Below are 230686 nucleotides of genomic sequence, written 5' to 3' on the forward strand. Positions count from 1 at the left end.
AGCCAAATAGTACTGTTGATGATTTATTAACAGTTATGAAAGGACCAGATTTCCCAACAGGCGGTATTATTCAGGGGATTGATGGTATTAAAAAGGCGTATGAAACAGGTAAAGGTAAAATTATTATTCGCGGAAAAGCAGAAGTTGAAACAGTGCGCGGTGGGAAACAACAAATTGTAATCACTGAAATTCCTTACGAAGTGAATAAGGCAAATCTTGTAAAGAAAATGGATGAATTACGTCTAGATAAAAAGTTAGATGGTATTGCTGAAGTGCGTGATGAGACAGATCGTACTGGTTTACGAATTGTTGTTGAATTAAAGAAAGAAGCAAACGCTGAAGGTATTTTAAATTATTTATATAAAAATACAGATTTGCAAATTCCATATAACTTTAATATGGTAGCGATCAATAATCGTCGTCCAACACTTATGACATTACCGAAAATTTTAGATGCTTATATTGGACATCAAAAAGAGGTTATTACGAGACGTTCGCAATATGAATTAAGAAAAGCAGAAAATCGTCAACATATTGTAGAAGGTTTAAAGAAAGCATTATCGATTTTAGACCAAGTAATTGAAACAATTCGAGCTTCAAAAGATAAACGTAACGCGAAAGATAATTTAAGTGCAAAATTTGGCTTTACAGAAGCACAGGCAGAAGCAATTGTTTCCTTGCAATTATATCGCTTAACGAATACAGACATTACGGCGTTACAAGAAGAAGCAGATGAGCTTAATAAGAAAATTATTGAGCTACAGGCAATTTTACAAAGTGAAAAAAGATTACTTCAAGTAATTAAAACAGATTTAAAGAGAGTTAAGAAAACATATAGTGATGATCGACGCGCGATTATTGAAGATCAAATCGAGGAAATTAAAATCGATGTAGAAGTTATGATCCCACAAGAAGATGTCATCGTTACTGTAACGAAAGAAGGATATGTGAAACGTACTGGATGGCGCTCACACAATGCCTCAAACGGCAAAGACTTCGGTATGAAAGAGGGTGACATCTTACTTGAACGATTCGATACGAATACGACAGAGACAGTCCTCTTATTTACGAATAAAGGAAACTATATATATCTGCCAGTATACGAAATGCCAGATATTCGTTGGAAAGATTTAGGTCAGCACGTTGCTAATATCGTTTCACTCGACCGGGATGAAACAATCATTTGGGCAACGGTTGTACAGAACTTTGAGGAAGAAAAACGATTTATCGTATTTGTAACAAGAAATGGTATGATAAAGAAAACAGAATTAAATCAATATAAAGTTCAGCGTTATTCAAGGGCATTCGTTGCTGTAAACTTGAAAAAAGATGATGAAGTTGTCGATATATTTGCGACAGATGGAACGAGTGATATCGTTCTTGCTACACACGGTGCATATGCACTTATTTTCCATGAAGATGAAGTAAGTCCAGTCGGTGTAAGAGCTGCTGGCGTGAAAGCAATTAATTTAAAAGAAGATGACTATGTCGCTTCTGGTAAACCGTTAAATGGTGACAAAGATCAACTTATTCTCGTAACACAGCGCGGTGCTGTAAAACGTCTAAAAGCATCAGAAATTGAAAAATCAACGAGGGCGAAACGAGGTCTTGTTATTTTCAAAGAATTAAAACGTAATCCGTACCGCATTGTCGGTATTGAAATTGTTCGGGACGATGAATTAGTTTACATGAAGACAGAGAAAAACATTGTAGAAGAGATTGATCCGAAAGCGTATCGAAATAAAGACCGGTATAGTAATGGTAGCCTAGTGCTAGATGTTAATGATACTGGTGAAGTAGTAGAAACGTGGACGAAGAAAAGACCAGAATAAAGAGGGCATCTTGCTATGAATAATAGCAAGATGCTTTTTTCTAGGCAATTTATTATGTAAATAATAATAATCTTGTTATAATAACTGAATGAAATCGTTCTCATAAAGTGAAACTTTAATCAATGGGGATTTTCTTTATCCACACTGATTATTAGTTGAACCAATCGGGCTTTAACGAGCAGTTGATTCCTCACCTAGTTCCTTAGTTTTCGCTGAATTTTGAGTTAGGAATCTTACTGCCCGTTAAAGCGGGACAAATGGAGGGACAACATGAAAAAAATAGGTGTAGGGATTGTAGGATTTGGTTTTTCTAGTACGACATTTCATATCCCACTATTACAAACGATAGAAGAATATGATATTCGTGCTGTATTATCCTCAAAAGAAGAGGTAGTAAAAGAAACATTACCAAATGCTAATGTTGTTAGTACAATTGATGAATTGGTGAAGCGAGCTGATGTTGACTTAGTTGTTATTACATCACCTAATACAACTCATTTTCCATATGTAAAAGAAGCAATTTTAAACGGTAAGCATGTTGTTGTAGAAAAACCATTTGTTGTCTCAATTGAAGAAGGGGAAAAGCTTATTTCATTAGCAGAGCAGCATAATATAATGTTAAGTGTATATCATAATCGTCGTTTTGATAATGATTTCTTAACAATTAAGAAATTGTTAGGAGAAAACAGAGTAGGGAATGTATACGCATATGAATCGAATTTTGATCGTTTCCGTCCACATGTACGTGATCGATGGAGAGAAAAAAATCTACCAGGCTCCGGTATATTATACGATTTAGGATCGCATTTAATTGACCAAGCGTTATCAATATTCGGGAAACCGGATGCGATAAGTGCAGATGTAATAAAACAAAGACCAGGTGCAGAGGTGGATGATTATTTCCACATAGTACTTCATTACGGAGTTAAACGTGTCATTTTACGTAGTAGCAGTTATGTGAAAAAAGCTGGACCGCATTTTATAGTGCATGGAGAGAAAGGTTCTATCGTGAAGTACGGTATGGATTCGCAGGAAGAGCAATTAAAAAATGGAATGAAGCCAGGTGATAACGGTTATGGAGTAGACGATGAAGAGAATTTTGCTACTTTAGAAACAGAAGAAAGCTTAGAGCGTATTCCAACAGAAGTCGGTTGTTATGACAATTATTATAAAGGTGTACGAGATAGTATATTAAATGGTGAGAAACTACCTGTAACAGCAAAAGAAGGTTTAGATGTTATTAAACTGATTCAATTAGCGATTGAAAGCAGTGAAAAAGGTAGAGTCATTTCTATAAAATAAAAAGACACGAAATTCGTGTCTTTTTTATTAGGAATATGTGAATATGATTAATTATTTAGTTTAGTCGTTTATCATACATTAATTGGATTTGTATGCCATAAGGATCTTCAATAATACCATATGCTTCACTAAATATATTTTTTTCTAGCGGAGAGATTATTTTCACATGCTTATCGGAAATTAAATTATTATAAAACCTTTGTATTTCTTCTAAATTAGCGCTTTGAATGCAAAGTGACATGTTATTTCCAACGTTATAACGTTCATTAGTATTCATTGTATCTTCTGCTATCATTAGCTTTGTATTCCCAATTTGTAAAACAGAGTGAGCAATATGTTCTTTATTTTCACTTGTAATTTTAAAAGAACGATCTCTTTTCGCCAGTTCTTCATACGTAACAACCATTAATTTTTTGGCTTCTAAATTACGTGTATAAAAGTTAATTGCCTCCTTTGCTTGCCCATTCATTGAGAGAAAAATAGCTATTTCTAATGTCATAAATTTACAACTCCTTTATTAGTTAATAATTATAATATAGACTAAAAAGGTTTCAATACATGACACCTTTCGGGAGGTAAATATGAAAAAAACGGAACGAATAAATGACATGCTTATTTTCTTAAATAATAAAAGATATTTTAATTTAAAAGATTTAATGGCTAGATATGATATTTCTAAAAGTACAGCTTTACGAGATATTCAATCATTGGAAGAAATAGGTGTACCCATATATTCTGAACTAGGTAGAAATGGAAGTTATAAAATTATAGAAAATAGTGTGTTATCGCCAATTTATTTTAGTGTGGATGAAATGTATGCGTTATACTTTTCGATTCTTACGCTAAATGGATACAAGACAAAACCATTTAATATAGAAAGTATTGCGCTTGAAAATAAATTTAAACATGTATTACCTGATAATGTGAGTAAAAATATTTCAATTATGGAACGAACGCTTTCCTTTGAAGTAACAAATCATAGTAATTTTAGTCCGTTCTTAAAAGAAATTTTACAGGGAATTTTTGCTGAGCGAGTTTATTATTTAACATATTTAAAAAAAGATGAGGAGAAAGTATTGGTCGCCCAATTTATTCGAATCGAATCTAAATTTGGCCAGTGGTATGCTAAAATCTTTAATTTTGAGACAAATGGTGTTCAAATAATTAGATGTGATAAAATTCTTTCTATTGAGGAAACAAGCAACACGAATTCAAAAAATCTTGAAGAACTATTAAGTTATCTTACAAACTTTCACAGAAAACCTGATGCAATTGATTTTAGTGTCATTGTTAATCAAAAAGGAAAAGATATTTTTGATAAAGAGAATTATCCTTCCATGAGGATACAAAAAGAAAATGAAAATTATAGTATAACAGGCTATTTTAACAAGCAAGAAATTGAGTTTATTTCAAGTTATTTTCTAAATTTTGGTGAAACAATTATTTCAATTCAGCCTGTGATGCTAAAAGAGTTAATCTATAATAAGGTGTTATCTATAAAGCAGCATTTAACTTCTTTAAGATAAAGTTAGTTTTAGTCATTTTTTGATATGAAAAAGCCCTTGCGATTTAAATATCCAAGGGGCTTTTTGGTGATTTTATTTGTTCTTTAGAAAAATTACTTTTGTGGAACAGAAAGACCATAGAAGAACATCGTAACGATATCTTTTATATGTTTTTCCCGATCTCCTTCAAGAAGTTGTGCTCCAAATTCATCACCTAATTTTGTAAACATTTGAATGTAAAGTAACATCATTTCTTTAGTAAGGTGTGGATTAATTTCGTTTTTGCGCTGAGCTCGTTCTAATATTTCTAAATACCAGGGTAGGATTTTTTCATTTTGATAACTATAAATAAACTTACGGAGTTCTTCGTCCCTTTGCATCATTTGTAGTAACATATCAGGTTGAAATAATCCGCCAGTATTCATTTTTCTTACAATCATTTTTTGCATCATATCATGAAAAGGTAATTTTTCTTCTGCAAGCTCTTTATAATATTGAAATTCAGATATGATAAATTCTTGTATAAGCTCCCTAAATAACGCATCTTTACTTCCGAAATGATTATAAATTGTAACTTGAGAAACGTTTGCTTCTTTTGCGATATGTTCTATTTTCACTTCATTAAATCCACGTTCTGAAAATAATAAGAATGCTGCTTCTTTAATGGCACGCTTTTTCTTTTCTTTTACTCTTTCAAAGCCGTTCAATGCAATCACCTCACTTAAAATATACAAGAAAAAATAATGGAAAACAATAATTTTGAAATATAGACTGATAAATATTTCAAAAAGTTGTTGCGAATATGAAAGATGAGGAGTACAATAATTTTGAAATATCACATATTAAATATTTCAAAAAATGAGGTGGAATTATGATTTCAGTTCAAGATGTCACAAAACAGTTTTCGAATGGAAAAGGTTTGTTTCATATTACATTTGATGTAAAAGAGGGAGAAGTATTTGGTTATTTAGGACCGAATGGTGCCGGAAAATCAACGACGATTCGTAATTTAATGGGATTTATAAAACCGACAGCTGGTAAAGCGACAATTTTCGGATTAGATTGTTGGAATGAAGCAGCGAAAATTCAAAGGGAAGTTGGTTATCTACCGGGTGAAATTTCTTTTATTGAAGGAATGAACGGATTAGAGTTTTTAAAATTAATGCAAGGAATGCGTGGATTAAAGGATACGAAAAGACGAGATGAACTGATAGAGCGTCTGCAATTTGATGTGAAAACACCGATTCGCAAAATGTCTAAAGGAATGAAGCAAAAAGTAGGGATAGTCGCTGCATTTATGCACGATCCAGAGGTGTTAATTTTAGATGAACCAACATCTGGACTTGATCCACTTATGCAGCAAGTGTTTATAGATTTAATATTAGAGGAAAAGCAAAGAGGAAAAACAATTCTTATGTCTTCGCATATTTTCACTGAAATTGAGAGAACTTGTGACAGAGTAGCTATTATTAAAGATGGTCGACTCGTAACAGTTGAAAATATTCACGATTTACAAAGTATGAGAAGACAAGTGATAGATGTAACAGTATCATCACAAGAAGAGATTGAGTCTCTTACAAAGTGTAATTTGCAATTTGAAGCGGTAAAAGGCAGAGAGGCATCTATCATTGTACAAGGAAACTATCAAACTGTTTTACAAACACTTTCAAACTACAATGTAACGGCACTTCAAACGAGAGCGATGGATTTAGAACATTTATTTATGCATTATTACGATAAGAAAGAAGGGATAACGCATGAATAAGCAATTATTTTTAGCTAGTTTGAAAGAAACACAAAAAAGTATTTTGAGTTATGCGTCTGGTGCAGCTTTATATCTGTGGTTATTAATTTGGATATTCCCGTCAATGGTATCAGCGAAAGGGCTAAATGAATTAATAGGTGCCATGCCTGATAGTGTGAAAAAAATCGTTGGTATGGAAAGTCCGATTCAAAACGTAATGGATTTTCTAGCGGGCGAATACTATAGTTTATTGTTTATTATCATTTTAACAATTTTTTGCGTAACAGTTGCGACACATTTAATTGCTCGTCATGTAGATAAAGGAGCAATGGCATACATGCTAGCAACACCTGTATCTAGAGTGCAAATTGCGATTACACAAGCTGCTGTTCTCATATTGGGACTTCTGATTATTGTATCTGTTACGTATGTAGCTGGGTTAGTAGGTGCAGAATGGTTTTTACAAGATAATAACTTAAATAAAGAGTTATTTTTGAAGATAAATGTAGTCGGAGGGCTCATATTTTTAGTCGTTAGTGCGTATTCATTTTTCTTTTCTTGTATATGTAATGACGAAAGAAAAGCACTAAGTTATTCAGCGAGTTTAACTATCTTATTTTTCGTATTGGATATGGTAGGGAAGTTAAGTGATAAGTTAGAATGGATGAAAAACCTATCATTATTCACGCTGTTTCGTCCGAAAGAAATTGCTGAAGGATCATATAATATATGGCCGGTAAGCATAGGTTTAACTGCTGTAGCGCTTTGTATTTTTATCGTAGCGATTGTAGTATTTAGGAAGAGGGATTTACCGTTATAGAGTAGAAAGTCCACTGAGAAAGTGGGCTTTTTTTATTTGTAAATTTAAACTAGTATGTTTATTGCATCCTTATAAAGGATATTTATCTTTTTAATTAAAAAAATATTCAAAAAAGTGAACCTTTTTCTAGGTTCATACGTCTAATATATGTAAAGTTAAATTGGAAGTGATGAAGTGAGGATGAAACAGGAGGAGCGATTGTGAAAGTAATCCCTTTATATAAAATGATTATAAAAGAAGAAACGGATGTTTCTTTAGCGAAAAAAGGTGATCATGAAGCCTTTATAGCGCTTATACATACAGAAAAAGTGAAGATGTATCGAATAGCAAAGGCGATGTTACGTGATGAGACAAATATAGAGGATGCGATACAGACAACAATTTTAAAAGCCTATGAAAATATAAAAAAATTAAAAAAAGAAGAATTTTTTCAAACTTGGTTAATTCGAATACTAATAAATGAGTGTAACAATATTATTAGAGCGTATAAAAATGTAATTGTGACAGAAGAGAATGATTACAATATGAGTGCGTGTGATCAGTATGAAGATATAGATTTGTGTAATGCGATTCAATCGTTACATGAAGAATTAAGAGCCGTTACGGTGCTTTATTACTATGAAGACATGAATCAAGAGAGTATAGCAAAGCTGTTAGAAATACCGAAAGGAACAGTGAAATCAAGATTGTCACGCGCGAGGGAACAACTACAAAAACGATTAAAGATGGAATAGGGGGTGTAAAGGATGGATAATGAAAAATTATTTGATGAGAAATTAAAAAAGAGAATAAAAGATGAAAATGTTATAGTACCTCCAGAGTTAAATGAAAAAATTAATGGCACGCTACATAATCTTAAGGTGAAAAAGAAGAGTTACAAAATTCATATGATGATAATTAGTGCAGCGGTTTGTATACTTTCAGTGGTATCTATGTCTGAGTTTTCTATACAAAGTTTTGCGCAAAAGGGTGGAGTATTTGAATATGTAAAGAAAAAAGCGTTTTCTGATTATGAAAATGAAGAAGAAATAAAATCGAATGTACATTATCCAGATAAAGAAAAGATTCATCAAAAAATGCTAGATTCTATTGATTATTTTAAAAATATTTCAGGACAATTTGAGGAATATTCTAGCTCATCAAGAATTGCTACAACATATAAGTATGCGATTGATACGGAGAAACAAAGAGGTATCTCTTCGAAAGAAGATAAACTAGCGAAAAAACGAACAATTATATATAACGAGGGCAAGAAAAAAGAGTTTGATGATGAGAAGTATACCTATAAAGAGACAAAATGGAACCCGAAAGGAAGAAACAATGAACTATTAAAATTAAATCCTACGGAAAGGTTAGTGAGAAAATCAGATGAGAAAAAGAGATATGATGATGAATATGTAGGGCTAGCTAAATATAGTATTCAATCAGAATTCGCAGATTTGTTAATTCGATATAAAGATTGGAATTATAAAGAAACGAAATATCTTGGATTAGATTGTTACAAAATTGAAGGAGTTATCAACATAGAGGTGCCTGTTAGCACCTCTGAAGATTTAAGAGGGAAATTCGAAATGGTTGTGGAGAAAAATACAGGGATTATGTTGAAATTTCTTAGTTTTCAAGAAGGCTTGATTCAATATTCAGTTACGACTGAATGGATACAAATAGATAAGGGATTGAAAGAAAGTATGTTTCAAAAGGATAGCGCTAAATATGAAAAAATGAAAAACATATTGGGTGAATAGAAACAGGAGGAGAGTAAATGGGGAATCATTCATCTTTAAGAGAAGAGAAAAATAAGCAAAAATATAAAAAGAAAACGATAGTAAGTTTACTACTGGCGGTATTACTATTTGGTGGAATTGGCTATGGAGCCTATGTATATATGAAAACTTCTAGTCTCGTACAAAAATCTAATTTGAATTTAGCACGAGGCGAAAAATCCAATTTACGTGAGAAATCTGTAAAGCCAATTGCAAATCATGTTTCACTTTTAATTATGGGAATTGATGAAAATCAAGAACGACAAAAGGAATATAATGGTGCATTTCATACAGATGCATTATTGTTAGCGACTTTTAATAAAGACGATAAAACAGTGAAATTAACGAGCATACCGCGTGATACATATACATATGTTCCAGTTGAAAAGAAAAAAGATAAAATAACCCATGCATATGGAAGTGGTTTCGTTAAAAATGGTAAAGATGGAGGACCGCAAGCTTCTGTGGAAGCGGTAGAAAAATTGTTACAGGTGCCTGTTGATTATTTTGTGAAATTTAATTTTGGTTCCTTTACTAAAATTGTTGATGGGTTAGATGGTATTGAAGTGGATGTCCCAGTTGAATTTACGGAGCAAAATAGTAAAGATGAACCTGATGCGATTCATTTGAAAAAAGGATTACAAAAATTAAATGGGGAAGAAGCACTTGCACTAGCAAGAACGCGCCATATTGATAGTGATGCAATGAGAGGACAGCGCCAACAACTTGTTATTGAAGCGATTTTAAGTAAATTAAAAAGTGTAGGATCGATTACGAAGCTAGAAAAAATAGTTGAGGCGGTTGATGGTGATTTTAAAACAAATTTAGTAATGGATGATATTTTATCTTTTTATAAATACGGTTTAAACGGTTCAGTTGAAAAAATACAATTAGCTGGTGATGATTTATACTTACCTAATGGCCCAAACGGGCAACGTGTATATTATTATAATCCTAATAAAAAAGATCTACAGAGTTTGAGTAATACTCTTAGAACACATCTAGGATTAAGTGAAAAGCAAATTGAGGAGAATTAAAGCAGACGAAATGTCTGCTTTTTTATTTTTGTAGAAAAGATGTTTTTAGATATATGCATTATTTATTAGCAATAATTAACAAGTATTCAAGCGGTAAATGAGATCGAAGTGATTAAAACAACGAATGTGTATGAATGCAAAATAAGGTTTGAACAACATATGGAATTTTTATGAATATTACTGTAAAAAAATAATTTTTTAAAAATTTTCAATAATAATACTTTACAAAAATTAAAAAATTAGTAGAATAAGAATTAGTAAGAATCGTCTGATAAATATATAGAGAAAAACAGAATTATCAGAAAATTCTTTAATAGCTATCGTTAAGAATTAGGGAGGGTACAAAATGAAAAAGAAACAAATGAAAAAACTAACAGCAGTTGTAGCACCGGTTTTAGCAATGAGCATGGCGTTAACAGCATGTTCTACATCAGGTGGAGATAAGAAGACAAGCACAAATTCTAACTCTAGTGGAGATAGTAAGTCAGGGGAAAAATTAGCAGCAAAACAAGTGCTAAACCGCACAGAAACAAATGAGATCCCAACAATGGATACTTCAAAAAATACAGATACATTAGGTTCTCAAATTTTAGGAAACACAATGGAAGGGTTATATCGATTAGATAAAGATAATAAACCAATCCCAGCTGCAGCAGAATCTAGTACGAAAAGTGAAGATGGTAAAAAATATACATTTAAACTACGTAAAGATGCAAAATGGTCAAATGGTGATCCTGTAACAGCAAAAGACTTTGCTTATGCATGGCAACGATTATTAGATCCAAAAACAACTGCAGAATATGCGTTTATCGCATTCCCAATTAAAAATGCAGAGGCGATTAATAAAGGTGAAAAACCAGTAACTGAACTAGGAGTTAAGGCGGTAGATGACTATACATTAGAAGTTGAATTAGAACAAGCGGTACCATACTTCTTAAACTTAGTAGCGTTTCCATCGTACTATCCATTAAATGAGAAGTTCGTAAAAGAAAAAGGTGATAAATACGGTTTAGAGTCTGATACAACAGTATATAACGGACCATTCGTTCTTACTGATTGGAAGCATGAGCAAGGCTGGAAACTAAAGAAAAATGATCAATATTGGGATAAAAAGACTGTAAAATTAGATGAAATTAACTATAGTGTAGTAAAAGAAATAAATACAAGGGTAAACTTATTTGATACAGGTGCAATTGATTTCGCACTTCTATCAGGTGAATTCGTTGACAAATATAGAAATAACAAAGAGGAGTTTGGCACATACTCACAAGTAAGTACATTCTTCTTACGTATGAATCAAAAACGTGGTGGACAAGATACACCATTAAAGAGTCAGAAATTACGTGAAGCAATCGCGCTTTCTATCGATAAGAAAAATCTAGCAAACGTTATTTTAAATGACGGATCTAAACCAGCAGACTTCTTAGTACCGAAAGGGTTAGCGACTGGACCAGACGGAAAAGACTTCCAAGAAACATTTAAAAATGGTATCAAACCAGATGCGAAAAAAGCTGCTGCAGCCTGGGAAGAAGCGAAAAAAGAACTTGGAAAAGACCAAGTTACAATTGAGCTATTAAACTATGATACTGGTAATGCGAAAAAAGTTGGGGAATATGTAAAAGATCAAATTGAGAAAAACTTAAAAGGTGTAACTGTTAATATTAAACTTCAACCATTCAAACAAAAACTGAAATTAGAAACAGAGCAAGATTATGATTTATCATATGCTGGTTGGGGACCTGACTATGCTGACCCAATGACATTCTTAGATATGTTCCAGTCTAAACATTCTCATAACCAAATGAGCTTCGCTGATCCAAAGTATGATGATATGATCAAAAAAGCTGGCACTGAATTAATGGGTGACGCGAAGAAACGTTGGGAAGAGTTAGGGAAAGCTGAGAAATTACTTCTTGAGCAAGATGTAGCACTTGTACCTTTATACCAACGTGGTGATGCATATGTTCTAAAACAAAATATTAAAGGTATTGTAAAACATAATATCAGTCCGGAATATAGCTTTAAATGGGCATATGTAACTGAAAAATAATAGAGTAAAAAAAGCATTTCAAAGTAGCTTAGCTACCTTGAAATGCTTTTTTGTATATTGCAAATTAAAATGTAAACTTGTAGTATAGCAAAATAAAGAAGAATAAGGAGCAAAGTATGCACATATGGTAGATGGGGGATAAGCTCTACTAAATTACAAAAAGTTAAAACCAGAATATTTAAAATAAAACTATTTACAAATACGAAAAAAAGAGTAGAATAACATTAGTTGTAATTTTCCGAAAAATAAATCTTTAGTAAGGAGTCTCTCAAGGGTTGGTAATGTACATATAATTAGGGAGGGTACAAAAATGAAGAGAAAAAAGATGAAAAAGTTAACGGCAGTTGTAGTACCAGTTTTAGCGATGAGTGTTGCATTGACAGCATGTTCTGGGGCAGGTGGGGAAAAGAAAACGACTACTACATCAAATAGTGGAGAAGAAAAAAAATCTGATATTAAATATGCAGCGAAACAAGTATTAAATCGTACGGAAAACCAAGAAATTCCGACGATGGATACTTCTAAATCTACTGATACATTAGGTTCGCAAATTTTAGGGAACACGATGGAAGGCCTATATCGCCTTGATAAAGATAATAAGCCAATTCCTGCTGCGGCAGAGTCTAGTACGAAAAGTGAAGATGGTAAAAAGTATACGTTTAAACTGCGAAAAGATGCAAAATGGTCAAATGGTGATCCTGTAACAGCGAAAGATTTCGTTTTTGCGTGGAAGCGCTTACTTGATAAGAATACTGCGGCAGAATATGCATTTATTGCTTACTATATTAAAAATGCAGAAGCGATTAATAAAGGAGAAAAACCTGTAACTGAATTAGGAGCGAAGGCGGTAGATGATTACACGCTAGAAGTAGAATTAGAAAAACCGGTACCGTATTTCTTAAATTTATTAGCATTCCCATCATACTATCCATTAAATGAAAAATTCGTAAAAGAAAAAGGTGATAAGTACGGTTTAGAAGCAGATACAACTGTGTATAATGGTCCATTCGTTATGTCTTCATGGAAACATGAACAAGGTTGGCAGCTGAAGAAAAATGATAAGTACTGGGATAAAAAGACTGTGAAATTGGAAGAAATTAACTATAGTGTAGTAAAAGAGGTTGCAACGAAAGTAAACTTATATGATACAGGATCAATTGATTTTACATTACTATCAGGAGAGTTTGTAGATAAATATAAATCGAACAAAGAAGAATATGGTGAGTATGCGGAATCAAGTACATTCTTCTTACGTTTAAATCAAAAACGTAACGGACAAGATACGCCTTTAAAGAGCAAAAAACTTCGTGAAGCAATTGCATTATCAGTTGATAAAAAAGGATTGGCAAATGTAATTTTAAATAATGGTTCAAAAGCAACAGATCAATTGGTTCCAAAAGGACTTGCGACAGGGCCAGATGGTAAAGATTATCAAGATACATTTAAAAATGGTCTGAAATATAATCCGAAAAAAGGAGCAGCAGCGTGGGAAGAAGCGAAAAAAGAACTTGGAAAAGATCAAGTTACAATTGAATTGCTAAGCTATGATGATGGAACTGCGAAAAAGATTGCTGACTATGTAAAAGATCAAATTGAGAAAAATTTAAAAGGTGTAACGATTAATACGAAAATTCAGCCGTTCAAACAAAAATTAAAATTAGAAACTGCGCAAGATTATGAAATTTCTTATGCAGGTTGGAGTCCAGACTATGCGGATCCAATGACATTTATTGATATGTTTGAATCGAAGAGCCCGTACAACCAAATGAGTTATTCAAATCCAAAATACGATGAAATGGTAGGAAAAGCAGGTAACGAATTAATGAGTGATGCGAAAAAACGATGGGAAATGTTAGGGAAAGCTGAAAAATTATTCCTTGAAGAAGATGCAGGGTTAGTTCCTTTATATCAAACAGGAAGATCGTACGTAATGAAACCGAATGTAAAAGGAATTGTGAAACATAACATCAGTCCAGAATATAGCTTTAAGTGGGCGTATGTAACTGAGGATGGCGGAAAAAAATAAAGTGAAAGCATTTCAAAAGTGGCTGAGCTGCTTTTGAAATGCTTTTTAGTATGTATAAGGGAATAAATCTCGTTAGCCTATTGAGAATCGGGTAGGTAATTAGGAAGGTTCTATCGGAGGGATTTAGAGAGGTCAGTAAGTAGTAAGACAGATGATAGTAAGAGACCTCATGCTAATAAGAAAAATATAGAACGTAGTAATAGAGTGGAATAAGGGGAGGGATGTTTACATATAGTAGACGGGGATAATTCATATAGTAGTTAAAACAACAAGTTACTATAATAAAAAAATAAATATTTAGAAAATTTTAAAAAATACTTTACAAAATTTAAAAAAACAGTAGAATATTAATTAATAAGAATTTTCTGATAACTAAAGTTAGTAGAGAATTTCTAAATGTTAATATCGTACATATAATTGGGGAGGGTACAAAAAAATGAAGAGAAAAAAGATGAAAAAATTGACAGCGGTCGTAGCACCAGTTTTAGTAATGAGTATGGCATTAACAGCTTGCTCTGGATCAGGAGATAAAGAGAAGGCAAGCACAACACCAAAAAGCGGTGAAAAAGAAGGCGGAAAGCTAGCGGCGAAGCAAGTGCTTAATTTAACAGAGTCTCAAGAGATTCCATCTATGGACTCTGCTAAAGCGACAGACCAAGTATCGTTTCTAGCTTTAAACAACGTAATGGAAGGTTTATATCGACTTGATAAAGATAATAAAGCAACACCAGGAGTTGCTGAATCATATAAAAAGAGTGATGATGGTAAAAAGTATACATTTACATTAAATAAAAATGCAAAATGGTCAAATGGAGAGCCTGTAACAGCGAAAGATTTCGTGTTTGCTTGGAAACGTGCGGTAGATAAAAATACAGCAGCAGAATATGCATACATTATGTTTGATTTGAAAAATGCACAAGCGATTAATGAAGGAAAAGCTGAACTAGATACGTTAGGAGTAAAAGCTGTAGATGACTATACGTTAGAAGTAGAATTAGAAAATCCAGTTCCTTACTTTGTAGAATTAACTTCATTTGGAACATTTTATCCATTAAACGAGAAATTTGTAAAAGAAAAAGGTGAAAAGTACGGTTTAGAATCAGATACGACGTTATACAACGGACCGTTTACATTGACAGACTGGAAACATGAAGAAGGTTGGAAGTTAAAGAAAAATGCACAATATTGGGATAATAAAACAGTTAAGTTAGATGAAATCAACTTTAACGTAGTAAAAGATAGCGGTACACGTGTTAACTTATATGAAAGTGGACAAATCGATCGTTCAGGACTTACATCTGAATTTGTTGACAAATATAAATCAAGCCCCGACTTCTTTACACAAAAAACACCGTCAACGTACTTCTTACGCTTAAACCAAAAACGTGGTGGGCAAGATACAGTGTTAAAGAGCAAAGATCTACGTTTAGCGATTGCAAAAGCGTATGATAAAAAAGGCTTAACGAACGTTATTTTAAATGACGGATCTACACCGGCAGATTACTTAGTACCAAAAGAATTTGCTAAGAGCCCAGATGGAAAAGACTTCCGTAAAGAAAATGGAGATATTTTAAAAACAGATGTGAAAAAAGCAAAAGAGCATTGGGAAAAAGCGAAAAAAGAACTTGGAAAAGATGCAATTACAGTAGAACTATTAAACTATGATGGTGATGGTGCGAAAAAAGTAGGAGAATTCTTAAAAGGAGAACTTGAGAAAAACTTACCAGGTTTAACAGTGAATTTGAAAAACCAGCCATTTAAACAAAAGTTAAAGTTAGAATCAGATCTAGATTATGATTTATCTTACGCTGGTTGGGGACCTGACTACTTAGATCCAATGACATTCATTGATATGTTCGTTACAAATGGCCCTCATAACCAAACAGGATATTCAAATCCTAAATATGATGAAATTGTACAAAAAGGTAAAGGTGAGCTATTAACGAAAACGAAAGAGCGTTGGGATAGCTTACTAAAAGCGGAGAAAATGTTATTGGAAGATGCAGCAATTGCACCATTATATCAACGTGGTGATGCTATCGTTCAAAGACCTAAAGTAAAAGGTATTGTTCACCATCCAGTTGGTGGAGACTACAGCTATAAATGGGCATATATTACAGAGGATAAGTAAGATGAGGGGCGTACAATACGCCCCTTTTTCTATGCACTTTTCTTCCGTGCTCGAATATATAAAATAAAAAAGGGAGAATCCCATGAAGCGAAACACATACATCGATTTCCTAGCTTATTACGGAATAGGAAGTGCTCATCCTGGTGGTTTTACGTTAACAAAACAATTGTTAGCACAACTGCCTTTTAAATATGGAGCGAATGTCCTGGAGATAGGTTGCGGTACAGGGAAAACAGCGGCATATATGACAAGGGAATTTGGTTATAAAGTAACAGCGGTTGAAAAGAATGAAATTATGATTCAAAAGGCAAAAGATAGATGGTTGTTTGAAGGGTTAGATATACAATTAATTGAAGGAAATGTAGAGAATTTACCGTGTTTGAATAACTCATTTGAGTTCGTACTTGGAGAATCAATCATCGCTTTTACAGACAAAGAAAGGGTTATCTCGGAGTGTTATCGTGTATTACAGCAGGACGGTAAGCTTGTTGTCATTGAAATGATTATTGATAGGCACATTGATAAGGGTGAGGAAGAAAAAATCGCCCAATTATATGGTATGAAAGAACTATTAACTGAGAATGAGTGGGTACAATTATTTCAGAAAGCAAATTTTAAAAGAATTACAATTGCTGGTGGTGGCACGATTGCAGAAACGATCTCTGGCTATGTAGAAGAGCCAGAATGGAATGTATCCTCACATATTCCGAATGAGTTATATGAGGCGTGGGTACAGCATGAAAATGTACGGCTTATGTACCAACACATTTTAGGGCATCGTATTTTTATATGTGAAAAATAAAGAAAAAGAGTTGGCTAAAGGTAGCCAACTCTTTACTATGTTAAATGAAAAATAATGCAGCTAATGTAATTCCGAAGATGAAACCAAATCCGAGTTCAACACCCCAGCCACAACCGCCGCCTCCCCAGCCGCCGCAACCACAACTACTACAACCACGACCACCACATCCGCAGCTGCTGAATCCACCACCGCATCCGAATCCACAACTATCACACCTGCTAAGGCCTCCACAAAGGTCACAACCACCGTTTGCATAAGCGTCGTAGTATCCGAACCCTGAATCAAAAGATGAGCGCTGTTGCACCGGTTCGATCCATACAGAGTTTTGTGTCACATCGATTATTTTACCTAAATGTATACGGCCATCACGGTCTTCAATCCGAACAACTTTTCCGAAATAACGTTGGCATGTATCATAACATTTTTGTCTATGCATATTCTTTCCTCCTTCCGCATTACAGTAATACGATATGTAAGGGGGACAAGTGCGGCTTGTACGAATGCCCTATCTATCATAATTGTTATAGGAAAGGGGAAATATAAGAAGAGGATATATAAGGAGGAAAAGGCATGAAATCTACAGATCAGTTTCAGACATACGAAGTACCATGGGAAGATTTTATTGAAGCGTTACGAGAGGAAATGAAGAAGCAAGTAGGGACAGATATTATTGATACAGTAGTTTGCAATTTAGAAGATGGTTTTGAAGTGTATACATATGTGCAGGGGGATTTAGATTTTGAATATAAGGAGGCGCTTGAGAGAAAATACGGAAGTGATGCGAAGACACCTAATGTGTTAACGATAATGTTATTAGCTAGTATTTATAATACAAGTGAAGAGAATATACGCTTGCATGCGGATAATAAAGAGAATCCGATTGTTGAAGTGTATGTAAAGCAATGAAACACGCTGTGGAAGGCGTGTTTTTTATTTGTATGATAAAATGTTAGAAAATTGAGAAAGAAGGTGAAGGATTGGGAATTAAACATCTTAATTTAACAGTTACAGATGTAACAGCAGCTAGAGAGTTTTTAGAGAAGTATTTTGGTCTAATTTGTAGTGGAACAAGGGGAAATGGCTTTGCAGTTATGCGTGATAATGATGGATTTATACTAACTTTAATGAAAGGAAAAGAAGTTCAGTATCCAAGAACATTTCACGTAGGATTTCCACAAGAAAGTGAAGAACAAGTAGATAAGATAAATGAAAGATTGAAGGAAGATGGATTTTTGGTCGAGCCTCCTAAGCATGTCCATGCGTATACGTTTTACGTTGAAGCACCTGGTGGATTTACAATAGAAGTGATGTGTTAAGTCAAAAATCAAACTTTTTGTTATGTGTTTTTAAAATAAAAAGTAGGAAAAGTCTGTTTTAAGTGTGGAGCTTAAACAGGCTTTTTTACTTATAGTATCGGATAGAAAACGCTAGAAGGAATAATATTCAGTTCTTATAACTGTTTACATAATAAAATTATGCTGGGTTCGTTGTCCTAAAATACAAGTCATATATCTTGTTTCCTCTCATAAATTTAAACATAGGAATTTGTCTACAAAGGTGGCGAAGCCTCATCATGAAAATCCGAATTTGTGCCACGTTCATGTTGTTTCTATTTATATGTTTACCTTTATCAGCTTTTGCAAAAGGAGAGGAGGCAAAGGAAAGGGTCGTTTCACTTGTATATGACGATTCGGGCAGCATGAGAAATAACGATCGCTGGAAATATGCCAATTATGCTTTGCAAAGTTTAGTTGCGCTATTGGATGAAAAAGATAAATTTTCTTACGTTCCAATGAGTAAGCCGAATGAGCCATTAAACATTTCGTTAACGAAGGATAAAAGGCAAACAGAAATTGAGGGAATTGGAGCATGGAAAACGTATTTAAATACTCCATTTAGCGCGGTAGAAACGGCGATGCAATCTATAAAAAAGGAAGCAGATATAGATGGAAAACGTGAATTTTGGCTTATTGTATTAACTGACGGGGCATTTAATGATTTAGAGAAAGATAAGGTTGGCGGAAAAGAACAAATTTTGCAGAAATTAGCCCAGTTTAAGAAAGAAATGGATGCAAAAAAGATATCGTTACATCCAGTCTTAATTACGATGGAAGAAGATTTAGGACAACAAGAAAAAGAACAACTAAATACGTTCAAGGAAATATGGAAGAAAGAGATAAATGGTGTTACGATGCCGTCAAGCGGAGAAGATGGCATTGTAAAAAGTGTAAATCAAGTGGCAGCATTAGTTGCAAATCGTGATCCATTCTCCTCTGTTGAATCGATTGTAAAAACGAAAGTAGTGGGGAAAAGAGTAGAGATTACAACACCGTTTCCGTTAAAGCGTATGACGCTTGTACGACAATCGTCTTCTCTGCCCGATTATCAGGTCACACAAATTTCTAAACCATTACAATTACAATCTTCTTTTTCCATACATGCACCAGGAGAAGCAAAATTGTTCGGAAATATAGTTCATATAAGTACGGAAAATGAGGAAGTTATTAAACCAGGAACTTATACGATAGAAGTGGACCAGGACATTGAGAAAGAAGGACTACAAGTACTAGTTGAACCAGCGCTTAATTATACGGTTTCTACTTATGCCAAAGATGATAGTAGTCAAAAAAATGTAGAGAAAATGTATGAAGGTGTTACTGCTGTTATTGAAGCAAAGCCTACGGAGTTGCCAGTTCAGTCTTCTTACTTTCAGGCAGAATTAGAAATAGAAGGAAAACAGTACCCGATGAAGTGGGACGATAAAAAACATGTATTTTACTACGAAATGAAGATTGCTAAAGGGCTAGTGCGTGGGAAAGTTCATATGAACATAAAGGGATTTTACAGACAGACGAAAGAATTTAAAATCGAAGTAACGGAAAAACCAAAATTATCACTACAAACGATTACGAAAGATTATGAAGAAAAAGTAACAAATTTAGAGAATAGTAAACCGTTTATTATACAACCACAGTTAGATGGTAAGCCGATGACAGAAGAGGCTGTAAAGAAACTATTAAAATCTACTGGTGTCACATCTAAACAATCAATCAACTATGAAATAAAGCAACATGGAAATCAAATCTATGTTTATCCTCGTCCTTATTACTCCGACACATTTAATTTTACAGATACCGGCACCGTAGAAGCTACCATCGTAATGCAGGATTCAAAGTTACAAGAAGTAAAGAAAAACATAACATTCCATATTCAAGATGCTCCGTTTTATGAAAAATATGCGCTTATTTTTAAGTTTGTCATTCCTATCACTTTATTACTGTTAGTAGTAGGAATCATTGTTTTAGGATGGATTGTTCGGCCAAGATTTCACCGGAAAGCACTACTGTATTATGAATGGGATCAAGAGGTAGCGAAAGATTGGCTATATCAATCTGAACCAGAATTACTTCGAAATAAATGGTGGAACCATTATTTTGGGATCCCATTTAGAGCAGAAAGAAAAACTGTGCAATCCGTTACATTTATAGCGAAGAAAGGTTCGAAATCTGTCTTTGTAGCGAAAGAATCACAAGTAGTTGGAATGATTATTGATGGAATGTTTATAACAGAGGATGAAGTAGGAATGGAACATAAGACACTATATCCAAATGAACTTTTACTAATTGATAGAGGATATGGTAAGGAGATTTACAAGTACGAATGTGAATAGTAGGTAGGGATAAGAAGGGGATGGAGTATTCATTCTCTTTCCCTTTTTTCAAACAAGCAAGAATAGGAAGGTGGTTCACATGACATTACAAGTTCCAACAATATTAATTGGTTTAGGTGGAATCGGTAGTACTGTGACGCATCAAATATATGAAAAACTGCCTGAAGAGCGCCGAAAAAAGGTAGCAATGCACGTATTTGATACAGATGTGAATACATTAAGTAAATTTGATCATATTCGAAAGTTTAAGACACAAACAAGTTCTAGTAAAACGCCTAGGGAGTATATTGCAGGAGATCCAACGATCCCAGAGTGGTTTCCGATGGATCCGACTATACTTGATAAGCCATTAACAGAAGGAGCAGGACAGTTACGCGTTATTTCACGTTTAGCGTTACGTGCTGCGATGAAAGAAGATAAATTGACGTCTTTTTGGCAAGAAATCGAGAAAATTTTTCCGGTTACAAGTGATCAAACGGAATATGGTGTGCGTGTCATTATAGTAACATCACTAGCAGGCGGAACAGGTTCAGGGATGTTTCTGCAAATTGCATTATATTTACGTGAAATGCTTCGGAAGAAATTGCAGCATCATAACATTTTAATACGCGGTGCGTTTTTAATGCCGGATGTTTTAGTAAAGACGAGAACAGTTAGCGCGAAAGAATTTGAAACGGTGCAAGCAAATGGCTATGCATCGTTAAAAGAATTACATGCTATTACGCTCGGTTCTACTGGAGAATTATCAAAACGCGGCGGTGTAACAATTGAATTAGAGTATCGCCCTGATCAAGTAGATGAAGACGGAAGAACGAATCATACAATTAAACAACATCATTTACCGTACAATTATTGTTTCTTATACGATTATGAAAACCTACATGGACACCATTTACACAATTTATCAGATTATATGGAACAGATGGCAAATACAATTTATTTACAGTTATTTAGCCCGATGTCCACAAGTCATTTTGCACAAGAAGACAATCAAATTCAGCAATTAGCAGAATCAAGCGGAAAAGGACGATATTGCGGGGCAGGAACGGCAAAACTCATTTATCCGTATGAGCATGTGTTAAAATATTGTGCTTTAAAATGGGCTGTGCAAGGTTTAGATGAATCGTGGCTTCATTTAGATCAACTGTTTCAAGAGAAGAAGCAAAGATATGACCAAGATGTAAAACGTGGGATGCAGCGTGAAAAGCCGGAGAGAGGTAAAAGTTATTTAGAGGACTTGGAACATCTTGCTACCCGTCCAGAGCAAGCTCATATTTTCTATAGACAAATGTACAATGAAACACGTGAAGGAGCAGAGGGTGGTAAGCTCGGAGTTGCGAAATCAAAACTGTTTTTAGAAGCTGTAGAAAGTTATGTACAACGAACGGTGCAAAAAGATGAGGAATTAAATCGTCTGCAACATGAGTGTAAAATTTCAGCTGCGAAACTGAAAATGATGGAACAAATGAAAGGTGAAGTGGCAAGAGTGGATCATGCGGTTCGTTTATATGCGTATGCGATTCCGAGCCGTGTACATGAACATGTAACGACACTTTTATATGACATGATTGAATCAGACCGCTTTTCACCAAGTGGTTCTGAAGGGCAGTCCTATCAATTAAATACATGGTTTTTAAAGAAAACAGATCCAGTTCACCCAGTAGCAGCACGTTTTATGTTATATGAAATTCGAAAGCAGTTAGTGGAAAAAATGAATCGACTACATGAAAATAATGAACAAAAGCGAAATGTAATTCAAAACTACGATAAAAAATTTAATGTGGGTAATATCGATGGAACGGTAACGGCTGTACGCCGAGTAGAAATTGCTCAACAACAAGGCTGGTTTGGAAAAATGATTAATAATCAGCAACGTTTATTCAAAAGAGAATTTGAAGACATCATAACGCAATATGTACACAAATTAAATGAATATCGAAAAGAAATGCTATTAGAACTTGTATATCAATCGCTATATCAAGCAGTTAATAAAATGATTCAATATTGGGAAAGATTTTTTGATAATTTACATGAAACACGTGAAAATTTACTGTTTGAAATCCAAAAGCGCAGTAAGGAATTTGAAGGGAAAACAAACCCGACGAATGTATATGTATTAGCTGAGGAACAGCTGCAAGAAAAGATATGGCAAGATATGCAGCAACATTTAAATTTAGGTGTACTACCGAAAGATATATCAGCGGAAATTTATATGAGTTTGTACGGGGAATATTGTCGTGATGCGAAAACAGAAGAGATTCAGTCGAAAAAGGTAGAGGATTTCTACCGAGAACATATACTGAGCTATTGTTATGACGAACTGCAAGTACGCTATCGTGATAAATTAGAACTGAATATCATTGAAGCGTTGCGAAAAGAAGCAGATTATAAGAAACGTGATCGCGATGAATACGTTCGTGAAAAAATTGAAGACCTGTTCCATTTAGCGAGTCCATTCGTTCCGAAAGTTGCTCATCATAGGGAATTACAATATTGGGGTATACATCCTTCTTTAAAGAAAGAGCTGCAAGAGGAATTAATTCAAGAAATGTTTAAAGAAAAAGATACAGTACATGAAGCCTTTTCGCCATTTGAAGTAATCTGTTATCGAGCGCATTACGGCTTATCGCTGCAAGATTTTCCTAAATTATCATCAGGACATATTTCAAACGGATTTATGAATGATAAAGGTGACTATTTCCAATCGTATTATCGCCGTGTAAATAAATTAAATAGTAAAAAATCTAGTTTAACGCCGCATTTAGATAAGTATTGGCACTTACCAGCCTTTATGCCAGATTTAAACGCGACTCAAACAAAATTAGATTATGATAAATGTAATCGTGCATTACTATACGCATATATGTATCGCTGGATTAGTTTAGTTGCTGTTGATGGACAATTTGTGTATCAATATAACGGTGTAGGACGTAGCTTTTTAATTCAGTCGATGGGGAAAAATATTTCAAGCGAAAGTTATAAATTACACAGAGCATTGCTTCATAATCCGTTTATTTATGAAAACATCTTGTCACGATTTGAAGAAGAGCAAGAAAAGGCGATGATACAAGGTGGACATTTATATACACATCCGTTCGTATTAGGAGCCCAAGATGTAAGATGGCTTAGAAAAGAACATGTCCACAATCTTTTAGATATGATTTTAATGTATGACCGTGAAGCGAAGTATGATCCGACATTAGAAGAAACATCAGATGAATTATTAAGACTATTCCTCGATGAAATCGAGTTGTATTTCCAGAACTATTACGGTACAGGTGCCGATATGGTGGCAAAGAAAGAGAAAGAAATGTTTATTAAACAATTGTGGGATCGCTCGCATGCAAAAGGATATGTAGATCCAAATAGCGCTCCGTATAAAAAATGGCAAAATTTATTAAGTGTTCAAGATGAAGAAGAAACGCCAAAAACGAATGTATAATGAATGAAAAGGGAATCCTTAAAAGTGGCAATACAACTTTAGAAAAGAGGGATTCTGATGCCGTTTTTAGGAAGTGTATATCAAATATTTGGGTTATATCCGGAACTTTATTATGGGATGATTTCAGCAGAGTTGCAAGAGGAAGCTCAGAAGGAGCATCTTGAAAATAGTAGTGCAGAAGCTGAAGTGGAAGAATAAAAAAAAGTGCAGATGAAAATCTGCACTTTTTTGTTAGTATTAAAATGGTGACATAACCTCAAATAAATTATTATCTAAAAATAATAATTTATTTGAGGTTATTATGATTTTTATTGCATTGTATGTAATGAAAATTGTATGAAAATCAATGTAATAAAATGCATATGAATATTAAGGTGGAAAACAACAATGTTTTTGAGAAAATAATTATGTATAAAAATAACATTTGATACATAATCAGCCGATTATTTTTGAGTGATTTATTATTGACAATATAATTAATTGTATGATAAATTCAATCAGCATTCTTAATGGTTTTTTGGTATAGTTAATATTTTGAAAATTCAATACGGTATAAAGAGATTGATTTTTCTGTTTTTATTGAGACGGGTTACTAAGTCTATAGGGGAAGTGAACTATGTATATTTTTATTTTTAAAATAGAACAGTAATAAAGAATGTAACGAGTAAGAGATAAACTTGAAAAAGAGGTTTCAAAGAATGAGTCTTTTCATAAAGAAAGCAATGGATGAAGAAAAGAAAAAAGTATTGAATCAAACTTTAGGAGCGATTGATTTAACTCTTTTAGGTATTGGAGCAATTATTGGTACAGGTATTTTCGTATTAACTGGTATTGTAGCAGCGAAACATGCTGGTCCGGCGATTGTATTATCTTTTGTATTAGCGGCAATTATATGTGCATGTGTAGCTTTCTGTTATGCTGAATTTGCATCTACAGTTCCAGTTTCGGGAAGTGTATATTCATATACATATATGACACTAGGTGAGATTTTTGCATTTATAGTTGGCTGGTGTGTTATGCTGGAGTATTTATTAGCGACTTCTGCGGTTGCAGCAGGCTGGTCAGCATATTTTCAGTCATTACTACTAGGTTTTAATATTCACATTCCTACGGTTTTTGCTTCGGCACCAGGAATGGGGAAGGGTGGAATCATTGATTTACCAGCAGTTCTTATTATTTTAGTTGTTACATTTTTATTAAGCCGTGGTGCAAAAGAAAGTGCACGAATTAATAATATAATGGTTATTATTAAACTGGCTGTTATTGTAGGATTTATTGTTGTAGGGACACAATATGTAAGACCAGAGAATTGGCAACCATTTCTACCGTTTGGTTTTCACGGTGTGGTAGGGGGCGCTGCTACTGTATTTTTTGCTTTTTTAGGATTTGATGCAGTTGCAACAGCCGCAGAGGAAGTGAAGCGTCCACAACGTAACGTGCCAATTGGGCTACTTGTTTCCTTGTTCATTTGTACCGTTCTATATGTAGGTGTTTCATTCGTGCTAACTGGAATGGTTCCGTTTACGGAATTAAATGTTGCTGATCCGGTTGCATATGCGTTGCGCACTGTAGGAGAAGATAGAATTGCTGGGTTGTTATCGGTGGGAGCGATAGCAGGTCTAACAACAGTTCTGTTAGTAGCTATGTTTGCATTTGTTCGTGTATCTTACTCGATGAGTCGAGATGGACTGTTACCAAAAAGACTTTCAAGTGTCCATAAACGTTTACAAACTCCATTTTTTAATACGTGGGTTACAGGTATACTAGCAGCTTTATTAGCGGGATTAGTGGATTTGAATTTATTAGCTAATTTAGTGAATATGGGAACGATAACAGCATTTGTGTTTGTATCTATAGCTGTCATTGTATTAAGAAAGACACATCCTAATATGAAGAGGCCATTCCGTGCCCCTCTAGTACCTTTTTTACCTATCGTTTCAATAGTAAGTTGTATATATTTGGCATTGAACCTTTCTAAGCTTACTTTAATTAGTTTTGTGGCATGGATTATAATAGGGGTTTTCATATATTTTGTATATGCTAAAAAACATAGTAATGTTAGAAATAGAAATAAAGTATAGTCCATTGAAATAATACTTGTAATGGAAATGAAAACACGCTACTTATTCATATAAGAACAAGTAGCGTGTTTTTTCTATTTAATAATCCCATTTTCTAAAATTTTAATAGTTGGTGCCACTTTCACATTAGCTTTTGAAAAGGCACACGGCCAATCATCTTCGACTTGTTTCCATTCTTTATATTGAAACGCTCTCGCATAATCACCAAATCCGAATGGATCAAGTTGCTGTTTTTGAATGTTGTGGATTAAATCGTTCAAATCTTTGTTTAGTTGTTTTGTAATAAGAGAAGTTAATTTCTTTCTATCTTTGTCTATATCCATATTGAATGTAAGTTCAGAGACAGCAATTTTCAAATCCATTTTAACATGAAATTTGAAGTGGTTATCGCTATAATCTGTATGGATATCACGATCCATGCTAAGAACATTTATTGTTACGAAATCGCCGCCATCGGTATCTTTTAAATCACTATTACTTTCAACTGAAGTAGAAGGGATTTTCAATGTAAGCGAAACCGGTGTATTCGCTTTCTTTTGTAACAAAAGAAGAAGGGCGCTTTCATAACGATTTAATGACATTTTATAAATTCCGCGAGAAGTTAATAGCGCGGAACCAGTAACGATAACATCCTTTTTACCTTTTTTTATTTCTGAAATAGCAGGTGTTATACCTTTATTAAACGTTTGCCTGTGAAATTCATGGAATGTCGTAAAAACGGTCCGATTGTACAGTTTGTTCGTATTAATTAAATCTGTTAAATACTCGGGAAGGGCAGGCTTATCTTTAAAGTTATTATATATAACTGAAGAAATTGGACCGTCTACTGCAACCATGCGCATGTTTCCAGTGTTTTTAGGATCACGATACCAAACATCAAGGTAAGGCATAGCCCCTTCTTGTTTTAAAAAATTTGTGCTAAATAAAATGAGCTGTAACTTTTCTGTAGATACTAAACCGCCACTTGAACTATTAAACGTTGCTTTTGCTTCTCGAGGTGTACGTACTTTCGCTTCATGTGTTTCGTACTTTTTTTCTACGTCTTCATTAAAAATAGGATTTACGTGGTACACAATTAATTTTCCTTTTGCTTTTGCATCAAAGCCGTAAATTAATGAAATCGATTGTTTTTCTAAGTCGAGTCGATCTCCACAGCCTGTTAAAAAGGTTATGAGAAAGTAAAGTATAGTGAAATGAATAAAGCGCCTCATTTAAACTCTTCTCCTTTTCCAATGCTGATAAAGTGTCATGTATAAGAGAAATACGACCGGGAATAGAAAAACGATAAAATAACTTGCAGTTCCCCAAAATTCTCGCAACGCACTTATTTGGTAAGAGGAAGGGATATAAAAGAATAAGATGAAGATACACCCGAATAATAAACCATAAATAGGTAATGAACTCCTTTTTTTGTTAAGTAATTGATTGATTCCATCTGAAGCAGTAAAAATATAAGGAATGCAAGAATCAAAAATAATAAAGAGATAAAATGACAAAAAGATAATTTCAAATCGCTCAAGAAATGAGAAGTGAAATGGTGTAACAAGAGAAAGAGTCGGCCATAAAAACTTAGTTATACCATCTGGGCTAAAATAAAGGAAAGAAACGAACGTCACTTGCAGGTAAACGAATAAAGTAATCAAATTCGCAAGAACAATCCCTTTTTTTGCAGATGATTTATTACTGAGGTAAGGATAAAGGACGAATGCAAACTCAAATCCGAGAAAGGCAATAATAGTTGATTTTACTGTGTTGAAAACTGGTATCCATCCCTCTTTAAGGAGAGGAAGAAGATAAATCCAATGCCCATCTTTAAGTGGGATAAATAATAGTAATGGCATCCAGAGTGTAAATAAGACAGTAAAAACAGCATAGCGGCTAATAATAAGAACACCTTTACATGCGAGCATTACCATTGGAATAGATAATAGCATCATGATTAAAAACATTGGAGATCTAGGCAAAATCCAAATGTGAATAACGTATAAGAGGGAAAAAATTAAAGAAACCGCTGCAAGAACAGCATATAAAATCCAAAAAATCATTCCTACTCTTCCTAACCATTTTCCAATATAACGAGTTAGCACATCAAGTAAATGGTAACCAGGATGCTTCTCCATGATTTTTACAATACATAGACTGACTAAAGTAGTGATAGCGCATCCTATAATAATAGACATCCAGCCATCTGTATTCGCCCCTTGGGCCACTTCACGTGGCAGTGTAAGTACACCGAATCCTACTTGAACACCACTAATCGTTAAAATGTATTGAAATAAACTAATCTCCCTCTTTACACGCTTTGTCACTTATCTTCCTCCTTTTCTTCTATATCCGGTTGTCGATTTTCTTGTTTTAAGTTAAGGGATAGTGGTCGTTTCTTCATTAGTTTCCATGGCAAACGCACAAGAACGTCTTTTAAATCCGTAGCAAATGATGGAGAAAAAGGACTACCGTAAGGAACACCAAGTGATTCCATAGAAAGAATATGGATGATGATAACTGACATTCCAACCATAATTCCAATGACTCCGAATAAAGAAGCGATTATCATCATTGGAAAGCGAAGAATCCGAACTCCTGCTGACATTTCCAGATTGGGAATGATAAAAGAAGCGACTGCGGTAATAGATACGACGATAACCATAACATTACTTACGATTCCTGCTTGAACTGCAGCTTGTCCAATAACAATCCCTCCTACGACGCCAATTGTTTGTCCGACGGGACCGGGAAGTCGAACTGCAGCTTCGCGTAGCATTTCAAGTACTAATTCCATCAAAAGTGCTTCTAATATAGGCGGAAAAGGAATTTTAGCTCGAGATTCTCCAATTGTTAACAATAATTTAAGTGGAATTACTTCATAATGAAAGGAAATCATAGCAATATAAAGAGCAGGAGCAAATATTGCAATAAATAGTCCAGTGAAACGAAGGAGTCGTATAAAAGATGGAATCATAGGTCTGAAGCTGTAATCATCTATCGTCTGAAAAAAGGATGAAAAGGTCATAGGTCCTATTAATACGCCTGGTGAGCGATCTACAATAACGGCAATTCGCCCATCTAGAATATGATGTGCTGTTGTGTCAGGACGTTCAGTTATTGATAATTGCGGAAAGAGAGTAAAGGAATTATCTTCAACAAATCCCTCTAATTCACCAGTAGTAAGAATCGCATCAACTTTTACTGACTCGATACGGGATGCCATTTCTTTTACGACATTTTCGTTCGCAACATCTGCTAGATAAAGCAAAAAAACCTTTGAAGTAGCTCGTTCACCAACAGTGAATTCCTTCACTTTCAATTCGCGATTTGGAATATATCGACGAATAAGTGCAAGGCTGTCGCTCGCTACTTCATTAAATCCTTCGTGTGAGCTTTTTATGGAGCTCTCTGTTGTAGGTTCTTCAATGCTCCTTTTTGGTGCCGCTTGCGTATCAAGCTCTAAAGCGGATAGTTGCCCGTTTATAAATAAAATACTTTTGCCGTGTAAAAGAGATTGTTCAATGTCTGTCCACTGTTGAACTTTTTTAATATTTCCGATAGAAACAGAGGCTTCCCAAAAATCGTCTTCATTCCACTCTTTAAATAAGAGAGGACGAAGAATGTTTACGTTAATAACAGTTTTGTCTACAAGTCCTTCCATATATATAAGTGCAGCTTCCTGTCCGTTTTTTAATGGAAAAGTGCGTGTTATTAATTCTGGAATACCGCTAAACAGTTTGGACAAGTGCTTTAAATTAAGGGAAAGGGAAGAAGAGATAGATTTATTTAATGTGTGATTAGCTTGCTCTTTGGTAGAAAAAGATTTTTCACCACGAATCCATTTATTAAAAGACCCCATTTGTTCGCTTACTCCTTGTTATGTTTTATATGGGTTATTATGGATAGTTACAAGCTGACATATGCGTAGTTTAAATTTTATATTGTATATTTTTAACTTTAACGCTATAATTATAGTGTTAAAGATGGAATCGTGATATGACCTGTTATGAATCTATCGTTTTATTTATGAATAAATGGATTGGTATTTTAGCAAGATGTGCTAATAAACTACTCCACCATGATGATAGCGTGCCAAAAATGTGGTGCGTATATTTTCGTGGTGGAGTTTTTTTATTCTCAAAAAGGGGGAAAGACCATGAATGACAACATGGTTCATATTACAATTGACGGAAAAAAGTATACAGCGGAGCCTGGTTCGACGATATTGGGTGTTATTAATGAGAACGGGATTGAACATCCGCAAATTTGTTACGTGCCAGAAGTAGATCCTATTCAAACATGTGACACTTGTATTGTAGAAGTTGACGGAAAGTTAATGCGTTCTTGTTCGACGATAGCAACGGAAGGTATGAACATTGAACGTGCTTCTGTTCGCGCAAAAGAAGCACAAACAGAGGCGATGGATCGGTTACTAGAAAATCATTTATTATACTGTACAGTATGTGACAACAACAATGGGAACTGTAAACTGCATAATACAGCAGAATTAATGGAAATCGAACATCAAAAATATCCGTATGAACCGAAAGTAGATGTAAGTGAAGTTGATATGACGCATCCGTTTTATCGCTATGATCCTAATCAATGTATTGCATGCGGTCAATGCGTTGAGGTGTGTCAAAACTTACAAGTAAATGAAACGTTATCGATAGACTGGGAAGCGGAACGCCCACGAGTTATTTGGGATGAAGGAGTAAATATTAATGATTCTTCATGCGTTAGCTGTGGTCAATGTGTAACGATTTGTCCTTGTAACGCTTTAATGGAGAAAACGATGCTCGGTGAAGCTGGATTTATGACGGGATTAAAACCAGATATTCTTGAACCGATGGTAGATTTAATTAAAGAAGTTGAGCCTGGGTATAGCGGTATTTTTGCGGTATCAGAAGTGGAAGCGGCCATGCGTGATACTCGTACGAAGAAAACGAAAACAGTATGTACATTTTGTGGTGTAGGTTGTTCGTTTGAAGTGTGGACGAAGGGGCGTAAAATCCTTAAAGTACAGCCATCTTCAGATGCACCAGTTAACGCAATTTCCACTTGTGTAAAAGGGAAATTTGGTTGGGATTTCGTAAATTCTAAAGAACGAATAACAAAACCTTTAATTCGTAAAAATGGAACGTTTGTTGAATCTACATGGGAAGAAGCACTGAATGTAGTTGCAAATAAATTAGGCGCTATTAAAGAAGAGTACGGTAAAGGTTCTATTGGATTTATTTCTTCCTCTAAAATTACAAATGAAGACAATTATGTAATTCAAAAATTAGCTCGACAAGTATTTGGAACGAATAATATTGATAACTGCTCACGTTATTGCCAATCACCAGCAACGGATGGTTTGTTCCGTACAATTGGTATGGGCGGTGATGCCGGAACGATTAAAGATATTGCGCAATCTGGTCTTGTTATTATTGTGGGATGTAATCCGACAGAAGGTCATCCTGTTCTAGCTACACGTATTAAACGTGCACATAAATTACACGGACAAAAGTTAATTGTAGCTGATCTTCGTAAAACCGAAATGGCAGAGCGATCAGATGTCTTTATTAGTCCAAAACAAGGAACAGATCAAGTATGGTTAATGGCTGTTACGAAATATATGATCGATCAAGGTTGGCATGATCAGGAATTTATTAATGAGAATGTAAACTTCTTTGAAGATTTCAAAGAGAGCCTAAAAGAATATACACTTGAATATGCAGAAGAAGTAACAGGTATTTCAAAAGAAACACTTATTCAAATGGCTGAAATGATTCGTGATGCAGATGGTACATGTATCCTTTGGGGTATGGGGGTAACGCAAAATACAGGTGGTTCTGATACTTCCGCTGCAATTTCAAACTTACTTCTTGCAACAGGGAACTATCGTCGTCCAGGAGCAGGTGCATACCCACTTCGAGGTCACAATAACGTACAAGGTGCTTGTGATATGGGTACTTTACCAGGATGGCTTCCAGGATATCAGCACGTTACTAACGAAATGGAACGTGTGAAATTTGAAACTGCTTACGGAGTGAAAATTGATAGTGAACCAGGTCTTAATAATATTGAAATGCTTCACGCAATTGACGAAGGAAAAATGAAAGCAATGTATCTTGTCGGAGAAGATATGGCTCTTGTAGATTCTAATGCAAATCATGTACATGAAGTGTTGTCGAGCCTTGATTTCTTCGTTGTGCAAGATGTTTTCCTTTCTAAAACTGCTCAATATGCAGATGTTGTATTACCAGCAGCGCCATCTCTTGAGAAAGAAGGTACTTTCACAAATACAGAGCGCCGTGTCCAAAGATTATATCAAGTTCTTCCTACGCTAGGAGACGCGAAACCAGACTGGTGGATCGTCCAAGAGGTTGCGAATAAACTAGGGGCAAACTGGAATTATAGCCACCCAAGTGAAATCTTTGCTGAAATGGCAAGTTTATCACCATTATTCTCGCAAGCGAACTATGAAGTGCTTGAAGGATGGAACAGTTTCCATTGGGGAAGTTTTGATGGAACAAATACACCACTTCTGTTCCAAGATGGATTTAACTTCCCAGATAAAAAAGCTCGTTTTGCGATTGCTGACTGGGTACGTCCAGCTGAATTTCCAGCTGAGTTCGACCTTCACATTAACAACGGTCGTATGCTTGAGCATTTCCATGAAGGGAATATGACAAATAAATCAACAGGTATTCAAACGAAAGTACCTGGTGTTTTCGTTGAAATCTCTCCAGACCTTGCAAAAGAACGTGGCGTAAAAACAGGTTCGTTAGTTCGTCTTGTCTCTCCTTTTGGAGCATTAAAATTACGTGCACTCGTTACAGATCGTGTAAAAGCGAATGAGTTATATTTACCGATGAACTCTACAGATAACGAAACGGCAATTAATTTCTTAACAGGTCCTGCTGTGGATGTACGTACGAATACACCTGCGTATAAACAAACGAAAGTGCGTATGGAAGTGTTAGAAGTTGATGGCGAAAATCCGATGCCAAAAGCGAACCCACGCAATAAAAAACGTCACCCTCAAGCTGGCATTGAGGTACATCGTAAGTGGGCACGTCCAGGGTATGTGCATTTAACGGATAAGTAGGAGGAGAAAACTATGGCTGCACCTATAAAAATGATTCAAAAACAAGAATTAACTGAGGAAGAAATAAAACAGCAAAAATTAGATGATTTAAAGGAGCTTTTAACTAATAATGAAGAAGCTCTAAATCAGATGTTTAATATAGTAGGGGAATTAAATGACATTGGAATGCTAGAAGCTGCAAATTCTATGCTGAAAGCGAAAGAACCAATTGCAAAGATCGTTCTAGGTCAAGTAACTCGTGAGCCTGTTACAAATTTAATTAATAATATGATGGGTGCTGCAGGGGCGTTAACTGAACTTGACCCAGAACTTACGAAAAAGCTTATAGGTAGTTTATTAGTCGGGCTAGAAGAAGGTAATGAACATCTAGAAAGTAATAAAAAAGTAGGGGTATTCGATCTTATGAAAGTATTGAAAGACCCAGATATTAACCGTGCTATCGGGTTTGGGCTTCATTTCTTAAAAGGTATGGGGAAAGGGTTAAAAGACGAATAAACTTCATGAAGTGAACCTTTCCGCCTAAATATTTGTACGAAATAGTTTGGGCGGAAGGCTCATTTTGGTAAAATATATAATAAAGTAAAATGAGGCTTTTGGGAGGTATGATTGTATGTCAAAAAAAGTACATGAATTTAATGATATGATACGAAAACTTCGAAAAGAACTTTTCGGAAAAGGACCAGAACGAATTCATACTGTTTTTGCAGAAAATATGGCTATAGCGACTCTTTATGGAAACTTAACACCTACTGAAAAATTTATTTCAAGTACGATGGACGGTGCGGAAATGGTTCATATGGCTAGAACGAAAATGATTCAAGAGGTGTATGCTGTGAATTCACGTGAACATTTGGAGGAACTTGTTGGAGCGAAATTAGTGAATTTGTTTTCAGATATGAAAGTAGAAGAAGATATTGCAGTTTCTGTATTTGTTTTTGATAAAAATATAACGTGAGAGAAGGATACTGATCGTGAAACCGATACAGGTAGAAAGAGAAATCTTTCGTTATGAACAAGGAGCATTTAAACATATAGAGGACAGCATTGTAACAGAGTTTCCTGTCACCATTAAAATGAACGGACAGGAGTTTGTTACAATGGTTAGTACTCCAGAATATATAGAAGATATGGTAATAGGCTTCTTAGCGTCTGAAGGAATCATTCGGAAGTATGAAGATATTGATAGTGTATGGGTGCAGGAGAAAGAAGGATTTGTGCATGTAACAACGACAAAAGTAAATCCGTATTATGAACAAATGCAAAATAAACGCTATATTACGTCTTGTTGTGGTATGAGTAGGCAAGGGTTTGTTTTTGCAAATGATGCACTAAGTGCAAAAAAAATGAAGGGTGTCCATGTACAGGTTGCTGCAGAGGATTGTTTTCGGTTAATGAAAGAAATGCAGCAATCTGCGGATACGTTTCATCATACTGGTGGGGTTCATAATGCAGCTTTATGTGATGTGAATGGTATTATTTTAAGTCGAATGGATATTGGTAGGCATAATGCATTAGACAAAATTTACGGTTATTGTTTAAGAAACGATATTTCTATAAAAGATAAAATCATTGTTTTTAGTGGTCGTATTTCTTCGGAAATATTATTGAAAGTTGCAAAAATCGGTTGTGAAATTATACTATCAAAATCAGCTCCAACTGAGTTAGCTTTGCAACTAGCGGAAGATTTAGGTATTACGACAATAGGATTTATTCGTAATCACTCCTTAAATGTATATACCCATCCAGAACGTGTTTTAAATATAAAATAAAAGTGAGGCAATGAAGATGAAATCAGTTACATTAGACAAGTTGCAACGTCCGTTAAAGGATTTACGTATTTCAGTTACTGATCGCTGTAATTTTCGCTGTCGATATTGTATGCCAGAAGAAATATTTGGTCCTGATTACTCGTTTTTGTCTAATGATAAAATTTTATCTTTTGATGAAATTGAAAGGATAACACGTATTTTCGTTTCTTTAGGTGTGAGAAAATTACGGATTACGGGCGGAGAACCGTTACTTCGAAGAGGGCTTCCAAAGCTTATTGAGCGCCTTAATAAAATTGATGGTGTAGAAGATATCGGTTTAACAACCAATGGATCGTTACTTAAAAAGTTTGCTCCTGATTTATATAAGGCGGGACTATCACGTGTAACAGTTAGCTTAGATTCCTTAGAAGAAGAGCGGTTTTTCTATTTAAATGGTAATAGGAGCAAAGTGCAAAGGGTTCTGGAAGGAATACAGGCTGCAGCTGAAGTTGGAATGAAAATTAAAATAAACATGGTCGTTCAAAAGGGAAAAAACGAACAGGACATTTTGCAGATGGCGCAATATTTTAAGGAAAATAAGCATATTCTTCGTTTTATTGAGTATATGGATGTTGGAAATTATAATGGTTGGGATTTAAAAGAGGTCGTCTCTAAACAAGAAATAGTAGATACGATTCATCAAGTTATGCCGTTAGAACGGATAGAAGCAAATTATTCTGGTGAAGTGGCTACTAGGTATCGTTATATAGGAAGCGATGAGGAAATAGGTATTATTTCATCAGTAACAGATTCTTTTTGCTCATCATGTACGAGAGCTCGTATTTCTGCAGAAGGAAAATTATATACTTGCTTATTTGCTTCTAAAGGAAATGATTTAAGAGAATTGCTTCGTTCTGAACATACAGATGAGGACATTACAGATGTAGTACGCGATATATGGAATAATAGGGAAGATCGTTATTCAGATGAACGCTTAAATCATACAAATAAGAAAACAATACCTAAAATTGAAATGTCACATATCGGTGGTTAATATATAAAGCTAGCTTCATAGTGAAAAATGGAAAATTTACAAGAGTTGTGGATTTTCTATTTTATAGTAAAAGTGATGATTGATACCTCTGTAAAAGATGTGCAGAGAAATTAAGCAGCATTCAAAAACCTTTATTTTGAGGAGGTTTTTTGAAGCTGCTTTTTTATTTGGAGAAAATGGAGGAATGGGTAATGGCATTTCATAAGCCGGAACAAATTGCTGAGCTTGTCATTGAGGCCGGTGTTCAAAAAGTAAGACAGACATTGCCAGCGATGCTTATTCTCGGTTTTTTAGGAGGAGCGTTTATTGCGATAGGTTTTTTACTTAACATTCGAGTTTTAGGGAATTTACCTGAGCGCTGGGGAAGTCTAGTGAATGTTTTAGGAGGAGCAGTATTTCCTGTTGGACTCATGCTCGTAGTATTAGCAGGAGGAGAATTAATTACGGGAAATATGATGTCACTGTCTATGGCGCTTTATGCAAAGAAAATTACATTGATAAGCGTACTGAATAACTGGGTTTGGATTACTCTCATGAATTTTATTGGGGCAATTTTCGTTGCGTATTGCTTTGGGCATCTTGGCGGATTAACAGAGGGAGAGTATTTAAATAAAACGGTAGCGATAGCGGAAGGGAAGTTACATGAATCATTTGGGAGAACTTTAATTTTAGCAATTGGTTGTAATTGGCTCGTTTGTCTTGCTCTTTGGCTCGCTTACGGGACGAGTGATTTTGTCGGAAAAATCATCGGAATTTGGATTCCAATTATGGCATTTGTAGTGATTGGATTTCAGCAAGTAGTAGCAAATATGTTTGTCATTTCCGCTGTTATTTTTGCTGGTCATCTAACGTGGATGGATCTGGCTAAAAATTTTGTTCCTGTTTTTATCGGAAATGTAATTGGAGGAGCTGGGTTTGTTGGTTTTGCTTACTTTGCTTGTTATCAGAAACAACATTCTAATATGAAATAGAGTTCTTGAGAGGAAGGGTATATAATGGCTGATCGGTATTCACGACAACAGTTGTTCAAACCAATTGGGAGTAAAGGACAAGAAAAAATTCGAAATAAACATGTGTTAATTGTAGGGGCAGGCGCATTAGGAAGTGCAAGTGCCGAAAGTTTCGTACGTGCAGGTGTTGGCAAGTTGACGATTATTGATCGTGACTACGTTGAATGGAGTAATTTACAAAGGCAACAATTGTACTCTGAACAAAATGCGAGAGAGAAAATGCCGAAAGCAATTGCTGCAAAAAATCGGTTAGAACAAATTAATTCGGAAGTACAAATACATGCTTTCGTAATGGATGCAACTTCAGAAAATATGGAAGGTCTATTAAAAAATGTAGATGTAATCATTGATGCAACAGATAATTTTGATATTCGATTTGTAATAAATGATTTATCACAAAAACATAATATTCCGTGGGTATATGGTTCTTGCGTTGGATCGTATGGTATGAGTTATACAATTATTCCACAAGAGACACCGTGTTTACATTGTATGCTTAAAAATATTCCTGTTACAGGTGTGACATGTGATACCGCTGGAATTATTAGCCCTACTGTTCAAATCGTCGCAGCATATCAAGTGGCAGAAGCACTCAAAATTTTAGTGGAAGATTTCTCAGCAATTAGAAAAACATTTTTCATGTTTGATATATGGAGTAATCAAAATCATTTTATAAAATTAGGGAAAATAAAAACAGACGCTTGTCTCTCATGCGGTTCAAATCGAACTTATCCTTATTTATCATACGAAAACCAAACGAAAGCAGCTGTTTTATGCGGAAGAAATACAGTTCAAATTAGAACAGTAGACAATAAGAAATACAATTTTGATGATATAGAAAAAGTATTAAAAAAATTGGGGAAAGTAGATCGGAATCCGTATTTACTATCTTGCCGATTCGATGATTACCGCATCGTTGTTTTTCAGGATGATCGTGTTTTTATTCATGGTACAAATGATATTTCGAAAGCGAAACAACTATATTATCGCGTATTCGGTTAATAGAGAGGGTGTCAACAATGGAAAGAAGAGTGCCAATTACGGTTGAAGAAGCTGTTCGTAAAGTGATGGGATTTGCTGATAAAGGCTTAAAGGAGCTATTACCAATTGAATTAGCTTATGGACGTATATTAGCAGAGGATTTAGTAGCTGACCATGATGTACCGTCATTTAATCGTTCGCCAAATGACGGATTTGCTATTCGAGCAGAAGATACTAATTTAGCAAGTTATGAAACGCCAATTGTATTTGAAGTAGTGGGTGAAATTGGTGCAGGATCGCTATTCCATGAGAAAGTAGCTCCGTTTCAAGCAGTTCGAATTATGACGGGAGCACAAATTCCGAATGGGTGTGATGCGGTTGTTATGTTAGAGCTGACTCGTCAATATGAGAAGAATGGCAACAATTATATGGAAGTGAAGCGATCATTCAAAAAGGGCGACAATATTTCTTTTCAAGGTGAAGATGCTCGTAAAGGAACAGTTCTTGCAAAGAAGGGATCGTACATTAATCCAGGTATTTCAGCTCTTCTTGCTACATTCGGTTATAGTGAAGTACCAGTTGCGAGAAAGCCTGTAATTGGACTGTTAGCGACTGGGAGTGAATTACTGGATGTCAATGATTCATTACAGCCAGGGAAAATCCGAAACAGTAATACGTACATGATATTGTCTCAAATTCGAAGAGCGGGCGGAAGAGTAAAATATTTTGGGAAGTTTAGTGATGATTTTAATACGTGTTTTACAGCTGTGAAAGAAGCGCTTGGCCAAGTAGATATGTTAATTACAACGGGCGGTGTATCAGTAGGAGATTATGATTATTTACCAGCTATTTACGAAAAGTTAGGTGCATCTGTTCTTTTTAATAAAGTTGCAATGCGACCAGGAAGTGTTACGACTGTAGCACAATTAAATGGCAAGTTATTATTTGGTTTATCAGGAAATCCATCAGCTTGTTACGTAGGGTTTGAATTATTCGTAAGACCGTGTATTCGGACGTATATGTTTAGTGAAAAAGTACATTTAAAAAGAGAAAAAGCGTTATTAGGAGAAGATTTTCTAAAACCGAATCCATTTACAAGATTTGTACGAGCAAAATTGCAATATGATGAGGGGAAATTAATCGCTTATCCATCAGGGTTTGATAAATCTAGCTCAGTTTCTTCATTGGCAGAATCCAACGCGTTTATCGTATTGCCGGGCGGGACAAGAGGATATAAAAAAGATATGTTTGTCGATGTTCTTTTATTAGAAGATAACGAAGGTAGTGAATGGCCTTGGACATTTCATAAAGTGAGAGGTGGTTTTAATGGAACAAGTGCTATTTGAGATTGTAGATAATCCGATTTTAGTTGAAGAAGTAACGAATAAAGTCGCAAGAAGAGAAGCAGGTGCGATTACAACATTTATTGGTACGGTGAGAGAATTAACAAAAGGAAAACGAACGCTACATTTAGAGTATGAAGCATATAAACCGATGGCAGTAAAACAACTTATGAGAATTGGAGAAGAAATTTGTGAAAGATGGCCGGATACAAAAGTAGCAATTACGCACCGTGTAGGGCGGCTAGAAATAATGGATATTGCGGTAGTCATTGCAGTTTCATCACCGCATCGTAAAGTAGCTTATGAAGCGAATGAGTACGCGATTGAACGTATAAAACGAATTGTTCCAATTTGGAAAAAAGAATTTTGGGAAGATGGAACGATGTGGATTGGAGATCAACTTGAAAATACACCATATCCAGAAGGAAAACCAAAGAAGGAAGAATGAGAAAATGATTATAATTTTATTGTTTGCAAATTTGCGTGAGGAAGTTGGATCGGATCGATTAGTGATTTCAGAAAAGCAAGAAATGACAGTGCAACAATTAAAAGAATGGCTTAAAGCCAGCTATTGTTTACAATCGTTGGATAAAGTGATGGTCGCTGTTAACGAAGAGTTTGTAATGAATGAAGAGATGATAAAAGCTGGAGATATAGTCGCATTAATCCCGCCTGTTAGCGGTGGATGATAAGCTTTTTCACCAGATGAAGCGCCAAGAAAATGTTGTATATAAATTAGAATAAGAGAAGGGATGAGTTCTATGCTTACTCAAGAACAAATAATGAATGCATTAAAACATGTAGAGGATCCAGAGTTACACAAAAGTGTTGTAGAATTAAATATGGTTAGAAATATACAAATGAACGGAACAGAGGTTAAACTTGAAGTAGTACTAACAATCCAAGGTTGTCCGTTAAAAGCAAAAATTCAACAAGATATTGAAGAATCACTTCACGCAATTGGTGCCTCTAAAGTGGAGGTAACATTTGGTTCTATGACACAAGAAGAACGTACAGCTTTAACAGAGAAATTAAAGAAAAATACTAGAACAGAAACTGGCATGCCGAGCATGCTTCGCCCGGATTCAGGAGTACGTTTTATTACTGTAACGAGCGGAAAAGGCGGAGTTGGAAAATCAACGGTGACAATTAATCTTGCAACTGCACTAGCGCGTATGGGCAAAAAGGTGGGGATATTAGATGCAGATATATATGGTTTTAGTATTCCAGCTATGATGGAAACGAATAAGAAACCAACGATGATTGATCAAACGGCAATTCCAGTCATTAGTCACGGTGTTAAAATCATGTCGATGGGATTTTTTACAGAAGGAAATAACCCAGTTATGTGGCGCGGACCGATGCTAAATAAATGGATTCAAAATTTTCTTGCGAATACGCACTGGGGAGAATTAGATTATTTATTACTTGATTTACCACCAGGTACAGGAGATGTTGCGATCGATGTTGCAGCGATGATTCCGCAAGCGAAAGAAATAATTGTTACAACTCCGCACAATGTAGCTTCATTCGTTGCTTCAAGAGTCGGTGTAATGGCAAAACATACGAAGCATGAGATTTTAGGTATTGTGGAAAATATGGCTTATTATGAAGAACAAGATGGATCGAAAAATTATCTCTTCGGAAAAGGCGGCGGCGAAATGCTTGCAGAACAATTGCAAACAGAAGTAATTGCTCAAATACCTTTTGCGAAACGTGAAGAAAATAATGGTTCATCTGTATATGATGAAGATTCTCTTGTTGGAGAAGTGTTTACATCGTTAGCTGAGGATATTATTTATAGAGGATAGAGGGGGAAGTTTAGTATGGCATGTAACATTGATCATTCTATTGAAGATGTGATGAATAAGCTTGAAAGTCAAAAGAGTTTTTTATCAGAAGAGATTTTTAAAGGGTTAAAAAATTTTTTACAAGGTAATCACTCACAAGAAATATTAAATGATGTATTTCATCTTTTAAAAAAGTATGACTTAGTAAGTGAAGAAGAAAGAGAGACGAGAAATAATCAATTATTGTTGATTATAAAATAAGTATACTTTGGCTTTTGTTTTGTAACAGGAGGGGTAAATGGAATGGATATGAAAAAGATGATTGAAATGATAGAAGCAACAAAAGTGACTAAAGAAGAATTATCAATTTCTACTTTACATGAAGAGCTTGTGAAGTTATATAGTCAAAAAAATGTTGCTCATTATACCGAGTTATTAAAGTATATTTTATCATTATCCGTGCAGCTCAACCTACATCTTGTATTGAAATATTTTGGCGTGCGACCGGTTGTTGCGACAGATGAGCGTATGCAATTTCAAGAGATATTTAAATGCTTAGCTAAGAAAGATGAGAATGGGGAATGGTTTCTAAATTTTGTTTCTTTATATGTAGGGCTAATTGTAGTTCTTCGTTTTGATGAGAAAGTGATTGAGAGCAATTTTTTTGATGATATGGTAGTGGATGAATGTAATGAAATATAGGATTCTGCTCATAACATTTTTCTATATTAAATGCTTTAACTGCGATTTTAGTTGGTTATGTAAATATGAAGGTAACTAATTAAGAAAAAGGAATGAAACTAGTTGGATAAAAAGAGTTCTTCAGTTGTTTCCGTCGTTTTTTCGTGTTACCATTAAGCGAATTTTTCATAAGGAGAGAAAGCGATGAAATGGATTTATTTTCTTATTATTAACATTATAGCTTTTAGCCTTATGGGGCTTGATAAACGAAAAGCGAAGAAGAAACAGTGGAGAACGCCAGAAAGTACGTTGTTTTTATCAGCGGCAGCTGGGGGAGCAGTTGGAGCTTGGATTGGCATGTATATGTTTCATCATAAAACTCATAAAAAGAAATTTGTTTTCGGCATACCGTTACTTGTTGTAATAACGGTATGTTTATTATTCGTTGTATGAGAAATGTCGAAAGAAATGCAGATTGATTATTGGTAAAGTGAGCATGTGAGACCGTATAATGGAGAAAAAATGAGAAGAGGAGAAAAAGGAAGATGGGGAGTCAATCAGCAGAGCAAAAAAAAGGGATACTATATGCGGCTGGTGCTTACACGATGTGGGGAATCCTACCGATTTATTGGAAATGGGTTGAGGAAGTTCCAGCAGATGAAATATTAGCACACCGCATCGTTTGGGCGTTTGTTTTTATGTTACTCGTATTAGGTGTTACGAAGAGGTTTCGCCAGTTTATTGGGGAATTTGTGAATCTTTTTAAACGACCTAAATTATTAATGTCATTAACAATAGCTTCAGTCTTGATTAGTGGAAACTGGTTTGTTTACATATGGGCCGTTAATCATAATCATGTTATTGAAGCGAGTCTTGGCTATTATATTAATCCGCTTATTAGTATTTTACTTGGTACAGTCGTTTTAAAGGAAAAGTTAAACTTCTGGCAATATGTTGCAGTTGGTTTAGCTGGAGTGGGGGTTATCATTTTAACAGTACGTTTCGGGGCTATCCCGTGGGTTTCTCTTTCACTTGCCTTTTCATTTGGATTATACGGATTAACGAAAAAATTGTTAAACTATGATGCGACAATTGGACTTACGATGGAAACGATGTTAGTAACGCCGTTTGCGATTATTTATCTAGTAATGACAGGAGTACATGGTTTCGGCTCATTTGGCTCTATCTCAATGTTATCGACATTACTATTAATAGGAGCGGGTATTGTTACAGCTCTACCACTTTTTTATTTTGCAAAAGGAGCCCAACTTATTCCGCTTTATATGGTAGGTTTTTTACAATATATTGCACCAACAATTAGCTTAATTTTAGGTGTATTCGTATTTGGTGAACATTTCACATCTACTCATATGATTGCATTTTTCTGTATATGGGTTGCATTATTTGTATTCTCGGTAGCGAAGACTAAGTTTTTAGTGCAGAAACAACCGAAATTTATAAAAAATAAATCAGCAAAAGTATCATAATGCGTAGTATTTTCTACGCATTTTTCTTTATACTGATACTATATAGGATTTCCATTATAGCTAGTAAGGAGCTGAGAACATGGAAACAATTTTACATAATGATCCGCTTATGGCAGCTGTAATTTCATGGTTTTTAGCACAATTAACGAAAGTAGTCTTTAAATTAGTTAAAACAGGTGAATTTGATTTTGCAAAGTTTTTTGCTTCAGGTGGGATGCCAAGTTCTCATGCTTCAACAGTTACAGCGCTTGCTACAGGAGTTGGAGTAGTGGAAGGTGTGGAAAGCTCGATGTTTGCGGTTGCTACTATTTTTGCCATTATTGTTATGTATGATGCTTCAGGAGTAAGGCTTGCAGTAAGTAAACAAGCAAAAATATTGAATGACTTTTTTCACGGTAGAGAAACAGAATATAAGAAGTTAAATGAACTTGTTGGGCATACACCGTATGAAGTAGTAGTCGGTGCTTTATTAGGAATTATTGTCGGAGTAGGGTATTGTTTATGAGCAGAACATTTTATATGTTCTGCTTTTCTTTGTTTTTATACATATTCAGCTACCTTTTTGAATATCGTTATACGGATTTCGAAAGGGTGGGTGAGTAACTTGTTATTATATGAAAAAGTGCATGAAGAAATAGCGAGAAGAACAACTGCACTTCAAACAATGCAACGGCAAGATGGTACGTGGCGGTTTTGTTTTGAAGGAGCTCCATTAACAGATTGCCATATGATTTTTTTATTAAAATTATTAGGTAGAGATAAAGAGATAGAACCGTTTGTGAAAAGATTAGCATCACTTCAAACAAATGAAGGAACATGGAAATTGTATGAAGATGAAGTGGGAGGTAATTTATCAGCTACCATTCAATCTTATGCCGCCTTACTTGCATCGGAAAAATACACAAAAGAAGATGCGAATATGAAGCGAGCGGAAATGTTTATAAATGAGCGCGGTGGGGTAGCACGTGCTCATTTTATGACGAAGTTTTTATTAGCGATTCATGGAGAATATGAATATCCTTTTCTCTTTCATTTGCCAACACCAATTATGTTTCTGCAGAATGATTCCCCTCTCAGTATATTTGAACTGAGTAGCTCAGCACGTATTCATTTAATTCCGATGATGTTGTGTTTAAATAAAAGATTTCGAGTAGGGAAAAAGTTATTGCCAAATTTAAATCACATTGCAGGCGGGGGCGGAGAATGGTTTCGGGAGGATCGGTCTCCAGTTTTTCAAACGTTAGTAAGTGACGTGAAGAAAATTATAACGTATCCACTTTCTTTGCATCATAAAGGATATGAGGAAGTAGAACGTTTTATGAAAGGGCGTATTGATGAAAATGGAACATTATATAGCTACGCAACTGCCTCGTTTTATATGATTTATGCTTTACTTGCATTAGGACATTCTATTCAATCACCAATTATTGAGAAGGCTATAATGGGAATTACATCTTATATATGGAAGATGGAGAGAGGGAGCCATTTGCAAAACTCTCCGTCAACTATATGGGATACAGCTTTACTCAGTTATGCTTTGCAAGAAGCTCAAGTTCCGAAAGTAAGTAAAGTGATTCAAAATGCATCAGCGTATTTACTAAGAAAACAGCAAACGAAGAAAGTAGATTGGAGTGTACATGCACCGGATCTCTTCCCAGGTGGTTGGGGCTTTTCGGATGTGAATACGACGATTCCAGATATTGATGATACAACTGCTGTGTTAAGAGCGTTGGCGCGAAGTAGAGGGAACGAAAATGTAGATAATGCTTGGAAGCGAGCGGTTAATTGGGTTAAAGGATTGCAAAATAATGATGGTGGTTGGGGAGCTTTTGAAAAAGGGGTAACGAGCCGTATATTAGCAAATTTACCAATCGAGAATGCAAGTGATATGATTACAGATCCTTCTACACCAGATATTACAGGAAGAGTGCTAGAATTTTTTGGGACGTATACGCAAAATGAATTGCCCGAGAAACAAAAACAAAGTGCGATAAATTGGTTAATGAATGTACAGGAAGAAAATGGATCGTGGTATGGGAAATGGGGAATTTGTTATATATATGGTACGTGGGCAGTGTTGACTGGTTTACGGTCACTAGGAATACCATCTAGTGATCCATCATTGAAACGAGCAGCTTTATGGCTTGAACATATACAGCATGAAGATGGTGGCTGGGGAGAATCTTGCCAAAGTAGTGTAGAAAAAAGATTTGTTACTTTGCCATTTAGTACACCATCCCAAACAGCATGGGCGTTAGATGCCCTCATTTCTTACTATGATAAAGAAACGCCAGTTATTCGAAAAGGTATTTCATATTTGCTCTCCAACCCTTATATAAATGAAAAATATCCTACTGGAACAGGTTTACCAGGTGGGTTTTATATTCGTTATCATAGTTATGCTCATATATATCCGTTGCTTACTTTGGCTCATTATGCAAAAAAATATAGAAAATAAACCGAGAGATGTCTCTCGGTTTATTTTGTTGGGTAGTAGGTCCCTTTTGAAAAGAATAAGGTTGTCATGTACCTTATTTTTCGGTTGGTTGGCGCTTTTGACGTGCATCAGCGGCATTTGCACGTGCGTTTGCTTCTAAGTCATTGTGGTCAGCGAGTTCGCGAGAGAACTCAACATCAATGCCATCCGTTGCTTTGCTTTGTTTGAAATTCTTTTTATTCATTCGACACAATCTCCTTGCACTTTATCCCGCATAACGGGTAGTAAAACTCCAACCTTAAAACTCAGATGGAACAAAGAAGCTAGGTGGGAGATTAACTGCCCGTAACTGCCCGATTGGTGAGGGCTGATAATCAGTGGGGGATGAACAAACTTCCCACTGATTAAAGTTTCACTTTATGCGACGTTGCAAAGTTAGTTTGACACAAATAGACTTTTTTATACAAAGAGGAGTTGGAAAGTAAAAAGCCGAAATATACAGTATAAGTAATAGAAATGGGGGATAGGAATGGAGTTTTTAAATGGGAAAACAGCTGTTGTAACAGGAGCTGCACAGGGAATTGGAAAAGAGATTGCAAGGGTTTATGCAAAGCTAGGGGCGAAAGTATTAATTAGCGATGTAAATGAAGAGACGCTACAAAAAACGACACGTGAGTTATCAGATGAAGGATATGAAGTGTGCTCATATCGATGTGATGTGAGTAATCAAAATGAAGCAAAGTCGTTAATTGAATATGCGGTTCAAAAATTTGGTACATTACATATTTTGGTGAATAATGCTGGAATTACAAGAGACGCAATGTTACATAAAATGGAGAAATCTGCTTGGGAACAAGTATTACAAGTGAATTTAACTGGTGTTTTTTATTGTATGCAACCAGCACTTCTTTATATGAGACAACAAGGATATGGAAGAATTATTAATATTTCTTCTATAAGTAGAGAGGGGAATATTGGACAGGCAAATTATGCTGCAACGAAAGCTGGAGTTGTAGGATTAACAAAAACAGCAGCGAAAGAAGTTGGAAGTTTCGGTATTACTTGTAATGCGATTTGTCCGGGGTTTATGGATACAGATATGACCAAAACGATACCAGATAAAGTGAAAGAAAAGATGGTTGGCGCTATTCCAGTTGGTAGAATTGGAACGCCAGAAGATATTGCGAACGCAGCAGCCTTTTTAGCATCAGAATACGCATCTTATATTACAGGTGAAGTACTAAATGTGAGCGGAGGACTGCAAGTTTAAAGGAATACATAATGAAAAGAACCTGACCGGATAGGTCAGGTTCTTTTCATTAATTTAAGTTAAGCCAAACGCTCTTTACTTCTGTATAGTTATTTAATGCATAAGATCCCATTTCACGGCCAAGACCAGATTGTTTAAATCCTCCAAATGGAGATGCTGCATCAAACACGTTATAACAGTTTACCCACACTGTACCTGCACGTACTTTACTTGCAACATAGTGTGCTGTTTTAACATTTTCTGTCCACACACCAGCCGCTAAGCCGAATTGTGATTTATTTGCACGTTCAATTACTTCATCAATATCGTTAAATGGTATTGCAGAAATAACTGGACCGAAAATTTCTTCTTTTGCGATCGTCATTTCATCATTTACGTCAGCGAATACTGTAGGAGAAACGAAGTAGCCTTGATCGAATGGATTACTTCCTCCGCAAAGTACTTCAGCGCCTTCTTCAATCCCTTTTTCAATGTAGCCCATTACACGTTTTTGTTGTTCTTCAGAAACGAGAGGACCAATTGTTGTTTCAGGGTTAAGACCGACACCTTGATTTAGTTTTTTAGAATAGAGGACGAGATCAGCCATGACATTATCATACATTTTCTTCGGAACAAATAAGCGTGATCCAGCAGAGCATACTTGTCCTTGGTTAAACATAACACCAGAAAGTGCACCAGGAATCGCGCGAGATAAATCAGCATCCGGCAAGATGATATTTGGTGATTTACCGCCTAACTCAAGTGTAACGCGTTTTAATGATTCGGATGCTTGTCGCATAATTTGTTTACCGACAGGAGTAGAACCGGTAAATGCAATTTTATCAACGAGTGGATGATTAACGAGAGCTTGTCCAGCTGATTCACCGAATCCAGGTACGATATTAATAACACCTTTCGGGAATCCAGCTTCTTCAATTAATTCAGCTAAGTATAGAGCAGATAGTGGAGTTTGTTCTGCAGGTTTTAAAACGATTGTACATCCTGTAGCAAGCGCTGCTCCCATTTTCCACATTGCCATAAGAAGCGGGAAGTTCCAAGGAATAATTTGACCAACGACACCAACAGCTTCATGGCGTGTATAGTTAAAGTAATCACCGGAAACAGGAATTGTTTGACCAACGATTTTCGTAGCCCAGCCAGCGTAATAGCGCATATGCTCAATTGCAAGTGGGATGTCTGCTGCCATTGTTTCACGGATTGGCTTTCCGTTATCTAATGTTTCGAGCTGTGCGAGCTCTTCTTTATGTTCTTCCATTAAATCAGCTAACTTGTACATGAGACGGCTTCGCTCAGCAGTGCTCATACGAGACCAAGGACCTTCGTCAAAAGCCATACGAGCTGCGACTACAGCTTTATGAATATCTTCGCGACCAGCTTCAGAAACGACGGCAAGTGTTTCACCAGTTGCTGGGTTAGGTGTTTTAAATGTTTTACCGGAAGCGCTTTCAATGAAAGATCCATTCACATATAACTTTTTTGTACCTTGAAGAAACTTCTCTACCTTTTCATGAAGATTTACAGCTAGTTGACTCATTGTATAACCCCCTTGAAAATATAATGTAAACGCAGTACGAGACGGCGCTTATTCCGAAATCAAGGATGTGGAAACTAGATGGAAAGCCTCTAATTAAAATCATAATTAAGAAATACTGAAAATTCAAATTTCATTTGTGTTACAATTGTAAAAAATATGTAATGTAAGAGAATCTTCTATATGATTATAAAAAAATCCTGCTTGTTTTTGCTTTCTAGTAGGAAAAACTAGAAGAACAATGGTACAATAATACATCGTGAGAGGAGGGGGAAAAATGAAAGATTATCATGATGATCCACGCTTTCGAATAGCCCATAGAGAAGCGTTAATTGGTCTTGGACTTGCTATTATTAATTTTATAATTTGGTACGGATTTGCTTATGGGCTTGGTAGTAAAAATCCGAATGAATATACATATGTATTAGGTTTTCCCGCATGGTTTTTTTATAGCTGTATCGTTGGATTTATCGTTATGGTTATTTTACTTAGTTTAGTTGTTCGTTTTGTATTTCAAGATATTTCACTCGATGAGGAAGAAAAAAGTGAGGAATAATAGATGAATTGGTATGTAATCATTCCAATGATAATTTCGTTTATCGTTGTATTTTTAATTGGTGTATATGCTTCAAGACGCGTGCAAGCAACTGCTCATAATAAATTTTTGCAAGAATATTTTCTTGGTGGGCGTGAGCTAGGCGGTTTATTATTAGCGATGACAATGATTGCTACGTACGGTAGTGCAAGTAGCTTTATTGGTGGCCCTGGTATTGCTTACAATATGGGTCTTGGATGGGTACTGTTATCTGCGATTCAAGTTGTAACAGGGTATATCGTTTTAACGGTTATCGGTAAAAAGTTTGCAATTATCGCTAGGAAGATGGAAGCAATTACTCTTATCGATTATTTAAAAGGGAGATACAATAATAAAGCAGTTGTTATACTTTCTGCGTTATGTATTATTATCTTTTTATTTTCAGCGACAGTAGCCCAGTGGGTCGGTGGTGGACGATTAATCGAGTCACTAACGGGGCTATCGTATACAACAGCACTATTTTTATTTACTTTTTCTGTACTTGTGTACGTATTAATTGGTGGATTTCGTGCAGTTGCTCTATCAGATACATTATTAGGAATCATTATGTTAGTTGGAACAACAATCATTTTAATTGCTACTGTCATTGCTGGTGGTGGAATTGAAAAGATTATGCAGGAACTTGTTCAAATTAATCCAAAGTTAATTACACCATTCGGAGCAGATGGCAGTTTAACGAAATCATATGTTACATCATTTTGGATTTTAATTGGAATTGGCGTTGTCGGTTTACCGCAAATTAGCGTGCGTGCCATGTCTTATAAAAATTCAAAAGCGATGCACCAAGCTTTAATAATTGGAACCGTTGTCGTTGGCACAATTATGATCGGTATGCATTTAACAGGTGTATTTGCAAGAGTAGTACTTCCAGGTATAACGGTACCAGATAAAGTAATGCCGCTACTTGCGATGGAAGTGTTGCCACCTTGGTTAGCTGGAGTTTTCTTAGCTGCACCGATGGCAGCGATTATGTCTACAGTAAACTCTTTATTATTACTTGTAAGCTCGTCAATTATTAAAGATATATACGTAAATTACATAAATAAAGATGCAGCAGACAGTACGATAAAAAAAGGAAGTTTGTGGATTACGGGTATTGTAGGACTACTCGTTTATGCAGCGGCAATTAAACCACCAGATTTTTTAATATGGCTAAATTTATTTTCTTTCGGTGGATTAGAAGCAGCATTCATTTGGCCAATCGTATTAGGGTTATATTGGAGGAAAGGAAATGCTACAGGAGCGCTTGCGTCTATTTTAGTTGGGGTAGGCTCATATATGTGTATTCATCTTTTCTATCCAAATCCGTTCGGTATACATACAGTTGTCTTCCCGATTTGTTTTGCGTTTATCGCTTACATCATTGGAAGTATGAGTGCTATAAAAAAAACAGTATAGGTTAGCTGAAGAAACGTAGTCCTTATAAGACTGCGTTTTTTTGTGTGAATTTGTTCATTTTTTATTCTGTATATCCACGGTTATTCATAAATTAATAACAACTGAGGGGATGGAGTTGAGGTCGATGAAAAAAGTATTATTTTTAGGAGACCCAGGCATTGATGACTCTTTAGCAATTATGTATGGATTGTTGCATCCTGATATTGATATTGTTGGTGTAGTAACGGGATATGGAAATGTAACACAAGAAAAGGCGACAAGTAATGCCGCATATTTATTGCAAATGGCAGGACGGGAAGATATACCTGTTATTAATGGTGCGAAAATTCCTTTATCCGGAGATATTACGACGTATTATCCAGAAATTCATGGGACAGACGGTTTAGGGCCAATTAAACCTCCAAAAACTTTTTCACCAAATATAAAGCCTTTTTGTACATTTTTTGATCTTCTTGAAAAATATAAAGGAGAATTAATAATAGTCGATGCTGGTAGATCAACAACATTAGCGACAGCATTTATTTTAGAAAAGCCGATGATGAAGTATGTGAAAGAATATTATATAATGGGCGGTGCTTTCTTAATGCCTGGCAATGTAACACCAGTCGCAGAGGCGAATTTTCATGGTGATCCCATTGCGTCACAATTAGTTATGCAAAATGCCAAAAATGTAACATTAGTGCCACTTAACGTTACATCTGAAGCAATTATTACACCGGAAATGGTAAAATATATTACGAAACACTCTAAAACGAGTTTTAATAAGTTAATCGAGCCGATATTTACGTACTATTATAAAGCTTATAGAAAGTTAAATCCGAAAATAAAAGGAAGTCCAGTACATGACGTCGTTACAATGATGGTTGCGGCAAATCCATCCCTTTTAGATTATGTATATCGTCGTGTCGATGTAGATACAGTTGGAATTGCAAAAGGAGAGAGTATTGCTGATTTTCGGCCTCAACCTGATGCAAAAGCATTAAAAAATTGGGTGCGAATTGGTTGGTCGTTACATTATAAAAAGTTTCTTGAGGATTTTGTGAAATTTATGACGTAGACATAATAGGAGCATACAAGTTAAAATAATGGAGATGGTTATTTAAATGACCATCTCCATTATTTTGTTTTTAAATGATAAATAGAGAAGAGTTACACAATAGGAGAGGAATTTTACTTGAAAAAAACTATAGTATGCGCAGTAATTGTGGGTATTTTTGTTTTGCTAATATCGGGTAACTTTTTAGTGAAAAAAGTGTGGAGTTCAAATAATGATGATGCACAGTATATTGCATCTTTTATTGAAGAACATAAAGATGAAAAAAATAGTGCGCTTCTAGTAAAGAGAAATGATAAAGTTGTTTATTCTGTAAACCCAAATGTTGTATTGCCAGTTGCTAGTACGATGAAATTAATTGTGGCGCTTGAATATACGAAACAAGTTACTGAAGGGAAAATTGATTCTTCTAGTTTCGTGTCGATTAATGATGTGAATCGTTATTATGTGCCGAATACAGATGGTGGTGCACAAGATAGATGGCAAAAGTATTTGGAGAAGACGGGCAAGATAACTGAAGGAGCGGTTTCTTTAGAAGAAGTGGCAAAAGGAATGGTTAAGTTTAGTTCGAATGCAAATGCTGAATACTTAATGGAATTGTTAGGATTAGATAACATCAATCGAAATTTACAAAGTTTATCACTTCCTGCACATCAACCACTATTTCCAATCGTTTCATCTTTGTATATCCCGGGATATTTGCATAAAGAATTACATGTTCCAAAATATAAAATAGAGAAAAAGTTAAAAGAAATGTCTCAAGAGCAATATCGTGAATATGCGATGATTATTCATGAACGCTTAAAGAAGAAGGGACCATTATTACAGAAGGAAATTCCGCTTTATTTAGAGGAACGTTACGACAAAATTTGGTCAGATAGATTACCAGCAGCTTCTGCAAATGATTATATGGTATTACTTCAAAAGGCAAACCATAAAGGTGGCTTGACAGAGGCTGAAGAAAAAGTGTGGGCAAATATCGTTGAAACAGACATGAGTGCCAAGAAATACCGTAAAACATTCAGACATGCGGGGCAAAAGAATGGTTACACACCATGGACGGTTACAAAAGCAGTTTATGCTATGGATAAACGTGGAAACTGTACAGAAATTGTGTTTTTGGCGAATAATTTAAATGAAGACGATAGTGCAGAAATACGGAAGCATTTAGCAAACTTGCATTTCCAAGTGTTGCAAAGTGATAAGTATGATGCGACTTTTATTAAATAAACTCGGTGCAGAGAGCACCGAGTTTATTTTTATGTACAAGCACTTTTTTTCTATCTCTGGGTATGATGGGTAGTAATACTTAGGTGAGAGGGGAAAAGGTGATGAAACAAAGTAAAGAAGAGTTTATAAAGAGTGAAGGCGCTGATTTCCCTGGGAAAACATATGTGGATTGTGTATTACAACATGTATTTGATTTTCAACGAAATTACTTATTGAAAGATATGTTTCAAGTGCATAAAGCACATATTACGATGCTGACGGAAGAAAATTTAATGAAAAAGGAAGAAGCTAAAGTTATATTACACGCATTAAAAAAGGTAGAGGGAATTCCAGAAGAGCAATTGCTCTATACAGAGCAGCATGAAGATCTCTTTTTTTTAGTCGAACATTTAATTTCTCAAGAAGCGAAATGCGATTTTGTAAGTAATATGCATATTGGTAGAAGTAGAAATGATATGGGCGTAACGATGTATCGCATGAGTTTAAGGCGATATGTATTACGATTAATAGAACATCATTTGTTATTGCAAGAAAGTGTACTGCAACTTGCTGCTGATCATAAGGAAACGATCATGCCAGCTTATACACATACACAACCAGCACAGCCAACAACATTTGGTCATTATACGTTAGCAATTTATGATACGATGCAAAGAGATTTAGAACGAATGAAAAAAACGTACCAGCTTTTAAATCAGTCTCCAATGGGGGCGGCTGCACTCTCTACAACAAGTTTCCCGATTAAACGAGAACGAGTTGCTCATCTACTTGGATTTACAAATGTAATTGAGAACTCATATGATGCTGTTGCTGGAGCGGATTATTTATTAGAAGTTAGCTCGCTACTTATGGTAATGATGACGAATACGAGTAGATGGATTCATGACTTTTTGTTGTTAGCAACGAAAGAATATGACGGTATTACTGTTGCAAAGTCATATGTACAAATCAGTAGTATTATGCCGCAAAAACGAAACCCGGTTTCAATTGAACATGCTCGTGCAATTACGAGTAGTGCTTTAGGAGAAGCATTTACAGTATTTCAAATGATTCATAATACACCATTTGGTGATATTGTCGATACGGAAGATGACTTGCAGCCATATTTATATAAAGGGATTGAAAAGGCAATTCGTGTTTTTTGTATGATGAATGCAGTGATCCGAACGATGAAAGTAGAAGAAGAAACGTTAAAAAGTCGTTCCTATAAACATGCAATAACGATAACGGATTTCGCCGATGTTTTAACAAAAAACTATGAAATTCCATTTCGGCATGCTCATCATGCAGCAAGTGCTATTGCAAATATGTCATTGGAGCAGAAAAAAGAACTACATGAATTACACTTCAAAGAGGTAAATATGTACTTGCAAGAACATTTTAAAATAAATTTATTAGAAAAAGAGTGGAAAGAAATTATATCGCCAGAAGCTTTTATTCAAAAAAGAAATGTATACGGTGGACCGAGTAAAAAAGAGATGGAGCGCATGATCAAAAATCGAAAAGAGTCATTTCAACAAGAAGAAGATGTATTTGAAAAGGAAAAACAGAGAATTTTACAAGCTGAAAATGCTTTGAATACATTAGCTTTGAATATTATTGAATCGTAAAAGAGGGATTTGATGAATTAATCGCCAATACTTAATTAAACTATGAATAGAGAGAAGAGATTGTCGATGATTCAATTACATGTATATGAAGAGATTTTTCATTTTAAAGAAGATGTTACACCATTTCTAGAAAAGAATGAGCAGGAAAACAATCTCATATTAGGTGTATTACAAATGGTCCAAGAACCGATATTTATGGGGATAGCGAAACAAGGAGAAGAAATTGCGGTTGTATTTCTGCAAACAGAAGAGAAGAAACAAATCATTGTTGCAACTTCTGAAATTGCGGGAGTAACTATTGAGGAACTTGCAAAAGAATTAACGAAAGTATATCCGGATATTCCTGGATTGATCGGTAATAAGAAAATTGTACAGAAATTAGCGGAAGAGATTGCCGTATTAGAAAATAAAAAAACGAATGTTGCAATGGAGCAAGGTGTGTATGAGCTGAACAGAGTAAAGAAGAAGTGTAATGCGAATGGACTTTTCCGAGCGGTAAATAATGATGAATTACCATTAATAGAACAGTGGATATATCAATTTTGTGAAGACGTAAAGCTTCCTACTACGAAAGAAGAAGCAAAACAAACTGCGTATACATTAATAACTACAAATCGACTGTTTGGTTTGGAAGTGGATGGGAAACTCGTTTCTGTAGCTGCAAAAACGAGACCAACTAAAAATAATATAACAGTCAATTTCGTATATACGCCGAAAGAAGCAAGGAAAAAAGGGTATGCATCTCATTGTGTAGCAGCACTTAGTCAACGTATGTTAGATGAAGGCTACCAGACGACTACGTTATATACTGATCTAGCGAATCCGACATCTAATAAAATTTATCAAGAAATTGGTTATGAACAAATTGCGGAATCTGTGCTCATATTTTTAGAGAAGTAAAACAAAAAGGCGTGCTATTTTAGCACGCCTTTTTGTTATTCATCAATTCTAATAACCTCGCCTTGAGGGAATTCCTCAGTTTCTAGTAAGTTACGAATAGCTTTCGCAACATATTCAGGTGATAATAGCTTTCCTTCTTCTTTTAATGCAATGAAGCGGTCTAAATTTGTGAAGTCTTCTTTAGCTGTTTCACGAATTTGTGCTTGCATATTTGTATCAACAACACCGGGGGCAAAAGCGACGATTTTTACTGGATATTCTTTTTCCCCTTCTTCAGTTGCTACGCATTGTGTAAACATATTTACACCAGCTTTCGTCGTACAATAAGCGCCCCATCCGAAATAAGGATTTTTTCCTGCACCAGATGAAATATTTATAACGCGTTTATCTACTTTCCATTCTTTCGTATGTTTCATAAACGTAGATGTAAGAATCATAGGTGCAAGTAAATTAATGTGAACGTTCGTAATGAATTGTTCACTTTCTGCTTTTTCAATCGGCTTCATAGGTGCAACTGTACCTGCATTATTAATTAAATGAATAGAGGATACATTGTCTTCTTTAATGGATGAAATGATTTCTTTAAAGTTAGTTTCTAAGTTATGTACATCTTGAAGATCTAAGGAATGAAAAATGCAATTGCTGTTATATTGCTCTGCAAGTTTAGTAAGTTCTTTATTTTCTCTTCTAGAAATAGAGATGACAGTTGTACTTTCTTCTAACAATTGAGTGGCAATAGCCTCACCTAAACCTTGTGAAGTTCCTGTTATGATAACGTAGCGCATAGTTTTATAAACTCCTCTCGTATGTGCGGAATTTTGTTGGACAACGTACATTGCATAGTTTGTCTACATTTTATAGTATAGAGCACTTTTTACTATAAATGAAATGAGATGATTGTGTGCCTTTTATAAACCGTTTTACAACAACAGTACCTGGTGCCGTCACGTTCACTGGGAACACGTTAGGGCTTAGCCCTACATCACCTGCGCCAGGTAATATTTTTGGTACACTTGCTGTATTTACTACGGTAAATACAGCGCTGCAAGTACCAGGGTTCCCAGCAGGAACGACGGATGAATGGCAATTGAATTCTTCGAGTGCAATTTTAAATCTTCCGGCGGGGAGTAGTGTGCTATATGCAGAGTTAGTTTGGGCTGGTACTTTTCGGACTGATACGGAAGATGTTTTACCATTTTTAAATGATGATATTACATTTACAACACCATCAGGGACGTTTGCTGTTACGCCAGATCCCGCTACCGCGCAGCAAGGTTCAGTAGGAAATCAGTTTTATTATGCTCGCTCTGCTAATGTAACGAATCTTGTTAGTGCAGGTGGGGCAGGCACATATACAACAGGTGCTGTGCCCGCTGCAAGAACTTCAGCTGATCCAACAATCAGTCGTTCAGCTGGCTGGACGCTTGAGGTTGTATATCAAAATGCAAGTTTACCTCTTCGGAATTTGTCAGTTTATGCAGGCCAAGAAATTATTGATGCTTCATCCCCGCCTGTTGATGCTACTATTTCAGGATTTGCTACTCCAGCTACAGGAGCTGTTACAGGAAGAGTACTCGTAACTGTTCAAGAGGGAGATTCCAACATTTCTGGAGATCAACTTCGCTTTGGACCAAACCCAAATGCTACAGTTGCATTATTCGGACCGAGAAATCCGGCAAATAATTTCTTTCAATCTCAAATTTGTAATGACTTTGGGGAATTAGATACAACCGGAACGTTTGGAGATTTGAATCAGCCATTAGGGATAGCTTTGGCTGTTCGAAGACAAGGATGGGATATTACAAACGTAGATGCTTCATCATCATTAGTAAATAATCAAACGTCAGCAACCGTTCGGTTCGTTACAAATGGTGATGGTTATGCAGCGGCTGGTTTTGGTGTTCAAATTGATGCGACGGGACCGATTATAAATCCTGTCAAATCTGTTGATAAAGCAGTTGCAGGTATAGGAGATATTCTCACTTATACGATTACAGTTCCGAATACAGGAACAGGAAGTGCGGACAACGTTTTATTACAAGATAGTATTCCGAACGGCACAGCATTTATAGCTGGTAGTGTAACGGTTGGTGGAGTAACACAACCAAGTGCGAATCCAGCTAGTGGAATTAATTTAGGAACGATACCAAATAATGCTCAAAGAATCGTTACATTCCAAGTAAGAATTACATCGTTTCCAAATCCAAACCCTATTTCAAATCGTGCAATGGTGTCTTACCAATTTCGTCCTTTCGTTGGTAGCCTTCCTATTGCAAGTACGTCTTCTTCAAATACAGTACAAACGACAGTGAATCAAGCAACTATAAGTATGCAAAAGTCTGTAGATCTACAGACGGCAACACTTAATGATGTATTAACGTACACGGTTAATGTAACGAATAATGGAAACATCACTGCAAACAATGTTATTTTTGTTGATAGTATCCCTGCTGGAACAACATTTGTCGCAAATAGCGTTACGGTAAACGGGGTAGCACGTCCAGGAGCGAATCCAGCAAGTAGTATTAATCTTGGAAGTATTAATGCATCGCAAACGACTGTAGTGCGCTTTCAAGTTCGAGTGACATCAAACCCTCTTGTCAATCCAATTCCAAACCGTGCGAGTGTAACATTTAACTTTACTCCAGTACCTGGTCAACCACCAGTTTCAGGGCAAGCGACAAGCAATACTGTAGTTACGACAATTAATATAGCTGATATAACAACGAGAAAAACAGTGGATAAAGCTTTTGCAACGGTTAACGACGTTCTTACGTACACGGTAACAATTCAAAATACAGGAAATGTACTTGCGACGAATGTTATTTTTCAAGATCCAATCCCAACTGGAACGACTTTTATCACAAATAGTGTAACTGTAGATGGAATTTCGCAACCTGGGGCAAATCCGGCAACTGGCTTTACAGTTGCTAACATATCTCCAGGTGGGACTAGGACAGTTACATTTCAAGTACGAGTAACTTCTACGCCATCAGGAGGTACGATTCCGAATCGCGGAAATGTGTCTGCTAATTTCGTCGTTATTCCGAATCAGCCGCCAATAACGATTAATAGACAAACGAATACAGTTGTGACACAAGTTAATACAGGCGGTTTAAATGTAATAAAAGAAGTGAATACAACACAAGCAGCAGTAGGAGATACTTTAACATATACGATTGCCGTTCAAAATACAGGAAACGTTCCGCTAACAAATGTGTTATTTCAAGACACTATTTCTTCCGCTGTTTCCTTCGTTGCAAATTCTGTAACAATTAATGGAGTACAGCAAAGTGGACTAAATCCGAATACAGGATTCTCTCTTCCGAATATTCCTGCGGCTCAAACGGTTGTAGTCACATTTGACGTAGTAATTGTACAGAATCCAGAAAATGAAGATATTTTAAATCAAGCAAATGTAACAGCAAGCTTTCAAGTGAATCCGAATGAACCACCAGTAACAATCAATGTACCGAGTAACGTTGTGAATACGACAGTACAATCAGGGAACTTTGAAGTTGTGAAAGCAGTGAATACGAATGTGGCAACGGTAGGAGATGTTTTAGTATATACAATCGAAGTTATAAATGCAGGTAGTGTACCAGCTACAAGTATATTTTTCCAAGATTCAATTCCGCCAGGGACATTATTTATTGAAAATAGTGTATTGGTTAATGGTGTTTTACAAGAGGGGGCAGATCCAGGACTAGGATTCCCATTAAATGATTTACCTACTGGCGCGAGTGTAATTATTTCATTTGAAGTATTAATTGATGAAATTCCGCCAGGGAATAATGTTGTAAATAACGCGAATGTAACTGGAGATTTTCTTGTAAATCCAACAGAGCCACCAATTACTGTGACGGTTCCAAGTAATACTGTTATGACAGTTGTGAATTCCTCAGGACTAAATGTAATGAAGAGTGTAAGCGCTACTGAAGCAGGTGTAGGAGATACACTAACATATACAGTTGCTATACAAAATAGTGGAACGGTAGTAGCGACAAATGTATCATTCCTTGATCCGATTCCAGTTGGAACCGCTTTTGTAGCGAATAGTGTAACAATAAACGGGACACCTCAACCAGGTTTAAACCCGACAACTGGATTTCCACTTGCTAATATTCCAGTAGGAGGTATAGTAACAGTTACTTTCCAAGTGGCAATCACGAGTGTACCACCAAATAGAGTTCTTCCGAATAATGCGAATGTAACTGCTGATTTCCAAGTAAGTCCTCTCCAGCCACCAATTACAATTGTAACGATTAGTAATATTGTTGTGACGCGAGTGAATGTAGGATCAATTAATGTAATAAAAAGTGTAAATACACCACAAGCAGGTGTAGGAGATACGTTAACGTATACGATTCTTATTCAAAATACAGGAACTGTCCCCGCAACGAATATTATTTTTCAAGATCCAATCCCATCTGGAGCTACATTTGTAGCGAATAGTGTAACGATTAATGGAGTCGTTCAGCAAGGTGCGAATCCTATAGTGGGTTTTCCTGTTACAAATATTCCAGTTGGGCAAACTGCTACAATTACGTTCCAAGTGACAGTGACAAGCGTTCCGAGTGGTGGAAATATAAGAAATCAATCGAATGTTACTGCAAGTTTCCTTATAAATCCGGCAGGACCTCCTATAACGACTACTACAAATAGTAATTTTGTAGTAACACAAGTAAATACAGCGAGACTAACTATACAAAAATCTTCATCTGTACAACAAGCAGCACTTGGAGAGACTTACACATATTCTGTTGTTATACGAAATACAGGTACAGTTGCAGCTACAAATATTTCTTTCATTGACACGATTGCTCCAGAAACAACATTTGTAGCAAATAGTGTAACGATAAATGGAACGCCTCAACCTGGATTTGATCCAAATATTGGTTTCCCGCTTCCTAATATTGCAGCTGGCACATCATTGACAGTAACATTCCAAGTGATAGTTGTTGCACCATCAACGCTTGGGGCAGTTCTAAACACAGCGTCTGCTACAGCTACTTTCTTATTGAATCCTTTACAACCACCTGTAACAACAACGAACTCAAGTAATACAACGGTAGTTACAATACCGTTACCTCCTCCTGGTGAAGTGACAGCAATAAAAACAGTAAATATTGCAACTGGGGCTGTTGGGGATGTATTAACGTATACAGTGCTAATAACGAATGTAGGAATTATCCCTGTTACAGATGTACTCTTCCAAGATGTCATTCCAGAAGGGACGACGTTTGTTGACAACAGTGTAACGATAGGTGGAATACAGCAACCTGGATTAAATCCAGAAATAGGCTTTACAGTTAGTCCGTTATTAAATGCTGGTGCGAGTATTTCTGTAACGTTCCAAGTGACCATTACGGAAATTCCTGATAATGAAGTCATATTAAATGATGCTGACGTTACATTTACTTCACAACCGAATCCGCAGGAGCCACCGATTACGCAAACGATATTAACGAATTTAGTCGTTACGACAATTAATATAGCTTCAATTTTTCCAGTAAAAATAGTAGATAAAGAGGCAGCGACGGTTGGGGAAATATTAACCTATGATGTACTAATTTTTAACTTTGGAACGGTACCGGCAACGAATGTCCAATTTCTTGATTCTAGTACGAGTGGTGTAGCATTTGTTCCAGGAAGTGTGAGTATAAACGGAGTGCCAGAACCAGGATTAGATCCGTTTATAGGCTTTGCAGTTCCAGATATACCTGTAGGTGATTTTGTACTTGTCACATACCAAGAGATGGTAACGAGCATACCTCAAGGTGGAACAGTTGTTAACTTTGTGGACGTTACGGCTACGTTTGCTGTAAGTGAAACAGAGCCGCCTATTACTGAAACGACGACAAGTAACACGACATTAACAGAAATAAATGAATCTGGTTTGAATGTTTTAAAATCAGTAAGTCAGCCGGTTGTTGCAGTAGGCGATACAATCACATATACAACAGTAGTTCAAAATACGGGAACAGTGATAGCGACGAATGTTCAATATAGTGATGTATTACCATCCTCTATAACATTCGTACCGAATAGTGTAACGATAAACGGTGTGTTACAGCCTGGATTAGATCCTAACACTGGATTCTCACTTCCGGATATAACTCCAGGTGAAAGTGTAGAAGTCACATTCCAAGTAACAGTTGTTAGCGTTCCGTCAAACGGAACAATTGCCAATACGGCAAATGTTACCGGAAGCTTTATTTTAGTACCAGGAGAACCACCAGTTATAGTAAATCAGCCAAGTAATACAACACTCACAACTGTAAATAGAGGACGCTTTAATGTTATTAAACAAGTAAATAGAGCCGCTACTCTAGTTGGAGATGTATTGACGTATACAGTGCAAATAACGAATACAGGAACAGTAACAGCTAACAATGTTCAGTTTATTGATACGATTTCAACAGGTGCGTCATTTGTACCAAATAGTGTAACGATAAATGGAGCCCCGCAACCAAACTTAAATCCGATTACTGGATTTGGAGTTGGAGATATCCCAGTTGGTGAAACAGTTATAGTGACGTTTCAAGCGACAGTTACAAACATCCCGTCATCAGGAACAATTACGAACGTTGCAAATATAACAGGAAGCTTTACTTTAGTGCCAGGAGAGCCACCGGTTGTAGTAACAGAGCCGAGTAATACGACGATAACTAGAGTGAATAGAGGACGGTTCAGCGTTATAAAATCTGTAAATAAAGAAGCGACACGATTAGGAGATACGTTAACGTATAGTGTGCAAGTTACAAATACGGGAACGGTAACAGCGACAAACGTTCAGTTTAGTGATGTTCCATCACCTAGTTTAGAATTCGTTCCTGGAAGTGTACAAATAAATGGGATTCCGCAAGTAGGTTTAGATCCATTTGTAGGCTTTGCATTGCCTAATCTTGCAGTAGGGGATAGCGTATTAATTACATTTGAAGTAAATGTAATCGCAGTTCCGCCTTCTAGTAGCATTATGAATACAGCAAGAGTAACGGGTGATTTTGAATTAATTCCAGGAGAACCTCCGTTTACAATTACGAATTCAAGTAATACGACAGTCACACCAGTAAATAGAGGCAGTTTAGATATGCAAAAAGAAGTAGATCATTCAATTGTTGGAGTAGGAGAAACAGTAAAGTATACGGTTCGAATATTAAATACTGGTACTGCTGATGCGATGAATATTCTATTTATCGATGTCCTATCTCCGGAAGCTGTTTTTATACCAAATAGTGTAACTGTAAATGGAGTAGCTCGTCCGGGAGTAAATCCGCAGGTTGGATTTACGATTGTAGACATTCCAGTTGGTGAGACGGCGATTGTAACATATGAAGCTACGATTACGAGCTTTCCAGATGGTGGCACAGTAGTGAACGTTGCTGGGGCGTTAGCAGAATATATTTTAGTACCAGGGGAGCCTCCAGTTACAGTGATGGATACGAGCAATACAGTTATAGTGACGGTAAATACTGCAATCTTATTTGTTGCAAAAGGAGCAAACTTTGAAGTAGCGATGGTAGGAGATGTTGTCACTTATGGAATTGCCGTTATAAATGACAGTACAGTTCCTGTGACGAATATTGTTTTAACAGATATCATTGATCCGAATACTTTATTTATAAATGGCACGGTAACGGTAAATGATGTACCTCTTCCATTTGCTAATCCGAATACCGGTATTCCGTTAGGTGATTTTCAGCCAAATGACGCAGCAATTATTAATTTCCAAGTTGTAATAACAGGAGGACAAATAAATAATTTAGTTACAAATACTGCTATAGCAAATGGGCTCGCAACTGTAAATCCGAATGAGCCGCCAGTAGTAGTTGAAGGTGATAGCAATACAGTTGTTATCCCGTTTATTTCTCAAAATGTCTCAACGACAGTCGTAAAAACGGCAAATTTACAGGCAGCAACAATTGGCGATGTTATTACGTTTACGACAGTTATTACAAATACGGGGGATACAGCAATACAAAATATTCGTTTTCAAGATATGTTAGATAGTAGTGTTCAATTTGTCCTTGGAACTGTAACGATTGATAATACGCCAGTGCTAAATGTAAACCCAGTATCAGGTTTTATTATAGGAAATTTAAATCCAGGTGAAGCACGGACAGTTTCGTTCCAAGTAGTAGTGCAGAGCGCGCCAAATGGTTCAGGAAATTATATAAATCAAGCGAGTATTCGTTTCGAACATCAAGTAGGCACAGTATTGCCACCTGTTACACAAATGGTAGAAAGTAACATAGTTGTCATTCCATTTGTTCCAACGATAGAACAAATTTGTGAAACGAATCTTAATTGCTTAGGGAAAATTCCTTTTCAATGTTCTCCGTGTAATCATTTGCAAATAAATAAAAAATAAATACAGAAAGAGCATCCGGAAAAAAGGATGCTCTTTCTGTATTTATCATGTAGATTCTTTTTCGGGTGAGGTGAAAAATTCGTCGATTTTGTCGGAGAGTAGTAATGGAATGGCTCCTTTTATAACAGAAATGTCCCAGTCCCACCATGCGAGATTCTCTAGTTTGTCAATCGTTTCTTGCGGGAAACGATATCGAACAAATTTTGCAGGATTACCAGCTACAATTGCATACGGGGGTACATCTTTTGTAACAATGCTCCTGGCGCCGATAATGGCCCCGTTACCAATTGTAACACCAGATAAAATGCAGGATTGATAACCAATCCATACATCATTGCCGACTACGATATCACCTTTTGAAGAAGGGTGACCAGTAATATGTGCTCCTTCATCAAAAAGTGCATTAAATGGATAAGTTGTTATCCAGTCTGCGCGATGTTCACCGCCAAGTATGAAAACGACTTCTTCTGCTAATGAACAAAACTTACCTATTTTTAATTTTGTTTCATCGTTCCAAGAAAAAATGGTTGGCCCTACTTTACTATAAGTATAATCACCAATATCATATTTATTATATTCAGGTTTTTGATTTAAATATAACATGCTTCTTCAGCCTCCTTTCTCAATTAAGTGATACGTATGGAATATTATATGCAAGATGTAGTAATGTGAACTGTATTAATAGGTGAAATGAACAAAAGGAAGTGGGATATATGCGATACGAACTGGGTCTATATAATAAACCGTTTCAGTCAATTCAATCAGGAAAAAAAGTATATGAAGTACGCCTATACGATGAAAAACGTCAACTAATAAACAAAGGCGATGAAATCGTATTTACGAATCTTACGACAAAAGAAATGATGACGGTAAAAGTAACGGAAATAAAGCGATACGAGAGCTTTAAAGCCATGTATGAACAAATCGATAAAAAATTATTGGATTGTGAAAATGATAGTTTAGAGGAAATGTTAGAAAGTACATACAAAATATATACGAAAGAACAAGAAAAAGAGTGGGGAACAGTTGCGATTCGTATTGAGGTAATAAAATGATAAGAAATCGCGGAGCGGCTATCATTGTACAGGAAGGAAAAATCGCTCTTATAAAACGTATTCGAGAAGAGGAAACATATTATGTGTTTCCTGGCGGAGGGATTGAGGAAGGTGAAACGCCTGAAGAGGCAACGAAAAGAGAGGTATACGAAGAATTAGGGGTACATATAAAAGTGGAGCACCTTATTGCAAAGGTAAAATATAAAGGAAATGAATATTATTATGCTGCCTATATTACAGGCGGAGTGTTCGGAAGTGGAACAGCTGAGGAATTTCAGTGGGAAGGTAGAGGAAGTTATATTCCGTTATGGCTACCGATAAATGAGTTGGAAAAAGTGAATATAAAACCTTATGAAGTGGTCGGAAATATATTTAATCATTATAAAATATAACGTCTGACAACATACAAAAAAAACCATTGACATCGGCTTCTGATTTAAGTATTGTATTCGAGTATGTTTATAATCAGGAGGTTTATATGAGCAATCAAACTACTACACATCATGTGAAAATGACAACAGCAGATCCATCTGGAATTGGTCTATTTGGATTAGCGATGGTAACACTTGTAGCATCATCTCAAAAGTTAGGCTTAACAGATGGCGTTTCACTTGTATTACCGTGGGCAATCTTTTTAGGAGGATTTGCACAAATCTTTGCTTGCATTCATGATGCAAAGCATAACAATACATTCGGTACAACAGCATTCGGTGCGTACGGTCTATTTTGGCTAGGTGTTGGAATGACTTGGTTAATTCAACTTGGAGTATTTGGCGAAAAATTAGCACAAGCTGCAGATTCAAAACAGCTTGGTGTAGCCTTTATCGGATATTTGATTTTCACAATCTTTATGACAATTGGTGCAATGGAAACACATAAAGTATTATTTATGATTTTCGTCCTTATTGATTTCTTATTTATCGGTCTTTCATTAAGTACTTTAGGTGTTATGCCGCATGCAATGCATAATTTAGCAGCATATTCTGAACTTCTTATTTCATTATTATCTTTCTATGGTTCAGCAGCAGCAGTGTTAAACACACACTTCGGAAAAGTTGTTTTACCAGTTGGAAAGCCGTTTGGTATTTTTAAAAAGTAATAAAAAAGCACAGATGATTGTATAGTCATCTGTGCTTTTTTATTTATTGAAAGCTATAGCAGTCGTCTTTGTTAATTCAGAAATTTTTTGAGAGCTCGCAGAATTACCGTCTATTGTTACATGAACTTGTTGCTTAGGGTTCGCTGTAACTACCCATGCGTTTGGTAAATAGCGTGATTTATGAGATAAGGTGGAAGGGATATTTAAAATATCTCCCATTGCATATAATGTTGCTGATGATCCACCGTCCATTGCCATCGCATTGACAGCACCTTTTTCATAAAGAATATCTTGACAATCTCTCAAGGAAGCACCAATGCTATGAGGTTGTCTACCATCAATGACGAAAAACATAATCGATCCATCTTTTTTCTGAGCCATAATGCTTCGAGGGCCATATCCCCAACCACCATCATTTGTAATCATTTTTTCTCCATTTACAATTAGCTGAGGCATAAATCCAGCAGCGGAAACAACATTTTTATTTAACAATTGGTTAGCAGAAAACTCTCCAGAAACCATTTGTCCATATTTTGTAATACCACTAGTGAGGGTAGGGGTATTAATATCTTTCGGCGTGTTTATAACTTTACCGTTTTCAATAACAATACCGATTCCGGTTTTACCACCACCATGCCCGGTTTCATCCCAAAAACCACTGGCATTGACAGCGGCAACTGCATGGTTTCGCTTTGCCATTACGTATATTTTTTCTCCGACGTCTTTACCTTCTGAACCTTGCTGGGTAACAAGTTTTACGTTGAATGGATTACTAATTGTCATTAATTTCCCTTCGAAAAAATGATCATTATATTTTTTCTTTATTGTTTCAATAGAAACATCTAGTGGTAAATCTTTTCGTCTTTCTAACTCTTTTTTTGAAAGTTTAGAAGTTAAAAATTCACTATTTTTCCATTTTGGATTTGTGATGGATTGAGAAATATCATTTAATTCTTCATCAGACAATAACGTGAATTTTGCATATTGTGGATGCTGAGAAGTTAAAATACTCTCGGCTGCGATAACACGTAAATTATGACCGTATGAAGTACCGAATAAAATAATAGCAGCTCCTATTAGTAAGAATATTGTTAAAAGGGAGGTTGCTTTTAAAAATCTAATAAAATACTTTCTCATCATAAGGACTCCTCTTTCTGTAAAGTGAACAATTGATTAGAGATTGAGCATGATACAAAAACATTTTTTATTTGAAATAAGTAATGTGAAATGATGATAATACAATAATGTTTGAAGATAGATTTGGCAATAGTTGAATATGAATGTAGATATTTAAAATGAAATATAAATAGTCAGATGTGAAATGTAAATAAAAGTAGAAAAAAATCAATTGAAATTGATTCTCATTATTAATATAATGAGAATGAGAATCATTTATTGTTAGAGGGGGATGCCAAAGTGGCAAAAATTTTAATAGCTTATGCAAGTATGTCAGGAAATACAGAGAGTATTGCTGATTTAATTAAAGTTAGTTTAGATGCTTTTGATCATGAAGTAGTATTGCAAGAAATGGAAGGCATGGATGCTGAAGAATTATTAGCTTATGATGGAATCATTTTAGGATCTTATACGTGGGGCGATGGTGAATTACCATTTGAAGCGGAAGATTTTCATGATGACTTAGAAAATATAGATTTAGCTGGGAAAAAGGTAGCGGTGTTCGGATCGGGTGATACAGCGTATGAACTGTTTTGTGAAGCGGTAACGATATTTGAAGAACGTCTTGTAGAGCGCGGTGCAGAGCTTGTACAAGAAGGGCTAAAAATTGAATTAGCTCCAGAAGATGAAGAGGATGTTGAAAAATGCAGTAATTTTGCAATTGTATTTGCTGAGAAGTTCTAAGAATGGGAGTGTCAACGTGGAGACAATGTTAAGTGTAACTGCTATTACAAAGTTAAGAGATGGAAAACTGTTGTTAGCTACTACATATAATGGCTTATTTGTTGAACAAGACGGAGAATGGAAACGAATTTTAAATGGTTTTCAAAAACGAATTAGGGATTTACATAGCGAAGATAATGTAGTTTATGGTGTAGGTGACGAAGGGATTTTTATTCGTAGTATGAATGGTGGAGAGAACTGGACAATTCAGCGTTTTCCAACAAAAGCAACGAGTTGGAATGTATGTAGCAATGTACAAGGAAATGTTGTTGCTCATGGAGAAAAAACGCTGTATCTTTCTAATAATTTCGGTTCGACATGGGAAACTATTCATCCGTTTCTTGAGTATGGCAGTGCGGCACCGTCTATTCGATCGTTATTTTTATATAAACATTACTTATTTATTGGTACGAAAATACATGCTAAATATGGTGGTGTTTGGCTCTTTGATTTGAAGACACGTAAATTAAAGAGGATTAAAATTGCGATGAATCAAATGATCTCCGCGTTGACTTTACACAATTCTTATTTAGTAGCGGCAAGTGGATCGTGCAAGGGAGTTAGCGGGAATATTTCTTATTGTAAAATAGATGAAAGTATTGCAAGTGAAAAAATATATTGGCACACATGTCAAAGTGAGCAGAAAGCAAGTAGTTATTTAGACTTAAGTGTAGATCAACATGTTTTATATACAACTTCAACGCAAAATAAGGCGGGTATTAGTAGTGTGTGCCGTGTGCTTCTTGAAGAAGGTATTGTTACAGTATGTGATTCAGTTAAAGGGCACGGATGGCGCATTGTTAATCAAAAAGAGGGTTATGTAGTAGCCGGATCAGGTGAATTAAAAGCAATGCAGTGGGAACAAAAAATAATTTAAGAAAAAACTTTACTTTTATTATATTGATATGATATAGTATGTTTAAACCATTTTACTTTTAATAATATAGAGATTTAAATGAGCTGTAACTTCCGAGGAGGATAGCAATGTTAAATCTCCTCAGGGGTTGCAGTTTTTTAATATCTGGCTTATTATTGTAAGGTGGTTGAAAATGAATATGTACATATAGGTACATTGTAGGAGGATTTTTTTCATGCAAAACGGTAAAGTAAAATGGTTTAACTCAGAAAAAGGTTTCGGTTTCATCGAAGTTGAAGGCGGAGAAGACGTATTCGTTCATTTCTCAGCTATCCAAGGCGAAGGCTTCAAAACTTTAGAAGAAGGTCAAGAAGTTACTTTCGAAGTAGAACAAGGTAACCGTGGACCTCAAGCTACTAACGTAAACAAGAAGTAATTTTTGAAAAAAGAAGGGCTCGCCCTTCTTTTTTTTTGCACTTTTATAGATGTCCTCCTACTTACATATCATAACAAGACTGAATTTTCATTTATTTATTCGGAGTATTTTTGTATAAAGTACATGAATAAATAAATACTGAAAATAAAGTGTTTGTGTGAAAAGCAATTTAGAAAGAGGTAAATAAATTGAAAAACGCTACACATTTCATTGTGTTTGATATTGAAAGGAATTTCAGACCGTATAAATCAGAAGATCCATCAGAAATAGTTGATATCGGAGCTGTAAAAATAGAAATAGGTACAATGAAGATAATTGAAGAATTTTCGGAGTTAGTAAAACCAAGTGCACGATTAACTCGTCATACAACAAAATTAACCGGTATTACGAAAAAAGATTTAATGGGTGTAGAAAAATTCCCTCAAATTATAGAGAAATTTATTCAGTTCATCGGCGAAGGTTCTATATTTGTTTCATGGGGAAAAGAAGATTATCGCTTTCTATCTCATGATTGTACATTATATGGTGTTGAATGCCCAAGTATAGAAAAAGAAAATAGAATTGATTTGCAAAAATTTGTTTTCCAAGCATATGAGGAATTGTTTGAACATACGCCAAGTTTACAATTTGCGGTAGAACAGCTCGCTTTAACGTGGGAAGGAAAACAGCACCGTGCTTTAGCAGATGCTGAAAATACAGCAAATATACTTCTTAAAGTGTATAGCGAGAGAGATATTAATAAGCGATACAAAAGACATGGTGAACTTGAACTTGTAAAAAACGGAAAACTAACAGAAAAAGCGAAAAAAAAGATGCGAAAATGGGTGTTTAAAGAACTAAAGAAAAATACAGAACGCCCTTTTGAATGGAGTACATTTGAAAGTGGTGACACGTGGGAAAGTATAACGGAAAGATATTATATAAGTGAAAATACAGTAGAACTCCTGAAAAAACATTTTCGTACAGCAGTGAGAAAAGCGGAACGACAGATTAGGTATTTGGCTGAGATGGAGGAGAATACAGAGGTTAAATGAATTGCTCCTCCATCTCTAACTACATACATGTAATAACAGCGTATTGATATTAAATAGGCATCAACTTGTTGTTGTGATTGTACATTATAATTGCTTTGGGAGTGTTAAGACGTAATAAGAGTTTTAAACTGTATTAATAAAATAAAAATATATATAAAGAAAAGAGTGTAGTTTAATGGAAACAATCTTTAACATTTTAACTGTTTTAGTTTTTGGGATAATATTTACCACACAATTAGCATTAACTACACTTTCTTTCATAGTAAAGAAGAATTGGAAAAAACTTAATATCTCTTTAAGTTGTGGTGTATTAAAGTTTAAAATAGAAGAGTAAGATTGAGTTTTGTACAAGGGAGGTATGATAGTGGTAGACTTGGATATTAAAGATGTCACAGTAAAGATGGAATTAAACGGTGTCTTTTGGAATGAGGATCGGATTGCTGAAATGAAGGTGACTACAAAAGAAGAGCATTCTGTTATTCTTCGTCTAGTAGTTGATTTAGAAAGTAAAACTATTAGGGCGACGAGTGCGGAAATAGTGAATGGATTCTGCCCTCTGTGCAAACAGAAAAGGGACGAATGTAGTGAACTTAATGACTTGCAAAACAAAATGGAAATTTTAGAAGAAGCCTACGATTGGGTGAGAGAACATCCGGAATATCGTTTTCAATTATCTTTTTACGAGTACAATAAATTTGAGGTAGTAAAGTGAAATTTGCATTTTAACAACTTATAGAAGGACTTGGTCAACTAGAAATATTGAAGTAGATATTTCTAATGGAAATAAGCCTGTATAACAAGGAAGGGATATATTTGATTCTGCAACAAATGTCATCTTGCATCAAAAAAATTTAAAAATAAACATGTTTTATTATAAAGCAGAAAAATCGATTCTTAGTAGAATCGGTTTTTAATATAAATAAAAGAGCGCTTATTAAAAGCGCCCAGTAACAACAGTTATATGGAAGTATTTATCCCGTAAAAGCCCGATTGGTGAGGGCTAATAATTAGTGGGGGATGAACAAAACCCCACAGATTAAAGTTTCACTTTATTCAATACCGCTCGGATCAAACGAATACTGCTGCTTATTCTCAATCTGCTCAATCACATCTTGCAGCTCATCTGGCTTCAGAAACTCAATAGGAGAGAAGCCTTTTTCAAATGTAAGTGTGTCTGCTTCAATCATAAGTACATATCGATCATTTACCTTCGCAATATGTATTTGATCCCCAAAATCCGCAAGCAACGCCTTCACAGAGATATGATCGGCTTTTAGTTTTAATTCCACTTCAGGAGCATGCTCGACGATTTGAGCGGTTGCTTCCATTACTTCTTCAGTTGAAAATTGTTCCATAATTTCGCGTTTCGGACTGGCAGCCCATACTTCCATCGCTTGGTCGAATTGTTCGCGTTCTTCCGTACCTTCTTCAAATACATCTTCAATTTGGTCGTATACCATGTCCATTACTTGTGTTTTCATAATTTCAGGCATAGAGCGTTCATATTCGACGAATTTTAAGAAGTCTTCAAAGTAGCGGGCATGTGATGCTTGATGTATTTTTAGTTCGCCTACTTCAACCATTCCTTCTTCAGGCATGTACGGATATTGGATAGATTTCATATTCTTTGTTGTGATGGCCATTTCAACGTTACGAATCAGTGTTGATTCATCAGAAATAGAAGCAACCTTTGGTTCAAAGTCGCATTTCATTACGAATACGAATGGATCATCAAAGTATTTGCGTAGTTTTGCCTGAGCAATTAAAAATACACCACCACGTACAGCGCTTGTGTCAAGATATGTATAAACGAGAGGTTCGCTCATATCTTTAAAGTTTTCTTTTGTTTCTGCAAAGCGAATACGATTAAAAAGGTTGTAATGAGGGTTTGAATCAAGTTCGTGCCCTTCTTCTACAATAAAGCGACCAATTTTTGTTGGGGCTTGTTCTGTTTTTGCATGACGTTCTACTTTTCGCTTCGATATTTTTAATAACTCACCATTCAAAAATTCTTTTAAGGAACTATCTTCATATTCTTCAGCGTCTAAAGTTTGAAAATGTTTGTAGCGTTTATCAACTGCTTCACCTTTTCCTTCTACTTGTACAACATAAAAGGAAAGATAATTTATTTCAAAATCCATATTTATCACCTTGTTTCATTTCATTAACTCTTATCAGTATAGAGATGGAAAAAACTTTCGTCAATTTATATAAGGAAGGGGAAGCCCCTTCCTTTATATAATCTTTATTTTCTCGATTAAAATCCGTCTTCTAATGCTGCGAATGGAATGTTTAGTCTGTTTTCTACTGTGCGTAAACGTTGGTTTAAGCGGTTTAGTCTACGTGTATGGCGCTCAACTGTATTTTCTAGTTGACGAACTCTTTGTTCAAGCTCATTTACGCGTCTTTCTAATTGACGATTTCCAGTGCCAGGAAAAGAGATTGGAAGTTGGAATTGTCTATTTTGGTCATATGGATTCGTGTGCTCTGCTTGATCTATATAAGATTGATATTGTGTTTGTAAGTCATACTGTGGTTGTTGGTACGCATATTGATTATATGGATCATATGGATTGTAGGGATACATAATAACATCCTCCATTTCTTTAAAATAGGTTGAATTCACCATAATGTATGTGCAAAAGCGGAGCGGTGGCACGGCAAATACCTATTTATGTTGACGGGATTTCTCTTTATCCCGCTATTTGCTGGGCAATAAGACCCCCACTGATTACAGTTTCACTTTATAAAAAATAGCTTGAGGGTTTTTGATTTGTATTTCTTTTGTGTAATGGTATATACTGGATAAAAGGGAGAGTTTACATAAAAGTTACAATTCTATCAAACTCAAACTTTTATGTAAATATGTATAGACATTTATAAAAGAAAAGAGTAATTTATATAGAGTGAAAAATAACTTGTAACATTTTATAAACATATTGTAAAATGATTGTAACAAAACATACATAAAAATGAAATAAATACATAATAGTGATGTTGGGGAAAGGGAGAGAGTATATTGTTCCGTAAAGTAAAGGGTATATTAGTTGGGGTGTTATGTGTAGCTATAATGAGTGGCTGTGGTGCAAAAGTAAGTGATGTTGCATTGGTAAGTGATATTGGTGGGCACACTGTAGAGGCTAAAGCAGAAGTACAGGATACTATTAGTTTAGTTGATGGTCGAACTGGTACTGAAGTGAAAAAATTAGATTTATCTAGTTTAGGCTATTTTGAAGATGAAGCGAAATTTAAAAAGTCTGTCACAAAGGTTGTTGGTGAGATTGGAAAAAGCGTCGACAAAAAAATGGTTCCTTCACGTATAGCACCTGATGGAAGTTGGCAAGAAGGAAAACCTTCTTATGAATTAATGGAAAAAGAATTAGTAGATAAATTGTTAAATGTTGGTATGTGGGATGCTACGTATCAGTTGCCGATCGTGGAGAAAAAACCAGTCGCAACATTAAGTGATGCGCAAGGAAATGGTGCGGTAATTGGTAGATATGAAACGAACTTAGGTGGTTCAACAGGTGGCCGTATTGAGAATATTCGTTTGTCAGCAGCGAGCATAAATGGAGTTGTGTTAGCAAAAGGAGACCGTTTCTCTTTTAATTCATTAATCGGTGATACAACACCAGATAAAGGATATCAATTAGGGAAAGAAATAGTTGATGGTAAATTAGTAGATGGATATGGCGGTGGTGTTTGTCAAACATCTTCAACTTTATACAATGCAGCAGATCAAGCTGGCCTGAAAATGGTGGAGAGAACTACACATTCTAAAACGGTAGGTTATGTTCCACAAGGAAGAGATGCTACAATTGCATATCCATATTTAGATTTAGTATTTGAAAATACGAATGATGCACCTGTGAAGCTTTATATGGGCATTCAGGGTGGAAAGCTAGTTGCTGAAGTACATAAAATGAGATAAGAGTTATAAAGCCACCTTTTCTGAAATTTAGAAAAGGTGGCATTTTTATTATGAAAATAAAAATGTATATAAATTCTGACTTTTCTTATTTACATAGGATGATTTTAGTTGTATCCTTCATAGTAACGGTTATATGTAATGGAAAAATATAGGGATAAGGAGATGGAGTTATTCATGGTACAAATTCATCCGAAAACACGTATTGGTCATGTTGAATTTAAAGTGAAAGACTTAGAGCGTCAAATTGCTTTTTATGAGAATGTTGTAGGATTAGAGGTAATTAAGCAAGAGGGGAATAAAGCATATTTATCTGGAAAAGGTGGAAAGAACGCGTTACTTGTTCTTGAAAAGCTAGAGGACGGGGTACTGCAAGAACCGCGTACGACTGGTATATATCATGTAGCCTTTTTAGTTCCGACTCGTGAAGCTTTTGCTTCTGCGCTATTTGGGGTTCTTCGTAATAAGAATGTAATTGACAGCCCGGATGAGCAAGAAGGGCGTTATACATATTCAAATGAAATTTTACCAATTTCAAGGTTTAATAGTGCAAGTGATCATACATATAGCGAAGCTTTTTATTTGCAAGATTTAGAGGGGAATGGTATTGAAATTTATGCAGACCGTCCGCGTGATCAATGGGGAGAAGGGTCAGGAGGAAGTACACCACTTGATTTAAAAGAATTGGCGACACTCGTTGATTATGAGTTTGATGGTTTGCCTGCTAATACTGTCGTTGGGCACGTACATTTACGAATAGCTGATGTAGAGAAATCACATGAATTTTATGTGGAAACAGTAGGTTTTGAAGTACAACAGCGTGAAGAGGATTGCTTATTTATTTCAGCAGGGGGATATCATCACCATATTGGTGCAAATACGTGGAACGGAGTAAACAATCCACACCCACCAGTATATGCAACTGGACTAAAGGTATATGCTATTGTACTACCGCATAAAGAAGCGTTAGACGAAGTGAAAGAAAGATTAATAGAAAAACAACATGAAATAAATGAAACTACAAATGGGTTTGTGGTGGTAGATCCAAGTGGTATTACAGTGCAGTTTGAAATAGAAGCAGTGTAAAATAAGCGAGAAAGTGTATAATCACTTTCTCGCTTATTTGTGATTATTCATAGCTCAATCCAATATCTTCTTACTATATTCCCATCTTCCTCAGTGAAATCATCATCACGAATCCCGCCGTTATGCAAAATCGTTTTTTCAGAAGCGGTATTCACAGCGTCGCAAACGACAAGTACTTTCGTGATGTCTAACTCCTTCGTTTTTTCTAATGATAATGCTAGTAACTTCGTAGCATAACCTTTTCTTCTTTCAGAAGGGCGAATGCCATAACCAATGTGACCGCCAGCGTTAAATAAATGTTTGGTTAAACTATGACGTATATTAACAGCTCCCACAATTTTATTTTCATCTGTAACAAGCCAATATGTAGAGTCTGGTACCCAAGTTTCAGGGATATTTATTCCGTTATGCGCATCGAGAAGTTCTTGAACCATAGCTGGGAAGTTGGCAGGATTTTTTGAGATAACCCACGGGATCATTGTTTCACCGCTATCTTTCCATTCGTTATAGAAATCTAAGTATTCTTCTTGTAAATCAGTAGTAGGTGTGAGTAATGAGACGTTCATTGTTAGTAAGCTCCTTTATTTATATAGTTTTTATAAAAAATTACGATACAAAGTGAAAGCGTTTTCTATAGTTTCTCAACCTAATTTCACGTAATTCATCTTTGATTTTTTAGAAAATTAGTGAAGGTTTAAAATTAGAAGTTATTTATTTTATGTTAATATTTTAAATATTAACATAAAACGGTCGGAGTATTAAGTATATTTTAGCGGTACCCCTATATGTAAATAAAAGGATGTTTGTGATAATTTTTGTTTTATCTATCTATAATGAATGAAAGGGGGAAGTGCCCGTGAGTGTAGATTTTGATTTTATTATACGAATCGGTGTTGCTGGCTTGTTAGGAGCAATGATTGGTATTGAAAGAGAAATTCGATCGAAAGAAGCTGGATTAAAGACTCATTTCCTCGTAGCGGTAGGAAGTGCGTTAATAATGGTTGTTTCGAAATATGCCTTTTCAGATATTGTGTTTGAAGAGCATATGTCTCTAGACCCAAGTCGTATTGCAGCACAAGTCGTTAGTGGAGTTGGTTTTTTAGGTGCAGGCACAATTATTATTCAAAAGCAGGCGGTGAAAGGATTAACGACCGCGGCTGGTTTATGGGCTACTGCCGGCATAGGATTAGCAATTGGAGCGGGAATGTATGTAGTAGGTATTGGAGCGACGATTCTCGTTTTAATTGGTTTAGAAATTGTAAGTCGTATTTTTAAGGTGCAATTTTTATTTCCACAAAATATAACAGTGCAAATGTTTGTAAATAAACATGAAGCGGTACAACAAATATTAGAAACACTACAAGTGAAAGGCATCCCAATACTCTCATATGAGGTGGAAGCTTCACAGCAAAGTACAGAAACTGTTTATAAGGTAGGGATGCAACTGAAAAATATATCGTCAGAAGAAAAGAATGAGTTTATTCAGCACATGCAAACATTACCGGAAGTTACATTTATAAAGTTAAAATCATAGTGTTGAAAACGAGGATAGATGTAGCAGGAATTTTGCTATCATCTATCTTTTTTGATATAAAATGCACGGAAAGTCAAGCGTTAATTTTATATGGAATGGATACATGTGTGAACGTTACCTTATTTTTTCTCAATACAGGACAAAAAGTAAAAATAGTAAAATAATGGAGCGGGACACTAAAAATGTAAGGTAGGGGAGAGCATGAAAGGCTATTCAAAGAAAATGTTAGTAGGGGTAAGTTTTGCTAGTTTAATGTTAGGGAGTTTTCAAGGGGTAAGTTTGGCAGAAGATACTAAGGGAGAGCAAGTTTCTTATCGAAATGTGCTCAAAATGGAGCCAGTCGGTGTACAACTACCAGTACAAGAATTAGCTCATTCATCGAAAGTGCTCGAAAGCAAGTCTTTTGAGAAAAGGTTACAATTTGCCGATTTATCACAAAGACCACCTGAGGTGAAAAAAGAAAGTAAGCAATTAGCTGTAGCGAAAACTTATACAATTGCCGAATTAAATCAATTAAGCAATCAGCAGTTAGCAGATTTACTTGTAACAATTGATTGGGAGCAAATTACGGGGCTATTTCAGTTTAATACAGACAGTCTAGCATTCTATCAAAATGATAGTAGGATGCAGGCGATTATTGATAAATTGAAGCAGCAAGGACAAGCCTATACGAAGGATGATTCAAAAGGGATTGAGACATTAGTAGAGGTATTACGTTCAGGATTTTATTTAGGATTTTATAATTCGGAACTTAGTAAATTAAATGAACGGAGTTATCATGATAAATGCTTACCTGCATTAAAAGCGATGGCTAACAATTCAAATTTCAAGCTGGGTACATTAGAGCAAAATAGAGTGGTATCATCATACGGAAAGTTAATAGGAAACGCTTCGAGCGATGTGGAAACGATAACATCGGCTGCAAAGATTTTTAAACAATATAATGATAATTTTTCTACATTAGTAGATAATCTTTCAGCTGGAAATGCTATTTACGATATTATGCAAGGTGTTGATTACGACATTCAATCGTATTTGTACGATACGAGGAAAGCACCGAAAGATACAGTATGGTATCAGAAAATAGATAGTTATATTAATGAATTAAGTCGTTTTGCATTAATGGGAACGATTACAGAAAAAAATGGTTGGCTTATTAATAATGGCATTTATTATACAGGTAGACTCGGTATGTTCCATAGTACAGGAACGAAAGGGTTACAAGTTGTAACAGATGCGATGAAAATGTATCCGTATTTAGGGGAGCAATATTTCGTAGCTGCTGAGCAAATTGCAACGAATTATGGCGGAAAAGATGCAAATGGTAAAGTAGTGAATTTAAATCAAATAAGAGAAGATGGAAAGAAAAAATATTTGCCAAAAACGTATACGTTTGATGATGGGGCAATTGTTTTAAAAGCTGGAGATAAAGTGACAGAAGAAAAAGTAAAACGTTTATATTGGGCGGCAAAAGAAGTAAAGGCACAATTCCATCGTACGGTTGAAAGTGATCAACCTTTAGAAAAAGGAAATCCTGATGATGTATTAACGATGGTTATTTATAATAGCCCAGCAGAATATCAATTTAATCGTCAATTGTACGGTTATGAAACGAATAACGGTGGTCTTTATATAGAAGGAACAGGTACGTTCTTTACTTATGAGCGTACGCCAGAAGAAAGTATTTATAGTTTAGAAGAATTATTCAGACACGAGTTCACGCATTATTTACAAGGTAGATATGAAGTACCAGGGTTATGGGGACAAGGGAAAATATATGAAAATGAAAGATTATCTTGGTTTGAAGAAGGAAATGCTGAATTTTTTGCAGGGGCAACGAGAACGGATAATGTTGTACCGAGAAAGAGTATTATAGGAAGATTATCTTCAAATCCAGCAGAGCGTTATACGGCAGAGCGAACGTTAAATGCAAAGTATGGAACGTGGGATTTCTATAATTATTCCTTTGCTTTACAATCGTATATGTACAATAAGAGATATGATATGTTCGATAAAATACATGATCTTATTAGGAAAAATGATGTAACAGCATATGATGCATATCGCTCTACATTAAGTAAAGATGCGAATTTAAATAAAGAATATCAGGACTATATGCAAATGCTAGTTGATAATCGTGAGAAATATAATGTGCCATTAGTATCAGACGATTATTTAGCGAATCATGCATCGAAGCCAGTTTCAGATATTGCAGCAGAAATAACAGCGGAAGCAAAATTGAAAAATGTATCAGTGAAGAAAAATAAATCACAGTTCTTTAATACATTCACACTACAAGGAACATATACAGGAACTGCAGCAAAAGGAGAATATGAAGATTGGAAAACAATTACACAAAACGTTAATGATACGTTAAAACGTTTAAGTGCAAAGGAATGGACAGGCTATAAAACAGTAACAGCATACTTTGTAAATTATCGCGTGAATACATCAGGACAATTTGAATATGATGTTGTGTTCCACGGTATTAATACAGAAGAAGGTGCAGAGAATAAAGCACCAGTTGCAGTTATAAACGGTCCGTATAGCGGAAATGTAAATGAAGCAATTTCATTTACAAGCGACGGATCAAAAGATGAAGACGGGAAAATTACTTCGTATAAATGGGAGTTTGGTGATGGAGCAGTAAGTAATGAGCAAAATCCAACTCACGTATATACAAAAGAAGGAACGTATACGACGAAATTAACGGTAACAGACGATAAAGGAGCAACTAATACTGCTACAGCGACTGTAACTGTTCAAAAGAAAGAAGATAACAGTGTAGAAAAAGAACCGAATAACTCATTCCAAACAGCAAACAAATTGCAGTTAAATCAAGTTTTACGTGCTAGTTTAGGAAATGGCGATACAAGTGATTTCTTTGAAATTAATGTGGAGACTGCTAAAAACCTTCAAATTAACGTAACGAATGAAAATAATATTGGAATGAACTGGGTACTTTATTCTGAAGCAGATTTAAATAATTATGTTACGTATGCTCAGCAACAAGGGAATAAACTAGTAGGTAGTTACTATACGTATCCAGGGAAGTATTATTTACATGTGTATCAGTATGGCGGGGGGACAGGGAATTATACGGTGGAAGTGAAGTAGTAAAAGGGGAGTTATCTTGTTCAATGAATGGAAAAAGGTCTGTACTTTAATGAAAAAACAACTGCAGGCAATGTCTCTAATGATAATAACAAATTAAGTGTCGCGAGATGTTATATTTATATTAAACCAATCTAATCAGTAAATAAGATAAAATAGATGAACTAGTATTTCATCACGATGTAAGAAAAGTTATAAATATTAAGTGTTTTTAATTGAATTAAACTAAAGGATCAGAGTGTATCTGTAACAATAGATAGGCTCTGATCCTTATTATATTTAATTAACGCATATGAATTTAAGATAATTAATAAGTAAGCTAGCTAGCGGGATTCTTAAAATTCATTTATGTAATTAACTAAACAGAAAATTGTTATCACATTAGCAAGGGATACTAATAGAAAAGCGTGTCCCTTTACCTAATTCACTCTCTATTTCTATATCTCCGTTTAATTCTCTAATAATACTATAAGCAATCATAGTACCAAGCCCAGTTCCTTTTTCTGTTGTTGAATAGAATGGCAAAGCAATTCGTTTTATTTGTTGAGATGACATCCCAATTCCTGAATCAATAATATCAATCATGATATTTCCTTTTACTTTTTGTATATTTATTTGTAATAATCCACCATTTTTCATAGCCTCAATTCCGTTTTGGATGATGTTGTTTAGACAGAGTTTGAATTTTTCGGGGTCCCCATTTATATAAAAGGAATCTGTACTATTTTGTTTGATTTCAACTTTGTATGATAGAGCGAGTGGTGAAATAGTATCTTTCACCTGATTTAAAATGTGATTAATATCTATTTTTTCTTTTAGGGTATTCTGTGGTTTGGTTAAAGATAAATAGTTATTAATAGTAGATTGTATTTGCTGCATTTCAATTAACATGATTTCTAAGTATTGATCCTGAGATAGCTTAGAGGCATGTTTTTCATTTAATAATTGAGTGAATCCATGTACCGTGGTTAGTGGATTGTGGATTTCGTGTGCAATTGACGCTGCTAGTTCGCTAGCTATATAAAATTTTTCAGCCCGTTGCAGTTTTTCTTTCATTTTATATTTCTCAATCATTTCCTCTATAAAATAAACTGATAATAATACTGTGAAAATATTAATGACTATATAATTTAATAAAAATTCTATGAGAGTAGAGTCTATTTTACCTCCTGTATTTATTTGAGTTACAATACCGCAAATAGAAAGGGAAGCTGTACATACTAAAATAAGAAGTAAGCTTAATAATATCTTTTTTTCTTTAAAATACATAGGTAATAAGTAACGAAAGAGCATTGTTATAACAGAAATGATAGTAAAGATAATAAATGATGGAAGAACGCCATTTCCGCCTAAGTAAAACCGGTAAGAAAGATATAAAATTCCTATAAAAACAATGTTTTTTGTATTTCCATATAGAAAAACTAATATTATAGGAATAAAACGTAAATCATAAATAAATCCCACATGTAAATGAAAAGGAAAAGTCATACAAAAAATAATAGCAATGGAGGAAAGGATAGAAAATAACATATTATTACATGTTATTTTTTCTTTAAACTCTAGCCAAAATACGTGATAGCTAAGGATACAAATTATTATAATAAAGGTATTTAATAAAAGAGTAGAAATTCCCATAGTTTTGCATCTCCGATAGTTTGTAAGTAGAATTATGTATGAGTTGGACATAGATGTTTAGTATTAGTAGACTTTTTATCTAAAAAAGGAAGGGTACTTGAAAAGTGCTGTTATATTACTCGTATTAAAATTAATAAGGAAAATAGAAAAAAATAATAGATAAAAAATCTATTTAAATTTATGTACATATGAAATCATAAACTAACTTTTGTATAGGTGAAATTTGGATTGAGTTACTGATAAAATAAGTCTTTTTAAGTATGAATATTCTGTGAAAAAGATATGCGTGGTGACTCCTGTTTTGTAGCCTTCGTTATATTAACATGGAATATATCAAATTACAAAGTGAAATTTTAGAAAAATTTTATTAGTACATTTTATCTGAAATAGAAATGCTATTTATTTGAGTATTTTGGTACTTACTCGTATAAAACTTTGTTAGAAAAAGACTTTAAAATTTACATGTTTTTTATGAAGTGTAATATTGTAGCTTTATCTATGGGGCTTTCTCAATAACTATTAAGGCGAAAAGTTAAAATATATAGGTTTATAGATATGAATTATTACATAAAAACGCACTTAAAAAAGGATGTATGATGGTAATAGAATACAAACATCAAGGGGGAACTTAAAATGAAGTTAAATAAACTAGTGCTTAGTTGTGGAGTAGTTTCAGCATTAACACTTGGTGTGTTAGGGAATAATACTTATGCTGAAGAAGTACACAAAACGAATGATCCAATTCATGTAGTTGAACATGTTTCTGCAGACTTATTATTAACCCAAACAATGAATTATAGTGGCGAGGCTGTAACTTCTTTCGTATATGATGGGAGTACTGACTTAAGCTTCTCTATGAAAAATAATGGTCAAAATACAATGGGATATAGTGTAAAAGGTCCAAATACAGAGCTAATTGTTGGTGGTTATATAAAACCTGGAGAACAACAAATTAATGTTACAAATGTACGGAATGCTTTATCTCCATTACCGAATGGAACATATAAAATTTACGTTTCAAATGATGATGGTTCTAAGGGGCAATTCCAAGTTTCAGTAAGATCTGTGAATTAAATTTAAAACGCTTTGTTTTTAAGTTAATTTAATCTTTGCTTATTGGAAAGAAGCTAAAATGAATTGAGAATTACCGATAAAAATGAAAACGAGCACCTTATCTAATTGTGAGAGGGTGTTCGTTTTTTGCTATTAAACAGAAAATAATTATAAATATATTTTGATATCCCCATTGCTAACCTACTAGATTGTGTCAACGAGAGAATGTCTACTATAAAAGATATTAAAATAAAGATGATGTAACATTCCGCTAAATTATATGGGGAAATAGAAAAACCACCCTTATATGAGTGGTTTTTAGTAATTATTTTTAGGTTATACATTTAAAATTAGGCTAAGTTATAGAAATAATAAACATTTAATCTGTTGTTATTATTTTGGTTCTGGATAATGATTGTAGTATGAGATTCTAATAAATTCTTGGTAGACATTTGTTAATTTGGCATCTCTAAGAGCATCGTTGAATTTTTGCATACGTACACTCCCTTGAGCGTAGCCTCCACCTGGAGTATAAGGGTTTCTAGCTTCAAAGTCATCCAAAAATACTTTTAATTTTTTATAGTCTTGAGATTGATAGAAAGCCACAGCCTCTTCAGGAGTGACATCAAAGTAAGAGGATGACGTTGAGTTATAAGAAGCTGCTTGAGCAGTAGGTGCCTCTAGCATAGTTGCAGCTCCACCGAACATAGTAAGCGCCATAGAAGATACAATAATTTTTTTAAACATAATAAAACCTCCATGTAGAATATTAGATTAATAGTAACCCTGTAATCATTATAGTTACAATGAAAATGATTATCAAATGCAATATTGCATAATATATCCCGTTATTTTTGGGCAGTAAGACTCCCGCCCAAAAATTCAATGAAAGCAAAGAAGTTAGGTGGGAATCGGGCGGATTAAAGTTTCACTTTATTATTTGAACGAGAAGTCACCTTTATATTTAAATGGAGGAGTGTAATAGATTAAAAGAGGTGTATAAATTACTCAGGTTAACAAGAAAATGAAAAGGCTATTTTTAATAGGGGAAAGCTTAATAACTGGAGTAAAGGAATTGCTATTTATATATTTAACATACATATTTGTCTTTTAAATTGTAGGCGTGTTTTAGAATTTGTATATAGTAAATTCGTTAAAAAACTTGATAAATAATAAAATGTGTAAATTTTTTGACTATTTTATTAAAATTATTTAATATTTGTAATTTATTGTTTTATAATGATAATTGGGTCGATCGTGAATGTTTTAGATATTGCGATATATACTCGGATTAATTTATTTTAGGGAGGTTACAAAATTGGGTAAGAGAGTCATTATAAGAGTTTTTACATTATTATCAGTACTGGCATTATTCCTTAATGTATTTTTACCTAGGGCTAGTGCAGAGGTTATGACGCATGAGAAATATTCAATGGACTGGAGTTATAGTAATAGTCTAGGTAAGTACATTCGCACTGAAATGATTAAAAATTCAAGTGGTCAAATTGCTTATTGCTTAACCCTTGGATTAAAATCACCAAATGGTGAAGATCTTCCTGAAATGGGGAAAACAGATAATGTAGTATATAGAGTCTTATTAAATGGTTTCCCGCAAAAAAGTGCTGAACAGCTGGGAGTAGCTAATAAAAATGAAGCGCATTATGCAACGCAACTTGCGGTTTGGAATGCATTAGGTCAACTCGATGTAAATGAATTAAAACATGAGAATAAAAATGTTGAAAAAGCAGCTAAGGCTATTATTAGTAATGCTAACAATAGTGAAGAGACTCAAGATGTTTTTATGAATGTGATTCCTGCTGAAAAGCAAAAAGCAGAATTAAAGGGTGAATTCTTCGAAACAAATCTATATTCAGTACAAACAAATGCTAAGAGTGGTTCTTATAAGGTAGTAGCGAAAAATGCACCTAATGGAGTTAGAATTGTTAGTGAAAATGGAGAAGTGAAAGATCAGCTTTCAGTTGGAGAAAAATTTCGTATCCAAATTCCTAAGAATACAAAAACGGGTGAATTTAATTTAAGTGTTGCTGCTAATTTAACTAAAGTTCAAGCAATTGCTTATCGTGGTACGGATACTGTTCAGAATGCTACAGTACTATTAGAGAGAAATGAAGAAAAGCTTAGTAGTGATCTTGCAGTAAATTGGGAAGCAGCTGGTTCTTTAAAAATTAAAAAGGTTGGAGAAAATGGAGAAGTTTTAGCTGGTGCAGTATTTGAGGTCTTTAATGCAAATAATGAATCAGTCGGAAAAATCACGACTGGTGCTGATGGTATGGCAGAATTAAACAACTTACCAATTGGTACTTACACATTAAAAGAAATTAAAGCACCAACAGGCTATGTTTCAGATGATAAACCACAAACTATTGAAGTTAAGACAGGGGAAACAGGAGCTGTCCAAATAGTAAATAACAAAGTAAAAGGTAACATCGAAATTAAAAAGCTTAGTGATTCAGGAAAGATTTTACCAAATGTTGAATTCACAGTCTTCACTGAAGATGGAAAAGAAGTGAAAAAAGTAGTAACAAAAGAAAATGGAATTGCAAACGTTGAAGATCTTACGTATGGTAAATATTATTTCTTAGAGACAAAAACACCTAATGGATATATTGGAAATAAAACAAAGTATCCTTTTGAAATTAAAGAGCACAATAAAACACTTACTTTTACAGTGGAAAATACCGAAGTGAAAGGTAGTGTAAAATTACTAAAAGTAGATAATGAAGATATTAGTAAAAAATTAGAAGGTGCAGCATTCGAGCTAAAAGATGCAAGTGGAAAAGTAGTTGGGGAATATAAGACAGATAAAAATGGTGAGATTAACGTCAAAGATTTAGCGTATGGTAAATATTCATTTGTAGAAAAGGCTTCTCCAAATGGTTACGTTCTTGTTAAAGAACCGATTACGTTCGAAATAAAGGAACATGGAAAGATTATTGAGTTATTGGCAGTTAATCATCTTATCAAAGGTGATCTAGAAATTACAAAGGTAGATGTAGCTGATGGAAATAACAAGCTTCCAAATGCAGAATTTACAATTTATAACGAAGCAGGAAAAGAAGTAGTAAAAGGTAAAACAGATGATAAAGGTATCGCTAAATTTGAAAAGCTACCATTTGGAAAATACACATATAAAGAAACTGTTGCACCAAACGGTTATATCTTAAATGAAGAGACGTTTTCTTTTGAAATTAAAGAGAATGGTCAAATCATTAAACACGTTGTCAAAGATGAGAAGATTCCTTCAATAAAAACAACAGCTACTGATAAAACAGATGGTACAAAAGAAATGCACACGTCTAAGTCTGTAACAATCCAAGATAAAGTGGAATTCAAAGACCTACAAGTAGGTAAAGAGTACACTTTAAAAGGTAAATTAATGGATAAAAAGACTAATAAACCATTCGTTGTAAATGGTAAAGAAGTAACAGCTGAAACGAAGTTTACACCAAAAGAAGCAAATGGTTCTATTACATTAGACTTCACATTTGATGCAACTGGTTTAGAAGAAAAAGAAGTAGTAGTATTTGAAGAGTTACTGAAAGACGGAAAAGTTGTTACGACACATGCTGATATCAATGATAAAGATCAAACAGTTAAGTTCGTTAAGCCATCAGTAAAAACGACAGCAACAAACAAAGCTGATGGTGGAAAAGAGATTCATTCAAAGGATTCTATCACAATCCAGGATAAAGTGGAGTACACTAACTTAGTTGTTGGTAAAGAGTACACTGTAAAAGGAAAATTAATGAACAAAGCTATTAACAAACCATTACTAATTGATGGTAAAGAAGTAACAGCTGAGACTAAATTTACTGCAAAAGAAAAGAACGGTTTTGTAACATTAGACTTTACTTTTGTTGGTGCTGAACAGCAAGGAAGAGAAGTAGTTGTGTTCGAAGACTTATTACATGAAGGGCAAGTAATTGCAACTCACGCTGATATTAACGATGTAGGTCAAACAGTTCGATTTGTAGAGCCTTCTATTAAAACGACAGCTACAAATAAAGCTGATGGTTCTAAAGAGTTAGACGCTTCTAAAACTGTAACAATCCAAGATAAAGTGGAATACAAAGACTTAATCGTGGGTAAAGAGTACGTAGTAAAAGGTAAACTAGTGGATAAAGCAACAAACAAGCCATTATTAGTTGATGGTAAAGAAGTAACAGTAGAATCTAAGTTTACTGCTAAAGAGAAGAATGGTTCTATCACATTAGACTTCACTTTCAATGCTTCTGCATTACAAGGTAAAGAAGTAGTAGTATTTGAAGAACTGTATCAAGATAATATATTAGTAGCTATTCACGCTGAAATTGAAGATAAGGGACAAACAGTGAAATTTAAAGAGGGAAAACCGGAGCAACCAAAACCAGAACAGCCGAATTCAGGTAAAAATACGCCAACACCAGAGCAACCTAACGAGCAAGTAAAAGAACAACCACAACTTAAGAAAGAAATTCAATCTAAAATTGGATGGTTACCGCAAACAGGTACTAATCTTACAAGTTGGATTTCTATGGCTGCAGGAGCATTACTGTTAATTGTTGGTGGAGTGATTTTCTTAAAACGTAAAAATGCATAGAAATTAAAAAATAAGCACATCTGTTTTTATAACAAGATGTGCTTATTTTTATCATTTTAGCCAAGAAGACTCCTATATTTAAGCGTGAATGGCATTTAAAATAGCAACCATATTTTATAGGTAATTTTGAACAGTTAAAAGAAATATTACAGGAGGGTGAAAAGCAAGGAGTTTTTCATTTCTTCTCCATAAATCATACAATACATTGGATCACTTCTATTGTTTTATTTCCAAAGTTTAAAAAGTTTATTGATTTTTTAGGACCAAATGAAACGAATGATACAAATCATGAATGGATGCCAGAAAACTTAGTGGACAGGGTTGTTACTGCATTAACAGATAAACCTATTGTGTAAATTATTCAGTGTTTATGAATTCTATTATTACTATTTAAAGCCTAATTTCTCAATGTATTGTAGAGAAATTAGGCTTTTTTTATCAATTCATTAAAGTTTTTATAATTCAAAGACTCAAGTTAATGATTATATTTTCAAGTATTCGTTTTGAGCTACATAGATATAGTTTTCGTTGCAACTGTTTGTTGAAATATTTTATCATGCTCAACAATAACCATTGTGGGATTAAATTGTTGAATAAGTTCTTCAATCTGCATGCGGGAATAGATATCTATAAAATTTAGTGGTTCGTCCCATATATATATATGAGCTTTTTCACATAAACTTTTAGCGATAAGCAGTTTTTTCTTTTGTCCACCAGAATAATGAGATATATCTTTTTCAAATTGAATTCGGTCAAAGTCCATCTTACTTAGGATGGACTTAAATAAGGTTTCATCAATCTTGTGCTCTTCAATAAAGCCTGATAGTGATCCCTTCAAATGAGAAGTATCTTGTTGGACATAGGAAATGATGAGTCCTGTACCTAAAGTAACTAAGCCTGTATGCTGTATCGGATGTCCTAGAATTAGTTTTAGGATACTACTTTTTCCGCTCCCATTCGTTCCATCAAGTACAATTCGGTCACCTTGTTCAACTATGAAGCTAATCGGCTCATTCACAATTTGATCATTGTACTTAACGGATACGTCAACTAAAGTAACCAATTCATTTGATTTAAATTGCAATTGTTCCAATTTTAATGACTCAGTTTTTTCCACATTTTTTAGTAATTTTGATTTTTCCTCAATAGCTTTTTGTTGCCTTGATTCAAGGTTTTTTGCTCTTTTCATCATCTTGGCTGCTTTATGTCCTACAAACCCCTTATCCAACTTAGAGCCTGAATTCCTCGTTCCATTTTTTGAAGCTTCCACGTCATTAGACCAACTTGCTGAACGTTTGGAAGACTGTTTTAATCGCCCTATGTCTTTTTGTAGACGCTCATTTGTAGCCTTCTCGTGTTCTTGCTGTCTATCAAAATTTAACTTCCAAGAAGAATAGTTACCACTTTGAACCTCAATATTTGCTCTATTAATAGATAGGATATGGTCAACGCACCCATCTAAAAAGATTCTGTCATGTGAAATTAAAATAAATCCTTTTTTCTTCCTTAGATAATCGGAGACTATCTTTCGTGCATCTGTATCTAAGTGATTTGTTGGTTCATCAATTAATAGAAATTGACCCGCATTTAAAAACAGTGCAGCAAGCAACACTTTTGTTTGTTCCCCATTTGATAATGTTTTAAATGGTCTGTACATGACCTCAGCATCAACATTTAAATAGGATATCTCACGTAGAAGTTCCCAATCTGCGGCTTGGGGACAAATTTCTTCAAGGATTTCATGAGTGAATTTGTTCTTATCTGAAACAGAGTAGGGGAAGTAATTGAATTCTACTGAAGCAAGGATTTTCCCGCTATACTCATAATTCCCTAACAATAAATTAAAGAATGTCGTTTTACCTCGTCCGTTTCTACCAATAAATCCTAGCTTCCAATCCGTATCTATTTGGAAGTTTACACTTTCAAAAATATTATCAAAGCTACCTGGGTATGAAAAAGTTAAGTCTTGGACCTTTATCATTGACATAATAATTCCTCCTTTATATATCGAAACGTTTCATATAAAGTCGGAACATCCATCCATTTTTTAATTCCTCTATATAAGTTTGATGGATATTAACGACTTATATAGAGCATTACATGTGTAACAATAGTATCTGAAGTACTCATTTTTCTCGCTCCTTTATTTGTGAAGTACATTTAACAATTAGTAAGTTTCAACTAAGACAAACGGGAATAAAAAAATCCCCCAATTTGTAATCGGAAGGATTAGTCTTTCGTCTATACTTAATAAGTACTTATTAATCATTTGAATCATGACAAATAAAGTATGAACTGAATTTTAAAAATGGATAGACTAACCCTATATTTTGTAGTTTGAAGTTATAAAATTCAACTTAAAATATAAATTAGTTAATCATTATTCATCCATCATTCCTTTCATAATTCTATTTTTAGAGTAACATTCTTTTTAGGGAGATGCAATATTGGCTTCAATTTCATCTAATTCTAAATCATTTATAATTCTTTGAGTAAGGAGATAAAACTTTACCGCCCTTTTTATAAACATCACATTTTTGTTCAATAGGTCATGTCTTTTGTCCGTTAAAAAGGGAGGATATGAAATTGACATCAACTTTTTGTGTAACTATAATAGTTACAGTTGGTTTCGTAAACTAATTTGAATTTCTATTTTAATGATAGTATATTTTCATTCCTTTTTAAGTGTGACAGATAGCAACTATAATCCAATAGAGGAGTAGATTCTATCTCATATGTAAAGAGTAGATAAGTTGTACCCGCCAAATTTACGATGCTCAAATACTTAAAAAATTACATTTTTCAGCTTATCCTTTTTAGAATCCTCAGTATTGATAATTGTAAACATCTACAAAAAGTTAATAAGATTGTTGTGTGTAGAAAGAAATCTTTTAAAAAGGTCATAATATGGATAATAGATAGCACACATTTTAATTAGTAGGACTTGTGCCACCATCAAGCCATTTTTTAATAAAAGTATAGAAAAATCAAGAAGGTGAATCCATTGCGTAAACATGTATATGTGCAATTTTATGTATTGATATTGGCTTTAATAACTTATATAAGCTTTTGCTTTATATTTTTATTTGTTTTTCCGAATCATTATTTCGTATCAGATTTTAATATCCGACTATCATCTTTAGTCGTTGAAACTACTGTATTTATCTCATTACTGTATTCTATATTATCCCAAAAAATTAAGTTAGGAGTATTCTGGGTTTGCATTACTATTGCAATAGGGTGTTTTTTGATAGGAAATTTCATATCCGCTTTTCAAGTACTTAATGTAGAATTGCCAATACAAAATTTTAATATTTCTGATGTATTTCTACTGTTTTTCTTATTCTTCTTTCTTTTTGCGTTCTTTTATAAAATTATGATGGAATGTAACAAATGGGAGAAAGCGTATTTACTTTGTGATTTATGCATTGTTGTTACTGCTATTTTTACATTAGAGTGGTACCTATTTAATAAACCATCTGCAAATATTTTATTCTTATCAATTGGAGATGTTTTTCTCTCATTTATTTTTCCGATTATAGATTTATTGCTTCTATTACTTGGAGTTACACTGATCTTTCGACCTGCTATTTTCAATGCAAAAAGTAAATTGTTTATTTTTATCCTAGTATTAACTGGATTGGCTATTACGGACTATTTGTATTTTTACTTACAAGGTGATTTGTCAGAGCGTTCAGTTATATTTTTAAGGTGTTTGTATAGAGTTTTCCTATTATTTATCGCTATTGCTGCTACAATCCCAAAGAATACTTCTTCTAAAAGAAATTATTTTATTATTAATCCGACATTTGGAGAGAAACTTCTTGGTATATTCCCTTATCTTGCAGTTGCAGTCTTAATTGGCTTTACTTTGAAAGAGCAAACTTCTTCAGCTACATTAATTACGGGAAATTGTATTGCTTTTGTATTTGTACTGATTCGTCATACAATCGTACGAATGCAAAACAAAGAGTTAACTAAAACATTAAAAGTGTTTAATAATCAATTAGAACAAACAGTATCTCAAAGAACAAGGGATTTAATAAATAAATCTAATGATTTAGTAAAAAATCAAGAGAGATTTAAGTCATTATATGAGTATCATCCGGATCCTATTTTAACGATTGATTCAAACGGTATCGTATTAAATATAAACCAGGCTGGAAGTATGTTATTAGGAAAAGAAAGTGCTGCATTGATAGGCAAAGAGTGCTTCTCTATTTTTTTAGATGAAGATAAATCTGAATTGGAAGCAGCTATAAAGAAAGGGAAACGATGTAGTTCATCTTCACTACAGTTACGTGTGAAAAATAACAATGAGAAAGATATACTCTTTTGGTATGTCACTATAGTTCCTATTATGATAGAAGGACAAACCTTTGGGAGCTATGTAATGGTAAAAGACATAACAAGGATGAAACTACAACAGGAAGAGATAAATTACCTTGCATTCCATGATACGGTGACGGAGATTGGAAATCGTATATTCTTCCAACAAGAATTAGATAGATCTATTAAGCGTGCACAAAAAACACAGGATAAGTTTGGGCTCCTGTATATTGATTTAAATCGCTTTAAGACTATTAATGATACATTGGGTCATTCGATTGGTGACAAGGTTTTAAAAGAAGTTGCCAAACGTTTTAGGACATGTCTGTCACCGACTATTCCTCTAGCAAGAATAGGTGGTGATGAGTTTGCGATCATTGTCCATAACCAAACAGAGCAACAGCTATTGGATTTGTGTAAAACTCTATTTCGTAAAACTGAAGAACCATTTGTAGTAAATCAGCATAGTTTTTACTTATCTCTTAGTATAGGAATAGCAGTGTATCCATTTGGAGGAATAAATACTACTACACTTTTACAACACGCTGATATCGCTATGTATAGCGCAAAGGAAAAAGGTAACAATGCTGTTTGTATGTATGACGAGACATTATCTCAAAAAGTAACTCGTCGATTACGATTAGAACAGGATTTACCAAATGCAATTGAAAATAATGAGTTGTTTTTATTGTATCAACCACAAATTGATAGTAAGGCAGGTAAGGTTATTGGTGCAGAGGCTTTAATACGTTGGCAACATCCAGAGCTTGGACTGATTTCTCCTTTTGAGTTTATACCTATCGCAGAAGAAACGGCGCAGATTATTTCAATTGGGAAGTGGACGTTACAGAAAGCGTGTCAACAACTGAAAGAATGGCATTCTGCGGGCTTTTCAAATCTAAAGATGGGGATAAATTTATCAGCTATAGAGTTTGAACAGAAAGATTTTGTTCAAACCATTATATCTACCATAGAAGAGATAGGAGTACCTGCTAATTCGATTGATTTGGAATTAACAGAGCGAATAGCAATGGTAGATGAAAAGGAAACCTTATCGAAGTTAAAAGCATTAAAATCATATGGTGTACATTTATCAATTGACGATTTTGGTACAGGTTATTCTTCATTAGCGTATCTGCCTCTTTATCCAATTGATACTTTGAAAATTCCAAGAGAATTTGTTAATAGGATTGGAACTTCTACTGATGGAGATGAAATTATACAAACCATTATTTCACTTGCTCATACTTTAAACATGAAAGTGATAGCAGAAGGGGTAGAAACGAAGGAACAATTAACAGTGTTACAACGTAATGCATGTTATCTAATTCAGGGCTATTACTACAGTAAACCTGTAAATGAAGATGAATTTATTGGTTTTTTAAGTACAATACAAAATGAATAAGTGAAAAATCAGTATATGTATGAAATAAAGTGAAAAGACGATCTATCCATATGGATTTGAACGTCTTTTCACTTTATTTTCAGTAGTTATGCAGCAAGGTTTCAGCCTTTGAAAGTAAAATAAGTATCTATATTCCTTGTATTTAGGGCTAATGGGATATGAGGTGAAAGTTGCTTCTTGTGAAACCGCATTAGGGACAGCTCGTATATTCTTAAAGCAATTTGAAAAAGCGGAAGAACATTTCAATCGTTCCATTGACCTTTTGCAAAAACATAATGAAGAAAAATTGATTTTAATAGTAAGGCATAATCTAGGACTATTATATGCAACTCAAAATTTATCTAAATTAGCAATTCGTCATTTATCAGAAGTCACAGAGAAGAATATTGCCCATTTTAAAGCAGTGTTCTTACAAGCGCGTGAACACTATAAGCTAAGAAAAACAAATATTGTAAAAGAACTTATTGAAAAAGGATTAGCAGTTTGTATGGAATTAGGAAATGAAGAGTATGTATATCATTTCAATATTTTACGTTCTCTTAATGAAGATGAAGCAATTAAACTCTTAGAAGAAGTGAAAAAAGTATTTCTTACTTCGAAAAGCAAGGTTTATGGGATTTCGTAGAAGAATATGCAGATCTAAAAAAGGAAGAAATTATACAATAATCACATGCTATCATTTTTAATAGCTAATTAACAAAAGGACTCCAATTATGGAGTCCCTTTGTTAATGGGATAATGCTTTAGTTTATCTAATTATAACAATATTTGTAAAAAGTGTAAAGGGGTCCTAGTTTGGAGGGGGAATTATTTAATCTTTTTTATTTAATAAAGGGATGATATTTAGTTATCTGCGCTTCTTAATTATGTTTTTTATCACAATTTGAAGTAAATTTCAGTTAATCTTATTTATTTTATAGGAATTATAAGTTATACTAAAAGTAGGTGCAAAATGTACCATTTGAAAAAGAGTGCATTGCAAAAAGGAATCCGTAAAGGATTCCTTTTTTGTTTCTTTTAAAATGAAGCAACGTTCTAATTATCTCTTTCTTTTTTTATGAATGAACTACCAATGTATAAATTTAAAAGGTATTTTTGGAAAATTGCCATATTCCTGTAACAAAACAAAGGTATGTTATGTGTGTTAAATATAAAGAGAAAGAAGGAAAAGTTGTGAAAAAAGTTTTGCCAATTGTTGCGTTATTAGGCATGATGAGTTTTGGAGTACAGGAAATGAATGTAAGAGCTGATACATACCACAAGGGCGATTCAAAAATTAGTTTTTGGGATTCGAAAAGAAAGGGTACTAATTTCATGAATAGTACGTCATTACCTGAAAACTATAAAAGTGCAAAAGAAGCTAATATTGAATATGTACGTTTAGCACCTGATAAATGGGCAAAAGATAAAGATTTTCTATTTGAGGATAAACCAGATACTTCTGGAAAGGATTTTCTGATAGGTAATGCAGATAACTATCGGGGATTAGTAAAGGAAGATCTAGAAAAATTAAAGGCGGATTTAGATGCCGCACAATCACAAGGAATGAAAGTCGTTCTTACAATGTTATCCTTACCTGGTGATCGATGGCGCCAATTTAATAATAATAAGAATGACGACAGAATATGGGAAGAAGAGAAGTATCAAGAACAAGCAAGTCAATTTTGGAAGGACCTCGCTCTGGAACTAAAAGATCACCCCGCGGTGGTTGGTTATAATATTATAAATGAACCACATCCAGAAACAGCTAAAAATAATAGATATAATGATTTTTGGACGGAAGATTACGAGAAATGGTATGCAAAAGTAAAAGGAACGACAGCTGATTTAAACAGATTTTATGAAAAGGTGATTAACTCCATTCGTGAAGTGGACAAAGAAACACCGATTATTTTAGATTCAGGTTTATATGCTACTCCATGGGCCTTTAAATACTTAAAGCCAGTAAAGGATAAAAAAACGCTTTACGCATTTCATATGTATGAACCATATGAATTAACGAGTCAAGGTGAAAAGAAAAATAAAGAATATCAATATCCAGGATTAGTAAAAGTAGGAGACTTAGAGAAACCTGTAATGTGGAATAAGCAGGGATTAGAGAAATTTTTGAAGCCAATTCAACAATGGTCTAAGAAAAATCATGTACCATCTAATCGAATTATTGCAGAGGAGTTTGGAATTAACCGTACTGTTCCAGGTGCTACCCAATACATGCAAGATCTTATTTCTATCTTTAACCAAAAAGGATGGCATAAATCATTCTATGCATTCCGTGAAGACACATGGACAGGGATGAATTATGAATTGGGAACAGAAAAAATAAAATGGGATGAAGAGGGTAAACCGATGCGTCAAGATAATTCACTCTGGGATGTAATAAAAAAAGATTTACAAACGCGTAAATAGTTTAGAATATTAGGTTTAAGGACTAAATATAAGCATCTAATTCAAATAGAATTAGATGCTTTTTATTTCGAAAAAAGGTGGAGTTGAATTAAAGGTTCCATCTTTTCTTTTGCATAAAGAGTACCAATCAGGTTTATTTACAACGAAAAATAAGATTTTTAGAGAATAGCTTAGAAAAAAATTGTGGAGGTTCAAACAAATGTGGTCACAATTGTTTAAACCTTTAAAGTAAAAAAAATTTATGAATTTTTCGTGAGATCCCAACCTTTAAATGTTGTAATTTATTTACTTATTTCTCCAATTGGATATATTTCTCTAATTGGATGGAAGTTTAGAATACAGAATCAAAACATAATAGGCTGTTATCGATGAGTTTATCGTAAAGTTGTTATTTAATGTGTCATCAAATAACATTTATATACAATAATACATAAAGAAAAGGAGATATTTATGAAAAAATATAGAGTAATAGACACAATTTAAATAGTATGAATAGTTTAGATTGTAAAAACATGGAGAAGAAAACAAAAAAACTTAAGAGTACTAAGGAAAAATGAGGGAGATAATATGGGGAATAATTCAAAACATAAAACTAGAAAAATACTTGCGGCCACTGCTACAGTAACTATGCTTGCGACTGGAATGATTTTTTCATCGGATGTCTTTGCGGAGCAAAAGGAGCAGCAAAAAAATTTATCGACATCATTGCAAAAAGAAAAGTCAGTTAAATCAGAAAATAGAACATTTACAGTCCCAGGAAAAGGGGATGTTGAGGTACTGAAACAACAGGAAAGAAAAAGTATGGCATTTAGTCCATATGAACCAACTGGTTTATATGCAAAGCCAAATGAACAAATAACGATTAATGTAGAAGGTAATCAAGATATTCAGGTATATATTGGAACTTATTCGTATGATGCTTCTTGGAGAGAAGATTCTAAGATAAAATCATTTACATTAAAACCTGGTATAAACACAATCCAATCTCCAAGTGGGGGGATGATTTATTTTTATAATAAACAACAAGGGGGTACCATTCGAACAACAATCACAACAGGTGGAACGACTACGCCTTTCTTTGAACTAGGAAAGCATACGAAACAAGATTTAATAAACATGCTGGACCAATATCCTAATGCACATGCAGTGGAGTTAAAAGGAGAACGTGTATTAATTACGGCCAGCCTTGCACGTGTTAAGAAATATTTGTTGGGTTCTAATACAGATCCTGTACAACTCTTAAAAAAGATGGATGAAGCTACTCGAATTCAAGACAAAGTAGCTGGATTATCCGAAGAACAAGTAGATAAACATTATGTTCATTACGTAGAAGAAAATCATTCTCCCGATTATTATATGTATGCAACTTCTTATCGAACAGCATATGTAGGAGATGCAATCCAATACGTGTTAGATGTTAATAAATTTATAACAGATGGTTGGGGCCCTTGGCATGAGGCAGGACATTTGAGACAACAATCGCCCTGGAAGTTTTATAATATGACAGAAGTACAAAATAATATATACAGCCTTTCTGTAGAAAAAGCATTTAATCAACCATCCAACTTAGAGAAAAGTGGAATTTATCCAAAAGCATTTCAATATCTAGAACAAGTGAATAAAAATTATGATGAAATTAGCGATGTTTTTGTAAAGCTTGTTATGCTTTGGCAACTACAGTTAGCGTATGGAGAGGATTTCTATCCTAAATTGCATCAATTGTATAGAGACATGCCTTCAGGTGAACTTCCACAAACTGATGAAAATAAAAAACAATTATTTATGATTTCAGCATCAAAAGTAGCCAAACAAAATTTGATTCCTTTCTTTGAGAAGTGGGGATTACGTCCAAATAACGATACCATTCAAAAAGTAGCTGCATTAGGATATCCAATTTTAACAGCAGAGATTTGGAAGGGGACGGATTCTAATCCAATTAAACCAGATATGCCTAATGTAAATAATATTTTAGAAGGAAACCAGTTTGCATGGTCGCTAAAAGGAATTAGTGATTTCGAGTTTGCAAAAATTAATTTCAATAAGTCGACAGAAGAAATGCAAGTAGACTTAAAAGCAGGCGTACCGCATCATTATTTTAATGAAACATATGCGAGTATTAAAGTACAAAATGCAACAGGGAAAGTAGTATACAATAAAGACATTTATGGAAATAAACAACAAAATGCTGAATCGCAAAAAGTTTCAGTCAAAGTAGGAGATTATATTGAGTTAACACATCTAGAAGGTTTGCATAGAGCTACTCTCACAAATATAGATAATAGTAAACAAGAGAGCTTTGGAAAAAAAGCCATGTACGAAGTTACAAAGGAAGGTCTGAAGAAAGTAAATCAAATTGTTAATCCGAAACCGGACACAGAAGCTCCAACACAGCCACAAGGATTATATGCAAGCAACCTTACTTCTAACAGTGTAGAGCTAAAATGGAATCCTTCTACAGATAATGTAGGTGTAAAAGAATATCAGGTATTACGCGATGGACAATTGATTCAAACGGTACAAGGAACGACGTTTACTGATCAAAACTTAACAGTTAATAAGGAATATAAATATGCAGTGAAGGCTGTAGATGCAGCTGGAAATACATCAATCCAAAGTGAAATTCTTCTTGTAAAAACCAAAGATCAAAATGTATCTTATGAAAAATGGGATCCAAAGAAGGCATATACAAAGGGCGATAAAGTAGAACATCAAGGGACAGTGTATGAAGCTGTTCAAAATCATCAAGGAAATGGTGACCCGAATTGGATATTTGCACTATCGTTATGGAAAGCAATTACAATCAATTAATATGTAAGAATCAGATGTAAAGATAGAACAACATCCAGTATTTTAAAGAATTACTGGATGTTGTTTGAATTTTGATAGATTTCTCTACTACGTTAGTATTCAATAATAAAAATTAGAAAAGGATGTAGATTAGTGATTAGTCAGAAAACAAAGAAAAGATTTAATAAAGTTATTATAATTACCGCAGCATGTAGCATGTTTTCTATGTTTGGAACGTCTATTTTGCACACTAAAGCTGCAACACATTCAGCTGCTCCAGCAGTTTATGTGAGTCCCCAAAATATACCTGCCTCAGATATTATTAGTATAGACTGGTCACCAGTTCAGACACCACCTTATACGTACTGGGCTGTACACAACTGGAATGCAGGTGGTGAAGCTGGAGGATATGCTGGTTTTCAACAACAAAGTGGGTTTGATGAAAATGGAAAACGTACTTTACATTTTGCCTTATGGGATCCAATTTCCTCTAAAGAAGCAATAAAGGCCGAATACTTATCTCCGAATTCGCAAGCTGGACCCTTTGGAGGAGAAGGAACAGGAATGAAGGTTCAAACAACTTATGGTTGGAAAGACTACAATTGGTACACAATGACAATGCGTTCATGGCAAGAAAATGGTCATACTAAATTTGGACAATGGATGAAAGATGTAACAAAGAATAAATGGCATCAAATTGCAATTATGGACTTTCCGGTTGCTAATGTTGCATTTAATCATGGTTTAGGAATGTTTCAAGAAGACTGGGCTGATAGTGGACAGAATGTTCGAGAAGCGCGCTTGAAAAATGGTTATAGCCGAAAATTAGTTGATAAACAATGGAGTTCTTGGAATAATCAAAGTATTTCTGGAACGCATGATAATACTTATCAATATGATGGAGGATCTACTTCAGAATATGTATGGGTCAAAGCAGGAGGTAATACGCAGTCTACTATTGGGGCAGGAAAAATATTCACGCTAAATCAACCTACTCAACCTGAAATAGGAAAATTAGATTTTGATATCCAATCTATATATTGTGAAAATGAAAAATTAAATGTATCTTGGAAACTAAAAGAAAATAGTACACCGCAATTTAAGGGGAAAATTGAAATTTATAACAATGAAAATATGACGGGCCAACCTATTAACGTAATTAATGATATTAAATCTTATCAAAATGGAATCAGTCAATCTATATCATTACCAACAAATGCTTATGCAAAAATTGTATTAACGGATATATTTGATCAAACTGTTGAGAAAAAGGTACAAATCAAAAATGAATCTCCAAACATTTTTGAAGGTAATGAATTTGCATGGTCGCTGAAAGGGATTGGAGATTTTGAATTTGCGAAAGTAAATTTAAATAAATCAACAGAAGAAATGCAAATTGATCTAAAAGCAGGTGTACCACATGACTACTTTGATAGTACATATGCAAGTATTAAAGTACAAAACACATCAGGTAAAGTGGTCTATAACAAAGAGATTTATGGAAACAAACAGCAAAATGCTGAATCGCAGAAAGTTCCAGTCAAAGTAGGCGATTATATAGAGTTAACACATCTAGAAGGTGTACATAGAGCTACTCTTACAAATGTAGATAATAGTAAACAAGAGAGCTTTGGAAAAAAAGCCCTATACGAGGTTACAAAGGAAGGCCTGAAGAAAATAGAAAAAATGCCAGAAGCAACAATTTTAGAAGGAAACAAGTTTGCATGGTCATTAAAAGGATATAGTGATAGAGAAATTGCAAAAGTAGATTATGATAAAACGGTAGAAGAGATGAAGGTAAAACTAGAAGCAGGTGTACCACATTCCTATTTTGCTAGTACGTATGCTAGTATTAAGGTCCAGAATTCTTCTGGTAACGTTCTGTACAAAAAGGAAATCGTGGGAAATAAACAACAAAATGCTGAAAGCCAAACTGTGCCCGTCAAGGTAGGGGATTACATTGAATTTACCCATATAGAAGGAGAAGCAACAAAGGAAAAAACGCGAGCAACTTTAATTAACCTTGAAAATAACAAAAATGAAACCATTGGAAAAACAGCAAGATATCAAGTTACAAAAGAAGGCTTGAAGAAAGTAGAGAAAATGCCAGAAACAACGGTTTTAGATGGAAATCAATTCGCTTGGTCATTAAAGGGATATAATAATCGAGAAATCGCGAAAATAGAATATAACAAAGCAACAGAAAAAATGCAGCTTAAATTAGAAGCGGGTATACCCCATCCTTATTTTACTAATACGTATGCAAGCATTAAAGTCCAGAATTTATCCGGTAATATTTTGTACAATAAAGAAATTATAGGAAATAGACAACAAGATGCTGAGAGCCAAACCGTTTCAGTCAAAGTAGGAGATTGTATTGAGTTTACTCATATAGAGGGAGAAGCACAAACGGAAAAGACACGCGCCACACTTACTAATCTTGAGAATAGTAAACAGGAGTATATGGGAAAGAAAAGAATATATCAGGTTACCTCTATGGGATTATTAATAAAGTCATAGATTTCACTACAAAAGTTAAATTATAGATATATATATTATATAAAAATCTTAACCATTATACGCATTAAAAAATTCTCAAGAGAATATAGATTGGCGGGTATAGTATGAACATATTCAAAGGGTTTCTAATTTCATCAATTGCAATGACCACATTTGTAGGAACAGATTTAATCCTACAAAATGATAGTATTCATAATAAAGTTTACGCTGAATCTAATAATGTCACATACAAAGAAAGAGATTCACAGGAAGAAAGATTAATTGTAAAGTTTAAAAATCAAATTGACTTACCTTATGAAGATGGTATTGAGAAACGAATAAAAAATGGGGATTATGATAACAATTTAAAGCAGTTATTTTCCGAAAATACAAAACTTACTTTGAATCGTCTGTTCTCATCTGTAAATCCGATAGAGATTGAAAAGTTATCAGTACAATCTAAATCAGTTGCTAATGAATCAGCTAATAATTTATTAAATTATTATATTGTACAAGCTCCTAATAACATAGAAATAGAATTATTACTGAAAAAATTTGAAACATCTCCTCTCGTAGAGGAGGCTTATATACAAGAAAAACAAATTTTGACCCCTCCTGAAATACAGTTACCAAATTTATCTGTTAATCCGTACGATGACCCTAGATTTAAAAATCAAGGATATCTTGAAGCGGCACCAAAGGGAATTAATGCCTCGCATGCTTGGAGCATTAAAGGTGGTGATGGGAAGGATACAACTTTTGTGGATATGGAATATGGATGGTTATTGAACCATGAGGATTTAGTCAATAAAAATATTAAGCTTATGTCGGGACAAAATATAAGCCAGCATAGAGCTCATGGTACTTCTGTATTAGGAATTGTTTCATCTGAAGATAATCAAATTGGAAATATTGGAATTGCACCAAAAGCAAATGTAAAAGTAATATCCCAGATTAGGGATAATGGAATTTATAATACAGCGGATGCTATTTTAAGTGCTGTACATAATTTACAAGCGGGAGATATTCTTTTATTAGAGGCACAAGCTTCGTATGATGGGTATGGGGATAAATATTTACCTGTAGAAGTACATCCAGATATTTTTGATGCAATTCGTGTTGGTACAGATAAAGGGATTATTATTATAGAAGCTGGCGCAAATGGTTCAAACGACTTAGATAATTTTAAAGATCGTAATGGAAAAAAGATCTTAAATCGAAATAGTCCAGACTTCAAGGATTCAGGTGCTATTATGGTTGGGGCGGGATCATCAACTGTTCCACATCAACGTTTATGGTTTTCAAATTATGGAAGTCGATTAGATGTATATGGATGGGGAGAAAATGTTGATACAACATCAGCAAATCCAAGTCAAAATACTACAAATTTATATACATCAACATTTAGTGGAACATCAAGTGCTTCACCAATTATTGCTGGAGCAGCAACTTCGATTCAAGGTATTGCTAAAGAACATCGAGGTTCTCCTTATACACCAGCCGAATTAAGAAATATCTTAAGTAATCCGAATACAGGAACAAAATCTCAAGATCCGTGGAATGATAGAATAGGTGTTTTACCTGATCTAAAATCTATATTAGATAACTTAGGTTTTAATTCAGATATCCCGAACTCTTCTAGTATTTTAGAAGGAAACCAGTTTGCATGGTCACTAAAAGGAATTAGTGATTTCGAGTTTGCAAAAATTAATTTCAATAAGTCGACAGAAGAAATGCAAATCGACTTAAAAGCAGGCGTACCGCATCATTATTTTAATCAGACATATGCGAGTATTAAAGTACAAAATGCAACAGGGAAAGTAGTATACAATAAAGACATTTATGGAAACAAACAACAAAATGCTGAATCGCAAAAAGTTCCAGTTAAAGTAGGAGATTATATTGAGTTGACACACCTAGAAGGTGTGCATAGAGCTACTTTAATAAATGTAGACAGCAGTAAACAAGAAAGTTTTGGAAAAAAAGTCATGTACGAAGTTACAAAAGAAGGCTTGAAGAAAGTAGAAAAAATGCCAGAAACAACGGTTTTAGATGGAAATCATTTTAGGTGGTCTTTAAAAGGATATAGTGATAGAGAAATCGCAAAAGTTGATTATAATAGGACAACAGAGAAAATGCAGGTGAATTTAGAAGCAGGCGTACCACATTCTTACTTTAATCAGACATATGCAAGTATTACAGTAAAGAATTCAACCGGTAATGTTGTGTATAATAAGGAAATAGTGGGAAACAGACAACAAACTGCTGAAATCCAAACGGTGTCCTTAAAAGCGGGGGATTACATTGAGTTTACCCATATAGAAGGGGAAGCAGTAAAGGAAAAGACACGTGCTACACTTCTTAACCTTGAGAATAATAAACAAGAATATATAGGCAAAAAAAGAACCTATCAAGTTACTTCAACGGGATTAAACAAAATAGATTAACATGAAGAACCTTCTAATTATTCGTTAGATGCAAATAGTCGTTCATTATGAACGGCTATTTGGTTTTTATTTAAAGAAAAGTGAAATGAAAATACTCTCTCTTTTGTATATACTCTCCTTGCTATCAACTGCTATATTTGTTTATCAGGGGGGATTTTAAAAATGTGCTTGAGAATTGATAAATGTTTAAGTGCTATAGATTTGAGAAAAAAGAAACAGAATAGTAAGGTATTTATTGATAAAACCCCTCTTATGTTACAATATTTTACATATTTGGTATGATGTATATGAGTTCTATGCATATTAAGGGAGGAATGGGAATGAAGAGGTTCATAACACGTGCAAGTGGTAATACAATCTCAAAAAAGTTAGTTTTAATGATGTTGCCGATGGTTTTAATGATATTGATGATTACACCATCGAATGATGTATCGGCAGCAAATCTATCAAGAGCAGGTTCACTAAAAGGCGTGAATTTATTTAATGGAAGTTGGACAGTTGCTATACAGGCAGCAAATTTACAATATGTTTCTGCTGAGCCATCGGGTAATGTAGTAGCAAATCGTAATGCAGTTAATGAATGGGAGAAATTTGAATTAATTCCGACTGGGGAATTATATACGTTTGCTTTAAAAGCAAAAAGTAATGGAAAGTACGTTTCGTTTGAGCCAAACGGTAGAGTAGTAGCAGATCGTACATCAATTGGGGCATGGGAAAAATTTATCTTATATAATGGTGGAGACAATAGGATATATGTATTACAAGCACTAAGTAATGGTAGATTTATATCAGCAAATGGTGGTAGAGAATTAACTGCTAATAGTTATGTAGCTGGAAGTTGGGAAAGATTTGTTATTGTATACTTCTAAACTTTGAAGTGTTATATATCTAAATAATAATGGCATGTTTAGTTTGTATAAACGCCTAATACAAGAAAGTATTAAGTATTTAATACAAGTGTATATTAACATGTAAAAGGGCTGCAAGTAATTAGCAGTCCTTTTGCATGTTAAATAAGGACTTACTGAGGTTATAATGAAAAGAAAAAGAACCCTATAGGGTTCTTTTTCAAGGCATATTAACAGTAAGGAGAATCATGAAATGCTACTTCAAATCTTTATTAGGGGAAAGATTTTGAATAAGCTTAACATACATCTATTTTTACATAAATGTAAGATATAGTAAATTGATAATGTTTATACTTATTATTGCTAATATTCAATTAAGATAGTTAATACTATTTATATAGTGTTAACTGGTGTATAGTACAGTATAGATTTAGAAATTTAATATTAGATTACATTTGTTAAAAAAGTTAATAGATATATTTTTTCAAATTCTAACTAACATTTAAACGGTTTTAATTGAAATTGGTTGTGTATTAACCTTTATAAGCCAATAAAAGTAAATAAAATAAACAAAGACCCTGTAATAAATACAGGGCCGGATACAGGGTTAAGGGAACGCATAGTTTCTTAATATCATAGTAGCATATATTCTTTGTATAGCTACATGAGGATTTTGACAGAATTAAGAACAAGACAGAAAATCTGTAGGAAAGCAAATATAGTGCTGGAAATGTGATTTTAAATTAAGCTATAGGTATATTGAAATGGATGAAAACTCTTGAGTACCATGATTAAATTGCCTTTAATTATGAGGTTTAGGTTAGAGGGATAATTGGATCTTACTGAACAGAAAAAATGTTTTTTAGATTAAAAGAAGAAAAGACACCTTTTGGGTGTCTTTTCTTTAGGTAAACAGTTCACATATTGCTGAATTAGATACGAAACCATAATTCGACTACGAAGTAAATCCTAACATAATCTGAACAGAAAAAATATGTAATATTACATATTTAGTTTTTAATTATTTTACTCAATATAGAGAAGCAACGTAAATAAAAGGGCATGCAGTCGTATCTGCAGCCCTTTTTAGGAGGAATTCAAGACACCATTAGGACACGTATCGGTAAACAGGTTCAAAAATAGTATGTGTGAAAAGAAAAAGTCCTATACCAAAAGTAGACAGGATCTTATCTTTTTTACATTTTTAAAAATGAAATGCTGTCCTTTTGAAATCAGTACAGCACACATTTGGTTTGTAATGAAATTAGAAAAAGTATACATGAAAATGGCAGACAACTATTTTGTTGCCTGCCGGTGCCAGTGGATTGAATGAGTTAGTCAATTCAATAAATTGTGCTATCTCATTACCAGAAGAGTGAAGCCGCTAGTTCAAACGGCTTAGACATAGTTTGTCTAATAAAGAAAAAATTATGGGTAGAAATTTTGTTTGCTCTATATGAAAAGATAAATAGATATTCATCAGACAAGGATAATTTAGCATATCTTGAATAGGGTGTAGGAACGAATTAAAGAAAGGGATATTTGTTTAGGAAGGGACTGACTCAGGAGTGGGACTTTCGGACAGGGTTTGGGGAGCGGTGATTGCCTTTGGCATTGCGACTAATATCGTTGCTTGTATAATGGCAGTATACATTCAAAAATATGAGCTAATGATAAATCATCTTACAAATATTTTATTTTTAATAATTATCTCTTTAACGTTTATAAAGATGAAAATTAACAGATGGGTGGCTTTAGGATTTACATTAGTTGTAATAGAGAAAGGTATTAAAGCGGGCTATGACTTCTACACACATAATTATTATAGTGTCAGTTGGAGTTTAGCTATCATTATCTATTGCATATACGAGATGGAAAAGTATTATATTGAAATAAACGAATAGGCGCAACAAAAAGGTGTTAGTAGGTGGAATTCTTTTTAAAATACTATAAAAAAGACACTACAAGAGTGTCTTTTTTTTGAAAATACTCTATAATTAACTTTGGGGAAGGTAATGTTAGAGTATTCGTTTAGCATTATCTTTATATTTGATAAACCATGAAATCGAAAGATTTTGTGGTTTATTTTATGAACAATAGATATTACAGTATTGGCAGTGAGTTATTAACCATTTTAAGCATTAGGGGAGAATGGATTAAAAGTCTAACATCGAATAACGGTTCCGGAATATAGTGTTGCGAAATGATCTCCCATATCCCAAACGGTACTTGCCTGTATATAGCCCTTAAAGCCTTCTGAAGAATAATAAATCTCTTTTGGTATACTTTCTTTAGTTTGGAAATGTGCTTTAGAGTACTTTACATAATGGTTTTTAACAACTTTTGCTTCTGGAACAATAGTGTTTTTTTGTTCCAATTTTGGCCTAGCACTAGAAGGTGGTATGAATTTTATATTGTCTTGGTAATTAGGATCTAAGGTGTCAGCTTGTACACTGTGTGACGAAACAAAGGTGCTTAGACTACTTCCCGCGATTAAAGTTGCAAATACTAACTTTGAGAATTTTGTTAATCTACTCATTCTATAATCTCCTTTTTATTATTTTGTAAGGTATCTCCTTACACCTCACAGTCTATATCCACTACAAAAGGGTGTACATACATATTGATAGACAAAATTCTACAAAATACCGCATGTTTTTGGGATTTATGTATAATAATCCAATGTCTAATAATCTATCAAAAGTAAAAAGGTAGGTCTTATATAAAAGAAAATGAATAATTTATGCAGGTAATGTATATGGAATTATTGTTTAAATATTCTAAAATGAGTTGATAAAGATGTTGGTAGGTTTTTTGGAAAACAAATAATTCCCTAGGTGAAATTTGGAAGGAAGATTCTCTGTTAGAGTTTTTATAAGGGAATTCATTTTCGTAGATTCAAAATGTAAAAATAACTAAAAGAGCAAGTGTTTCAATGGGTAAAAAGCTATGTTGAGTCTTTTTTCTCTGTCGGTGGTCGTCTAATCAATGAAATGACGGATGCTTATGATAGTTTGTGTCTAGCAACATTCGTGTATAAACGAATGAATTAAGAAAAGGGTGAAATATTGGATAACTCGAAATGGATGCCTTTAAGTAATGTTGATGATGATGAGGAAATTTGGGTAGGAGCAAGAGTTAGGGTGTACAATGTTGGTATGAATAGAGAAGATAAAGAAAATAATTTCTATGAATATATTATTTCTTATATCTACGACAACACTAACTACTTACAACTAACTAATTTAACAACAGGAAAAGCAGGTTATATTATTTGTGTCATTGAAAAAGAATTACCAAATAATTATGCTTTGGGCAGAACATTAAAGCAAAGAATAGGTTTAGAAAATACCTATTTTAGATTTGAATAATCAACAAATAAGGGAAGCACCAACTCTAAGGTGTCTTCCCTTATTTAATACTTTTTATCAATAATCAATATTAACAGAGCCTAAATAAAAAAGTGAGAAAAATGATAAACACTCTTCTCACTTTCATCAATTAGGGTGGCATATACATAAATATGCGTTTGGGTGGATTTTGGATGAAAAATCCACATGCATAGTATAACAAAAAAATTATGGCTTTTCGCATGTAATATTGCATATGAAAAATAGTAAAGTTTTAAATTTTAATATTAACAACTTATATATATGTGTTACAATGTAATTCTCTAATTTATTTTATTCTCCTATTTAGAATTTATAGTTTAGTGATTCAATAATACAAAAGTGGTTGTAATAAATAGATAAAACGATGAAATAATACAGTTAGAATGGTTAAAAGGCAGTTAAATATAAGTATTAAAAGAAATAAATTTACTTATTTATGTTTAGTGAATGTATTATGGTAAGAATTTCATCCGATTGGATTAGCGCTAAACTAGATTTTTATCCAAACAAATCCAATAATTATTTTTTAAATGAAGTATATGTTGCATCAAGTTTATTTGGAATAATTCGTAGTCTAGTAATTGCTGAATCTAGAAAAATAACATATTCGAAAGGAGGGCAGATAAAACTCTGTCTGTGAAAATTAAATCTCTAAATTATAAAGTGCGGATAATAGGATGTAATTGTGGTTTCATTTCGAATGGTACCATAAATGAATGTGGAAAAGTAAAGGAGAAAAATTTAAATAAACTATATAAGTAGTAAAAATGAAAAGGAGAAGTAGCTAGTGTTTAATATAAAAGAAAGATTGGGGAAAATAAAGCTTAAAACGAAGTTGTCTATGGCATTTATAGCAATATTAATTATACCAAGCCTTATCGTAGGAGTATCATCTTATAATAAAGCAAAAACAGATCTTAATGAAACAATTCTACAATCAGCAAAAGATAATATAAGTATTTTAGATAAGATTGTTGATGATGAATTAGAAAATAAGCATACAGATATCACTCATTTTGCAAAGGTACTCACACAAGGGGATTATAATCCTGAACAATCGCAAAATGTACAGAATAAATTTGATCAATATATACAGTTACATCCAGAGATAGAAACGATTTATACGGCATCCAGTAACAATCAATTTATTCATGCACCTGTTGGAAAAATACCAGAAGGGTTTAATCCGCTAGAAAGCAGTTGGTATAAGGATGCAGTAAAAGCAGATGGAGAGATTATTGTTTCATCTCCATATAAATCAAAGTCTACAGGAAATATGGTAATTGCAATTGCAAAGCAGAATGCAGATAAAAGTGGTGTCATTGGCGTAGATTTGAATATTAAAGATATCGTAAAAACATCCAAAATGATAAAAATTGGGAAGCAAGGATTTGTATCTATAGTTAGTCAAGATAAAACTATAGTTGTTCATCCATCACTAAAACCTGGAGAGAAATTAGATAAAACTTTAGTGGATGAATTGTACAAGACAGAAGATGGAGTAATTACTTATAGCCTCAATGGTGAAGATCGAAACATAAGCTTTAAGACAAATAAAAAAACAGGTTGGAAAATAGCTGGCGTAATGCCTACGAAAGAAATTGAAGAAGCTACCAATCCTATTTTTTATAAAACACTCACTATAATAGGTGCTTCATTATTGTTAGGTGGAATTGTAATTCTATTCATACTCAAATCTATAATTACTCCACTAAGACAATTAGTCATTTCAGCTCAAAGAATTAGTCAAGGAGATTTAACCGAGAAAATAGATATTCGTTCAAAGGATGAACTTGGTCAATTAGGTGGTAGTTTCAATACAATGGCAGAGTCGTTACGTAATATTATTTCTCAAATTAACACATCTGCAGGACATGTAGCTGCGTCTTCTGAGGAACTAACTGCTAGTGTAGAGCAAGCAAGTGTTGCGACAGAACAAATTACAAAAGAGATGGAAGAAATCTCGAACAGTGCAGAGGTTCAAAATAATGAAGTTGAGTCTGGAGCTGAATTAATTGGTGAGGTAACACGAAATATTCAATACGTAGCTGAGAATGCTTCTGAAGTATCGGCTTCATCCATATACACTAAACAAAAAGCCAATGAAGGTGAACAATTAGTAGAACAAACTGTAACACAAATGCAGTCTATCCATCACTCTGTTTCTCAATCCGATAATGTCATAAAATTATTAGATAAGAAATCACAGCAAATTGGCAGTATATTAGAAGCGATTCAAAATATTGCGGAACAAACAAATTTATTAGCATTAAATGCAGCGATTGAAGCAGCTAGAGCTGGGGAACAGGGGAGAGGATTTGCAATTGTTGCCGATGAAGTTAGAAAGTTGGCGGAGCAATCATCCGAATCTTCAATGGAAATTGGAAGTTTAATTAAGGAAATACAAGCAGACGTATATGAGACTGTAAAAGCTATGAATGAAGTAGGCGTAGAAGTACAGTCGGGAATTAAAGTTGCTAACGATACAAAACAAAGTTTTTATGAGATTTCAAAATCTGCAAATGATATTGTGTCAAAAGTGCATGGTATGGTGGAACTATCTAATACAATGACTACTGATGCAATGAAAGTCGATACATCGATTGATCAAATAGCTATGGCTGTAAAAGAAAATTCTTCAAGTATGCAAACGATAGCTGGTTCATCTGAGGAACAACATGCTTCTATGGAAGAGATAAATTCTTCAGCAATACAATTAGCACAGATGGCGGAAGAACTTCAAGAGTTAATTGGTGGATTTAAGATTTAAGTTGAGATTCTAGGAGAGAATGCTAGAATCTTGTTACAGAGTGGAAATGAAAAATCTTATAACATAGTAAATAAGTATAATATGTACTCTCTATGCGTATTGAACAGGCAGATAAGCCATTTAAAAACCCTCCATTTGGAGGGTTTTTAAATACATTTACATTAAATTTGTGGTGGTGCACCACCATAATCGCCAACACTATATGAAGGAGCAGGATAATGCCCATGAGTAGCAAGCTGATCTGTTTTAGAAAACTGAAAAATTCCCACCGTTAATACCCCAATAAAAGCAATGCTTGATAATAATAAGCTAATTTTTTTCATTATTTTAACACTCCTTTTGCGATTGATTTTTGTCTTGCTTGATAACAAATATGGAAATAGTCACTTACTTTTTGGTGGTTCTCTAATTGTCTACATTTTGTGGCAAATAATTCGGCGTATTCGACAACATATTCCCATAATTCTTCTTCCTCAAAGTATAAGATTCCTTCTTGAATGATTTTTTCTAATTCTTCCAATGGAATATTTTCGTTTAATTTTTTTAAAATAGAGAAGTGGTGTGTATATTCTTCGTTATGAATCTCTCTGCAAATCTGTAGTCCCTTATCAATGAGTTGGCTGGCCGTTGATTGTTCTCCTAACTTATAATGTTCCTTAGCTTGTAGGAAGATGGCCTTGAAGTGTGTAGGGATTTTCTCTGTTACTTCTGAAAGGTGACGAATAGCTAAAGTAGACATACTTTGATCAGAATACAGCCACCCCATAGTATTTTTTACGTATAACAAGGAATCTTCTTCCCTATTTTTTTGTAGTAAATCAATTGCACAATGTAGATATTCTTCTGCTTGTTCGTACTGTTTTAAATAGATGCAGCAACCACCTAGCAAACTATTACAAAAGGCTGTTTTTACTTCATAACCTTCGTACTTTGAAAAGATTGCTCTCGATTTATTTGCGTATTCGATAGAAGCGAGATTGTTATAGGTATGGTGATAGAAAGTAGCAATTCTATAGTAAAATTCGGCGTGTTCAATTTCATCTGGTATAGCTACCAATATTTTTTCTGCTAGTTTATAATGTTCCTCTGCCTCAGTATAATTTGATATAAAAGTGGAATGAATGGATTTGAAAAAATGATAATAGAATTGTAGAAATTGATCTGTAGGCATATCATAATCGCTAATAGTATCAAAACTATTTTGTTGAATACCAAGGCTATCTGTTAAGACCTTGTAACGAAATTCGAGTAGTGAATAGTATAGTAACAAATTTTGATCCTGATGCTCTTGATTCGGTTCAATGCTTAACTTATTAATTTTTTCATCAATTTTCTTTTTTAGATTAGTAGCTTTTATAACTTGCTGAGATAGCATAGATCGATACCAGTCGTTCAATAGAGAGGTTAATTGCTCATTTCCTTTTACTGAGACACTCATAATATACGCCCCCATTTTCTAAAAAAATCCTAATCCAATTTAATTATAAACATCATAACAAAATAGAAGAAAAAATGGAGTGATATTACAATATTTTTCAAGAAAATTCATAAAAAACAATCAATTTGTGTCGAATATACGTAGAATAAAACATCCAAAAATAATCAAAAGATGATATGAGTCTTTATACGTTCTATTAGGTGAACTAAGAACTGTGATTGAAGATTTATGAAATTTCTTTTTCTTAAAACGATCAATTATGTATTAATTTTTAGATTATTTTATCGGATAAATATAGTATGTATCACCACCAAATGTATAAATCTTGCGTATGTAAATAAGAAGAGAATAAAGGAAATAAAAAAGAACTTGTAAGAATTCCTACAAGTTCTTTTTTAGATAATGTAAAAGGTGAAACAGACTATGTCATTATTTGTAATAGTAAAATTATCTTACGTATGGTTTTATTTTATAGAAGATGTACTATATTGAAGATTTGTTCTTATTGTTGATTAAAGGGAAATTTAAGACTGGTAAGGGGAAAGTGCATAAAAGAGAAAGTCTCCTTTATTTATTCTGAAAAGATAATTCAAAAAGCTATTTGTGTATAGAATAAGCTATGCATAAATTCATCAACATTGGTGATAATAAATAAGAGAATCAATATATAAGCATAAACTTGTTAAAGCTCAGTGTAATTCTATAAATAGTAGATATAATTATCTGAAAAATAACATTATTTACTTTTCGAGTAGGATAAGTAAAAAAAAAAAGGAAGTTTTTCTTTGAAGAAAGCTCTTTTGACAGGAATAGATTTTTTCATAACTAGAACAAATAAATTAATAATCACATATACTGTATTGTCGTTAAAGCAAGACATTATTTTCTCAGAACAAGGGAATCACTAGAAAAATACGTGATTCCTTTATTCTTCAATATAATGTCAATAGTTGATTTGAAATAACCGAAGAAATAAAATTTTTGTTAATGGACAATCACATAATTTTAGGTATAGTAGGTTTATAATTTAGACTATAAAAATTAATGTATCTTTTATTATTTTAACCAAGAAGACTCCCTCCATAAGGAACTCACAGCAAGTATGGGTAAGTGGGAGTAGTTCAAAGCATGCAATATTGTTTGATTTGGCTAATACATAGATTTCTCATCTCAGAACTGGTGTAAGAATTATAATGTTTATACCATTCTATTGTATTTTCTAAAGTCTGTTGTAGGGACCATTTTGGCTGCCAATTAAGATTGAATTTTGCTTTGCTAATGTCAAGGTTTAGTAAATTTGCTTCATGAAAATTTATTGTACCTATATTTTCTGCTGTCCAATCCCCGTAGCCCCAAATGTCTAGTAAACTTGTCACTAATTTTTCTACTGAAACAATATTGCTTAGGGATGGCCCGAAGTTCCATGCTCCTGAAAAAAGGATACCATTATTTATAATTTTTTCTGTAAGGAGTAAATACCCGCTTAAAGGTTCTAGTACATGTTGCCAGGGTCTAATAGCAGTAGGATTTCTAATAATAATCTTTTTGTTTGATTCTAATGCTCGTATACAATCGGGAATAATTCTATCTATTGACCAATCACCACCACCAATTACATTACCAGCTCGAACACTTGCAATTATTTTCTTGTGTTGAGAAAATTTTTCTTCTGAAAAGTAAGAATTACGATAGGAAGAAATTAAAAGTTCGCAGCATCCTTTGCTTGAGCTATATATGTCATGGCCGCCCATAGGGTCAATTTCACGATAACCCCAAGGCCATTCTTTATTTTCATAGCACTTGTCACTTGTCACCATAATTCCTATTTTAGCTGATTCATGTAATCGAATTGCCTCTAGTACATTCATAGTTCCTACAACGTTTACCTCGTATGTTTCTCTAGGATATTCATATGAATACTTAACTAGAGGTTGGGCAGCTAAATGGAATACAATTTCAGGTTTATAATCTGTAAAAACGTTATTTAATTTATTAAAATCTCTAATGTCTCCACGAATATCAATTATATTATTTTGAAGGTTAGTAATGTTAAAGTTATCATTTTTATTTTTAGGATCTAATGAATATCCGATTACAGCAGCACCTAATTCATTCAACCATAGGGATAACCAAGAACCTTTAAAACCAGTATGTCCAGTAATTAAAATTCTTTTTCCGTAAAAAGCATTATTAAAGTTTCGGTTTAACAATTAGTCCACCTCCTTTAGTACCCTATTTTTAGGGGGTTAGGTATAAATGTTTATTATTTTTATACCAATTAACAGTTTTTATAATTCCTTCTTCAATATTAATTCTAGGTTCCCAAGAAAGAGAGTTTTTTATTTTTTGCACATCTGCTTCAGGAACCCATCTTTCATTTGTTCTAGAGGAAATTGCACCGTAATTTGGTCTGGAATTGGTTTTCAAATGTTTGAATAATAATTCTACATAATGTTTCAAGGGGTGAATAGTGCCGCTCCCAATATTAAAGATTTCATTTTGTACAGTAGTATTTTCTACTGCTAGGATACAGGCATCTATTACATTTTCTATATAACAATAATCTCTTAATTGATTACATAAAGTTAAATTTACATCTTTGTTTTGTAATACTCGCAAGATTATATAGCTAAAAATTTTATGCGGCTCTTCGCCTTCTCCGAATATGCCAAAAGGTCTTAATGTTATAAGATTAATATTGTTTTCGCTAGCAATTTGATGGGCGAGTATAGTAGCAGCAGCTTTGGTACTTCCATAGATGTCCACAGGAGTTAGTAACATATTTTCATGAATAGGTTCCATCTTGTTACCGTATTCAGAACTACTCCCAAAATTGATGATTTTTTTACAATTCACCAATTTTGCTGCTTGAATAATGTTACAAGTCCCTATAACATTTGTTTCTATAGCATGGATGTAATCTGTATGGGCAGAATTTACACCATAGGCTGCCAGGTGAAAGATATAATCGGGATTAATTTTCTTTATTGCATCTTGTACTTGTTTTTTATCTCGTATATCTATTTCATAGGTTTCAATATATTTTAGAATATCCTTTAGTCTCCAAGAATTTGATGGTGTTCTTATGAAAAGAACAATTTTTGCTTGTAAATTTAAAAGTCTTCGTGCCAAGTGAGAACCAATAAAACCGTATCCACCAGTAATAAGGAAAGTTTTATTTTTAAATGAAGCAATCATAGTGATAATCTATCCTTTATTAAGATGTATTTTTAGTTGCTGAAATAAATAGATTTATTTTTAAATAAGGAAAGTATCAGTCTTAATTGTGATGAGGGGAGGGGTATTTAAAATAATTTTTTATTGTTGTTGTATCAATTTGGTCAGCAAATAAAGAGGAGGGAGATTTTTGAAAAGTATTATGAAGGGTATGACATGTCTTGTTCAATTGTTCAATATAAGGAATGTATATATAATCTAAAACTGCTGGAGGTAATTCTAAAGTTTCTTGTTTCCATAAATCGAACTCATTTGGATTAATAATTTGCATACTTCCAAAATGAAAAGCTATTAATTCATCTTGATCAATAAAAACTTTATTATCTGTTTTGGATATAGAACTGCTATTTAAAATGACATTCCAAGGTGCTGCATCAATACCTTTATGAGTCATAATTTTTATATTAGAAAAGATGTTAGGAATGTGATTTAAATATTTTTGGTCACCCCATCTATTCATTTCAACATCATATTGATTATTGCAATATTCTAGGCATTTATCTTTCCACCATGTTAAAATTTCTTTACTATTTTGATCGTTTTTGAAGCCTACTAAACCAGCTTGGTATATACCGTGTATGCTTTCAATTTCAGTAGAGCTTCTTTGAGGGCAAAGGAATACAGAGTACTTCCACCATTCATCAAGAATGATATTAGGTGTTGTAAAGAAATACATATCAGCATCACAATATATAATGTGATCAACTTCCGGATAAAGACTAAGGACATGTAGACATAGGGGCGCTTTTAATGTCCAACAATATTCTTGTAAACTTCTATCATTTTTTATACTGAGGAGTTCATGATTTTCAATATCCTTTACCGGAATTAGTATGGCGTGCTTTAATTTTAATTTCTCTAATATTTGATACGTTAGATCATCCATACAACAAATCCATACAGTAAATTTAGCGTTGAAATTTTCTAAGGAATAATAAGAAGTCAATCCTTGGATTAATCGTTCTTTACTTATAATCATGGAAAAGTTCATAAAATGATTGGATTGATTCATTTTTCTTCTTAATTGTGAATCTTTATATAAAGTTTGAGCTTTATTTATATCTTTTTTACTTAAAAATTGTTTAGTATCTTTATTGAATTTATCCTTTAATTGCTTTAAAACAAATTGAATTCTCTCTAAATACGGAGTGTAAATATGGTTTAATATATTATTGGGTATTGAAATTTCTCCCAAAGACCAAAGATCAAAATCATTTTCAGTAAAGATAGTAATACATGCAAAATGGTAAACAACTAGTTTGTCGTTTTCAATAAATATATCGTTTTTAGTCTTGTCAATTTTATAATCGTTATTATATATACAGTTCCAAGGTGCAGCATTTATACCTAAGTTATTTGAAATTTTTACTTTTGGAAAATATATAGGGATATAATCTAAATACTTTTGGTCTCCAAATTTCCCCTCCTCAGCCTCGGCACTGCACCAATCTATACATTTATTTTTCCACCATCTTACACTTTTTAGTCCATAGAGATCATTCTTAAATCCAATTAGACCAGCCTGATATTTTCCATACATTTTTTCTACCCAATCACGATCTCTTTGGGGGGTTAGGAAAATAGAATGGTCACCCCATTCCTCAAAAATAATATTAGGGTCAGAGAAAAAGCATAAATCACCATCACAATATAGAATAGATGGTAAATCATAATTGACCAATAAATATTCTATCAAGACAGATTTTAAAGTCCAACAATATTCATTTACTTTTCTTTTTCTCTTAATTGCTTTTAGTTCACGATCTTCCAATTCTTCAACTTGTAAAAGGTTTACATTAATTAAACTCATTTCTTTTAATAGTGAATATGCAAAAGGATCTATACAACAAATCCACAATGTGAATTTTTCTGAGTACTGCATTAATGATTGCTGTAAAGCAATAATTTTCAAGACATACTCACTACCTACAATGACGCAGAAATGATTATTTAGATCATGTTGTTGATTATAGAATTGGGGATCAATTCTTTTTTGAGTATTTTTTTTGGAGAGATTTGAAGCTTTAATTCCTGTTGAAAGTGGGTTAACCATTTTCTCATTAGAGGGGATATACAATCGAGGTAAACTTATTTTTTTATCATTAGAGTTCAATGCTTATTCAGTCCTCTCCACTAAAATTTATTTGGATTCCAACTTTCATTTACAGTTTTTAAATCTTTAGGTGTATCGACACTAGCCCAAAAGTCATTGTGTTCATAGACTGCGAGCTCATTGTCTTTTATTAAATTTCGAAGAGGATCTTCTTCTAGAACACAATCATCATTATTACTTAAATAATCGAATATTTCTTTGTTAAATACAAAAAAACCGCCATTAATTACTTCATCAAGTAATGGTTTTTCTTTAAAATCAATAGCAATTCCATCTTCGACCGCCAATAGGCCGTATTGACTATTTTTTTTAATTCCAGTTAATGTAGCAATTTTTCCTTTTTCTTTATGGAATGCTATTAGTTGATCAATATCTATATTGGCTAATCCGTCACCATAAGTTAATAAAAAGGTTTCACCCTGTACAAAGGATTCAAGTTTTTTTAGTCTTGCCCCGGTCATTGTATCAATTCCTGTATCTATAAAGTGTATATTCCAATTTTCTAATTTCTGAAGTAGCGTATATTGACTGGTTTTAAAATTCAAACTAAAGTCATTCTCTTTCCAGCTAAAGTCCATAAAATATTCCTTAATTTTCTCACCTTTATATCCTAAGGGCAAAATGAAATCAGAATGTCCATATTTTCTATACCAATTCATTATATGCAAGAGGAGAGGCTTTCCTTGAACTCGAACTAATGGTTTGGGAATGTCCTCTAAAATTCCTTGCATCCGAAGCCCTTTTCCGCCACACAAAATTATGACTTTCATAGATTTATTTCCTTCCTCTCAATATATTTTACTAATTTAAACTATGTAGTTTGTTTGGTAAATGTATACACGGTTGTACCATAATGACAATCAACTAAAAAAAATATGTTAGATTTATAATTCAGATGTTGATTAAACGTGGAGAATACATATTGTAGTTTATCATTAATTATATGTAAATTAGGTTCTTTTAAAATCTATGCTTTAGTTTATTTAATATTAATGAAAGAAATTGCTTGTTCTTAAGATAAAAGAAGGGGAAGGAAATCAAGGGAATTGAAGAAGCTTATAATGAAATATCCAAGAAGACAAAATATAAGATAAAGTATGGAAGTAAGTAGTCGTGAATGCACTACATAAGCAGAATATGCTGATCGCATAAATGATTATACAGAAATCAACAGAAGAATAACAAAGGGAATTAGCCATTTGAAGGAAAATGGAACAACTATTTTTACATTTTATAAATTCAAAAAAGAGCACCGCATAAAGGTGCTCTAGTGATGGAACTAATTTTGTAAAGAACTATTTATTCAATAAAGAAGGACTTACGAATTATTATATGAACGTTTTGTTAATTAAGTGTGTATCAATTAGACAGGAATTTTATTTCTCTACACCTATTTGATTTTACGGGCCAAATCATGTTAAAAGTAAGAAGAAAATTATTAAGTTAATGTTATTTTGTTTAAAATAACATCCCAATCGGAATCATCACCTTCCCATCTATCCTGATAACGTGGGAGTTCAATTGAACAAACCCTCGATATTCCCCAATTTTGTTCAACAATATTAGATATACCCTCCTTGAAATTAACAATAAGGATATTAAAATCCTTATTTGTAATTTTAGATAATACGTTTTGTAATTCAACCGCTTCATCTCGATTTCCCCAAATTCTAATGAATAAAATGGATTCACTACTATTTATTTTTTCAAGGAATCGATTAATTCTAGTGTCTAATTTAGCTTTAAAAGAAGGATAGGTTGATTTCAAATCCTTTTCTGAATTAATAGGAAAATCATGCATTGAAAAACAATTATAATAAGTGTCCTTTATACAGTAGGTAATTCGTTCTGCCCATTTAATTTGATTATCAAATTCTGATTCAATAAGACCGTAACTTTCTGAACCTTCTATAACCATATTTTCCAACTTCATAAATTTTTTAAATCGATTTTGAAGTAATCTGTTTACATCTGAAAGTGATGGATAATAAAACCAATCTAAAGGTCCAGAAAATGTTCTTAAATTGTGTCTTTTGATTTGGTTGGTGACTTGACACAATCCTCCTAAACTTACAATTACGCCATAGGATTTTTGTATATCTTCTAAGTTCATCCTCATCATCCTTTATAAAAGTAATTTAAATTATCTGTTCAGTATATGATGCAATAACATATTGATGTGGACCTATATATCACAGTACATAGAGCTAAGACATTTGTATAAATTTAAAAAGTCAAATACCTAAGTTGAGGGATTTCATCTTTGACGTTATATCATGGAGTTATTATTGGAATGAAAGCTGGTAGGGATATTGCACCAGAGTTATATATTCTCCAGTAACTTAATTTAGAAACCTGTGCTTGTTTACTATAGGAAAATTGTAATCCTAAAAAAATACTTAGATAAAAAGAAAGATCTAGTAGTTAGCATTTAACCATTAGATCTTTCTTTGAATTAGTATCTTTTACATAATAATTATTGAAGAGGGAAAATTCTATTAAGAAATGCTATTAAATATTAGACTAATTTCTAATGGTCCCAGTATCTTTTATTTTGACGTGTGTCTTTACATTTATTTTAGCCTCTGCTAACGCTTGCGACCAATCTCCTTTTACTTTTTTCCACTCTTTATATTGAAATGCTTTAGCATATAGGGATAATCCGATTGGATCAATTTTATTCTGCTGTATTTCATACAACATATTTTGTAAATTATTATTAATTTCTTTTTGAATAGCACTTTTTAAATTATTTATATTTTTTTTATTATCATAGTACCCCTTAATTAAATTAGGATTGGTTTTTTCTATTAAAGCTACATTAGCATATATATCGAGATTAAATACAAACTTTCCGTTTTGAAAAGTAACATCTACCTTCCTTGTCGCGTTCTGTACGAAGATAGAAGTATTTGTTTTTTTGTTGGAATTTTTAGGAGGAAGTGCAAGGTGTAGTATCATTCGCCCGTTACTTTTTGGCTTATTTATAAGATTGAAAAATTTAACATCTTTTTTAGGGATATAAGTCAAATATTTCCCTTTTCGATTTAAAAATGCAATTCCTACTGTGTCGATTTCATTCTTTGTTTTTTTGATAATTGGAACAGTTTGCGTCATTCCATCTTCATTTTGTTCTCTCATTAATTGCTGAATTGTAGAAGAGACGGATTGGTTATTTTGAATTGAGGATTCGATTACACCATTTATATAAGATGATAGTGATGGTTTACTAGGCTTATAAATTTTAAAAATTTCTTCTGCAGGCCCATCTACAAGTACTACTTTAGCATTAATGGTAGCGTAAGGATCACGGTAAGAAGAATCAAGCTCCTGCAACCAATTTGCTTCTTGCGCTAATTTTTTCCCAATTAAAATGATTTCAGCTTTGGAAGCTGTCAGATATCCCGTTAACTTCGTATCTATCTTACTGAATCCATTATATACAGTTGATGCTTGTGTCCAATGCTCTATAGTACTTTTTTGCTGCTTATGATGAAAGAGTGGTATGCTTGTTCCAACTTTTATGTTTCCATTAGAGGTTCTATCCAAGCCAATTAAAAGGATTAATGAAACCTTCTCAAGAGGAATTCTCTGACTACAACCAATTATATACACACAACAAATTACAATCCATATCCATTTTCGAATCAAAGTTGTTTCCTCCTAGTAATCCAAGTAAAAAGAATACTGTAAGCGAAAAATAAGATTGGTAATAGAATGAAGAAAATGACATTTAAGATATCCATAAGAGAATATATAAACAAATATTGATCCACATCGGGATTTAGGAAAATAAATAGCCCAACTATAAATAACATAAAAGCAAGCAGCGCCCAATTTCGGGCGTTTTTTTGAAGTGATATGGTCATAGATTCAAAACTGAAAAATAAATACGGATATAAAGTAGTGGAGAATACAATTAAATAGTAAGCGATATAAATAATTTCTAATCGTTCCATGAAAGAAAAACGAACCCCTTGTAACAAATGAAATACGGGCCAAATTACGTCTTTTATCCCCTCTGGACTAAAGTATATATAAGAAAGAATAGTAACATATAGATAGAAAAACATGGTTCCAGTATTCGCTATTAGTAGTCCTTTTATGGCCTTTTGTTTTTTTGTAAGAACGGATATATATAATATGCAATTTCTAAGCCAGCATAAGGAGTAATAGTTTCTTTTGTTGCCTTTAAAATAGGGTATAATCCCTCTTTAAAAATAGGTAGTAGGTGTAAAGGATTGTAGTTACTCTTTAGTGAAAAAAGAAGAAATAGTGGCATCCAAGTAGTGAAGAAGAAAACAAGCATAGAATAACTAGTAAGAGCCCTTAACCCACTCAAGGCTAAAATAATAAAAGGTAATAGTAATAATATGGTGATTTGATAAGCAGGAGTGGAAGGGAATATCCACACTTTTACAATATCAGTTGCCTTTAATAAAGTATTAAATCCAGCAAAAAATAGATAAAAGGCATATGTAAGAAAAAGAATTGTCCCTATCCATTTACCAAAGTATGTTTTTAAGATTTGTGAGAAATTTTTGTTAGGATTTTTTTGTAACATTAATATAATAAATACACCGATTATAGAAGTAACCATCCATCCAAGAATGATTGAAATCCAGCCATCTGTGCCAGCAGTAGTTGCAAGTGGGCTTGGCATAATTAACATACCAGATGCAAGTTGCAGGGAATGGATGAAAATAATAAATTCGAATAAAGTTATATTTTTAAATTTAAGATTCCCCATGTTAACCACCTTCTTTTTTCTTTCTTTGTTTCGGCTGCCCTGTACTCGAACGGCTGGTAAGCATAGAAATAGGAAATCTTACAAAAGAATCTTTTAACTCTTGGAGACGAAATGGCGCGATTGGCAATCCATATGGTGAACCATATGAAGTTAGTGAAACAAAATGAGCAAATAAGAGCATTAATCCACTAACAATACCTACAATGCCATAAAAGTAAGCCAATAACATCATTGGAAAACGAATAAGGCGTATAGAACTTGATAAATCATAATTAGAAACAATAAATGAAGCAATGGCTGTAATAGATACGATGATAACCATAACGTTACTAACAAGACCAGCTTGAACAGCCGCTTGTCCAATTACAATTCCTCCAACTATTCCAATGGTTTGTCCAATTGGTTGTGGTAAGCGAATACCCGCTTCACGTAGCATTTCTAGTGTGATTTCCATTATAAAAGCTTCCAATAAGGGAGAGAAAGGGACTTTGACTCTTGACGTTGCAATAGAAGTGTATAAATCTATAGGAATGATTTCAAAGTGAAAAGAGACTATAGCTATATAAAATGCTGGTAAAAAAATAGCTATAATAAATCCTGCAAATCGTAATAAGCGAAAAAATGATGCAACGAGCCAATGAATATTATAATCATCTGGAGTTTGAAAGAATCCAATTAAATTCATTGGAACAATCATTGCGCCAGGGGATCTATCCATTAACACCGCTACTTTTCCATCAAGTATATGATTTGAAATAGCATCTGGGCGTTCGCTTAAATAAGCCTGTGGAAAAGGAGACCAATTTTGATCCTTTGTAAAATTAGATAGTTCACCAATGCTCAATATTGCATCTGTTTTAATTTTACAGATTCTGGTTTCTACTTCTTGGACTACATCTGCGTTTGCTACATCACCTAAGTAAATTAAGTATACGAAAGAAGTGGCCCGTTCTCCAATCGTCAACTTTTTGATTTTTAACTCTGCAGAAGGAAGATATCGACGAATTAAGCCTATATTTTTTGTGGCATTTTCAATGAAACCATCATGTGATCCTTTAATAGTAACTTCTGAAATTGGCTCTTGAATTGCTCTCTCTGCCCAGCCTTTTGTATTTATTAGAAGTGACCGATTTTCTCCTTCCATAAATAGTACACATTGCCCCTCAAGTAATCCTTCTTTAATTTCATTCCATGTATATACTATTTTGGTATGAGTAGCAATAATATTAGAATTAAATATTTGACTGTCTTCATTCACTTTTTGTAATAATGGTGTAACAACATTGCTTTTTAATGCGACACTATCTGTAAGTCCTTCAAAATAATATAGTAAAATATTTGTGTTTGTTTTTAATTGCAAAGGATGTTCAATTAAATCTGCACTAATATCAAAGATATTATCTAGTGTATTTTTAAGTTGTTTTAAGTTATTTGTTTGGATCTTTTCAATGTTTTTATCTGTTTTAGTTTCTAAAATCTCTTCATTTAAAGACAAAATTGACACCTCTTTAATATATAACGATTAGTTGTATTTATTATTTTTATAAGATGGAATTTTATTCACAAATTCAATTAAATTGGGAACGGAAATTAATAATTGAGAGCAAAAAAAGTAGAGGTGATTTGTGGGGGAATCTAAGTATCAAGATAGAATTGAAATTTGAATGATCATAAAAAAAAAGAACCCTTGATAGGCTCTTTTTCATAGTTGATAAATATATTGTCAACAATAGATGGCGTTTAAGGTAGTAATTTAGATATCTTTAAGTTCATCAGCTGAATTTTGTAGGAAGAACTCTTTTTTCATATCTTAATGCTCAATTAAAAAGACAGTACATTTATTTGGGTGTTCTAGTGTAATTAAAGTTTGCGCGCTAACAAATTTTGTTTAGGGACAAAATGTTTTTTCTGAATTAACAGAAAAAATGCGCAAAATTCCTATTAATTATTTTGGTAGGTATCAAATATTTCTTTGGCCTTATTTTCTTGATATTACCGTACGTTTATATGTTTCTAAGGGAAAGAAATACTTTCATGTTACCATCTATTGTTTGATTAAGATGGTAACATGAAAGTGAAACGTTTACAACCAGAAAATAAAGAAAAAATATTAAAATACGACTTTTTTCGACAATTATTCTATGTCTATATTTAATTTTATTATAGGAAAAGGCGGAGAGAAGCGGACCTTTTCCTATAAACTGTTTTGTTGGAATTAGAAATAACTAAAAAAGTAATAATAGCTTAAAATTAAAATGAAATTCAATGATAAAGTTATTATTGAATTTTTGAAGCTCAGATATCTTGAAAGTATGGTCAAATTTTAATCCACTTTGCGTTTCTTCCTTTTGTAACTAGCTTAATATGGCCAAACAGTTGCAAGGAATTTAAAGCCTTACTGATTGTACTCTCTGCAATGTCTGGATAAGTGTTACGAATACTTTCCTTAGTAAAGGGTTGTTTTTGTTTAAGTATAAAATCCTGAATTCTCTCAACTTTAGTATGTTTACATATAGAATCTAGAACTGTGTTATGAAGATCTTTGTAAGCCTCTAATATAATGGTTAAAAACGTTTTTAACCAAAAGCTATTATTATGTTCCTCGCAGTACCAATTCATCGAAGATTTATAAAGCGAATTGTAATAATCAGATTCATGTTTCTTAATATATTTATCCAAACATACATATTTTACAAATGTATGTCCACTCTTAATTAACAGCAATTGCATTAACATAAATGCCAACCTGTTATTACCTTGATTGAAAGGGACTATGCAATAAAAATTTAATATAAAACGAGCTATTAATAAAAGTGAATGTAGCCCCTTACTAGTATTTAATGAGTTGTATTGATCACATAATTGCTCCATAAACTGTGGAATAAGTTCATGCGGAAGAATGCGGTAACTATTCAAGTGCATTCCATGTTCTGGAATTCCTGGAATGATAAAAGGTTTTTCACGCCATTTGGCACTGTCAGAGGTAATGTAATGTATTAGTTGAAAATGTAATTCCTGTATAGTTGCTGGATTGATTAATAAAGTACAGGAGTTTTTATGTACAAAAGAAAGTGTTTGATAATAGCAAAAAATAGCATCTTCCGAAATATTTTGAGGTACGATATCATCTAAAATAAGTTCTTTTAATCTTTTATTAGGAACTTTTATATCCTCATAAATAGTTGTGAAATTTTTTATGTAATGTAGTGGTATAGTTTTTTCTAAGCTATTAAATATGTCTGGGTTTTGTTCCTGATAAGCAGCTAATTTTCCTTTGAATTCGCTAATTTCACTTATTAAATTTATTAACCTCCTTTTTAATTCAATATTTTTATACTTATCATCAAAAAAGTCTCTCATTTTTGTTCCCCCTGTAAGCCCTTAACACGTTGTTGCATATATCTTTCCATTCTAAAGGTATTCCACGAAATCATTGTAAAATAACGACATTTTCGTTCTGATTTTAAATATATATCAGAATCTATATTTTTATTTAACAATTAAAACATGGAAATTATAAAGAAGAATCGTTAGGATTCAATTTTAATAGGCATAATCCTAACATCAAATGTACAAATGTACAATAAAAAAATAAAAAATATAAAACTAGCGACTCTTTTGAAAGATTATTTAAAAGGGTTTTAAGAAATTGTAAGTATAGAGTGCTTTAGTTTATCGATAAATATTGAAGTGGTAATAAAATTTTCATAGGTAATCATAAAGTAGATAAACTATTAATTTGTGACAATTATGTGTCTAATCTATTATATACTTTTATGAGAATTCTAAAATAAAATCCTAAAGAGCCGAATTTTCTATATTTATCATAAAGATTAGAAGAGGCGTGTTGATGAAATGTATCATTTTATATAAAAATATGTAACGTTTAATACTCGTATTGTAAAATATTTTGACATCCGTTAATTTAAATATTAGGTACAGGAACATTTAATAAAAACCCAGTACTAAAATACCCTTTAAACGTTTCACCCTAAGAACCTTTTCTAAAGCACACTGAAGTTCATCTTTTGTTTCTGTGCCTTATTAGATAAAAATAACACAATAAATTATTAAAATTTGATAGTTAAAACTAGATTTTTAAATACTTTCTCTTTTCTTAAACGTTAACAATTTCTTGATAATCTGTTTAAAGTAAGGAAATACAGAATAGAAAATAGCTATTAATAAAGAAAATACAGTTAAGCTAGATACCTTAAGTTATTTTATAAGTAATTAAGCGTTAGTTTGAATTAGTAGGGGTATTATATGTGTTTTAACCTCAAGTGTATATGTTTAAGGTTAAAGGATTTGTGAGTGGTATAAAAGTAGCGGAAGTCTGGAAGAAACGGATATAATCGGTTTCTTCCAGACTTTTTTGCTTTTTGTAATATAAAAAATTTATTTTTCCTACATGAGGATTTTTTTGTTTTAATATTTGAATTTTTTGTGAAATTAAATGGGGTTTTTATTCTTCTTTTAATGCATAATGTTACAAAATTCCTTAATTGTATGTACTTTATTTTTATAGGAGATTAAAAATAATAATAAATGTACCAATTTATGAGAGATATTAATATATTAATTGACGATTTGTTCGTTTATCCCTATATTGCTATTATATTAGCGAAAGCAATATATTGGGGGGACAAAAATGAAATTGAAATTAACATCTAAATTGGAAAGATTAAGAACAAGTAAAAAGGGGATTGGTGCTTGTGTTTTGGCTGCAGGCATGACGGCAATCACAATGACTCCTCAAAGTGCGTATGCACATGGGTTTGTTGAAAAGCCGAGTAGTCGTGCTGCTTTATGTAGTCAGAATTATGGGGCATTAAATTTAAATTGTGGAAATGTAATGTATGAACCTCAAAGTCTAGAAGCACCTAAAGGATTTCCAGATAGTGGACCGATTGATGGGGAAATTGCTTCGGCAGGAGGATTGTTTGGAGGTATTCTTGACCAACAAACATCAAATCGTTGGTTCAAAAACACAATTAAAGGTGGAGTAAATACATTTACATGGAAATATACAGCGCCACATTCTACAAGTAAATGGCATTATTACATTACCAAAAAAGGATGGGATCCTAACAAACCATTAACACGTGCTGAATTAGAACCAATCGGAACTGTGAAACATGACGGTTCGGCCGCATCAAATAATTTAACACATACAATTAATGTACCAACTGATCGTAATGGTTATCATGTTATTTTAGCTGTATGGGATGTAGCAGATACGTCAAACGCTTTTTATAATGTAGTTGATGTAAATTTAGTAAATAATGAAACTCCTGATACAGTAGCTCCAAGTCAACCAACTGAATTAAATGCCTCTAAAGTTTCTGCCAATAGTGTTGAAATAACATGGAAGGCCTCCACTGATAATATAGGTGTAAAAGAATATCAAGTGTTACGTAATGGAGAAGTAATTGATACGGTATCAGGTACAACTTTTATTGATAAAAAATTAAAAGCAGATACGGAATATACTTATACAATAAAGGCATTAGACTCTGCTGGAAACATATCAAAAGAAAGTGAAAAACTGAAGGTTAAGACAACACATACAATCCCAGATATAGAGGCTCCAACTCAACCAAAAGGATTACATAGTATGGGTACAACAGCGACAACTGTTGATTTAATGTGGAGTCCGTCAGAAGATAATGTAGGTGTTGACCATTATATTGTATATAGAGAAAGCGCTGGGGTTATGAATAAAATTGGGACGGCGGCTAATACATCTTTTATGGATAAAGATTTGAAGGCTAATACATCGTATAAATATGTAGTGACGGCGGTTGATTTAGCTGGAAATGAATCTAGTAGAAGTGATGTTTTGAATGTAACAACAAAGTTAGAGGATTCCGCATATGAAAAATGGGATGCAAGAAAAGCATATACTAAAGGTGATAGAGTAGTACATGAGGGGAAAGTGTACGAAGCGGTTCAAAATCATCAAGGAAATGGCGACTCAAATTGGATTTTTGCTTTATCGCTTTGGAAGCCAGTTTTGAATAAGTGATAAGCTGAAAAAGGTAGTTAACAATTTTGGATTGCTCTTTAAAAAGTAAGGGTCGTTCCAAGCATGAATTATCTAATGGTTTAAATGGTATATTAATAAATTTAATCATCATCCTAATGTTAACGAATTAAAATCAAAAAAGAATCCGAATGGTATTCCATCAAAAAGGAATTCCATTTGGATTCTTTATTTTCTAATTTGTAATAGCATATATTTTCACTGTGAATTTGCTAGTGGCACCAATTGGACTTGCAATATAATATTTAGTATTTGTGTAAGCTTCAGTCCTAGATTCATGTAAAATATTTTTCCAACGAGTAGAATCTATTCCTAGGGAAACATCAATCATTACATTGAAAGAAATAGTAGAAGGATAATCTTTTTCTGAAGGCTCAATAACCCATTTTAATTCTTTGGTACCTACAGGTAAACTATCAATTTTAAAGTTTTGGCTGGATCGATTTTGTTGCCCTGATAAAGGACTAGATTCAGATGATATTTGTGAAATTAATATTTCTTTTTCATTTGAATGTATACCATTTAATTTAATGATACTATCAATTAAACCTGGACCGGGAAAATCAGCTGCGATGATACCAGAATGTTTAATTGCGCCTTGTTGTAAGAGTTCGGTCCCAAGTGTATTCATCCCCCCATAGTATACTTGTCCGTTTCTATCGCGAGGAAAATCACTCCACGCATTAGTGGAATTCATTTGAATCAATTTAGGACTACTGTCAGTATTTCTGCTCTCTTTTCCGCTTGCAACAAACCAAGGATATACATTATTTAAAAATGCGGCTGCGCCTCCCGTACCACTAAAATGGTTGAGATAAATTTTTTCATTATTAAAATTAGTATTTGTATTTTGTAGATGGTTTTTTATCGCAATCCATTTTGTATATATTTCGTCTGGTCCGCTTCCAATTTCAAATTTATCTTGTATATTCAAACCTTCGTAATCAATCCCGTACAATTGAGCGGATGTAAAGTTTTGTAAGATTACAATTTTCCCGCGGGTATCTCCTAAAGTAGGGTTATTTCTATCTGAAGTTGGTACGGAATTAGGATCCCAAAAATATGAAGCATTAACGTTTTTATATTTTAAAAATATCTCCTCAAATGATAGAGATCCACTTTCAGGAGTAGTTTCTTCTTTTAAGCGCATTAATATTGTTTCTGTTGGATGATCTTTTAAAAATTGAATGGTCTCTTTTAACACATCTTCAAACACAGCTTTTTGATTTACAACGCCATGATACATTGCAAAAGAATCTTTTACACGTTTAACACGCATATCTACATATCGAATTCCGGAATTTAATTGTTGGGATAAACTCATAGTTTGATTTCTTGTCAAATTTTCATCAAGAAAACTCGCTCCATGTAAAGCCATCGTACCGTGAGTCCCTGGAATAGATATTTCACTTATTTTTGTTGAATCTTCTATTTTCGACATCCACGATGGATTTTGATACCCTATATTGGATTCATAGGAGTAACCTGGATGACTATCAGCTAAAATAGTAGATGGTCTACTTAAATTTGCTAGTGTAATACAAGTAAGGATGCTAATTTTAAAGAAATTTCTCATTTTTATTTTGTTCATTTTTTCTCTCCTGACCTTTAAACAATTGTTAGATGATTTTTTACTATATTTATTGTTTTTCATTCTTAAGATAATAAATTTTTGTATTTAAAAATAATTAACAATAGGGGGGAGTAAGTTATTTGAGACTTTAATAATTTTTTATTATAAATTGTCCCTAATAGTCAAACGGATTCTTGAAAACTCGAAGTATAGCCTCCAAAAAACAACTGTTTATCGTATTGAATACAAACAAAACAGAAGTCCTAAAAAAGACTTCTATTTTGTGACATATAATGAATGATAAGGTGGTAAACAAATCAAGATAATGTGATTGAGTGGTAAAAATTTATTAATAGCTGTTTTAGAATCTCTTATAACAAGGCTGATTACAAAAAGCGGATCTCTACACTGCTAATAAAAATTGAAAAATTCTACTCATTAAAACTTAGACTAACTACAGTTGCAATTGATTGGGCTGCATGTTCCCAGCTTCCATCTATAACTTTACCAATCTGCTGACCAAGTGTATTTAAATCATTTGGATTAACTGGAATTCCATTATACGCAGCAAGAATTGATAAAAGTGGAGCAGCAAATGGTGTCCAACCACCTCTATCAATATTAAATACAGGTTTATCTAGTACCTTTCCATCTTGTACTGTAAACTCATAATAAAATTGATCATCTGGACGAAAACTTAAATGGTGAGAGATTTGCCCCTTAACATATTTTTTTCCTGCACCTAGATTTACTACTTCTATTTCTTTTACATTAAATTCATGTTCGAATACTTTGATTTTTTTGACTTCTGGACCATTTAAGGCAGCTTGAACGGCTGTTTCCAAATTGTTTTGTGCAAAAGGTTGAATACTTAATTGTGCCTCTTTTGGTTGAATAGGAGCCTCCTTTTCTGCAGCAAACACCGAGGTAGTAGGTAGTGCACCTGTAGCTAACGTAGCTGCAAGTGCTGTTGTCATAATGATTTTTCGTTTCATCTTCATAGTTTTCCTTCCTCTCTTAAAGTTATGATATATAATTTTTTAAGATTGACACGGTACAATTTTTTCATAATGCACGCAAAAAACTAGTTTAAGAACTATGTGAAAAAACGTGTCGGAAAATTAAAATTAATTATATATGTATTTTAAATGATATCTATCTACACATATTTTTTCAATTTTTCGACAAATTAAACGATAATTACTGCATAAGAGTCAATTTAGCACTTTATTTATCTATAAATTTCCTATAAACACATTTAGTTCATAGTAAAAGTAATATATTTGATATTAAATGTCTTGCATAATGCGATAAAATTTCACAATTTTTTATCAATATATACAGAAAAAAAGTAACGAAACTTAAGTGATATTTAATACTTTTCATATTTGTGAAGTATGTGAATTTGTTTATTGTAACATCTAAGCTGTCAGATGTTGTTTTTAAAACATTACTTATCCGGATTCATGAAAAGTATTTTAATATATTATCTTATATAACAATATATAGTTTTGATATTAAAACTAAAATATGGAAGTAACATAGTGGATTTACGCATATAGTAATGTTGATGGTAAAATTAACAAAATTTTCATTTAAATCAGATAAAACTATGGTGTTTTTAACTTATAATAATGTTACTACGATGAAAAAATGGCTACTAATTAGTTAATTTAAAAATCAATTTTAGATAGGAAGAGGATAATGAAGACCAGAGATAGTTATAAAATTATTGTAATTGGTGCTGGGACAGCAGGACTATCTTCTACTGCACATTTATTACGAAATGTACCCCTATTGAAAGAAAGTATAGCAATTATTGATCCATCAAAAAAACATTACTTTCAGCCACTATGGAGTCTAGTGGGGGGAGGAATTGTTTCAAAGGAAAGTACGATGCGTAATCAGGAATCGCTTATTCCAAAAGGGGCAACGTGGATCCCTAAAAGTGTTGTTAAGTTATTTCCATCTGAAAATAAGATACTTTTAGATGACGGACTGTTACTTGAATATGAAATTCTTATTGTAGCAGCTGGTATACAAATAAATTGGGACAGTATTAAAGGCTTAAAAGAGTCTATTGGCACTAATGGGGTATGTAGCAATTATTCTTATACATATGTTGATTCTACTTGGAGAGAAATCGAAAAATTCAAAGGAGGAAATGCGCTTTTTACCCACCCTAATACTCCTATTAAATGCGGTGGTGCTCCACAAAAAATTATGTACTTAGCAGAGGAGTATTTTTGTAATAGTGGTGTAAGAAACAGAAGTGAAGTAATGTTTTATTCTGCAAACAATAACATATTTCAGGTTCCACGATATGCAAATACTTTAGAACAAGTACTAGAAAGAAAGCAAATTATAACGAATTATAATAAAAATTTAGTGGAAATTATCGCCGAAAAGAGAGAGGCAATTTTTGAAGATACGCAAACACTAAAAAGAGAAACCGTACCATATAGTATGATACATGTTGTTCCACCAATGGGGCCACCTAATTTTATTAAAGAGAGTGAGATAAGTGATCATCAGGGATGGGTAGATATAAGCCCTTATACTTTGCAGCATGTGCAATATAAAAATATTTTTGGACTTGGAGATTGTACCAATTTACCTACCTCTAAAACTGGAGCAGCAATTCGAAAACAAATACCCGTCTTAAAACAAAATATTATGGACGTACTTAGCGGAAGAGATTTACAGGCTAAATATGATGGATATACATCATGTCCGATTGTTACAGGATATAAAAGTCTTATACTCGCTGAATTTAACTATGAACATGAGCCACAAGAAACGTTTCCATTTAATCAAGCGAAAGAAAGGTATAGTATGTTTTTACTTAAAAGATATATGTTGCCATATATGTATTGGAATTTAATGTTGAAAGGGATTCTATAGGAGAAGATAAAAAATGGTTACAAAAATTGAAAATCAATTTGAAATAACTAATTGGAGGGAATAGATATGCTTTTAAAATATTTTTATGATGAAAAATTAGCACATGCTTCCTATTTAGTCGGTTGTCAGAAAGAAGGCGTAGCAATCGTTATTTATCCTAGTCGCTATATAGAACAATATATAGAATTTGCTAAGAAAGAGGGGATGGAAGTAATTGCTGCGGCTGAGACTCATATTCATGCTGATTTTCTTTCTGGGTCTAGAGAACTTTCTACTCTTTATCATGCAAATTTATATGTATCTGATGAAGGAGATTGTGATTGGAAATATCAATATCTTAACGAAGGTCGATACAAATTGGTTAGAGAGGGTACAGAGTTTAAAGTAGGTCATATAAAATTTGATGTAATTCACACCCCAGGGCATACGCCTGAAAGTATTTCTTTTTTAGTAACTGATACAAGTCAAAATAACTATACGAATGATAAGCCGATAGGGATATTCACAGGTGATTTTATATTTGTAGGAGATATAGGAAGGCCGGATTTATTAGAAACTGCAGTCGGTATGAAAGATACTGCAAAAATAGGAGCAAAACAATTATTTGATTCTATACAAAAAATAAAAATACTTCCTGATTATTTGCAAATATGGCCATCACATGGTGCGGGAAGCGCATGTGGAAAAGCATTAGGAGCAATTCCAACTTCTACATTAGGTTATGAAAAGATGTTCAATTGGGCATTTCAGTGTAATGAAGAAAGTGATTTTATATCGACTTTATTGACGGGACAGCCAGAGCCTCCAAAGTATTTTTCATTAATGAAGAATTTAAATAAGTATGGTCCGCCAATTCGTAAGAAGAGAAAAAGTACTGCTATTAATACAGTAGAAGAACTTCAAGAAATTTTGAAGAGCGTTTATCAAATAGTTGATATAAGGGATGTAGAGAGTTTTGCTGCAGGTCATATCGAGAAGTCAATTAACATACCTTATAACAATTCTTTCACAACTTGGTGTGGATGGTTATTAGATTATAAAAAAGAAACTTTAATAATTCTAGATGAGGAAAAAGTTAAAGTAGAGGCAGTTATTAGAGAATTTGAATCTATTGGGTTAGATAATATTATTGCTTTTGCACCCTTAAAAGTAATACAAAGACTTGATAGATTTGAAAGTTACAAAGAAAAAACATCGATTGAATTATATCCGCATATAAAAGGTGGAAGCGTTAAGGTTATCGATGTGCGTAGTAAAAAAGAGTGGGAGGAAGGACACCTTCATGATGCAATACATATCACTTTAGGTAATCTATTTGAACAACTAGATTATATACCGAAAGATTTTCCAATAGTTTTGCAATGTCGAACCGGATTACGTTCCGCTATAGCAGCTAGTATTTTACAAAGAGCTGGTATAAAGGAAGTAGTGAATTTAAAGGGAGGATTTCTTGCATGGAAAGAAGAAGGGCTTCCTTATACAACATGCAATCTCAATGTGTAGGAAAATATTATATGCTAGGTAAGAATAATTAAAAGAAGTTATAGATGACGTGTTAGAAAAGGGAATCATAATTGTCGCAGATTCAGGAAATACATTAGGATTATTAATTGATTATCCAGTTAAATATGAAAATGTAATATTTGTTTTAGCATTAAATAATTTAACATTGGATCCATCTTTTATGGAATGGCAGTGTTGGAAGTACTTAGGTATTATCAATAAGAACCCAATTTAAAATTCTCTTGGATGCAAGAGAATTTTTTTATTGGGAATAGTAAGGGGGAGGGGAGGTGCATTACATATGGGAAAAGGTAGAAGTAATAATGCTGGTAAAAAGCAACCGAATTTTGATGATTCATCTAATTTTGCTAAACAAAGCCAACCGACAGAAAAGAAGAAGAAATAAGAACAGGAGCTCTCTTGATAAAGGGAGCTCCTGTTAAAAGTGGACTGACGTTTCAGAATAACATATCGATGGATTAACCCAATAGCCATAAATACAAGGTTTTAATTTTTCGAAGGGCACCTAATTTAATATTATTGTCCCGCTTTTTTATACTTATTGACGCGTTAAATCCATTTAAAATGCTCCTTAATGGCGTTGGGCGTGACCTTCATTAAAATTTTTTAAACCTAATGGGACTTACCATTAAGAGGGCGAGGATTAAAGTAATCCATGCATTACTATATGAAAACAATGCCATACCAGCCAATGATAATCCTGCAGCTGGAATAGGTAATCCCTTAAAATATCCAATAGTTGGTTTAATACTAAATTTAGCTAATCTTAAAGCACCCATTGTTGGGAATAGGATAAATGCCAAAGAAGTTAAAATAGAAGGTGTTGCTATCGTATGAAATAAAAGCGCAGGAGCGACGCCGAAACTAACAATATCAGCTAAGGAATCCAATTCTACGCCAAACTCACTGTTCACTTTTAATTTTCTTGCAATTCTTCCATCAAGAAAATCTAAAACAGCTGAAAAGAAAATGAGAATGGAGGCTGCTCCTAAATATTCACTCATATTTAAGGTGATTGAGAAAACACCGCACAATAAATTTCCAATCGTAAATAAATTCGGTATAACTTTTACAAGCTGATTAAACAAGTTTGTTCCTCCTAAATTAATTAAACTTCACATTTCTGTAGCAATTTCTATATATTCTTCCGTTATTCTTAAAAATATATGACCACTGTATTACTGTAAGCTAATTAAATTTCGATAAGAGAAAAATTGATTTCTTAAATGCTCCACTGGTTTATAAAAATGTTTAATCATTTTCAGTACGCGTTATTGAATATTAGCACTTGATAGTTGATCTTTCGAGTAGTCAGGGATTTTCCAGTTCTGGTGCAAAAAATTCAAGGTAATTAAAAATAATCTCTAAAAAGGAGACATAATGATACTATTATTTTAAAAAGGTTCGTGGTTGGTATCGAATATAAAAAAATAGAATTTTTATACAAAAATCACCCGAAAGGGTGCCTTTTGTACCTCTTAAAATGACTGAAGATGTGTTTACTTGAGTTCATTAGGTAGTTAGAGGTTGATAGACTATCTTTAACGAAAATGTTGAGTAGTTCATCTTCATTATATATCAATTTAATAATGATTGGGGATTTAGAAAGTTCCATGGAAAGTACATATCAACCTGATTGGAAGATTGGAAATTTAATAACTGGTGATACATTTTACTTAACGCAACATTTTGGTGCGCAAATGAAAATTTTTAAAGTCCACACAAATGGTACCCTAGAACGATTCCAAACAATAGAACCAGAATTAAAATAAAATTTTTGTAGCATCAATTAAATTCATTTCTTTTTATGCAAACACACTTTCAGCGGAACTAACTTCTTCACTATTTTGCGCTGGAAAGACTTTATAAAAAATGGTTACGTTTTCTGATCTTGAAATAACCCTCTCAAATTGCAATCCTGCTTTTTCTAAAAGCTTTACTGCATCAACAATAGAAGTAATTGCTACAAAAGTTTTTCAAATAAAATTTATAAAAGCTTGATAGGTAACACCAAGGGAAAAGACCGTAGCTACTATATGTGCAGTCCATTTAGGCATATTTAAATTTAATACGGTATTGTACAACATTCCATATACGATACAAATGATTAATATGAATGCAATGAATTGAAGAACTAATAAAAATAGCGGTTGTTCCATTTATTCTCACTTCCTTTATTTGATATATTAATATAATTTATTTAAATGTGAAAGTTTTATTTCTATGAATTTCCAAAAAATGTGATATGAAAGGCATAGTAGTAATCACAAGAATTACTGTAAAACTATAAATGGAACTAAAAGTATTATGACGAGATCAGTAAAATAGTAAAGAAGGTCACCATTCACGGCGACCTTCTTTACTATGCGTTATACCCAAATAATTTTAAATCTTCTCCTGAATCTGAAATGATTTTCTCAAATCGTAATCCTACTTTTTCTAAAAGCTTTCCTGAGGCGATGTTATCTACAGAAGTAATTGCTACAATTCGTTTCATGCCGAGCTTTTGTACACCGTATTCGATTATCGCAGAAGCTGACTCGTAGCCATATCCTTTTGAACGGAATGTCTCTAAAAAGGCAAACCCGATATCAACGTCTTCTAATGAATCTCTTTTAATAAGGCCACACATACCAAGTGGAGTGAGATCTTTTTTTCGTTCTACTAAGTAAAGGCCGAATCCAAGTTTGTTATACATATCGATGGGACCGTTTACAATATAATTTTTTGCATCTTCTAAGTTACTAACTCCTTTGTCACCGATAAACTGAATCCATGCAGGATCGTTTACTAACTCAAGAATAAAAGGAGCGTCTTTTATATCAAACCAGCGAAGATTAAGACGTTCAGTTTCAAGAACTATCAATAATTACACCACCTTTAAAAAGTTATAACAATTAGTATGGATTGTGTAAAACAAAAGTGCAACATATTTTAATGGGGGTGTTTGTTCACATAAAGTTCGTTTGTTTTGTATAGAGAGATATCTTATAATTAGGATTGATTGTAAAGAGTGAGATGCTTATACAATGACTCCTAGGTGACTAGGAGTTTTTACTATATAACTATCATTATTACTAAATATGACACACTATACATTCTACTCAAGGAGGTACATAATGAAGAAATTATATAATGCATCGTTTACGTATTTGATTATCGGTTTATTATCAGGGATTTTCGCTAGGGAGTATGGTAAGTATAAAGGGATTTTAGGGTCTACTTTGTTAAATCTTTTGCATACGCATACACTTGTACTTGGCTTTTTCTTCTTTTTAATTGCTTTAGGATTAGCAAAAGTATTCGCGTTTCATGAAGTGCAAGGGTTTAATAAGTGGTTTGTTTTACATAATATTGCATTAACATTAATGTTAGGTTCGCTAGCAGCGAGAGGGCTTCTTCAGTTAAATGGAGCTGACTTTAAAGGGTTAACTTATATTGTAGGATTTTCTCATTCGTTGATGGCAGTTACTTTAATTTGGTTTATGTTGTTAATAAAGAAATCGTTTAAAATGTAGTGAAAAAGAACTTGTAGCGTGTGCTGCAGGTTCTTTTTTGTATGTTCAGGTTTAATAATCTTATTTTTCTAATTATTTTGTATAAAGATGGTATACTTGTTTTAAAATTAAAAAGGAGAGTTGATTATGGAAATAACAATTGAACATGTAGTAAATGAATTAAAAGGCATACTTCCTGAAGATCGAGTAGTAATAAATATGACAGTACGAGAGTTACATAGTAAAGATGAATCTTACCATAGTAGTAGTTTGCCTGATGTAGTTGTTTTTCCAAAAACGACCGAAGAAGTTAGCGCGATAATGAAAATAGCGATTCAGCACGGAACAGCTGTCGTTCCATTTGGAGTAGGGTCCAGTTTAGAGGGACATGTAATTCCTTACGAAAAAGGAATTACAATGGACTTTTCTCTTATGAACAAAATACTTGAAATAAGAGAAAAGGATTTTCTTGTGAGAGTACAGCCAGGGGTGACGCGCTCTCAGCTTAATAAAGAATTGAAAAAGTATGGATTATTTTTTAGTGTAGACCCAGGAGCTGATGCAACGTTAGGAGGAATGGCTGCTACAAATGCGAGCGGAACGACAGCGGTAAAGTATGGGGTAATGCGTGATCAAGTTCGAGATTTAGAAGTCGTTCTTGCTGATGGAGGAGTAATACATACCGGGAATTTAGCGGCGAAGTCATCATCAGGTTATCATTTAAATGGTATTTTCGTAGGCTCAGAAGGAACACTTGGATGTTTCACGGAGTTAACTTTAAAAGTATACGGTATACCAGAACATGTTATGGCTGCGAGGGCATCGTTTCCAACTATAAATGATGCAGTAGAAGCTGTAATTAACATATTACAAGCAGGTATTCCAATCGCGAGAATTGAACTCGTTGATGAATTATCTATGAAACAAGTAAATTATTACAATGAAACAAGTTACAGAGAAGAACCGACACTGTTTTTAGAGTTTCACGGCAATGAAGCAGGGTTAAAGCAAGATATTGAATTTACGAAAGAAATCGTTCTTGATCATAAATGTATAGAAATTGCGTTTGAGACGGAAACAGCAGCGAGAAATAAGCTGTGGGATGCAAGACATAACTTAGCGTACTCTTACGTGCATAGTTATCCTGGTAAAAAGCTAATGAGTACAGACGTATGTGTACCAATTTCGGAATTAGCTGGAGCGATTCAACATGCGAAAGAGGTATTACATAAAGTAGGGCTTATTGGCGGTATTCTCGGTCATGTTGGGGATGGGAATTTCCATGTACTCTTAATGATTGACACAAATGATAAGGAGGAAGTGAAGAAGGCAGACGAAATAAATGAAAGTATCGTTCAGTATGCTCTTAAACGAGGAGGAACGTGTACAGGAGAACATGGCGTTGGAATCGGGAAACGAAAGTATCAAGAAGAAGAACATGGGGCGGCATTATTTGTAATGGAGAAAATAAAGAAAGTTCTTGATCCGCAAAATATTTTGAATCCGAAAAAGGTGTTTCAATTAAAAAATAGGGGCTGAGTGGATGAAAGTACTAGAAGCGATAAGTAATATAGCTGGAAAGTATTTTGCATTTTGGGTTATTTGTATTGCAGCTATTGCATATTTCATTCCCGCGCCATTTCTCGGGTTAACTAGTTACATAACGATTTTACTTGGGGTTGTCATGTTTGGGATGGGATTAACATTGAAGGCTGTTGATTTCAAAATCATAGCTACAAAACCATTACCAGTTATTATCGGTGTATGTGCTCAGTTTATTATTATGCCACTTGTCGCATACGTACTAGCCTACGTTATGAATCTGCCAGCGGAATTAGCAGCTGGGTTAGTGTTGCTCGGTTCAGTACCGGGTGGCACTGCATCAAATGTTATGGTTTATTTAGCAAAAGGGAACTTAGCGTTGTCTATTGCAATGACTTCAGTATCAACGTTACTAGCACCAATTGCTACACCGCTCATTCTACTATTACTTGCAGGGCAATGGATGCCAGTAAATGCTATGTCCATGTTTCTTTCTATCGTACAAGTCATTATTGTGCCTATTATTTTAGGACTAGTAGTGAAAAAGTTTTTCCCTCATATCGTTAATAAAGGAATGACTGTTATTCCTTTAATATCAGTTGTAGCAATTATCATAATTGTTTCTGCAGTTGTTTCAGCAAATGTAAGTAGCATTACTTCTTCAGGACTTCTTATCTTTATTGCGGTGATGCTCCATAATGCTTTCGGTTTTTTGCTCGGATATATAACTGCGTTCGTACTTGGACTAGACGAAGGGACAAGAAGGGCTATTTCAATAGAAGTAGGAATGCAAAATTCAGGTTTAGGTGTTGCGCTGGCGACAGCACATTTTGGACCGGTTGCTGCACTCCCAAGTGTATTAGCGGCAGTATGGCATAACATTGCAGGGCCAATATTAGCAACCATCTGGTCAAAAAATACAAAGAATACTTTCAGCGATGAAAATGTATCAATAAATATAGAAAAATAGGAATGATAAATAATGCAAAAACGTATTGTACATTTTGAAGGAATGGTTGTATTTTTAGCCACGATTTATATGTATTCGATATATGAGTTTAGTTGGATTATATTTTTTGTATTCCTTTTAGCGCCGGATCTATCAATGTTAGCATATGGGATTAATAATCACGTTGGTGCAAAAATATATAATGTATGTCACACATATATCATATCCATATTAATTGTTCTAATAGGTGTCTATTTTAAGATGGATATCGTTATAATGATTAGCTTAATATGGACAGCACATATTGGAATGGATCGAATGTTTGGATATGGATTGAAATATGAGACGGATTTTAAGGATACTCATATTCAGAGGTTATAAGAAAAAGTATTCATATTTACAGCGGGTCTATTAAAATATTGAACAAAATTCAGTGAATGAATTTCGTTCAATTGTTGAGAAATATATATATATATAGATAGATATAAATAATTGAATTATGTTATTTTTATGATAATTAAAAGAAGGAGAGTGGATTTGATGAATATACAAATCACTGGCAATGAATTAATTAATAAGATGCTGAATGATTGGTATCGAGATATTAGAGCTCAACGTATAAGTGAGGCAAAAAAATTAAAAGAAGAGATCGATAAAAAGCTTTATATTATCGAATCAGATATAAAGGTTTCATTTCACTATTATCTGTTAGAATTTCGATATAAAGTGCTAATAGATGGTTTAGGTAATTTGAAAAAAGCTTTTGATAAAATAGATGCATTGCCTAAACCAAATGATGAATATTCTAATTATTATTATTATTTATTCAAAGCCATTCATTATACAATTCTTACTAATTATAGTGAAGCTAGCAACTATTTTGAAAAAGCTGAAGGGTTATTAGAGCATATTTCAGATGAAATTGAATATGCAGAGTTTAATTATAGAGTTGCTATATTAAAATACCACTTGCATTACGCATATTCAGCTATTGAATACGCTTCAAAGGCAAGAGATATCTTTGTTAAACAAGCAGGGTATGAAGTGAACATAGCGCTGTGCGAAAATATATTAGGATTATCTTTTTCGGAATTAAAGCAGCATGATAAAGGTGAGGAATATATTGCGTCAGCAATAAACATTTTACAAAAAAATGATGCAGAAATGTTAGTATTAAGAATCAGACATAATTTAGGTTTATTGTATGCGAGTCAAAATCTTTCAGTTTTAGCAATTAGACACTTATCTGAGGTTTCTAAAAAAATGCCTACTCATTATAAGGCAATCTTTTTAGAGGCAAGAGAATATTATAAATTAGGTGAAATAGAAAAAGCGAAGGAATTAATTGAAAGTGGATTGAAGGTTTGTGAGGAATTAAAAAATGATGAATATAGATATCACTTTTTAATTCTAAAGGGATTTTGTCAGCATTTAGAGGTAGAAAAAATAGAAAAAATTATTCTTGAAGGTTTTTCTTACTTTGAAAGAAAAAATTTATCGGAGTATATTCACGAATATACTGAAAGTCTGGCATTAGAGTTTCATAAAGTAGGTAATATAGAAAAAGCAGAAAAGTATTTTTTTATGAGTTATGAAATAAAAAAGAGAATATTTGAAAAAGAAGCATTAAAATAAAGAAAAAACTTGGATTATCTATAATGGGAATAGCAGCTGGAGTTATGGGGTTTTATGGTAGAAGGTCTTTGCAATAAATTAGCTCACAGTGGATATGGTGGAACGTTTATAATTATAAAACCTAATGAAAATCCATATGCTGTCTCTGAAGATACAACGATGCCTGCAAAACAAACCTTCTATTGAACGTGGGTAATTAAACAAGTCACAAATTATAATTTGTGACTTGTTTAAGGTTGGATACTAAATGTGTTGCTTTCAATATTGAAAGCAACTTTTAAGTTTGTGATTAATAGTTAACTTAATAAATTTTGGGTTAAAATAAAAACAAATTTTTAATCAAGTCCCACAAAAAGTACGATAAGGGCGATTCGTCGGTGCAGGCGGAATGCAGTATTCTTCTTGATCTGTAGAATACGCATAAGGATTTGATAAAGCTTCAAGAAGTTTCTCCATTACGCTATAGTCGTCATTTGTAACAGCTGCTTCTAGTGCTTCTTCTACACGGTGGTTCCTCGGGATGATTGATGGGTTATTATTTTTCATCATCTCGTAGGCGTTTTCTTTCGATTCTTCTTGTTTTTCTAATCGAGATTGCCACAGTTTGTACCATTCTTTAAATTCAGGACTATCGAATAGAGGGATATTTTCTAACGTATCAAGAGTTAATGAACGGAATGTATTAGTGTAATCTGCTTTATATTTCTCCATCATTTTTAAAAGTTGCTCAATAAGTGATTGATCTTGTTCTTCGTTGCTAAATAGTCCTAATTTCTTTTTCATTCCAAGGAACCAATTGTTTTCATACTGTACGCTAAATTTCGAAATTTCGTCTTGAGCGATTTTTAGTGCTTCTTCATCATCTTCGTGCAGAATCGGTATTAAAGATTCTGCTAGTCGTGCGAGATCCCATGCGGCCATATATGGTTGATTTCCATATGCATAACGACCTTGTGTGTCAATAGAGCTAAATACGGTTCCTTGGTCGTAATTGTCCATAAATGCACAAGGACCGTAATCAATTGTTTCGCCACTGATCGTTATATTGTCAGTGTTCATTACACCGTGAATAAATCCAACAAGTTGCCATTTTGCGATAAGACTAGCTTGTCTTTTAATGACTGCTTGTAGTAATGCAGTATATCGGTTTTCATGGGATTCAATTTCTGGGTAATGCCTTTTTATCGTATAGTCAGCTAGTGATTTCAGGTCCTCTATTGAACCACGAGCTGCAGCATATTGAAATGTACCGACGCGTATATGGCTACTAGCTACTCTAGTTAAAATTGCTCCAGGTAACTTTGTTTCACGATATGTTGGTTCACCGGTTGTGACAACTGCTAAACTGCGGGTAGTTGGAATATCGAGTGCATACATTGCTTCGCTAATAATATATTCACGTAGCATCGGACCGAGTGCAGCACGACCATCTCCTCGGCGTGAATAGGGAGTAGGGCCAGAACCTTTCAGTTGAATATCGAAACGCTTACCTGAAGGAGTAATTTGTTCGCCAATTAAAAGAGCACGACCGTCGCCTAACATATTAAAATGTCCGAATTGATGGCCAGCATATGCTTGAGCTAATGGATGAGCTCCTTCTGGGAGTGCATTACCAGCGAAAATAGCAATTTCAGCTTCCTTTTTCAGTTCTTCAGGGGTCAAGCCAAGAGATATCGCTAATGAATGGTTTAGTTTAACTAACTCCGGTGAACTTACGGGAGTAGGGGGGATTTCTGTATAAAATGATTGTGGTAAAGTCGTATAACTATTATCTAAATTCCAACCTGTTTCATTATTTTTAGTCATTGTATCTCCTCCTTTTTGTATTTTAAGTTATGTATTTGTACGTATGTATTCTTTGTAAAGTTAACTAAAAGTATAATATAATATTTCCCCTTGCAATCTATTGTAAGGACTTCATTGCACTATGTCTATTTAACAGCAAATTTAAAACCTCCATTTTAAGAAAATGGAGGTTTTTATTATTATTTAATTTTTACAATTATTTTTCCTTTTGCTCTTCCAGACTCTGAATATTCCATTGCTTTTTGAGCATCTTCAAAAGGGAAAACTCGATCGATTACCGGTTTGATTTTTCCGGCTTCAATATAGTTTGCAATAGTACGTAATTGATCCCCGCTTGGCTTCATAAATAAAAATGAATATTGAGCATTATGCTTTTTTTCAAGTGCAGTAAGTTTTTTGCTGGCTAATGAAAATAAGAGAGTTTTAAAGAAGCCTGAACCAAATTCTTTACCGAAGCGAGCATTCGGCATACCTGAAACTGAAACAATGTTTCCTCCGCTTTTTATAATATTGAATGATTTTTCAAGTGTTGTTCCGCCGATTGTATCAAATACTGCATCATAATTTTTGAGTATTTCTTCAAATTTTTCTGTTTTGTAATTAATAATTTGATCTGCGCCAAGAGACTTTACTAAATCGGAACCAGCTTCACTAGCAGTTGTTGTAACGGTAGCGCCCATTATTTTTGCTAACTGAATTGCGAAAGTACCAACACCACCAGACCCAGCGTGAATTAATATTTTTTGTCCTTTTTGTAAATGCATAACATCATGTAGTGCTTGATAGGATGTTAAGCCAACGAGTGGAATCGACGCCGCTTCCTCAAAACTTAAATTTTTTGGTTTTAAAGCTATATCATCTTCATGAATGGCTATATATTCCGCGAAAGTACCGATCTTATTTTTTCTTGGACGTGCATATATTGCATCGCCGACTTTAAAACGAGTTACTTGCGATCCAACCTTCACGATGACACCGGAAAAGTCATTACCAAGGATTAGAGGCATTTCATATTTCAGTAACATCTTTACTTTTCCATCACGTATTTTAAAGTCAATTGGGTTAATACTAGCTGCATGAATTTCTGCGAGCACTTCATACCCATTAATTTCAGGAGTAGGTACCTCTGCCATACGCATTGGGACTTTTCCATATCTATCAATTATCATTGCTTTCATTTCTTATACCTCCAAGTTTTAATAAAAGTTTTGCAATAGCTTCTCAATATCTAATACAAGATTTTTTAATAAACCTAATTTTGTACGTATATCAATATAATAAAAATTCTTTGTACCTTCTTTTCTCATTAAAATAATGCCAGCTTCTCGTAAAATCTTAAGGTGATGTGATACTGCTGGACGGGAAAGGTGTGTTTGCTTCGTAATTTCTCCTACACGTAATCCTGTTTGACATTCCGTTTCCATTAGCACTAATAAAATAGCTTGACGTGTTTCATCACCAATTGCCAATAATACTTTTTGAGAATCAATAAAATCTTTTTTTATAATATTTAATTGTTCTTGTTTATTCATTTCAATCACTTTGCCTCCAGGTAATTAGTCGAAAGGTTTAAGATGATGAACCATTACTTCGATACGGTAATGCTACATGATTGTTGTATGAGGTGCAATATTGAGAAAGAAAATCGAGACGAATGAATTTTTTATTGTTGAAAATTATAGGGAGATAGAAAAGGGATTGGAAGGATTACATAACACAATAGATGAAGTTTTAAAAACAAAAAATGATGTAACAATAAAATAAGCGGTCGTAACCTTGTATAATCCATAAGGTTGCGACCGCTTATAATGTTTGTATTATTTTTGATTTTTACGATAGAACATGGTTCAACGTAAAGTACATTCTTTTGTTTTACACTTTCATACAGACACAATTCAGGTGGATTATAGATGTATGAAAAGGTAAAAGGAATTTTGAGGCGTAATCTATCTATATGATAATTCAAAATGAAATATAAGTCTATATTTTAATGTTTTTTTTGATTATATTTATGTCACTGAGCTCAGAACAATGATGTGGAGGGTAAATATATGAAATCGAATTATGTACCAGTTTTAATTGTTGGAGGGGGATTATCTGGGTTAGCGTCTGCGTTATTTCTTGCAAAACATAATATTGAGTACTTACTTATTGAAAGGCATCCGTCTACTGCCATTCATCCGAAAGCAGGCGGTCTTACTTTACGTACAATGGAGTTATTTCGAGAATTAGGTTTGGAAAAAAGAATTAAATTGGCAGGTAAAGCATTAGAGAACTGCAGAGGAAGAATAGCGGTTCATACAATAGCTGAGGCGAATAAAGAAGAATTGGAACAAATGAGAGCGACGCAATACGGAAACGATGAAGAGTTACTTCAAAAAATAGAAAAGATTAGTCCATCAAAACAAACTGCGTGTTATCAAATTATTTTAGAAGAGATGATGTTACAAGAAGCGAAAACATTAGGCGAGCAACTATCTTTTTATCATGAATTAGTTTCATTTGAACAAAATGAAAACGGGGTAAAAGCAACGATTCGAAATCGTGAAACAGAAAAAGAAAGTGTCATACATTGTGACTATGTAATTGCAGCGGATGGAGCGAAAAGTAAAATACGTGAGCAGTTAGGGATTAAAACTGAGGGTCGTGGAACCATTGGTGGCTATTATATGAATATTTATTTTGAAGCTGATTTAAGTGAGTTTATACAAGGAGATGCATTCGGTTTTTCGATGGTACTTCATCCGGAGGTTCTTGGTGCACTTATCCCGGTTGATAACGTAAAAAAATGGATTTATCATGTAGCCTACGATCCATTAAAAGGAGAGGGGCTAGAGGACTTCACTATAGAACGTTGTAAACAAATTATTCAAATAGCAATTGGAAGTACAAATGTTGAATCAAAAATATTAAGTGTTTTACCGTGGGAAGCCGCTGAAAGTACAGCGGTGAAATTTCAAGGAAATCGAACCTTTTTAGTTGGCGATTCTGCACATATTATGCCGCCAACAGGAGGATTTGGTTCAAATACAGGAATACAAGATGCGCACAATCTAGCTTGGAAATTAGCGGCTGTTATAAAAGGGAAGGCAAAACCAAAATTGTTAGAAACATATCATGAGGAGAGACACTCTGTTGCAAAATTAACGACAGCTTATGCAAGTAGTTTACTGTTTCGTGCTGCGAATAGAGAGGAAGGCAGTTTGAATAATATGGATGGTTTAGCTGTTACAGTTGGATATCAGTATTGTTCAGAGGCGATTATAGATGATTCAGTCACTCCGCATAGAATGGATAGCATAGAGTTGAACGGAAGACCTGGAACGCGAGCGCCACATTTATGGGGAACATATGAGGGGAAGAAAGTTTCTACATTAGACTTATTCGGTAACAGTTTTGTATTACTTACAGGAGTAGAAAATAGTTCTTGGGCTGAGGCAGCACATGCTGTTTCAGCTAAATTAGGAATACATCTAAAAGGGTATCGTGTTGGCTTAAGTGGAGACTTTATTGTTCCAGAAGATATTTTTAGCAAATTATATGGTATAGAGAATGGAGGTGCTGTATTAATTAGACCAGATGGCTTTATCGGATGGCGTTCGGAAAAAACGGTAGTAAATCCAGATATAGTATTGGAAGAGGTAATGAGAAATTTATTATGTGATTTTTAAGTAACTACAGAAATATTGTTTTATGTACTTCACTGTACTGAAAAAAATATTCACAAATTTCAATAGGTTTGATATGATTAAATTCGACAAGTTAATAGAGGCCGGAGATATTTGAGAAAAGCCATAAATTTATTTAGGGATACAGGAGTGTATTCTAAATAATTTATGGCTTTTTTTATTGAATGAACCGTACAAAATAGGGAGTTACATGTGAAAAGGAGGGCTATAGAAATTAAATAGGATAATACTAGTTTTCTATATTAATAATATAGAAAACATTTGTAAGATTGGAATTTTAATATAGGTTTATAAAAATAATGAAAGTGTGTCTTCTATTTCGTGTAAATCTCATTAGCTTGTTGAAATTTGCAACGTAGGAAGGGTTTGAAGGATGAGAAAGATTATTAGCGTTTTAGTTATTTTCTTTATGACAGGAAGCATCTTTGCTGGGGGAGCTGTTCATGCGAAAGCAGAAGGAAAGCATGAATGGAATACGAATAAGTTTTTAAATATTGCACATCGCGGAGCAAGTGGACATGCACCTGAGCATACTTTTGCTTCTTATGATCTAGTGAAAAAAATGAAAGCGGATTATTTAGAGTTAGATATTCAATTAACAAAGGATGGCCAATTAATTGCAATGCATGATACAGCAGTTGATCGCACTACAAATGGAACAGGCGAAGTACGAGATAAAACGTTAAGCGAAATAAAGAGTTTAGATGCTGGATCATGGTTTAATAAAGCGTATCCAGAAAAGGCTAAGCAAGAGTATGTTGGGCAAAAGGTTCCAACTCTTGAAGAAATCTTCCAAAAGTATGGAAGAAGTATGAAGTATTATATTGAAACAAAATCACCAGATGTGTATCCAGGAATGGAAGAGAAATTGTTGGCGTTGTTACAAAAATATAATTTAGTAGGCCAAAACATGTCTTCTAGCCGTGTTATGATTCAATCATTTAGTAAAGATAGTTTGAAAAAGATTCATAGTATGAATGAAAATATTCCGTTAGTTCAATTGCTTTGGTATTATCCAAATGAAAACAATGAAATTGTTGAATGGTCTGGTATTACACATGAACCGAAAAGTGTAACAAATGATGATTTTCAAGAAATTAAAAAGTATGCAGCTGGTATTGGACCAAACTTACGTAATGATAACGGAGAACTAATTATTGATGAGTCATATATGAAAATGGCTAGGAAAAATGGACTGTTAATTCACCCTTATACAATTAATGAGAAACCCGATATGAGACTGTTAATCAAATGGGGTGCTACAGGAATGTTTACAAATTATCCGGATCGATTACATAGTGTATTAAAGGAAAAATAAGTGGAAAAGGGTATACCAGTGTTTTAGGTATACCCTTTTTAATTTAACTCCCCGATAAACGTAATCTCTTTTTCATAGCATTCATCTGCATCATAAATAATTTCTTGAAAGTGAAGCGTTTTGAAGGAATGACAAACTGAAATTTCCCATGTCTCCCAAAAATCAATTTCATTTGAAAGAAGAATCCATTTTTGAAATTCACTATCTCTATTAAAGAAATTATGAAAGTAGTCCTCATTTTTAAATATAATGATTTGCGAATCCCATAAATTATTTATAGAAATCAAAACAACAACTCGATATGTATGTGTATCCCTAGGTTTTATATTTATTAAATGATTTGCTTGATTTAATAAGGTTTGAATACATAATCGTTTTACTTTTCTAGGCGTTTTACAAGAATCGATAAAAGCTTGAGAAACTGGTAAAGGCATATTCCAGTATTCATCGTTATAGAAAGTAGAAGGGAACATTTTTGTATGTTCCTCAATTCGCTTTATCATAGTGTTTGTTTTTCGTTTCATACCACGTATTTTCTTTTCACGCATTGTGAGTCATCTCCATAAATTTTTGTAATGCAGCAGAGTGATATATATCTTTTCTAGTAATAAAAGTAGTAGGAACTTTTTGGAAGCTATTTGGTAAAGGATTGAATGATATGTCATGTTTATGACCATTTAAAATAGACTTCATCATAATTGCTATGCCCATACCTGATTTTACACATGCGAGTATCGCTTCAATTGTTCCAAACTCAAATACTCGCTTAGGTGAAATTCCTTCTTCTTGAAGCCAATCTTCTAATAAATTTCTATAATAGCACCCGTGACTAAATGCAAGTAAATTCATGTCTCCTATGTCTTTAAAGGAAGATAAAGGCTTTTTGCTAATGAGAACTAATTCTTCTTCACGAAATATATTTGTATGAAGTTCGGCATGCTGAGTAGAGCCAGCTATAAAAGCTCCGTCCAGTTTTCGTTCTAGTACAAGCCTAATTAATTGTTCCGTCGTATTTGATTCTAAAATTAATTCGACTTTTGGGTATTTCTCATAATAGGCCATTAATATAGATGGAAGTCTTACAGCGGTTGTAGATTCTGTACATCCAATTTTTAAAGTGCCTCTTGGTTCGATCCCATTACTTTGAACTGCTTTAACAGATTGATCCATTAAGTGGATAATTTGTTTGGCGTATGTTAATAAAATCTCACCGTTAGAAGTTAAAGTTACACCTTTTCCGTTTCGATAAAATAAAGGCACACCTAATTCGTTTTCTAGTTGTTTCATACGCATTGTTACGCCAGACTGTACATAGTTTAAATTTTTAGCTGCATGAGATATGTTTTTTTCTTTCGCAACTTCGTAAAATACAGTTAAATCTTTTATATCCAAGTATCATCCCTCCAGAAAAGGTATCATTTTTTTTGATGGATTACATGATAAATCTTTATTTTATATGATATCAGAACTTTCATACAATGGAAGGGGATGGAGGGATTATTGTGTTAATGGAAGAAAGGGTGAATAGTACTTATAAGTGGGTTATGTTAATTTTTGCGACGGTTGCTCAAACAACAGCGACACTTATAACGTATGGTGTTGGAGCGTTTGCTTTATTTTGGAAAGAAGAATATGCACTTACGAATACGGAGATTGGATTGTTAGTAAGTGTTGTAAATATAGGACCGCTATTTTGTATGCTTTTTGTCGGGCGGCTACTTGATCAATACAATGAAAAGTTGTTAATTTCGATAAGTTCATTTTTACTAGGAAGTTCGTTTTTACTGACTAATATGGTCAATGGATTTAATGGGTTACTCTTTGTACTTTTATTAGTAGGAACGTTTTATAGTGTTTCGCAGCCAGGAGGAAGTAAGGTGATAATGAAGTGGTTCTCAAAAGAAAATCGCGGGTTAGCGATGGGGATTAGACAAGCCGGTATACCGATTGGTGGTACATTAGCGGGAGTATTGATCCCGTTTCTTACAATAAAATATAATATGGCCTATGCGGTAAATAGCATTGCATGTATTTGTATAATTGGAGGGTTTTTATTTTTTATATTTTATAAGGAACCATATATTCAAGAGAAAGTTAAACAAGAACGTAGTAAACTTTCTTTTTGGATGCAGTTAAAAGAAGTGATGTGTAAAAAAGAATTGTATGCAATTTATATAACTGGCATTTGTATGATTTCATTGCAAATGGTGTTAGTTGCACACTTTATAAAATTTTTAGTATTGGAACAATCAATCACGCCAATTTTAGCTGGAAAAGTATTTTCCGTTATGTTCTTTTCTGGAATGGTTGGTAGGGTTATATTAGCAGCTACTAGTGATTTGTTTTATAAGGGAAATCGGCGTACCCTCTTATTTATAACTGTTTGTATTTCTATTTTCTTCATTCTAATATTAGTAATGAGCATACATACAATAACGAATGTATTGTATGGTGTAAGTGCATTGTTAGGGTTCTTTTCAATTGGATGGTTTAGTCTTTTTATAACTGAAGTTGCGGAATCAGCAAGTGAAGAATCGGTAGGGATGACAGTGAGTTTTGCACTTACATTAAATCAAATTGCTATTATTGCTGCGCCTGCTTTATTTGGTTATATTGTAGATAAGAAGGGATATACGTATGCGTGGTTATGCATAGTTGTATTACTAACTATTTCAGCGGTTAGCTTATATAGGAAGTATAGAAAATGAAGGAATGTTAGCAATGTAAATTTTTTATGAAGAAAGTCTAAAGAAATGTTGAATGAGCGACATTTCTTTTTTTATTTGTTGTATAATCAAAATGTAAATGAGATTCGTTTTCAATTTCGTTCATTACCTCTTTTGAAATTACCTGTAATTTTAGCCATAATTAGCTGTTTTTCTTTATTGTTATTTGCATGATTTATTTTATTTAAAAATTTTTCAGCATCATTTCCTTTTAATGCCATAATCTGTTTTCCGTAATATTCAATTAATAACATGTTATTTTTTGTTATCCGATAATGAAACATCTTATCATCTAAACGATTGCGTTTATCGGTGTTTTTCATATTACATCTCCATTCTTTTTAGTATGTAACAAATGTTACAAAAGAATTTGAAATTATATTGTAATGCATCCGATTGTATGTTGGAAATTTTGCAAGAAAGAAATACAATAGAGAGTAGTCAAAATTGAAAGTGAGAAAAAGGAATCTAGTTTTAACAGAGTGAATATTAAATAATATTATAATATACTTGATAATTAAAAGATATAAAATAGAATGGATGTACGTTAAGTGAAACTAGATAAAAGAGGGCTCCTAGTATGTTAAAGAAATGGTTAATCATTTTCTTTATTTTTGCTGTTTTTTGTGGAAGTGTTGTTACACTAATACATGCAAATAAAGGAAAAAAATATGATGCAAAGGCATTTTCTAATGTAAATAGTAAGCAAAAAGATGTTAAGCAGGAAATTGATGCGAATGAGAAAAAGCGTTATGAAATTGCAGCTGGAAAACTAGATCAGTACTTAAAAGATAAAGGATTTAATGGGAGTGTTCTTGTAGCAAGTAAAGGTCATGTCATTTTACGAAAAGGCTACGGTTATGCGAATGTGAAAGATCAAGTACTAACAACGCCAAGAACGAAATATCGCATTGGCTCTATTACGAAAACAGTTGTTGCAATATCTATTATGCAACTAAAAGAAAAAGGGAAGTTGAACATTGAAGACAATGTAAATAAATATATCCCATCGTTTCCAGCAGATAAAAACATTACGTTACGAAACTTGTTAACACATACGTCTGGATTACCAGAACAGGGACAAGGTAGTGTTGACGCAGCATCACGGTTAAAATTAGTAACGTGGATTGGGGCACAAACGTTACAATTTCCAGCAGGGACAGGATGGAAATATACAGATTATAATTATATGGTGCTTGCATATATTGTAGAAAAAATATCAAATAAACCACTTGCTGAATATGTGAAAGAAAATATTTTGAATCCTGTTGAAATGCATGAATCTGGAATGGGCGCAACACTCCCAGAAGATATTTTCTTAGCAGAAGGGTATACGAAAAAAGATAATAAGTTAATAGCCACACCTCGCTTAAAAATGAACTGGCTGTATGGTTGTGGTGAAATGTATACGACTGTTGAAGATATGAAAAAGTTAGATGAAGCTATTATGGATGGTAAACTACTTTCTAAACAAAGTGTATCAGATATGTTTTCTGCATCACCTGCAAGAAAATATGGATTTAGTTTCTATATTTACCCAGATTATTATCATAACCACGGTGTATTAGCTGGCTGGAACACTTTTAATAATTTTAACTGGGATAAACGAACGTTTGTCATATTATTTTCTAACGTCCAAAATGGTATGAATGATGCATTTAATCAAGAATTTAGGAAAATGGCGAATGATTTAATAGAAGGAAAATAATTATAAAAAATCGGTATTGATATGGAATTATCAATACCGATTTTTTTATTTTGTAAAGTTTTACTTACTGAATAAAGTGAAACTTTAATCAGTGGAGAGGCTTTGTTCATCCACCACTGAGTAGAAGCCCTCATCAATCGGGCTTTTACGGGCAACAGGGCCCCACTTAAATTCTTTGCTTCCGCTGAATTTTGAGGTGGGGGTCTTACTGCCCATAAATAGCGGGATAAATAGGTAAGAAAGGCGATTGGCATTTGAATAAATCTAAATAGGTAGTTAAATGTTAAGTAATGCAAAGAACAATTGGTAATTTTTACATTGATAAAAAAGCTTGAGCTTCACACTATGTGAAGCTTTACATTATTGGAGACAAGAACAGGAGGTTGAAAAAATGAAAAAAGCAATAAAGTTTTGTTTAATAGCTACATTATCTACAACGATTATTAGTGGATGCTCTTTTGAGGGTAACAATGAAAATGTTAAAGGGAAAGAAGGGGAAAAAGTAGAGGTACAGAAAAATGCTGGGAAATATACGATGCCAGATGAAAAAGATAAACATGAAGGTACATGGCTACAATGGCCACATGAATACACATATGGTGAAGAGTATAAGAAGGAAGTTGAACCTATTTGGGTTAAGATGGCAAGTGCTTTAACTGAGGGTGAGAAAGTCCACATTGTTGCATATGACCAGGAAGAAAAAGAAAGAATCAATAACCTTTTAACAGATGAAGGGTTAAATATGGAGAAGATTGATTTCTTTATCGCGCCTACTGATGATGTATGGGCAAGGGACAGTGGACCAATTTTTGTTTATGACAGCAATAAAAATCTCAAAATATTAGATCCAGCATTTAATGGTTGGGGGAAGAAAACACCGTATAAAAATGATGCTCAAATACGTAAGAATGTTAGTAAACAATTAGGAATTGAAAGAATTGATTGGGGAAAATTTGTCCTTGAAGGCGGCGCAATTGAATTAGACAGCAATGGGACTGCGTTATTAACTCGAAGTGCGGTGACGAATAAAAATAGAAATCCTGATTTATCAGAAAAAGAAATTGAAAAATATATAAGTGATCTTGGGGTATCAAACTTTATTTGGTTAGACGGAGTACCTAATTTAGATATTACGGACTTTCATATTGATGGATTTGCTAAATTCCATAATAAATCTACCATTGTAACGATGAAAGAAGATGACCTAGCCGAATGGGGTTTATCTAATAAAGATATGGATACATTGTTAGATGCAAAAAATGCTTCAGGACAGAAATATAAGTATGAATACTTGCCGCTTAGTAAAGAAAAGGTTGCTTTAGAAAATGGAAAAACTCTCGATTATAAGGGGTCATATATCAATTATTATATCGGAAATACAGTTGTATTAGTGCCTAATTATAATGATCCGAATGATAAAATCGCAAACGATACGATTCAGAAGTTATACCCAGGTCATAAAGTAGTCGGTATTGATGTGAGAGAGTTGTATAAAAACGGCGGTATGATTCATTGTGTGACACAACAACAACCCATTGCATTGAAGTAATTGATTGTAATTTCGTTGTTCTGCTATATAGACAAAATAGGTGGAATCTTATTACCTATTTTGTCGTTCCTTATTATTTATAATAATAAAATTTTAATATAATGATAAATTAATTATAGTGTATATTCGCTTTTCGTTTTATATGGTAAAGGAGAAAAATGTTTGTGTTAAAGAATTTTAAAATAGTGTTTTCGTATTTCCCTATCGTTTTACAGTACATTTTAAATGTAGCTTTAATTTGCTTAGGGGTTATTCTAAGTGTGTTTCTTATGAAAGAAGTCATTCAGTTTATACAAGAACTGAAATTGGATGGTAATGAATCGAGTTATCATTTAATCATTTATTGTTGTTTTAAAATATGGTATTAAAAAAACTTGTCAAGAGTCAATATAAGGCTTAACGTCAGCCTTATATTTTTTATATAAATATATAATATTTCTCCATGCTATAATCCATTCATAAAATGTACATGTTGCATGAGTTGTAACGAAAAAAGACATAAATTTAGGAATAGTTGGCTTTTTAAAATCAGTTATGTAACTACTATTAAAAAGCGAGGTGAATAATATGGAACAAAAACATAATGGCATTATTTTTACTGCAATACCAGACGAATCAAATGAATATTATCAACCATTTTATGAAGACTTGATTTACTTTAATGAATGTTTAAATGAAAAGAAATCAATTGCGGATCAACTTATATCTTTATCTGTTGAAGAACAAGACTTTCATACGAGCTGTTTTGAGTATGATGATATTTGGCTAAGAGATGTTGCACCGGTTGTCACAAATCATCTAGTTAAATTTAAATATCGACCAAATTATTTGCCAGATGATCAAGGGCGATATTTAGATCAACAATTTAATAAATGGTTGAAAAAGAATGACTTTGAATATGTAAAATCCCCATTAATATTAGATGGTGGTAATCTTATTTGGAATAAAAAAGATACTGTAATATTAACAGAACGCATATTTGATGATAACGATGATTGGACAGAAGAGGAAATTATTGAGCAGTTAGAATGGGATTTAGATGTGAGCCGAGTTATTATTATTCCTGCTGAAGAAGGGGATGTACTAGCACACGCAGACGGAATGGTTAAATTTATTGATGAACATACAATGTTTATTAGTGATTTTTTAGGGGATCATGAATTTGCATATAGTGTTCAAGAGATTATTAAAGAACAAATGCCAGAAGCTGAATTTATAGTTGTTCCTTCATCATATACAGAGAAAGGACAATATGATCAAGAGATAGCATCGGCAAAAGGGTTGTATATAAATATGTTAGAATCATGTGATGCTCTTTATGTTCCTAAGTTTGGACTAGCTAAAGATGAGGAAGTTTTACGATATATTCAACAGTATACGGAGAAACAAGTTATTCAAATTCATGTAGGAGAAATATCAACAATGGGGGGCGCGATGAATTGTTTAACGTGGTATTGTCCAAGTCATTTGTTACCTTCGAAAATGAGAAGATTGAAAAATCAGAATGGAAATTTTTCAATGAAGAAGATTTTTGATTGGTTTTAATAAATAAGTAATGAAAAGAAAATATATTCAAGGAGTATTGATATGTATACCATCGCTGAGTTTTCTCGGATTTGTAAAATGAGTACGCGGATGTTAAGACATTATGACAAAGAGGAGATATTAAAACCGGCATATGTGAATCCGGTTAATGGGTATAGGTATTATGAACAAGAGCAACTGGAAGTAGCGCTGAAAATAAAAAAGCTAAGGGAGTATAAATTTCCTCTTCCAAAAATTAAAATTGTTTTGCAGTCATCGGATCAAGATTCGTTTGTTCAACATATACAATCACAAATTATCGAGTTGTCTCAGGAAGTGAAGCAAAATTTACAGGTTATTTCAGAAATGAATGAAATGGTAATGGTGAATAGTAGTCTAAATATTGCTCGCCATAGAAGTTACGATATATTAATGGGAATGAGGAACGAAGTAACGTTAATTACTCAAAGAGTAAAAATAGATATAGATGATATGGATGATTATTTTTATGACTTATATGAAGAGGTACAAAAAAATAACTTTCAAATAGTTGGTTCTCCATCTGCAGTCTTTTATGATGAAGAATATATTCCAAGTAACAGTGATATTGAGTTAAGAATTCCGGTTATGCAGGGGAATGATGAAGACGTAGCACAAGAGTATGAAATGAAACAACTAAGTCCACATCATATCGTTACTACTATGCATTATGGAAATTACGACTATATAGGTTACGCTTATATAGCGTTAGAAGAATGGATTGAAAGAAATGGGTATGTAATAATTAATTCGCCATATGAGGTTTATATAAAGGGACCTGAATGTGATTGTTTAGCAGAAGAGTATGTGACACAAATTTGTTTTCTAGTTACGAAAATAGAATGAGAATAAGGATTGACATTAACATTATGTCAATCCTTATTCTATGTATGAAAGCAATTTATCATAATAAAAAGGAGAAGTAAAGAATCACCTTATAAAGTTGCTACAAGTAAATGAAGATATTCCTGTTGACCTTAACACGATGTCAAAGTATAGACTGTACGTACATTCATATAAGGGGTGAACACGTATGAGAAATATAGAGAATAGTTTGTTTTATATGCCTGCGGAATGGGAGAAACATGAAGGTACATGGCTCCAATGGCCACATGATAAAGCACATAGAGGTGAAGGCTACAGAGCTAAGTTAGATGATATTTGGATATCGATGGCAAAGGAGCTTCACTATGGAGAAAATGTCCATATTGTTGTATGTGATGAAGAAGAGAAAATACATGTCCAATCGAAGTTAATTGAAGCTAATGTAAATATGGATAAAATTGATTTCTTAATTCAAGAAACTGATGATATTTGGATACGAGATAACGGACCAATCTTTGTAACGGATAAGGAAGGGAATCGCTGCCTAACGCACTGGATATTTAATGGTTGGGGAAATAAATATCCGTACGAAAAAGACGCTAATATTCCGAATAAAATAAGTGAAATGTATCGTATTCCAAAAGTTGAATCTAGTGTCTGTCTAGAGGGTGGGGGAATTGAGATAAACGGAAACGGGACCTTAATGGCGGCGAAAACGTCTATTATAAATGAAAATCGAAATCCCACACTAAGTCAGAAAGAAATTGAAATGGAGTTAACGAAATATTTAGGAGTAACAAATTTTATATGGATAACTGGTATACGCGGAGAAGATAATTATGATGAAGATACGGATTATCATATTGATGGCGCGGCGCGGTTTGTAAATGAAAATACGATACTGTATGAATATGATCCTTTCGATGAAGGAGAGCCATACCTTTTGGAGGCGTACGAAAAGCATTATCAAGAATTACGGCAAGCGAAAAATATAGATGGAAAGCCATTTCAGCTCATTCCAGTACCAGTAACAAGAAAAGTGGTAAAAGAAGCAGATTGTAAAGGATCGTACTTAAATTTTTACATTGGTAATGAAGTTGTATTGGTACCTATATACGGTGATGAACATGATAAATTAGGGCTTCAAATCATTGAAGGTCAATTTCCAGGGAGAAGAATTGTCGGTATATATGTTAACGAATTGTATGCATACGGTGGTATGATTCATTGTGTGACGCAGCAGCATATAGAATAGAGTAATTCAAATAAAAAGCATGCAGAGCATATACTCTGCATGCTTTTTATAATGTTGAAAACTCCTCAACAAGTTGAGTGAATTGTTTTAATGCACTTTCAATCGGTTCTGGCGTTGTTAAATCGACGCCAGCTTTTTTCAATAAGTTTAATGGGTAGTCTGAACTTCCGCCTTTAAGGAATTCAATATAATTTTTCTGAGCATCCGGATCACGGCTTAATAGTTTATCAGCGATTTGAATGGCAGATGCGAATCCAGTTGCATATTTGTATACGTAAAACGGGCGATAGAAATGAGGGATTCTAGCCCATCCGTATTTTACTTCTTCATCAAATACAAGTGAATCACCGTTATATTCTTTAAATAGCTTTTCATAAATTTCACTGAAGACTTGTGCATGTAATGGTTTACCTTGTTCAGCCATTTCATGTGTGATTTTTTCAAATTCTGCAAACATAATTTGTGTAAAGAAAGTACCTTTAAATTTCTCAATAAAATGGTTAACTAAATGGTTACGCACGTTCGTATCTTTTGCTTCTTTTAATAAATAGTGAATTAATAACACTTCATTTACTGTAGAAGCGACTTCTGCGACAAAGATAGAATAATGTGCAGAAATTCTTGGTTGGTATCCATGTGAATAGTGCGTATGCATACCGTGACCGCATTCATGAGTAAGAGTGAACAGGCTGTTTAAATCATCGTGATGATTTAAAAGAATGAAAGGATGAACGCCGTATACACCAAAGTTATAAGCACCAGAACGTTTCCCTGGTGTTTCTCTTACGTCTATATATCTTTTATCTTTAAAACTTTTTAATGTCTCAATATATTCTTCTCCTAAAGGAGCTAGTGATGCAATCATAATGTCAAATGCTTCACTATATGGGATGTCTTGTTTTGCACCTTCTACTAAATCGACGCCTAAGTCGTATTGTCTTAGTTCATCTACGTTTAATTTTTCTTTTCGAATTTCATTGTATGTATGTAATGTTTGAATGTTTTTTTTCGTTGTATCAATTAGGTTTTCATATACTTCTTTCGGAACCATATCGCCAAATAATGATTTCTCTAGCGCTGATGGATAGTTTCTTAATTTCGAAACAGTAACATTATTTTTAATAGCAGCGGATAAAGTAGATGCGATGGAATTCTTTAACTGAACATATGGTTTGTAATATGCTTTATAAGCTTCTTTACGCTTTTCACGATTCGTATCTTCTATTAACTTTGCATACATTCCGCGTGTTAAGTTCACTTTTTCTCCATCTTCAGTCGTCACTTCACCAAATAATATATCTGCATTATTTAACATACCAAATGTGTGCTGTGGAGAAGAAAGAGCTTCACCCATTTGTGATAAAATTTCTTCTTGGTCCTTATTTAATACGTGTTTTTTATAACGGTATAATTCAAATAAGTCTTCTTTATAATATTGTAAGCCTTCTGTTTCTTCTATGTAAGAATGTAATGTGTTTTCGTCTATGCTAAGTAAGAAGGGGGAAAAGAAAGATTTCGCTGCACTTACTTTCACGTGTAATTGTGATACTTTATCGACAAGAGATTGCGCGTCAGTATCGCGTGTATCAAGGTCAGATTGTAATCGTGCATAAGCGAACATTAAAGATATTATGCTAGAAACTTCTTCACTCTTCGTTAAATAAGCTAATAAACTATTGCCATCGTGAATATTTCCATTAAACTCGTGTAATTCCTTCGTTAATACTTCAATTTTATGAAAATCACTTTCCCAATCTTCAATTGTATGGTAAATGTCTGTTAAATCCCATTTTTCTATATCAGCTACTTGTAATCGATCTTTAAGTTCTGTCATAATCATTTCCTTTCTAAACATGTAGTTATATTTCTATATAACTATGAAATACAACAAATTGCAAAAAATCCCTGCTGAAAATTGAAAAGCCCTGCTGAAATAACAAGGCTTACTTACTTATAGTGTAATTCCGAATTTTGAATGTAAAAGGTTTGTATATTGCATGTCTGTAACGGTTTCTTTCGTTTTTTTACCATTTTTTGCTACTGTAAGGCTATCTTTCGTTAAAGAGGCATGCCCATCTTCAGTTAGTTTTACAATAAGAGGTACTTTATTAAAGGGTGATCCTTCATGTTCAACGATAATTTTTTGTGCTGTATTTGCTTTTTCTTCATCCACTTCTTCTATATAAAATGCATAGCCTAACGTCCAATCATCAGCAGAAGATTGATCCAAGAACTCATTGTTTTTCCGCATCTCTAAAATGTAGTTTCCCTTTTCGGTCATTTCTTTACGAATACGATAATCTCCTGTAATAGAGTGAATGACTTCACCTGAGAAAGGGACAGGGGCAAGAGGTAAGTATGATCCGAATCCTACTTCAATTAAATAAAGTTCATTATGATGTGTTAAAACGGTTGCGATATGGCCAGAATCAACAGCCCATATGGAGTTTGCAGCGTTATAAACTGTTCCTGAAACGAGATGAACATCGAATCCAGAATCTTTCAGGAAGTAATACATAGTAGGGTTGAGTTCATAACAAAGACCGCCACGGTTATTTACTAAAATTTTCTCTTTCAAATTTTCTTTTGATATTTCTTTAAAATTCTTTTCGAGAATATTTAAGTTTTCAAAAGGAACAGTTTGTGCCATTGCGTACATAATGTTAGATAAATCTTCAAATGAAACTGTGTCTTTTTCTTCTATATGTAATCGTGCGAAAAATTGTTTTTGAAAGTCTGTCATCGAAATCCCTCCGTTATGCTTTTATAGGTAAATTGTAAACAATCTTGAATAGGATGTGAAATTAAAACTACGTTGAATATTTGAAATTAGATTAAAAATAATATGAGAGAGTGAGAGATTGCTACTTTACTAACGGTGGGACGAATATTATAATAATTCTGATAAACTATGCAAACGCTTTCTTGGAAGGGGATGGTGTACAGATGTTTAAAAGAATAACAATAGTCGGATTGTCAGTTGTTATGTTTTTACCTAGTATATATGAGGGGAGTAAAGCATATGCAGATACAGTTAACAATGGAACGTTAATGCAGTATTTTGAGTGGTATGCTCCGAATGATGGAGATCATTGGAATCGTTTGCGTACTGATGCTGAAAATTTAGCGCAAAAAGGAATTACATCTGTTTGGATACCACCTGCATATAAAGGAACTACGCAAAATGACGTAGGATATGGAGCATATGATTTATATGATTTGGGGGAATTCAATCAAAAGGGAACAGTGCGGACGAAATATGGGACGAAAGCACAATTGAAGTCTGCAATTGACGCTTTACATAAGAAAAACATCAATGTATACGGTGATGTAGTTATGAATCATAAAGGTGGGGCTGATTATACAGAAACTGTCACAGCAGTTGAGGTAGACCCGAGCAATCGGAATATTGAAGTATCAGGTGATTATGAAATTAGTGCGTGGACGGGATTTAACTTTCCAGGGCGTGGAGATTCTTATTCTAATTTCAAATGGAAATGGTATCATTTTGATGGAACGGATTGGGATGAAGGAAGGAAATTAAACCGAATTTATAAATTTAGGGGCATAGGTAAAGCATGGGACTGGGAAGTGTCTAGCGAGAATGGGAATTATGATTATTTGATGTATGCGGATCTTGATTTTGATCATCCAGATGTTGCGAATGAAATGAAAAAATGGGGAACGTGGTATGCGAATGAATTAAATTTAGATGGTTTTCGTTTAGATGCTGTTAAACATATTGATCATGAATACTTGCGCGATTGGGTAAATCACGTTAGACAGCAAACAGGGAAAGAAATGTTTACAGTAGCTGAATATTGGCAAAATGATATCCAGACTTTAAATAATTATTTAGCGAAGGTTAATTATAATCAATCTGTGTTCGATGCACCACTTCATTATAATTTTCATTATGCTTCAACAGGAAATGGAAATTATGATATGAGAAATATTTTAAAAGGAACGGTAGTTGCGAATCATCCTACACTTGCGGTTACTCTAGTTGAAAATCATGATTCACAGCCTGGTCAGTCATTGGAATCTGTAGTGAACCCTTGGTTCAAGCCGCTGGCATATGCATTTATTTTAACGCGTGCAGAGGGGTATCCTTCTGTTTTCTATGGTGATTACTATGGTACAAAAGGAAATAGTAACTATGAAATTCCAGCGTTAAAGGATAAAATTGATCCGATTTTGACGGCACGAAAAAACTTTGCATATGGTACGCAGCGTGATTATTTTGATCATCCAGATGTGATTGGCTGGACAAGAGAAGGTGATAGTGTACATGCTAATTCTGGTTTAGCAACATTAATCTCTGATGGAACAGGAGGGTCAAAGTGGATGGATGTTGGGAAGAATAACGCAGGTGAAGTATGGTACGATATTACGGGTAATCAAACAAATACTGTAACAATTAATAAGGATGGTTGGGGACAATTCCAAGTAAGTGGAGGATCAGTTTCCATATATGTTCAGCAGTAATTTGGTGATGAAAAAGAAGAGGTAGACTGAAATATAAGTTTTCCTCTTCCTTTTTACATTCTGTATAGTTATAAAAGTATGACACCTTTACTTCTCACGTAACATATAGTATGATGATTTCAATAAATTAGATTTCAATGACTATAATATAAATTAATGAGAGGTGCTTTTTGTGAGTGCGGTAGGTATTAAATAGGAAAAATTTAATGAAATAAATCGGATAAGACCAGGGGATTTTTATGTACATCATACCCCTAATTTTGTCATGCATTTATTTCAAAACCTATGAAGATACCTACAATACTTTATAAAGCGTGTAATAAGGGACTGCCATCTATTTTTTATGGCTTATTTCCTCATATGTTATTACAAATGCCTTGTAAATGTAAAAGCTGCGGTATCCCCGCAGCTTTTTTGTATATATTTTTATTGTATAATTATGGAATTTTATATATGACTCATTGGAATCTAATGAGTAGGTATCTTCATTTATGATAAAAATCAATCATAGTGAGGAGAAACAAAATGAATACGATGACTTTTGAAAAGCTACAATATAACGAATTAAAGGATATAGTGAAATCTTATTGTGTAAGTGGATTAGGTAAGGAATTATTAAACAAATTAGAGCCGAGTACGAGTATAAAAGTAGTGAGAAATCGGTTGAATGAAACGACAGAAGCACGAGCTATATTAGATGCAGAAGGGCATGTTCCTTTCTTCGGCATTTCTAATATTGCTAGTACAATTCAAAAATTAGAAAAAGGGATGATTTTAGATCCAGAAGAATTAGTCAGTGTTTCAGACTTTTTACGCGGATGTAGAAAGATTAAAAAGTTTATGTTAGATAAAGAATTTTTTGCACCAGTATTAGCTTCTTATGCAAATTCAATGACTGAATATAAAAGTATTGAAGAGGAAATTAACTTTTCAATTAAAGGAAATAGTATTGATGCAGCTGCAAGTAAAGAGTTAAAACGAATTCGAAATAATATCGATTCTGTAGATGGGAAAATAAAAGAACGTTTAACGAAGTTTTTAAATAGTAGTGCAAATAAGAAATTCATTCAGGAATTCTTTATTAGTAAAAAGGATGACCGTTACACGATTCCAATTAAATCTTCCTATAAAAACCAAGTTGCTGGAAGTATTATTGAAGCCTCGGCAAAAGGTTCTACTGTATTTATAGAACCGCATACGGTTACGAAATTGAATGCGGAACTAGCGGGTTTGAAAGCAGAAGAAGCGGTTGAAGAATATCAAATTTTAGCGACTTTATCAGGAATGGTGTTAGAAAACATTTATAGTATAAAGATTAATATGGAGATAATTAGTCAGTATGATATGGTATTTGCAAAAGCGAAGTTTAGTAAATCGATTGATGGAATAGAACCGAAGTTAAATGATCATGGCTACATTCATTTAGTGAATTGTAAGCATCCGCTTTTAACAGGGCAAGTTGTACCCTTAAATTTTAAAATTGGTCAAGAGTATCGTAGTTTAATTATTACAGGGCCGAATGCGGGCGGAAAGACAATTGTGTTAAAAACGATTGGATTGTTAACATTAGCTACAATGTCAGGTCTTCATATTGCAGGAGATAAAGGTACAGAAATCGCTATTTTTGAAAATGTATTTGTAGATATTGGTGATAATCAAAGTATCGAAAACGCATTAAGTACATTTTCATCTCATATGAAAAATCTTTCTGAGATTATGAGGATGTCAAATAATAATACGTTACTTTTATTTGATGAAATAGGAAGCGGTACAGAACCGAATGAAGGTGCAGCACTTGCAATATCTATTTTAGAAGAGTTGTACCTTACGGGATGTATTACCGTTGCGAGTACGCATTACGGAGAAATTAAACGATTCTCAGAAATGCACGATGACTTTATGAATGCAGCGATGCAGTTTAATAGTGAAACGCTAGAGCCGCTTTATAAATTAGTTATCGGAAAATCAGGAGAAAGTAATGCACTTTGGATTGCGAATAAAATGAGCGTAAAAGAACATGTGCTGAAAAGAGCGAAAGAGTATATGGGAAATAAAAAGTACGCTTTAGAAAAAGTGAATGAAAGTAAAATTAGAAAACCGAAATTTGTACAAGAAAAAAGAGAATTTCATTATGAGTACAAAATTGGCGATCGTGTGAATTTATTAGATTATGATGATTTTGGTATCATCTATAAGGAAAAAGATAATTTTTATAACGTCGTTGTATATTATAACGGTGAATTCGTTGAAGTAAATGTAAAACGTATTACTTTAGAGGTAGCAGCGAAGGAGTTATATCCAGAGGGATACGATTTAAATACACTATTTGTCGATTATAAAGAGAGAAAAATGCAACACGATATTGAGCGCGGATCGAAAAAAGCACTTCGTAAAATTCAAAAAGAAATAAGAAAGAATAGAGGATAAGTTAAAATGGTAACGATTAGACAAGAACAAAAAAATGATTATAGAAAAACAGAAGAAGTTGTAAAAGAAGCATTTTTACATGAAGAGTTTAGTGATAAAAAGGAACATGAACTTGTAAAACGTATTAGAGAGTGTGACGCATTTATTTCAGAGTTATCAATCGTTGCAGTAGATGAGGAAATAGTCGGTCACATTATGTTATCTAAAATTGCGATAGAACAAGATGGAACTTCTGTAGAATCGTTAGCACTTGCACCAGTTTCAGTTGCTAGGGGCCATCAGAAGAAAGGAATTGGTGGAAAACTGATTACGGCTGCTTTAGAAAAAGCGAAACAACTTGGATACGGATCAGTTGTAGTATTAGGACATCCAGAGTACTACCCGAAATTTGGTTTTAAGAAAGCAAGTGAGTGGAATGTAAAAGCACCGTTTGAAGTGCCTGAAGAGGTATTTATGATAATGGAATTAACAGAAAATTCTCTTCGAGGTGTAGAAGGAATTGTACAATATTCGAGTGCTTTTGCTGAATAGGAGTACCGGTTAAGAAATGTAATCATAAAAGATGCTATCTTTTTGTATGGATATACAGAAAGATAGCTTTTTTTATTAAGCGGATCTACTGACGTATATTTTGCTCAATGAATAATTGAGGTGGTAAAATTGATATAGAAACGTAAAGGGAGAGAATGAAATGAATAAGCGAGAAACACATAGCAATGAGAATGTAGTGACGTTATATGTTACAAGACACGGTAAAACAATATTAAATACGAATCATCGCGCGCAAGGTTGGGCAGATTCTCCTTTAGTAGAAAGAGGTGTTGAAGTTGCCACAAATTTAGGAACAGGATTAAAAGATATTCATTTTATGAGTGCGTATAGTAGTGATAGCGGCCGCGCAATTGAAACTGCTAATTTAGTATTAAAATATAGTGAGCAATCAAAATTAAAACTTGAGCAAAGAAAAGATTTGCGAGAATTAAATTTCGGTATTTTTGAAGGTGAAAAACTTGAGAATATGTGGGATGTGGTTGGAAAAGCTGCAGGCGTTGCATCACCAGAAGAACTCTTGAAGCTTTCTATTCAAGAAGTGATTAATCTTATTAGAGTAGCAGATCCGACAAAACAGGCGGAAGATTGGGAATTGTTTTCTACTCGTATAAAAACAGAGATAGATAAAATTAGTGAAGAAGCTGCTGAAAATGGTGGCGGTAACGTCTTAGTTGTCGTTCATGGGCTTTTGATTACTACCTTAATAGAAATGTTAGACAGTAGCAAAACAAAACTTGGAGTGGAAAATGCTAGCGTGACGAAGATTGTATATCAAGATGGAACATACACAGTGGAGTCGGTTGGAGATATGAGTTATGTTGCAAAAGGGAAAGAAAGTGTGGAAATATAATACTATCTTAAATAGATATAAGAAAAGGAAGTTAGTAAAATCTAGCTTCCTTTTTATTTTTTAGTGCATCATTTATAAGGTTATATTGGGATATTATAATGAAACTTTCTATTGTGTAGAACGTTTCTTTGTTCAACAATCGGGTCATTTAATTGAATAAGGGCGTATTTTTTTGAATAGGACCACTTTGTTAAAAAGGATACATCCAATTTTTAGCGAATACAGGGTTATAAATAAGAAAAAGTGGTGAGATAAATAGGAAAAGAATGTAATTCCTTTTTGGACAATAAAACGGAAAAATGTATAATTAACAGACTTCAGAGCGCGGGTTGTGTTTTCGCAGAAGAAGAGACCCGGTTACTTATTTCAGCAGCCCGAACTCCAGAGGAGCTCAAGAGAATGGTGGAAATGCGAGCCAATGGTTTGCCACTTGAATATGTTGTTGGATACGCAGAATTTTGTGGGTTGCGGATAGAAGTGGACCGAGGTGTTTTCGTACCTCGTCAACGTACCGAGTTTCTTGTTCGCCAAGCAGAAGCTCTGTTATGCTTTGGTGATATCGTCGTTGATCTATGTTGCGGTTCAGGTGCTGTGGGTGTAGCTCTGGCGGCAGCTTTAGGACGAATTGAATTGTATTCTGTTGACATTGATCCTGTCGCAGTACGATGTGCTAGCCGCAACGTAACAAATTTCGGTGGCCATGTTTTTGAAGGTGACTTGTATAAAGCTTTGCCTCACGCACTTAAAGGCCATGTGAATACCCTAGTTGCAAACGTACCTTATGTTCCTACCGAGACAATAAAGCTGCTTCCACAGGAGGCCCGTCTACATGAACCGAAAATGGCGCTAGACGGAGGAGAGGATGGACTCGACATTCAGCGAAGAGTAGCAAAAGAAGCATTTCTCTGGCTCGCATCGGGAGGGCATCTTTTAATAGAGACGAGTGAAATGCAGGCAACTCAGACTTTTGAAATCTTTGCTGGTGCTGGGCTTACCACGAAAGTGACTAGAGATGAGGAATTAGATGCCACTGTTGTTATAGGATCAAAATCTAGTTTTTAGCTTAAATCGGTACGTAGCCTTATTCATAAATAAAAATGATAATTTTCTAGCAATATACAAATAAAAGAACATATGCAATTAAAGGGAGTTTTAATTGAGAAAAGAGCTCAAAAATTATTCGAGTGATACATGGGATCGTTATTTGAAGAAGTAAGGACATAACATATTAGTTATATAAAATATGTCATGTCCTTTCATTTATCAATTTTTTTCACTATAGGTCTTCACAAAATTTTAATCTAGCTTTCTTTTTGGGATCAATAAAATCTTCCCAGTACTTTTTCTGCTCTCTAATAATTCATGTGCACGGGCACCGTCTTGTAAAGAGAATGTAGTAGGACTTGCAATGTTCAATTTTCCAGTAGCGATCCAATCAAATAATTGAGTAGAGCGCTGCTTACGTTCTTCAAAAGTAGTAAGTACGTTCCAAAGGTCTCCGCCAGTTAAAGTTTTCGAAGTATCCATAAGCATACGTGGATCAATGGGCGCAGGATTACCACCGGCCATTCCGTAAAATACGACAGTACCACCGATTTTAGTAGCGTTAAAACTTTCCTCAAGTGTAGAGCCTACTGATTCATATACAACATTTACTCCAGTACCGTTTGTTGTTTCAAGTACTTTTGAATGCCATTTTTCAGTATATAAAAATACATGATCAGCCCCAACTAACGTGGCTACTTTGGTTTTTTCGGTTGATGACGTAAGACCGATTACTTTTCCGCCTAGTAGTTTAATCATTTGAATAAGAAGTTGACCAACGCCACCAGCCGCAGCATGGACTAAAGCTGTATCACCTTGTTTTATTTGATAACTATCTTTCGTTAAATAATGTGCCGTTAGACCTTGCAATAAGATAGAAGCGGCTGTTTCAAAAGAAATTGAATCTGGAAGCGGGATTGCTTTTTCTGCTGGAACGGCAACTAATTCTGCATTTGCGAATGGAACGTCAGCAAATGCAATACGGTCTCCAGGATTGATAGTAGTAACGTTAGCACCTACTTCTTCAACGATACCAGCGCCTTCATAACCTAATATATAAGGAGGGTTACCAGCGAGGTGATAATCACCACGGCGTCTATAAATATCTGCGAAATTTAGACCGATTGCTTTCGTGCGGATAAGAATTTCATTTGGATTAATGATTGGATCAGGGATTTCTTTATATTGAAGTACATCAGCATCTCCGAATGTTTCGAAACAAAGTGCTTTCATATGGAATACCTCCATTTTATTGTTTGTCGATGCTCTTTATCATACAATATAAATATCAATAGACAAAGAGGATTATTTCGATGAAATCAATCGGAAATATCGATTGAAAAAGAGGGATGATAAATGGAGATAAAACAATTAATTACATTTAAAGTAGCAGCAGATACTTTGAACTTTACACAAACTGCGAAGAAATTAAACTTTGCTCAATCGAGCGTTACAGCACAAATTAAAACGTTAGAGGCTGAGCTCGGTACACCACTATTTGAGAGATTAGGGAAACGTCTTTTCTTAACTGAAGCAGGAAGAAAGTTTCAACTATATGCAGACAAGATAATCGCACTTAGTAACGAAGCAAAGACGGCCGTGAAAGATGATGAGGAAATAGCAGGTACGTTAATAATTGGTGCACAAGAAAGTCAATGTACATACAGACTGCCTTCTATATTAAAGAGGTTTAAAATACAATTCCCCAAAATAAAGCTTATATTTAAACCAGCACATTCCAATAAAGATGCGAAGGAACAATTGATGGAGGGAAAAGTAGATCTTGCATTTATTTTGGACGAATGTAAAACAGAAGATGTTTTACATGTGGAACCACTTATGAAAGAAGAATTAAAAGTAGTAGCTGCTCCAGGGCATATTTTACTTGAACAGACTACTGTTTCTATAAAAGATTTAGAGAGTGAAACACTTTTATTAACAGAATTAGGCTGCTCATATAGAACTTTATTTGAAGAGCTATTTCGCGGGGAAGATCTATATCCAGCAAATAAAATTGAGTTTGTTAGTGTGGAAGCAATTAAACAATGTGTTATTGCAGATTTAGGTATAGCCGTTTTACCAGCGATAGTAGTAGAAAAAGATATACGGGAAGGGACGTTAAAGGAGTTAATGTTAAACGAAACAATACCTCCAATTTATACACAAATTGCTTGGCATAAAGATAAATGGATGACAGCACCACTGCAGCAATTTATTGATGTAACGAGGGAGTTTTTTACAACAGATTAAGTGGAGAAATATTTATTTTATATAAAAGAAAAAATGGCAATTTTGTATAAAGAACCGATGCTTGAATATAACAAGTATCGGTTCTTTTATGTTTTAAATAAAGGATGCTATAAAATGTGTATTTCTCAACTTTTTTTCTTACAAGGATAAGTAAAGTTCTTCGTATATTCCAATAATCATAAGGGAATTTACAACGTTAATTCGTTTTTGTAAGATGCCTCTAGGAAGCATGGAAGGAGGGCTGACACAGCAGTATAGGTTGTGTTTAGTATACATAATCATTTTGAGGGGGAATTAAAAATGTTTAAAAAGTTAATGAAAGTATGTGTGTTAAGTGTAGCGAGTGTAGGGGTATTATTTAGTTTTCAAGAAAGTACATTTGCAGCTACTGATCTGAGTAGCTATTATGACGGAAAAAATCCAGCAACAACGAAAGTATACGGGGGAAGTACAACATGTGATGCAGATGGATTTAATGCAAAGTCTACAGCAGTTTATGAAGGTAGTAAAAAAGTAGGAACAGTGTATTTACGTTACAGTAATACATGTCATGCGGCATGGTCTAAGCTTGTTTTAGATCAACCAGCACCTTCTGTTTCTGGAGGAGTATATGCTTACGCTGTTATTAATAAATATAAAAATGGTGTATTCCAAAAATCAGTAGATTCTAATAGTGGTAATGGAGCAATTAAAACGGGGCAAACGAGCACTTATACAGGAATGGTGTTTGATTTGACTGCTGATTTTGGTTATACAGCTGATGCCGAAGCAGTGACGATTAATAATGGTTACGGGAAAACTGGACGTTATTAATAAAGGAGTGGAATCCTGTGAAACTTATTAAAAAGGTAAGCGCATGTCTTTGTCTGGCATTGCTCGTCGTAACTAGTGTGTTTAGTACGACCAATAATGATAAAGCATTTGCAGAAGACCATTCGTATGATGGGAAAAGTCCGTATTACAATAGTTGTGATCAATCAGCAGTAACGAAAGAAAAGAAGTGGATTGATTCAAATTCTTATGTGGAATTAAAATTTAGCACGACGTGTAAAACAGCGTGGGCAAAAGTTACTGTAACTCGCCTGGCAGTTTATAATAATGAAGCTGATGCAAGGATTGTTAGAAAAACAGATGGAAAGGCATACACTTGCGGAAGTGCTGGAGGAAATGGTGTTGTAAATAAAGGGCAAACATCATGCTATACGCCAATGGTATATGATTTAGATCCAAGCAAAGCACAAGCGCAGGGGAAACATGCAATTCCGAATAGTGATGCATATAATTATGCGGAGACTATTTGGTATTGATACGATTATACATGTTTTAAGAGCTGTTATTTGATATAAAAATGAAAGAGCCTTACTGCATTTTATTGTGGTAAGGTTCTTTAAAATTGTTTAATAGATTAAGTACATTCATTTACAAAGGTCTCTCTATATAATCACTTTTAAGTATGGCCATAATAATTTCATCTGAGTATGTATCGTTATAAAATAAAGATTGACGTAAGGTTCCTTCTTTTGCAAAACCAACTTTTTCATAAGCTTTAATTCCGCGTAAATTATGGCTAAATACTTCTAACTGTAAACGATTTAATGATAGTTGTTCAAAAACAAATCTTAAAACGATTTTAATAGCTTCAGTTCCATAACCTTGTCCTGTTAATGCTATGGAAAGCATTGATATTCTGAATCCTGCTCTTTCGTTCTCCTCATCGATATCTAAAAGCGACAACTCTCCAATCATCTCGTCAGTACTTTGTAAACAAATAGCGAAATCATAGCGACTTGAATCATTATTTATATGATCTATATGTTTCGTAATTTGCTCCAATGAAAAAGTGGACTTAGTTCCAGTCATATATCTTATTTCATCATCCATTGTACTTTCTAATATAATAGGAGCATCTAGCTGGCAAAGAGGCCTTAAATAAATTCTTTCGCTCTCTAATCTCATTATAATTTTCTCCTTTAGTTAGTAATTGAATGTATAAATACTTAAACTTTCTTCAATGAGTTACATAAAAAATATGAACCTTAATTCGATGTTACATGAATTTTATAATGGTATGGTATACCTAAAACAAATAATAAAAGTTTTATACACAACAAAATGTATCAACGAGTTTTTTGATCATACTATTATTCTTGCTGCCCATTCCGCTTTGAAATGAACATGAATGTATTAACTAAGGTCTGTATCAGGAGGAGTATATCCAAGGTGCCTAGCCATTGATACAATTTGTCCTTTATGATGAAACTCATGGGTTTCCGTATGAGTTAAAAGCCATAGCGGAGTTGTACTCCAAGGCCCTTTTTGCCACTTTACTTCATTTGCAATATTTTCGAGCCAACGGTCATTGTATTCATCTAAAAAACGTTGTACAGTCTCATCTACTAACTTAAATCTAGCGCGAACTTTTTTCACATCTGCATGCTCAATTTCGTAATCGCTAGCAAATGAAAAGTCTACTCGCTTTTGTTTAAATGCGAATGATCCAAGCCAGTATCGGTAGCAATCGGCTACATGAATATGAGTCTTTATAATGCTACCGCTCCCGAAATTAGGAACTGTGCTATGTAATTTTTCTACTGGGATTTCTTCCAAAAACGAAAATAGAGTTTCTCTTGTAGAGCTAATAAGATTATATTGCTGTTTTAAAACATGTAACATGAAATTAACACTCCTCTTTTATTTACTAAACTATTTGTGTAATAAGTAATTCTATATGTACGAGAGGTGAACCTTTTTATTATTTTTACTAAGCATATTAGATGTATTTCTTCATTGTTTCTGATAGATTAAACAAAGTGAAACTTTAATGAATTGAACATTCTTAGTTCATAATAAAATGTACATGAAGAAGGAGAACGATAAAATGAATAGAATAATTGGTCTAAAACAATTTGAAATAACGCGCGGGGCATTACTTAAATTTATGGAGACGCTAGATGATAAAACTGTGGATACGCAGCCAGAGGGTTTTAACAATACAATTCGTTGGCATATCGGTCATGTATTAACGGCAGCAGAAGTTTTCATGTTTGGAAAAGAATTCAAACAATTACCAACTGAATATCCAGGTATGTTTGGATATGGATCAAGACCATCTAAATGGACAACAGAAGGACCATCATTAGAAGTGTTAACGGTCCAATTAAAAGAACAAGCAAAACGTATTAAAGAAATTCCAGCAGAAGCATTTGAAAATAAACTGCCAGAGCCATTTCTAGGATTGGAAACAGTTGGTGAGCTTTACGGTATGATGCTTTATCATGAAGCTGATCATATTGGACAAATGAAGGCGATGGAACGTATTATTAAAGCTCTTTAGTCTTAATTGCATATAACAAGCAATACAGGTGTAATGTTAAATGATATAAACAAAAAAGGTAGATAAATTATTATCTACCTTTTTTGTTTAACTTCTTGAAGGATTAGGGAGTATCATCGTGATGCTGATGAAGAAGGATAAGAGGATTTTATAATTTTTATGGTGTGATTATTAATTGTAGTATTCCTAAATATGGAATATAAGTATAATGATAGAGAAGAACTAGAAATAGGGGTGAATACTATGATTACATTAGAGCAAAAGTTGGAGCAATATAAACATACATATGTACAGTTAAAGGGAGAACTAAAATGGAAAACGAGCGATTCTCGAACAGGAATGATGATTGCTGCTATGTATGCAGGTAGTGATAAACTGTTTGATCGCGGACGTTTTTTAGAAATTAGTAGTTATATTAAGAATCAGGTAGGGATGTTTTCATACTTAAAGTCTTATCATCGTTTTGTAGTGGCAGCAACATTAGATATTCACTTTACAGATTACCAGAAAGCTTTTCGGGAGTTTTTAGATTTATATGAACAATTGGTCACTGGTGGGTTTAGCCGCAGTATATTTACTTATCTCGCAGCAGCTGTACTTTTAACAGAAGAAAATGAACAGCATGGCGCGCACATTCAACGCTCAATGCAAGTATATAAACGCATGAAAAAGGATCACCTCTTTCTTACAAGTACAAATGATTATCCGCTCGCGGTTTTATTAGCAGGACAATCAGAGAATGTAGACACACTTATGGACCGAGTGGAACGCCTTTATCAGAAACTAGCGACAGCTGGTTTGCATAAAGGGAATGATCTTCAATTTTTGAGTCATATTCTTTCACTAAAGAAGGATGTCAGGGAAGAACTGTTAGTCGCAAAATGCACAAATATATGGAATTTGTTAAAGCAAGAAAAGGTAAAAGTAAAACAGATGCATTACCCAGCTATCGGGTTACTAGCGTTACTCGAGGATGGAGAAAAAGAGATTCATTCTATTAGAGCATTTATTGAAAAATTGCAGGGGGATAAATTGTTCCGTTGGCATACAGATACAAATATTCTTATTGCTATTCAACTGTTCGTAAGTCAGAAAGGTGAGGAAAGTAAAACTACCAACACAGGTTTACAAACAATGATAGAAGTCCTCATACAAGCACAACAGGCTGCTATGATGGCAACGATTGCCGCTTCATCTGCAGCAACATCTTCTGCTAGTAGTAGTTCATAATGTGCAACTGCTTATACTCTTGTAAATTATAACTCCTTTGATAAGGTTGGTTTAAAAAATATTACTAAAAAAAAGCCCATCACTCTCTAATGATTGATGGGCTAACTGTTTTTACATAATTAGCATTATCTTTTTGATTGCTTCAAATGTTTGAGCTGCGTGACAATCATAATGCTAATAACAACGAGTAAAAACCATGAGCTGATTTTACTTAAGTGAACGAGATTCCAAGCTTCCCGTTGGTTTGGATATTGCCATGCACCGAAAAATGTTGCGATGTTTTCTGCAATCCAAATAAAGAATCCGATAAGAAAAAAGGAGAGAACGAGCGGCATTTTATATGTAACGCCTCGTAATGAAAATTCCACAAATGTTCGAAAGAAAACGATGAATAGAAGTAACGTTAAGAACCATCTAAAATCGTATAGAAAATGATGTGTGAAAAAATTGAAGTAAATCAGTGCTCCTAGAGGTATTACAAAAATAGCTTTCGGCCAATGATGCATTTGTAAATGCAATCTTCTCCACGCTTGGCATATGTAACTGGCAACACTTGCATACATAAAGCCGCTGTAAAGTGGAACTCCAAAAACCTTTGAATATGCCTCTTCCGGATAACTCCATGAACCGAAATGAACTTTATATATTTCTAGTAAAAGGCCGATGAGGTGGAAGACAGTAATTACTTTTAATTCGTCTTTCGTCTCAAGGCCAGTCTTGTACATAACCCACTGCATAAGAAGGCATACGATGAGTATGAAATCGTAGCGGTATAACCCTGGGATCGAAACGATTTTTGAAAGGGCTAGTGTTAAGAAAATAACGACTGGGAATAAGCAGGATAATGCTTGTTCATAAGTAAAATAGAGTAGTTGTTTTATATATAACATTGCATCACCTTGGATGTTTTTATTTGAAAACTCAAAATAATGATTAAGTATACTACACTTTTAAAAATAAGCTAGTATTCTATTTTGCGTGTATTTGTAAGTTTTGGAAGGGAATTGTAATAAGTATTTTAATATTTAACGAAGTAAAAAAATAGTTTGCTATTTAAAAAAAGTGAGGATATAATATCTAAATGAAAATGATAATTATTATCAGTAATGATTATAAATTAAAAATAATTATAAAAAACAACTGCATATAAAGGATGAAATGAAACATGTTACATAAGTCTACTATACATGCTGGCAATAACCGCTGGATACATATTAAGTTCATATGTTTTATGAGCTTAACAATTATATGTTTAATTGGATCTATATTTTTGGCCGTCGCATTTGGTGCAAAGGATATTCATTTGCAAACGGTGTGGACAGCGGTTTTTGATTACAATCCGAAATTAACGCAGCATCAAATCATTTACGAATTAAGGCTCCCAAGGGTAATTGGCGCAGCAGTTGTAGGAGCGGCTTTTGCGGTCGCTGGGGCTGTTATGCAAGGAGTAACACGAAATCCTTTAGCTGATGCAGGTGTACTTGGCATAAATGCAGGTGCGATGTTTGTAGTAGCACTTAGTTTTGCCTTTTTTCCGCATATGCCGTATTCCTATTTAATGATTGTCTCCTTTATTGGAGCGGTCTTAAGTACAGTACTCATTTTTATTATCGGATCGGCCACATCAGGCGGATTAACACCGATGAGATTAACGATCGCTGGGGCAGTTATGGCTGCGCTTTTACATTCGTTAAGTTCAGGTGTCGCGATTTATTATGACTTAAGTCAAGATTTAGCTTTTTGGTACGCTGGTGGTGTTGCAGGGGTTAAGTGGGAACACTTGAAATTTTTAGTTCCTATTATTCTCATAACAATTGTTTTTGCGACAATTTTAGGGCGGTCTATTTCACTCATATCAATGGGGGATGATGTCGCTACGAATTTAGGAGTAAAAACGAACCGAACGAGAATACTAGGGATGATTATAGTAGTCATTCTTGCAGGTGTATCTGTTTCAGCTGTTGGCTCTATTGGATTTGTAGGACTAGTTATCCCGCATATTGCTAGAAAATTAGTTGGTGTGAATTATCGACTCATTATTCCTATGTCAGCATTATTAGGTGCTATGTTATTAGTTTTAGCTGACCTAGGGGCAAGAACAGTAAACCCTCCTAAAGAACTGGCGATAGGAATTATGGTGGCTCTTGTTGGAGTTCCGTTCTTCCTCTATATAGCACGTAAAGTTGGGAGGGAGTTGTAAGTGAAGAAGATTTTAAACACAGATAAAACGAGAGCCGTTACTGTAACTACAATATTTGGTTGTATTAGTATCGCTGTCATTTTGCTTAGCTTAAATACGGGGACACTTAGCATTGCACCGCTCAAAGTAATTCAAACGCTTTTCGGTCATGGTGATTTTGAGAGTGCAACCGTGCTGTACGATTATCGTATGCCAAGAATTATAATCACAATGTTAGCTGGTATTGGCCTTGGGATTTCCGGTGCGATTTTGCAAGGGTTATCAAGGAATGCGTTGGCCGATCCTGGTATTCTTGGACTGCATTCAGGTGCATCTTTCGGGCTAATTATATTCGTTACTTTCTTTCATTCTATTAATGAGAATGCATCGATATTAATACCGTTATTTACATTTGGCGGAGGAGTATTAGCTGCATTTCTTATTATTTTACTTGCGAGTGATCGATCAAAAGGTTTACTTCCCATTAGACTTATTCTCGTTGGTATTGCGGTTTCAGCTGGCTTTAGTGCAATTTCGTTATTTTTCTCTCTCAAGTTAAATGATGAGACATATACATTCGCTTCTAGATGGTTAGTTGGTAACGTGTGGGGAAGGGATTGGATTCATGTCCTTGCATTATTACCTTGGATTTTCATACTAACTCCGTATGCATGGCTAAAATCTGAAACGTTAAATGCATTGTCACTCGGTGATAGTGTGGCAGCGGGACTTGGTGTTTCTGTTCAAAAAGAACGGTTACTCCTTTTAGCTACAGCGGTTGGATTATCTTGCGCGAGTGTATCGATGGCAGGAGGGATTGGTTTTATTGGTTTAGTTGCTCCGCATATTGCAAGAAAGTTAGTAGGTACTACGTATCAACATTTCCTTCCACTAGCTGGCATTATCGGAATGATTATTTTAGTGCTAGCAGATACGATAGGTCGTTCTATATTTGAGCCAAACTCTATTCCAGCTGGTGTAGTAGTGGCAGCTTTAGGAGCGCCGTATTTTCTTTATTTACTTACAAAAACAAAATAAATACTTCAAAGAGGAGAACATATGAAAAAGAAACTTACTATTTTATTTAGCATCATGTGTATTTTAGTACTAGCAGCATGTGGTCAAACGAAATCTAATGAAGAGGCAACGAAAAAAACGAAAAAAAGTAATGACCCAAAAATCGCCTCTATGTCTATTCATTTAACGAATGATTTACTTGCATTAGGAATTACACCAGTAGGTTCTGTTATTGGTGGAGATTTAAAAGATTTCTTACCGCACGCTAAAGAGAAGTTGAAAGATACGAAGAAGCTTGGTGTTGTAACAGATCCGAATATGGAAGCGTTACTTCAATTAAAGCCAACTGACATTTATGTTGATGAAAAATATGCTGGTAAAGATGTAGCGAAATACGAAAAAATTGCAAAAACGCATACTTTCAATTTAGATGAAGGTACATGGAGAGACCATTTAAAACAAGTTGGTAAACTTGTAAACCGTGAGAAAGAAGCGGATCAATATATTCAAGATTACGAAGAGCAATCAAAACGAGTAAAAGGTTTAATAGATAAAGAGCTAGGTAATAACGAAAAAGTAATGGCAATTCGCGTTACTGCAAAAGAATTACGTGTATTTAGTACGAAAAGACCGATGGGACCAATTTTATTCCAAGACTTAGGATTACAACCTGCAAATGGTGTAGAGAAAATCAATGGAAAACGTCCTTTCGAAGTCATTTCACAAGAAGTATTACCTGACTTTGATGCAGATGCGATTTTCGTTGTTGTAAATAGAGATGATAAAGCAAAAGCTGCATTTAAACAACTTCAAGAAACACCAATTTGGAAAGACTTAAAAGCTGTTAAAGGCAAGCATGTATATATTATCAATGACCAACCATGGCTTGACTATTCTGCTTTAGGTAACAAAATGGCAATGGATGAAGCAGAGAAAATGTTTACGAAATAATATAGTTTTGCTATTAGGAAAGGCCCTCTAAATTTGGAGGGCTTTTTATTATTGTTAGAATAAACGAAAAATTATACAATGAAGTTAATTTCGTGTAGAGGAGATGTGCCAATGTCAGCGCTTATTGTAAGTATCCCGTTTATAAAGCAGTTTATGGAACAAGGGGATAAATAGGCTAAAATAAGTATCCCCGTTATTAAAAAAGGGGGAGTTTGAAATGACGATGAATCTTTTTCAAAATAAAATTGTAAAATTATCCGCTATTAGAGAATCAGATGCTGTAGTAATGGTTATGTGGCAAGAGGATAGTGAGTATTTAAGAAATGTCGATACAGATGTAGCGTTTCCGCAATCGTTACAAGAAATAGCAAGTGATGAGTTATTAAAAGGACGGAGATCGAATAGTGTTTCTTTCATGGTAAGGACAGTTCAAGAAGATCGCTTAATTGGTTTTGTGGCGATTCATGGTATAGAGTGGAATAACAAAACAGGTTTATTAGCCATTGGTATAGGAGATGCGAATGATAGAGGAAGAGGATATGGGAAAGAAGCAATACATCTTATTCTAAAGTATGCTTTCTATGAATTGAATTTACACCGCATCGGTTTCGATGTTATTTCGTATAATAAACCTGCCATTGCATTGTATAAAAAGATGGGTTTTCAAATGGAAGGCTGTATGAGAGAAGCGGTTCAAAGAGATGGGAAGTGTTTTGACCGTATGATTATGGGGATATTGCGGGATGAATGGATAGAGCTGCAAGGTTAGAAAGTACATTCGAAATTATATATGTAGTATGCAGGAGATATAATGGTAATTGGCGAAAATTTACAGTGTGTTGATTGAATTTATAAGGAGTCATGTAAAATGAATTTAGAAAAGGCAAAACCAGTAAATGAAGAGGTCGCCGAATTAAAAGAACTTATTAAAGAGTTACACGGAAGTGTGCACCAACTTCAAAGTGAAGTGCAGCAACTAAGGCACGAAAGACCAGTTGTTGAAGTGAGAAAAGGTGTTCAATTATCACCAACAATTGTCGGACAAATTGGTGGTATGATTTTAGGTGGTTTAGCAATTATCGGTATATTTTGGTGATGAAAAAAGGTTTGCAGCACGGATGCTGCAAACCTTTTGTATTTGACGATATAATTTCATGCAATACAACTTTTACATTAAATAACGTAAATATATATAAGCATGTGATAACAAGAGTGCAACAATAGTTAATGGTAAACCAATTTTTAAGAAGTCCATATAAGAGAAGCCATGTCCTTCACGTTTTGCAATACCAGCAACGACTACGTTTGCAGATGCACCGATTAGTGTTCCATTTCCTCCTAAGCAAGCTCCAAGAGATAACGCCCACCATAGTACTTCGATTTGCGGAGAATCGACAGATAGTCCGAGTCCTGTAGCTAAGTCTTGAATAAGAGGAATCATCGTTGCGACAAATGGGATGTTGTCGATTGTCGCAGATGCGATGCCAGATACCCATAAAATAAGTATAGCTGCGAATCCGATGTCACCGTTTGTTACGTCGATTACTTCTCTTGCAAGTGAAGAGATAAGTCCGATATCAATTAACCCGCCAACGAGAACAAATAATCCGGCGAAGAAGAAAATGGTTACCCATTCAACATGGGCAAATACATCTTCAATATCATGTTCTTTCACGCCGATTAACATAAGAAGTGTAGCGCCTGTCATCGCGATAACAGCAGCGTCTACATGAATAATCGAATGAAGTACGAAGCCTAAAATAGTTAGTCCTAAAATCGAAATAGATTTTAAAAGGAGGCTTTGATCTTTAATGTAATCTTTTTCGTTTAATGCCATTAGTTTTTCGATTTGTTCAGGTGTTGTTTTTAGTTTGTTACGATACATGAAGTAAATAATGCCAAGTGTCACGATAGAAATAATAATTACGATTGGAGCTAAGTTAAGTAAAAAGGCGTTAAAGTCTAAATGCTTGTTTGCTGATCCAATCATAATATTAGGTGGATCACCGATTAATGTTGCTGTTCCGCCTATATTTGAAAACAGCACTTCTGAAATCAAATAAGGCACAGGATTTACTTTTAAAATACGTGTAATGGATAATGTAACAGGAACGATTAATAAAACAGTCGTTACATTGTCCAAAAATGCTGATCCGACAGCAGTTAATAGGGATAGTAATAATAAAATGCGAATCGGTTTTCCACCAGCTGCTTTTGCCGCTTTAATGGCCACAAATTCAAAGACGCCTGATTGACTCGTAATATGTACGAGAATCATCATCCCAATTAAAAGGGTAATCGTTTCCCATTGAATATGTGATGTGAAAGCAGTATGTAAATCTACAACTCCAAAAATAATCATAATAGCAGCACCGAATAGTGCGATTACAGCACGATTCAATTTCTCAGAAATAATAAATCCGTACGTGATTAAAAATACGGCAATTGCAAAATAATATTGCCAATTTGCTACTTCATGTGCTGACTGTTCCAATCATGTCACCTTCTTTAAATTATGTATTCAATTGTCGAAATGTATCTCGCTGCAATAATACGGGATAAAATATATTGTAGCAAATTCAAAAAAGAAAGAAAACTATTTAACAAAGTGAAGGAAAAAATGTATTTTTTACATATCATATAAAAAATATAAAAAACACAGTGCAAATTATTAGGAAAAGTGAGCGTTGTCCTCTAATATAGAGATAGCAATTTACATTATTTTTGCGTAAAATGGTTTAAAGAGGTGAATTCCGATGGAAATAGTAAAAGATAGTTCTCTTATTCAAAATGAAATTGAACGTTTTGTAAATAAAGATGTATATATTCATTTAGAAACGACAAACGGAGCGTATGCATCACACATAAATGAAAAGATGATGACAGTTGGTGCTTTCATTCGAAATGCGATTATCCGTTTTGAACGCGGGAAGATAACTGGAACAAATCCATACCGAGTTGGTTTGAAAATGGATCACGGTTGGGTATATGCTGAAGGTATTACGCACTGGGAAGTAGACGATCAAGAGCGTTTATTATTAGCTGGACATGATAATTTAGGTCGTCTAGCAGTTGCACTTGAGTTAAGCTTAACACCATTTAAGTAAGAAGGAGGGAAACTTATGGAGAGACATGTACTTGTTGTATTTCCGCATCCAGATGATGAAGCATATGCTGCGGGAGGAACAATTCGCTTATTAACAGATCAAGGAGTACCTGTAACGTATGCATGTGGTACTCTAGGACAAATGGGGCGTAACATGGGTAAGAACGTATTCGCTAACCGTGAAACGATTCCACATATCCGTAAGAAAGAATTGAAAGATGCTTGTGAAGCGATGGGTATTAAAGATTTAAGAATGCTTGGCTTCCATGATAAAACGTTAGAATTTGAAGATGTTGATTTCGTTGCTGACAAAATTGAAGCAATTATTCAAGAAGTAAATCCATCTCGAATTATTACATTTTATCCAGAGCACGGTGTACATCCAGATCATAATGCATTTGGCCGCGCTGTCGTTCGCGCTGTATCACGTATGCCAAAAGAAGAGCGCCCAGTTATCCATGCTGTTGCGATTACGAAAAATCGTGAAGCAGTATTAGGAGAACCGGATGTTGTAAATAACATTAGTGAAGTATTTGATCATAAATTAACTGCATTAGGTGCGCACCGTTCACAAACAGAAGCAATGCTTGAAGACACGCATGCAAAAATAAAAAACAAAGATGCAGCAACATTAAAATGGCTGCAACTTGAACAGTTTTGGACTTATAAATGGGAGTAGGCTAGAAGGATACCTTCTAGTTGCTCTTACATAGAAAAAGCGCCGTCACTTGTGATGGCGCTTTTTCTTGTTGAAGACTATATATTTCTTAGGGTGCTTCAAAATTTTTAAATTAACGTGCAGTATAGCCTCCATCAACAAGAAGTGTTGTACCGTTAACAAAACTAGCATCATCACTTGCTAAAAATAAGACAGCTTTAGCGACTTCTTCTGGTGTTCCAAGTCTGCCTTGTGGATGAAGTGAAGCTAAATATTCTTTCTGTTCAGGATTAACACTACCAAGTAAAGGGGTGTCAATATAACCGGGGCACACCGCATTAATACGTATTCCATATTTAGCGTAGGCAGTACATAAATTTTGAGTTAATAGTTTCACACCACCTTTTGCAGAGGAGTATGCTGTTGGGGTAGGTAATGAAACAAAACTATGAATCGAACCAGCGTTAACGATGACACCACCTGTACCTTGTTTAAGGAATTGTTCAATCGAATATTTATCAGAAAGGAATACCCCAGACAAATTAATATCAATAGTTCTTTTCCACTTTTCATAGGATAATTCGTTTGCTGGTGCATCATCAGCAACGCCGGCATTGGCATACATAATATCTAATTTACCGTATGTACTTACTGTCTCATGAATTAGCTGTTTAATATCTGCCTCTTTTGTTACATCAGTTTTAATAAATAACGTATTATATCCATGTGCATTCAATTCATCTGATAGTTCTTTTCCACGTTCAGAAAAGTCAGCAATAACTACTTTTGCACCTTCTTCGATAAAAAGACGAACAGTAGATTCGCCAATTCCACTTGCACCACCAGTTATGATTGCTACTTTGTCTTTCAATTTCATATAAACCTCTCCATTCATCAATGAATTTAAGTCGAATTTTTAAATCTGGTTATATCACTATTAACCTTAAATAGTAAGTAGATAGAAGAAAAAGCTCGCGTTTACTTAATTGTGAGAGTGCTATTTTTTCTTTAGTGTACTTTTTGATACAGTTATGGACGAAAATATTAATTTGGTCAATCTTATCATTAGATTGAATATTTGGTAAAGAGCTCTCGAACAGAGCGAGTACGGATGCTGAAAAATTAAAATAAATATGAAGTATTATTTGTAGGGTAAGGAACAAGGGGGAGAGAAGCATAACGAAAACTACTACTCTATTTAAATAGGAAAAAACCTTGCAGGGGGGCAAGGCTTTAAACAGGGTATTAAAAATGATTGATTTATTAAGAAGAACTTCTTCTTGTGAATAAACTAATTTTAGCATGATAACTCATATATATGTGTTACGAATTTGTGAATAAAAACTCAATGATAAAAGTATGAGTGAAAGGAAATAATGTATTTGAAATATGTATTATTACACAAAGTTTAGTTGAAATAGTGAGGAAAATAAAAAAGCGCAATGAGCAAAATAATTAAGAGACGAATTATATGAAAGATTAGTTGAACGCCTAATATTTAATTTGTTTTACTATATTATTAATTCCGATGATACAAAATTCAAGAAATGACTTATCAATATAAAAACAAAAAGTCCTTAGAATCTACGGCTTTAATATGAAAAGATTTTAATCATTGGGCATAAGGGAATTCTATATTGATTGGTTGAAAGAGGGGATTTGTATATGTAATTTCTTTTTTCATTTAATTCTTTAGAACCTATTTTTAATAATGTATATAAGAAGCGTATATTTTGAATTATTTAATAGAATAATATATATTTATATTGATTTAGTGATTTTAGTTTGTTAAAAATGGGGAAATCGATATGAAGGTTAAATTTGCCGTAATAAAAGATGAGAGCTTTGATTGTAGTTTATTGGAAACAAAATTATTGAAAACTTTTAAAGAAGTAGATTGTGAAGCAGATATTGTAAAGGTTGAGGATGAAATTTTTGAAAACAATGATGTACAAACGCATTTATCAGAAATAACCATTCATGTTACTGGAAAAAATATTGGATATAGATCCGTTTCAGCCAGTATATTTATTGTTCTAGAGAGTTTATCAATACAGCTATTTCGTATTCATATTAGTATACTTTAAGCAGTTCAAAAATTGGCTTCTTCAGAAAATCATACTGATTATATGGAGTTGTAAATATGAAAACAATAGAAATTATCGTAGGTGCTCCCGAATGGTGGATTGCACCTTGTTTGTTGTTAAATAAACAAGGGATTCCTTTTCTAATTTTAATGTATCTCAACGCTAATTTATAAATAGAAGAATGGAAACGTGTGAGTAATTCAATTAGATTGTACAAAAAATTTGGTACGCGGATATACGCAACGTATTCACAGATAAGAGGGTTGTCTCATAATATATATAGATTTTTCTATTAAGATGAACAGAGGGTGTGAATATATGGAAGATGTTTACGCTAAAATTGACAATCTCAAGGCGGAGCAAAAAGAAATTATGAGAGACATTCGAAATTTAGAAACGCGTACCACTATTAATGAGAAAGACATAGCAACAATCAATAAGCAATTAGAAAAAATAAGTACAAACACTACTTGGATTTTGCGAATTATTATTAGCGCGATAATAATGTCAGTTTTAGGATTAATATTAAAAGGAATGATTTAGTCTTGTGAAATAGGACGATATAAAAGAAAGAGGGGAACTCCCTCTTTCTTTTATGTAAATGAGAATCTATAAATTTTCCGTTTCCTTTTCGTCTGCATACTTATCCTCTAAGGAAATTAATAGAGGGATTGATATAGTTACTAGAATGATTAAAGTAGTTATAAAAGATTTAGAAAGAGAAAAAGAACCTTCAATTAAAGGTGATAAAAACTTGAATGAAAGTATACTTGTTATGAAGGAAATTACTAAAAAGCTAAAAAGAGAGGTATTTTTATTCTTTATAGATGTTTCTATAAAGTCTTTAACACAGGTTATTACAACAAATATAGTTAATATGATAAGAGAAACAAAATAATGTGTTAAATTCGTCATACTAATAGTAGAATCGTCTATTATGTAAGCAAGTAACTTAGATACTAATATTCCTCCAAACAATAAAATAATAAAAGCAAGTAATCCTTCCGATATATAAGTGCTGAAATTGTTTTTCTTGTTAAAAAGCTTATAGTTCAGAGTAGATTGGATTATTTGAATTAGGAATAGGGTAATAATCCATACATAATACACAAAGGGTAATTCTCCTGAGAATAGAGAAATTAGGAAGTTTAATACTGTCCTTAAAATTTCAATCATTACGAAAGTCCTCCTACTTGTTCAACTTTATGACATTAGGAATATATGAGTCTATCATTTTATAATCAGGTTCATTAATTCAAACTATTTCTAATTATTCCATAATAAGGAGTTCATATCAAGTTGTTATTTTTTATGGCGTGTATTATTTGTTCACTAATATAAAAAGAGCATTCGAAATGATAATACTAGAAAAATAAAAGTAATATGTAATATAATTGAAAAAGTATATTTAAAAATCGATGTTAATATTACCCTCCTATAAGTATTAGCATACGTAATTGAGGTGTTTTCTTTGTTGTTTTATGACCGGATTTCTATAATGGCCCCTCCTGTTCCGTAGCTTAGGAAAGTCTTTTTACTTCTGAGATTTTCAAAGTTATAGGAGGGTATGAAAAATGAAAAAAGTCTCAGTACCATCACTTTTGTTAATGATTATTCTTGTCGCATTTCCGCAAATTAGTGAAACGATTTACACACCGTCTTTACCGGACATTTCAAAGGCGTTACATGTAAGTAATAATGAGGTGCAGTTAACGCTTAGTGTGTATTTTGCTGGATTTGCTTTAGGTGTATTTTTTATTGGATGGCTATCAGATATAATTGGCCGTCGCTGGGCAATGTTATTTGGAATTGTTGTATACGGCGCTGGGAGTTTCTTGTGCTTTATTGCAAATTCCATTGAAGTTTTATTGGTAAGTCGTTTTATTCAAGCGTTTGGAGCAAGTGCAGGATCAGTTGTGACGCAAACGATTCTTCGTGAAAGTGTAGAAGGGCATAAGAGGCATGTTATGTTTGCTCAAATCTCGGCAGTCATTGCTTTTACACCAGCGATAGGACCGTTAATTGGTGGCTTTCTTGATCAAATGTTTGGATTTAAAATAGTATTTTTAAGTTTAGTAGTTATGAGTATCGGTATTTTTCTGTATACGTTTGTTTCTCTTCCTGAAACAAAAACGGGCTCAGTAACGAATAAAATAAATGTATTTTCAGTCTTGAAGAGGTTAATTACAAATCCGAAAGTGGTAACATATGGGTTGTTAATTGGAGGAGCAAATGGTGTTTTATTTAGCTATTACGCAGAAGCGCCGTTTATCTTTATTGAATATTTTCAATTATCGCCTAGTATGTATGGATTTCTAGGAATTGTTGTAGCGTCTGCTTCTATTGTTGGAGCGAAAATTTCAAAACGTTTACTTGCTACTTATAAACCAGAGAAAATTATATATATCGGTTGTCTCGTAATGACAGGAGGAGCTATCTTTTTATCTGTTATTACGTTTGTGGGATCAAATCCGAATGTAATATATATGGTTGTATTTTTAATAGCGATGTTTATATTGCTATTAGGAATTGGAGTAGCGTTACCTAATTGTTTAAGTTTAGCGTTAGTAGATTTTCAAGATGTCATTGGTACAGCTGGAGCGTTGTTTAGCTTAGGATACTATGTAATTGTAACGATGACAATTTGGGGAATGAGTCAATTGCATACGGGCTCGTTACTGGTGATGCCACTTTATTTTCTAGTTATTGTAGTTATAATGGCAGTGTTTACTAGGGTATTTATCTTTGGTAAGCAAACTTCGAAATCGATTTAAATATGAAAATGTAAAAGAGTCTCATTTTTTAATGAGACTCTTTTATATTTTATCCCGTTGTTTTGAGGCAGAAAGGTTTCTGCCTCAAAATTTGGCTGGGGTAAAGAAGTTAGTAGTTTATTAATATATTAAATTTCTTATTGGTATATGAATCGAATGTGTGGGAAATTACGTTATCAACTATAAAGGTTGAAGTATTTGAGATATGAAACCGAGGAAGATAGCATCTCCTCGGTTATTTATATTGTAATAATATACATGCCGGAATCATATTGAATAGATGTATTTTATTGTTAATTTAGTTAAAAATTAATCAGATTTATGTATAATAATTTATTGAAAAAATAATTGAATTTTTCAGATTAATGAATTAATATAAGATAAGTAATTTTAAGATTTATAGAATATTGGAAGATGAAAGGTTTTGAGAATTTTATTAGGAGCACAAAACGATTTTAGGATAGCTTTAAAGCTAGTGTAAAATGACGTTTGCTTCATCATTTTCAGGGCCGAAAGGAGTTAGGGGAAAGCATCTTGTGTTAAAATGCGGCTATGAATCATCTAAGAGGGGGAAGTGAAGTGGCAAACAAAGAATTGAAAAGAGGTTTAGAAGCACGTCATATTCAAATGATTGCTTTAGGCGGAACGATTGGTGTTGGTTTGTTTATGGGATCAGCCAGCACAATTAAATGGACAGGTCCGTCAGTAATGCTTGCTTATGCAATTGCAGGTATTTTCATCTTCTTCATCATGCGTGCCATGGGAGAAATGTTGTATATGGAGCCAAGTACAGGCTCATTTGCGACATTCGGTCATAAGTATATTCATCCACTAGCTGGTTATATGACAGCGTGGAGTAACTGGTTCCAGTGGGTTATCGTTGGGATGTCAGAAATTATCGCGGTTGGAGCGTATATGCAATATTGGTTCCCGGATTTACCAGCTTGGATACCAGGTATAATTGCAATGGTTATTCTTGGTGCAGCTAACTTAATTTCTGTTAAGTCATTTGGTGAATTTGAATTTTGGTTTGCGATGATTAAAATCGTTACGATTCTATTAATGATTATTGCAGGATTTGGCCTTATTTTCTTCGGAATTGGTAACGGCGGAGAAGCGATTGGCATATCTAATCTTTGGTCAAATGGCGGTTTCTTTACAGGTGGTTTTTCAGGATTCTTCTTTGCATTATCACTTGTAGTTGGAGCGTATCAAGGTGTGGAATTAATCGGTATTACTGCTGGTGAAGCGAAGGATCCAAAGAAGACACTTACAAGAGCGATTCAAAGTACAATTTGGCGTATTTTAATTTTTTACATCGGTGCTATTTTCGTTATTGTAACTGTGTATCCGTGGGATCAATTAAGTACAATTGGTAGCCCGTTCGTAGCAACTTTTGCGAAGGTTGGTATTACGGCAGCAGCTGGCCTTATTAACTTCGTTGTTATTACAGCAGCAATGTCTGGTTGTAATAGTGGTATTTATAGTGCTGGACGTATGCTGTATACATTAGGTGTAAATGGACAAGCACCGAAATATTTCACGAAACTTTCTGGAAATGGTGTACCTTTATTCGGTACAGTTGGTGTAATTATCGGTTTAGCGGTTGGTGTTGTTTTAAGTTATATCGCACCGAAAAACTTATTCGTATATGTATATAGTGCGAGTGTACTTCCTGGTATGGTACCATGGTTCGTCATTTTAATTAGTCAAATTCGTTTTAGGAAAGAAAAGGGAGCAGAGATGAAAGATCATCCGTTCAAAATGCCATTTGCTCCTGTAACAAACTATTTAACAATTGCCTTTTTAATTATGGTATTAATCGGAATGTGGTTTAACGATGATACACGCATTTCATTAGTTGTAGGTATTATTTTCTTAGCTATCGTTACAATTAGTTTCTATGCTTTCGGAATAGGAAAGCGAGCTCCGTTAGACGTTCAAAATAATAAAGAGATTTCAAGTAAATAAAGAAGAGGCTGTTCATCTGGAACAGCCTTTTCTTATTGTTGTTATTTGTCGATAAATCGATATAACTTGTCGAATCGTTGATATAATTTGATTTGTGATAGATATATTCGAAAAATCGTTAATATAATTTCACATACTACCTATCACTATCATGATTAAAATTTCTCTAATACGATTTTCCCAATGGTGTGCCCGCTTTCAAGTAGTGCATGTGCTTTTTTTAGTTTTCAGCGTTAATCGGTGTTAATGTTTCATTTAAAGTAAGAATTCTTTACTTCTATATTATAGATGGTGAAATACTGCTATGTAAAAAAATACCCTCTTTTTTATGCAAGCTGTACTGATAGTCTAGAAGGAGTTTATTTCTAAAAAGAAGAATTTTTTACTGTATTACTTTATCCAAAACTAAATGTAAAGGTGGATACATAATGACAGTAAAGAAACTTTATTTCATCCCAGCAGGTCGTTGCATGTTGGATCATTCGTCTGTTAACAGTGCGTTAACACCGGGGAAACTATTAAACTTGCCGGTGTGGTGTTATCTTCTGGAGACGGAAGAAGGTCCTATTTTAGTAGACACAGGTATGCCAGAAAGTGCAGTTAATAATGAAGGGCTTTTTAACGGTACATTTGTTGAAGGACAGATTTTACCGAAAATGACTGAAGAAGATAGAATCGTGAATATATTAAAGCGTGTAGGGTATGAACCAGACGACCTTTTATATATTATTAGCTCTCACTTACATTTTGATCATGCAGGAGGAAACGGTGCTTTTACAAATACACCGATTATTGTGCAGCGAACGGAATATGAGGCAGCACTTCATAGAGAAGAATATATGAAAGAATGTATATTACCGCATTTGAACTACAAAATTATTGAAGGGGATTATGAAGTGGTACCAGGTGTTCAATTATTGTATACGCCAGGTCATTCTCCAGGCCATCAGTCGCTATTCATTGAGACGGAGCAATCCGGTTCAGTTTTATTAACGATTGATGCATCGTACACGAAAGAGAATTTTGAAGATGAAGTGCCGTTCGCAGGATTTGATCCAGAATTAGCTTTATCTTCAATTAAACGTTTAAAAGAAGTTGTGAAAAAAGAGAAACCAATTATTTTCTTTGGTCATGATATAGAGCAGGAAAAGGGCTGTAGAGTGTTCCCGGAATATATATAGTGCAAAAAGTCATGAGTTCGCGTGCTCATGACTTTTTCATTTAAATAATTTTTTTAAATAAATTATAAACTTTTTTTGAACTATCTTCGTTTAACTGATAGTACGTAAGGTTTACATCATCAGGAGTATCTTGCTGCGCAATCATCACTTCGCTGCTGTGATGATCAACTACCCATATGAAATATTTTTTATAAGTTCCATCCTCGAAAGTAATCCACATATCACAATCTATTAAATCTGATCCTTCTTCATCCAATGTTAATTTGCCTTTTTTTGCGGTATTCATACTGTTAATAAACGTTTTTAATTCATCTGTTTTTGTGAGAAAGATATCCTTTTTTGTTTTAATTGATTCTACATGTATATCTTTTATTTCCTGTTTACCTAAAAAAACAGGAGGCTCATTTGGATCTCGCGAGCTTGAAATAATAGTAGCTTTCTTTTTCGGTTTGTTTGCAGTATAGAGATCTTGAATAGATTTTCCCGAGTTTATAAACCATACAATTCCACAAATAATTAATACGCTACCTAGCAATAAAATAATTTTTTTAATAGGATTTTCTCCTCTCTATTACTTCGTGTGAAGAGCTTTTCTATTAATATATGATAGGTAAGCGTAAAGTATTATAGTTGAACTTGGTTATGCTTCACAGTTTTTATCGGGCGATCTATGAGTAAATTGTAAGTGAGCCCAATTAATACGAAAATGCCACCGATAACTTTCCCGATCGAGAGTTCATTTGTCAGGAAGAAATCAATAATAGTCCCCGCAAATAATTGTCCGATAAAGATGAGTAATGTTAAATAAAAGGCTGATATTTTAGGAGTAATATAGTTGGATAATGAAATAACGATAACGCCTACTAATCCGCCTAAGTACACGGCGATAGGAATAGATTGCAACGTATGAATAGGGATATACAATGAATCTGGACTGAAAATTAAAAATAACATAGAGAAAAATAATCCAGTAATATAATTGAAAAACGTACCTTCCCAGTTTCCAATTTCCTTTGCTAAATTCGCGTTAATAATTCTAGCAACAACGATAGAAACACCAGCTAAAATAGCGATCGTAATATATAACATTTTCTTGCCCCCATTAATAAATTGTCATGATTATAATTCCAGAAGAGATGAAACATAATCCAATTAGTTTTTTCTTTTCAAACTTTGCAACTTTCATTCCTAATAAGCCGAAATGATCGATAATGATGGAAGCAATGGATTGGCCGAGTAAACTTAATGCGATCGTAATAGAGGCACCAAGGACGGAGAAACTTATATTATTAAAAAGAACAGTGAATACTCCAATCGCTCCAGCGCTATATAAAAAAAGCGGAATACCTTTATCGAAATGAATTTTATGTTTGTTTAAGATTAAAACGAAAATAACTGCAATTAAACCGACAAGGTGAATGACAACGCTTGCTGTATACTTTCCAATTAACTCGGATAAAATTCCGTTTAATGGAAGCATAACGGCGATGAGCACACCAATAAAGACAGAAAGAAAGTTATACAATGTAATATCCCCTTTATATTTCATATTTGTAATGACTGTATCATGCTGAAATTGTGTATTGTTATGACATATGTCATAGTGGAAGAAGAAAATTTTGATTACAATGGGGATGAGTTGTAAAGGTGGGGAACTATGAAGAAAGTATGTAATTCTATTAAATTAGCAGAGTATATAAAGCAAAATAATATTGATTCATTTTTTAGTCATGATATGAAGCCATATATGGAACTTATATTTTTTAAAAAGAATGAGTTTATTTGTAGAGAAAATGAAGAGATAGATTATTTATATTTCTTTGTTGAAGGAAAAGCGAAAGCGTTTAACACATTAAGTAACGGGAAATCGGTATTATTATGTTTTTACGATAGTTTGCAGTTACTTGGAGATGTGGAGTTAATTCATTCTCAAAGAATCACTTCAAACGTACAAGTGATGGCAGATTCGTATTGTGTGGGTTTACCTTTAGGAAAGGTGAGAAATAAGCTATTTCATGATGCGAAATTTTTAAGATGTATTTGCGGATCATTGGCACATAAATTAAACCGACTTTCCAAAAACAGTACAATTAATTTATTGTATCCGCTTGAAAATAGACTTGCGAGTTACATGTTAGCAGCAGGAGAACGAGCAGTTCAGCATGAAAATAGAATTGTGTTTAGTGGGAATTTAACGGAAATAGCGGAGTTGTTAGGAACGAGTTATCGGCATTTATTACGTACTTTGAATCTCTTTTGTGATAAAAATATAATCAAGAAAAACAATGGTTGTTTTGAAGTAGTGAATGTAGAAGTTTTGAGGGAATTGGCTGCAGATGTTTATAAATAATATATTAAAGTAGGGATTAAGATGAAAATAGCTATAATTTCAGATATCCACGGAAATAGTCACGCTTTAAAATCGGTATTAAAAGATATTACACGTCGCAAGGTCGAAATGATAATAAATTTAGGAGATAGTGTGTATGGGCCGTTAGAGCCTCTAGAGACAATTGAAATATTAATGAGTAGCGAGATGATACATATTAAAGGCAATTGGGATCGCATGCTTTGGGAACCTATACAAGAGCAATCTGCTACACTAACTTTTGTTCAAAATCAATTAACAAATTATCATATAGGTTGGTTAAAACAACATCCTTCACAATTTATTGTAGACGATATGTTATGTTGTCACGGTACGCCAACTTCAGATGAAGTGTATTTGTTAGAAGAGATGAATGAGAATGGTGCAATATTAAAGAATGAAAAAAATATAATGGATCAACTCCAAAATATAGAACAAAAAATAATAGTATGTGGTCATACACATATTCCTAGAGTTGTTTATTTAGCGAACGGAAAGATCATTATAAATCCAGGAAGTGTAGGACTTCCAGCATACAAAGATGAGTTACCTGTTATGCATAAAATGGAATCAGGAACTCCGCATGCAAAATATGTAGTGATAGAAAAGGTTTTGGGAGAATGGACAATTGAACAAATTTCAGTTCCTTATAATTGGGAAGAAGCTGCTGGATTGGCTGTTCAACAAGAAAGATATGACTGGGCACAGGCGCTAAAGACTGGGAAGATAGAATGAAGGGGAGTTTACTTTATGGTAAACTGGTTTTGTTCAAAATTATAATTGGATTGAAATTGAACAGGCAGTGAATGAGAAAGGATTTCCTAATCATATAAAGGGAATCAGTCCAGTAAAAGGATTGTATTATATCGGTTTACCATGGCAATCTCAAAGGGGTTCCGCACTTATTTGTGGTGTAGGAAAGGATGCAGCGTATGTACTTTCTGAAATCAAAAAAATAGATCAGTAGCGATAACTACTGATCATCCATATGTACATGAATTAGGAGAGGTCAAACATTTATTAACTTTATTATAATAGATTTTTACGGAATTAAAAACTGAAAATTCAAATTTAATGTTGAGAAAGTTTTTTGTATCGAAATATATGAAAGAATAGGGATTTTTATTGAAACAGAAAAAGATATTTCTATTTTAGTAAATTATGATATAGTCTAAATAAGCGTGTTTTTCCATAAATGTAATTATTTTCATTGTAGTTTTGTTTATATGAGGGAAGGAGAAGTAATTATGAAGTTTGATGATCAACGCTTATTAGGAGTCCGATTAGGTTCTGTACTTGTGACAGAGGAAAATCAATATTTAGTAATTAAGAAAAAAGATCATTATGCACTGTTAAATATACATAATTTAGAATGCACACATGTTGAAGTGCAGTTAGAACATTTGGAAGAAATGTTGCGGGAAGATTTCCAAGAAAGTATAACGGAAATTATCGCACCAGAACATATAAAAATTGTTGCGAAAAATGTTATATAGATAAAGAAGCTGGAAGGAACAGCTTCTTTATCTATATAAGGATAACGTTTTTACAACCTCACCAATGATCCCTTCCATTTGATGAACACCTAAATCGGAATTGGTCATAATAACAGCACCATTCCCGCAGTATGGATAACAAACCATCATACATTGAAATCCGACGCCCCATCCGAGTGAATAAATCTGTAATTCTTCATTAGAATCATCTAGAAAAACACCTAATCCAGTCCATTTTGAGCAACCTTGAGGAGAAATCATGTCTAGTACAAATTTTTGAGAAAGTTTTAGTTTGCCCTTTCCTTGTAAGGAATGAATGATTTCAATAACTAAAGCTGATAAGTTAGTGAAATAAAACAAATGAAAGTTAGTAAGGGGGAACATTTATGGAATTCTGGATGGTTATACTGATATTAGCCTTTGGTTTCATTTATATCGCTGAAAAATTAGCTACAATTGAAAAGAAAAATGATGCGCGTTTAAAGAGAATTGAAGATAGATTACAATTAATTACGAAAGAAATGGGAATTGTAGAAAGAGAACCTGAAATTAATAAAGAACTACGCCAGCTTGTAGAAGAAGGAAAAAAAGTTACAGCAGTTAAGAGAGTAAGAGAAGCTTTTGGTTTTTCCTTACTAGAAGCGAAGCAATATGTTGATAAATTATAAAAAAGATCATCCATTTGGGTGATCTTTTTCACTGCGCCATGCGTGTATTTACATAAGCGGCGATAATAAAGTGTCCAATTATATGGAACAAACATTTGAGATGAATTGTCTAATATAGGTAATAACTATTTAGCTTGAAAGAAAGGGTTGATAACATGAAAAAGAATACGTTGTTAAAAGTAGGATTATGTGTAGGTTTACTAGGAACAATTCAATTTGTTAGCACAATTTCTTCTGTACAAGCATCACAAAAGGTAGAGAAAACAGTAATAAAAAATGAGACGGGAACCATTTCAATATCTCAGTTAAACAAGAATGTATGGGTTCATACGGAGTTAGGTTCTTTTAATGGAGAAGCAGTTCCTTCGAACGGTCTAGTTCTTAATACTTCTAAAGGGTTAGTACTTGTGGATTCTTCTTGGGATGACAAATTAACGAAGGAACTAATAGAAATGGTAGAAAAGAAATTTCAGAAGCGCGTAACGGATGTCATTATTACACATGCGCACGCTGATCGAATTGGCGGAATAAAAACGTTGAAAGAAAGAGGCATTAAAGCGCATAGTACAGCATTAACTGCAGAACTAGCAAAGAAAAATGGATATGAAGAACCGCTTGGAGATTTACAAACCGTTACAAATTTGAAGTTTGGAAATATGAAAGTAGAAACATTTTATCCAGGGAAAGGGCATACAGAAGATAATATTGTCGTATGGTTACCGCAATACAATATTTTAGTTGGAGGCTGTTTAGTGAAATCTACGTCCGCGAAAGATTTAGGAAACGTTGCGGATGCTTATGTAAATGAATGGTCTACATCGATTGAGAATGTGCTGAAGCGATATAGAAATATAAATGTAGTAGTGCCTGGTCATGGAGAAGTAGGGAACAAAGGATTACTTTTACATACATTGGATTTATTAAAATAAGAAATTGTAGAAATACAAAAGAGAGGAGAAATAATTTTCTCCTCTCTTTCTTCTAACTATATTTAAATGCTGAATCTGTTGATTACGTCAGCATATATTACTGAGATTTTAATTCCAAGTATACAAATACTAGTACTGTCATAATTGCTATAACAACATAAGTAGCATCAAGCATTATAAGTGTTTTTAAAGTTTCAGTCATCGTAATTCACCCCTGTTATAAAAATATAACATGATCTTTTTATTGATTAGATAAGAGATCATAAAGATAAAATGTATATGAAATTTCTTAAGTAGCTTCTATATAAATATATCATATAAATAATGTAAGTAATGTTAAGATAATGTAAATGTATTGTAAATGAAAAGGTTTACAATAAAGACTTTAATAAAAAATGATAGTTCCTTAAAATGAAAAATACGCTCTTCTTTCTATTGAATGATAGAAAGAAGAGCGTATTTTTATGTCTATTTTCATATGTGATGAATTGCAACTATTTGTACATGGGATTCAAAAATTTTTTTCGTTGTATATATTTCTCCAAATTAATTAGCTATTTAAAAGTATCGAAAGATGTGTGCACACTAATGCATATTTTTTAGTGTCAATAAAAATATTATGTCAACAATATGAACTGTCACAAATCTTTATATATTATTGTGATTGATATCACATCACTTTTTTTCAATGGGTATTATGCTTAAGGTGTAATGAATGATTGGGAGAGGGTGGGATGATATGTTTTGTTATCAATGTGAACAAACGCCAGCAGGCGGATGTAAAGTAATGGGTGTGTGCGGCAAGAATGAAACGATTGCGAGTTTACAAGATACGATTGTGTTTGGGCTAAAAGGAATTGCAGCTTATCGCACACATGCTGCTCAGCTAGGATATACGGATGCATTTGTAGATGCTACAACACAAGAAGCTTTATATATGACATTAACAAATTCTAACTTTAACGAACAAGAGCATATTGATATGGCTATGAAAGTGGGGAAATCAGCTTTACGGGTGATGGAATTATTAGATGAGGCACATACGAATCATTTTGGTGTGCCAGAGCCTGTACAAATTACACAAAATCGTGTAGAAGGTAAAGCAATTGTAGTTACGGGTCATAATTTATTTGCACTAGAAGAACTATTAAAGCAAACAGAAGGAAAAGACATTAATATTTATACGCATTCTGAAATGCTACCAGCACACGGATACCCGCAGCTGAAAAAATATAAACATTTAAAAGGAAACATCGGTAAGGCATGGTATGATCAAAGACGCCTTTTTGAAAAATTTACTGGTGCCATATTAGCTACAACGAACTGTGTTATGCCAATTAAAGGCTCGTACTCTGATCGATTCTTTTCATATGACATTGCAGGTTTAGAAGGTGTACAAAAAATTGAAAATGATGATTTTACACCATTAATTCAAAAAGCACTAGAACTTCCAGAAGTACATATGGAGTCGGATGAACAGTTAGTGACAGGGTTTCATCATAATACAGTATTATCATTAGCTCCAGAAATTATTGATGCAGTAAAAGAGGGGAAAATAAAGCGTTTCTTTGTTATCGCCGGTTGTGATGCACCGGGAAAAGGCGGAGAATATTATCGTGAATTAGCAACGTCACTTCCGCCAGAAACGGTTATTTTAACAACTTCTTGCGGGAAATTCCGCTTTAATGATGTGGATTACGGTGTTGTACCTGGTACGGAAATTCCGCGTTACATTGATTTAGGACAGTGCAATAATTCAATTTCTACAGTGAAAATAGCGGCTGCTTTAGCTGATGCTTTCCAATGTGAAGTGAATGAATTGCCAGTAAGTATTGTGCTATCATGGTTTGAACAAAAAGCGGTTGCCATTTTACTCGGGCTATTTAGTCTTGGGATTCAAGATATTCGCATCGGTCCAAAGGCTCCTGAATTTATTTCACCTGGCGTGCTTGATGTATTACAAGAAACATTTGGTTTAAAACTAATTACAAATGCAGCAGAAGACATGGCTATGATGTTATCGTAACGGAAAAGATGTTTTCACTTAATTGTAGCTTTATAAATCATTTGTATGTATGTGAGTAAACGTACATACAAATGATTATTAATAAAGAAAATCTGCTATATCTATAAATTTTATAATTTTATAAAGCTTTTAAAGTGTAACACCACATGCCCATCACCTTAAGATTTTAAGTATCCCCAAAACGAAATTTCTACATGAATATCTATAATTTTACCTCTTTTTCATTTGATTTGAAAATAAGCTTTCTATTTTTAAAAACCAACGATACCACCTCAAATTATATGAATAAAATCCATTCATTTATTAGGAAAATGGATTGAAAATAATAAGGTAGACTAAAAATTAAAATATTATTTATGATAATCATTCTTTTATAAAATTTAAATTAGAAATAGCCCTACTCATTTTGATTGCGCATTTTCAAAATGGAGGGGCTTTTTTTACTGTAAAATCAATAACTGCAGCTTATTTTTGTTGAAAAAATTCTCATTCTTATTTTGAAAGTGATATGGGTACATTTACATTCACATCAATCTTTTATTATGAAGTGGCCCTTGAATATATTGTTTTTTATTGACAGACATAAAAATGATTTATTTGCTGTATTGATAATTTATAGACGTTATAATAAAATGTTTACGTATATATAAACTTAATTTATTCTTGTTTGGTTTTATTGTGGGGTTAGGCAGTGTTAATAACAATAAAATAATGAATATATCACCTGCAAAAAGAATGAAACCAATACGGAGAAGATGATTTCGTTAAAAATTCGAAAAATAAGCGTTATTAGCTCTTGAAGAAAAATTATAAGCATATGGAAAATAGGGTTATACAAAAAGTCCTAAAGGGGGACGGAATTATGGAGAAAAGAAAGTATTCAGTAACACCACAAGATCGAATGAATTATGTATTAGGTCTTTATTCTGCAGATCAACAAATTAATGCAGTTCTTTATTTTCCTGTAGGTATATCAAAGGATATACTTGAAGAATCAGTAAGGATAACGTTGCAATTGCAACCAGTTTTGAACAGCCGGTTTGTAGAAAATGATATTCCTTACTGGGAGGAACATTCATCTGACACTAACTCATCTATTTGCTTTTTTGCAGAAGGAAATAATCAAGAACTTGAAATAATGGCAATAGATTTTATTAAGGAACCTGGTGATCGTATTCAGGGGCCTATGGTTCAAACGAAATTATTACGGGGCACTACAACAGATATGTTAGTTGTGAAATTGTCTCATCTATGTTCAGATGGTGCAGGAGTCAAGGAATATATTAAATTGCTTGGAATGATATATACTCACCTTTCATTGGGACGGTCTAAGAAGCAAATTATAAAGGAATTTGATGAGGGAAATGAGAGTTGTCGAGATCAATCACATGTATTCAAATACGCTGGAATATCGGACATAAAAAGTGCGTATCGTCCTAACCAAGAACAACAGGCATCGTTATGGTCTTTTCCATCTCAACCTAACAAAAATAAATTTCCCCAAATGTCCGTACGGCGATTGAGCCATGAGCAAACTCTACGTTTAACCCAATGGACAAAAGCTCAACAGGCTACCTTGAATGATGTAATCATGACTGCATACTTCCGAGCTTTATCACATTTCACTGTGTATGCAGAACCGCGCACTGCAGAAAAAATGATTGGCTTGACAATTGATTTACGTCGATATCTGCCTAATAATACAACTGGTGCTATTTGCAACTTATCCGGTATGGAAATGCCAGTGATTAAAATGGAAGACGATGAAACATTTAAGCAGACTCTTGTTCGAGTTAAACAATCAATGGATAAAATAAAGTCTCAAAATCCAGGTCTTTCTTCAGCAGCAGGAATGGAGTTACTGGCAGAAATGAAGCTATCTACAGTGAAGGAAATGTATAATCAGCAATATGAACAGGCTGTACAGATGGGGATGGCGTTGCCATTACTGACAAATTTGGGAGTAATCGCTGAGGAACCTATTCAGTTTGGTGAAATTCAAGCTGAGGACGGGTATATGACATCACCTATTATGTATGCACCATTCTTTTCAATGGGAGCAAGCTCTTATAATGGAAGGCTTACATTTACGATCGGTTATCATGCGCCGGATACATCAAAAGAAAAGGTAGAAAAATTTTTAGATAGTGTTGCTAATCAACTATCAGAAATAAAATAAAAGAGAATATAGAGAACAGATTTCTAATAGAATTGTATTTTTGGGGCTCGTATCATGTACGGATAATCTCTGGAAATTTTCTCTGACCGCACTTGCCTTTATGCTTTATATGCAATGGGAATGGTAGGGAGAAACAATTTGTATCGTGAAAAAACAAGATATAACGGTATGAAAACAATAAAGCAGAGCTGATTTAAATTACACTTTGAATCAGCTCTGTTTTACTAGTTTGATGGCCCTTACAACAAAAAAGGAGGCTGTATCTGGTTAGGGTAAAGCGGATTTTTAATTTTTTTGAAAATAAAGTTGACATCCACAACTACTTAGTCATACAATGTAGTTGTAATAAGTAATACTGAATAGTGTGGTTTTACTCAAAAGCTATTCAGTAAAAAATTCGCCTTAGTACTCTGTGATACTGAATATAAGTCAGACAGAATAGGGGGTAAAGGAGGATCAGGACATGGAAAATTTAACTGAAATGCTAAAAGGTTCACTGGAAGGGTGTGTACTGGAAATCATCAGTCGCCGTGAAACGTATGGCTATGAGATTACCCGCCATCTGAATGATCTTGGGTTTACTGAAGTTGTGGAAGGTACGGTGTATACCATCCTTGTACGATTAGAGAAGAAAAAGCTTGTGAATATTGAAAAGAAACCATCAGATATGGGACCGCCTCGTAAGTTTTATTCATTAAATGAAGAGGGCCGCCAAGAGCTTGAATTGTTTTGGAAAAAATGGGATTTTGTATCGTCAAAAATTAACGTCTTGAAGTCAAAATAGGTTCATAAGATAAAATGTTCCGGCCGATACTTTGGGAATTTCTTGTTCGGTTTTATAAAAAAGGAGGAAAATAAGATGTTAGAAATGTTTAAAAAGTTAATTGGTGATAAAAAAGAGTACAAAATGATGATGGCACGAGTTGAGGCTCTGCCAGAGGACTACCAATTTGTATTTAAGAAAATTCAAAACTACATGTGGAATTTCTCAGCGGGTAACGGGATGGATATGTTACACATACAGTATGAATTAATCGATTTGTTTGAAGCTGGTGCAGCAGAAGGAAGACAAGTGCTTGACATTACTGGGGATGACGTGGCTTCCTTTGCTGACGAACTAGTGGCAAATGCTAAAACTTACGTCTCCAAGTATCGTGAAGATTTGAATGAAAGTATTATGAAGAAATTGAGAAAAAAATAAATGGAATAAGTAATACCGACTGATTAGCTGGTTACACATATGAATTGCCACCATAGCTATTCAGTTATATTTTTAGCTTGGTACTAAGTGGTACAGAATATCAGTGGTACTAAATAGATAGAGGTAAATAAATTATCTCCGCAAAACATTTTTATAGGGAGGAAAAAAGTATGAGTAATGCAGCGATTTCTATAAAAGGCTTGAAAAAATCCTTTAAAGACAAGGAAGTTTTAAAAGGGGTAGATTTTGAGGTGCAGCGTGGAGAAATTTTCGCGCTGCTAGGCTCAAATGGAGCGGGAAAGACGACAACGGTTAACATCCTTTCGACGCTAATGAAGCAAGATAGCGGTGAAGTAAGTATTTGCGGATTTGATGTACAGCGTCAACCAGACCATGTTCGTCAAAGTATCAGTTTGACAGGGCAGTTCGCAGCTTTAGACGGTATGCTGACAGGGAGGGAAAACTTGATAATGATCGCCAAATTACGTGGTGTTTCCAGTCCCGCTCAAGTTGCTGACAATCTACTTGCAAGATTTAGCCTGACTGATGCGGCAAACCAAAGGGCAGATCAGTATTCAGGTGGGATGAAGCGCCGGCTTGATATCGCGATGAGTTTGATTGGGGGGCCAGCAGTTATTTTTCTTGACGAACCAACGACTGGACTCGATCCTGAAGCGCGGATTGAAGTGTGGGATACAGTCAAGGAACTTGCTGATAGTGGTACAACTATTTTGCTTACGACTCAGTACTTAGAGGAAGCAGAACAACTGGCAGACCGTATCGCTATTTTGCATGGCGGAAAAATTATTACGACAGGTACTCTTACTGAACTGAAAGAGATGTTCCCACCGGCAAAAGTGGAGTATATCGAGAAGCAGCCTACATTGGAAGAAATATTCCTTGCGATCATTGGCAAAAAGGAGGAGATGTAAATGAAAAGCAAAACAGGGCTATTACTTGGGCGCTTAATGCGCAATATTATGCGTAGTCCAGATACAATTATTACGGTAGCGATTACACCGATTATGATGATGCTATTGTTTGTATACGTATTTGGTGGGGCTATACAGACAGGAACAGATAACTACGTCAATTATTTATTGCCGGGAATTTTGCTAATGGCTATCGCATCCGGTGTAGCTTACACTTCCGTGCGACTCTTTACGGATGTAAAGAGTGGGCTGATGGCACGTTTCATTACGATGCCTATTAAGCGTTCATCGTTATTGTGGGCTCATGTTTTAACCTCTCTTGTTGCTAATGTACTTACTATCGTTGTAGTTATTCTTGTTGCGCTCTTAATGGGTTTCCGTTCCAGTGCGAATATTCTAGATTGGCTTGCAGTAGCTGGGATACTAGGAATGTTTACGTTAGCGCTAACATGGTTGGCTATCATTCCAGGGCTGACGGCAAAGTCTATGGAAGGGGCGACAGCCTACTCGTACCCACTAGTTTTTCTTCCATTTATTAGTTCAGCCTTCGTACCTACCGAAACGATGCCAAAAATTGTTCGTGCGTTTGCAGAGAATCAGCCTGTAACTTCAATCGTGAATGCGATTCGTGCTCTTTTATATGAAGGAACTGTTGGAAACGATATTTGGATTGCGCTCGCTTGGTGCGTAGGTATAATGGTCATCTCTTACTTTTTCGCCAGTAAAGCATTTAAACGTCAGTTAGGGTAAGAAACGAGATAAACGAAACCTTCAGGAATAATATATATTTAGAAAAGCACGGGAGATTTTCCGTGCTTTTATTATTTATCATGCTCTCATTGTAGTAAATGAAATGGTATTTAAAAATAGAATAATTGTCCAGTGATAAAGCTTAATATTTGAGGCTCACTGCTTATGGAATGTATAAGCACACTCGTTTTTGTAAATCTGCTAATACTTCATCGGGTATTTCTTTGATTTTAATATCTTTCCCTAGAAAAAGCAGCCAATTTATTATTTCCGTCACTTCATCGGGATTGTTAACATTGATAAAAGTTTTTAAAATGGCTGTGGATTGGTAAGGATTAGTATAAGATATTGAAATTTTTAAAGGATGGTATTTTTTGAACTGGGCAATTGCTGTCGGACCAAGTTCAAGTACAAGGTTAATTGCTTCAGCCTTCTTACTTAGTTTTTCTAAAATCTTTTTCTTATTGAGCCTTTTATTCGTCGTGTATGGTTCGATATTGATGAGATCATCGACAGGAAACATTAACTTCTTTTCTTCTTTTAAGTCAAATCCTTCAATAATCCAATGGCTTTTTTCTTGATAAAGGTGTAATAGATAAATTGGATAAGACTTAATTTCTTCATCTTTTTTAATGGTAATCAATAAATGGTTATCCAAAAGAAGGATTTGAATGAGTTTTTCTAACATAGGATGGGGGAGATCAGAAAGCTCAAGTAGATCGGGATTATGAGGATTAGTTCCTTGGAACAGCAAGAGTTGATTTAAAAGAACAAGGTCATCCTGCTGGGTTTCTGAGATGAGTCCTAGTAGTTTTTCGGCTAAAGATTGACGACTCTTTAGGTAGGGAAGTTGTTGATTCCTCGTAGCCATAAAGGCAATAAAAAGAGCTTTCACTTCATTATCAGTAAAGCGAACAACGGGCAGGATAGAATTATGCATAACAAAATATCCACCCGTTCTCCCAACTTCAGCGACAAGTGGCATTCCCATAGCTTCAATTTCTCTAATGTCTCTAATAGCTGTCGATCTTGATATGTTAAATTCTCGTATGATTTCAGAAATTGTAAAGTGGGAGCGGTTGTTGATATATCGCATAATTGTATTGATCCGTTCAACTTTTTTCATGTTGGTCTCCTAAACAGTATCATTTTTTGACATGGTTTAAAGATATTATAAACGTATCAGATGAAAAGATAAATCGTTTGATTAATAAAAAAAGAGGCAGGTTTTGCATATGAAAAATTATACTATAGAAGAAAAAGATAGCTTTATTGTGTTAGGTATTGGAACTGAAATTAAGAGTGAATATACAGACTTTGCTGGAATAAATAAAGAAAAGGAAGCCTTTTGGTCGGCTGTTAAAGAAGATGGAAGGCTGGACACTTTAAAAGCTTTAGCGACAAATGAATACATTTTTTCTGTGAGCGAAGCGGTGAATAACAAAATGATGTATTATGCGGGTGTCATGACAGAAGCACAAATAGAAGAAGAATCTAGAGTAATTCAGTTTCCGAGGGGAGAATACTTAGTAGTAAAAGGGGAAGACAAAACAGCTGAAGAGTTAAGTAATAAGTTGACTGGCATCGCCTTCGGTCAAGCTTTACCAGATGCAAATGAGTTTGCTTATGTTGGTGGACCAAATACGACGGTTGAGATGGGGAAAAGAAACGGCTTAGTGTTTGGTGAAATGTGGATTCCAGTTGTAAGGAAGTAAAGTGATAAAAGATACGAATATGGGGAGTAGAGGCTAACAATCTTGGATTGTTGGCCTTTTTAACATGAATATAATATTCATATGTCTATTGTATTTTTTGCGGCAAGATTAAATAGCTTTTTTGTTACTTTACAATAAAGTATACTTAATATCAGTAATTCATATAATTAGGAGTGGTTTCTATATTTAGAGAAAATACAAAAAGGATACTTCTGTCATTAGTAACAAATCCAATACTAATAATTGTATACGGGATCTTTTGCTATGAGTTGGCCTTATACTGTAAGTACGGAAGAATGAATTATAATATTTACATTTTGTTATTGTGTATAGTACTTTTTATATCCATAACTACATTTACTACAATGCGGGTGATAAAAAATAGAGAATATGAATCTAAAAAATTAACAAATTCAATAGCATGGAGATCCATTTCTATTATCATTATTGTTGCAATTACATCATTTTATGGGATGCAGATTTATAAAAGTGCAATAAATTACAATGGCAAATTGGCATGGTTTATAGAAAAGTTAAAACATGAAAGGTCAGTTAAACTTAAACATAATAATATATATAAATCTGGAGTAGAAGGTATTTTTGAAGATATAAATAAAAAATATCCTTTGCCAAAGAAATTGTATATGGCAACTGATTTTGATCTTACATTTCATTCAGATGGAACAATCACAGCGTTTGATACATTTGTTTATGGGAAAAATGTTGATGGGAAAGAAGAAACTTATTTAATCTCTTATAATAAGAAGAAATCAGAAGATATTACTATAATACGAGATGGATATGCAAAGCCTGATTATAATGATGATAAATTAGTAGAACCTTTAATTAAAACGGTTAAGGCGATCCCAGTTAAGCAAACGGTCAAAAAATGGAATGAAAGTAAGTATGGGTTGATTTATTATGGAAAAAGAAATTGGGGATCCAATACAGAGGGAATTATTAATATTACTGAGGATGGTAAGAGGCAGAGTGTTAAAGAAGCAGCTTCTGATATCATTGGATATACTGTATCTATATTTGTCCCTGGAAAAGAGAAAGAGCTAGTCCCTGCTAGATATAATTTAATAAGTGACGCAAGTTGGAGTAAATCAAAGACGCCTCCAAAAGAAGATATGCTTAAAGAGAAGGAACAACAAGATTTAAAGAATGAAAAAGAACAGTTTTTCCTATCGAAAGAAGTTGGTTATAAACTAAATATGACAGATAAAGCATTAGGGAGCGCTTTTTATTCATTAAGCAAGACTAGTGATGAAGGGAAAACATGGGAGGTTATCAATCCAGACCCATTTAATGGGGGGATTGGTAGTGTATCAGGAATCATTTTTATAAATGATAAACTTGGGTTTTTAGGAGCAATTAGGCCTTCTGGTAATGAAGGAGAGTTATATCGCACAGATGATGGGGGAGTATCTTTCAAAAAGGTAGAATATCCGCCGCATGAAGTGAAATTAGATCATACACAGTCCACAATAAGTCCTTTTGATTCTCCTAGTATGCCATATGAGAAAGATGGGGTTTTTAATATGTTAGTTGGACAAGGGGCAGATGGAGACTACAATGGCGATAGTAGTGCACTTTATCAATCAAAAGATAACGGAGAGACATGGGAATTTGTAGAAGAAGTGAAAAAGAAATAATCAGAATGTTTTTTTAAAAATAAGGTAACTACTCAGCTATACATTTCATGACGGACAGGAAGAATTTACGAGTGAAATAATTAAAGTTCTTTCTCATGCTGGAGATTGGTTAATATGGTCTACTATTCTTGCATCTTCCATCATGTATACTGTTACTTTATATAAGAATCATCCAGATATCAGAAAAATTATACATGCTCGTTTTGAAGAAATAAAGCAACGAATAAAATATTAATGTAACTAATAAAAAACGTTATTCTTTCTAGTAATTTTGCTTATTTAGAAAGAATAACGTTTTTATTTTTTAATACTCAAGTAATAGTTTACCTGCAGTTCCTATCATATAATTTATTGAATTTTAATATACGTTATGTATAACAGATATTTACCTTATAAAATAAGGGGGGCATATTATGACTGAGACAAACGAATCTTCAGGAGTCAATTTGAAAAAAGATGTGAAGTTTTCTATTATAATTCCTGCACACAATGAAGAAAAGTACATTAGAAAATGTTTAGATTCAATTGCAAAGGCATCAGAGGCATATAAAGAGCAAACGGAAGTTATAGTTGTTTTAAATCGTTGCACAGATAAAACAGAGGAAATAGCAAAATCTTATAATTGTGTTACATTGAAAAATAACGATAAAAACTTATCTAAAATTCGAAATGCAGGGGCTAAAATAGCTAATGGAGAAATAATCGTCACTATAGACGCTGATACCATAATGACAGAGTCTATGTTGTCTAATGTAGATAAATATTTAGCTTCAGGTAAATACATTGGTGGTGGGGTAAATGGAAAGTTTGAAAGAATATCTTTAGGAATATTTCTCTCCGCAATGTTAATAATCATCCCCCTACTTTTTAAGTACGGAGCTATATCTGTAGGGATTTTTTGGTGCTATAGAAAAGACTTTATGGCAATTAACGGATTTAATGAAAACATGCTTATGGCAGAAGATGCAGATTTCGCTAAACGGTTAAAAGAATGGGGAAAGAAAAATAATAAGAAATTCGGTACTATTAAAAATGGAATGATGACTTCATGCAGAAGATTTGATACATATGGAGACTGGACTTTACTTAAAAATCCAAAAGTAATTTTAGCTTATCTAAAAGGAAATGATAGAAAATACGCAGATAAGACATATTATGATAACCAAGAAAGATAAAAATGGAGAAAACCGGTAGAAAATAGTTAGTGCTTTTTTAGATATAATGAGAATCCAACTTAATTTAATAGATATTATAAGAAAACCATCAATTTGATTACCCTTTTTCAAATTGATGGTTTTTATTTTTGAAATAAATATGTATTTTTTTATGAAAATATTTTTTGACCCCCATAAAACTTTGTACTCCTCCGAATATGTATAGTGAAAAAAATAAATAGAAGAAAAATGACTATGAAAGAATATAGAAGTATTAATAAAATTACTAGATTAAGTGGCATCCAAAATGGAAGGATGAAATTACCAATTATATAGAGAAGAGTTATTCAAGGATTGCAGATAAAATAGAAAGAGAATAAGCAAAACGAACGGTAGAAAATAAGAAAGTAGATAAAAATACAAACTTAACTTTAGTGCCGAGAGAAAAGGAAAATTATTAAGAAAACGTTGGGAAAAGTTAGACTCGAAAAATATAACTAACAGCAAGAAAACAAGACCGAAGAAAAGTACCAAGAAAATCTGGTTAAATGGTCACTTGTGTAGTGGCCATTTTGCTATTTGAAGGAGGCTGGGAGATTACAAGTGTTGAGTTTAGTAATGAAGATCTTAAGAAAACCGAAAATAGAAGATATCGTATGTAACATACAAAACAACGAAGAAGACAAAGAAGCGTTTATCGTACAGTATCAGCCTTTTATTAGAAAATCAATCTCATCTGTCTGCCGTCGATATATTACAGAACAGGATGATGAATATAGCATTGGATTGTTTGCTTTTAACGAAGCAATTGAACAGTATTCCTATACAAAAGGAAAATCCTTTTTAGCGTTTGCTGATCTTCTTATAAAAAGAGATGTAATTGACTATATACGTAAGGAGTCTAAACATAACTTTGTCTTTTTAAAAGAAGATGAGCAAGAGGAAATGTTAGAAATGCAAGTGTCGCTTACGGAGTATATGAAAGAGATGGAAAATAGTAACCGTAAGGAGGAAATTCTTCATTTTCAAAGTGTGCTAGCTGAGTTTAAAATCACATTCTCAGAGCTTGCTAAAGAATCTCCTAAGCATCGTGATACACGTGAGCACTTAATAGAAATTGTGAAAATAATTATAAAAGAAGAGGAAATGATGGAAGAGCTGTTCCGAAAGAAAAAGTTACCGCTTAAACAGATTGAACCGCGTGTTAGGGTAAGTCGTAAAACGTTGGAACGACATAGAAAATACATTATTGCAATGTGTATTATTTTTGCAAACAACTATACATATATTCTGGATTACATAAGAGGGGAAAAGCATGATGAATAAAGGAATTGTGATGGATATAAAAAAGCATAGCGTAGTTGTTTTAACACCAAATGGAGAGTTTATTACGTGTAAAAGAAGAGGGGATTCTTGCATAATCGGGGAGGAAATCTCGTTTGATGAGCAAGAACAAAAAGCATCGCATTTTTCGATTCCTTCCTTTTTAAAGCCTGCATCAATACTTGTTGCTTGTTTTCTATTTGCAGTGCTGTTTTTCTACAACCAACCAGAAGAAAAAGTATTTGCTTACGTCTCAGTTGATATAAATCCAAGTTTAGAGGTGAGCGTAACAAAGGATTTTCGTGTTATAGATTTGCAGGCTTGTAATGATGATGGAAGGCGTATTTTAAAAGAATTGAAGCAATGGAAAAATAAACAATTACAAGAAGTAATACGTACTATTATAAAGCAAAGTCAAGAGGATAAGTATTTAACGAATGATAAGCAAGTTATGCTAACAGCTGTTGCAAAGGACAAGGCACTAGAACCACTTTTGGAAAAGGCAATGAAAGAATTAAAGAAAGAATATGAGCTAAAACATATTACAGTTGAATATCAAAGTAGCACAATGCAAATACGAGAGAATGCTAGAAAAGCTGGAATTGGCACAGGTGTTTATATAAAGCAAGAGAATGAGAAGAACAAATCACTTACGCCTCCTGTCACCCCGTCTAATCCGGTGGAAAACGAAGAAGAGGTGCAATCACACCCGGAGTCATCTCCTGATGCAACACTCGATTTGTCTCCTGTAAAAGAAAAAAAATATGAAAAGCAAGAGCAGAAAGAACAAAAGAAAACAGAGGAACAGCCATCGAAGCAAATAAAAGAAAACAATGGAAGAGGATCTCAGCAAGAAAATAGAGGGAATCAACAGGAGAATAACAGTAGAGAAGCTCAACAAGGAAATAATGGGAATCAGCAAGGGAACAACGGAAGAGGATCTCAACAAGGGAATAATGGAAATGGGAAAGGGAACAACGGAAGAGGATCTCAACAGGGAAATAATGGAAATGGGAAAGGGAACAACGGAAGAGGATCTCAACAGGGAAATAACGGAAACGAGCAAGGGAACAATGGAAGAGGATCTCAACAAGGAAATAATGGAAACGAGCAAGGGAACAATGGAAGAGGATCTCAACAAGGAAATAATGGAAATGAGCAAGAGAACAATGGAAGAGGGTCTCAACAAGGGAATAATGGAAATGGGCAAGGGAACAATGGAAGAAATCCTCAACAAGGAAATAATGGGAATCAGCAAGGGAACAATGGAAGAGGATCTCAACAAGGGAATAATGGAAATGGGCAAGGGAACAATGGAAGAGGATCCCAGAAAGAAAATGACGGAAACGAGCAAGGGAACAATGGTAGGGGGTCTCAACAAGAAAATAGGGGCCACCAGCAAGGGAATGAAAAGAAGAATCAATAGAATATGGAAGTGAGAGATTCACTTCAAAGCTAAAAGGATTTATTCCGCTATTTGCTGGGCAGCCCGATTGGTGAGGGCTGATGATTAGTGGGGGGGTGAACAAAACCCCCACTGATTAAAGTTGCACTTTAATATTCTATAGTTCTATTAAGAAGGAGTATGTGAAAAATATAATGGAGAAAAACATTCAACAAGAGAAAGATAAAGAAAAACCTGTTTTTTATGATCCGAAAGGAAGGAGAAACATAGCCTTTATTTGGTTTCTATGTATCTCAATAGTTAGTGTAAGTGTTGTATTTTATTTTTTCTTTCAAAGTATTTTTTCAACACCAGAAATTCCAAATATGAATACCGCTGTACAACAAGATACTAAACTTGTACCAATTAATCAAAAACTTAGTGATCAGCAGTTAAAGGAGGAAGCATTTAACCCAAATACCGAAACGAAGGATAATAAAAATTTGGTGAATCCGCCGAAGGATAGTAAACATCCTAAAGAAGTGTATGGTTTTTATGTAAACTGGGATGAAAATAGTACCGCTTCTTTAAAAGAAAATATCGATTCATTAACTACGTTAGTACCAGAGTGGTATCATTTAAAAGCAGATTTAACGATTAGAAGTGAGATAAAACCTGAGATAGTAAAGTTGGCAGAAAAAAATCAAGTGAAGATTATGCCTTTGCTTACTAACTATACTGAGGAAGCTTCTGGTCCTGATAGTGGGCTAATTCATAAGTTACTGAGTTCCTCAAACGATGTAAAGACAAAGTTTATTAATGATTTAGTAATCCAAGTTAAAAAAAATCAGTTTTCAGGTATTAATATTGACTTTGAGGCCGTACCTGAAAGTGATAGAGAAAACTTAACAAATTTTATGAAAGAACTTACTACGGAATTTCATGAACATGATTTGCTCGTTACACAAGATGTTCCAGCTAATGATAAGGCTTTTGATTATAGTGCGTTAGCAAAAATAATAGATCGAATGATTGTAATGATGTACGATGAGCACTATGGAGCCGGGGAACCAGGACCAATTGCTTCAAATAAATGGTTCCAACATACATTGAAAGAACTGAATATTCCGTCTGATAAACTTGTAGTTGCTTTCGGTAACTATGGATATGATTGGGAAGTAAATAGTAAAGAAGCTGCAAAGTCTATGACTTTCTCAGAAGTTATGGCAATGGCTCATGATTCAAATATAAAAATTCAATGGGATAAGGTGAGTGGAAATCCGTATTTTAGATATAAAACAGGAGAGAAAGAACATACTGCTTGGTTCTTAGACGGTGTTACTCTTTATAATCAAGTGAAAATCGCAATGGACAATCATGCAAAGGGGTTTGCGCTATGGAGATTAGGAGCAGAAGATCCTACAATATGGAAAGTTTTAAAAAATCCTATTGAGGTACAAAAAAATCCTAATGTATTACATAAAATCAGTAGTTTAGATGAAGTGAATTATTCTGGACAAGGTGAAATTTTACAGATTGAGAATGAAAGAAAAAATGGATTGAGAGATTTTAAAGTAGGCAAAGATGATTATATTACAGATGAAGTATATCAATCCTTACCATCTGCATATGAAGTGCAACGATATGGAAAACCAAATGGGAAACAAGTAGTATTAACATTTGATGATGGACCAGACCCGAAATATACGCCAGAAATATTAGATATATTAAAAGAGAATCAAATAAAAGCTGCTTTTTTTGTACTTGGTGAAAACGCGCAACTAAATACTAGTATTGTAAAAAGAATATACGATGAAGGGCATGAAATTGGCAATCATACTTTCAAGCATCCTAACATAGCAGATACGTCTTTACTACGAACGAAAGTAGAACTTAATACGACGCAACGTTTAATTCAGGAAGTAACTGGACATTCTACGGTTTTATTTAGACCGCCATATGAAGCGGATGCTAACCCGGATTCATCAAATGAAATATTGCCTATTTTACGTGCGCAAAATATGAACTATACAATGGTAGCGGAAAAAGTTGATCCCGAAGACTGGGCAATACCATCAACAAATGAATTAGTAAAGCGTGCTCTTAATCCCATTTATAAGGGAGAGGGAAATATTATTCTTCTCCATGATGCGGGAGGGAACCGTACACATACAGTAGAGGCGCTCCCAATCATTATTAAAGACCTAAAAAAGCATGGATATAGTTTTGTAACAATTTCAGATTTAATGAATAAAGAACGAGATGAAATCATGCCTCCTGTTTCTTCTGAGGGGAAGCAATATTTACTTTACAATAAAGCTGTCTTTTCAGGGGCAGGATACTTTAAGCATATATTAACAACTATTTTTTATATTGCTATTGGATTAGGGATTTTTCGATTTTTATTCTTAATTTATTTTGCATGGAAGCAGAAAAGAAAAACGTTATCTCGCTATATTAATTCGTCCTATCAACCTTTTGTTAGTGTTGTCATGGCAGCATATAATGAAGAAAAGGTGATAGCCAAGACAATTCACTCAATTTTGGATAGTAATTATAGAGAATTTGAAGTTATTGTTGTGGATGACGGATCGACAGATGGTACGTCAAAAGTAATGAAAGAAACATTTTATAAACACCCTAAAGTTCGTTTCATTCAGAAAGAAAACGGCGGGAAATCATCGGCAATGAACCTAGGGTTTCAACAATCGCGAGGAGAAATCATTGTCACTTTAGATGCGGATACTATTATTGCGCAAGACGCCATTTCTCTAATGGTTAGACACTTTGAAGATCAGAATGTAGCTGCAGTTTCAGGTAATGTCAAAGTGGGGAATAGACGGAATTTGTTAACTACTTGGCAACATGTTGAGTACATTACAGGGTTTAATTTAGAACGTAGAGCTTTTGATGAGTTAAATTGTATTACAGTAGTTCCAGGAGCTATTGGGGCGTGGCGCAAAAAGAATGTAGTTGAATCTGGATATTTAAGCGAAGATACGTTAGCAGAAGATACGGATCTTACTATTACATTTTTACGTCAAGGGCATAGAATTGTATATGAAGAAAAAGCGCATGCTTTTACGGAATCACCTGAAGATGTGAAAAGTCTCATTAAACAGCGGTATCGTTGGTCATATGGTACACTTCAATGTCTTTGGAAACATCGAAAAGCGTTATGTAATCCAAAGCATAAAACATTAGGATTTATTGCACTGCCTAATATGTGGTTATTCCAATATGTGCTGCAATTCATTGCTCCTTTTGCAGATATATTAATGATTATAGGACTATTTAGTAGTAATCCGCTAAAAGTTTTAGGATTTTATCTTGTTTTCTTTTTAATGGATCTTCTCGCTTCTCTGTTCGCATTTAAATTAGAGGAAGAGAACCCAAAACCATTGGCATGGTTAATTTTACAACGTTTTATTTATCGCCAATTTATGACTTATGTTGTCATTAAATCTATATTCTCATCGCTTCGAGGAGTAGCGGTAGGGTGGAATAAACTAAAGAGACTGGGGAGTGTTAAACATTCCACGGAACATAAGGAGGCATCATAAAAGAGCAGACTATCTGCTCTTTTTTTCATTGGTTTTAGTTAGTTGAATGTAGAGTTGTAGTATAAAAACTGCTGCTTCTATAATGAGATTCCTATTCATCATTAATGGTGAGACATTATGTTAAGCTAATCCTTTAGTTTCGGATTAAAGTTTTTTTTATATTTTTTTAAAATGACGGACACAAAAACGCATATACCTCCGAATTATATATATGGATAACATAAATATGTATATAAAAGGGGAGAAATAAGATGAAAGAAAAAAAAGAAATGTTTCAAGAAATCGCTGAGGTGTTAAAGGTATTGGCGCATCCAGTTCGTCTATCTTTAGTAAAAATAATGCTTGCAAAAGGTCCTACTAATGTAACAACAATGTATGGAGATTTACAAATGCCTCAAAGTACAATTAGTCAACATTTATCTAAACTAAAAGCTGCTAAAATGGTTACAGGTACTCGGAAAGGATTAGAAATTTATTATGAGGTAACTGACAATCGCACAAAATCAATATTAGCATGTTTAGTTTAAATGATGATTTCTATTTCAAAATAAAAAGCGCTATTCTTTTCTATGATTTTACAGAGAGAATAGCGTTTTTATTTTTAAGGAGTATCTTTTTATATGCCTATAGAACGGAGTGAAAGGTTTATGGGTTTAAATGTACCTACTATTACCTTAGGTTCTAATGCGTCTAATAATGAAAAAATTCTCGGTTTAGGGGTGCTTCTTTATAGCTTACGTACAATTGAGATTAGAAAAAGTAGAGCGAGCGTTTAATGAGGCGGAAGTAGTGTTTATATGTGAAACTTTATAGAAATCTCATTTTTCTAATTGTATCTTTTTAGATTGATGGATGTGGGGTCACGTCCATCAATCTAAGAAAACAAGTTAGCTAAAAAATGATGAAAATAAACTTTATAGAAATAAAAAATATGAACGTAGAGGATTAAACAAAGTATATAGTGCTTTTTTAGTCATGTAATCTTTTAATCTGATGATCTTTTCCCCATTCAAACAGATTATCCATTATTTGCATTAAAGATTTTCCATATTCACTTAGTGTGTACTCAACCTTTGGTGGAACTTCTTGATATACGGTACGATAGATAATCCCATCAGCTTCAAGTTGCCGAAGTTGTTGTGTAAGAACCTTTTGTGTAATGTTTGGGATTTCTCGTTTAATTTCATTTGTTCGCATTTTTCCATCCGACAAAATACATAAAATATGAACTTTCCATTTTCCACCGATTACATCGAGTGTTGTTGCAATTGGGCAATTATCATTTTGATTCATATAACACCTCCACAGGTACTTTAAGGTTCCTATAGCACTTTAAAGTACGTACTTTTCAATTATATGTGACTCATTCATACTAATACGTAAAGGGTTGAATAATTTATAAAGGGGATGAAAAAAGATGAAAACACTTGTAATTGTAGCACATCCTGATATTGAAAAATCAAAAATTAATAAAAGATGGATTGAAGAACTTGAGAAATATTCGGATGAAATTACGGTGCATGAATTGTATAAAGTGGCACCGAATTGGGAGTTTGATATTGAAGAAGAGCAAAAGTTATTAGTAGAACATGACAGATATATATTTCAATTTCCGCTTTACTGGTACAGTTCACCACCATTATTAAAAAAATGGTTCGATGATGTATTAACATATGGATTTGCGTACGGATCTAAAGGAGATAAAGTGAAGGGGAAAGAATTTGGTGTGGCTATTTCTATAGGTGGATTAGAAAAAGACTATGAAAATAGTGGAATTACAATGGATGAGTTGACGAAACCATTCCAAGCTACATGCTTATACACAGGTATGGAATTTATACCTTCCTTTTATTTATATGGTGCAGAATATAAACTAAGTGATGAAGAGATTGATAAAAGTGCACCTGAGTATGTGCAATATGTGATGAACAAGAAGTATTCTAATATATAATGGGAAATATCCATTTACTTGTAAAGTAAATGGATATTTTATATTCTTTTTATATTCACTAAGTGTAATCTTTAGTAAATTAATAGTTAATCTGGTAAAATAAAAAACCTAACATATATAAAGGGGAGTTTTACTTGAGAACGATGCGACAATTATTACAAAAGAGAGCAATGCAATCACCAAATTTGGAAGCGCTTGTAGGGGGGAAGAAAAGATATTCGTTTCAGCAATATAATGAACGAGTAAATCAGTTTGCACATTATTTGTTATATAATGGTGTGCAAAGAGGAGATCGTATAGGAATACTATGCAAAAATAATCACCCATTTCCAAGCGTTATGATGGCAAGTTTAAAAATTGGAGCGGTATTTATTCCGCTAAATCATCAGCTGACTGTTTATGAATTAGAAACGATTGTAAAAGAAGCGAAATTAAAAGTGTTAGTTATTGATGAAGAATTTAATGAAGTGTTATTAAAGGTTGATGCTGTTAAAGAAATTCCTTATGTAATTCAAACAACAAAAGAAGGCTTTGGTTCATTTGAATTAGAGTTGCAAAAACAGCCAACGACAGAACCGAACGTAGAAGTTCATGAAGAAGACGATGCCATTTACTTGTTTACATCAGGAACGACTGGACAGGCAAAAGCATGTGTAATTGGACATAAAAACTTACATCATTATTTTGCTGAAATTGCGGGACAAAGAGAAATCCCAGCAGGTGAACGCTTTTTATCTGTGCATCCATTGTTTCATATGAGTGGCGTGCTTTCTATTTTAAATTGTATTTATCATGGCGTTACGATGATCTTCTTAGCTGATTCGAATCCTGCTCTTATTTGGGATAAGATTGAAGAAGAGAAAATTACTACGATGCTTGCTTTCCCAGCTGTTTATAGTTACATGCTTGATGAACTAAATAAAAAAGAACGTAACATTTCAACCTTTAAAGTAGCACAAAGCGGTGGTACAAAAGTGCCAGAAACACTCATTCAAAAATATATGGAAAAAGGCATATATATGGTGCAAGGCTATGGTAGTACAGAAGGTTGGGTTGTAACCTCATGGCATCCAATGATGGGAAAAGAAAAGATGTCTTCTGTAGGAAAGACCTTGAAAAATGTAGAGGTGAAAATTGTTCACCCGGAAACAGGACATGAACTAACAACAAATGAAGTTGGAGAGATTCATGTGAAAAGTCCATACATGTTTAAAGGATATTGGAATAATGAAAAGGCAACAAAGAAGGTAGTAAAAGATAACTGGTTTAACATGGGCGATGCTGGCATGATAGATGATGATGGATTCCTGCATATTATGGGAAGATATAAAGACGTTATTATACGCGGTGGTGACAACGTATATCCAGATCAAGTAGAAGATGTTATTCATGAAATACATGGTGTTTTAGAAGTTGCAGTAGTTGGAGTTCCAGATGACTTTTGGGGAGAGGTTCCAAGAGCTTACATTGTGAAGGATGGCGAAACAACATTAACAGAAGAAAGTATTCTTCAGTATTGTAAAGAGAAGTTAGCAAGTTACAAAATTCCAGAAGTGGTATTCTTAGAAGAGTTACCGAAAAATGCTTTAGGAAAAGTGTTGAAGAGGGAATTAAGAGAAAATGTACTTGTAAAATAAAAAACATTAGATAATGAGGAATCCAGTTATGTACAAAGCATAACTGGATTTTTTGTTTATGGTTCTGTTAGTAGATATCATAAAGATTTTAAAAATTTTGTGTTTTTGGTGTAATATTGAAAATAAAGGGATCTAACTAATTTCAGTACAAGGGGGAGAAAAGATGGCTATAAAATTAGAAACTGAGCATTTATGTATAGAACCTTTTACCAATGATGATGTTTTTAGAATTAAAGAATTGGCTAATGACAAGGAATTAGCTAATATTCTTGGGCTTCCGCATCCATATAAACTGGAGTTCGCGCAAGATTGGGTTGATATGCAACCAGAACTTATTAGGAAAGGAATCGAATATCCTTTAGGAATTGTCTCTAAAGAATCAAGAGAAATTGTAGGTACAATTACACTAAGAATTGACAAGGGTAACAATAGAGGTGAACTTGGTTATTGGATTGGTAAGAATTATTGGGGAAAGGGTTTTGCAACTGAGGCTGTAAACAGAATGATTCAATTTGGCTTTATCGAATTAGGTCTAAACAAAATTTGGGCATCTGCCATTTCCAGAAATAGATCGTCGATTAAAGTATTAGAGAAGTCGGGTTTACGTAAAGAAGGCACATTGAGACAAAATAGACTTTTATTAAATACATATGAAGATGTTGATGTTTATGGAATATTAAAGACAGAATACAACGTTTTAAATTACAGATAAGTTTGGTAGTGTGATGACAAAAGGAAATCCTTTAGAACAGGGTTTCCTTTTGTATTTTAATAGAAGCATGTTTATCAAAAACATAATAATTTACTAGATTTTGTATTTTGTGTAAGATAATAAAGAATATTCAAATATTAATCAAGGGAAGAGATGTAAATGAAGCTGCCGCTATTACAGATAGAGACAGAGAGACTCATGATCCGTCCGTTCCAAAATGATGATTATGAAAGTTGGTTAGATGGATTTAATAAGAGGCTGCCATCTCAGTATAAATACGACGATGGTTATCAAGTTATGGCATCATCAACAAAAGAATGGTTCACGGAATGGATTAGAGGATTTGATGAAGCAGCACATCGAGATGAGATGTATGTATTAGGTATTTTTCGTAAAGAAGATGGGGCTAATATTGGAAAGCTAGAGCTAATAAAAATTTTACGTATGGACTATCAATGGGCGATGATGGGATACTCCATACATAATCAATATTGGAGAAATGGATATGGTGTTGAAAGTGTGAAAGCTGCGTTACCGTTATTTTTTAGTAGCCTTGATTTTCATAGAATCGAATTACATATACGTGTTGATAATGAGCCATCGGTTCGTCTTGCGGAAAGAGCAGGCTTTTCATTTGAATGCAAGAGAAAGGCGTTTTCATTAGAGAATGGTAAGTGGATGGATTTTCTTATTTATTTTAAAAATAAGGAGATGAGTATATGAGAGTGGTTATTACGGATAGAAATTGTAGATTGGAGGTGCAGTGGTGAAGTACGATCTTACAGTCATCAAAAACTTATTTGGCCCTTCTAAAAAAATATTAAATGGCTTACCAAAGGCAGTAACGATTGAAGAAATAGAAGAAGATGTTTTGTATAACGTACAAACATATAAAGAAAAGATAAGTAGATTGGAAGAGGTTTGTTTTAATTGGGAGTTAAAAAGAGCGAGTATTGTATTAAACAAAAGGTTTAGTAGTTATAACTCAAGTGTGAAAGTGTTACTTGATGCCGGTTTTTCTTTGTATGCCGCAAAGATAGAAGTATGTAGAGAATTGAATAATGTAGAAAAGCTTGAAAGACAATATACATATCGATCAATAGCAGAAGGAACGTTATCGGAAAAAGAATTTAAATATATTTGGGAACAATGTATGTCGGGTTCAGGGAATCAAACTTCAATTTTAACTATCAATGAACATTTTTATTCAGTGCAAACAGAGTTAGGTACGGGCTGGGAAAAGTCATGTATTGTTTTTTATGATAAAAATGAGCCGATTGGTATGTCCATACCGCATATAGAAACTGGAACAGAAAGTGAAGGACGGTTATTTTATTTTGGGGTAATGCCTTATTATCGGGGGAAAGGAATTGCTTCCCATATGCATTTTCAATCGTTGCATATGTTAAAGGAAATAGGGGCTACTTATTACATTGGAAGCACACATACTTCAAATGAAAAGATGCAGAGGATATTTTGGAGAAATAATTGTTCGTTGAAAACGGAGATAGAGCTGTATTATAAAATCTTTAAAGAAGGTTAGGAGAAAAGAAAATGAAGACTATAAATGTATTTCATTACGACGCATTTACGAATAAACCAAATAAGGGAAATCCAGCAGGTATTGTATTAGAAGCAGATGGATTAACGGAAGAGGAAATGCAAATTATTGCTGAAAAAGTTGGATATAACGAAATAACTTTTGTTCTTTCCACAGAAGTAGGAGATATAAGAATGCGCTATTTTACACCTGGTTTTGAAATGGATTTATGTGGTCATGGGACAGTAGGGACGATATTTGCCTTGCGCGAAAAAGGTTTATTAGAAGAGAAAAGTAACCTTACGATTGAAACGAAGGCTGGGATTTTACCGATACAAATAGGTGTAAATGAAAATGGAGAAACCTTTATTAAAATGAGACAGGCAGCACCTCAGTTTAAAGAATTTACAGGTTCAACAGAAGAATTAGCTCATAGTATCGGTTTAGAAGTAAATGATTTAGATGTAAGTTTACCGATTGTATATGGAAGTACCGGTAATTGGACTGTAATTGTACCGATTAAAAATCTTAATGCATGTGAGAGAATGAAACCTAATAATGCTGCATTTCCATCAGTATTAAAAGAAATACCTAATGCTTCTATTCACCCAATTTGTCTAGAAACTTATGATGAACTAGCACAAATGCACGGCCGTCATTTTTCATCAGCTTACGCTGGGACGATTGAAGATCCAGTGACAGGAACAGCTTCAGGTGTAATGGGAGCGTATTATGTGGAGTATTTAGAGAAAGGTTTTGAACATGAATTGGGTTTAATCGTTGAGCAAGGACAGGAAATAAATAAAGATGGTCGTGTAACTGTTTATGTAACGAAAGGGATAGAAAACGAAAAGTTACAAATAGATATTGCTGGAACAGCGGTGTATGTGAAAGAGTTTGAAGTTTCAATATAAAGTGGAACTTTAATCAGTGGGGTCTTACTGCCCGGTGAATAGCGGGATAAAAAGAAAGCCCGGAATACATCCGGACTTTCATTATCTGTTCAATACTTCAATGTACGAAGCATTTCCAGTTGTTCTTAAAGCGGAGCGGAAATTATTATTTTCTAACGCCTTAGCAACTTGTTGTAACTGCTGTGCATCATCATGATGAATAAGTAAGCTGTCAGCACCGCTTTCCTCTATATGAATGTGTTCGACATTTCCGATTGCATCATGTACAGCTTTTAAAAATTCAGGTTTCATATTGTCCTCCTATATGTATGTAACGTTGTAATTTAGTATTTCCTTATTTATGAAATATAAAAGTAAATGAAAGGAGAAATAAAAATGAATATAAAGCAATTTAATGAACATATAACATCACTATTTGGAGAGCATCTTCATAAATATGGCGATGATGAATATGGTTTTACTTATATAAGTAAAGATGAATTTCACAAAATCGGTTACACAACAAATTTAACGTTAGAAACTATTGAAGAAGCGTATCGAAATGGAGTCGATATGATAGTTACACATCATGCGCCGTGGAGTTTTTTATTTGGTATGGAAGAGGCATGTATTGAGAAATTGAAGCAATATGAAATGAATCATTTTTGGATTCATTTGCCGTTAGATTTTGTAAAGTTTGGCACGTGTACATCGTTATTTAACGAAATTAGGATAGATACAATACTGGAATATTCAACCTATGAGGAAGAAGAACTACCAGGAATAGGAGAATATAAAGAAGCCATTCCTTTTTCAAACTTAGTTGGAAAACTTGAAGAAAAAATGGAAGAGAAAGTGAAGAGCTGGAGAAATCACGATAAACCAGTAAAACGGATTGCAATCTTAACCGGTGCAGGAAATAATACAAATTTGATTGAACGTGCATTAGAAAAAGGATGTGACACGTACATAACAGGTGAAAAAACATTATATACAGTGCAACATGCGAAATTTAAAGGAATTAATTTAATTGTAGGTAGTCATACGTTTACAGAAGTGTTTGGTGTAGAAAGTTTGGCTCATAAATTACAAGACAGAGACCCTGCAATAGAAATTATTAGAGTATATGAAGAGCATTTAGAGTGATAAAATCACGTTATCATAAATGGAATATTGAAGAAAGTCATTGTAATAAAATAAAATTGTTGTTTGTTATATCAGGGCGATTGAAAGGATTTTACTTTTGTTTGTCAAATGATAGTAAAGTTGTCTTTTGAATTAAGGAAATATTCGGAGTTGAAGGGTGAGAGAATGGACATTTCAATAATCACTGCACAACTAGTTAAGGAAAAAGTTATTTCACATTATCCAAATAGCGTAAAAGCATTAAACGGGGGAACGACAAGTACTATATATTTGTTAGATGAACAATACGTTATAAAGTTGAATGAATCGGATGTCATACGTGAAGAAGCTTATTTTCTTCAGTTTTATAAAAAGGACGAATTATTTCCAAAGCTTTTATATAAGGAACCTTTAAATCGCTATATTGTTTACTCATTCCTTGAGGGCACAACTTCTTGCAAACTAGGCCATAAACGGAGTGTTCTTAGTAAACTTGTAAAGGAAGTTATCAATAAGTATGAAGTAGCTACAGAGGTTGATGGCTGGGGATGGAAAGAAAGCCCAGTTCAATCTTGGAATGAATTTTTAACGACAAATGTGATGGAAGCTCATGAAAATGTAAGACGTTACATAAGTGAGGAAGAGTATAGAACGGTTTTTAAGTTAGCAAATAGTCCAAGTAGGGGGACTGGAATAAATCAGCCATTTTTATTGCATGGTGATCTTGGATTTCATAATTTTATATTTCAAGAGAATAAACTGCACGGTGTAATTGATCCTTTACCAGTGTTAGGAGATCCTATATATGATTTAATTTATGCGTTCTGTTCAACCCCGGAAGATTTAACAAAAGAAACAATCGATTATGCGATGAAACAATGTGTATTTCATAAAAAAGACCGTGATTTATATGAAGAAATAGTCATAGGATTATATTTGCGTATAGATACATGTTTACGGCACCACCCGAAAGATTTAGAAGATTATTTAGCAGCTTGGCGTTATTGGATGGGTGAGGTTGAGGTGACTTTATAGCACAAATATTTTTGGGGAGATAGTGAGATGAATGTTGCAGAAGCGAAAAAGGATTTACTGTAATTCCATTGTCAGTTACAGTTGTTTATTTACTTACTTTTATAAGTTTATTAATTGAAAATAAAAAAGTAGATTATTATCAACAAAAATCAGTTTAATAAAAATATAGGGATAGGGGGAATTATGATGAAAAATTACGTTTGTACAACGTGCGGTGTGCAGTATGCAGCGAGTGTAGAGGAACCGGTGAGTTGTCATATTTGTGATGAAGAGAGGCAATATGTGAATCCGAAAGGGCAGTCTTGGACGACTTTAGAAAATTTGCAAACAGATGATACATATAAAAATGTAATAATCGAAGAGGAAAATGGACTTTATAGTATTACGACAAAACCAGGATTTGCGATCGGTCAAACGGCATTTATAGTGAAAACAGAGTCATATCGTTTACTATGGGACTGCATTACGTATTTAGATGAAACGACAATTGCGAAAATAAAAGAGCTTGGTGGATTAGATGCAATTGCATTGTCTCATCCTCATTATTATTCAACGCAAGTAGAATGGGCAGAGACATTTGATGTACCAATTTATATACATGAAGATGATAAAGAATGGGTGATGCGCCCAAGTAGTCGTATTATTTATTGGTCTGGTGAGTCTTTACAATTAGCGGATGGGATTACTGTACATCGTCTTGGAGGACATTTTAGTGGTGGTTCTGTATTGCATTGGGAAGAAGGTAATGATGGAAAAGGGATTTTGTTAACAGGTGATATTATTCAAGTTGTAGCGGATGAGCGGTGGGTAAGTTTTATGTATAGCTATCCAAACTTAATTCCATTACCAGCGAGAAAAGTGGAAGAAATGGTGAACCGAGTGAAGCCGTTACAGTTTAATCGTTTATACAATGCTTTTCATCGAGTAGTAAAAGAAAATGCAAATGAGGCAGTTGAACGTTCTGCTGAAAGATATATAAAAGCAATAGAAGGAAAGTTGTTTCATACGTAAAAGGAGAGTAGCTTAATGAAAACGTTAGTATGCTTTGGAGATAGTATTACAGCTGATGAAACATTTTTTGATGGAATGCCGAGATTAACACCACGTTTGCAAGAGATGTTTCCGAAGTGGAAAGTAGTGAATGCAGGTGTTCCAGGGGATAATACATTCGATGCGTTAAATAGGATTGAAGAAGATGTAATATCATATAAACCAGATTTCGTAACAGTTTTTCTTGGTACGAATGATGCGGTTTCTTTTTCTCAAGTGTCATTACAAGCATATAAAGAAAACTTAGAGAAGATTGTGAACCATATGTCATCAGATAAAGTACTACTGATTAGTCCTGCACCAGTTGATGAAGAAAGACAGCGTAATAGAACAAATAGAGTGCTTGGTCAGTATGCAGACGTGGTGGAGAAAGTGGCGAGGGAAACAGGAAGTTATTTTCTAAACGTATTCGCTGAAATGATTCAAGAACGGGATTATAAAAGATTTGTAGAAAATGGTGAAAAAGATGGATTACACTTTGGACCAGAAGGCTATGAGTATGTAGCGAGGTTAATTGGTGAAAAGTTAAAAGGAATTTTATAAGGAGCAAAGCACTTAGTGTTTTGCTTTTTCTTGTTTTTTTGCAGTCTATAAACTTATTCACCGCTGTAAATTGCACAGATATTTTGTTTTTTTATATGCGTAAAAGGTTAGCTCTGTTTTAAAGTAATATAAATTTATTTTTAAAAATTTATATTTCGTAGTTGAAAATCAATAAAGGTGTAACTATAATAGTTACAGTGAGTTTGTTATTTTGAAATATATACATTGAATTACAAGAATGAAAGGAGTTTTTATGTAAATCAAAAAGTTATAAAAATCTATTAATTTTTATAATAAGATAAAAAGCTTTTTGGTTCATACACATTATTAAATATGTTAATTCTAATAGAAAACTAGAGGTGGAAAGATGAAAAATTTTAAAGGTATGTTGATATCATCACTTGCAATTACAACTTTTGCTGGGGTAGGTACGACATTTGTAACAAATACAGTATATGCTGCTAATGACAATTCTAGTAAAATACTAGTTCGTTCTAATAAGAGTATAAATACAACAACTAGCTCGAGATTGCCTGTATTATCAGTCAATCCTTATGATGAACCTAGATTTTCGAGACAGGGATATCTTGAAGAGGCACCTTTAGGAATTAATGCTCCTTATGCTTGGGGAATTAAAGGAGGAGATGGTCAAGGAGCAACTTTTGTAGATTTGGAAGAAGGCTGGTTATTAAATCATGAAGATTTAGTCGGGCAAAATATTGAATTTATGTCTGGAAAAATGAGTAATGATCTTTCTCATGGCACTTCAGTTCTAGGTGTTGTTTCTGCAGCTGACAATCGGATTGGGAACATTGGGATTGCACCAAAAGCAAAGGCAAAAGTAATTTCAGTGATCCGAGATAATGGGAGAATCGATGTAAGAGATGCTATTTTAAGTGCCGTAGATTCTTTACAGGCTGGAGATGTTTTATTAATAGAAGAATCCTTTAAATATGATGGATATGGAGATGACCCTTTACCAGTAGAAGTATACCCGAGTATATTTAACGCAATTCGTAAAGGTACAGATAAAGGTATTATTATTGTAGAAGCAGCTGGTAATGGTGGGATTGATTTAGATAAATTTAAAGACCGTAATGGTAAACAGATTTTAAATCGAAATAGTCCAGACTTTAAAGATTCAGGAGCTATTATAGTTGGAGCATCTACTGCAAGAGTTCCTCATAAACGTTTAGGTTTCTCTAACTATGGTAGTAGAATTGATGTATATGGTTGGGGAGAGTATGTTGATACATTAGATACATATCAAAATCAAAATAGTAAAGGACAAAAAGTTACAGATCAGAGTATAATGAATCGTTATACTTCTAATTTCCGTGGTACTTCTAGCGCTTCGCCTATAATCGCTGGGGCTGCTGTATCAATTCAAGGGATTGCTAAAGAACATTTAGGTAAGGCATATACACCAAAAGAATTGAGAGCAATTTTAAGTAATCCTAATACAGGCACAAAGTCTAATGACCCATCATCTGATAAAATAGGGGTTTTACCAGATTTAAAAGCGATTTTGTCTAACCTTGGTTTTCATAGTGATTTGACTACCAATGATTCTATGGTATTTCCAGATAACGTAGAAAAAAATGAAGGAAAAGAAAATTCAACTTTCGTATTTCCAGGTGAAGAAACAAAAAAAACAGGGGATAAAAATTCAACTGTAACATTCCCAGAAGAAGATTTAAAACAGGAGGAAAAAGAAGAGGGATTAATTGTTTTTCCTGATTAATAAAAAAATACTACCTTCCATTTGGAGGTAGTATTTTTTATTTCTTGTCATTAACAAGCAGGCATGAAATTTGTATTTGTTTATCTTTCATAATGAACTTAACCACAAAGTCGAATGTTTGACTGTTAATTAACTTTTTCGTCTCAATCAATTACATGAATCAATCTAGAAATGCTTGCTGCAATGCTTTCAGTCCATCGCTGTATATACCATGAAACAGATTTATTGCCTCTTCATCACTAACTGCAACAGGAGTGAACGTACCAGACCACTCTACTAACGATGTGTTACTTTCAGTACCTTCTTTAACTTGGATTGTAGATAAATAATTAGTGACCGGGAACGGTGCATTCATGATTGAATACGTGTAGTAGCGTTCCTTATCATTGAATACTTCTAAGCGTTCTATAATTGTTTCACCATCTGGATTAGCTAGATGACGTACACGACCGCCTTCAGTTAATTTACTGCTAGGTATATAAGGTAACCAGTCTGGAAGGGAGTTGAAACCTCCGATTAATTTCCATACTTGTTCAGTTGAGCCGAAAATTTCCATAGATATAGTAGTATATGCCATGTTCATTACGCTCCTTTTCATCCCGGTATTTACGGGTAAATAATCAGTAGAGAATAAATCGCCCCACTGATTAAAGTTTCACTTTATAGGTCCATAACTTATAGTGAGAACGAATTTTATCGTGGATTTTTTATTTAATATATAATTTAATTATTAAAACTATATACTTTTAATAATTAAATTATATAATAAATATAGAAACGAAAATTTATGAGCAAGGAAGTTGAAAAATATGACATTAACAATGGGCTTTATTGGATTTGGAAAGTCAGCTAACCGCTATCACTTACCTTATGTAAACACGCGTAATAATATAAAAATAAAAACGATTTTTGTACGTCAAATAAATGAAAAATTAGCGGCTCCATATAAGGGAAAAGGTGTTTACTTCACTACTGATTTGGACGAATTGTTGAATGACAAGGAAATTCAAGTGGTGACGGTCTGTACGCCAGCACATACGCATTACGAATTAGCGAAAAAAGTTATACTTGCTGGAAAATCAGTTATCGTTGAAAAACCATTTTGCGATACAGTGGAACATGCGAAAGAATTATTAGCTTTAGGACGAGAAAAAGGTGTAGTAGTTATGCCTTATCAAAACCGCCGTTTTGATGGTGATTTTTTAGCTGTGAAGCAAGTAATTGAACAAGGATTCCTTGGTGATATTATTGAGATTGAATCACATATTGATTATTTCCGTCCTGGTTCAATCACTCATGAAGCTCCAAAAGAAGAAGGTTCATTTTACAGTTTAGGTATTCATACGATGGACCGTATGATTTCACTATTCGGCCGTCCAGATACGGTTACATACGATATTCGTAATAATGAAATGGAAGGTGCGGTTGATAACTATTTCGATGTTGGTTTACATTACGGAAATCAGTTGAAGATTAAGCTGAAAACGAACCATGTCGTAGCAAAAGATTATCCACGCTTTATCGTTCATGGAACAAACGGATCATTTATTAAATATGGTGAAGATCAGCAGGAAAATGATTTGAAAGCGGGTGTTATGCCTGAGAGTGCAGGATTTGGTGAAGATTCACCGATGTACTATGGAGTTGCTAAGTATCGTAATGCAAATGGTGACTGGATTGAAAAACAAATTAAAACGCCACTTGGTGATTACGGTCGTTTCTATGATGCCGCGTATGAAACAATTATAAATGGTGCACCAAAACTTGTGAAAGACGAAGAAGCGGTAACGAATATTGAAATCTTAGAAAATGGATTTGCTGCCCCATCACCTTCAGTTTACAAACTTGAGGCTTTACATTTGAATGAATAGAAGAGAGTTTGCAGTATAAAGGAGGTATGGAAATGGCAAGCGGATCAACACAAGTAAAATACCTCGGCATTTATCAAAAGATTAAACAGCAAATTTTAGATGGTGAATATAAAATCAACGAAAAAATTCCGAGTAGCCTCGTCCTTGCTGAAGAATTTGGTGTTTCAGCCCTTACTATTAAGAAAGCGCTGGATCTATTAGTTAGAGATGGCTACATCATCCGCCGGCGCGGAAGTGGAACAGTGGTGCAAGATTGGCGTCAACAGGAAAAGGCACGAATGATTCAAACTTTAACGGGTACGAAAGCTGTATACGGCAGTGAGGTAGAAAGTAAAATTATCGAGTTTGCGATTGTTGGGGCTGATGAAGTAGTTGCTGAGAAATTGGGAGTTTCAATCGGTGATTTCGTCTATAAAATCATTCGCCTCCGCATCATTCACAGCATTCCGACGATTATGGAGCATACATGGATGCCAATTTCGGTTATCCCAGGTGTTGAGGCTTCTGTTTTAGAGGAGTCGATATACTCACATATTCAAAATAAACTTGGTCTTGAAGTAGGGACATCTGTTGTCAGGGTTAAAGGAATTCGCCCAGATGATAGGGAAAAGCAGTTTATGAACTTAACAAATCAGGATTTCCTAATGCGAGTTGAACAAGTAGCTTATTTAACGGATGGACGAACTTTTGAATATTCTTATGCAGATCATCTACCCGAAACCTTTGAGTTTGAAACAGTCATTACTGCAAAAAATTATAAAGAGATATAAAAATCGGTTGAGGCAAGTATTGTCTCAACTGCTCCTATTATACGTTAATAGAATGAATCCAAGACTTAACATTTGATTTATAGAACTGTAAAGTTTAAAATTACAGTATAGTTTTTAGAAGTGAGTTGTTATCGTCTGTAAAATGTAGATAAATTAAATATTCTCGAATAAATAATATTGCTTGTATTTGATTCTAAACTGTAATTTTTTTTAATACATTTCAATAACCGATGTTTAAAATGTACGTTTCATAACATTAAAGGAGTGAGTTAAATATGGTAATTCTATATACAACAGCAAGCTGTGCCTCATGCCGAAAAGCGAAAGCATGGCTTGAAGAGCATCAAATTGATTATATTGAAAAAAACATCGTATCAAATTCTATGACAGTTGATGAGCTTAAATCAATTCTTCGTTTAACTGAAGAGGGGGCTACTGAAATTATTTCAACTAGATCCAAAACTTTTCAGGACTTAAATATAAATATTGAGGAGCTCTCGCTCAATGAATTTTATACATTAATAATTGAGCATCCACTAATGTTACGTCGCCCAATTATGCTGGACGAAAAAAGATTGCAGATTGGTTTTAATGAGGAAGAAATTCGTAAATTTTTACCACGTAGCGTTCGAACGTTTTTGAACATTGAATTGCAAAAATTGGCCAATTAATAAGTAGTATTTTTAGAAAAAGTTTTTTGAAAGGAGGAAGCAGAAGATGATTGAAGTATGTGTTACAGTTAATTATAATGATAGAAATTATCAAACAAATGTTATTGTGAGTAAAGATACGATTTGGACAAAAATTAAACAGTTGGCAGAAGAACAAGTGAAGAAACAGTGGAGTGTTTAATTTTATTTTCAACTTAAAAAGCTAAATGAAGTTATCAGATATAGGTGGGACCGGATAGAATATAAGAGAATTAATTTTTTATGGCAAGAAGTATTCTATATGTTTTAACGTTCTAACCTATCTGTAATATTTATGGCTACAGTTAATATATGAGAAACAATATTTTTGATCGTAGGAGGAAAATCATGAACAGCGACTTTACCTTGGCCATACACAGTTTAACTTATTTAGCTTTACAGCCAGATCGGATGTCAACAAGTAATGCTATTTCAGAAAGTGCAGGTGTACATCCAGTACGCATTCGCAAAGTACTAAGTTTGTTAAAAAAACATAAGTTTATACAATCGAAAGAGGGGACTGGTGGCGGTTTTATTTTCGCTCGCGATTTAGATGAAATTAATCTTTGGCATATTTATCAGATAACCTCTGAAGGTGCTTTGCAGCCGAAGTGTCCAGAATCAAACAATCAGTGTGTTGTAGGTTCGAACATGCGAAAAGTTCTTTTCGCTATTTTCTTAGGTGCTGAAGAGCATCTAGGTGAATACTTAAAGAATTATACAATGAAAGAAGTTGTTGACCTTATCAATCAAGAGCGTTAAGCGGCTTAATTATTATATAGCCGTGAGTTCTTAACACTTAAATGTAATGAAAAATATTACAGTATAATTGTTTTTATATCTTTTTTATTGTCACAAAAAATATTTATAGGAAGGTGAAACGGTATGATGTCAAATAATAATCATGTTTTAAAAGTAGGAGATTGGGTTCGTGGAATATCAAATGAAGGTGAATTAATAGTTGGTTATATTGTATCACTTGATGATGTAGAGGATATAGTTACAGTTAGTATTGTGAAACGTGACGGCCAGTACACAATAAACGAAGCGATTTTACTCTTTAGTAAACACGTTAACAAACTCCCTGAATCAAAGGTAATAAATAAGGAACAAATCCTTTATCTTATAGATCTTGCATTATTAACAGGGGATGAAGAATGGTTTATCGAGCTTTCTTCAAAATTAAACTCGATAAAAGAGCTAGTTAATGAGGGATTTTAAAATTTAAACTTTTGAGGGTGCACACAATCCGCCTTATGGAGAGGACACAATTACTTTTCGCATAAAAGGAAATGATGTAAAAACGATTCATTACAAACATAGAGATATTCCTGATAACGATAATTATGTAAATGAGCTGTCCATATGGGGCAGCTTTTTTGTTTTTTACTCAGTGTATCTTTTTAAAATGTATATGAATTCAATATTAATAATATATATCCTAAAATTTGGTTTTTTTATTTTGGAATTTTTTCTTTTTACCTACATTAATTATTTATTAGAATATCTTTTATGTTTAAAATGAAATTTTTTGATAAAGGGGATATAAGTATCTTTATAATGAGTAACCTAGAAAAACAATGTATTATTGTATTTTTTTACTAACTAATTCAGCTTTAAGCGATAAAAACAATGGCTACATGCTAACTGTAAAATATTATCCATATAAAAATATTCCACTTTAATATTTCTGAAAATATAAAAATATTAATTTTATAAATATACACGTTATAATGAGGGCGTCGAGAGAAATTTTATTATCTCTGGAGAAAATATAAAAAATGCGATTACTAGTAAGAAAGGTGTGTGATTAGAGGCGAAATGTATGTAATGTGCTTCAGTGGCTTGTGTAAGCAATATCATCAGTGCTACCGAAGTTATGAAGGTAATGTATAGAATTGAGAAAGAAATGCCTCGCAAATGAAGAGAGGCCGGTTTAGCTAAAATTACTGTTAAAAGTAAAAAAGAGAAACCATTAAAGTAATACACTGTTATTAGAAATGTTGCAACGTATTTATGAAGTCTATTCTATATTGTTCTCTT

202 protein-coding genes and 6 pseudogenes (1 of these 208 cut by a window edge) are annotated in these 230686 nt (G+C 33.8%); 149 read left to right on the plus strand and 59 right to left on the minus strand.

Annotation, left to right across the window (positions count from 1 at the left end; translation table 11 throughout):
- Together parC and B9A45_RS11465 are read left to right on the plus strand one after the other, a co-directional pair.
- Positions 1-1832: the 3' portion of a DNA topoisomerase IV subunit A gene (parC, locus tag B9A45_RS11460; RefSeq protein WP_001147465.1), read on the plus strand. Its footprint begins 592 nt before the window's first position; 1832 of the gene's 2424 nt are visible here — the last part of the coding sequence; its start codon lies beyond the left edge, outside the window; the stop codon is at positions 1830-1832.
- 270 nt (positions 1833-2102) lie between these two features.
- Complete coding sequence (locus B9A45_RS11465; protein ID WP_000719771.1) at positions 2103-3134, plus strand: oxidoreductase; 1032 nt, start codon at positions 2103-2105, stop codon at positions 3132-3134.
- Positions 3135-3189: 55 nt separating this feature from the next.
- Here the strand turns inward: B9A45_RS11465 and B9A45_RS11470 are convergent, their stop codons facing one another.
- Entirely contained in the window at positions 3190-3633 is a 444-nt protein-coding gene (locus B9A45_RS11470) for a VOC family protein (protein WP_000171346.1), read from the minus strand.
- 82 nt (positions 3634-3715) lie between these two features.
- On the opposite strand from B9A45_RS11470, the gene B9A45_RS11475 reads away from it, so the two are divergent.
- A complete protein-coding gene (locus B9A45_RS11475) occupies positions 3716-4660 on the plus strand; it encodes a helix-turn-helix transcriptional regulator (RefSeq protein ID WP_084064042.1) in 945 nt (314 codons plus the stop codon).
- A gap of 92 nt (positions 4661-4752) precedes the next feature.
- On the opposite strand, the gene B9A45_RS11480 is transcribed toward B9A45_RS11475, so the two are convergent.
- Positions 4753-5355 carry a TetR/AcrR family transcriptional regulator gene (locus B9A45_RS11480; protein WP_002005560.1) on the minus strand — a complete coding sequence of 201 codons (603 nt, stop codon included), beginning with the start codon at positions 5353-5355 and terminating at the stop codon, positions 4753-4755.
- 155 nt (positions 5356-5510) lie between these two features.
- Here B9A45_RS11480 and B9A45_RS11485 point away from each other — a divergent pair, with 155 nt between their 5' ends.
- The 9 genes from B9A45_RS11485 to B9A45_RS11525 all read left to right on the plus strand — a co-directional run bounded on the left by B9A45_RS11485 (position 5511) and on the right by B9A45_RS11525 (position 17012).
- Positions 5511-6404, plus strand: a complete 894-nt coding sequence (locus B9A45_RS11485; protein WP_000626568.1) for an ABC transporter ATP-binding protein — start codon at positions 5511-5513, stop codon at positions 6402-6404.
- Complete coding sequence (locus B9A45_RS11490; RefSeq protein ID WP_001041439.1) at positions 6397-7203, plus strand: ABC transporter permease subunit; 807 nt, start codon at positions 6397-6399, stop codon at positions 7201-7203. The genes B9A45_RS11485 and B9A45_RS11490 overlap by 8 nt, the downstream gene beginning before the upstream one ends.
- Positions 7204-7403: 200 nt before the next feature.
- Complete coding sequence (locus tag B9A45_RS11495; protein ID WP_000864723.1) at positions 7404-7937, plus strand: RNA polymerase sigma factor; 534 nt, start codon at positions 7404-7406, stop codon at positions 7935-7937.
- A gap of 12 nt (positions 7938-7949) precedes the next feature.
- Complete coding sequence (locus B9A45_RS11500; protein WP_084064043.1) at positions 7950-8948, plus strand: anti-sigma factor; 999 nt, start codon at positions 7950-7952, stop codon at positions 8946-8948.
- A 17-nt stretch (positions 8949-8965) separates the two neighbouring features.
- A complete protein-coding gene (locus B9A45_RS11505; protein ID WP_000526734.1) occupies positions 8966-10003 on the plus strand; it encodes an LCP family protein in 1038 nt (345 codons plus the stop codon).
- A gap of 346 nt (positions 10004-10349) precedes the next feature.
- Positions 10350-12053: a peptide ABC transporter substrate-binding protein gene (locus B9A45_RS11510; protein WP_084064044.1), complete on the plus strand. Its 1704-nt coding sequence runs from the start codon at positions 10350-10352 to the stop codon at positions 12051-12053.
- A gap of 310 nt (positions 12054-12363) precedes the next feature.
- On the plus strand, positions 12364-14079 hold the full coding sequence (locus B9A45_RS11515) for a peptide ABC transporter substrate-binding protein (protein ID WP_142263051.1): 1716 nt from the start codon (positions 12364-12366) through the stop codon (positions 14077-14079).
- A 436-nt stretch (positions 14080-14515) separates the two neighbouring features.
- Entirely contained in the window at positions 14516-16210 is a 1695-nt protein-coding gene (locus B9A45_RS11520) for a peptide ABC transporter substrate-binding protein (protein WP_000823448.1), read from the plus strand.
- An 82-nt stretch (positions 16211-16292) separates the two neighbouring features.
- Positions 16293-17012 carry a class I SAM-dependent methyltransferase gene (locus B9A45_RS11525; protein ID WP_000828242.1) on the plus strand — a complete coding sequence of 240 codons (720 nt, stop codon included), beginning with the start codon at positions 16293-16295 and terminating at the stop codon, positions 17010-17012.
- A gap of 40 nt (positions 17013-17052) precedes the next feature.
- Here the strand turns inward: B9A45_RS11525 and B9A45_RS11530 are convergent, their stop codons facing one another.
- Entirely contained in the window at positions 17053-17448 is a 396-nt protein-coding gene (locus B9A45_RS11530) for a hypothetical protein (protein ID WP_000554977.1), read from the minus strand.
- Between the two features lie 134 nt (positions 17449-17582).
- Between B9A45_RS11530 and B9A45_RS11535 the strand changes: the two genes are divergently transcribed.
- From B9A45_RS11535 to B9A45_RS11560, 6 genes are all read left to right on the plus strand, one after another.
- Positions 17583-17918 carry a hypothetical protein gene (locus tag B9A45_RS11535; protein WP_000842888.1) on the plus strand — a complete coding sequence of 112 codons (336 nt, stop codon included), beginning with the start codon at positions 17583-17585 and terminating at the stop codon, positions 17916-17918.
- A gap of 71 nt (positions 17919-17989) precedes the next feature.
- Positions 17990-18328 (plus strand): VOC family protein, encoded by a 339-nt coding sequence (locus tag B9A45_RS11540; RefSeq protein WP_048568319.1) that lies wholly within the window; start codon positions 17990-17992, stop codon positions 18326-18328.
- A gap of 257 nt (positions 18329-18585) precedes the next feature.
- A complete protein-coding gene (locus B9A45_RS11545) occupies positions 18586-20682 on the plus strand; it encodes a vWA domain-containing protein (protein ID WP_084064045.1) in 2097 nt (698 codons plus the stop codon).
- Positions 20683-20761: 79 nt separating this feature from the next.
- On the plus strand, positions 20762-24124 hold the full coding sequence (locus B9A45_RS11550; protein WP_000175107.1) for a tubulin-like doman-containing protein: 3363 nt from the start codon (positions 20762-20764) through the stop codon (positions 24122-24124).
- Positions 24125-24181: 57 nt separating this feature from the next.
- Entirely contained in the window at positions 24182-24322 is a 141-nt protein-coding gene (locus tag B9A45_RS11555; protein WP_001116193.1) for a hypothetical protein, read from the plus strand.
- Positions 24323-24822: 500 nt separating this feature from the next.
- Positions 24823-26205 carry an APC family permease gene (locus B9A45_RS11560; protein WP_000051665.1) on the plus strand — a complete coding sequence of 461 codons (1383 nt, stop codon included), beginning with the start codon at positions 24823-24825 and terminating at the stop codon, positions 26203-26205.
- Between the two features lie 74 nt (positions 26206-26279).
- Here the strand turns inward: B9A45_RS11560 and gerSC are convergent, their stop codons facing one another.
- From gerSC to B9A45_RS11575, 3 genes are read right to left on the minus strand one after another with little or no spacing between them, the layout of a single operon-like run.
- On the minus strand, positions 26280-27416 hold the full coding sequence (gerSC, locus tag B9A45_RS11565) for a spore germination protein GerSC (RefSeq protein WP_069605282.1): 1137 nt from the start codon (positions 27414-27416) through the stop codon (positions 26280-26282).
- Entirely contained in the window at positions 27417-28514 is a 1098-nt protein-coding gene (locus B9A45_RS11570; RefSeq protein ID WP_084064046.1) for an endospore germination permease, read from the minus strand.
- Positions 28511-30049, minus strand: coding sequence for a spore germination protein (locus B9A45_RS11575; protein ID WP_000534506.1), 1539 nt, complete (start codon positions 30047-30049; stop codon positions 28511-28513). The genes B9A45_RS11570 and B9A45_RS11575 overlap by 4 nt, the downstream gene beginning before the upstream one ends.
- Positions 30050-30346: 297 nt before the next feature.
- Here B9A45_RS11575 and fdhF point away from each other — a divergent pair, with 297 nt between their 5' ends.
- The 17 genes from fdhF (at position 30347) to B9A45_RS11670 (ending at position 45838) form a co-directional block, all read left to right on the plus strand.
- On the plus strand, positions 30347-33286 hold the full coding sequence (gene fdhF / locus B9A45_RS11585; protein WP_084064047.1) for a formate dehydrogenase subunit alpha: 2940 nt from the start codon (positions 30347-30349) through the stop codon (positions 33284-33286).
- Positions 33287-33298: 12 nt separating this feature from the next.
- Entirely contained in the window at positions 33299-33781 is a 483-nt protein-coding gene (locus B9A45_RS11590) for a helical membrane plugin domain-containing protein (RefSeq protein WP_000729897.1), read from the plus strand.
- A gap of 115 nt (positions 33782-33896) precedes the next feature.
- A complete protein-coding gene (locus B9A45_RS11595; RefSeq protein ID WP_000039583.1) occupies positions 33897-34241 on the plus strand; it encodes a Na-translocating system protein MpsC family protein in 345 nt (114 codons plus the stop codon).
- 16 nt (positions 34242-34257) lie between these two features.
- Positions 34258-35055: a formate dehydrogenase accessory sulfurtransferase FdhD gene (fdhD, locus tag B9A45_RS11600; protein ID WP_000802689.1), complete on the plus strand. Its 798-nt coding sequence runs from the start codon at positions 34258-34260 to the stop codon at positions 35053-35055.
- A gap of 16 nt (positions 35056-35071) precedes the next feature.
- Positions 35072-36088 (plus strand): GTP 3',8-cyclase MoaA, encoded by a 1017-nt coding sequence (gene moaA, locus B9A45_RS11605; protein WP_000844124.1) that lies wholly within the window; start codon positions 35072-35074, stop codon positions 36086-36088.
- Between the two features lie 191 nt (positions 36089-36279).
- Entirely contained in the window at positions 36280-37059 is a 780-nt protein-coding gene (locus tag B9A45_RS11615) for a formate/nitrite transporter family protein (protein WP_000863998.1), read from the plus strand.
- A gap of 24 nt (positions 37060-37083) precedes the next feature.
- Positions 37084-38100, plus strand: coding sequence for a molybdopterin-synthase adenylyltransferase MoeB (locus B9A45_RS11620; RefSeq protein ID WP_084064048.1), 1017 nt, complete (start codon positions 37084-37086; stop codon positions 38098-38100).
- 17 nt (positions 38101-38117) lie between these two features.
- Complete coding sequence (glp, locus tag B9A45_RS11625; protein WP_084064049.1) at positions 38118-39425, plus strand: molybdopterin molybdotransferase MoeA; 1308 nt, start codon at positions 38118-38120, stop codon at positions 39423-39425.
- Complete coding sequence (moaE, locus tag B9A45_RS11630; RefSeq protein WP_000438664.1) at positions 39406-39870, plus strand: molybdopterin synthase catalytic subunit MoaE; 465 nt, start codon at positions 39406-39408, stop codon at positions 39868-39870. The genes glp and moaE overlap by 20 nt, the downstream gene beginning before the upstream one ends.
- Before the next feature lie 4 nt (positions 39871-39874).
- Positions 39875-40111, plus strand: coding sequence for a molybdopterin converting factor subunit 1 (moaD, locus tag B9A45_RS11635; RefSeq protein WP_000583943.1), 237 nt, complete (start codon positions 39875-39877; stop codon positions 40109-40111).
- A gap of 72 nt (positions 40112-40183) precedes the next feature.
- Positions 40184-41233: a P-loop NTPase gene (locus B9A45_RS11640; protein WP_000957509.1), complete on the plus strand. Its 1050-nt coding sequence runs from the start codon at positions 40184-40186 to the stop codon at positions 41231-41233.
- 15 nt (positions 41234-41248) lie between these two features.
- Positions 41249-41473: a hypothetical protein gene (locus tag B9A45_RS11645; protein ID WP_000752383.1), complete on the plus strand. Its 225-nt coding sequence runs from the start codon at positions 41249-41251 to the stop codon at positions 41471-41473.
- A 42-nt stretch (positions 41474-41515) separates the two neighbouring features.
- A complete protein-coding gene (locus B9A45_RS11650) occupies positions 41516-41914 on the plus strand; it encodes a hypothetical protein (protein WP_084064050.1) in 399 nt (132 codons plus the stop codon).
- 183 nt (positions 41915-42097) lie between these two features.
- Positions 42098-42346, plus strand: coding sequence for a DUF1294 domain-containing protein (locus B9A45_RS11655; RefSeq protein WP_000871346.1), 249 nt, complete (start codon positions 42098-42100; stop codon positions 42344-42346).
- Between the two features lie 92 nt (positions 42347-42438).
- Entirely contained in the window at positions 42439-43380 is a 942-nt protein-coding gene (gene rarD, locus B9A45_RS11660; RefSeq protein ID WP_084064051.1) for an EamA family transporter RarD, read from the plus strand.
- Between the two features lie 79 nt (positions 43381-43459).
- Positions 43460-43885: a divergent PAP2 family protein gene (locus B9A45_RS11665; RefSeq protein WP_000447820.1), complete on the plus strand. Its 426-nt coding sequence runs from the start codon at positions 43460-43462 to the stop codon at positions 43883-43885.
- A gap of 99 nt (positions 43886-43984) precedes the next feature.
- Positions 43985-45838 (plus strand): terpene cyclase/mutase family protein, encoded by a 1854-nt coding sequence (locus B9A45_RS11670; protein ID WP_084064052.1) that lies wholly within the window; start codon positions 43985-43987, stop codon positions 45836-45838.
- A gap of 73 nt (positions 45839-45911) precedes the next feature.
- Here the strand turns inward: B9A45_RS11670 and B9A45_RS11675 are convergent, their stop codons facing one another.
- Positions 45912-46061, minus strand: coding sequence for a YfhD family protein (locus tag B9A45_RS11675; protein WP_001035813.1), 150 nt, complete (start codon positions 46059-46061; stop codon positions 45912-45914).
- Positions 46062-46346: 285 nt separating this feature from the next.
- On the opposite strand from B9A45_RS11675, the gene fabG reads away from it, so the two are divergent.
- Positions 46347-47087, plus strand: coding sequence for a 3-oxoacyl-ACP reductase FabG (fabG, locus tag B9A45_RS11680; protein WP_000395043.1), 741 nt, complete (start codon positions 46347-46349; stop codon positions 47085-47087).
- Between the two features lie 49 nt (positions 47088-47136).
- On the opposite strand, the gene dhaS is transcribed toward fabG, so the two are convergent.
- Entirely contained in the window at positions 47137-48621 is a 1485-nt protein-coding gene (gene dhaS, locus B9A45_RS11685; protein WP_000080279.1) for an aldehyde dehydrogenase DhaS, read from the minus strand.
- A gap of 274 nt (positions 48622-48895) precedes the next feature.
- Between dhaS and B9A45_RS11690 the strand changes: the two genes are divergently transcribed.
- The 6 genes from B9A45_RS11690 to B9A45_RS11715 all read left to right on the plus strand — a co-directional run bounded on the left by B9A45_RS11690 (position 48896) and on the right by B9A45_RS11715 (position 55405).
- A complete protein-coding gene (locus tag B9A45_RS11690; protein ID WP_000656239.1) occupies positions 48896-49174 on the plus strand; it encodes a YhdT family protein in 279 nt (92 codons plus the stop codon).
- 3 nt (positions 49175-49177) lie between these two features.
- The gene (gene panF / locus B9A45_RS11695; protein ID WP_053513938.1) at positions 49178-50611 is read left to right on the plus strand and encodes a sodium/pantothenate symporter; all 1434 of its coding nucleotides are present in this window, start codon (positions 49178-49180) and stop codon (positions 50609-50611) included.
- Between the two features lie 124 nt (positions 50612-50735).
- Positions 50736-51668 (plus strand): nucleoside hydrolase, encoded by a 933-nt coding sequence (locus B9A45_RS11700; RefSeq protein WP_000756459.1) that lies wholly within the window; start codon positions 50736-50738, stop codon positions 51666-51668.
- Between the two features lie 117 nt (positions 51669-51785).
- Entirely contained in the window at positions 51786-52895 is a 1110-nt protein-coding gene (locus B9A45_RS11705) for a serine hydrolase (protein ID WP_000751366.1), read from the plus strand.
- A gap of 101 nt (positions 52896-52996) precedes the next feature.
- Positions 52997-54505: an argininosuccinate lyase gene (gene argH / locus B9A45_RS11710; RefSeq protein WP_084064053.1), complete on the plus strand. Its 1509-nt coding sequence runs from the start codon at positions 52997-52999 to the stop codon at positions 54503-54505.
- Positions 54506-54571: 66 nt separating this feature from the next.
- Positions 54572-55405: a GNAT family N-acetyltransferase gene (locus B9A45_RS11715; protein ID WP_000615376.1), complete on the plus strand. Its 834-nt coding sequence runs from the start codon at positions 54572-54574 to the stop codon at positions 55403-55405.
- Positions 55406-55440: 35 nt separating this feature from the next.
- Here B9A45_RS11715 and B9A45_RS11720 read toward each other — a convergent pair whose 3' ends face one another.
- Positions 55441-56190: a (S)-benzoin forming benzil reductase gene (locus B9A45_RS11720; protein WP_084064054.1), complete on the minus strand. Its 750-nt coding sequence runs from the start codon at positions 56188-56190 to the stop codon at positions 55441-55443.
- Between the two features lie 116 nt (positions 56191-56306).
- Between B9A45_RS11720 and B9A45_RS11725 the strand changes: the two genes are divergently transcribed.
- Positions 56307-63779 carry a DUF7507 domain-containing protein gene (locus tag B9A45_RS11725; protein WP_084064055.1) on the plus strand — a complete coding sequence of 2491 codons (7473 nt, stop codon included), beginning with the start codon at positions 56307-56309 and terminating at the stop codon, positions 63777-63779.
- 45 nt (positions 63780-63824) lie between these two features.
- Here B9A45_RS11725 and B9A45_RS11730 read toward each other — a convergent pair whose 3' ends face one another.
- Entirely contained in the window at positions 63825-64382 is a 558-nt protein-coding gene (locus B9A45_RS11730; protein WP_000966305.1) for a CatB-related O-acetyltransferase, read from the minus strand.
- Between the two features lie 110 nt (positions 64383-64492).
- Here B9A45_RS11730 and B9A45_RS11735 point away from each other — a divergent pair, with 110 nt between their 5' ends.
- The 3 genes from B9A45_RS11735 (at position 64493) to B9A45_RS11745 (ending at position 65933) form a co-directional block, all read left to right on the plus strand.
- Positions 64493-64834 carry an ASCH domain-containing protein gene (locus tag B9A45_RS11735; RefSeq protein ID WP_016111403.1) on the plus strand — a complete coding sequence of 114 codons (342 nt, stop codon included), beginning with the start codon at positions 64493-64495 and terminating at the stop codon, positions 64832-64834.
- Entirely contained in the window at positions 64831-65226 is a 396-nt protein-coding gene (locus B9A45_RS11740; RefSeq protein ID WP_000620829.1) for an NUDIX hydrolase, read from the plus strand. The genes B9A45_RS11735 and B9A45_RS11740 overlap by 4 nt, the downstream gene beginning before the upstream one ends.
- 86 nt (positions 65227-65312) lie before the next feature.
- Entirely contained in the window at positions 65313-65933 is a 621-nt protein-coding gene (locus B9A45_RS11745) for an acetate uptake transporter (protein WP_000070938.1), read from the plus strand.
- A 39-nt stretch (positions 65934-65972) separates the two neighbouring features.
- Here the strand turns inward: B9A45_RS11745 and B9A45_RS11750 are convergent, their stop codons facing one another.
- Positions 65973-67070 carry a phosphodiester glycosidase family protein gene (locus tag B9A45_RS11750; protein WP_048568309.1) on the minus strand — a complete coding sequence of 366 codons (1098 nt, stop codon included), beginning with the start codon at positions 67068-67070 and terminating at the stop codon, positions 65973-65975.
- 279 nt (positions 67071-67349) lie between these two features.
- Between B9A45_RS11750 and B9A45_RS11755 the strand changes: the two genes are divergently transcribed.
- From B9A45_RS11755 to B9A45_RS11780, 5 genes are all read left to right on the plus strand, one after another.
- Positions 67350-67793: a flavodoxin gene (locus B9A45_RS11755; RefSeq protein ID WP_001062753.1), complete on the plus strand. Its 444-nt coding sequence runs from the start codon at positions 67350-67352 to the stop codon at positions 67791-67793.
- Positions 67794-67809: 16 nt separating this feature from the next.
- The gene (locus tag B9A45_RS11760; RefSeq protein WP_000449526.1) at positions 67810-68709 is read left to right on the plus strand and encodes a WD40/YVTN/BNR-like repeat-containing protein; all 900 of its coding nucleotides are present in this window, start codon (positions 67810-67812) and stop codon (positions 68707-68709) included.
- A 214-nt stretch (positions 68710-68923) separates the two neighbouring features.
- A complete protein-coding gene (cspB, locus tag B9A45_RS11765; protein ID WP_001179150.1) occupies positions 68924-69124 on the plus strand; it encodes a cold shock-like protein CspB in 201 nt (66 codons plus the stop codon).
- A gap of 188 nt (positions 69125-69312) precedes the next feature.
- Positions 69313-70158 carry an exonuclease gene (locus B9A45_RS11770; RefSeq protein ID WP_000786417.1) on the plus strand — a complete coding sequence of 282 codons (846 nt, stop codon included), beginning with the start codon at positions 69313-69315 and terminating at the stop codon, positions 70156-70158.
- 364 nt (positions 70159-70522) lie between these two features.
- Positions 70523-70870 carry a hypothetical protein gene (locus B9A45_RS11780; RefSeq protein WP_000227983.1) on the plus strand — a complete coding sequence of 116 codons (348 nt, stop codon included), beginning with the start codon at positions 70523-70525 and terminating at the stop codon, positions 70868-70870.
- A 337-nt stretch (positions 70871-71207) separates the two neighbouring features.
- On the opposite strand, the gene B9A45_RS11785 is transcribed toward B9A45_RS11780, so the two are convergent.
- Together B9A45_RS11785 and B9A45_RS11790 are read right to left on the minus strand one after the other, a co-directional pair.
- Positions 71208-72299, minus strand: a complete 1092-nt coding sequence (locus tag B9A45_RS11785) for a DUF3900 domain-containing protein (protein ID WP_084064056.1) — start codon at positions 72297-72299, stop codon at positions 71208-71210.
- Between the two features lie 116 nt (positions 72300-72415).
- The gene (locus tag B9A45_RS11790; RefSeq protein ID WP_000283715.1) at positions 72416-72745 is read right to left on the minus strand and encodes a hypothetical protein; all 330 of its coding nucleotides are present in this window, start codon (positions 72743-72745) and stop codon (positions 72416-72418) included.
- A 432-nt stretch (positions 72746-73177) separates the two neighbouring features.
- Here B9A45_RS11790 and B9A45_RS11795 point away from each other — a divergent pair, with 432 nt between their 5' ends.
- Both B9A45_RS11795 and B9A45_RS11800 read left to right on the plus strand, forming a co-directional pair.
- A complete protein-coding gene (locus B9A45_RS11795) occupies positions 73178-74089 on the plus strand; it encodes a VanW family protein (protein ID WP_000488972.1) in 912 nt (303 codons plus the stop codon).
- Between the two features lie 174 nt (positions 74090-74263).
- The gene (locus B9A45_RS11800) at positions 74264-75172 is read left to right on the plus strand and encodes a VOC family protein (protein ID WP_000249877.1); all 909 of its coding nucleotides are present in this window, start codon (positions 74264-74266) and stop codon (positions 75170-75172) included.
- Positions 75173-75219: 47 nt separating this feature from the next.
- Here B9A45_RS11800 and B9A45_RS11805 read toward each other — a convergent pair whose 3' ends face one another.
- A complete protein-coding gene (locus B9A45_RS11805) occupies positions 75220-75738 on the minus strand; it encodes a GNAT family N-acetyltransferase (protein ID WP_001103121.1) in 519 nt (172 codons plus the stop codon).
- 290 nt (positions 75739-76028) lie between these two features.
- Here B9A45_RS11805 and B9A45_RS11810 point away from each other — a divergent pair, with 290 nt between their 5' ends.
- Positions 76029-76706, plus strand: a complete 678-nt coding sequence (locus tag B9A45_RS11810; protein ID WP_000109721.1) for an MgtC/SapB family protein — start codon at positions 76029-76031, stop codon at positions 76704-76706.
- Between the two features lie 201 nt (positions 76707-76907).
- Positions 76908-79823, plus strand: a complete 2916-nt coding sequence (gene colA / locus B9A45_RS11815; RefSeq protein WP_084064057.1) for a collagenase ColA — start codon at positions 76908-76910, stop codon at positions 79821-79823.
- Positions 79824-80201: 378 nt separating this feature from the next.
- On the opposite strand, the gene B9A45_RS11820 is transcribed toward colA, so the two are convergent.
- A complete protein-coding gene (locus tag B9A45_RS11820; RefSeq protein ID WP_084064058.1) occupies positions 80202-81455 on the minus strand; it encodes a sensor histidine kinase in 1254 nt (417 codons plus the stop codon).
- Between the two features lie 633 nt (positions 81456-82088).
- On the opposite strand from B9A45_RS11820, the gene B9A45_RS11825 reads away from it, so the two are divergent.
- Positions 82089-82529: a hypothetical protein gene (locus B9A45_RS11825; RefSeq protein WP_000773526.1), complete on the plus strand. Its 441-nt coding sequence runs from the start codon at positions 82089-82091 to the stop codon at positions 82527-82529.
- A gap of 372 nt (positions 82530-82901) precedes the next feature.
- Here B9A45_RS11825 and B9A45_RS11830 read toward each other — a convergent pair whose 3' ends face one another.
- On the minus strand, positions 82902-83255 hold the full coding sequence (locus tag B9A45_RS11830; RefSeq protein WP_000473483.1) for a hypothetical protein: 354 nt from the start codon (positions 83253-83255) through the stop codon (positions 82902-82904).
- Positions 83256-83826: 571 nt separating this feature from the next.
- On the opposite strand from B9A45_RS11830, the gene B9A45_RS11835 reads away from it, so the two are divergent.
- Together B9A45_RS11835 and B9A45_RS11840 are read left to right on the plus strand one after the other, a co-directional pair.
- Positions 83827-87108 (plus strand): VaFE repeat-containing surface-anchored protein, encoded by a 3282-nt coding sequence (locus tag B9A45_RS11835; protein WP_084064059.1) that lies wholly within the window; start codon positions 83827-83829, stop codon positions 87106-87108.
- A 104-nt stretch (positions 87109-87212) separates the two neighbouring features.
- Positions 87213-87464 (plus strand): annotated as a pseudogene (locus B9A45_RS11840) (TetR/AcrR family transcriptional regulator); the annotation flags it as partial.
- A gap of 152 nt (positions 87465-87616) precedes the next feature.
- On the opposite strand, the gene B9A45_RS11845 reads toward B9A45_RS11840, so the two are convergent.
- Positions 87617-89095 carry an Lsa family ABC-F type ribosomal protection protein gene (locus B9A45_RS11845; protein WP_000061799.1) on the minus strand — a complete coding sequence of 493 codons (1479 nt, stop codon included), beginning with the start codon at positions 89093-89095 and terminating at the stop codon, positions 87617-87619.
- A 1017-nt stretch (positions 89096-90112) separates the two neighbouring features.
- Between B9A45_RS11845 and B9A45_RS11850 the strand changes: the two genes are divergently transcribed.
- From B9A45_RS11850 to B9A45_RS11890, 8 genes are all read left to right on the plus strand, one after another.
- The gene (locus B9A45_RS11850) at positions 90113-92842 is read left to right on the plus strand and encodes a sensor domain-containing protein (RefSeq protein ID WP_141536895.1); all 2730 of its coding nucleotides are present in this window, start codon (positions 90113-90115) and stop codon (positions 92840-92842) included.
- Positions 92843-92993: 151 nt separating this feature from the next.
- Positions 92994-93467 carry a tetratricopeptide repeat protein gene (locus tag B9A45_RS11855; protein ID WP_002026151.1) on the plus strand — a complete coding sequence of 158 codons (474 nt, stop codon included), beginning with the start codon at positions 92994-92996 and terminating at the stop codon, positions 93465-93467.
- Between the two features lie 512 nt (positions 93468-93979).
- Positions 93980-95248 (plus strand): glycoside hydrolase family 5 protein, encoded by a 1269-nt coding sequence (locus B9A45_RS11860; RefSeq protein ID WP_058840220.1) that lies wholly within the window; start codon positions 93980-93982, stop codon positions 95246-95248.
- A gap of 567 nt (positions 95249-95815) precedes the next feature.
- Positions 95816-98056: a M60 family metallopeptidase gene (locus B9A45_RS11865; protein WP_084064061.1), complete on the plus strand. Its 2241-nt coding sequence runs from the start codon at positions 95816-95818 to the stop codon at positions 98054-98056.
- Positions 98057-98188: 132 nt separating this feature from the next.
- A complete protein-coding gene (locus tag B9A45_RS11870; protein WP_084064062.1) occupies positions 98189-100555 on the plus strand; it encodes a putative mucin/carbohydrate-binding domain-containing protein in 2367 nt (788 codons plus the stop codon).
- Between the two features lie 104 nt (positions 100556-100659).
- Positions 100660-102981 carry a putative mucin/carbohydrate-binding domain-containing protein gene (locus tag B9A45_RS11875; protein ID WP_001019977.1) on the plus strand — a complete coding sequence of 774 codons (2322 nt, stop codon included), beginning with the start codon at positions 100660-100662 and terminating at the stop codon, positions 102979-102981.
- A 320-nt stretch (positions 102982-103301) separates the two neighbouring features.
- Positions 103302-103850 (plus strand): fascin domain-containing protein, encoded by a 549-nt coding sequence (locus B9A45_RS11885; RefSeq protein WP_000819433.1) that lies wholly within the window; start codon positions 103302-103304, stop codon positions 103848-103850.
- 1547 nt (positions 103851-105397) lie between these two features.
- Positions 105398-105733, plus strand: coding sequence for a hypothetical protein (locus tag B9A45_RS11890; protein WP_084064063.1), 336 nt, complete (start codon positions 105398-105400; stop codon positions 105731-105733).
- Positions 105734-105993: 260 nt separating this feature from the next.
- Here B9A45_RS11890 and B9A45_RS11895 read toward each other — a convergent pair whose 3' ends face one another.
- Complete coding sequence (locus B9A45_RS11895) at positions 105994-106368, minus strand: hypothetical protein (RefSeq protein ID WP_000088957.1); 375 nt, start codon at positions 106366-106368, stop codon at positions 105994-105996.
- Between the two features lie 547 nt (positions 106369-106915).
- Between B9A45_RS11895 and B9A45_RS11900 the strand changes: the two genes are divergently transcribed.
- A complete protein-coding gene (locus B9A45_RS11900) occupies positions 106916-107200 on the plus strand; it encodes a hypothetical protein (RefSeq protein ID WP_002062883.1) in 285 nt (94 codons plus the stop codon).
- A gap of 808 nt (positions 107201-108008) precedes the next feature.
- Positions 108009-109991, plus strand: coding sequence for a methyl-accepting chemotaxis protein (locus B9A45_RS11910; protein WP_000481853.1), 1983 nt, complete (start codon positions 108009-108011; stop codon positions 109989-109991).
- Between the two features lie 161 nt (positions 109992-110152).
- On the opposite strand, the gene B9A45_RS32150 is transcribed toward B9A45_RS11910, so the two are convergent.
- The 12 genes from B9A45_RS32150 to B9A45_RS11965 form a co-directional block, all read right to left on the minus strand.
- On the minus strand, positions 110153-110314 hold the full coding sequence (locus tag B9A45_RS32150) for a hypothetical protein (RefSeq protein ID WP_000724116.1): 162 nt from the start codon (positions 110312-110314) through the stop codon (positions 110153-110155).
- Positions 110314-111429 (minus strand): Rap family tetratricopeptide repeat protein, encoded by a 1116-nt coding sequence (locus B9A45_RS11920; protein ID WP_000116962.1) that lies wholly within the window; start codon positions 111427-111429, stop codon positions 110314-110316. Before B9A45_RS11920 ends, B9A45_RS32150 begins: the two co-directional genes overlap by 1 nt.
- A gap of 1121 nt (positions 111430-112550) precedes the next feature.
- Complete coding sequence (gene rfbG / locus B9A45_RS11925; protein WP_053513959.1) at positions 112551-113639, minus strand: CDP-glucose 4,6-dehydratase; 1089 nt, start codon at positions 113637-113639, stop codon at positions 112551-112553.
- 28 nt (positions 113640-113667) lie between these two features.
- Positions 113668-114627: an NAD-dependent epimerase/dehydratase family protein gene (locus B9A45_RS11930; RefSeq protein ID WP_000561952.1), complete on the minus strand. Its 960-nt coding sequence runs from the start codon at positions 114625-114627 to the stop codon at positions 113668-113670.
- A gap of 82 nt (positions 114628-114709) precedes the next feature.
- A complete protein-coding gene (locus tag B9A45_RS11935) occupies positions 114710-116779 on the minus strand; it encodes a hypothetical protein (RefSeq protein ID WP_053513961.1) in 2070 nt (689 codons plus the stop codon).
- A 20-nt stretch (positions 116780-116799) separates the two neighbouring features.
- Complete coding sequence (locus tag B9A45_RS11940) at positions 116800-117549, minus strand: sugar phosphate nucleotidyltransferase (RefSeq protein ID WP_000864432.1); 750 nt, start codon at positions 117547-117549, stop codon at positions 116800-116802.
- A gap of 668 nt (positions 117550-118217) precedes the next feature.
- On the minus strand, positions 118218-118892 hold the full coding sequence (locus tag B9A45_RS11945; protein ID WP_001047153.1) for a papain-like cysteine peptidase: 675 nt from the start codon (positions 118890-118892) through the stop codon (positions 118218-118220).
- Positions 118893-119302: 410 nt separating this feature from the next.
- Entirely contained in the window at positions 119303-120430 is a 1128-nt protein-coding gene (locus B9A45_RS11950; RefSeq protein ID WP_000619985.1) for a Ger(x)C family spore germination protein, read from the minus strand.
- Positions 120427-120987 carry a GerAB/ArcD/ProY family transporter gene (locus tag B9A45_RS32610; protein ID WP_347366357.1) on the minus strand — a complete coding sequence of 187 codons (561 nt, stop codon included), beginning with the start codon at positions 120985-120987 and terminating at the stop codon, positions 120427-120429. Before B9A45_RS32610 ends, B9A45_RS11950 begins: the two co-directional genes overlap by 4 nt.
- Positions 120882-121529, minus strand: coding sequence for a GerAB/ArcD/ProY family transporter (locus B9A45_RS32615; RefSeq protein WP_256891706.1), 648 nt, complete (start codon positions 121527-121529; stop codon positions 120882-120884). Before B9A45_RS32615 ends, B9A45_RS32610 begins: the two co-directional genes overlap by 106 nt.
- A gap of 1 nt (position 121530) precedes the next feature.
- Positions 121531-123024, minus strand: coding sequence for a spore germination protein (locus B9A45_RS11960; RefSeq protein WP_016111429.1), 1494 nt, complete (start codon positions 123022-123024; stop codon positions 121531-121533).
- 821 nt (positions 123025-123845) lie between these two features.
- A complete protein-coding gene (locus tag B9A45_RS11965) occupies positions 123846-124889 on the minus strand; it encodes a Fic family protein (protein ID WP_084064064.1) in 1044 nt (347 codons plus the stop codon).
- Between the two features lie 1291 nt (positions 124890-126180).
- Between B9A45_RS11965 and B9A45_RS11970 the strand changes: the two genes are divergently transcribed.
- Positions 126181-127557: a lytic polysaccharide monooxygenase gene (locus B9A45_RS11970; RefSeq protein ID WP_048568298.1), complete on the plus strand. Its 1377-nt coding sequence runs from the start codon at positions 126181-126183 to the stop codon at positions 127555-127557.
- 193 nt (positions 127558-127750) lie between these two features.
- Here B9A45_RS11970 and B9A45_RS11975 read toward each other — a convergent pair whose 3' ends face one another.
- Entirely contained in the window at positions 127751-129166 is a 1416-nt protein-coding gene (locus tag B9A45_RS11975; protein ID WP_084064065.1) for a phosphatidylinositol-specific phospholipase C, read from the minus strand.
- Between the two features lie 413 nt (positions 129167-129579).
- Positions 129580-130149: a methyltransferase gene (locus B9A45_RS11980; RefSeq protein WP_084064066.1), complete on the minus strand. Its 570-nt coding sequence runs from the start codon at positions 130147-130149 to the stop codon at positions 129580-129582.
- A gap of 703 nt (positions 130150-130852) precedes the next feature.
- On the opposite strand from B9A45_RS11980, the gene B9A45_RS11985 reads away from it, so the two are divergent.
- Both B9A45_RS11985 and B9A45_RS11990 read left to right on the plus strand, forming a co-directional pair.
- A complete protein-coding gene (locus tag B9A45_RS11985; protein WP_084064067.1) occupies positions 130853-132052 on the plus strand; it encodes an FAD/NAD(P)-binding oxidoreductase in 1200 nt (399 codons plus the stop codon).
- Positions 132053-132118: 66 nt separating this feature from the next.
- Positions 132119-133555: an MBL fold metallo-hydrolase gene (locus tag B9A45_RS11990; RefSeq protein WP_084064068.1), complete on the plus strand. Its 1437-nt coding sequence runs from the start codon at positions 132119-132121 to the stop codon at positions 133553-133555.
- Positions 133556-134172: 617 nt separating this feature from the next.
- Here the strand turns inward: B9A45_RS11990 and pssA are convergent.
- Positions 134173-134664, minus strand: coding sequence for a CDP-diacylglycerol--serine O-phosphatidyltransferase (gene pssA, locus B9A45_RS12005; protein WP_000483080.1), 492 nt, complete (start codon positions 134662-134664; stop codon positions 134173-134175).
- A 501-nt stretch (positions 134665-135165) separates the two neighbouring features.
- Here pssA and B9A45_RS12010 point away from each other — a divergent pair.
- Entirely contained in the window at positions 135166-135348 is a 183-nt protein-coding gene (locus B9A45_RS12010) for a DUF5065 family protein (RefSeq protein WP_002000399.1), read from the plus strand.
- A gap of 204 nt (positions 135349-135552) precedes the next feature.
- Here the strand turns inward: B9A45_RS12010 and B9A45_RS12015 are convergent, their stop codons facing one another.
- Positions 135553-135735 carry a hypothetical protein gene (locus B9A45_RS12015; RefSeq protein WP_016111434.1) on the minus strand — a complete coding sequence of 61 codons (183 nt, stop codon included), beginning with the start codon at positions 135733-135735 and terminating at the stop codon, positions 135553-135555.
- A 203-nt stretch (positions 135736-135938) separates the two neighbouring features.
- The gene (locus B9A45_RS12020; RefSeq protein ID WP_000636208.1) at positions 135939-136442 is read right to left on the minus strand and encodes a GNAT family N-acetyltransferase; all 504 of its coding nucleotides are present in this window, start codon (positions 136440-136442) and stop codon (positions 135939-135941) included.
- A 253-nt stretch (positions 136443-136695) separates the two neighbouring features.
- Here B9A45_RS12020 and B9A45_RS12025 point away from each other — a divergent pair, with 253 nt between their 5' ends.
- The 6 genes from B9A45_RS12025 to B9A45_RS32620 all read left to right on the plus strand — a co-directional run bounded on the left by B9A45_RS12025 (position 136696) and on the right by B9A45_RS32620 (position 141385).
- A complete protein-coding gene (locus B9A45_RS12025; RefSeq protein ID WP_000737896.1) occupies positions 136696-137094 on the plus strand; it encodes a DUF2871 family protein in 399 nt (132 codons plus the stop codon).
- Between the two features lie 126 nt (positions 137095-137220).
- A complete protein-coding gene (locus tag B9A45_RS12030) occupies positions 137221-138612 on the plus strand; it encodes an FAD-binding oxidoreductase (protein ID WP_000406572.1) in 1392 nt (463 codons plus the stop codon).
- Between the two features lie 4 nt (positions 138613-138616).
- Positions 138617-139585, plus strand: a complete 969-nt coding sequence (locus B9A45_RS12035) for a bile acid:sodium symporter family protein (RefSeq protein WP_000865826.1) — start codon at positions 138617-138619, stop codon at positions 139583-139585.
- Between the two features lie 12 nt (positions 139586-139597).
- On the plus strand, positions 139598-139945 hold the full coding sequence (locus B9A45_RS12040; protein ID WP_058839630.1) for a DUF4260 domain-containing protein: 348 nt from the start codon (positions 139598-139600) through the stop codon (positions 139943-139945).
- A gap of 159 nt (positions 139946-140104) precedes the next feature.
- The gene (locus B9A45_RS12045) at positions 140105-141199 is read left to right on the plus strand and encodes a response regulator aspartate phosphatase (protein WP_001025499.1); all 1095 of its coding nucleotides are present in this window, start codon (positions 140105-140107) and stop codon (positions 141197-141199) included.
- 54 nt (positions 141200-141253) lie between these two features.
- A complete protein-coding gene (locus B9A45_RS32620) occupies positions 141254-141385 on the plus strand; it encodes a hypothetical protein (RefSeq protein WP_000229164.1) in 132 nt (43 codons plus the stop codon).
- Between the two features lie 153 nt (positions 141386-141538).
- Here the strand turns inward: B9A45_RS32620 and B9A45_RS12055 are convergent, their stop codons facing one another.
- The 3 genes from B9A45_RS12055 to B9A45_RS12065 form a co-directional block, all read right to left on the minus strand.
- The gene (locus tag B9A45_RS12055; RefSeq protein ID WP_016111437.1) at positions 141539-143005 is read right to left on the minus strand and encodes a protein adenylyltransferase SelO; all 1467 of its coding nucleotides are present in this window, start codon (positions 143003-143005) and stop codon (positions 141539-141541) included.
- A gap of 179 nt (positions 143006-143184) precedes the next feature.
- Positions 143185-144183 (minus strand): NADP-dependent oxidoreductase, encoded by a 999-nt coding sequence (locus B9A45_RS12060; protein WP_084064069.1) that lies wholly within the window; start codon positions 144181-144183, stop codon positions 143185-143187.
- A gap of 18 nt (positions 144184-144201) precedes the next feature.
- Positions 144202-144546: an ArsR/SmtB family transcription factor gene (locus B9A45_RS12065; RefSeq protein WP_000571870.1), complete on the minus strand. Its 345-nt coding sequence runs from the start codon at positions 144544-144546 to the stop codon at positions 144202-144204.
- Between the two features lie 91 nt (positions 144547-144637).
- Here B9A45_RS12065 and B9A45_RS32625 point away from each other — a divergent pair, with 91 nt between their 5' ends.
- From B9A45_RS32625 to B9A45_RS12075, 3 genes are all read left to right on the plus strand, one after another.
- A complete protein-coding gene (locus B9A45_RS32625) occupies positions 144638-144769 on the plus strand; it encodes a hypothetical protein (protein WP_001227549.1) in 132 nt (43 codons plus the stop codon).
- A gap of 287 nt (positions 144770-145056) precedes the next feature.
- On the plus strand, positions 145057-146676 hold the full coding sequence (locus B9A45_RS12070) for an FAD-dependent oxidoreductase (protein WP_000841674.1): 1620 nt from the start codon (positions 145057-145059) through the stop codon (positions 146674-146676).
- A gap of 391 nt (positions 146677-147067) precedes the next feature.
- Positions 147068-148012 (plus strand): glycerophosphodiester phosphodiesterase, encoded by a 945-nt coding sequence (locus B9A45_RS12075; RefSeq protein ID WP_001226340.1) that lies wholly within the window; start codon positions 147068-147070, stop codon positions 148010-148012.
- Positions 148013-148050: 38 nt separating this feature from the next.
- Here B9A45_RS12075 and B9A45_RS12080 read toward each other — a convergent pair whose 3' ends face one another.
- Both B9A45_RS12080 and B9A45_RS12085 read right to left on the minus strand, forming a co-directional pair.
- A complete protein-coding gene (locus tag B9A45_RS12080) occupies positions 148051-148560 on the minus strand; it encodes a DUF3916 domain-containing protein (protein ID WP_016111438.1) in 510 nt (169 codons plus the stop codon).
- Complete coding sequence (locus B9A45_RS12085) at positions 148553-149404, minus strand: LysR family transcriptional regulator (RefSeq protein ID WP_000351684.1); 852 nt, start codon at positions 149402-149404, stop codon at positions 148553-148555. Before B9A45_RS12085 ends, B9A45_RS12080 begins: the two co-directional genes overlap by 8 nt.
- Before the next feature lie 86 nt (positions 149405-149490).
- On the opposite strand from B9A45_RS12085, the gene B9A45_RS12090 reads away from it, so the two are divergent.
- Positions 149491-150720: an MFS transporter gene (locus tag B9A45_RS12090; protein ID WP_002000388.1), complete on the plus strand. Its 1230-nt coding sequence runs from the start codon at positions 149491-149493 to the stop codon at positions 150718-150720.
- Positions 150721-150830: 110 nt separating this feature from the next.
- Here the strand turns inward: B9A45_RS12090 and B9A45_RS12095 are convergent, their stop codons facing one another.
- Positions 150831-151061, minus strand: coding sequence for a hypothetical protein (locus B9A45_RS12095; RefSeq protein ID WP_084064070.1), 231 nt, complete (start codon positions 151059-151061; stop codon positions 150831-150833).
- A gap of 257 nt (positions 151062-151318) precedes the next feature.
- Here B9A45_RS12095 and B9A45_RS12100 point away from each other — a divergent pair, with 257 nt between their 5' ends.
- From B9A45_RS12100 to B9A45_RS12135, 6 genes are all read left to right on the plus strand, one after another.
- Entirely contained in the window at positions 151319-152446 is a 1128-nt protein-coding gene (locus B9A45_RS12100) for a serine hydrolase domain-containing protein (RefSeq protein WP_000915165.1), read from the plus strand.
- 391 nt (positions 152447-152837) lie between these two features.
- Positions 152838-153995, plus strand: coding sequence for an agmatine deiminase family protein (locus B9A45_RS12110; protein ID WP_141537338.1), 1158 nt, complete (start codon positions 152838-152840; stop codon positions 153993-153995).
- A 164-nt stretch (positions 153996-154159) separates the two neighbouring features.
- Positions 154160-154363, plus strand: coding sequence for a hypothetical protein (locus B9A45_RS12115; protein ID WP_000916568.1), 204 nt, complete (start codon positions 154160-154162; stop codon positions 154361-154363).
- Between the two features lie 199 nt (positions 154364-154562).
- Positions 154563-155540, plus strand: coding sequence for an agmatine deiminase family protein (locus B9A45_RS12125; RefSeq protein WP_084064071.1), 978 nt, complete (start codon positions 154563-154565; stop codon positions 155538-155540).
- Between the two features lie 42 nt (positions 155541-155582).
- Positions 155583-156404: a MerR family transcriptional regulator gene (locus B9A45_RS12130; protein WP_084064072.1), complete on the plus strand. Its 822-nt coding sequence runs from the start codon at positions 155583-155585 to the stop codon at positions 156402-156404.
- Positions 156405-156591: 187 nt separating this feature from the next.
- Entirely contained in the window at positions 156592-157638 is a 1047-nt protein-coding gene (locus B9A45_RS12135) for an agmatine deiminase family protein (RefSeq protein ID WP_001244183.1), read from the plus strand.
- A 46-nt stretch (positions 157639-157684) separates the two neighbouring features.
- Here B9A45_RS12135 and pepF read toward each other — a convergent pair whose 3' ends face one another.
- Together pepF and B9A45_RS12145 are read right to left on the minus strand one after the other, a co-directional pair.
- On the minus strand, positions 157685-159472 hold the full coding sequence (pepF, locus tag B9A45_RS12140; protein ID WP_084064073.1) for an oligoendopeptidase F: 1788 nt from the start codon (positions 159470-159472) through the stop codon (positions 157685-157687).
- Positions 159473-159589: 117 nt separating this feature from the next.
- Positions 159590-160381: an arylamine N-acetyltransferase family protein gene (locus tag B9A45_RS12145; RefSeq protein WP_000129195.1), complete on the minus strand. Its 792-nt coding sequence runs from the start codon at positions 160379-160381 to the stop codon at positions 159590-159592.
- Positions 160382-160584: 203 nt separating this feature from the next.
- On the opposite strand from B9A45_RS12145, the gene amyS reads away from it, so the two are divergent.
- The 5 genes from amyS to B9A45_RS12170 all read left to right on the plus strand — a co-directional run bounded on the left by amyS (position 160585) and on the right by B9A45_RS12170 (position 167017).
- A complete protein-coding gene (amyS, locus tag B9A45_RS12150; RefSeq protein WP_084064074.1) occupies positions 160585-162126 on the plus strand; it encodes an alpha-amylase in 1542 nt (513 codons plus the stop codon).
- A 525-nt stretch (positions 162127-162651) separates the two neighbouring features.
- The gene (locus tag B9A45_RS12155; protein WP_084064075.1) at positions 162652-164553 is read left to right on the plus strand and encodes an endonuclease MutS2; all 1902 of its coding nucleotides are present in this window, start codon (positions 162652-162654) and stop codon (positions 164551-164553) included.
- Positions 164554-164559: 6 nt separating this feature from the next.
- Positions 164560-165084 (plus strand): GNAT family N-acetyltransferase, encoded by a 525-nt coding sequence (locus tag B9A45_RS12160; protein WP_000256465.1) that lies wholly within the window; start codon positions 164560-164562, stop codon positions 165082-165084.
- Positions 165085-165244: 160 nt separating this feature from the next.
- Positions 165245-165955 (plus strand): histidine phosphatase family protein, encoded by a 711-nt coding sequence (locus B9A45_RS12165; RefSeq protein ID WP_070756846.1) that lies wholly within the window; start codon positions 165245-165247, stop codon positions 165953-165955.
- Between the two features lie 279 nt (positions 165956-166234).
- Positions 166235-167017 (plus strand): putative protein N(5)-glutamine methyltransferase, encoded by a 783-nt coding sequence (locus B9A45_RS12170; protein ID WP_002196763.1) that lies wholly within the window; start codon positions 166235-166237, stop codon positions 167015-167017.
- Between the two features lie 234 nt (positions 167018-167251).
- On the opposite strand, the gene B9A45_RS12175 is transcribed toward B9A45_RS12170, so the two are convergent.
- Positions 167252-168232, minus strand: coding sequence for a quinone oxidoreductase family protein (locus tag B9A45_RS12175; RefSeq protein ID WP_084064076.1), 981 nt, complete (start codon positions 168230-168232; stop codon positions 167252-167254).
- Positions 168233-168355: 123 nt separating this feature from the next.
- On the opposite strand from B9A45_RS12175, the gene B9A45_RS12180 reads away from it, so the two are divergent.
- The 3 genes from B9A45_RS12180 (at position 168356) to B9A45_RS12190 (ending at position 170556) form a co-directional block, all read left to right on the plus strand.
- The gene (locus tag B9A45_RS12180; protein ID WP_000403875.1) at positions 168356-169249 is read left to right on the plus strand and encodes a LysR family transcriptional regulator; all 894 of its coding nucleotides are present in this window, start codon (positions 168356-168358) and stop codon (positions 169247-169249) included.
- 300 nt (positions 169250-169549) lie between these two features.
- Positions 169550-170062, plus strand: a complete 513-nt coding sequence (locus B9A45_RS12185) for a DUF2690 domain-containing protein (RefSeq protein WP_000473748.1) — start codon at positions 169550-169552, stop codon at positions 170060-170062.
- A 17-nt stretch (positions 170063-170079) separates the two neighbouring features.
- Positions 170080-170556, plus strand: coding sequence for a DUF2690 domain-containing protein (locus B9A45_RS12190; protein WP_084064077.1), 477 nt, complete (start codon positions 170080-170082; stop codon positions 170554-170556).
- A gap of 112 nt (positions 170557-170668) precedes the next feature.
- Here the strand turns inward: B9A45_RS12190 and B9A45_RS12195 are convergent, their stop codons facing one another.
- Positions 170669-171205: a GNAT family N-acetyltransferase gene (locus tag B9A45_RS12195; RefSeq protein ID WP_001235428.1), complete on the minus strand. Its 537-nt coding sequence runs from the start codon at positions 171203-171205 to the stop codon at positions 170669-170671.
- Between the two features lie 228 nt (positions 171206-171433).
- Positions 171434-171922 carry a DinB family protein gene (locus B9A45_RS12200; protein WP_000903461.1) on the minus strand — a complete coding sequence of 163 codons (489 nt, stop codon included), beginning with the start codon at positions 171920-171922 and terminating at the stop codon, positions 171434-171436.
- A 184-nt stretch (positions 171923-172106) separates the two neighbouring features.
- On the opposite strand from B9A45_RS12200, the gene B9A45_RS12205 reads away from it, so the two are divergent.
- Together B9A45_RS12205 and B9A45_RS12210 are read left to right on the plus strand one after the other, a co-directional pair.
- Complete coding sequence (locus tag B9A45_RS12205) at positions 172107-172583, plus strand: DinB family protein (RefSeq protein WP_113623480.1); 477 nt, start codon at positions 172107-172109, stop codon at positions 172581-172583.
- A 192-nt stretch (positions 172584-172775) separates the two neighbouring features.
- A complete protein-coding gene (locus B9A45_RS12210) occupies positions 172776-173813 on the plus strand; it encodes a DUF4003 domain-containing protein (protein ID WP_002101155.1) in 1038 nt (345 codons plus the stop codon).
- A gap of 125 nt (positions 173814-173938) precedes the next feature.
- Here the strand turns inward: B9A45_RS12210 and B9A45_RS12215 are convergent, their stop codons facing one another.
- Positions 173939-174703, minus strand: coding sequence for a DUF817 domain-containing protein (locus B9A45_RS12215; protein ID WP_000965755.1), 765 nt, complete (start codon positions 174701-174703; stop codon positions 173939-173941).
- A 275-nt stretch (positions 174704-174978) separates the two neighbouring features.
- On the opposite strand from B9A45_RS12215, the gene B9A45_RS12220 reads away from it, so the two are divergent.
- The 5 genes from B9A45_RS12220 (at position 174979) to B9A45_RS12240 (ending at position 179056) form a co-directional block, all read left to right on the plus strand.
- Entirely contained in the window at positions 174979-176013 is a 1035-nt protein-coding gene (locus B9A45_RS12220) for a FecCD family ABC transporter permease (RefSeq protein WP_000902703.1), read from the plus strand.
- Entirely contained in the window at positions 176014-177030 is a 1017-nt protein-coding gene (locus B9A45_RS12225; protein ID WP_000722682.1) for a FecCD family ABC transporter permease, read from the plus strand.
- A gap of 21 nt (positions 177031-177051) precedes the next feature.
- Positions 177052-177960 (plus strand): iron-hydroxamate ABC transporter substrate-binding protein, encoded by a 909-nt coding sequence (locus B9A45_RS12230; protein WP_000728198.1) that lies wholly within the window; start codon positions 177052-177054, stop codon positions 177958-177960.
- Between the two features lie 217 nt (positions 177961-178177).
- Positions 178178-178729, plus strand: coding sequence for a GNAT family N-acetyltransferase (locus B9A45_RS12235; RefSeq protein ID WP_084064078.1), 552 nt, complete (start codon positions 178178-178180; stop codon positions 178727-178729).
- A gap of 99 nt (positions 178730-178828) precedes the next feature.
- Positions 178829-179056 carry a coiled-coil domain-containing protein gene (locus tag B9A45_RS12240; RefSeq protein WP_001047304.1) on the plus strand — a complete coding sequence of 76 codons (228 nt, stop codon included), beginning with the start codon at positions 178829-178831 and terminating at the stop codon, positions 179054-179056.
- 72 nt (positions 179057-179128) lie between these two features.
- On the opposite strand, the gene B9A45_RS12245 is transcribed toward B9A45_RS12240, so the two are convergent.
- Positions 179129-180454 carry an ArsB/NhaD family transporter gene (locus B9A45_RS12245; protein WP_000437992.1) on the minus strand — a complete coding sequence of 442 codons (1326 nt, stop codon included), beginning with the start codon at positions 180452-180454 and terminating at the stop codon, positions 179129-179131.
- A gap of 262 nt (positions 180455-180716) precedes the next feature.
- On the opposite strand from B9A45_RS12245, the gene B9A45_RS12250 reads away from it, so the two are divergent.
- Entirely contained in the window at positions 180717-181067 is a 351-nt protein-coding gene (locus B9A45_RS12250) for a YojF family protein (RefSeq protein ID WP_000407045.1), read from the plus strand.
- 15 nt (positions 181068-181082) lie between these two features.
- Positions 181083-181745: a bacillithiol biosynthesis deacetylase BshB2 gene (gene bshB2 / locus B9A45_RS12255; protein ID WP_000439483.1), complete on the plus strand. Its 663-nt coding sequence runs from the start codon at positions 181083-181085 to the stop codon at positions 181743-181745.
- 112 nt (positions 181746-181857) lie between these two features.
- Here the strand turns inward: bshB2 and B9A45_RS12260 are convergent, their stop codons facing one another.
- On the minus strand, positions 181858-182601 hold the full coding sequence (locus B9A45_RS12260) for an SDR family NAD(P)-dependent oxidoreductase (protein ID WP_000768017.1): 744 nt from the start codon (positions 182599-182601) through the stop codon (positions 181858-181860).
- A 931-nt stretch (positions 182602-183532) separates the two neighbouring features.
- Here B9A45_RS12260 and B9A45_RS12270 point away from each other — a divergent pair.
- Both B9A45_RS12270 and B9A45_RS12275 read left to right on the plus strand, forming a co-directional pair.
- Positions 183533-183811, plus strand: coding sequence for a hypothetical protein (locus tag B9A45_RS12270; RefSeq protein WP_000865018.1), 279 nt, complete (start codon positions 183533-183535; stop codon positions 183809-183811).
- 318 nt (positions 183812-184129) lie between these two features.
- Positions 184130-184354 (plus strand): hemolysin XhlA family protein, encoded by a 225-nt coding sequence (locus tag B9A45_RS12275; protein WP_000390458.1) that lies wholly within the window; start codon positions 184130-184132, stop codon positions 184352-184354.
- Between the two features lie 66 nt (positions 184355-184420).
- Here the strand turns inward: B9A45_RS12275 and B9A45_RS12280 are convergent, their stop codons facing one another.
- Positions 184421-184987, minus strand: a complete 567-nt coding sequence (locus tag B9A45_RS12280) for a DUF5823 family protein (RefSeq protein ID WP_053512648.1) — start codon at positions 184985-184987, stop codon at positions 184421-184423.
- Positions 184988-185385: 398 nt separating this feature from the next.
- Between B9A45_RS12280 and B9A45_RS12285 the strand changes: the two genes are divergently transcribed.
- Both B9A45_RS12285 and B9A45_RS12290 read left to right on the plus strand, forming a co-directional pair.
- Positions 185386-186585 carry a multidrug effflux MFS transporter gene (locus B9A45_RS12285; protein ID WP_000758001.1) on the plus strand — a complete coding sequence of 400 codons (1200 nt, stop codon included), beginning with the start codon at positions 185386-185388 and terminating at the stop codon, positions 186583-186585.
- A gap of 579 nt (positions 186586-187164) precedes the next feature.
- Entirely contained in the window at positions 187165-188556 is a 1392-nt protein-coding gene (locus tag B9A45_RS12290) for an amino acid permease (RefSeq protein WP_001284405.1), read from the plus strand.
- A 155-nt stretch (positions 188557-188711) separates the two neighbouring features.
- Here B9A45_RS12290 and B9A45_RS12295 read toward each other — a convergent pair.
- Positions 188712-188818: pseudogene (locus tag B9A45_RS12295) on the minus strand (zinc-binding alcohol dehydrogenase family protein); the annotation flags it as partial.
- Positions 188819-188984: 166 nt separating this feature from the next.
- Here B9A45_RS12295 and aiiA point away from each other — a divergent pair.
- On the plus strand, positions 188985-189737 hold the full coding sequence (gene aiiA / locus B9A45_RS12300; RefSeq protein WP_016111450.1) for a quorum-quenching N-acyl homoserine lactonase AiiA: 753 nt from the start codon (positions 188985-188987) through the stop codon (positions 189735-189737).
- Between the two features lie 40 nt (positions 189738-189777).
- Here the strand turns inward: aiiA and B9A45_RS12305 are convergent, their stop codons facing one another.
- The 3 genes from B9A45_RS12305 to B9A45_RS12315 all read right to left on the minus strand — a co-directional run bounded on the left by B9A45_RS12305 (position 189778) and on the right by B9A45_RS12315 (position 191286).
- Positions 189778-190272: a hypothetical protein gene (locus tag B9A45_RS12305; protein ID WP_000901690.1), complete on the minus strand. Its 495-nt coding sequence runs from the start codon at positions 190270-190272 to the stop codon at positions 189778-189780.
- 89 nt (positions 190273-190361) lie between these two features.
- Positions 190362-190826 (minus strand): DMT family transporter, encoded by a 465-nt coding sequence (locus tag B9A45_RS12310; protein ID WP_016111451.1) that lies wholly within the window; start codon positions 190824-190826, stop codon positions 190362-190364.
- A 13-nt stretch (positions 190827-190839) separates the two neighbouring features.
- Positions 190840-191286, minus strand: a complete 447-nt coding sequence (locus B9A45_RS12315) for a DMT family transporter (RefSeq protein ID WP_002103413.1) — start codon at positions 191284-191286, stop codon at positions 190840-190842.
- A 108-nt stretch (positions 191287-191394) separates the two neighbouring features.
- On the opposite strand from B9A45_RS12315, the gene yeiL reads away from it, so the two are divergent.
- The 4 genes and pseudogenes from yeiL (at position 191395) to B9A45_RS12335 (ending at position 193601) form a co-directional block, all read left to right on the plus strand.
- On the plus strand, positions 191395-192087 hold the full coding sequence (gene yeiL, locus B9A45_RS12320) for a transcriptional regulator YeiL (protein ID WP_000754824.1): 693 nt from the start codon (positions 191395-191397) through the stop codon (positions 192085-192087).
- Positions 192088-192108: 21 nt separating this feature from the next.
- The gene (locus B9A45_RS12325) at positions 192109-192840 is read left to right on the plus strand and encodes a metallophosphoesterase family protein (protein ID WP_084064079.1); all 732 of its coding nucleotides are present in this window, start codon (positions 192109-192111) and stop codon (positions 192838-192840) included.
- 13 nt (positions 192841-192853) lie between these two features.
- Positions 192854-193072 (plus strand): annotated as a pseudogene (locus tag B9A45_RS12330) (oxidoreductase); the annotation flags it as partial.
- Positions 193073-193352: 280 nt separating this feature from the next.
- A complete protein-coding gene (locus B9A45_RS12335) occupies positions 193353-193601 on the plus strand; it encodes a hypothetical protein (RefSeq protein WP_000666948.1) in 249 nt (82 codons plus the stop codon).
- A gap of 27 nt (positions 193602-193628) precedes the next feature.
- On the opposite strand, the pseudogene B9A45_RS12340 reads toward B9A45_RS12335, so the two are convergent.
- Positions 193629-193949: pseudogene (locus B9A45_RS12340) on the minus strand (penicillin-binding protein); the annotation flags it as partial.
- Between the two features lie 38 nt (positions 193950-193987).
- On the opposite strand from B9A45_RS12340, the gene B9A45_RS12345 reads away from it, so the two are divergent.
- The 8 genes from B9A45_RS12345 to B9A45_RS12385 all read left to right on the plus strand — a co-directional run bounded on the left by B9A45_RS12345 (position 193988) and on the right by B9A45_RS12385 (position 202286).
- The gene (locus tag B9A45_RS12345) at positions 193988-194269 is read left to right on the plus strand and encodes a hypothetical protein (RefSeq protein ID WP_006929472.1); all 282 of its coding nucleotides are present in this window, start codon (positions 193988-193990) and stop codon (positions 194267-194269) included.
- Positions 194270-194424: 155 nt separating this feature from the next.
- Positions 194425-195198 carry a BcII family subclass B1 metallo-beta-lactamase gene (gene bla2 / locus B9A45_RS12350; RefSeq protein WP_044584721.1) on the plus strand — a complete coding sequence of 258 codons (774 nt, stop codon included), beginning with the start codon at positions 194425-194427 and terminating at the stop codon, positions 195196-195198.
- A 739-nt stretch (positions 195199-195937) separates the two neighbouring features.
- Complete coding sequence (hcp, locus tag B9A45_RS12360; RefSeq protein ID WP_016512509.1) at positions 195938-197224, plus strand: hydroxylamine reductase; 1287 nt, start codon at positions 195938-195940, stop codon at positions 197222-197224.
- A gap of 862 nt (positions 197225-198086) precedes the next feature.
- Entirely contained in the window at positions 198087-199403 is a 1317-nt protein-coding gene (locus B9A45_RS12365; RefSeq protein ID WP_069604675.1) for a condensation domain-containing protein, read from the plus strand.
- A gap of 463 nt (positions 199404-199866) precedes the next feature.
- Positions 199867-200187 carry a PadR family transcriptional regulator gene (locus B9A45_RS12370; protein WP_000429488.1) on the plus strand — a complete coding sequence of 107 codons (321 nt, stop codon included), beginning with the start codon at positions 199867-199869 and terminating at the stop codon, positions 200185-200187.
- Positions 200188-200262: 75 nt separating this feature from the next.
- Positions 200263-200604 carry a DUF1048 domain-containing protein gene (locus B9A45_RS12375; RefSeq protein ID WP_000891986.1) on the plus strand — a complete coding sequence of 114 codons (342 nt, stop codon included), beginning with the start codon at positions 200263-200265 and terminating at the stop codon, positions 200602-200604.
- Between the two features lie 170 nt (positions 200605-200774).
- The gene (locus B9A45_RS12380) at positions 200775-201536 is read left to right on the plus strand and encodes an ABC transporter ATP-binding protein (protein WP_084064080.1); all 762 of its coding nucleotides are present in this window, start codon (positions 200775-200777) and stop codon (positions 201534-201536) included.
- Positions 201537-202286 carry an ABC transporter permease gene (locus tag B9A45_RS12385; protein ID WP_084064081.1) on the plus strand — a complete coding sequence of 250 codons (750 nt, stop codon included), beginning with the start codon at positions 201537-201539 and terminating at the stop codon, positions 202284-202286.
- Between the two features lie 163 nt (positions 202287-202449).
- On the opposite strand, the gene B9A45_RS12390 is transcribed toward B9A45_RS12385, so the two are convergent.
- Positions 202450-203412, minus strand: coding sequence for a helix-turn-helix transcriptional regulator (locus B9A45_RS12390; protein ID WP_000755059.1), 963 nt, complete (start codon positions 203410-203412; stop codon positions 202450-202452).
- A 109-nt stretch (positions 203413-203521) separates the two neighbouring features.
- Here B9A45_RS12390 and B9A45_RS12395 point away from each other — a divergent pair, with 109 nt between their 5' ends.
- The 9 genes and pseudogenes from B9A45_RS12395 (at position 203522) to B9A45_RS32155 (ending at position 213859) form a co-directional block, all read left to right on the plus strand.
- The gene (locus B9A45_RS12395) at positions 203522-204001 is read left to right on the plus strand and encodes a GyrI-like domain-containing protein (RefSeq protein WP_000801032.1); all 480 of its coding nucleotides are present in this window, start codon (positions 203522-203524) and stop codon (positions 203999-204001) included.
- Between the two features lie 173 nt (positions 204002-204174).
- Positions 204175-205659, plus strand: coding sequence for a WD40/YVTN/BNR-like repeat-containing protein (locus tag B9A45_RS12405; RefSeq protein ID WP_023901655.1), 1485 nt, complete (start codon positions 204175-204177; stop codon positions 205657-205659).
- Positions 205660-205699: 40 nt separating this feature from the next.
- Positions 205700-205894, plus strand: a pseudogene (locus tag B9A45_RS12410) (hypothetical protein); the annotation flags it as partial.
- A gap of 178 nt (positions 205895-206072) precedes the next feature.
- Complete coding sequence (locus tag B9A45_RS12415; protein ID WP_084064082.1) at positions 206073-206834, plus strand: glycosyltransferase family 2 protein; 762 nt, start codon at positions 206073-206075, stop codon at positions 206832-206834.
- A gap of 582 nt (positions 206835-207416) precedes the next feature.
- Positions 207417-208139, plus strand: a complete 723-nt coding sequence (gene sigI / locus B9A45_RS12420) for an RNA polymerase sigma factor SigI (protein WP_002101143.1) — start codon at positions 207417-207419, stop codon at positions 208137-208139.
- Complete coding sequence (locus B9A45_RS12425; RefSeq protein ID WP_084064083.1) at positions 208129-209562, plus strand: anti-sigma factor domain-containing protein; 1434 nt, start codon at positions 208129-208131, stop codon at positions 209560-209562. Before sigI ends, B9A45_RS12425 begins: the two co-directional genes overlap by 11 nt.
- A 173-nt stretch (positions 209563-209735) precedes the next feature.
- Complete coding sequence (locus B9A45_RS12430) at positions 209736-213083, plus strand: glycosyltransferase (protein WP_000414301.1); 3348 nt, start codon at positions 209736-209738, stop codon at positions 213081-213083.
- A gap of 251 nt (positions 213084-213334) precedes the next feature.
- A complete protein-coding gene (locus tag B9A45_RS12435) occupies positions 213335-213610 on the plus strand; it encodes an ArsR/SmtB family transcription factor (protein WP_000660066.1) in 276 nt (91 codons plus the stop codon).
- 93 nt (positions 213611-213703) lie between these two features.
- Positions 213704-213859 (plus strand): hypothetical protein, encoded by a 156-nt coding sequence (locus tag B9A45_RS32155; protein WP_002101139.1) that lies wholly within the window; start codon positions 213704-213706, stop codon positions 213857-213859.
- A gap of 193 nt (positions 213860-214052) precedes the next feature.
- On the opposite strand, the gene B9A45_RS12445 is transcribed toward B9A45_RS32155, so the two are convergent.
- Positions 214053-214376, minus strand: coding sequence for a winged helix-turn-helix transcriptional regulator (locus B9A45_RS12445; RefSeq protein ID WP_001072981.1), 324 nt, complete (start codon positions 214374-214376; stop codon positions 214053-214055).
- A gap of 124 nt (positions 214377-214500) precedes the next feature.
- On the opposite strand from B9A45_RS12445, the gene B9A45_RS12450 reads away from it, so the two are divergent.
- From B9A45_RS12450 to B9A45_RS12475, 6 genes are all read left to right on the plus strand, one after another.
- Positions 214501-215034 (plus strand): NAD(P)H-dependent oxidoreductase, encoded by a 534-nt coding sequence (locus tag B9A45_RS12450; RefSeq protein ID WP_000855228.1) that lies wholly within the window; start codon positions 214501-214503, stop codon positions 215032-215034.
- A 143-nt stretch (positions 215035-215177) separates the two neighbouring features.
- Entirely contained in the window at positions 215178-216671 is a 1494-nt protein-coding gene (locus B9A45_RS12455; protein ID WP_003284924.1) for a class I adenylate-forming enzyme family protein, read from the plus strand.
- Positions 216672-216834: 163 nt separating this feature from the next.
- Positions 216835-217383 (plus strand): GNAT family N-acetyltransferase, encoded by a 549-nt coding sequence (locus B9A45_RS12460; protein WP_000985518.1) that lies wholly within the window; start codon positions 216835-216837, stop codon positions 217381-217383.
- Between the two features lie 159 nt (positions 217384-217542).
- Complete coding sequence (locus B9A45_RS12465) at positions 217543-218106, plus strand: GNAT family N-acetyltransferase (protein ID WP_000775353.1); 564 nt, start codon at positions 217543-217545, stop codon at positions 218104-218106.
- 43 nt (positions 218107-218149) lie between these two features.
- Positions 218150-218926 carry a GNAT family N-acetyltransferase gene (locus B9A45_RS12470; protein ID WP_000872890.1) on the plus strand — a complete coding sequence of 259 codons (777 nt, stop codon included), beginning with the start codon at positions 218150-218152 and terminating at the stop codon, positions 218924-218926.
- A gap of 11 nt (positions 218927-218937) precedes the next feature.
- Positions 218938-219837, plus strand: coding sequence for a PhzF family phenazine biosynthesis isomerase (locus B9A45_RS12475; protein ID WP_000849314.1), 900 nt, complete (start codon positions 218938-218940; stop codon positions 219835-219837).
- An 81-nt stretch (positions 219838-219918) separates the two neighbouring features.
- Here B9A45_RS12475 and B9A45_RS12480 read toward each other — a convergent pair whose 3' ends face one another.
- On the minus strand, positions 219919-220128 hold the full coding sequence (locus B9A45_RS12480; RefSeq protein WP_000801651.1) for a hypothetical protein: 210 nt from the start codon (positions 220126-220128) through the stop codon (positions 219919-219921).
- An 84-nt stretch (positions 220129-220212) separates the two neighbouring features.
- Between B9A45_RS12480 and B9A45_RS12485 the strand changes: the two genes are divergently transcribed.
- The 5 genes from B9A45_RS12485 (at position 220213) to B9A45_RS12505 (ending at position 225313) form a co-directional block, all read left to right on the plus strand.
- A complete protein-coding gene (locus tag B9A45_RS12485) occupies positions 220213-220962 on the plus strand; it encodes a Nif3-like dinuclear metal center hexameric protein (RefSeq protein ID WP_001022449.1) in 750 nt (249 codons plus the stop codon).
- Between the two features lie 165 nt (positions 220963-221127).
- Positions 221128-221976: an aminoglycoside phosphotransferase family protein gene (locus B9A45_RS12490; protein ID WP_000355251.1), complete on the plus strand. Its 849-nt coding sequence runs from the start codon at positions 221128-221130 to the stop codon at positions 221974-221976.
- 183 nt (positions 221977-222159) lie between these two features.
- Entirely contained in the window at positions 222160-222987 is an 828-nt protein-coding gene (locus B9A45_RS12495; RefSeq protein WP_003284929.1) for an MBL fold metallo-hydrolase, read from the plus strand.
- Positions 222988-223002: 15 nt separating this feature from the next.
- Positions 223003-223569, plus strand: coding sequence for an SGNH/GDSL hydrolase family protein (locus B9A45_RS12500; protein WP_084064084.1), 567 nt, complete (start codon positions 223003-223005; stop codon positions 223567-223569).
- Positions 223570-223936: 367 nt separating this feature from the next.
- Positions 223937-225313 (plus strand): S8 family peptidase, encoded by a 1377-nt coding sequence (locus B9A45_RS12505; protein ID WP_084064085.1) that lies wholly within the window; start codon positions 223937-223939, stop codon positions 225311-225313.
- 160 nt (positions 225314-225473) lie between these two features.
- Here B9A45_RS12505 and B9A45_RS12510 read toward each other — a convergent pair whose 3' ends face one another.
- Positions 225474-225890: an SRPBCC family protein gene (locus B9A45_RS12510; RefSeq protein WP_084064086.1), complete on the minus strand. Its 417-nt coding sequence runs from the start codon at positions 225888-225890 to the stop codon at positions 225474-225476.
- Between the two features lie 232 nt (positions 225891-226122).
- Here B9A45_RS12510 and B9A45_RS12515 point away from each other — a divergent pair, with 232 nt between their 5' ends.
- The 7 genes and pseudogenes from B9A45_RS12515 to B9A45_RS32630 all read left to right on the plus strand — a co-directional run.
- Positions 226123-227184, plus strand: coding sequence for an oxidoreductase (locus B9A45_RS12515; protein ID WP_000176647.1), 1062 nt, complete (start codon positions 226123-226125; stop codon positions 227182-227184).
- A 32-nt stretch (positions 227185-227216) separates the two neighbouring features.
- Positions 227217-227954, plus strand: a complete 738-nt coding sequence (locus B9A45_RS12520) for a GntR family transcriptional regulator (protein ID WP_084064087.1) — start codon at positions 227217-227219, stop codon at positions 227952-227954.
- 275 nt (positions 227955-228229) lie between these two features.
- Entirely contained in the window at positions 228230-228625 is a 396-nt protein-coding gene (spxA, locus tag B9A45_RS12530; protein ID WP_000236190.1) for a transcriptional regulator SpxA, read from the plus strand.
- Between the two features lie 46 nt (positions 228626-228671).
- Positions 228672-228806 (plus strand): BA3454 family stress response protein, encoded by a 135-nt coding sequence (locus B9A45_RS12535; RefSeq protein ID WP_000573532.1) that lies wholly within the window; start codon positions 228672-228674, stop codon positions 228804-228806.
- A 185-nt stretch (positions 228807-228991) separates the two neighbouring features.
- Complete coding sequence (saiR, locus tag B9A45_RS12540) at positions 228992-229405, plus strand: Rrf2-family transcriptional regulator SaiR (RefSeq protein ID WP_001083465.1); 414 nt, start codon at positions 228992-228994, stop codon at positions 229403-229405.
- 123 nt (positions 229406-229528) lie between these two features.
- Positions 229529-229864 carry an IDEAL domain-containing protein gene (locus B9A45_RS12545; RefSeq protein WP_000987462.1) on the plus strand — a complete coding sequence of 112 codons (336 nt, stop codon included), beginning with the start codon at positions 229529-229531 and terminating at the stop codon, positions 229862-229864.
- Positions 229863-229985, plus strand: a pseudogene (locus tag B9A45_RS32630) (DUF3888 domain-containing protein); the annotation flags it as partial. The gene B9A45_RS12545 and the pseudogene B9A45_RS32630, both read left to right, overlap by 2 nt.
- Between the last annotated feature and the right edge of the window lie 701 nt (positions 229986-230686).

It is taken from the genome of Bacillus sp. JKS001846 (assembly GCF_900176455.1).
GTDB classification, from domain to species: domain Bacteria; phylum Bacillota; class Bacilli; order Bacillales; family Bacillaceae_G; genus Bacillus_A; species Bacillus_A cereus.

Coding starts and splice junctions, on each gene's coding strand:
- B9A45_RS11465 (WP_000719771.1), top strand. CDS start 2,103: ATGAAAAAAATAGGTGTAGGGATTGTAGGATTTGGTTTTTCTAGTACG.
- B9A45_RS11470 (WP_000171346.1), bottom strand. CDS start 3,633: ATGACATTAGAAATAGCTATTTTTCTCTCAATGAATGGGCAAGCAAAG.
- B9A45_RS11475 (WP_084064042.1), top strand. CDS start 3,716: ATGAAAAAAACGGAACGAATAAATGACATGCTTATTTTCTTAAATAAT.
- B9A45_RS11485 (WP_000626568.1), top strand. CDS start 5,511: ATGATTTCAGTTCAAGATGTCACAAAACAGTTTTCGAATGGAAAAGGT.
- B9A45_RS11490 (WP_001041439.1), top strand. CDS start 6,397: ATGAATAAGCAATTATTTTTAGCTAGTTTGAAAGAAACACAAAAAAGT.
- B9A45_RS11500 (WP_084064043.1), top strand. CDS start 7,950: ATGGATAATGAAAAATTATTTGATGAGAAATTAAAAAAGAGAATAAAA.
- B9A45_RS11505 (WP_000526734.1), top strand. CDS start 8,966: ATGGGGAATCATTCATCTTTAAGAGAAGAGAAAAATAAGCAAAAATAT.
- B9A45_RS11510 (WP_084064044.1), top strand. CDS start 10,350: ATGAAAAAGAAACAAATGAAAAAACTAACAGCAGTTGTAGCACCGGTT.
- B9A45_RS11515 (WP_142263051.1), top strand. CDS start 12,364: ATGAAGAGAAAAAAGATGAAAAAGTTAACGGCAGTTGTAGTACCAGTT.
- B9A45_RS11520 (WP_000823448.1), top strand. CDS start 14,516: ATGAAGAGAAAAAAGATGAAAAAATTGACAGCGGTCGTAGCACCAGTT.
- B9A45_RS11525 (WP_000828242.1), top strand. CDS start 16,293: ATGAAGCGAAACACATACATCGATTTCCTAGCTTATTACGGAATAGGA.
- B9A45_RS11530 (WP_000554977.1), bottom strand. CDS start 17,448: ATGCATAGACAAAAATGTTATGATACATGCCAACGTTATTTCGGAAAA.
- B9A45_RS11535 (WP_000842888.1), top strand. CDS start 17,583: ATGAAATCTACAGATCAGTTTCAGACATACGAAGTACCATGGGAAGAT.
- B9A45_RS11545 (WP_084064045.1), top strand. CDS start 18,586: ATGAAAATCCGAATTTGTGCCACGTTCATGTTGTTTCTATTTATATGT.
- B9A45_RS11550 (WP_000175107.1), top strand. CDS start 20,762: ATGACATTACAAGTTCCAACAATATTAATTGGTTTAGGTGGAATCGGT.
- B9A45_RS11555 (WP_001116193.1), top strand. CDS start 24,182: ATGCCGTTTTTAGGAAGTGTATATCAAATATTTGGGTTATATCCGGAA.
- B9A45_RS11560 (WP_000051665.1), top strand. CDS start 24,823: ATGAGTCTTTTCATAAAGAAAGCAATGGATGAAGAAAAGAAAAAAGTA.
- gerSC (WP_069605282.1), bottom strand. CDS start 27,416: ATGAGGCGCTTTATTCATTTCACTATACTTTACTTTCTCATAACCTTT.
- B9A45_RS11575 (WP_000534506.1), bottom strand. CDS start 30,049: ATGGGGTCTTTTAATAAATGGATTCGTGGTGAAAAATCTTTTTCTACC.
- fdhF (WP_084064047.1), top strand. CDS start 30,347: ATGAATGACAACATGGTTCATATTACAATTGACGGAAAAAAGTATACA.
- B9A45_RS11590 (WP_000729897.1), top strand. CDS start 33,299: ATGGCTGCACCTATAAAAATGATTCAAAAACAAGAATTAACTGAGGAA.
- B9A45_RS11595 (WP_000039583.1), top strand. CDS start 33,897: ATGTCAAAAAAAGTACATGAATTTAATGATATGATACGAAAACTTCGA.
- moaA (WP_000844124.1), top strand. CDS start 35,072: ATGAAATCAGTTACATTAGACAAGTTGCAACGTCCGTTAAAGGATTTA.
- B9A45_RS11615 (WP_000863998.1), top strand. CDS start 36,280: ATGGCATTTCATAAGCCGGAACAAATTGCTGAGCTTGTCATTGAGGCC.
- B9A45_RS11620 (WP_084064048.1), top strand. CDS start 37,084: ATGGCTGATCGGTATTCACGACAACAGTTGTTCAAACCAATTGGGAGT.
- glp (WP_084064049.1), top strand. CDS start 38,118: ATGGAAAGAAGAGTGCCAATTACGGTTGAAGAAGCTGTTCGTAAAGTG.
- moaE (WP_000438664.1), top strand. CDS start 39,406: ATGGAACAAGTGCTATTTGAGATTGTAGATAATCCGATTTTAGTTGAA.
- moaD (WP_000583943.1), top strand. CDS start 39,875: ATGATTATAATTTTATTGTTTGCAAATTTGCGTGAGGAAGTTGGATCG.
- B9A45_RS11640 (WP_000957509.1), top strand. CDS start 40,184: ATGCTTACTCAAGAACAAATAATGAATGCATTAAAACATGTAGAGGAT.
- B9A45_RS11645 (WP_000752383.1), top strand. CDS start 41,249: ATGGCATGTAACATTGATCATTCTATTGAAGATGTGATGAATAAGCTT.
- B9A45_RS11650 (WP_084064050.1), top strand. CDS start 41,516: ATGGATATGAAAAAGATGATTGAAATGATAGAAGCAACAAAAGTGACT.
- B9A45_RS11655 (WP_000871346.1), top strand. CDS start 42,098: ATGAAATGGATTTATTTTCTTATTATTAACATTATAGCTTTTAGCCTT.
- rarD (WP_084064051.1), top strand. CDS start 42,439: ATGGGGAGTCAATCAGCAGAGCAAAAAAAAGGGATACTATATGCGGCT.
- B9A45_RS11665 (WP_000447820.1), top strand. CDS start 43,460: ATGGAAACAATTTTACATAATGATCCGCTTATGGCAGCTGTAATTTCA.
- B9A45_RS11675 (WP_001035813.1), bottom strand. CDS start 46,061: ATGAATAAAAAGAATTTCAAACAAAGCAAAGCAACGGATGGCATTGAT.
- fabG (WP_000395043.1), top strand. CDS start 46,347: ATGGAGTTTTTAAATGGGAAAACAGCTGTTGTAACAGGAGCTGCACAG.
- dhaS (WP_000080279.1), bottom strand. CDS start 48,621: ATGAGTCAACTAGCTGTAAATCTTCATGAAAAGGTAGAGAAGTTTCTT.
- B9A45_RS11690 (WP_000656239.1), top strand. CDS start 48,896: ATGAAAGATTATCATGATGATCCACGCTTTCGAATAGCCCATAGAGAA.
- panF (WP_053513938.1), top strand. CDS start 49,178: ATGAATTGGTATGTAATCATTCCAATGATAATTTCGTTTATCGTTGTA.
- B9A45_RS11700 (WP_000756459.1), top strand. CDS start 50,736: ATGAAAAAAGTATTATTTTTAGGAGACCCAGGCATTGATGACTCTTTA.
- argH (WP_084064053.1), top strand. CDS start 52,997: ATGAAACAAAGTAAAGAAGAGTTTATAAAGAGTGAAGGCGCTGATTTC.
- B9A45_RS11715 (WP_000615376.1), top strand. CDS start 54,572: ATGATTCAATTACATGTATATGAAGAGATTTTTCATTTTAAAGAAGAT.
- B9A45_RS11720 (WP_084064054.1), bottom strand. CDS start 56,190: ATGCGCTACGTTATCATAACAGGAACTTCACAAGGTTTAGGTGAGGCT.
- B9A45_RS11730 (WP_000966305.1), bottom strand. CDS start 64,382: ATGTTATATTTAAATCAAAAACCTGAATATAATAAATATGATATTGGT.
- B9A45_RS11735 (WP_016111403.1), top strand. CDS start 64,493: ATGCGATACGAACTGGGTCTATATAATAAACCGTTTCAGTCAATTCAA.
- B9A45_RS11740 (WP_000620829.1), top strand. CDS start 64,831: ATGATAAGAAATCGCGGAGCGGCTATCATTGTACAGGAAGGAAAAATC.
- B9A45_RS11745 (WP_000070938.1), top strand. CDS start 65,313: ATGAGCAATCAAACTACTACACATCATGTGAAAATGACAACAGCAGAT.
- B9A45_RS11750 (WP_048568309.1), bottom strand. CDS start 67,070: ATGAGAAAGTATTTTATTAGATTTTTAAAAGCAACCTCCCTTTTAACA.
- cspB (WP_001179150.1), top strand. CDS start 68,924: ATGCAAAACGGTAAAGTAAAATGGTTTAACTCAGAAAAAGGTTTCGGT.
- B9A45_RS11785 (WP_084064056.1), bottom strand. CDS start 72,299: ATGGATTTTGAAATAAATTATCTTTCCTTTTATGTTGTACAAGTAGAA.
- B9A45_RS11790 (WP_000283715.1), bottom strand. CDS start 72,745: ATGTATCCCTACAATCCATATGATCCATATAATCAATATGCGTACCAA.
- B9A45_RS11800 (WP_000249877.1), top strand. CDS start 74,264: ATGGTACAAATTCATCCGAAAACACGTATTGGTCATGTTGAATTTAAA.
- B9A45_RS11805 (WP_001103121.1), bottom strand. CDS start 75,738: ATGAACGTCTCATTACTCACACCTACTACTGATTTACAAGAAGAATAC.
- colA (WP_084064057.1), top strand. CDS start 76,908: ATGAAAGGCTATTCAAAGAAAATGTTAGTAGGGGTAAGTTTTGCTAGT.
- B9A45_RS11820 (WP_084064058.1), bottom strand. CDS start 81,455: ATGGGAATTTCTACTCTTTTATTAAATACCTTTATTATAATAATTTGT.
- B9A45_RS11825 (WP_000773526.1), top strand. CDS start 82,089: ATGAAGTTAAATAAACTAGTGCTTAGTTGTGGAGTAGTTTCAGCATTA.
- B9A45_RS11830 (WP_000473483.1), bottom strand. CDS start 83,255: ATGTTTAAAAAAATTATTGTATCTTCTATGGCGCTTACTATGTTCGGT.
- B9A45_RS11845 (WP_000061799.1), bottom strand. CDS start 89,095: ATGTCAATGATAAAGGTCCAAGACTTAACTTTTTCATACCCAGGTAGC.
- B9A45_RS11855 (WP_002026151.1), top strand. CDS start 92,994: ATGGGATATGAGGTGAAAGTTGCTTCTTGTGAAACCGCATTAGGGACA.
- B9A45_RS11860 (WP_058840220.1), top strand. CDS start 93,980: ATGTGTGTTAAATATAAAGAGAAAGAAGGAAAAGTTGTGAAAAAAGTT.
- B9A45_RS11865 (WP_084064061.1), top strand. CDS start 95,816: ATGGGGAATAATTCAAAACATAAAACTAGAAAAATACTTGCGGCCACT.
- B9A45_RS11875 (WP_001019977.1), top strand. CDS start 100,660: ATGAACATATTCAAAGGGTTTCTAATTTCATCAATTGCAATGACCACA.
- B9A45_RS11885 (WP_000819433.1), top strand. CDS start 103,302: ATGAAGAGGTTCATAACACGTGCAAGTGGTAATACAATCTCAAAAAAG.
- B9A45_RS11895 (WP_000088957.1), bottom strand. CDS start 106,368: ATGAGTAGATTAACAAAATTCTCAAAGTTAGTATTTGCAACTTTAATC.
- B9A45_RS11900 (WP_002062883.1), top strand. CDS start 106,916: ATGCCTTTAAGTAATGTTGATGATGATGAGGAAATTTGGGTAGGAGCA.
- B9A45_RS32150 (WP_000724116.1), bottom strand. CDS start 110,314: ATGAAAAAAATTAGCTTATTATTATCAAGCATTGCTTTTATTGGGGTA.
- B9A45_RS11920 (WP_000116962.1), bottom strand. CDS start 111,429: ATGAGTGTCTCAGTAAAAGGAAATGAGCAATTAACCTCTCTATTGAAC.
- B9A45_RS11930 (WP_000561952.1), bottom strand. CDS start 114,627: ATGATTGCTTCATTTAAAAATAAAACTTTCCTTATTACTGGTGGATAC.
- B9A45_RS11940 (WP_000864432.1), bottom strand. CDS start 117,549: ATGAAAGTCATAATTTTGTGTGGCGGAAAAGGGCTTCGGATGCAAGGA.
- B9A45_RS11945 (WP_001047153.1), bottom strand. CDS start 118,892: ATGAACTTAGAAGATATACAAAAATCCTATGGCGTAATTGTAAGTTTA.
- B9A45_RS32615 (WP_256891706.1), bottom strand. CDS start 121,529: ATGGGGAATCTTAAATTTAAAAATATAACTTTATTCGAATTTATTATT.
- B9A45_RS11965 (WP_084064064.1), bottom strand. CDS start 124,889: ATGAGAGACTTTTTTGATGATAAGTATAAAAATATTGAATTAAAAAGG.
- B9A45_RS11970 (WP_048568298.1), top strand. CDS start 126,181: ATGAAATTGAAATTAACATCTAAATTGGAAAGATTAAGAACAAGTAAA.
- B9A45_RS11975 (WP_084064065.1), bottom strand. CDS start 129,166: ATGAACAAAATAAAAATGAGAAATTTCTTTAAAATTAGCATCCTTACT.
- B9A45_RS11980 (WP_084064066.1), bottom strand. CDS start 130,149: ATGAAGATGAAACGAAAAATCATTATGACAACAGCACTTGCAGCTACG.
- B9A45_RS11985 (WP_084064067.1), top strand. CDS start 130,853: ATGAAGACCAGAGATAGTTATAAAATTATTGTAATTGGTGCTGGGACA.
- B9A45_RS11990 (WP_084064068.1), top strand. CDS start 132,119: ATGCTTTTAAAATATTTTTATGATGAAAAATTAGCACATGCTTCCTAT.
- B9A45_RS12010 (WP_002000399.1), top strand. CDS start 135,166: ATGATTGGGGATTTAGAAAGTTCCATGGAAAGTACATATCAACCTGAT.
- B9A45_RS12015 (WP_016111434.1), bottom strand. CDS start 135,735: ATGGAACAACCGCTATTTTTATTAGTTCTTCAATTCATTGCATTCATA.
- B9A45_RS12025 (WP_000737896.1), top strand. CDS start 136,696: ATGAAGAAATTATATAATGCATCGTTTACGTATTTGATTATCGGTTTA.
- B9A45_RS12030 (WP_000406572.1), top strand. CDS start 137,221: ATGGAAATAACAATTGAACATGTAGTAAATGAATTAAAAGGCATACTT.
- B9A45_RS12035 (WP_000865826.1), top strand. CDS start 138,617: ATGAAAGTACTAGAAGCGATAAGTAATATAGCTGGAAAGTATTTTGCA.
- B9A45_RS12040 (WP_058839630.1), top strand. CDS start 139,598: ATGCAAAAACGTATTGTACATTTTGAAGGAATGGTTGTATTTTTAGCC.
- B9A45_RS12045 (WP_001025499.1), top strand. CDS start 140,105: ATGAATATACAAATCACTGGCAATGAATTAATTAATAAGATGCTGAAT.
- B9A45_RS32620 (WP_000229164.1), top strand. CDS start 141,254: ATGGTAGAAGGTCTTTGCAATAAATTAGCTCACAGTGGATATGGTGGA.
- B9A45_RS12055 (WP_016111437.1), bottom strand. CDS start 143,005: ATGACTAAAAATAATGAAACAGGTTGGAATTTAGATAATAGTTATACG.
- B9A45_RS12060 (WP_084064069.1), bottom strand. CDS start 144,183: ATGAAAGCAATGATAATTGATAGATATGGAAAAGTCCCAATGCGTATG.
- B9A45_RS12070 (WP_000841674.1), top strand. CDS start 145,057: ATGAAATCGAATTATGTACCAGTTTTAATTGTTGGAGGGGGATTATCT.
- B9A45_RS12075 (WP_001226340.1), top strand. CDS start 147,068: ATGAGAAAGATTATTAGCGTTTTAGTTATTTTCTTTATGACAGGAAGC.
- B9A45_RS12080 (WP_016111438.1), bottom strand. CDS start 148,560: ATGCGTGAAAAGAAAATACGTGGTATGAAACGAAAAACAAACACTATG.
- B9A45_RS12090 (WP_002000388.1), top strand. CDS start 149,491: ATGGAAGGGGATGGAGGGATTATTGTGTTAATGGAAGAAAGGGTGAAT.
- B9A45_RS12095 (WP_084064070.1), bottom strand. CDS start 151,061: ATGAAAAACACCGATAAACGCAATCGTTTAGATGATAAGATGTTTCAT.
- B9A45_RS12100 (WP_000915165.1), top strand. CDS start 151,319: ATGTTAAAGAAATGGTTAATCATTTTCTTTATTTTTGCTGTTTTTTGT.
- B9A45_RS12110 (WP_141537338.1), top strand. CDS start 152,838: ATGAAAAAAGCAATAAAGTTTTGTTTAATAGCTACATTATCTACAACG.
- B9A45_RS12125 (WP_084064071.1), top strand. CDS start 154,563: ATGGAACAAAAACATAATGGCATTATTTTTACTGCAATACCAGACGAA.
- B9A45_RS12130 (WP_084064072.1), top strand. CDS start 155,583: ATGTATACCATCGCTGAGTTTTCTCGGATTTGTAAAATGAGTACGCGG.
- B9A45_RS12135 (WP_001244183.1), top strand. CDS start 156,592: ATGAGAAATATAGAGAATAGTTTGTTTTATATGCCTGCGGAATGGGAG.
- pepF (WP_084064073.1), bottom strand. CDS start 159,472: ATGACAGAACTTAAAGATCGATTACAAGTAGCTGATATAGAAAAATGG.
- B9A45_RS12145 (WP_000129195.1), bottom strand. CDS start 160,381: ATGACAGACTTTCAAAAACAATTTTTCGCACGATTACATATAGAAGAA.
- amyS (WP_084064074.1), top strand. CDS start 160,585: ATGTTTAAAAGAATAACAATAGTCGGATTGTCAGTTGTTATGTTTTTA.
- B9A45_RS12155 (WP_084064075.1), top strand. CDS start 162,652: ATGAATACGATGACTTTTGAAAAGCTACAATATAACGAATTAAAGGAT.
- B9A45_RS12160 (WP_000256465.1), top strand. CDS start 164,560: ATGGTAACGATTAGACAAGAACAAAAAAATGATTATAGAAAAACAGAA.
- B9A45_RS12165 (WP_070756846.1), top strand. CDS start 165,245: ATGAATAAGCGAGAAACACATAGCAATGAGAATGTAGTGACGTTATAT.
- B9A45_RS12175 (WP_084064076.1), bottom strand. CDS start 168,232: ATGAAAGCACTTTGTTTCGAAACATTCGGAGATGCTGATGTACTTCAA.
- B9A45_RS12180 (WP_000403875.1), top strand. CDS start 168,356: ATGGAGATAAAACAATTAATTACATTTAAAGTAGCAGCAGATACTTTG.
- B9A45_RS12185 (WP_000473748.1), top strand. CDS start 169,550: ATGTTTAAAAAGTTAATGAAAGTATGTGTGTTAAGTGTAGCGAGTGTA.
- B9A45_RS12195 (WP_001235428.1), bottom strand. CDS start 171,205: ATGAGATTAGAGAGCGAAAGAATTTATTTAAGGCCTCTTTGCCAGCTA.
- B9A45_RS12200 (WP_000903461.1), bottom strand. CDS start 171,922: ATGTTACATGTTTTAAAACAGCAATATAATCTTATTAGCTCTACAAGA.
- B9A45_RS12205 (WP_113623480.1), top strand. CDS start 172,107: ATGAAGAAGGAGAACGATAAAATGAATAGAATAATTGGTCTAAAACAA.
- B9A45_RS12210 (WP_002101155.1), top strand. CDS start 172,776: ATGGAATATAAGTATAATGATAGAGAAGAACTAGAAATAGGGGTGAAT.
- B9A45_RS12215 (WP_000965755.1), bottom strand. CDS start 174,703: ATGTTATATATAAAACAACTACTCTATTTTACTTATGAACAAGCATTA.
- B9A45_RS12220 (WP_000902703.1), top strand. CDS start 174,979: ATGTTACATAAGTCTACTATACATGCTGGCAATAACCGCTGGATACAT.
- B9A45_RS12230 (WP_000728198.1), top strand. CDS start 177,052: ATGAAAAAGAAACTTACTATTTTATTTAGCATCATGTGTATTTTAGTA.
- B9A45_RS12235 (WP_084064078.1), top strand. CDS start 178,178: ATGACGATGAATCTTTTTCAAAATAAAATTGTAAAATTATCCGCTATT.
- B9A45_RS12240 (WP_001047304.1), top strand. CDS start 178,829: ATGAATTTAGAAAAGGCAAAACCAGTAAATGAAGAGGTCGCCGAATTA.
- B9A45_RS12250 (WP_000407045.1), top strand. CDS start 180,717: ATGGAAATAGTAAAAGATAGTTCTCTTATTCAAAATGAAATTGAACGT.
- bshB2 (WP_000439483.1), top strand. CDS start 181,083: ATGGAGAGACATGTACTTGTTGTATTTCCGCATCCAGATGATGAAGCA.
- B9A45_RS12260 (WP_000768017.1), bottom strand. CDS start 182,601: ATGAAATTGAAAGACAAAGTAGCAATCATAACTGGTGGTGCAAGTGGA.
- B9A45_RS12270 (WP_000865018.1), top strand. CDS start 183,533: ATGAAGGTTAAATTTGCCGTAATAAAAGATGAGAGCTTTGATTGTAGT.
- B9A45_RS12275 (WP_000390458.1), top strand. CDS start 184,130: ATGGAAGATGTTTACGCTAAAATTGACAATCTCAAGGCGGAGCAAAAA.
- B9A45_RS12280 (WP_053512648.1), bottom strand. CDS start 184,987: ATGATTGAAATTTTAAGGACAGTATTAAACTTCCTAATTTCTCTATTC.
- B9A45_RS12285 (WP_000758001.1), top strand. CDS start 185,386: ATGAAAAAAGTCTCAGTACCATCACTTTTGTTAATGATTATTCTTGTC.
- aiiA (WP_016111450.1), top strand. CDS start 188,985: ATGACAGTAAAGAAACTTTATTTCATCCCAGCAGGTCGTTGCATGTTG.
- B9A45_RS12310 (WP_016111451.1), bottom strand. CDS start 190,826: ATGTTATATATTACGATCGCTATTTTAGCTGGTGTTTCTATCGTTGTT.
- B9A45_RS12315 (WP_002103413.1), bottom strand. CDS start 191,286: ATGAAATATAAAGGGGATATTACATTGTATAACTTTCTTTCTGTCTTT.
- yeiL (WP_000754824.1), top strand. CDS start 191,395: ATGAAGAAAGTATGTAATTCTATTAAATTAGCAGAGTATATAAAGCAA.
- B9A45_RS12325 (WP_084064079.1), top strand. CDS start 192,109: ATGAAAATAGCTATAATTTCAGATATCCACGGAAATAGTCACGCTTTA.
- B9A45_RS12335 (WP_000666948.1), top strand. CDS start 193,353: ATGAAGTTTGATGATCAACGCTTATTAGGAGTCCGATTAGGTTCTGTA.
- B9A45_RS12345 (WP_006929472.1), top strand. CDS start 193,988: ATGGAATTCTGGATGGTTATACTGATATTAGCCTTTGGTTTCATTTAT.
- bla2 (WP_044584721.1), top strand. CDS start 194,425: ATGAAAAAGAATACGTTGTTAAAAGTAGGATTATGTGTAGGTTTACTA.
- hcp (WP_016512509.1), top strand. CDS start 195,938: ATGTTTTGTTATCAATGTGAACAAACGCCAGCAGGCGGATGTAAAGTA.
- B9A45_RS12365 (WP_069604675.1), top strand. CDS start 198,087: ATGGAGAAAAGAAAGTATTCAGTAACACCACAAGATCGAATGAATTAT.
- B9A45_RS12370 (WP_000429488.1), top strand. CDS start 199,867: ATGGAAAATTTAACTGAAATGCTAAAAGGTTCACTGGAAGGGTGTGTA.
- B9A45_RS12375 (WP_000891986.1), top strand. CDS start 200,263: ATGTTAGAAATGTTTAAAAAGTTAATTGGTGATAAAAAAGAGTACAAA.
- B9A45_RS12380 (WP_084064080.1), top strand. CDS start 200,775: ATGAGTAATGCAGCGATTTCTATAAAAGGCTTGAAAAAATCCTTTAAA.
- B9A45_RS12385 (WP_084064081.1), top strand. CDS start 201,537: ATGAAAAGCAAAACAGGGCTATTACTTGGGCGCTTAATGCGCAATATT.
- B9A45_RS12390 (WP_000755059.1), bottom strand. CDS start 203,412: ATGAAAAAAGTTGAACGGATCAATACAATTATGCGATATATCAACAAC.
- B9A45_RS12395 (WP_000801032.1), top strand. CDS start 203,522: ATGAAAAATTATACTATAGAAGAAAAAGATAGCTTTATTGTGTTAGGT.
- B9A45_RS12415 (WP_084064082.1), top strand. CDS start 206,073: ATGACTGAGACAAACGAATCTTCAGGAGTCAATTTGAAAAAAGATGTG.
- B9A45_RS12425 (WP_084064083.1), top strand. CDS start 208,129: ATGATGAATAAAGGAATTGTGATGGATATAAAAAAGCATAGCGTAGTT.
- B9A45_RS12430 (WP_000414301.1), top strand. CDS start 209,736: ATGGAGAAAAACATTCAACAAGAGAAAGATAAAGAAAAACCTGTTTTT.
- B9A45_RS12435 (WP_000660066.1), top strand. CDS start 213,335: ATGAAAGAAAAAAAAGAAATGTTTCAAGAAATCGCTGAGGTGTTAAAG.
- B9A45_RS32155 (WP_002101139.1), top strand. CDS start 213,704: ATGCCTATAGAACGGAGTGAAAGGTTTATGGGTTTAAATGTACCTACT.
- B9A45_RS12445 (WP_001072981.1), bottom strand. CDS start 214,376: ATGAATCAAAATGATAATTGCCCAATTGCAACAACACTCGATGTAATC.
- B9A45_RS12450 (WP_000855228.1), top strand. CDS start 214,501: ATGAAAACACTTGTAATTGTAGCACATCCTGATATTGAAAAATCAAAA.
- B9A45_RS12455 (WP_003284924.1), top strand. CDS start 215,178: ATGCGACAATTATTACAAAAGAGAGCAATGCAATCACCAAATTTGGAA.
- B9A45_RS12460 (WP_000985518.1), top strand. CDS start 216,835: ATGGCTATAAAATTAGAAACTGAGCATTTATGTATAGAACCTTTTACC.
- B9A45_RS12465 (WP_000775353.1), top strand. CDS start 217,543: ATGAAGCTGCCGCTATTACAGATAGAGACAGAGAGACTCATGATCCGT.
- B9A45_RS12475 (WP_000849314.1), top strand. CDS start 218,938: ATGAAGACTATAAATGTATTTCATTACGACGCATTTACGAATAAACCA.
- B9A45_RS12480 (WP_000801651.1), bottom strand. CDS start 220,128: ATGAAACCTGAATTTTTAAAAGCTGTACATGATGCAATCGGAAATGTC.
- B9A45_RS12485 (WP_001022449.1), top strand. CDS start 220,213: ATGAATATAAAGCAATTTAATGAACATATAACATCACTATTTGGAGAG.
- B9A45_RS12490 (WP_000355251.1), top strand. CDS start 221,128: ATGGACATTTCAATAATCACTGCACAACTAGTTAAGGAAAAAGTTATT.
- B9A45_RS12495 (WP_003284929.1), top strand. CDS start 222,160: ATGATGAAAAATTACGTTTGTACAACGTGCGGTGTGCAGTATGCAGCG.
- B9A45_RS12500 (WP_084064084.1), top strand. CDS start 223,003: ATGAAAACGTTAGTATGCTTTGGAGATAGTATTACAGCTGATGAAACA.
- B9A45_RS12505 (WP_084064085.1), top strand. CDS start 223,937: ATGAAAAATTTTAAAGGTATGTTGATATCATCACTTGCAATTACAACT.
- B9A45_RS12510 (WP_084064086.1), bottom strand. CDS start 225,890: ATGGCATATACTACTATATCTATGGAAATTTTCGGCTCAACTGAACAA.
- B9A45_RS12515 (WP_000176647.1), top strand. CDS start 226,123: ATGACATTAACAATGGGCTTTATTGGATTTGGAAAGTCAGCTAACCGC.
- B9A45_RS12520 (WP_084064087.1), top strand. CDS start 227,217: ATGGCAAGCGGATCAACACAAGTAAAATACCTCGGCATTTATCAAAAG.
- spxA (WP_000236190.1), top strand. CDS start 228,230: ATGGTAATTCTATATACAACAGCAAGCTGTGCCTCATGCCGAAAAGCG.
- B9A45_RS12535 (WP_000573532.1), top strand. CDS start 228,672: ATGATTGAAGTATGTGTTACAGTTAATTATAATGATAGAAATTATCAA.
- saiR (WP_001083465.1), top strand. CDS start 228,992: ATGAACAGCGACTTTACCTTGGCCATACACAGTTTAACTTATTTAGCT.
- B9A45_RS12545 (WP_000987462.1), top strand. CDS start 229,529: ATGATGTCAAATAATAATCATGTTTTAAAAGTAGGAGATTGGGTTCGT.